Source organism: Streptomyces showdoensis (genome assembly GCF_039535475.1).
Taxonomy (GTDB): Bacteria; Actinomycetota; Actinomycetes; order Streptomycetales; family Streptomycetaceae; genus Streptomyces; species Streptomyces showdoensis.
In genome coordinates this window covers 3498617-3726808 of record NZ_BAAAXG010000026.1, presented here as the reverse complement: position 1 = coordinate 3726808, position 228192 = coordinate 3498617, and the positions used below count along the sequence as shown (strand labels likewise).

General features: G+C 72.9%; 206 protein-coding genes, 1 tRNA gene, 1 pseudogene and 2 riboswitches (2 of these 210 only partly in view). Of the genes and pseudogenes, 80 read left to right on the top strand and 128 right to left on the bottom strand.

Annotated elements, in window-relative coordinates; translation table 11 throughout:
- Positions 1-243 carry the beginning of a winged helix-turn-helix transcriptional regulator gene (locus tag ABD981_RS30060; RefSeq protein ID WP_123954364.1) on the bottom strand. The gene continues 390 nt to the left of window position 1, outside the view, so only the first 243 of its 633 coding nucleotides appear in the window; the start codon lies at positions 241-243; the stop codon falls past the left edge of the window.
- A 66-nt stretch (positions 244-309) separates the two neighbouring features.
- On the opposite strand from ABD981_RS30060, the gene ABD981_RS30055 reads away from it, so the two are divergent.
- Entirely contained in the window at positions 310-1521 is a 1212-nt protein-coding gene (locus tag ABD981_RS30055) for a pyridoxal phosphate-dependent aminotransferase (RefSeq protein ID WP_046907103.1), read from the top strand.
- 442 nt (positions 1522-1963) lie between these two features.
- Here ABD981_RS30055 and ABD981_RS30050 read toward each other — a convergent pair whose 3' ends face one another.
- Complete coding sequence (locus ABD981_RS30050) at positions 1964-2698, bottom strand: DUF7873 family protein (RefSeq protein ID WP_046907102.1); 735 nt, start codon at positions 2696-2698, stop codon at positions 1964-1966.
- Positions 2699-2809: 111 nt separating this feature from the next.
- On the opposite strand from ABD981_RS30050, the gene ABD981_RS30045 reads away from it, so the two are divergent.
- Complete coding sequence (locus ABD981_RS30045) at positions 2810-3268, top strand: hypothetical protein (RefSeq protein ID WP_046907101.1); 459 nt, start codon at positions 2810-2812, stop codon at positions 3266-3268.
- 86 nt (positions 3269-3354) lie between these two features.
- On the top strand, positions 3355-4014 hold the full coding sequence (locus tag ABD981_RS30040) for a DUF2293 domain-containing protein (protein WP_046907100.1): 660 nt from the start codon (positions 3355-3357) through the stop codon (positions 4012-4014).
- A 7-nt stretch (positions 4015-4021) separates the two neighbouring features.
- Here the strand turns inward: ABD981_RS30040 and ABD981_RS30035 are convergent, their stop codons facing one another.
- Positions 4022-4777 carry a chaplin gene (locus tag ABD981_RS30035; protein WP_205628140.1) on the bottom strand — a complete coding sequence of 252 codons (756 nt, stop codon included), beginning with the start codon at positions 4775-4777 and terminating at the stop codon, positions 4022-4024.
- Between the two features lie 207 nt (positions 4778-4984).
- Here ABD981_RS30035 and ABD981_RS30030 point away from each other — a divergent pair, with 207 nt between their 5' ends.
- On the top strand, positions 4985-6778 hold the full coding sequence (locus ABD981_RS30030; protein WP_338058631.1) for a hypothetical protein: 1794 nt from the start codon (positions 4985-4987) through the stop codon (positions 6776-6778).
- A 70-nt stretch (positions 6779-6848) separates the two neighbouring features.
- Here ABD981_RS30030 and ABD981_RS30025 read toward each other — a convergent pair whose 3' ends face one another.
- From ABD981_RS30025 to ABD981_RS30015, 3 genes and pseudogenes are all read right to left on the bottom strand, one after another.
- Entirely contained in the window at positions 6849-7337 is a 489-nt protein-coding gene (locus ABD981_RS30025; RefSeq protein ID WP_046907098.1) for a hypothetical protein, read from the bottom strand.
- A gap of 47 nt (positions 7338-7384) precedes the next feature.
- On the bottom strand, positions 7385-8734 hold the full coding sequence (locus ABD981_RS30020) for an SWIM zinc finger family protein (protein ID WP_046907097.1): 1350 nt from the start codon (positions 8732-8734) through the stop codon (positions 7385-7387).
- Positions 8731-11692: pseudogene (locus ABD981_RS30015) on the bottom strand (DEAD/DEAH box helicase). The gene ABD981_RS30020 and the pseudogene ABD981_RS30015 overlap by 4 nt, the downstream one beginning before the upstream one ends.
- A gap of 177 nt (positions 11693-11869) precedes the next feature.
- Between ABD981_RS30015 and ABD981_RS30010 the strand changes: the two are divergent.
- Together ABD981_RS30010 and ABD981_RS30005 are read left to right on the top strand one after the other, a co-directional pair.
- Positions 11870-12205 (top strand): hypothetical protein, encoded by a 336-nt coding sequence (locus ABD981_RS30010; RefSeq protein WP_046907095.1) that lies wholly within the window; start codon positions 11870-11872, stop codon positions 12203-12205.
- 167 nt (positions 12206-12372) lie between these two features.
- Positions 12373-12642 carry a DUF6343 family protein gene (locus tag ABD981_RS30005; protein ID WP_046907094.1) on the top strand — a complete coding sequence of 90 codons (270 nt, stop codon included), beginning with the start codon at positions 12373-12375 and terminating at the stop codon, positions 12640-12642.
- A gap of 92 nt (positions 12643-12734) precedes the next feature.
- Here ABD981_RS30005 and ABD981_RS30000 read toward each other — a convergent pair whose 3' ends face one another.
- From ABD981_RS30000 to rpsA, 4 genes are all read right to left on the bottom strand, one after another.
- Positions 12735-13106, bottom strand: coding sequence for a tetratricopeptide repeat protein (locus ABD981_RS30000; RefSeq protein WP_046907093.1), 372 nt, complete (start codon positions 13104-13106; stop codon positions 12735-12737).
- Between the two features lie 167 nt (positions 13107-13273).
- Complete coding sequence (gene coaE, locus ABD981_RS29995; protein WP_046907092.1) at positions 13274-13879, bottom strand: dephospho-CoA kinase; 606 nt, start codon at positions 13877-13879, stop codon at positions 13274-13276.
- 31 nt (positions 13880-13910) lie between these two features.
- Positions 13911-14849, bottom strand: coding sequence for a PAC2 family protein (locus ABD981_RS29990; protein WP_046907091.1), 939 nt, complete (start codon positions 14847-14849; stop codon positions 13911-13913).
- A gap of 143 nt (positions 14850-14992) precedes the next feature.
- Positions 14993-16495: a 30S ribosomal protein S1 gene (gene rpsA / locus ABD981_RS29985; protein WP_019885395.1), complete on the bottom strand. Its 1503-nt coding sequence runs from the start codon at positions 16493-16495 to the stop codon at positions 14993-14995.
- A 346-nt stretch (positions 16496-16841) separates the two neighbouring features.
- On the opposite strand from rpsA, the gene ABD981_RS29980 reads away from it, so the two are divergent.
- Together ABD981_RS29980 and ABD981_RS29975 are read left to right on the top strand one after the other, a co-directional pair.
- Positions 16842-17675 carry a class I SAM-dependent methyltransferase gene (locus ABD981_RS29980; protein WP_046907090.1) on the top strand — a complete coding sequence of 278 codons (834 nt, stop codon included), beginning with the start codon at positions 16842-16844 and terminating at the stop codon, positions 17673-17675.
- Between the two features lie 93 nt (positions 17676-17768).
- Complete coding sequence (locus tag ABD981_RS29975) at positions 17769-20558, top strand: ATP-dependent RNA helicase (RefSeq protein WP_046907089.1); 2790 nt, start codon at positions 17769-17771, stop codon at positions 20556-20558.
- On the opposite strand, the gene pgfA is transcribed toward ABD981_RS29975, so the two are convergent.
- From pgfA to ABD981_RS29960, 3 genes are all read right to left on the bottom strand, one after another.
- Entirely contained in the window at positions 20542-21537 is a 996-nt protein-coding gene (gene pgfA / locus ABD981_RS29970) for a cell envelope lipid trafficking protein PgfA (protein WP_046907088.1), read from the bottom strand. The two genes, ABD981_RS29975 and pgfA, sit on opposite strands and share 17 nt — an antisense overlap.
- Before the next feature lie 9 nt (positions 21538-21546).
- Entirely contained in the window at positions 21547-21687 is a 141-nt protein-coding gene (locus ABD981_RS29965; protein WP_123954363.1) for an SPW_0924 family protein, read from the bottom strand.
- 155 nt (positions 21688-21842) lie between these two features.
- Positions 21843-23579 (bottom strand): lytic transglycosylase domain-containing protein, encoded by a 1737-nt coding sequence (locus ABD981_RS29960; RefSeq protein WP_046907087.1) that lies wholly within the window; start codon positions 23577-23579, stop codon positions 21843-21845.
- Between the two features lie 193 nt (positions 23580-23772).
- Between ABD981_RS29960 and ABD981_RS29955 the strand changes: the two genes are divergently transcribed.
- The gene (locus ABD981_RS29955) at positions 23773-24711 is read left to right on the top strand and encodes a DUF4184 family protein (RefSeq protein ID WP_123954362.1); all 939 of its coding nucleotides are present in this window, start codon (positions 23773-23775) and stop codon (positions 24709-24711) included.
- A gap of 173 nt (positions 24712-24884) precedes the next feature.
- Here the strand turns inward: ABD981_RS29955 and polA are convergent, their stop codons facing one another.
- Positions 24885-27605: a DNA polymerase I gene (gene polA / locus ABD981_RS29950; RefSeq protein WP_046907086.1), complete on the bottom strand. Its 2721-nt coding sequence runs from the start codon at positions 27603-27605 to the stop codon at positions 24885-24887.
- Between the two features lie 156 nt (positions 27606-27761).
- On the opposite strand from polA, the gene ABD981_RS29945 reads away from it, so the two are divergent.
- The 9 genes from ABD981_RS29945 to ABD981_RS29905 all read left to right on the top strand — a co-directional run bounded on the left by ABD981_RS29945 (position 27762) and on the right by ABD981_RS29905 (position 39401).
- Positions 27762-30044 carry an FdhF/YdeP family oxidoreductase gene (locus ABD981_RS29945; protein ID WP_046907085.1) on the top strand — a complete coding sequence of 761 codons (2283 nt, stop codon included), beginning with the start codon at positions 27762-27764 and terminating at the stop codon, positions 30042-30044.
- Between the two features lie 263 nt (positions 30045-30307).
- The gene (locus ABD981_RS29940) at positions 30308-31342 is read left to right on the top strand and encodes a hypothetical protein (RefSeq protein ID WP_165590920.1); all 1035 of its coding nucleotides are present in this window, start codon (positions 30308-30310) and stop codon (positions 31340-31342) included.
- A 95-nt stretch (positions 31343-31437) separates the two neighbouring features.
- Positions 31438-31950, top strand: a complete 513-nt coding sequence (locus ABD981_RS29935) for a PaaI family thioesterase (RefSeq protein WP_046907084.1) — start codon at positions 31438-31440, stop codon at positions 31948-31950.
- 769 nt (positions 31951-32719) lie between these two features.
- Positions 32720-33151: a hypothetical protein gene (locus tag ABD981_RS29930; RefSeq protein ID WP_123954358.1), complete on the top strand. Its 432-nt coding sequence runs from the start codon at positions 32720-32722 to the stop codon at positions 33149-33151.
- 439 nt (positions 33152-33590) lie between these two features.
- Positions 33591-34829 (top strand): branched-chain amino acid ABC transporter substrate-binding protein, encoded by a 1239-nt coding sequence (locus tag ABD981_RS29925; protein WP_046907083.1) that lies wholly within the window; start codon positions 33591-33593, stop codon positions 34827-34829.
- A gap of 144 nt (positions 34830-34973) precedes the next feature.
- Positions 34974-35906 (top strand): branched-chain amino acid ABC transporter permease, encoded by a 933-nt coding sequence (locus ABD981_RS29920; protein WP_046907082.1) that lies wholly within the window; start codon positions 34974-34976, stop codon positions 35904-35906.
- 5 nt (positions 35907-35911) lie between these two features.
- Positions 35912-37684 (top strand): branched-chain amino acid ABC transporter permease, encoded by a 1773-nt coding sequence (locus ABD981_RS29915; RefSeq protein ID WP_046907128.1) that lies wholly within the window; start codon positions 35912-35914, stop codon positions 37682-37684.
- A 5-nt stretch (positions 37685-37689) separates the two neighbouring features.
- Positions 37690-38688 carry an ABC transporter ATP-binding protein gene (locus ABD981_RS29910; RefSeq protein WP_046907127.1) on the top strand — a complete coding sequence of 333 codons (999 nt, stop codon included), beginning with the start codon at positions 37690-37692 and terminating at the stop codon, positions 38686-38688.
- A complete protein-coding gene (locus ABD981_RS29905) occupies positions 38685-39401 on the top strand; it encodes an ABC transporter ATP-binding protein (protein WP_046907081.1) in 717 nt (238 codons plus the stop codon). Before ABD981_RS29910 ends, ABD981_RS29905 begins: the two co-directional genes overlap by 4 nt.
- Before the next feature lie 97 nt (positions 39402-39498).
- Here ABD981_RS29905 and ABD981_RS29900 read toward each other — a convergent pair whose 3' ends face one another.
- Positions 39499-40158, bottom strand: a complete 660-nt coding sequence (locus ABD981_RS29900) for an ANTAR domain-containing response regulator (RefSeq protein WP_046907080.1) — start codon at positions 40156-40158, stop codon at positions 39499-39501.
- A gap of 124 nt (positions 40159-40282) precedes the next feature.
- Here ABD981_RS29900 and ABD981_RS29895 point away from each other — a divergent pair.
- A tRNA-Leu gene (locus ABD981_RS29895) sits at positions 40283-40355 on the top strand.
- 51 nt (positions 40356-40406) lie between these two features.
- Here ABD981_RS29895 and pyk read toward each other — a convergent pair.
- Positions 40407-41837, bottom strand: a complete 1431-nt coding sequence (pyk, locus tag ABD981_RS29890) for a pyruvate kinase (RefSeq protein ID WP_345530414.1) — start codon at positions 41835-41837, stop codon at positions 40407-40409.
- 146 nt (positions 41838-41983) lie between these two features.
- Positions 41984-42658, bottom strand: a complete 675-nt coding sequence (locus tag ABD981_RS29885) for an SIMPL domain-containing protein (RefSeq protein WP_046907078.1) — start codon at positions 42656-42658, stop codon at positions 41984-41986.
- A 125-nt stretch (positions 42659-42783) separates the two neighbouring features.
- On the opposite strand from ABD981_RS29885, the gene ABD981_RS29880 reads away from it, so the two are divergent.
- A complete protein-coding gene (locus ABD981_RS29880; RefSeq protein WP_046907077.1) occupies positions 42784-44592 on the top strand; it encodes a 5'-nucleotidase C-terminal domain-containing protein in 1809 nt (602 codons plus the stop codon).
- A gap of 12 nt (positions 44593-44604) precedes the next feature.
- Here ABD981_RS29880 and ABD981_RS29875 read toward each other — a convergent pair whose 3' ends face one another.
- From ABD981_RS29875 to ABD981_RS29850, 6 genes are all read right to left on the bottom strand, one after another.
- Entirely contained in the window at positions 44605-46020 is a 1416-nt protein-coding gene (locus ABD981_RS29875; protein WP_046907076.1) for a lysine N(6)-hydroxylase/L-ornithine N(5)-oxygenase family protein, read from the bottom strand.
- On the bottom strand, positions 46017-47390 hold the full coding sequence (locus ABD981_RS29870) for a pyridoxal phosphate-dependent decarboxylase family protein (RefSeq protein WP_046907075.1): 1374 nt from the start codon (positions 47388-47390) through the stop codon (positions 46017-46019). The genes ABD981_RS29875 and ABD981_RS29870 overlap by 4 nt, the downstream gene beginning before the upstream one ends.
- Positions 47391-47502: 112 nt before the next feature.
- Complete coding sequence (gene pepN / locus ABD981_RS29865) at positions 47503-49986, bottom strand: aminopeptidase N (protein WP_046907074.1); 2484 nt, start codon at positions 49984-49986, stop codon at positions 47503-47505.
- Positions 49987-50107: 121 nt separating this feature from the next.
- The gene (locus tag ABD981_RS29860) at positions 50108-51103 is read right to left on the bottom strand and encodes an asparaginase (RefSeq protein ID WP_046907073.1); all 996 of its coding nucleotides are present in this window, start codon (positions 51101-51103) and stop codon (positions 50108-50110) included.
- Positions 51103-51480 carry a chorismate mutase gene (locus tag ABD981_RS29855; RefSeq protein WP_240495169.1) on the bottom strand — a complete coding sequence of 126 codons (378 nt, stop codon included), beginning with the start codon at positions 51478-51480 and terminating at the stop codon, positions 51103-51105. Before ABD981_RS29855 ends, ABD981_RS29860 begins: the two co-directional genes overlap by 1 nt.
- Before the next feature lie 11 nt (positions 51481-51491).
- On the bottom strand, positions 51492-52379 hold the full coding sequence (locus ABD981_RS29850) for a helix-turn-helix domain-containing protein (RefSeq protein ID WP_046907072.1): 888 nt from the start codon (positions 52377-52379) through the stop codon (positions 51492-51494).
- Positions 52380-52474: 95 nt separating this feature from the next.
- Here ABD981_RS29850 and ABD981_RS29845 point away from each other — a divergent pair, with 95 nt between their 5' ends.
- A complete protein-coding gene (locus ABD981_RS29845) occupies positions 52475-54220 on the top strand; it encodes a glycoside hydrolase family 35 protein (RefSeq protein ID WP_046907071.1) in 1746 nt (581 codons plus the stop codon).
- Positions 54221-54408: 188 nt separating this feature from the next.
- On the opposite strand, the gene ABD981_RS29840 is transcribed toward ABD981_RS29845, so the two are convergent.
- Entirely contained in the window at positions 54409-55191 is a 783-nt protein-coding gene (locus ABD981_RS29840; protein ID WP_046907070.1) for a S1 family peptidase, read from the bottom strand.
- 175 nt (positions 55192-55366) lie between these two features.
- Between ABD981_RS29840 and ABD981_RS29835 the strand changes: the two genes are divergently transcribed.
- Positions 55367-56200 (top strand): zinc ribbon domain-containing protein, encoded by an 834-nt coding sequence (locus ABD981_RS29835; RefSeq protein WP_046907069.1) that lies wholly within the window; start codon positions 55367-55369, stop codon positions 56198-56200.
- Between the two features lie 81 nt (positions 56201-56281).
- On the top strand, positions 56282-57769 hold the full coding sequence (locus ABD981_RS29830) for an ankyrin repeat domain-containing protein (RefSeq protein WP_046907068.1): 1488 nt from the start codon (positions 56282-56284) through the stop codon (positions 57767-57769).
- 107 nt (positions 57770-57876) lie between these two features.
- Here the strand turns inward: ABD981_RS29830 and ABD981_RS29825 are convergent, their stop codons facing one another.
- Together ABD981_RS29825 and ABD981_RS29820 are read right to left on the bottom strand one after the other, a co-directional pair.
- Positions 57877-58752 carry an SDR family oxidoreductase gene (locus ABD981_RS29825; RefSeq protein ID WP_046907067.1) on the bottom strand — a complete coding sequence of 292 codons (876 nt, stop codon included), beginning with the start codon at positions 58750-58752 and terminating at the stop codon, positions 57877-57879.
- Entirely contained in the window at positions 58739-59518 is a 780-nt protein-coding gene (locus tag ABD981_RS29820; RefSeq protein WP_046907066.1) for an SDR family oxidoreductase, read from the bottom strand. Before ABD981_RS29820 ends, ABD981_RS29825 begins: the two co-directional genes overlap by 14 nt.
- 65 nt (positions 59519-59583) lie before the next feature.
- On the opposite strand from ABD981_RS29820, the gene ABD981_RS29815 reads away from it, so the two are divergent.
- From ABD981_RS29815 to ABD981_RS29795, 5 genes are read left to right on the top strand one after another with little or no spacing between them, the layout of a single operon-like run.
- Positions 59584-60342, top strand: a complete 759-nt coding sequence (locus tag ABD981_RS29815) for an enoyl-CoA hydratase family protein (protein ID WP_046907065.1) — start codon at positions 59584-59586, stop codon at positions 60340-60342.
- On the top strand, positions 60339-61259 hold the full coding sequence (locus ABD981_RS29810) for a CoA transferase subunit A (protein ID WP_240495168.1): 921 nt from the start codon (positions 60339-60341) through the stop codon (positions 61257-61259). Before ABD981_RS29815 ends, ABD981_RS29810 begins: the two co-directional genes overlap by 4 nt.
- Complete coding sequence (locus ABD981_RS29805) at positions 61256-61969, top strand: CoA-transferase subunit beta (RefSeq protein WP_046907064.1); 714 nt, start codon at positions 61256-61258, stop codon at positions 61967-61969. The genes ABD981_RS29810 and ABD981_RS29805 overlap by 4 nt, the downstream gene beginning before the upstream one ends.
- Entirely contained in the window at positions 61966-63012 is a 1047-nt protein-coding gene (locus ABD981_RS29800) for an NAD(P)H-dependent flavin oxidoreductase (protein WP_046907063.1), read from the top strand. The genes ABD981_RS29805 and ABD981_RS29800 overlap by 4 nt, the downstream gene beginning before the upstream one ends.
- A 12-nt stretch (positions 63013-63024) precedes the next feature.
- The gene (locus tag ABD981_RS29795; protein WP_046907062.1) at positions 63025-63921 is read left to right on the top strand and encodes a tyrosine-protein phosphatase; all 897 of its coding nucleotides are present in this window, start codon (positions 63025-63027) and stop codon (positions 63919-63921) included.
- A gap of 37 nt (positions 63922-63958) precedes the next feature.
- Here the strand turns inward: ABD981_RS29795 and ABD981_RS29790 are convergent, their stop codons facing one another.
- The 4 genes from ABD981_RS29790 to ABD981_RS29775 all read right to left on the bottom strand — a co-directional run bounded on the left by ABD981_RS29790 (position 63959) and on the right by ABD981_RS29775 (position 66090).
- On the bottom strand, positions 63959-64585 hold the full coding sequence (locus ABD981_RS29790; RefSeq protein WP_046907061.1) for a TetR/AcrR family transcriptional regulator: 627 nt from the start codon (positions 64583-64585) through the stop codon (positions 63959-63961).
- Positions 64586-64659: 74 nt separating this feature from the next.
- Positions 64660-65211 carry a pyridoxamine 5'-phosphate oxidase family protein gene (locus ABD981_RS29785; RefSeq protein ID WP_046907060.1) on the bottom strand — a complete coding sequence of 184 codons (552 nt, stop codon included), beginning with the start codon at positions 65209-65211 and terminating at the stop codon, positions 64660-64662.
- 91 nt (positions 65212-65302) lie between these two features.
- Positions 65303-65677, bottom strand: a complete 375-nt coding sequence (locus ABD981_RS29780) for a VOC family protein (RefSeq protein WP_046907059.1) — start codon at positions 65675-65677, stop codon at positions 65303-65305.
- Positions 65674-66090, bottom strand: coding sequence for a MerR family transcriptional regulator (locus ABD981_RS29775; protein WP_046907058.1), 417 nt, complete (start codon positions 66088-66090; stop codon positions 65674-65676). The genes ABD981_RS29780 and ABD981_RS29775 overlap by 4 nt, the downstream gene beginning before the upstream one ends.
- 59 nt (positions 66091-66149) lie before the next feature.
- Between ABD981_RS29775 and ABD981_RS29770 the strand changes: the two genes are divergently transcribed.
- Complete coding sequence (locus ABD981_RS29770) at positions 66150-67049, top strand: aldo/keto reductase (protein WP_046907057.1); 900 nt, start codon at positions 66150-66152, stop codon at positions 67047-67049.
- A gap of 44 nt (positions 67050-67093) precedes the next feature.
- On the opposite strand, the gene ABD981_RS29765 is transcribed toward ABD981_RS29770, so the two are convergent.
- Together ABD981_RS29765 and ABD981_RS29760 are read right to left on the bottom strand one after the other, a co-directional pair.
- Positions 67094-67813: a VWA domain-containing protein gene (locus ABD981_RS29765; protein WP_046907056.1), complete on the bottom strand. Its 720-nt coding sequence runs from the start codon at positions 67811-67813 to the stop codon at positions 67094-67096.
- Positions 67804-68394, bottom strand: coding sequence for a PadR family transcriptional regulator (locus ABD981_RS29760; protein WP_046907055.1), 591 nt, complete (start codon positions 68392-68394; stop codon positions 67804-67806). The genes ABD981_RS29765 and ABD981_RS29760 overlap by 10 nt, the downstream gene beginning before the upstream one ends.
- A 111-nt stretch (positions 68395-68505) precedes the next feature.
- Here ABD981_RS29760 and ABD981_RS29755 point away from each other — a divergent pair, with 111 nt between their 5' ends.
- Entirely contained in the window at positions 68506-69621 is a 1116-nt protein-coding gene (locus ABD981_RS29755; RefSeq protein WP_046907054.1) for an LLM class flavin-dependent oxidoreductase, read from the top strand.
- A gap of 170 nt (positions 69622-69791) precedes the next feature.
- On the opposite strand, the gene ABD981_RS29750 is transcribed toward ABD981_RS29755, so the two are convergent.
- The 3 genes from ABD981_RS29750 to ABD981_RS29740 all read right to left on the bottom strand — a co-directional run bounded on the left by ABD981_RS29750 (position 69792) and on the right by ABD981_RS29740 (position 77048).
- Positions 69792-71252 carry a glutamate synthase subunit beta gene (locus ABD981_RS29750; protein ID WP_046907053.1) on the bottom strand — a complete coding sequence of 487 codons (1461 nt, stop codon included), beginning with the start codon at positions 71250-71252 and terminating at the stop codon, positions 69792-69794.
- On the bottom strand, positions 71245-75816 hold the full coding sequence (gene gltB, locus ABD981_RS29745) for a glutamate synthase large subunit (protein ID WP_046907052.1): 4572 nt from the start codon (positions 75814-75816) through the stop codon (positions 71245-71247). The genes ABD981_RS29750 and gltB overlap by 8 nt, the downstream gene beginning before the upstream one ends.
- Positions 75817-76319: 503 nt before the next feature.
- Positions 76320-77048 (bottom strand): VIT1/CCC1 transporter family protein, encoded by a 729-nt coding sequence (locus ABD981_RS29740; RefSeq protein ID WP_046907051.1) that lies wholly within the window; start codon positions 77046-77048, stop codon positions 76320-76322.
- A 230-nt stretch (positions 77049-77278) separates the two neighbouring features.
- On the opposite strand from ABD981_RS29740, the gene ABD981_RS29735 reads away from it, so the two are divergent.
- The 7 genes from ABD981_RS29735 to ABD981_RS29705 are packed head-to-tail and all read left to right on the top strand — an operon-like array spanning position 77279 to position 85131.
- Positions 77279-78274 carry an ADP-ribosylglycohydrolase family protein gene (locus ABD981_RS29735; protein ID WP_046907050.1) on the top strand — a complete coding sequence of 332 codons (996 nt, stop codon included), beginning with the start codon at positions 77279-77281 and terminating at the stop codon, positions 78272-78274.
- Entirely contained in the window at positions 78274-79614 is a 1341-nt protein-coding gene (locus ABD981_RS29730) for an ADP-ribosylglycohydrolase family protein (protein WP_240495167.1), read from the top strand. Before ABD981_RS29735 ends, ABD981_RS29730 begins: the two co-directional genes overlap by 1 nt.
- Entirely contained in the window at positions 79595-80746 is a 1152-nt protein-coding gene (locus ABD981_RS29725; protein WP_046907049.1) for an ADP-ribosylglycohydrolase family protein, read from the top strand. Before ABD981_RS29730 ends, ABD981_RS29725 begins: the two co-directional genes overlap by 20 nt.
- Positions 80743-82209 (top strand): ADP-ribosylglycohydrolase family protein, encoded by a 1467-nt coding sequence (locus tag ABD981_RS29720; RefSeq protein ID WP_123954356.1) that lies wholly within the window; start codon positions 80743-80745, stop codon positions 82207-82209. The genes ABD981_RS29725 and ABD981_RS29720 overlap by 4 nt, the downstream gene beginning before the upstream one ends.
- Positions 82206-83117, top strand: coding sequence for a ribokinase (gene rbsK / locus ABD981_RS29715; RefSeq protein WP_046907048.1), 912 nt, complete (start codon positions 82206-82208; stop codon positions 83115-83117). The genes ABD981_RS29720 and rbsK overlap by 4 nt, the downstream gene beginning before the upstream one ends.
- Positions 83114-84328, top strand: coding sequence for a CaiB/BaiF CoA transferase family protein (locus ABD981_RS29710; RefSeq protein WP_046907047.1), 1215 nt, complete (start codon positions 83114-83116; stop codon positions 84326-84328). Before rbsK ends, ABD981_RS29710 begins: the two co-directional genes overlap by 4 nt.
- Positions 84325-85131: an HpcH/HpaI aldolase/citrate lyase family protein gene (locus ABD981_RS29705; RefSeq protein WP_046907046.1), complete on the top strand. Its 807-nt coding sequence runs from the start codon at positions 84325-84327 to the stop codon at positions 85129-85131. Before ABD981_RS29710 ends, ABD981_RS29705 begins: the two co-directional genes overlap by 4 nt.
- Before the next feature lie 90 nt (positions 85132-85221).
- On the opposite strand, the gene lgt is transcribed toward ABD981_RS29705, so the two are convergent.
- The 11 genes from lgt to hisI all read right to left on the bottom strand — a co-directional run bounded on the left by lgt (position 85222) and on the right by hisI (position 94366).
- The gene (gene lgt / locus ABD981_RS29700; RefSeq protein ID WP_046907045.1) at positions 85222-86244 is read right to left on the bottom strand and encodes a prolipoprotein diacylglyceryl transferase; all 1023 of its coding nucleotides are present in this window, start codon (positions 86242-86244) and stop codon (positions 85222-85224) included.
- A gap of 117 nt (positions 86245-86361) precedes the next feature.
- Complete coding sequence (locus tag ABD981_RS29695; protein WP_046907122.1) at positions 86362-87192, bottom strand: DsbA family protein; 831 nt, start codon at positions 87190-87192, stop codon at positions 86362-86364.
- Positions 87193-87256: 64 nt separating this feature from the next.
- A complete protein-coding gene (gene trpA, locus ABD981_RS29690) occupies positions 87257-88084 on the bottom strand; it encodes a tryptophan synthase subunit alpha (RefSeq protein ID WP_046907044.1) in 828 nt (275 codons plus the stop codon).
- Complete coding sequence (trpB, locus tag ABD981_RS29685; RefSeq protein WP_046907043.1) at positions 88081-89319, bottom strand: tryptophan synthase subunit beta; 1239 nt, start codon at positions 89317-89319, stop codon at positions 88081-88083. Before trpB ends, trpA begins: the two co-directional genes overlap by 4 nt.
- 347 nt (positions 89320-89666) lie before the next feature.
- Positions 89667-89921, bottom strand: a complete 255-nt coding sequence (trpM, locus tag ABD981_RS29680) for a tryptophan biosynthesis modulator TrpM (protein ID WP_046907042.1) — start codon at positions 89919-89921, stop codon at positions 89667-89669.
- 6 nt (positions 89922-89927) lie between these two features.
- A complete protein-coding gene (gene trpC / locus ABD981_RS29675; protein ID WP_046907041.1) occupies positions 89928-90737 on the bottom strand; it encodes an indole-3-glycerol phosphate synthase TrpC in 810 nt (269 codons plus the stop codon).
- Positions 90738-90868: 131 nt separating this feature from the next.
- Positions 90869-91360 (bottom strand): DUF2752 domain-containing protein, encoded by a 492-nt coding sequence (locus tag ABD981_RS29670; protein WP_123954355.1) that lies wholly within the window; start codon positions 91358-91360, stop codon positions 90869-90871.
- A 77-nt stretch (positions 91361-91437) separates the two neighbouring features.
- Positions 91438-91692, bottom strand: coding sequence for an HGxxPAAW family protein (locus tag ABD981_RS29665; RefSeq protein ID WP_046907040.1), 255 nt, complete (start codon positions 91690-91692; stop codon positions 91438-91440).
- Positions 91693-91807: 115 nt separating this feature from the next.
- Positions 91808-92467, bottom strand: coding sequence for a TIGR02234 family membrane protein (locus ABD981_RS29660; protein ID WP_046907039.1), 660 nt, complete (start codon positions 92465-92467; stop codon positions 91808-91810).
- A 25-nt stretch (positions 92468-92492) separates the two neighbouring features.
- Complete coding sequence (locus ABD981_RS29655) at positions 92493-93986, bottom strand: anthranilate synthase component I (RefSeq protein ID WP_046907038.1); 1494 nt, start codon at positions 93984-93986, stop codon at positions 92493-92495.
- A gap of 11 nt (positions 93987-93997) precedes the next feature.
- Positions 93998-94366, bottom strand: a complete 369-nt coding sequence (gene hisI / locus ABD981_RS29650; protein WP_046907037.1) for a phosphoribosyl-AMP cyclohydrolase — start codon at positions 94364-94366, stop codon at positions 93998-94000.
- Positions 94367-94450: 84 nt separating this feature from the next.
- Here hisI and ABD981_RS29645 point away from each other — a divergent pair, with 84 nt between their 5' ends.
- Entirely contained in the window at positions 94451-95086 is a 636-nt protein-coding gene (locus ABD981_RS29645) for a TIGR03085 family metal-binding protein (protein ID WP_046907036.1), read from the top strand.
- 140 nt (positions 95087-95226) lie between these two features.
- Here the strand turns inward: ABD981_RS29645 and ABD981_RS29640 are convergent, their stop codons facing one another.
- From ABD981_RS29640 to hisD, 10 genes are all read right to left on the bottom strand, one after another.
- On the bottom strand, positions 95227-96486 hold the full coding sequence (locus ABD981_RS29640; protein ID WP_046907035.1) for an MFS transporter: 1260 nt from the start codon (positions 96484-96486) through the stop codon (positions 95227-95229).
- A gap of 4 nt (positions 96487-96490) precedes the next feature.
- Positions 96491-97078 carry a winged helix-turn-helix domain-containing protein gene (locus ABD981_RS29635; protein ID WP_046907034.1) on the bottom strand — a complete coding sequence of 196 codons (588 nt, stop codon included), beginning with the start codon at positions 97076-97078 and terminating at the stop codon, positions 96491-96493.
- Between the two features lie 120 nt (positions 97079-97198).
- Positions 97199-97954 carry an imidazole glycerol phosphate synthase subunit HisF gene (gene hisF / locus ABD981_RS29630; protein WP_046907033.1) on the bottom strand — a complete coding sequence of 252 codons (756 nt, stop codon included), beginning with the start codon at positions 97952-97954 and terminating at the stop codon, positions 97199-97201.
- A complete protein-coding gene (locus tag ABD981_RS29625; protein ID WP_046907032.1) occupies positions 97951-98364 on the bottom strand; it encodes a RidA family protein in 414 nt (137 codons plus the stop codon). The genes hisF and ABD981_RS29625 overlap by 4 nt, the downstream gene beginning before the upstream one ends.
- A complete protein-coding gene (gene priA / locus ABD981_RS29620) occupies positions 98361-99089 on the bottom strand; it encodes a bifunctional 1-(5-phosphoribosyl)-5-((5-phosphoribosylamino)methylideneamino)imidazole-4-carboxamide isomerase/phosphoribosylanthranilate isomerase PriA (RefSeq protein ID WP_046907031.1) in 729 nt (242 codons plus the stop codon). The genes ABD981_RS29625 and priA overlap by 4 nt, the downstream gene beginning before the upstream one ends.
- Positions 99086-99733 (bottom strand): imidazole glycerol phosphate synthase subunit HisH, encoded by a 648-nt coding sequence (gene hisH, locus ABD981_RS29615; RefSeq protein ID WP_046907030.1) that lies wholly within the window; start codon positions 99731-99733, stop codon positions 99086-99088. Before hisH ends, priA begins: the two co-directional genes overlap by 4 nt.
- Positions 99730-99894, bottom strand: a complete 165-nt coding sequence (locus ABD981_RS29610) for a hypothetical protein (protein ID WP_046907029.1) — start codon at positions 99892-99894, stop codon at positions 99730-99732. The genes hisH and ABD981_RS29610 overlap by 4 nt, the downstream gene beginning before the upstream one ends.
- 2 nt (positions 99895-99896) lie before the next feature.
- Positions 99897-100490, bottom strand: coding sequence for an imidazoleglycerol-phosphate dehydratase HisB (gene hisB, locus ABD981_RS29605; RefSeq protein WP_046907028.1), 594 nt, complete (start codon positions 100488-100490; stop codon positions 99897-99899).
- Positions 100487-101620 carry a histidinol-phosphate transaminase gene (locus ABD981_RS29600; protein ID WP_240495166.1) on the bottom strand — a complete coding sequence of 378 codons (1134 nt, stop codon included), beginning with the start codon at positions 101618-101620 and terminating at the stop codon, positions 100487-100489. Before ABD981_RS29600 ends, hisB begins: the two co-directional genes overlap by 4 nt.
- Positions 101617-102960 (bottom strand): histidinol dehydrogenase, encoded by a 1344-nt coding sequence (gene hisD, locus ABD981_RS29595; protein ID WP_046907026.1) that lies wholly within the window; start codon positions 102958-102960, stop codon positions 101617-101619. Before hisD ends, ABD981_RS29600 begins: the two co-directional genes overlap by 4 nt.
- Positions 102961-103133: 173 nt before the next feature.
- Between hisD and ABD981_RS29590 the strand changes: the two genes are divergently transcribed.
- The 4 genes from ABD981_RS29590 to ybaK all read left to right on the top strand — a co-directional run bounded on the left by ABD981_RS29590 (position 103134) and on the right by ybaK (position 107205).
- A complete protein-coding gene (locus ABD981_RS29590) occupies positions 103134-104735 on the top strand; it encodes a hypothetical protein (protein ID WP_046907025.1) in 1602 nt (533 codons plus the stop codon).
- Positions 104736-104882: 147 nt separating this feature from the next.
- The gene (locus tag ABD981_RS29585) at positions 104883-105950 is read left to right on the top strand and encodes a hypothetical protein (RefSeq protein ID WP_046907024.1); all 1068 of its coding nucleotides are present in this window, start codon (positions 104883-104885) and stop codon (positions 105948-105950) included.
- 5 nt (positions 105951-105955) lie between these two features.
- Complete coding sequence (locus ABD981_RS29580; protein WP_046907023.1) at positions 105956-106693, top strand: LON peptidase substrate-binding domain-containing protein; 738 nt, start codon at positions 105956-105958, stop codon at positions 106691-106693.
- A gap of 11 nt (positions 106694-106704) precedes the next feature.
- Positions 106705-107205 carry a Cys-tRNA(Pro) deacylase gene (gene ybaK, locus ABD981_RS29575; protein ID WP_046907022.1) on the top strand — a complete coding sequence of 167 codons (501 nt, stop codon included), beginning with the start codon at positions 106705-106707 and terminating at the stop codon, positions 107203-107205.
- Positions 107206-107265: 60 nt separating this feature from the next.
- Here the strand turns inward: ybaK and ABD981_RS29570 are convergent, their stop codons facing one another.
- From ABD981_RS29570 to ABD981_RS29555, 4 genes are all read right to left on the bottom strand, one after another.
- On the bottom strand, positions 107266-107889 hold the full coding sequence (locus ABD981_RS29570) for a hypothetical protein (RefSeq protein WP_046907021.1): 624 nt from the start codon (positions 107887-107889) through the stop codon (positions 107266-107268).
- A 34-nt stretch (positions 107890-107923) separates the two neighbouring features.
- On the bottom strand, positions 107924-108733 hold the full coding sequence (locus ABD981_RS29565) for an ABC transporter permease (protein ID WP_046907120.1): 810 nt from the start codon (positions 108731-108733) through the stop codon (positions 107924-107926).
- A 130-nt stretch (positions 108734-108863) separates the two neighbouring features.
- Positions 108864-109835: an ABC transporter ATP-binding protein gene (locus ABD981_RS29560; RefSeq protein ID WP_205628142.1), complete on the bottom strand. Its 972-nt coding sequence runs from the start codon at positions 109833-109835 to the stop codon at positions 108864-108866.
- Between the two features lie 20 nt (positions 109836-109855).
- Positions 109856-111205: an NYN domain-containing protein gene (locus ABD981_RS29555; RefSeq protein WP_046907020.1), complete on the bottom strand. Its 1350-nt coding sequence runs from the start codon at positions 111203-111205 to the stop codon at positions 109856-109858.
- 217 nt (positions 111206-111422) lie between these two features.
- On the opposite strand from ABD981_RS29555, the gene ABD981_RS29550 reads away from it, so the two are divergent.
- Positions 111423-111596, top strand: coding sequence for a hypothetical protein (locus ABD981_RS29550; RefSeq protein WP_165590919.1), 174 nt, complete (start codon positions 111423-111425; stop codon positions 111594-111596).
- A 75-nt stretch (positions 111597-111671) separates the two neighbouring features.
- Here the strand turns inward: ABD981_RS29550 and dnaE are convergent, their stop codons facing one another.
- Positions 111672-115211, bottom strand: coding sequence for a DNA polymerase III subunit alpha (dnaE, locus tag ABD981_RS29545; RefSeq protein ID WP_046907019.1), 3540 nt, complete (start codon positions 115209-115211; stop codon positions 111672-111674).
- Positions 115212-115393: 182 nt separating this feature from the next.
- On the opposite strand from dnaE, the gene ABD981_RS29540 reads away from it, so the two are divergent.
- From ABD981_RS29540 to ABD981_RS29520, 5 genes are all read left to right on the top strand, one after another.
- The gene (locus tag ABD981_RS29540; protein ID WP_046907018.1) at positions 115394-116743 is read left to right on the top strand and encodes a DUF2252 domain-containing protein; all 1350 of its coding nucleotides are present in this window, start codon (positions 115394-115396) and stop codon (positions 116741-116743) included.
- Between the two features lie 82 nt (positions 116744-116825).
- A complete protein-coding gene (locus ABD981_RS29535) occupies positions 116826-117539 on the top strand; it encodes a hypothetical protein (RefSeq protein WP_046907017.1) in 714 nt (237 codons plus the stop codon).
- Positions 117540-117597: 58 nt separating this feature from the next.
- Complete coding sequence (locus ABD981_RS29530) at positions 117598-118413, top strand: thioredoxin domain-containing protein (protein ID WP_046907016.1); 816 nt, start codon at positions 117598-117600, stop codon at positions 118411-118413.
- A 221-nt stretch (positions 118414-118634) separates the two neighbouring features.
- Entirely contained in the window at positions 118635-120284 is a 1650-nt protein-coding gene (locus ABD981_RS29525) for an alkaline phosphatase D family protein (protein WP_046907015.1), read from the top strand.
- Positions 120285-120631: 347 nt separating this feature from the next.
- Positions 120632-121600, top strand: a complete 969-nt coding sequence (locus ABD981_RS29520) for a zinc metalloprotease (protein ID WP_240495165.1) — start codon at positions 120632-120634, stop codon at positions 121598-121600.
- Between the two features lie 73 nt (positions 121601-121673).
- Here ABD981_RS29520 and ABD981_RS29515 read toward each other — a convergent pair whose 3' ends face one another.
- The 6 genes from ABD981_RS29515 to ABD981_RS29490 form a co-directional block, all read right to left on the bottom strand.
- A complete protein-coding gene (locus tag ABD981_RS29515) occupies positions 121674-122243 on the bottom strand; it encodes a dienelactone hydrolase family protein (RefSeq protein WP_046907013.1) in 570 nt (189 codons plus the stop codon).
- 90 nt (positions 122244-122333) lie between these two features.
- Positions 122334-123920, bottom strand: coding sequence for a Na+/H+ antiporter (locus ABD981_RS29510; protein WP_046907012.1), 1587 nt, complete (start codon positions 123918-123920; stop codon positions 122334-122336).
- Positions 123921-123978: 58 nt separating this feature from the next.
- Positions 123979-124449: a GNAT family N-acetyltransferase gene (locus ABD981_RS29505; RefSeq protein ID WP_046907011.1), complete on the bottom strand. Its 471-nt coding sequence runs from the start codon at positions 124447-124449 to the stop codon at positions 123979-123981.
- Positions 124446-125387 (bottom strand): RluA family pseudouridine synthase, encoded by a 942-nt coding sequence (locus tag ABD981_RS29500; RefSeq protein WP_046907010.1) that lies wholly within the window; start codon positions 125385-125387, stop codon positions 124446-124448. The genes ABD981_RS29505 and ABD981_RS29500 overlap by 4 nt, the downstream gene beginning before the upstream one ends.
- A gap of 53 nt (positions 125388-125440) precedes the next feature.
- The gene (gene lspA, locus ABD981_RS29495) at positions 125441-126022 is read right to left on the bottom strand and encodes a signal peptidase II (RefSeq protein ID WP_046907009.1); all 582 of its coding nucleotides are present in this window, start codon (positions 126020-126022) and stop codon (positions 125441-125443) included.
- 34 nt (positions 126023-126056) lie between these two features.
- Entirely contained in the window at positions 126057-126851 is a 795-nt protein-coding gene (locus ABD981_RS29490) for a TraR/DksA family transcriptional regulator (RefSeq protein WP_046907008.1), read from the bottom strand.
- 561 nt (positions 126852-127412) lie between these two features.
- Between ABD981_RS29490 and ileS the strand changes: the two genes are divergently transcribed.
- A complete protein-coding gene (gene ileS, locus ABD981_RS29485) occupies positions 127413-130556 on the top strand; it encodes an isoleucine--tRNA ligase (protein ID WP_046907007.1) in 3144 nt (1047 codons plus the stop codon).
- A 166-nt stretch (positions 130557-130722) separates the two neighbouring features.
- Here ileS and ABD981_RS29480 read toward each other — a convergent pair whose 3' ends face one another.
- From ABD981_RS29480 to rsmH, 16 genes are all read right to left on the bottom strand, one after another.
- Positions 130723-131823, bottom strand: coding sequence for a DivIVA domain-containing protein (locus ABD981_RS29480; protein WP_046907006.1), 1101 nt, complete (start codon positions 131821-131823; stop codon positions 130723-130725).
- A gap of 67 nt (positions 131824-131890) precedes the next feature.
- Positions 131891-132181 (bottom strand): YggT family protein, encoded by a 291-nt coding sequence (locus tag ABD981_RS29475; protein ID WP_046907005.1) that lies wholly within the window; start codon positions 132179-132181, stop codon positions 131891-131893.
- A gap of 70 nt (positions 132182-132251) precedes the next feature.
- Complete coding sequence (locus ABD981_RS29470) at positions 132252-132875, bottom strand: cell division protein SepF (protein WP_046907004.1); 624 nt, start codon at positions 132873-132875, stop codon at positions 132252-132254.
- A 139-nt stretch (positions 132876-133014) separates the two neighbouring features.
- Positions 133015-133734: a YggS family pyridoxal phosphate-dependent enzyme gene (locus tag ABD981_RS29465; protein WP_046907003.1), complete on the bottom strand. Its 720-nt coding sequence runs from the start codon at positions 133732-133734 to the stop codon at positions 133015-133017.
- Positions 133731-134471 carry a peptidoglycan editing factor PgeF gene (pgeF, locus tag ABD981_RS29460; RefSeq protein WP_046907002.1) on the bottom strand — a complete coding sequence of 247 codons (741 nt, stop codon included), beginning with the start codon at positions 134469-134471 and terminating at the stop codon, positions 133731-133733. The genes ABD981_RS29465 and pgeF overlap by 4 nt, the downstream gene beginning before the upstream one ends.
- Entirely contained in the window at positions 134468-135682 is a 1215-nt protein-coding gene (ftsZ, locus tag ABD981_RS29455) for a cell division protein FtsZ (RefSeq protein WP_046907001.1), read from the bottom strand. The genes pgeF and ftsZ overlap by 4 nt, the downstream gene beginning before the upstream one ends.
- 280 nt (positions 135683-135962) lie before the next feature.
- Positions 135963-136760 carry a cell division protein FtsQ/DivIB gene (locus ABD981_RS29450; RefSeq protein ID WP_046907000.1) on the bottom strand — a complete coding sequence of 266 codons (798 nt, stop codon included), beginning with the start codon at positions 136758-136760 and terminating at the stop codon, positions 135963-135965.
- Positions 136761-136784: 24 nt separating this feature from the next.
- Positions 136785-137879, bottom strand: a complete 1095-nt coding sequence (murG, locus tag ABD981_RS29445; RefSeq protein ID WP_046906999.1) for an undecaprenyldiphospho-muramoylpentapeptide beta-N-acetylglucosaminyltransferase — start codon at positions 137877-137879, stop codon at positions 136785-136787.
- A gap of 6 nt (positions 137880-137885) precedes the next feature.
- A complete protein-coding gene (ftsW, locus tag ABD981_RS29440) occupies positions 137886-139226 on the bottom strand; it encodes a putative lipid II flippase FtsW (protein WP_046906998.1) in 1341 nt (446 codons plus the stop codon).
- Positions 139227-139281: 55 nt separating this feature from the next.
- Entirely contained in the window at positions 139282-140718 is a 1437-nt protein-coding gene (murD, locus tag ABD981_RS29435) for a UDP-N-acetylmuramoyl-L-alanine--D-glutamate ligase (RefSeq protein WP_046906997.1), read from the bottom strand.
- Positions 140700-141770, bottom strand: a complete 1071-nt coding sequence (gene mraY, locus ABD981_RS29430) for a phospho-N-acetylmuramoyl-pentapeptide-transferase (protein WP_046906996.1) — start codon at positions 141768-141770, stop codon at positions 140700-140702. Before mraY ends, murD begins: the two co-directional genes overlap by 19 nt.
- Entirely contained in the window at positions 141767-143194 is a 1428-nt protein-coding gene (locus ABD981_RS29425; RefSeq protein WP_046906995.1) for a UDP-N-acetylmuramoyl-tripeptide--D-alanyl-D-alanine ligase, read from the bottom strand. The genes mraY and ABD981_RS29425 overlap by 4 nt, the downstream gene beginning before the upstream one ends.
- Before the next feature lie 4 nt (positions 143195-143198).
- Positions 143199-144953, bottom strand: coding sequence for a UDP-N-acetylmuramoyl-L-alanyl-D-glutamate--2,6-diaminopimelate ligase (locus ABD981_RS29420; RefSeq protein WP_046906994.1), 1755 nt, complete (start codon positions 144951-144953; stop codon positions 143199-143201).
- 16 nt (positions 144954-144969) lie between these two features.
- Entirely contained in the window at positions 144970-146937 is a 1968-nt protein-coding gene (locus ABD981_RS29415; RefSeq protein WP_345530411.1) for a peptidoglycan D,D-transpeptidase FtsI family protein, read from the bottom strand.
- Positions 146938-146941: 4 nt separating this feature from the next.
- Positions 146942-147475: a cell division protein FtsL gene (gene ftsL, locus ABD981_RS29410; RefSeq protein ID WP_382748372.1), complete on the bottom strand. Its 534-nt coding sequence runs from the start codon at positions 147473-147475 to the stop codon at positions 146942-146944.
- A 47-nt stretch (positions 147476-147522) separates the two neighbouring features.
- Complete coding sequence (gene rsmH, locus ABD981_RS29405; RefSeq protein ID WP_123954655.1) at positions 147523-148482, bottom strand: 16S rRNA (cytosine(1402)-N(4))-methyltransferase RsmH; 960 nt, start codon at positions 148480-148482, stop codon at positions 147523-147525.
- 330 nt (positions 148483-148812) lie between these two features.
- On the opposite strand from rsmH, the gene ABD981_RS29400 reads away from it, so the two are divergent.
- The 4 genes from ABD981_RS29400 (at position 148813) to ABD981_RS29385 (ending at position 154281) form a co-directional block, all read left to right on the top strand.
- Positions 148813-149352, top strand: a complete 540-nt coding sequence (locus tag ABD981_RS29400; RefSeq protein WP_046908995.1) for a beta-class carbonic anhydrase — start codon at positions 148813-148815, stop codon at positions 149350-149352.
- Between the two features lie 157 nt (positions 149353-149509).
- Complete coding sequence (locus ABD981_RS29395; RefSeq protein WP_046908994.1) at positions 149510-150538, top strand: AAA family ATPase; 1029 nt, start codon at positions 149510-149512, stop codon at positions 150536-150538.
- A gap of 60 nt (positions 150539-150598) precedes the next feature.
- Positions 150599-151897: a DUF58 domain-containing protein gene (locus ABD981_RS29390; RefSeq protein ID WP_345530474.1), complete on the top strand. Its 1299-nt coding sequence runs from the start codon at positions 150599-150601 to the stop codon at positions 151895-151897.
- Positions 151894-154281, top strand: coding sequence for a transglutaminase TgpA family protein (locus tag ABD981_RS29385; RefSeq protein WP_046908992.1), 2388 nt, complete (start codon positions 151894-151896; stop codon positions 154279-154281). Before ABD981_RS29390 ends, ABD981_RS29385 begins: the two co-directional genes overlap by 4 nt.
- A 176-nt stretch (positions 154282-154457) precedes the next feature.
- Here ABD981_RS29385 and ABD981_RS29380 read toward each other — a convergent pair whose 3' ends face one another.
- The 3 genes from ABD981_RS29380 to ABD981_RS29370 form a co-directional block, all read right to left on the bottom strand.
- Positions 154458-154859 (bottom strand): DUF3040 domain-containing protein, encoded by a 402-nt coding sequence (locus ABD981_RS29380; protein ID WP_046908991.1) that lies wholly within the window; start codon positions 154857-154859, stop codon positions 154458-154460.
- Positions 154860-155181: 322 nt separating this feature from the next.
- The gene (locus ABD981_RS29375) at positions 155182-155970 is read right to left on the bottom strand and encodes a class I SAM-dependent methyltransferase (protein ID WP_046908990.1); all 789 of its coding nucleotides are present in this window, start codon (positions 155968-155970) and stop codon (positions 155182-155184) included.
- Between the two features lie 66 nt (positions 155971-156036).
- Positions 156037-156567, bottom strand: a complete 531-nt coding sequence (locus ABD981_RS29370) for an SAV_6107 family HEPN domain-containing protein (protein ID WP_046908989.1) — start codon at positions 156565-156567, stop codon at positions 156037-156039.
- A 160-nt stretch (positions 156568-156727) separates the two neighbouring features.
- Between ABD981_RS29370 and ABD981_RS29365 the strand changes: the two genes are divergently transcribed.
- From ABD981_RS29365 to ABD981_RS29345, 5 genes are all read left to right on the top strand, one after another.
- Positions 156728-157801, top strand: a complete 1074-nt coding sequence (locus ABD981_RS29365; protein ID WP_123954654.1) for an ATP-binding cassette domain-containing protein — start codon at positions 156728-156730, stop codon at positions 157799-157801.
- Positions 157773-159860 (top strand): YhgE/Pip domain-containing protein, encoded by a 2088-nt coding sequence (locus ABD981_RS29360; RefSeq protein ID WP_046908988.1) that lies wholly within the window; start codon positions 157773-157775, stop codon positions 159858-159860. Before ABD981_RS29365 ends, ABD981_RS29360 begins: the two co-directional genes overlap by 29 nt.
- A gap of 19 nt (positions 159861-159879) precedes the next feature.
- On the top strand, positions 159880-160488 hold the full coding sequence (locus ABD981_RS29355; RefSeq protein WP_046908987.1) for a TetR/AcrR family transcriptional regulator: 609 nt from the start codon (positions 159880-159882) through the stop codon (positions 160486-160488).
- Between the two features lie 445 nt (positions 160489-160933).
- Positions 160934-161572 carry a DUF4126 domain-containing protein gene (locus tag ABD981_RS29350; protein ID WP_046908986.1) on the top strand — a complete coding sequence of 213 codons (639 nt, stop codon included), beginning with the start codon at positions 160934-160936 and terminating at the stop codon, positions 161570-161572.
- A 22-nt stretch (positions 161573-161594) separates the two neighbouring features.
- Entirely contained in the window at positions 161595-163022 is a 1428-nt protein-coding gene (locus tag ABD981_RS29345) for a phytoene desaturase family protein (RefSeq protein WP_205628207.1), read from the top strand.
- A gap of 6 nt (positions 163023-163028) precedes the next feature.
- Here the strand turns inward: ABD981_RS29345 and ABD981_RS29340 are convergent, their stop codons facing one another.
- The 5 genes from ABD981_RS29340 to ABD981_RS29320 form a co-directional block, all read right to left on the bottom strand.
- Positions 163029-163835, bottom strand: coding sequence for a hypothetical protein (locus tag ABD981_RS29340; protein WP_046908985.1), 807 nt, complete (start codon positions 163833-163835; stop codon positions 163029-163031).
- 51 nt (positions 163836-163886) lie between these two features.
- Positions 163887-164804 (bottom strand): methylenetetrahydrofolate reductase [NAD(P)H], encoded by a 918-nt coding sequence (gene metF, locus ABD981_RS29335; protein ID WP_046908984.1) that lies wholly within the window; start codon positions 164802-164804, stop codon positions 163887-163889.
- Between the two features lie 146 nt (positions 164805-164950).
- Entirely contained in the window at positions 164951-165601 is a 651-nt protein-coding gene (gene thiE / locus ABD981_RS29330) for a thiamine phosphate synthase (protein WP_046908983.1), read from the bottom strand.
- 99 nt (positions 165602-165700) lie between these two features.
- Positions 165701-166066: an Rv2175c family DNA-binding protein gene (locus ABD981_RS29325; protein ID WP_046908982.1), complete on the bottom strand. Its 366-nt coding sequence runs from the start codon at positions 166064-166066 to the stop codon at positions 165701-165703.
- 43 nt (positions 166067-166109) lie between these two features.
- On the bottom strand, positions 166110-167375 hold the full coding sequence (locus ABD981_RS29320; protein WP_046908981.1) for an NAD(P)/FAD-dependent oxidoreductase: 1266 nt from the start codon (positions 167373-167375) through the stop codon (positions 166110-166112).
- An 82-nt stretch (positions 167376-167457) separates the two neighbouring features.
- A riboswitch (TPP riboswitch) is annotated at positions 167458-167570 on the top strand.
- Here ABD981_RS29320 and thiO point away from each other — a divergent pair.
- From thiO to ABD981_RS29290, 6 genes are all read left to right on the top strand, one after another.
- Positions 167568-168731: a glycine oxidase ThiO gene (gene thiO, locus ABD981_RS29315; protein WP_046908980.1), complete on the top strand. Its 1164-nt coding sequence runs from the start codon at positions 167568-167570 to the stop codon at positions 168729-168731. Its footprint overlaps the riboswitch before it by 3 nt.
- Positions 168728-168928 (top strand): sulfur carrier protein ThiS, encoded by a 201-nt coding sequence (gene thiS, locus ABD981_RS29310; protein ID WP_046908979.1) that lies wholly within the window; start codon positions 168728-168730, stop codon positions 168926-168928. The genes thiO and thiS overlap by 4 nt, the downstream gene beginning before the upstream one ends.
- A gap of 3 nt (positions 168929-168931) precedes the next feature.
- Positions 168932-169732: a thiazole synthase gene (locus tag ABD981_RS29305; protein ID WP_046908978.1), complete on the top strand. Its 801-nt coding sequence runs from the start codon at positions 168932-168934 to the stop codon at positions 169730-169732.
- 94 nt (positions 169733-169826) lie between these two features.
- Entirely contained in the window at positions 169827-171722 is a 1896-nt protein-coding gene (gene pknB / locus ABD981_RS29300) for a Stk1 family PASTA domain-containing Ser/Thr kinase (RefSeq protein ID WP_205628206.1), read from the top strand.
- Between the two features lie 6 nt (positions 171723-171728).
- The gene (locus ABD981_RS29295) at positions 171729-172577 is read left to right on the top strand and encodes a deoxyribonuclease IV (protein ID WP_046908977.1); all 849 of its coding nucleotides are present in this window, start codon (positions 171729-171731) and stop codon (positions 172575-172577) included.
- Positions 172578-172645: 68 nt separating this feature from the next.
- A complete protein-coding gene (locus ABD981_RS29290; protein ID WP_046908976.1) occupies positions 172646-173242 on the top strand; it encodes a DUF4396 domain-containing protein in 597 nt (198 codons plus the stop codon).
- An 8-nt stretch (positions 173243-173250) separates the two neighbouring features.
- Here the strand turns inward: ABD981_RS29290 and ABD981_RS29285 are convergent, their stop codons facing one another.
- Entirely contained in the window at positions 173251-173883 is a 633-nt protein-coding gene (locus tag ABD981_RS29285) for a sulfite oxidase-like oxidoreductase (protein ID WP_046908975.1), read from the bottom strand.
- Positions 173884-174068: 185 nt separating this feature from the next.
- On the opposite strand from ABD981_RS29285, the gene bfr reads away from it, so the two are divergent.
- Positions 174069-174545 carry a bacterioferritin gene (bfr, locus tag ABD981_RS29280; RefSeq protein ID WP_046908974.1) on the top strand — a complete coding sequence of 159 codons (477 nt, stop codon included), beginning with the start codon at positions 174069-174071 and terminating at the stop codon, positions 174543-174545.
- Here the strand turns inward: bfr and ABD981_RS29275 are convergent.
- Both ABD981_RS29275 and ABD981_RS29270 read right to left on the bottom strand, forming a co-directional pair.
- Positions 174542-174778 carry a (2Fe-2S)-binding protein gene (locus ABD981_RS29275; protein WP_046908973.1) on the bottom strand — a complete coding sequence of 79 codons (237 nt, stop codon included), beginning with the start codon at positions 174776-174778 and terminating at the stop codon, positions 174542-174544. The genes bfr and ABD981_RS29275 overlap by 4 nt on opposite strands.
- A 122-nt stretch (positions 174779-174900) precedes the next feature.
- Positions 174901-176253 carry a class II 3-deoxy-7-phosphoheptulonate synthase gene (locus tag ABD981_RS29270; RefSeq protein ID WP_046908972.1) on the bottom strand — a complete coding sequence of 451 codons (1353 nt, stop codon included), beginning with the start codon at positions 176251-176253 and terminating at the stop codon, positions 174901-174903.
- 91 nt (positions 176254-176344) lie between these two features.
- On the opposite strand from ABD981_RS29270, the gene ABD981_RS38960 reads away from it, so the two are divergent.
- Positions 176345-176401: a trp operon leader peptide gene (locus ABD981_RS38960; protein ID WP_123954659.1), complete on the top strand. Its 57-nt coding sequence runs from the start codon at positions 176345-176347 to the stop codon at positions 176399-176401.
- A 110-nt stretch (positions 176402-176511) separates the two neighbouring features.
- Entirely contained in the window at positions 176512-178392 is a 1881-nt protein-coding gene (locus ABD981_RS29265; protein ID WP_046908971.1) for an anthranilate synthase family protein, read from the top strand.
- Between the two features lie 28 nt (positions 178393-178420).
- Here the strand turns inward: ABD981_RS29265 and ABD981_RS29260 are convergent, their stop codons facing one another.
- From ABD981_RS29260 to ABD981_RS29240, 5 genes are all read right to left on the bottom strand, one after another.
- Positions 178421-179419 (bottom strand): 2-hydroxyacid dehydrogenase, encoded by a 999-nt coding sequence (locus ABD981_RS29260; RefSeq protein WP_046908970.1) that lies wholly within the window; start codon positions 179417-179419, stop codon positions 178421-178423.
- 89 nt (positions 179420-179508) lie between these two features.
- A complete protein-coding gene (locus ABD981_RS29255; RefSeq protein WP_046908969.1) occupies positions 179509-180498 on the bottom strand; it encodes an ATP-dependent 6-phosphofructokinase in 990 nt (329 codons plus the stop codon).
- A gap of 82 nt (positions 180499-180580) precedes the next feature.
- On the bottom strand, positions 180581-181252 hold the full coding sequence (locus ABD981_RS29250) for a response regulator (RefSeq protein WP_382748359.1): 672 nt from the start codon (positions 181250-181252) through the stop codon (positions 180581-180583).
- Positions 181249-182481: a MacS family sensor histidine kinase gene (gene macS / locus ABD981_RS29245; RefSeq protein WP_046909005.1), complete on the bottom strand. Its 1233-nt coding sequence runs from the start codon at positions 182479-182481 to the stop codon at positions 181249-181251. The genes ABD981_RS29250 and macS overlap by 4 nt, the downstream gene beginning before the upstream one ends.
- Before the next feature lie 35 nt (positions 182482-182516).
- On the bottom strand, positions 182517-183263 hold the full coding sequence (locus tag ABD981_RS29240) for a lysophospholipid acyltransferase family protein (RefSeq protein WP_205628205.1): 747 nt from the start codon (positions 183261-183263) through the stop codon (positions 182517-182519).
- Between the two features lie 221 nt (positions 183264-183484).
- On the opposite strand from ABD981_RS29240, the gene ABD981_RS29235 reads away from it, so the two are divergent.
- Positions 183485-184267: an alpha/beta hydrolase gene (locus ABD981_RS29235; protein WP_046908967.1), complete on the top strand. Its 783-nt coding sequence runs from the start codon at positions 183485-183487 to the stop codon at positions 184265-184267.
- Positions 184260-184925, top strand: a complete 666-nt coding sequence (locus ABD981_RS29230; RefSeq protein ID WP_046908966.1) for a hypothetical protein — start codon at positions 184260-184262, stop codon at positions 184923-184925. The genes ABD981_RS29235 and ABD981_RS29230 overlap by 8 nt, the downstream gene beginning before the upstream one ends.
- Before the next feature lie 14 nt (positions 184926-184939).
- Here the strand turns inward: ABD981_RS29230 and ABD981_RS29225 are convergent, their stop codons facing one another.
- From ABD981_RS29225 to ABD981_RS29200, 6 genes are all read right to left on the bottom strand, one after another.
- Positions 184940-185710 carry an endonuclease/exonuclease/phosphatase family protein gene (locus ABD981_RS29225; RefSeq protein ID WP_046908965.1) on the bottom strand — a complete coding sequence of 257 codons (771 nt, stop codon included), beginning with the start codon at positions 185708-185710 and terminating at the stop codon, positions 184940-184942.
- Between the two features lie 79 nt (positions 185711-185789).
- Positions 185790-186731 (bottom strand): ROK family glucokinase, encoded by a 942-nt coding sequence (locus ABD981_RS29220; RefSeq protein ID WP_046908964.1) that lies wholly within the window; start codon positions 186729-186731, stop codon positions 185790-185792.
- Between the two features lie 66 nt (positions 186732-186797).
- Positions 186798-187229 (bottom strand): DUF5304 domain-containing protein, encoded by a 432-nt coding sequence (locus ABD981_RS29215; RefSeq protein WP_046908963.1) that lies wholly within the window; start codon positions 187227-187229, stop codon positions 186798-186800.
- Positions 187230-187280: 51 nt separating this feature from the next.
- Positions 187281-188414 (bottom strand): ArsA family ATPase, encoded by a 1134-nt coding sequence (locus tag ABD981_RS29210; RefSeq protein ID WP_046908962.1) that lies wholly within the window; start codon positions 188412-188414, stop codon positions 187281-187283.
- 98 nt (positions 188415-188512) lie between these two features.
- Complete coding sequence (locus tag ABD981_RS29205; RefSeq protein WP_046908961.1) at positions 188513-188956, bottom strand: SRPBCC family protein; 444 nt, start codon at positions 188954-188956, stop codon at positions 188513-188515.
- A 69-nt stretch (positions 188957-189025) separates the two neighbouring features.
- On the bottom strand, positions 189026-189781 hold the full coding sequence (locus ABD981_RS29200) for a metallophosphoesterase family protein (RefSeq protein WP_046908960.1): 756 nt from the start codon (positions 189779-189781) through the stop codon (positions 189026-189028).
- A 294-nt stretch (positions 189782-190075) separates the two neighbouring features.
- Between ABD981_RS29200 and ABD981_RS29195 the strand changes: the two genes are divergently transcribed.
- Together ABD981_RS29195 and ABD981_RS29190 are read left to right on the top strand one after the other, a co-directional pair.
- Positions 190076-191872 (top strand): AMP-dependent synthetase/ligase, encoded by a 1797-nt coding sequence (locus tag ABD981_RS29195; protein ID WP_046908959.1) that lies wholly within the window; start codon positions 190076-190078, stop codon positions 191870-191872.
- 128 nt (positions 191873-192000) lie between these two features.
- The gene (locus ABD981_RS29190) at positions 192001-192519 is read left to right on the top strand and encodes a hypothetical protein (protein ID WP_046908958.1); all 519 of its coding nucleotides are present in this window, start codon (positions 192001-192003) and stop codon (positions 192517-192519) included.
- Between the two features lie 159 nt (positions 192520-192678).
- Here the strand turns inward: ABD981_RS29190 and ABD981_RS29185 are convergent, their stop codons facing one another.
- Positions 192679-193821: a glycosyltransferase family 4 protein gene (locus ABD981_RS29185; protein ID WP_046908957.1), complete on the bottom strand. Its 1143-nt coding sequence runs from the start codon at positions 193819-193821 to the stop codon at positions 192679-192681.
- Between the two features lie 87 nt (positions 193822-193908).
- Here ABD981_RS29185 and ABD981_RS29180 point away from each other — a divergent pair, with 87 nt between their 5' ends.
- Complete coding sequence (locus tag ABD981_RS29180) at positions 193909-195216, top strand: glycosyltransferase 87 family protein (protein ID WP_382748361.1); 1308 nt, start codon at positions 193909-193911, stop codon at positions 195214-195216.
- Here ABD981_RS29180 and ABD981_RS29175 read toward each other — a convergent pair.
- Positions 195174-196535, bottom strand: a complete 1362-nt coding sequence (locus ABD981_RS29175) for an MATE family efflux transporter (RefSeq protein WP_046908956.1) — start codon at positions 196533-196535, stop codon at positions 195174-195176. The genes ABD981_RS29180 and ABD981_RS29175 overlap by 43 nt on opposite strands.
- A 105-nt stretch (positions 196536-196640) precedes the next feature.
- On the opposite strand from ABD981_RS29175, the gene ABD981_RS29170 reads away from it, so the two are divergent.
- Positions 196641-197189, top strand: coding sequence for a PadR family transcriptional regulator (locus tag ABD981_RS29170; RefSeq protein ID WP_046908955.1), 549 nt, complete (start codon positions 196641-196643; stop codon positions 197187-197189).
- On the opposite strand, the gene ABD981_RS29165 is transcribed toward ABD981_RS29170, so the two are convergent.
- The 5 genes from ABD981_RS29165 to ABD981_RS29145 form a co-directional block, all read right to left on the bottom strand.
- Positions 197186-198400 carry a hypothetical protein gene (locus ABD981_RS29165; RefSeq protein WP_123954652.1) on the bottom strand — a complete coding sequence of 405 codons (1215 nt, stop codon included), beginning with the start codon at positions 198398-198400 and terminating at the stop codon, positions 197186-197188. The two genes, ABD981_RS29170 and ABD981_RS29165, sit on opposite strands and share 4 nt — an antisense overlap.
- 48 nt (positions 198401-198448) lie before the next feature.
- Positions 198449-199462 carry a C40 family peptidase gene (locus tag ABD981_RS29160; protein WP_046909002.1) on the bottom strand — a complete coding sequence of 338 codons (1014 nt, stop codon included), beginning with the start codon at positions 199460-199462 and terminating at the stop codon, positions 198449-198451.
- A gap of 183 nt (positions 199463-199645) precedes the next feature.
- Entirely contained in the window at positions 199646-200677 is a 1032-nt protein-coding gene (locus tag ABD981_RS29155) for a C40 family peptidase (protein WP_046908954.1), read from the bottom strand.
- A 257-nt stretch (positions 200678-200934) separates the two neighbouring features.
- Entirely contained in the window at positions 200935-202299 is a 1365-nt protein-coding gene (locus ABD981_RS29150; protein ID WP_046908953.1) for an NYN domain-containing protein, read from the bottom strand.
- Positions 202300-202347: 48 nt separating this feature from the next.
- On the bottom strand, positions 202348-202590 hold the full coding sequence (locus ABD981_RS29145; RefSeq protein ID WP_046908952.1) for a hypothetical protein: 243 nt from the start codon (positions 202588-202590) through the stop codon (positions 202348-202350).
- Positions 202591-202754: 164 nt separating this feature from the next.
- Here ABD981_RS29145 and ABD981_RS29140 point away from each other — a divergent pair, with 164 nt between their 5' ends.
- The gene (locus ABD981_RS29140) at positions 202755-203489 is read left to right on the top strand and encodes a rhomboid family intramembrane serine protease (protein ID WP_046908951.1); all 735 of its coding nucleotides are present in this window, start codon (positions 202755-202757) and stop codon (positions 203487-203489) included.
- Positions 203486-203767 (top strand): Lrp/AsnC family transcriptional regulator, encoded by a 282-nt coding sequence (locus ABD981_RS29135; protein WP_046908950.1) that lies wholly within the window; start codon positions 203486-203488, stop codon positions 203765-203767. The genes ABD981_RS29140 and ABD981_RS29135 overlap by 4 nt, the downstream gene beginning before the upstream one ends.
- 81 nt (positions 203768-203848) lie before the next feature.
- Here the strand turns inward: ABD981_RS29135 and ABD981_RS29130 are convergent, their stop codons facing one another.
- The 6 genes from ABD981_RS29130 to ctaE form a co-directional block, all read right to left on the bottom strand.
- On the bottom strand, positions 203849-205249 hold the full coding sequence (locus ABD981_RS29130; RefSeq protein ID WP_205628204.1) for an aminotransferase class V-fold PLP-dependent enzyme: 1401 nt from the start codon (positions 205247-205249) through the stop codon (positions 203849-203851).
- 179 nt (positions 205250-205428) lie between these two features.
- Positions 205429-205545, bottom strand: a riboswitch (SAM riboswitch).
- Between the two features lie 96 nt (positions 205546-205641).
- Entirely contained in the window at positions 205642-206706 is a 1065-nt protein-coding gene (gene trpD / locus ABD981_RS29125; RefSeq protein ID WP_046908949.1) for an anthranilate phosphoribosyltransferase, read from the bottom strand.
- Positions 206707-206833: 127 nt separating this feature from the next.
- Entirely contained in the window at positions 206834-208453 is a 1620-nt protein-coding gene (gene qcrB / locus ABD981_RS29120) for a cytochrome bc1 complex cytochrome b subunit (protein WP_046908948.1), read from the bottom strand.
- Entirely contained in the window at positions 208450-209502 is a 1053-nt protein-coding gene (gene qcrA, locus ABD981_RS29115) for a cytochrome bc1 complex Rieske iron-sulfur subunit (RefSeq protein ID WP_046908947.1), read from the bottom strand. Before qcrA ends, qcrB begins: the two co-directional genes overlap by 4 nt.
- The gene (gene qcrC, locus ABD981_RS29110; protein WP_046908946.1) at positions 209499-210308 is read right to left on the bottom strand and encodes a cytochrome bc1 complex diheme cytochrome c subunit; all 810 of its coding nucleotides are present in this window, start codon (positions 210306-210308) and stop codon (positions 209499-209501) included. The genes qcrA and qcrC overlap by 4 nt, the downstream gene beginning before the upstream one ends.
- 74 nt (positions 210309-210382) lie before the next feature.
- Positions 210383-211003, bottom strand: a complete 621-nt coding sequence (gene ctaE, locus ABD981_RS29105) for an aa3-type cytochrome oxidase subunit III (protein ID WP_046908945.1) — start codon at positions 211001-211003, stop codon at positions 210383-210385.
- A gap of 187 nt (positions 211004-211190) precedes the next feature.
- On the opposite strand from ctaE, the gene ABD981_RS29100 reads away from it, so the two are divergent.
- The gene (locus ABD981_RS29100; RefSeq protein ID WP_046908944.1) at positions 211191-211592 is read left to right on the top strand and encodes a DNA-binding transcriptional response regulator; all 402 of its coding nucleotides are present in this window, start codon (positions 211191-211193) and stop codon (positions 211590-211592) included.
- A 4-nt stretch (positions 211593-211596) separates the two neighbouring features.
- Here ABD981_RS29100 and ABD981_RS29095 read toward each other — a convergent pair whose 3' ends face one another.
- The 4 genes from ABD981_RS29095 to ctaC form a co-directional block, all read right to left on the bottom strand.
- Positions 211597-212853 carry a L,D-transpeptidase gene (locus ABD981_RS29095; RefSeq protein WP_046908943.1) on the bottom strand — a complete coding sequence of 419 codons (1257 nt, stop codon included), beginning with the start codon at positions 212851-212853 and terminating at the stop codon, positions 211597-211599.
- Between the two features lie 119 nt (positions 212854-212972).
- The gene (locus tag ABD981_RS29090) at positions 212973-213371 is read right to left on the bottom strand and encodes a cytochrome c oxidase subunit 4 (RefSeq protein WP_046908942.1); all 399 of its coding nucleotides are present in this window, start codon (positions 213369-213371) and stop codon (positions 212973-212975) included.
- Entirely contained in the window at positions 213368-215104 is a 1737-nt protein-coding gene (gene ctaD / locus ABD981_RS29085) for an aa3-type cytochrome oxidase subunit I (RefSeq protein WP_046908941.1), read from the bottom strand. Before ctaD ends, ABD981_RS29090 begins: the two co-directional genes overlap by 4 nt.
- Positions 215101-216066 carry an aa3-type cytochrome oxidase subunit II gene (gene ctaC, locus ABD981_RS29080; protein ID WP_046908940.1) on the bottom strand — a complete coding sequence of 322 codons (966 nt, stop codon included), beginning with the start codon at positions 216064-216066 and terminating at the stop codon, positions 215101-215103. Before ctaC ends, ctaD begins: the two co-directional genes overlap by 4 nt.
- A gap of 277 nt (positions 216067-216343) precedes the next feature.
- Between ctaC and ABD981_RS29075 the strand changes: the two genes are divergently transcribed.
- The gene (locus ABD981_RS29075) at positions 216344-217729 is read left to right on the top strand and encodes a cysteine desulfurase/sulfurtransferase TusA family protein (protein ID WP_046908939.1); all 1386 of its coding nucleotides are present in this window, start codon (positions 216344-216346) and stop codon (positions 217727-217729) included.
- Positions 217730-217801: 72 nt separating this feature from the next.
- On the opposite strand, the gene ABD981_RS29070 is transcribed toward ABD981_RS29075, so the two are convergent.
- Complete coding sequence (locus ABD981_RS29070) at positions 217802-218776, bottom strand: carbohydrate kinase family protein (RefSeq protein WP_046908938.1); 975 nt, start codon at positions 218774-218776, stop codon at positions 217802-217804.
- Positions 218777-218907: 131 nt separating this feature from the next.
- Between ABD981_RS29070 and ABD981_RS29065 the strand changes: the two genes are divergently transcribed.
- Together ABD981_RS29065 and ABD981_RS29060 are read left to right on the top strand one after the other, a co-directional pair.
- The gene (locus tag ABD981_RS29065) at positions 218908-219114 is read left to right on the top strand and encodes a hypothetical protein (RefSeq protein ID WP_046908937.1); all 207 of its coding nucleotides are present in this window, start codon (positions 218908-218910) and stop codon (positions 219112-219114) included.
- Positions 219115-219200: 86 nt separating this feature from the next.
- On the top strand, positions 219201-220658 hold the full coding sequence (locus ABD981_RS29060) for a hypothetical protein (RefSeq protein WP_046908936.1): 1458 nt from the start codon (positions 219201-219203) through the stop codon (positions 220656-220658).
- A 75-nt stretch (positions 220659-220733) separates the two neighbouring features.
- Here the strand turns inward: ABD981_RS29060 and ABD981_RS29055 are convergent, their stop codons facing one another.
- A complete protein-coding gene (locus tag ABD981_RS29055) occupies positions 220734-221090 on the bottom strand; it encodes a HesB/IscA family protein (RefSeq protein ID WP_018848827.1) in 357 nt (118 codons plus the stop codon).
- 255 nt (positions 221091-221345) lie between these two features.
- Here ABD981_RS29055 and nadA point away from each other — a divergent pair, with 255 nt between their 5' ends.
- Positions 221346-222533 (top strand): quinolinate synthase NadA, encoded by a 1188-nt coding sequence (gene nadA / locus ABD981_RS29050; protein WP_046908935.1) that lies wholly within the window; start codon positions 221346-221348, stop codon positions 222531-222533.
- A gap of 72 nt (positions 222534-222605) precedes the next feature.
- On the opposite strand, the gene ABD981_RS29045 is transcribed toward nadA, so the two are convergent.
- From ABD981_RS29045 to pspAA, 4 genes are all read right to left on the bottom strand, one after another.
- Positions 222606-225752 carry an efflux RND transporter permease subunit gene (locus tag ABD981_RS29045; protein WP_046908934.1) on the bottom strand — a complete coding sequence of 1049 codons (3147 nt, stop codon included), beginning with the start codon at positions 225750-225752 and terminating at the stop codon, positions 222606-222608.
- A 179-nt stretch (positions 225753-225931) separates the two neighbouring features.
- A complete protein-coding gene (locus ABD981_RS29040) occupies positions 225932-226621 on the bottom strand; it encodes a response regulator (RefSeq protein WP_046908933.1) in 690 nt (229 codons plus the stop codon).
- Complete coding sequence (locus tag ABD981_RS29035) at positions 226618-227883, bottom strand: sensor histidine kinase (protein ID WP_046908932.1); 1266 nt, start codon at positions 227881-227883, stop codon at positions 226618-226620. The genes ABD981_RS29040 and ABD981_RS29035 overlap by 4 nt, the downstream gene beginning before the upstream one ends.
- A gap of 61 nt (positions 227884-227944) precedes the next feature.
- A protein-coding gene (gene pspAA, locus ABD981_RS29030) for a PspA-associated protein PspAA (protein WP_046908931.1) crosses the window boundary here: on the bottom strand, positions 227945-228192 show its 3' portion. 31 nt of this gene lie beyond the right edge of the window; 248 of the gene's 279 nt are visible here — the last part of the coding sequence; its start codon lies beyond the right edge, outside the window — the gene reads right to left on this strand; it ends in the stop codon at positions 227945-227947.

Genomic DNA, 228192 nt, shown 5'->3' with positions numbered 1-228192 from the left:
GGGCGGCGGGAGCCGGCGGCGGGTGACGAGCTCGGCGCCCTCCATGTCCTTGAGCCGCCCGGCGAGCATGTCGGTGCTGACGCCCGGGAGATCGGCGTGCAGGTCGGTGTAGCGGCGCGGCCCGGCGAGGAGTTCACGGACGATCAGGAGCGTCCAGCGGTCGCCGACGGCGTCGAGGGCGCGGGCTGCGGCGCAGTACTGGTCATAGCTTCGGCGGCGTGGCATGCGACGCAGTCTAGACATGTTGTTGGACTTTCCAAGCTCGAACTTGGTAAAACCAAGCATCAACAATTCTGGGGAGGTCGGCGCATGGAGTTCCGGCAGTCGAGCAAGCTGAGCGAGGTCTGCTACGAGATCCGCGGCCCGGTCATCGAGCACGCCAACGCCCTGGAGGAGGCGGGCCACAGCGTCCTGCGCCTCAACACCGGAAACCCGGCGCTCTTCGGCTTCGAGGCGCCCGAGGAGATCGTCCAGGACATGATCCGGATGCTCCCCAAGGCGCACGGGTACACCGACTCGCGCGGCATCCTCTCCGCCCGCCGCGCGGTCGCCCAGCGCTACCAGTCGATGGGGCTGCGGGACGTCGACGTCGACGACGTCTTCCTCGGCAACGGCGTCTCCGAGCTGGTGTCGATGGCCGTCCAGGCGCTCCTGGAGGACGGCGACGAGGTCCTGATCCCGGCCCCCGACTTCCCCCTGTGGACGGCCGTCACGACCCTCGCGGGCGGCAAGGCCGTGCACTACCTGTGCGACGAGTCCGCCGAGTGGTATCCGGACCTCGACGACATGGCCTCGAAGATCACCGACCGGACCCGCGCCGTCGTGATCATCAACCCGAACAACCCCACCGGCGCGGTCTACCCGAAGGAGATCGTCGAGGGCATCCTCGACCTCGCCCGCCGGCACGGCCTGATGGTCTTCGCCGACGAGATCTACGACCAGATCGTCTACGACGACGCCGTGCACTACCCGGCCGCCTCCCTCGCCCCCGACCTGGTGGTCCTCACCTTCGGCGGCCTGTCGAAGACGTACCGGGTGGCGGGCTTCCGCTCGGGCTGGCTGGTCGTCACCGGCCCCAGGGAGCACGCCCGGAGCTATCTGGAGGGCCTGACGATGCTGGCCTCCATGCGGCTCTGCCCCAACGCCCCCGCCCAGTACGCCATCCAGGCGGCCCTCGGCGGCCGGCAGTCGATCGACGACCTCACCGCCCCCGGGGGACGCCTGTACGAACAGCGCGACCGCGCCTGGGAGAAGCTGAACGAGATCCCCGGCGTCTCCTGCGTCAAGCCGAAGGGCGCGCTCTACGCCTTCCCGCGCTTGGATCCGAAGGTCCACAGGATCCACGACGACGAGCGCTTCGTCCTCGACCTGCTCCTGCGGGAGAAGATCCAGGTCGTCCAGGGCACGGGGTTCAACTGGCCGCGCCCGGACCACTTCCGCATCCTGACGCTCCCCCACGCGGACGACCTGGACGCGGCGATCAGCCGCATCGGACGCTTCCTCGGCGGCTACCGCCAGTAGTCCGGGGCCGTCGGTCAGGAGCGGCGGGGGCGCCGGCCGCAGGCCGCCCCGGAACGGCAGCGGGTCCGAGGGCGTAGCCTGCCCCCGGACCCTTTCGAAGCCGCTCCTCTTCACACGCCGGCCCACTTGAGAACCCGGGTGAGTCGTCATTGCGTCGCGTCCTGCCATTGGACCACCGCCGATCGAGAGCTCGGCGGACCAGATTCGAACTGGCATTTCGACGCACCTGGGCCCGGGCCCGGTCGGTCCGGCGATGAGCGGCGCATGCTGAATCTGGAGCAATAGTCTGAGTTTGAACGCGATCCGGGTCAGAGGTGCTCGGGTGACCCGGGCCGCGGATTCACGACAAGGCTCAGCTTCAGCTTTGCGCTCCTCGCGCACCCCGGCCGCGGCTGGCGGCCGGGGAGTTCATGGTGACGGCCGTGCGGCCGTCGGCGGACGGCTACCCGAAGAGGTAGCCGAAGACCGCGTCGCCGACGCGCCGGTCGGTGATCTCGGTGCCGTTCGCCTCCTCGCGGGCGAACTTCACCGCCTGCTGGAGCTTCTCGACCCGCTCGATCAGCTCCCTCACCCGCCGGGCGGGCAGCGCGCCGGAGAACTTCACGGTGGTCCAGTACCCCACCGGGACGTCCTCGTAGTACACCTCGACCTGCGCCGGGTGGTTCTCCGTCGCCTCCGCCTTGACGTGGTTGCGCGGCACCTTCTTCGTACGGACGGTGCGGACGGGCTCGGTCTTCCACGCGTCCGTCGACGGGTCCTGCGTCCACGACTCGGCGGCGTCCAGGACCGGCAGCCTGCGGACGAAGGCGAGGATCTCGGCGAGCTGCTTCTCCAGGAAGAGCAGGTACCCGACCGGCACCCCGTCCACGAGCACCCGTCCGTCGACGGTGACGTCGGCGCGGGCCTCGCAGTTCGCCCAGTCCTTGGTGGCGGTGACGTCGAAGAGGCGGGTCAGCGTCCGCGCCGTGTCGCGCAGCACGTCCTCGGCCTTGACCTGCACCGGCGTCGACTCGGGCGGCAGCTGCTCGCCCTCCTCGTCCTTCGGCTGGTACGTACGGGAGATGCCCGCCAGCAGCGCCGGCTTCTGCAGCCCGTGCTGGGCGGTGGTCAGGTCCTGCTGCGCCCGGGACTTGACGCCTTTCTCTACTGCGATGATCTGATTGAGTTTCGTTGCCACGCGACCGACCCTAGGGGGCGGCGCCCGGTGAATCGAACTGTTTTTCCTGCCGGTTGGCACGCGCTGACGATGCGTCGGGGGTGCGTCGAGGATGCGAGGAGCGAATCCGTCATGGATGCGGCGCTGATAGCCGTCGTCGGAACCCTGCTGGGCGTGGTCGCCACCCACTGGTTCCAGGGCCGGGCCACCGAGCGGACGGCGGCACTGGCGAGGACCGAGCAGTTGCGACAGGAACGGATCGCCACCTACAGCGCGTTCGCCGGCGCGGTCGTCGACTACCGCCACAGCCAGAACGACCGCTGGTTCCGGGCCCGGCTGGAACCGGGCTCCGAGGAGGCGGAGGAGTCGCGGCACGCCTCCTACCGGCAGCGCACCGTCGCCCGCCAGGCCCTCTTCCGGGTCCAGCTGGTCTGCGACGACCCGCGCACCCGCCAACTCGCCGAGACCGCCTTCGAGCTGACCCACTGCATGCACGAGGCGACCGACGACGGCGACCGGACCGCACGCTCGGAGCAGGCCAAGGAAGCCCTGGCCGTCTTCATCTCGGCGGCCGCCCCCGGAGTGCGCTGAGCCGGGACGTGCGGCGCGGGCGCGTATCGCGGGCGGACGGTCCGGCGCCTGGCGTCGGGACGCCCCCGTACGGGTAGGACGACACCGTGGATCTCGTCGCCCCCGTCGTGGTCGAACCGCTCAAGCGACGCCGCTGCTCGGAGTGCCGTCAGGGGCCGCTGGAGCGCGTGATCGTCGAGTTCAACGCCTTCGTCTGCCTGGACTGCGCCGACCTCGGACACCTCGTCTTCCTGCGCCGCGGCGACACCGCGCTCACCCGGCGGGCCCGCGAGGGCAGCGCGCTGTGGGCCGTGGTGGTACGGCACAACAGGCGCCGCACCCGGTACGAACGCCAGGGCCTGCTCGTCGAGGAGTCGGCGCTGCGGCGCGCGGAGGCCGCTTGCCTCGCGGACGCCGAGGCACGGGCGCGGCGCCGGGCCCGGGACGCGGAGCGCCGGGCGGGGCGCGACGCCGAGATCACGGCGGCGCTGGAGGCGGAGATCCTGCGCCTCTTCCCGAGCTGCCCGTCCGACCGGGCGGCGGAGATCGCCGGGCACGCCTCGGCGAAGGGCAGCGGCCGGGTGGGGCGCACGGCCGCCGGCCGGTCCCTGGACCGGGGCGCGGTCACCGCCGCGGTACGGGCCGCGGTGCGGCACGTCGACACCGAGTACGACAGGCTGCTGATGACCGGGGTCCCCCGTCACCAGGCCCGGACGAGGGTCGCGCCCGCCATCGAGGCGGTGCTCCGGGCCTGGCGTACCGACTGAAGCCGGCTCAGCCCTGGTCCGCCGCGCGGCGGGCCCTGCGGTACATCAGCGCGCCGCCGAGGAGCAGCGCGGCACCGGCCGGGGCGGCGAGGCCGACCGCGTCCGAGCCGGTGCTGGCGAGCTGCACGGAGCTCGTCTGCGGGGCCGGCGAGGGCACGTGCTCCTCGGAGCCCGGGGCCGGCGGCAGGGTGCGGGGCGGGGTGTGCGGGCGGGGCGGAGGGTTCTCCTCGCAGGGCTCCTCGACCGGGCCGTTGACCGAGGTGTTGCCGATGGCCGGGTTGCCGATGCCGACCACGTTCAGCGAGTTGCCGCTGAGGTTGACCGGCAGGTCGACCGGGAGCTGCAGCCCGTTGCCGGAGAGCACGCCGGGCGAGCCCTCGGTGCGGCTCTCGGCGGTCGCGCCGCCGCCGTTGGACGAGCCGCCCGAGCGGCCGCCGTTGTCGGAGGATCCGGCGCGCGGCGTGCCCGGCAGGTCCTTGTGGGTGGGGCCGCGGTCCTCGGAGCCGTACCCCGCGGGCTCGGAGCGGTTCGCACAGCTGTTGCCGGCCGCCGGGTTGAGCAGTCCGACGACGTTGACGGTGTTCCCGCAGACGTTGACGGGGACGTGCACGGGCAGCTGAACGGCGTTGCCGGAGCCGACCCCCGGCGAACCGACGGCGGCACCCTGGGCCGCGGAGTCGGCGTGGGCGGCGCCCGCCGAGAGCGCGAGCGCGCCACCGGTGACCAACAGTGTGGCCAGACCACTTCGGCGAATCTGCCTCATGGCTTCCTGCCTTCCGGATGTCTTCACGGGCAGTCGCCCGTACCCGAAATAACGCCATCCGTGAGGTGCCCGGCTCCGACCGATGGCGGGTTTCACTCCATCGAGCGAGTGTGACGCGGTGGATCATGGCCCGACGTCGTGGGTTCGCGGAGCGTCATCATGACGCCGGAGGGGCGGGAGGTGGCCATGGGACCGGAGCGTCTACGCGTGCCGGTGGGACGGGACTCGACACGCTGGCGGACCCGGGAGGGCCTCCGCACCGTGCTCTTCATCGTGCACAACGTGACCTCGGCGACCCGCCTGCTCGACGTTCTCCCGCTCTTCGACGACGCCCCCGACGTGCTGTGTCTCGCGACCTGCACCGGCTCCTCCCCCTTCCAGGCCGGCGTACCGGAACTGCTCGACGGGGCCGGACTGCCGGTCGTGCCGTGGGAACAGGCCAGGGAACTGGCGACGGAGGGACGGATCGACCTCGCGGTCACAGCGAGCTATGGAGGTGAACTCCATTTCTTCGAAGGGAAGTTGACCATTCTTTCACACGGCGTCGGCTACAACAAAAGGCTGCCGACGCCGGACACCGGTGGCGGGGCGCGCGAGCCGTCGGCCGCCGCGCCCGTCTTCGGAACGGCCCCGGAGTGGGTGCTCCACGAGGGCCGGCCGCTCGCCACGGCGACGGTGCTGTCCCATCCCGAACAGCTCGAACGGCTGCGGCGCGACTGCCCCGAGGCCGCCGCGACCGCGGTCCTCGCCGGAGACCCCTGCTTCGACCGGATGCTCGCGCTCCGCCACCGGCGCCCCGCGCTGCGCCGCGCGTTCGGCGTGGGCGACGGGCGGCGGCTCGTCGTCCTGAACTCCACCTGGGGCCGGGCCTCGCTCGCCGGATCGGACGCCTTCCCCGCGCTGCTGCGGGAGTCGGCCGAGACCCTGCCCGCGGACGAGTACCGGCTGTGCGCGGTGCTCCACCCCAACATCTGGTACGGGCACGGGCCCGGCCAGGTCCGCAGGTGGCTGCGCCGGGCCGAGGACTCCGGGCTCACGCCGATCGATCCGCTGGGCCCCTGGCGGCAGGCGGTCGCCGCGGCCGACTGCGTGCTCGGCGACCACGGCTCCGTCACCTACTACGCCGCCGCGCTCGGACTCCCGGTCCTGCTGGGCGCGTTCGCGCACGAGGACCTGGACCCGGCGTCCCCGGTCGCCGAGCTCGGGCGGACCGCGCCCGCGCTCCGCCCGGGCGTACCGCTGCGCGCGCAACTGGACGCGGTGATCGAGGGACACGTGCCCGGGCGGTACGACGGGTTCGCTGCGACCGCGAGCTCCGACCCGGGCGGATCCGCGCGGCTGCTGCGGACGCTCTTCCACTCCCTGCTGCGGCTGCCCGAACCCGCGCGCCCGGCCCGGCTCGACCCGCTGCCGGTGCCCGAGGGGCTCGGGCCGCCGGCCGTCACCGTTCCCGTCCGGGTCCTCACCTCGGTCCGGCCGACCGGGCCCGACGGCCTGCCGGAGATCACCGTCACCCGCCACGCCGACCCCGCGGCGGAACCCGACGCCCCGGACGCCGACGCCGCGCACACGGCGGTGGACGAGGCGACCGCCGACACCGGACAACTCGCCCTCGCGGACGTGATCGTCGACCGCCTGCGGAACGGCGACCCGGCGGGCCCGCGCGCGGCCGAACTGCTCCGGCAGTACCCGTACGCCGGTCTCGTGGCCGTGCGGACGGGGCCGGGGAGCTGCCTGGTGCGGGCGAGGGAGGACACGGCGGAGGGGGCAGGCGACGCCTCGCTCGAACTGACCGCGCTCCCCCGCCCGGACGGCTTCGCCGACCCGTGCGACCCCGCCGCGTACGCCTCCGCCGTCCATGCCTGGCGGACCGGCGGCCGCCCGCTCACCGCGCTCGCCGCCGCGGGGACGCTGGTCGTGGTGACCGGCGCGGTCCGACACCGGGTCGGGGTGCGGGCGGTGGGGGCTCGGGCCGGCGCGGAGGGCCCTGGCCCCGGCTAGCGGGTCGGCGCCGGGAGCGACCGGGGCGTCCGGGCGGCGGGGAGGACGACCGGGACGACGGGGTCGGGGGTCATGGGCGGGGGCCGCCCTGTCCCCCGGTACCGGAGACGTCGTCGTTTCCGATCCGGTTGATCCGGCCGACCGTACCGACCTGGAGGGTGAAGCTGTGGTGGACGCCCCCGGTGAGGTTGTTGGTGATGACCGTGGTGTGGTGCGCCTGCGGGGCTTCGCCACTACCGTCCAACTCGTCCAGGATCGCCTGCAGTTCCGCGGCGGCCTCGGGGTCCGCGAGCAGGCTCCGTCGCATCCGTGCCCGCCATTCGGTGCGGGCCTCGGTCCTCGCCTCGTCCGCCGTTTCCTCGTCGCCGGACCGTTCGGCGCGCAGCACCTCGTCGCGGGCCGCTTCGAGTTCCTCGCCGAGCGCCTGCTCGTCGGCCCCGGAGCGGGCGGCGAGGAACGCGGCGACCCTGGTCCGCGCGCGCTCCCAGCCGTCGCTCACCATCTGCTGCACCAGGGCGGTCGCGCCCGCCGACGCCAGTGCCATCAACTCGGCTTCCACCAGGCCCCCTTCGAGTCCGCTTCGCGTCGCTCCAGCCTATCGGTCGGTCATCTGCCGAGCAGGGCCGTGACCGCACCGACGGGGTCGGCGTCCGGCGTGCCGCGCGGCCACCAGTCCTCGCGGTCGGTGTCCGACTCGTACCCGTACCAGAGTCCGTCCCGGCCGAAGCGGAGCTGGAGGGAGCGGGTGGAGAGCCAGTTGCGCCAGGGGCGGAAGGCGGGGAGGTCGGCGGCGAGCAGGGCGGGGCGGGCGCGGTCGAACGGGCCGGCGGGCGGGTCCCAGGGGTCTTCGAGGACCGCGAGTCCGGCCGGTCCGCCCTGGCGCCAGGCGGCGACGGCGCGGGCCAGGTCGGTCGGGGTGCGGTCGAGGGCGTGGGAGAGGTCGCGGTAGAGGGCTCGGGTGGAGGCGGTGAGGCCTGAGCCGGGGTGTGCGGCCGCCAGCCGTACCGCGTCCTGCCAGGGGGTCAGCGCGGCGACGGGGTCGTGGCCGGTGGCGAGGAAGGCGTGCGCGCGGACGGCGGCCTCGCCGGCCAGGAGGTCGAGGGCGAGGGGGTCGGGCGCCTCGGGGTCGGCCGGGAAGACGGCGGGGCGGCCGGGGTGCGCGGGCACGGGGAGCGGCGGGGGCAGCGGTGGCAGGTTGTGTCCGGTGAGCGGGGCGAGCGCGGTGCGGGCGGGCACCGTGGGGAGGGCCGGGGGCGTGGTGGAGCGTTCGGCGGCGGAGCGGGCCGCGTTGCGCCGGGTGAGGTCGGCGAGGAGTTCCTGTTCGCCGCGGCCGCGCATGAGGAAGAGGACGAAGGGGTCCTCGTCGAGGAGCCGCGCGGCCTGGTAGCAGAGGGCGGCGGCGTGCTTGCAGGGGTAGCCGTCGTCGGGGCAGGAGCAGTCGGGGACGAGGTCGCCGGGGGCGGGCAGGAGTCCGGTGACGGCTTCCAGGGCGTGCGGGACGTCCTTGTCGAGGAGGGCCGCGATGTGCTCGGGCCGGGCGGCGGCCTCGTCGAGGAACCGCTCCCAGTCGTCGTCGCCGAGGGTCCGCAGGCGGATCTCCGTGCGGTACGGGCGCGGCCGGCTGCCGTGCACGTAGGCGACGACCCGGCCGGGGGTGACGGTGATCGCGTCCACGTGGCCGCGCCGGGCGTAGGCCTTGCCGCGGCCGAGCCGGGCCGGGTCGAGGGCGGTGTCCTCCAGGGACTCGACCCAGGCGTTGCCCCACCAGGTGGCGGCGAAGCGGCCGTCGGGCGCCTCGCGCGGGGCGAGCTGGGGGAAGGTCCTGCGCCGGTCGTCGTGGCGGGGCAGGGCGGGGCGGGCCGGAGGGGTGCGGGAGAGCCGGGTGCGGGCGGCGTCCGGGCGGGGACGGCCGGGAAGGCGCGGGCCGTCGGGGAGGCGGGGGGCGTCGGGGGTCATGACGGCCTCCTCAGGGACACCAGGTCGGCCAGTTCGCGGTCGGTCAGTTCGGTGAGCGCGGCCTCGCCGGTGCCGAGGACGGCGTCGGCGAGGGCCCGCTTGGCGCGCAGCATCTCGGCGATGCTGTCCTCGACCGTGCCCTCGGCGATCAGGCGGTGGACCTGGACGGGCTGGGTCTGTCCGATGCGGTAGGCGCGGTCGGTGGCCTGCTCCTCGACCGCCGGGTTCCACCAGCGGTCGTAGTGCACGACGTGCCCGGCCCGGGTGAGGTTGAGCCCGGTGCCGGCGGCCTTGAGGGAGAGCAGGAAGACGGGGACCTCGCCGGCCTGGAAGCGGTCCACCATCCGCTCGCGCTCGGGAACGGGCGTGCCGCCGTGCAGCAGCTGGGCGCCGATGCCGCGGGAGGCCAGGTGGTCGGCGAGGAGCCGGGCCATCGACACGTACTGCGTGAAGACGAGGACCGATCCGTCCTCTGCGAGGATCGTGTCGAGGAGCTCGTCGAGGAGGGCGAGCTTCCCGGAGCGCCCGGCGAGCCGCACGGCCCCGGCACCGGGGCCGCTCCCCGCTCCGGTCGTCCCCGTCCCGCGCCCCTGGGGGGACCGCTCCTTGAGGTACTGGGCGGGGTGGTTGCAGATCTGCTTGAGCGAGGTCAGCAGCTTCATGATCAGCCCGCGCCGGGCCATGCCCTCGGCGGCCTCGATCTGCGCCATGGTCTCGCGCACCACCGCCTCGTAGAGCGAGGCCTGCTCGCGGGTGAGGGCGACGGGGTGGTCGGACTCGGTCTTGGGCGGCAGCTCGGGGGCGATGCCGGGGTCGGACTTGCGCCGGCGCAGCAGGAACGGCCGGACCAGCCGGGCGAGGCGCTCGACCGCCTCCTCGTTGTCGATCTCCTCGTTGTTCTCCACCGCGCGGGCGTGGCGGGAGCGGAAGGCCTTGAGGGGGCCGAGGAGGCCGGGGGTGGTCCAGTCGAGGAGCGCCCACAGCTCGGAGAGGTTGTTCTCCACGGGGGTGCCGGTGAGGGCGACCCGGGCGGGCGAGGGGATGGTGCGGAGCGCCTTGGCCGTCGCCGAGAAGGGGTTCTTGACGTGCTGGGCCTCGTCGGCGACGACCATGCCCCATTCCTGCTCGGCGAGGTGGGCGGCGCTGGTCCGCAGGGTGCCGTAGGTGGTGAGGACGAAGCCGCCGTCGAGGCCGCCGAGGGTGCGGTCGGTGCCGTGGAAGCGGCGCACGGGCACGCCGGGGGCGAAGCGCCGGATCTCCCGCTGCCAGTTCCCCAGCAGCGAGGCGGGGCAGACGACGAGGGTGGGAGCGGGGCGGGCGCGGCGCAGGTGGAGGGCGATGAGGGTGACGGTCTTGCCGAGGCCCATGTCGTCGGCGAGGCAGCCGCCGAGGCCGAGCGAGGTCATCAGGTCGAGCCAGGCCAGGCCGCGCAGCTGGTAGTCGCGGAGGGTGGCGTCGAGGCCGGGCGGCGGGGGAACGTCCTCGGGTCCGGCGAGGAGCCGGTCGCGCAGGACGGCGAGGGCGCCGACGGGGACGGCGGGGACGGTCTCGCCGTCCACCTCGGCGGTGCCGCCGAGGGCGACGGCGAGCGCGTCGACCGGCTGCAGGAGGCCGAGCTCGCGCTTGCGGGCCTTGCGGACCAGGTCGGGGTCGACGACGACCCACTGGTCGCGGAGCCGGACGACCGGCCGGTGGGCCTCGGCGAGGGCGTCCATCTCGCGCTCGGTGAGGGGGGTCGCCGTCGAGGGCGAGCTGCCAGTTGAAGCGGAGCAGCTCGTCGCTGTCGAAGAAGGAGGTGCCGTCGGTGGCGGAGCCCGGCGCGGAGCGGGCCGGGCGGACGACGGCCGAGGCGCTGAGCGAGCGGGCGAGGTCGCGGGGCCAGTGGACGACGACCCCGGCGTCGGCGAGGCGGGGGGTGGCGGGGCCGAGGAGCTCGTACAGCTCGTCCTCGGTGATCGGCAGGACGTCGGGCACCTCCCGTTCGAGGAGGCGGCCGAGCGGTGGCCAGACGCGGGCGGCACGGCGCAGGGCGAGGACGGCGTCGATCCGGGCGCGGGGGCCGAAGTGCTCGTCGCCGTCGCCGGCCCACAGGGCGGCGGCGTCGATGACGAGGGTGGGGTCGGCGAGGCTGTGCACCTGGAGCAGCACGGCGGCGGCCTGCCGCTCCGTCCCCTCGTCCGGCTCCCCCGAGGCGTCGAAGAGCTCGAACGTCGACAGGTCGAGGCGGAGGGAGACGCGGACTCCGGCGTCCATGCCGGCGGCCGCCTCGGCGGCCCAGGCACGCGCGCGGGGCAGGTGGACGGGCTCCCGGGCGGCGAACGCGGCGCCGACGGCGTGCGGCGCGGCGGGCGTGCGGGGCAGGGTGTCGGCGACCGCGTCGAGGAAGGCCCGGACCAGTGCCTCCGGCTCGGGCAGGCGGAGCGGCCCGCGGCCGGCCGGCACGGGCACGGCGTGCCCCTCGTACGGCATGGCGGCGGCGATCGCCCTCAGGTGGGCGATGTCGTCGGCGTCGAGGGGTCCGGCCCGCCAGGCGTCGTGGTCGTCGGCGGTGAGTCCGGGCAGCAGGCGTCCGCGGGCGACCAGGTGCAGGGCGTGCAGGGCGGCGGCGCCCCAGCAGGCTGCCGCGGGGTGTGCGGCCGGGTGGTGGCGGGCGGAGACCAGCAGGGGCAGGGCGTCGGCGACGGGCAGGAACAGGGCGGGCACGGTCCGGCTCCGTGCCCCCGCTCCGTGGCGGCGCACGACGGTCAGCTCGCCGCCGGCGGCGGAGGCGGGGACGGACCCGGGGGCGGACTCGGGGGCGGGTGTCGGGGCCGGGCCCGGAGCCGGGTCGAGCGGCTCGGGACCGGGCAGGGGGGCGCCCTCGGGGGACCAGAAGGCGACCCGGCCGTCGCGGGGCAGGGCGGCGGGCAGGAAGACGGCGGCAGCGCCGAGCAGGCTGTGTGTCACGGCGCTCCTCACCTCCCGGTCCGCGACGGATTCCGACTGGACCTCCGACCATACGGGTGGGGTCTGACAACGGGCCGTTCCGGCACATCGCCCGGACGGCCCAACAGAACATGACGGCCGGGCCCGGAGGGGGCAGGGTGGCCAGGAACACTCTTCCGCCGCCAGTCTCCGACAGACGAGGATCCCGCCATGTCCCTTCGCCGGCGTCTCACCATCGCCACCGGGGCCGCCCTGCTCGCCGTCACCGTGACGGGCTGCTCGGGTCTCGGCCGCACCATGGTCGGCACGCTCTCGTACGAGACCGGGCGCGAGCTCGTGGTGACGGTGACCAGCCCGTCCGTGAAGGGCTGCCACAGGCTGGCGCCGTCGGGCGCGACGAGGGTCGAGAACAACACGCTGGTGGACATCCAGCTGTACCGGACCAGGGATTGCCGGGGCGAGAACCCGATCTACGTGGCGACCAACACCGGCGACGAGATCGCCCCCGGCACCCTGCCGTGGCGCAGCTACAACGTCATCCATTGATCCCGTCCGGGCCGGGTGCGCACCCGGCCCGGACCTGTGACGCTCCTCGGCAGGTCTCTCCCCCAGCGGGTTTCCCCGGTCGGATCTCCCCGGGTGCTTTCGGATGGCTCCTCGCGGGTGGATCCTGGAAGTGCCCTCCGGGGGTTCCCGTCGGGAGAGTCGACGTCATGCGCACTGGGAGCGAGCCACTGACCGCACGCAGTCCCCTGCGGCTGCGGCTCGTGCTGAGTCTGTGGGGGCTGCTGTGGGCCGGCTTCGGCACCACGGTCTTCTCGCTGCTCGGGCGGCCCGGCTGGGCGGCGGCCTGCGGGGTGCTGTTCGTCGTCGTCGCCGTCGACCTGATCATGGTCGTGCGCCATCTGCGGCAGGGGCCGCACTGGCAGCCGGGCCGGAACATCCCCCCGTACGAGCCGGACCACGGCGACCCCCACCGCTGACGTTCGCGGGGCCGGCGGGCACCGCGGGCGCGCGGTCGCCCGGATGAGTCCGGCGCCCGGAGGAGTCCGGTCGCCCGGGCTCCCGCCGGTGCTCAGTCGGCCGCCGCGCCGAAGCGGGCCGCCTCCAGGTACTCCGGCTTCGGGTCGAGCGCGGCGGCGAGGCGGAAGTGGCGCATGGCCTGCTCGGGGCGGCCGGAGCGCTGGAAGGTGCGGGCGAGCGCGAAGTGCGCGAACGCGTTGTCCGGCTCCCGCTCCAGGACCAGCTCGAACTCGAGCTCGGCCGGACGGAGTTGGGCGGCTGCGAAGAAGGCGCGGGCGCGCAGGAGCCGGGCCGCGGTGTTCTCGGGATGGGCGGCGATCACCGAGTCGAGCAGCTTGACGGCACCCCGCGGATCCCGGGCGGCGAGCAGCTGCTCGGCGGCACGGAAGTCGATGACGTGGGTCTCCGGGTTCCTCTCGGCCACAGTGGCGTCCTTTCCTCGCTCCGGCGGTTCAACAAGCGGGCACGGCGGCCGTATTCCGCGGGAACCCGGCGTGCGGAAGCCCCCGCGCAGCTCATCTCTACCCATTCCGGGGGCACTTGCGAACCGCCGCGCCCCCGGCATTCCGCGGGGTGAGGCGTCCCGCTCCCCTACGGGGTCCCGGCGGCGCGCTCCTTGAGCGTCTCCCAGATCGTGCGCACCTGGGGCTCCAGCAGCTCCAGCGGGCCGTCGTTGTCGATCACCAGGTCGGCCACCTCCCGCCGCTGCGCGCGGGTGGCCTGGGCCGCCATCCGGGCCTGGGCCTCGGCCGGGGCCATGCCGCGCAGCCGTACCAGCCGGTCGAGCTGGGTCTCCGGGGCGGCGTCCACCAGGACGACCACGTCGTACAGGGGCGCGAGGCCGTTCTCGGTGAGCAGCGGGACGTCGTGGACAACGACGTCGCCGGTGGTGGCCCGGGCCTCCAGCTCGGCAGAGCGGGCGCCGACCAGGGGGTGGACGATCGCGTTGAGGGCGGCCAGGCGCTCGGGGTCGGTGAAGACGATGGACCCCAGTCCCGGCCGGTCGAGGGTCCCCTCCGGGGTGAGGATGCCGGGACCGAACTCGGCCACGACGGCCGCGAGCCCAGGCGTGCCGGGTTCCACGACCTCCCGGGCGATCCGGTCGGCGTCGATCAGCACGGCTCCGTACGAGACGAACAGCCGGGACACTTCGCTCTTGCCGGCGCCGATACCGCCGGTCAGGCCCACCTTCAGCATGAGCGGCAGCTTAGATCCCGCCGCCCGGCCGCTAGCCGTCGCCCTCCCGTTCGGCGAGGAAGCGCTCGAACTCGCGGCCCAGCTCGTCCGCGGAGGGCAGGTCGACCGGCTCCGCGACCAGGCTGCCGCGGGTCTCCGCGCCGGCCATCGCGTCGTACTGGTGCTCAAGGCCCTGGACGAGCGCGACCAGTTCGTCGTCGCCCTCGCCGATCTGGCGCTCGATCTCGGTCTGGGTGCGGCGCGCCTCGGTGCGCAGGGAGTGCGCGACGCCGGGCAGGACCAGGCCGGTGGCCGCGGTGACGGCCTCCAGCGCGGTCAGGGCCGCGTCGGGGTACGGGGAGCGGGCGACGTAGTGCGGGACGTGGGCCGCCACGCCGAGGGTGTCGTGGCCGTGCTCCGTGAGGCGGAACTCCACGAGGGACTCGGCGCTGCCGGGCACCTGGGCCTCGTCGAAGGGGCTGCGGTGGCCGGGCATGAGGTCGGTGCGACTGCCGTGCGGGGTGAGGCCGACGGGGCGGGTGTGCGGGACGCCCATGGGGATGCCGTGGAAGTTGACGGCGAGGCGCACGCCGAGGCGCTCGACGATCTGGCGGACGGCGGCGGCGAAGCGCTCCCACTCGACGTCGGGCTCGGGACCGGAGAGCACCAGGAAGGGGGCGCCGGTGGCGTCCTGGACGAGGCGGACCTCGATCGCGGGCGTCTCGTACGCGGTCCAGCGGTCGCGCCGGAAGGTCAGCAGGGGGCGGCGGGCCCGGTAGTCCACGAGCCGGTCGTGGTCGAAGCGGGCCACGAGCTGGTGCGGCAGGGTGTCCAGCAGGCCTTCGATGATCTGCTCGCCGGTCTCACCGGCGTCGATGTAGCCGTCGAAGTGGTAGAGCATGACCAGTCCGGCCGACTCCTGGGCCAGGGCCACGTCGACCACGGCCAGACCCTTCTGGTCCCATTCGTACAAATCCTGGGGATCAAGCACGATTTCCGCTCCTCCTCGCGTCCTTCCTGGACAACGCCACCCGTGGCGGCGCCATTCCCCGCGTCCGGAAAAAGACCGAGGCCCGCTCCCCCGAAGGGGAGCGGGCCTCGACGCTAGCTACTGGAGCTCAGCGGTGAGCTGGTTCAGCTCTGGCCGCCGGCCAGCTTCTCGCGCAGGGCAGCCAGGGCCTCGTCCGACGCCAGGGCGCCGGAGTTGTCGTCCGACTCCGAGGAGTACGAACCACCGGAGACGCCCGCCGGGGCACCGGCCGGAGCGGCGGCGCCACCCTCGGCAGCGGCGGCCTCGTCGGCCTCGCGGGACTTGATGACCTGGGCCTGGTGCTGCTCGAAGCGCTGCTGCGCCTCGGCGTACTGGGTCTCCCAGGCCTCGCGCTGGGTCTCGTAGCCCTCGAGCCAGTCGTTGGTCTCGGGGTCGAAGCCCTCGGGGTAGATGTAGTTGCCCTGGTCGTCGTAGGACGCGGCCATGCCGTACAGGGTCGGGTCGAACTCGACCGAGGCCGGGTCGGCACCGAAGGACTCGTTGGCCTGCTTCAGCGAGAGGCTGATGCGACGACGCTCGAGGTCGATGTCGATGACCTTGACGAAGATCTCGTCGTTGACCTGGACGACCTGCTCCGGGATCTCCACGTGGCGCTCGGCCAGCTCGGAGATGTGGACCAGACCCTCGATGCCCTCGTCCACGCGGACGAACGCACCGAACGGAACCAGCTTGGTGACCTTGCCGGGGACGACCTGGCCGATCTGGTGCGTGCGGGCGAACTGCTGCCACGGGTCCTCCTGCGTCGCCTTCAGCGACAGGGAGACACGCTCGCGGTCCATGTCCACGTCGAGAACCTCGACGGTGACCTCCTGGCCGACCTCGACAACCTCGGACGGGTGGTCGATGTGCTTCCAGGACAGCTCGGAGACGTGCACGAGGCCGTCGACGCCACCCAGGTCCACGAAGGCACCGAAGTTGACGATCGAGGACACGACGCCGGAGCGGACCTGACCCTTCTGGAGGGTCGTGAGGAAGGTCTGGCGGACCTCGGACTGGGTCTGCTCGAGCCAGGCGCGGCGGGACAGGACCACGTTGTTGCGGTTCTTGTCCAGCTCGATGATCTTCGCCTCGAGCTCCTTGCCCACGTAGGGCTGGAGGTCGCGGACGCGACGCATCTCGACCAGGGAGGCCGGGAGGAAGCCGCGGAGGCCGATGTCGAGGATGAGACCACCCTTGACGACCTCGATGACGGTACCGGTGACGATGCCGTCCTCTTCCTTGATCTTCTCGATGGTGCCCCACGCACGCTCGTACTGGGCGCGCTTCTTCGAGAGGATCAGGCGGCCTTCCTTGTCCTCCTTCTGGAGAACCAGGGCCTCGATCTCGTCGCCGACCTTGACGACCTCGTTCGGGTCGACGTCGTGCTTGATCGAGAGCTCGCGGCTCGGGATGACACCTTCGGTCTTGTAACCGATGTCGAGCAGGACCTCGTCCCGGTCGACCTTCACGATGACGCCGTCGACGATGTCGCCGTCGTTGAAGTACTTGATCGTCTCGTCGATCGCGGCGAGGAAGGCTTCCTCGTTACCGATGTCGTTGACCGCAACCTGCGGGGTGGTGGCGGTGGTCTCGGTGCTGCTCGTCATGTGGGAAAGGGCTCCGGTTACGGACAGAAAGTCGTAGGTACTGCTACGCCGAAAGCCCGTATCGCAGCTGATGAAGCCGGCCAGCCAAGGAAGCGCGTGATCCGGAGGACCGGAAGCGCCTCGAAAACCGAGGGGACATACAACAGATGCGAGCGCGACCTGCTCCGTCTGAGGCGCGCAGGCTCGCAACGCAACCTTTAGCATACGGGGACGGCCGGACAGGGTCAATGCGCGAAGCGCTCACCCGGGGCGGATCGCCGCATTCCCGGCACAACTCATGTCTGCCCAGGCCATCCTGGCCCGGGTCGCGCCGCAGCACTGAGCGCAAACTACATCGACGGGCGAGATGAACCAAGAGTACGGACAGGAAGACGGCCCCGAGGACGAGCCGGAGGCCACCCGGCGTGAGACGGGGGACGCGGAGAGCAGTCGGGCGAGCCGGGGCTGGTGGGACCGGAACGCCGACGAGTACCAGACCGAGCACGGGGCGTTCCTCGGGGACGACCGCTTCGTCTGGGGCCCCGAGGGGCTCGACGAGGGGGAGGCGGGGCTGCTCGGCCCGGCCGGCTCGCTGAAGGGGCTCGACGTCCTGGAGATCGGCGCGGGCGCGGCGCAGTGTTCGCGCTGGCTGGCCGCGCAGGGGGCCCGGCCGGTGGCCCTGGACCTCTCTCACCGGCAGCTGCAGCACGCGCTGCGGATCGGCGGCGAGGTGCCGCTGGTGGAGGCGGACGCGGGGGCGCTGCCGTTCCGCGACGGCTCCTTCGACCTGGCCTGCTCGGCGTACGGGGCGGTGCCCTTCGTGGCCGATCCGGTGCGGGTCTTCCGCGAGGTCCGGCGGGTGCTGCGGCCTGGCGGCCGGTGGGTGTTCTCGGTGACCCACCCGATCCGCTGGGCGTTCCCGGACGAGCCGGGGCCCGAGGGCCTGTCGGTCGCGGCGTCCTATTTCGACCGGACGCCGTACGTGGAGCAGGACGAGCGGGGCCGCGCGGTCTACGTGGAGCACCACCGGACGGTCGGCGACCGGGTGCGGGACGTGGTGGCCGGCGGCTTCCGGCTGGTGGACCTGGTGGAGCCGGAGTGGCCGGAGTGGAACAGCCAGGAGTGGGGCGGCTGGTCCCCGCTGCGGGGCAATCTGATCCCGGGGACGGCGATCTTCGTCTGCGAGCGGGCGGAGGACTGACCACGGACCCCGCCCCGCCCACCAGTCGTATTAATGGGCGGGGCCTGTGGACAACCGCGCACACCCTTCGGCACGGCGTACGAGACTGATCACGTGATCCGAAACGACGCACTCGACCTGCTTCCCGTCCGCCACGCCGTCCCCGAGCTGCTGACCGCGCTCGAGGAGCGCGGTGCCGCGGTGCTGTACGCCCCGCCCGGGACCGGCAAGACCACGCTGGTCCCGCTGGCCCTCGCGGGGCTCATAGGGGACGGGCCGCGGCGGCGGGTGCTGGTGGCCGAGCCGCGCCGGATGGCGGTGCGGGCGGCGGCCCGGCGAATGGCCTGGCTGCTGGGCGAGGAGGTCGGCGGCTCGGTCGGCTTCTCCGTGCGCGGCGAGCGGCGGGCCGGGCCCTCGACCCGGATCGAGGTGGTGACCACGGGTGTCCTGCTCCAGCGGCTCCAGCGTGATCCGGAGCTGGGCGGGGTGGAGGTGGTGCTGCTCGACGAGTGCCATGAGCGGCATCTGGACGCGGACACGGCGATGGCGTTCCTGGTGGACGTGCGGGCGACGCTGCGGCCGGAGCTGAAGCTGATCGCCGCCTCGGCGACGAGCGACGCGGAGGCCTGGGCGCGGCTGCTGACCGAGCTCGACGGCGGCGGGCCGGCGCCGATCGTGTGGGGCAGGGGCGAGGGGCACGGCTACGCGGTCCGCTTCGCCGCCCCGCCCGCCGGGATCCGGCCGGCGCACGGCACCCGGGTGGATCCGGCGCTGCTGCGGCACGTGGCGGCGACCGTGCGGGGTGCGCTGGAGCGGCACGAGGGGGACGTCCTCTGCTTCCTGCCGGGTACGGGGGAGATCGCGCGGACGGCGGGGCTGCTCGCCGACCTGGACGCCGAGGTCCTCCAGCTGCACGGCCGCGCGCCGGGCGCCGTGCAGGACTCGGTGCTGCGGGGCGCGGAGCCGGGCGGGCGGCGCCGGGTGGTCCTCGCGACCTCGGTGGCGGAGTCGAGCCTCACGGTGCCGGGCGTGCGGATCGTGGTGGACTCCGGGCTCGCGCGGGAGCCGCGGATGGACCACGCGCGGGGGCTGGGTTCGCTGGCGACGGTGCCGGTGTCGGCCGCCGCGGCGACCCAGCGGGCCGGCAGGTCCGGGCGCGAGGCCTTCGGGGTGGTCTACCGCTGCTGGGCGGAGGCGGAGGACGGGGCCCGGGCGCGCTTCCCCTCCCCCGAGATCAGGATCTCGGACCTGGCGGACTTCGCGCTGCGCGCGGCCTGCTGGGGCGATCCGACGGGCGCCGGGCTCGCGCTGCTCGACGCGCCGCCGGCCGGGGCGATGGCGGCGGCCCGCCAGGTCCTCACCGCGATCGGCGCCGTGGACGGGGACGGCCGGGCCACGGACCGCGGCGTCCGGATGGCGCGGCTGGGGCTGCACCCGCGGCTGGGCCGGGCCCTGCTGGACGGGACGCCCGCGGTCGGGGCCCGGCGGGCGGCGGAGGTGGTGGCCCTGCTGAGCGAGGAGCCGCCCCGGGAGTACGGGGACGACCTGGCCGCGGCCTGGCGCGAGGCGCGCAGGGGCGGCGACGGGTACGCGGCACGCTGGAGGGCCGAGGTGCGGCGCCTGGAGCGCTCGGCGGGCGAGGAAGCGGACGGACGGGCCGGGGCGGGGTCCGGGGCAGGGTCGGGGTCGGGGCTGGCTGCGGCGACCCGAGCCGGGGCCGGGGAGGCAGGCACGGCAAGCTCGACGGGCACGACGGGCACGGCGGGCACGGCGGGCACGGCGGGCACGGCGGGCACCGCAGGGGCTGCGGGCACGGCCGGCTCGGCAGGCACGACCAGATCGGCCGGTTCGGGCGGCTCGACAGGCGCGGCCGCCTCGGCCGCCTCGGCCGCCTCGACGGGCTCCATGGGTGAGGACGCCGCGGCCGGGCTTGTGACCGCTCTGGCGTTCCCCGAGCGGGTGGCCAGGGCCCGGGAGCAGGGCGGGTACCTGATGGTGTCGGGGACGGGGGCCCGGCTCGCCGAGGGGTCGGGGCTGCGGTCCAGTCCGTGGCTGGCGGTGGCGGTGGCGGACCGGACGGCGCAGAGCGCCACGGCCCGGGTGCGGCTGGCCGCCGTGGTGGACGAGGAGGTGGCCCGGGACGCCGCGGGGCACCTGTTCACGGCCGGCGAGGAGGTGCGCTGGGAGGACGGGGACGTGGTGGCCCGTGCGGTCGAGCGGCTCGGCGCGGTGGAGCTGACCGTCCGCCCGCTGCGGGACGGCGCCGACCCCGCGCTGGTGCGGGCGGCGCTGCTCGACGGGCTGGCCCGGGAGGGGCTGTCGCCGCTGCGGTGGAGCCAGGGGGCGACGGAGCTGCGGAGCAGGCTGGCCTTCCTGCACCGGGAGGTGGGCGAGCCGTGGCCGGACGTGTCGGAGGGGGCGCTGCTCGCGCGGGCGGAGGAGTGGCTGGAGCCGGAGCTGTCGCGGGCGCGGCGGCGGGCGGATCTGGGGCGGATCGACGCCGGCCAGGGGCTGCAGCGGCTGTTGCCGTGGGCCTCGGGCGAGGCGGGGCGGCTCGACGAACTGGCGCCGGAGCGGATCGAGGTGCCGAGCGGTTCGCGGATCCGGGTGGAGTACGGCGGGGAGCGGCCGGTGCTCGCGGTGAAGCTCCAGGAGATGTTCGGTCTCGCCGAGACGCCCCGGGTGGCGGGGGTCCCGGTCCAGGTGCACCTGCTGTCCCCGGCGGGGCGGCCGGCGGCCGTGACGGCGGACCTGGCCTCGTTCTGGCGGGAGGGGTACCGCTCGGTGCGGGCGGAGCTGCGGGGCCGCTACCCCAAGCACCCGTGGCCGGAGGACCCGTCGGCGGCGGAGGCCACCCGGCACACGAGCGCGCGGCAGCGGCGGGAGGTCAGGCCGGAGCGGTGACGGGCTCCGGCCGGGGGCCGGCCTGGTCCTCCGGGTCCGGGCGCCGGGAGCGGGCTTCGAGCCAGAGGGCGAGGGCGAGCAGGAGGACGGCGAGGACGGTGAAGCTCCAGGGGAGGTAGGAGACGACCATCAGCACGGCCAGGCGGTTGGACTTCACCAGGGCGCCGACGCTCTCGATGTAGTCCTCGCGCATCTTCACGTGGCCCGCGAAGACGGTGACGGTGTCCTGGCCCATCAGGGCCTTGGCGTTGCGGAGCTCCTCCTTGTGGATCTCCTCGCCGTTGACGGGGGCGCCGGTGACGGGGTCGACCCAGAACATGCGCTGGGTGGTGTACCAGCGGGTGAGGCCGGTCTTGGCGAGGAGGTCGGGGGTGATGCCCTTGATGGGCATCGCCTTGGGCATGGGGACCTTCGTCCAGGGAATGGTCTGCTCGAAGTAGTAGACCTCCATGCCGCGGAAGGTGCGGGTGCCCTTGTAGTGGATGGGGGCGGAGGTGCGGGTCTGGGCGTCGAAGTACTGGTAGTCCCGCTTCTCGACGAGGAAGGGCCACTTGAACTCGATGCCCGTGCGCCGGACCGCGTCACCGTCGACCATCTCGCCGGTGGCGTTGACGGGGTCCTGGGTGTGGGCGTCGAAGACGTAGCGCTCGGGGATCTTGGACACCATCTTGCCGTCGGGGCCCTTGACGTAGGACAGCGAGTCCCAGACGACGACGTCGCGTCCGGCGTCGCGCTCGATCCGCTTCGACTCCTCCACGTTGCCCTTGAGGGTCTGGATGATCGTGATCTTTTCGACCTGCTCGGCCTTGAAGGTCGTGTAGTCGAGGAGGGTCGCGGGCTTCGCCTCCAGGACCGTCACCTGGTACTGGTTCGACGGGATCTTCACCACGCGGGGGAAGACGTACCAGCGCAGGGTCGGCGCCATGGCGGCGAGGAAGACGGCGAAGGAGAGCAGGACGAGGCTGGCTCGGCGGCGCATGGTCGCCCCTTACTTCTCGGGGCCGGGGTCGGCGGTCAGCAGGGGTCTGGGCGAGGTGGGTCCGTCCGGCGGCACGTCGACCAGGGCGAAGAGGAGGACGACCAGGAGGACGGGGACCAGTCCGATGGCGGCGGCTGCTAGGGCGCGCATGGTCGGCCTCCCGGCACTCGATCTGATAGGTCGTCAGGGCGGGGGCACCGTAGCAACGCGGCCGCGAGATGAGAACACGTTGCACTCAGAACGACGCACGCCGCCCCCGGGTCCGGTGGGGACACGGGGGCGGCGCGGCGGAGCCGGGGCGGGCGTCAGGAGCTCGGCGTGGCCTCCGGAGCGCCCGTGGACTGCGACGCGGAGGGCGTCGGGGTCGGGGTGGGCGTCGGCTCGGGGGCCGGCTCGGTGACCTTCAGCTCGACGGTCAGCGTGCCGCCGCCGGGCGCGGTCAGGCGCAGCAGGTAGGTGCCGGCCTTCCCGTCCGCGTACATCTTCGGCAGGGTCAGCACGCCGTCGGCGTCGGTCTTCAGGCCCGTGAGGGTGCGGAGGGCGGTGCCGTCGGCGCCCTTGAAGAAGGGCCCCTCGGTGGCCGTCTGCGGGTTGTCCGCCGAGGTGACGAAGGTGGCGGTGAGGGCGACGCCGGCGGCGAGGGCGCCGTCGTCGGTGGCCTTGACCCGCACCTGGTCGGCGAACTCGGCGCCGGTGGTGGCCGCGAGCTCCTTGGCGTCGAGCCGGGTCAGCGTGTCGGCGCTCCGCTCGGTGACGGTCGCGGAGAACGGGACGGCGCCGAGGGTGCGGCCCACGACCGTGGCGCTCACGGTGAAGCGGCCGGTCCGCTCGCCCGCCTTGAGGCTGGGGGCGACGGCCTTGCCGTTGCTCGCGGTGGTGGCGGTGATCTCGCGGGCGCCGATGCCGAAGCGGGCGTCGGTGTCCCCGGTGATCTGGAAGCGCACCTGGACGCCGGAGACCGGCTTGCCCGCCGCGTCGAGCGCCACGACGGCGGGACGGGTGGTGAAGGTGGCGCCCGCGGTGGCGGTCAGGGTGCCGGTGGCGGCGTCCGTGATCCGGGCCACCTTGGCCACCGGGTTCGTGACCGGCGGCGGGGTCGGCTTCGGGGGGACGGGCTTCGACGGGGTCGGCTTGGGCGGGGTCGGCTTCGGGGTGACCGGCGTCTTCTTCGGCGGGGTGGTGCCGCCGGGCGTGGTGACGCGGTCGTCGCTGCGGCCGCCGGGCAGCACGCCCGTGCCGTCGGGCACCTGGTGGGTGCCGCGCTTGTAGTACTCGAACCAGGAGAGCACCGTGTTCAGGTACTCCCGGGAGTGGTTGTAGCTGAGGACCGCCCGGTCCAGGTCGGCCTTGACGGCGAGGTTGCGGTCGTTGGCGCAGAGGTACATGCCCGCGGCCTGGGCGGCGTCGTAGATGTTGTTGGGGTCCTTCTTCCCGTCGCCGTTGGCGTCCTGGCCCCAGGTGGCCCAGGTGGACGGGATGAACTGCATCGGACCTATCGCGCGGTCGTGCTTGGCGTCGCCGTCGTAGAGGCCGTTGTCGGTGTCCGAGATGTTGGCGAAGCCGACACCGTTGAGGACCGGGCCGAGGATGGGCGAGGTGGTGGTGCCGTTGGCGTCGACCTTGCCGCCGCGCGCCTGCCCGGACTCGACCTTGCCGATGCCCGCGAGCAGCTGCCAGGGCAGGTTGCAGGACGGGTCGGTCGACTTGATCGACTGCTCGGCGCGCTTGTAGGCGGCGAGGACGGACGCGGGTATGCCGGCCTCGGCGGGGCCGGTGATGACCGGGAGGTTGGTGGCGGCGCCGGGCTTGTTCGGGGTGTTCAGCGGCGGCAGGTCGGTGTAGTACGGCGAGTTGCCGGAGGCCGCGCCGTCCGGGGGCGTCGTGGTGTCGCCGGCGCCGATCGGCACGTCACCGCTCGCGTTGTCCGCGGGCGGGGGCGCCATGTCCGGTGCCTGCGAGGCGGCGAGTGCCGCGACCGCCGCGGCCACCACCGCACCGCTGGTGGCTCCCCTGCGCAGCCGACGTCCCAAGTGCGATGCCATACGTGTGGTCCCTCCCCGTTCACCGCGTCCGCGCTCCCCGCGCGAGATCTGACCACGTGACCCTATGCCAACTCCCGGCGCGGCGGCACCGGGCCCTGACCGTGTTTCACGGTTTCGTCACCACTTGGCCGTCCGCGCTTCCGACACCGGCAGCTCTTGCATACTGGGCCGCACACCAGACGAGGGGATCCAGGTGCCGTTCACGCTGAGCCATGCCGCCGCCGTCCTGCCGGGCATCCGGAGCGACGGCAGAGGGCGCGGACCGCTCGTGGCCTCGGCGCTCGTCGCGGGCTCCTTCTCCCCCGATCTGACCTACTTCGCGGCCAGCGCCGTGCCCGGCGCGATGGAGTTCGGGAACGTCACCCACTCCTTCGTCGGGGTCGTCACCGTCGACGTCCTGATCACGGCGGCGCTGGTGGCCCTGTGGCTGATGGTGCGTGAGCCGCTGGTGGCGCTGCTGCCCCGGCGGTGGGGCGGCCGGATGTACGGGCTGCTCCGGGGCCGGCCCTGGCGGGAGCGCCGGCCGGGCGGGCTCGCCCTCTGGTTCTGCCTCTCCGCGGTGATCGGGGCGGCCACCCACGTGGTGTGGGACGCGTTCACCCATCTCGACCGGTGGGGCACCCGGCTGATCCCGTTCCTGGGCGAGATCGTCGGCGGGTTCCCCGTCTATCTGTACGCGCAGTACGGGGGTTCGGCGCTGGCCCTGCTGCTGCTCGGCTGGTTCACCGTACGGGCGCTGCGCGCGACGCCGGCCGGGGCGGAGCCGCCCGCGCGGGTGCCGGTGCTCGACCGGCGCGGGCGGCTGCTCGCGGCCCTGGTGATCGGGGCGTGCGTGCTGGCCGCCACGGCCCACCGGGTGGCGCGCTTCTACGCGTACTGGGGCCGGGTCGACAAGCCCCTCGACATCATCCCGACGCTCTGCTTCGGGGCGGGCGCGGGGCTGGCGCTCGGTCTGGTGCTGTACGGGGCGGGGATGCGGCTGTGGCCGCCCGTCCGACCGGGAGCGGATCGGGAGGACCTTCCGGCGGCGGGGCCGGAAGCCGGTCCGCGAGCGGCGCCGGGAGCGGGTCCGGACCTCCCGGCGGGCGTGCCGGGTCGTGCGCCGGAGCGCTCCCGTCCGGGACCTCGCTGATCCCCTCCGGGGTGAAGCCCCGGTCGGTACGTGGCGTGGCCCAGCACGGTGGCGCCGGCCTCGCGCAGCACCCGGTTCATCCGTTCCGAGGACGGCGCCCAGCACGACCCAGGCCCGTGAGAGGCGGGGCGGGGGTGGCGGGACCGGCGCCCCCGCCGACCGCCGCCCCGGGGTCAGTGCGCCGCCGAGTCCCAGTCCTGGCCGACGCCCACCGAGACGTCCAGCGGCGCGCGGAGGTCGACGGCCTGGGACATCCGCTCGCGGACCAGGGCCTCGACCCGGTCGCGCTCGCCGGGGGCGAGCTCCAGGACGATTTCGTCGTGGACCTGGAGGAGCATCCGGGAGGCGAGGCCCGCCTCGGTGAGGGCGCGGTCCACGTCGAGCATGGCGACCTTCACGATGTCCGCCGCGGTGCCCTGGATCGGCGCGTTCAGCGCCATCCGCTCGGCCGCCTCGCGGCGCTGGCGGTTGTCGCTGTTGAGGTCCGGGAGGTAGCGGCGACGGCCCAGCATCGTCTCCGTGTAGCCCGTGGCGCGGGCCTCGTCGACGACCCGGCGCAGGTAGTCGCGGACGCCTCCGAAGCGCTCGAAGTAGGTGTCCATCAGACCGCGGGCCTCGGCCGGGTCGATGCCCAGCTGCTGGGAGAGGCCGAAGGCGGAGAGGCCGTAGGCCAGACCGTACGACATGGCCTTGATCTTGCGGCGCATCTCCGCGTCGACGGCGGACCGCTCCACTCCGAAGACCTGCGAGGCGACCGTGGTGTGCAGGTCCTCGCCGGAGGCGAAGGCCTCGATCAGGCCCTCGTCCTCGGAGAGGTGGGCCATCACGCGGAGCTCGATCTGGCTGTAGTCGGCGGTCATCAGGGCCTCGAAGCCCTCGCCGACGACGAAGCCGTGGCGGATGGCGCGGCCCTCGTCGGTGCGCACCGGCACGTTCTGCAGGTTGGGGTCGGTGGAGGAGAGGCGGCCGGTGGCGGCGACGGTCTGGCTGAAGGTGGTGTGGATCCGGCCGTCGGCGGCGACGGTCTTGATCAGGCCCTCGACGGTCGAGCGCAGCCGGGCCTGCTCGCGGTGCCGGAGCATGATCACCGGGAGCTCGTGCTCGGTCTGGCCGGCCAGCCAGGCCAGGGCGTCGGCGTCCGTGGTGTAGCCGGTCTTGGTCTTCTTCGTCTTGGGCAGGTTGAGCTCGCCGAAGAACACCTCCTGGAGCTGCTTGGGCGAGCCCAGGTTGAACTCGTGCCCGACGGAGGCGTGGGCCTCCTTCACGGCCTGCTGCACGGCGCCGGCGAACTGCTGCTCCAGGGCCTCCAGGTGGTCCCGGTCAGCGGCGATGCCGTGCCGCTCCAGGCGGGCGAGGAGGACGGAGGTGGGCAGCTCGACCTCGTGCAGGAGCTCGCGCGCGCCGACCTCGGCGAGCCGCTCCTCGAAGGCGGTGCCGAGGTCGAGGACGGCACGGGCCTGGCTCATCAGGGCCTCGGCCTCGGCGGTGTCCTCGGCGCCGAAGGCGAGCTGGCCGTCGGCGGCGGCCGCGGGGGCGAGCTCACGGCCCAGGTACTCGACGGAGAGCGCGTCCAGGGCGAAGGAGCGGCGGCCCGGCTTGACCAGGTAGGCGGCGAGCGCGGTGTCCATGGCGACGCCGGCGACGCTCCAGCCGTGCTCGGGGAAGACCCGCATGGCGCCCTTGGCGTTGTGCAGGACCTTGGGGCGCTCCGGGTCGGCGATCCAGGCGGCCCAGGCGCGCTCGTCGGCCTCGTCCAGCTGCGCGGGGTCGAACCAGGCGGCGGCCCCGTCGGCCGCGGCGAGGGCGATCTCGGCGACGCTGCCGGTGCCGAGCGCCCAGCTGTCGACCGTGGCGACGCCGAGCGGCTGCGTGCCGTGCGCGTCGAGCCAGCCGGCGAGCTCGCCGGAGCCGAGGACGGTGAAGTCGAGCTCGACGCCCGCGGCGGGGGCCGGGGCGGCCTCCTCGGCGGCGCCGGGGTCGACGGCGAGGAGCCGCTCGCGCAGCGAGGGGTTGCGGATCTCCAGGGTGTCGAGGACGAGGGCGACGGCCGTGCGGTCGTACGGCTCGCGGGCCAGGTCCTGGACGCCCTTGGGCAGCTCGACGTCGCGGACCATCTCGGTCAGGCGCCGGTTGAGCTTCACCGACTCCAGGTGGTCGCGGAAGTTCTGCCCGGCCTTGCCCTTGACCTCCTCGGCGCGCTCGACGAGCTCGGCGAAGGAGCCGAACTGGTTGATCCACTTCGCGGCGGTCTTCTCGCCGACGCCGGGGATGCCGGGGAGGTTGTCCGACGGGTCACCGCGCAGGGCGGCGAAGTCCGGGTACTGGTTGGGGGTGAGTCCGTACTTCTCCTGGACCTTCTCCGGGGTGAAGCGGGTCAGCTCGGAGACGCCCTTGGTCGGGTAGAGCACGGTGGTGTGGTCGGTGACCAGCTGGAAGGAGTCCCGGTCGCCGGTGACGATCAGGACCTCGAAGCCGGCCGCCTCGGCCTGGGTGGCGAGGGTCGCGATGACGTCGTCCGCCTCGAAGCCCTCGACGGCGAAGCGCGGCGCGTGCATGGCGTCGAGGAGCTCGCCGATCAGCTCGACCTGACCCTTGAACTCGTCGGGGGTCTTGGAGCGGTTCGCCTTGTACTCGGGGAACTCGTCCGAGCGCCAGGTCTTGCGGGACACGTCGAAGGCGACCGCGAAGTGCGTGGGCGCCTCGTCGCGGAGCGTGTTCGCGAGCATCGACGCGAATCCGTAGATCGCGTTGGTCGGCTGCCCCGTCGCGGTGGTGAAGTTCTCCGCGGGCAGCGCGAAGAACGCCCGGTACGCCAGGGAGTGCCCGTCCATGAGGAGCAGGCGCGGACGGTTCTCTTCGGTCATATCGGTCTTCTTCGCTGCTGTCTCGGCCACGGGACGATCCTGCCACGCGCCGCTGACATTCCCGTCCACGTCCGCGCTCCCCCGACCGGGCCTGGGCCGCTGTCGGTAGGGCGTGACAGGATCGGAGCAGTACGCCCGTTCTTCCCCGGGTCCGACCGGGGCCCCCACCGCTCAAGGGAGAGCGCGATGGTCAGCAAGCCGCCCGCCGGCGATCCGGTCCAGGACGCGCCGCAGGTCGCGGCGCCGCAGCACGCCGCGGCCGGTCTGCCGGCCATCGGGCACACGCTGCGGATCGCGCAGGCGCAGATGGGGGTGCGGCGCACCGCGCGGACCCTGCTCAAGGTCAACCAGAAGGACGGCTTCGACTGTCCGGGCTGCGCGTGGCCGGAGGGCGACAAGCGGCATGTCGCGGAGTTCTGCGAGAACGGGGCGAAGGCGGTCGCCGAGGAGGCGACGCTGCGCCGGGTGACCCCGGAGTTCTTCGCCGCGCACCCGGTGGCGGACCTGGCGGCCCGCAGCGGGTACTGGCTGGGCCAGCAGGGCCGGATCACGGACCCCATGTACCTGGCGCCGGGCGCCGAGCGGTACGAGGCGGTGTCCTGGGAGCGGGCCTTCGGCATCCTCGCGGAGGAGCTGACCGCGCTCTCCTCCCCCGACGAGGCGCTCTTCTACACCTCGGGGCGCACGAGCAACGAGGCCGCGTTCCTGCTCCAGCTCTTCGCCCGCGAGTTCGGCACCAACAACCTGCCGGACTGCTCCAACATGTGCCACGAGTCCTCGGGCTCGGCGCTCAACGAGACGATCGGGATCGGCAAGGGCAGCGTCTCCCTGGAGGACCTGCACCGGGCGGACCTCATCGTGGTCGCCGGGCAGAACCCGGGGACGAACCACCCGCGGATGCTGTCGGCCCTGGAGAAGGCGAAGGCCGCCGGCGCGCGGATCATCTCGGTGAACCCGCTGCCGGAGGCGGGCCTGGAGCGGTTCAAGAACCCGCAGACGCCGCAGGGCATGCTCAAGGGCGCCGCGCTGACGGACCTCTTCCTGCAGATCCGCATCGGCGGCGACCAGGCCCTGTTCCGGCTGCTCAACAAGCTGGTCCTGGAGACGCCGGGCGCCGTGGACGAGGCGTTCGTCGCCGAGCACACCCATGGGTACGAGGAGTTCGCCGCCGCCGCGCGGGACGCGGACTGGGACGAGACGCTGGCGGCGACCGGGCTGTCCCGGGCCGAGATAGAGCGGGCCCTGGAGATGGTGCTCGCCTCCGAGCGGACCATCGTCTGCTGGGCGATGGGGCTCACCCAGCACAAGCACTCCGTGCCGACCATCCGCGAGGTGGTCAACTTCCTGCTGCTGCGCGGCAACATCGGCCGGCCGGGTGCCGGGGTGTGCCCGGTGCGCGGTCACTCCAACGTCCAGGGCGACCGGACGATGGGGATCTTCGAGCGCCCCTCGGCGGCGTTCCTCGACGCCCTGGACAAGGAGTTCGGGATCGTCTCGCCGCGCCACCACGGCTTCGACGTGGTCCGCTCGATCGAGGCGCTGCGGGACGGGGAGGCGAAGGTCTTCTTCGCCATGGGCGGCAACTTCGTGGGCGCCACCCCGGACACCGAGGTCACCGAGGCGGCGATGCGCAAGGCCCGGCTGACGGTGCACGTCTCGACCAAGCTGAACCGCTCGCACGCGGTGACCGGCGCCCGCGCGCTGATCCTGCCGACGCTGGGCCGCACGGACAAGGACGTGCAGAAGAGCGGCAAGCAGTTCGTGACGGTCGAGGACTCGATGGGCCTGGTGCACGCCTCGCGGGGCAACCTGCCGCCGGCGGGCCCGCGGCTGCTCTCCGAGCCGGCGATCGTGGCGCGGCTGGCGCGGGCGGTCCTCGGCGAGGCCTCGGCCACGCCGTGGGAGGCGTTCGAGGCGGACTACGCGACGATCCGCGACCGCATCGCCCGCGTGATCCCGGGCTTCGAGGACTTCAACGCGCGTCTGGCGGCGAACCCGGGCGGCTTCGCGCTGCCGCACGCGCCGCGCGACGAGCGGCGCTTCCCGACGGCGACGGGCAAGGCCAACTTCACGGCCGCGCCGGTCGAGTACCCGAAGGTGCCGGAGGGCCGGCTGCTGCTGCAGACGCTCCGCTCGCACGACCAGTACAACACCACGATCTACGGCCTGGACGACCGCTACCGCGGCATCACGGGCGGCCGCCGGGTGGTCATGGTGCACCCGGAGGACGCGGCGGCGCTCGGCTTCGCGGACGGGGCGTACGCGGACCTGGTGAGCGAGTGGACGGACGGCAGCGAGCGCCGGGCGCCCGGCTTCCGGGTGGTCCACTATCCGACGACCCGCGGCTGCGCGGCCGCGTACTACCCGGAGACCAACGTGCTGGTGCCGCTGGCGTCGACGGCGGACATCAGCAACACCCCGGCGAGCAAGTCCGTGATCGTGCGGCTGGTCCCTCCGGCGGGCGACTGACCGGTTCCGCACCGCGCGGGAGGACGGGGGATTCTGTATCCTCCCCACTCCCGCGCCGCGGCAGCCGGCCGACGGCCGAGGACGCCACGGGGGTCCTGTTGACCACACCATCCTCCGGCGGCCAGCCGCCGGAGCAGCACCCGCCCGCGCCCGCCCCGCAGAGCCCGCCCGTGCCACCGGCACCGCCGGCTCCGCCGGCTCCGCCGGCTCCGCCTGTTCCCTTAGTCCCACCCGTCCCACCGGCTCCACCCCAGGCGCCCCCTGTGCCCCCGGCACCCCCGGCGTCTCCGCCCGCCCCGCCCGAGCCCCCGTCCCTCGGCGCGCTCGCCCTGGAGCGGATCGCGCCCGGCAGCCCGGTGCCGCCGACCCGGCGGGGCCGGATCAGGGTGCTGGGGCGGGGCCTGCTGGTGCTCGCGGCGGGGCTGCTGGCGACCGCGGTGCTGACCCAGGTCGTCACCTATGTCTACGACACCGTGTTCGCCACCGACCGGGCGCGGGCCGAGGACGCCGCCCAGGACGCGGTGGACGGGGAGAAGGCCCCGTTCACGGCGACGGCCGACGCCGACGTCTCGGCGCTCGACGGGGACTCCTGGACCATCGTCCTCGACCGGCCGCTCACCCCGGCCGAGGCGCGGTCCCTGCAGGAGGTGCGGGTGGAGGCCACCGGCTACGGCCGGAACGTCTGGCGGATCCTGGGTCCGCTCGGCGCGCGGGTCATCGGCACCACCCCGCACCTGGACGAGGGGAAGGACGGCGCCGTCTCGCCGCGGAGCGGCCCCACGACCCAGTTCCGCCTGAACCTCTTCAGCGACCGCAGCTCCCAGCTGTCGGTCACCGGCATGGAGGCGGTCGACCTGCGCTGCCGTCCCTCCACCGCCCGCTTCGTCCTGCGGCACCCCGCCCAGGGGGAGGCGACCTATCCGGGCGTCCACTTCGATCTGCGCCGGCCGGGCGCGACCCCGATGATCACCGACGAGGGCGACGACCAGGGGCAGCGGTACTTCGACCGGCGGAGGATCGACCTCGGCGGCGGCAGCGAGCCGGGCGGCCTGCGGATCGCCGCCACGGTGGACGCCCAGAGCTGCGACTGGGCGATCAGGGCCGCCTACCGCGACGCGTCCGGGACGCGCGGCGAGGTCGTGCTCCGCGACGGGGACGAGCCGTTCCACGCGGAGGGGCTGCCCGCCGCCCCCGAGCAGTTCTACCTGGCGCAGGTCGCCCCCTACCGGCTCACCCCCTGCCATGAGCCCGCGTACGCGGAGGACCGACTCTGCCGCCTCTTCCTTCGGGGTGCATGACACAATCACCCTCGCCTAAGCGTTTGCTCAGGCAGCTCAGGATGATTCAGACGATGCAGCAGACCAGCCGTACGAAGACGAACGGAGCCGGGCCCATGGGTGAGCAGCAGCATGTGAAGTTCCCGCAGGAGGTCATCGACGAGTACGCCGCGCTCGGCGTGGACCTGCCCGCGCTCTTCTCCGCGGGTCACCTCGGGAACCGGATGGGCGTGCAGATCCTGGAGGCCTCGGCGGACCGGGTCGTCGGGACCATGCCGGTGGAGGGCAACACCCAGCCGTACGGCCTGCTGCACGGCGGCGCCTCGGCGGTGCTCGCCGAGACGCTGGGCTCGATCGGCTCGATGCTGCACGGCGGGGTGTCCCGGATCGCGGTGGGCGTGGACCTGAACTGCACCCACCACCGTGGGGTGCGCAGCGGCCTGGTGACCGGCGTCGCCACGCCGGTGCACCGGGGCCGGTCCACCGCCACGTACGAGATCGTGATCACCGACGAGCAGGACAAGCGGGTCTGCTCGGCGCGGCTGACCTGCCTGCTCCGGGAGATCGGCCCGAAGGACGCCGGGAACCTGCCGGAGGCCGGACGCGCCCCCGGCTCCGCCGACGTCTGACGTCTGACGTCTGACGTCTGACGACACCCCGGGGCCCCGGGACGGAAGGAGCTTCCGTCCCGGGGCCCCGGCGTATCCCGCGCGACCCGAACCGGCCAGTCCGCCGCGACCCGGCGCGTTTCCAACTCCCTTTGCCCCAGAGCCCCTTGCCCGCCGGGACGGCAGCCGCTTCACTGGCGATCCGCCCACACTCCGAGGGGGCTTCCTTGAGGTCTACCCGTGCCACGACCGTGGCGACCGCGCGGGCCGCCGGCGGGGCGGGCGTCGCACACAGTCACCCCGCCCGGCCGGGCCCGGCCTCGCGCCGCCCCGGCGGCCCGATGATCGAACCGCCCGCGTCGAAGATCGCGGAGCGCCGGGGCCACGCGCCCGCGAACCCGCCGACGGGTGGGCCGCCCGGCCCGCCCGGACCCCTCGGCACGAAAGGCTCGCCCTTCGCCCCGGCAGGGGCCGGGACGCCGAAGGCGGGCCGCGAACCCCGCGGCCTGCTCCGCCCCGGCGGCGGGGGCCCGGCGGCGCACCCGACTCCCTTCGACGCCCCCAACGGCTCCCGGATCCCGCCCGGGACGACGGCCGCGCAGGGCAACGGCGCCGTCCGGCAGGGGAGTTCGGGTGGACCGCACCCCGCCCCGCCGAGCACGCGGCACGCCCCGGCGGACGTCGCGACCACCGGCGGCACGTCCCGCGCCGCCGGCCCCAGAGGGCACCGGCCCCCCGGCTCCGGCGGCCTCGGGGCCGACGCGCCCCCGAGACCGTGCGGCCGACTCCCGTGACCCGCAGGCGGATCACCCCCCTCCGCGCCGCACTCGCCGCAGCGCTGGCGGGCTGCGCCCTGGTCCTGTCCACCGGGTGCGAGCGGGCGCCGGAGGAGCCGGCGCCCCGTGCGAGCTCGCCCGCGGACGTGTGCACGAGCCTCGTGTCGTACTGGGTGAAGGAAGCCCTCAAGGGGAGCACGTGGGCGGGGCTCGACTGGGAGCAGAAGGGCCTGTCCAACGAGCAGTACGAGATCCACGACGAGGTGCTGCTCGCGGCGCGGACCGAGGAGCGGCGGGCGGGTCGCGAGGCGGCCTTCGCGCTGGCCGACCGGGAGAGCCGGCGACTCTGCGAGCAGGCGAAGGGGGCGACCGGAAGTTCGGAGAACTGGCGTCCGCCCAGCGAACAGAGAGTACCCACCGGCGGACTCCGACCCTCCCCTTCGTAACACTGCGTTACATCCGCGCAATGTCGGACCGGAGCCCTCCGGTCAGGTCGCGCGTCCGCTGGCACCGAGGGGGGTGTCCGATATCCGGAGAGGCGACAGGGCCGATCGTCAGGAGCCAAAAGCGCTCAAGCCCCTTAGCGGAACTGGGCGTTCTCAGTATGTGAACACCGCACTACCGACCGTTGTGCCCGAGTTTGCCCACCCCCTGCACACCGTCTCCCCCCGTCGGCATAACAAGACAGTCACATCCTGACCTCGGCGCTCCCCGACCTTCCCCACCTGCGCCTAGAGTCACGGCCAGTCACCGCGCCGCCGGGCGCTTTCTCTGCACGGCACCCGCTCAACCCCGTACGGCCCGGCATCGAAACGGCACCTCTAGCTACACAGCTCCACGGCACCGCCTCAGCTTGAGGGGGCCGCGCCAGGGAAAGGATTCTTCGTGCGACACCGTTCACTGCTCATCCTCACCAGCGTGCTCACCACGGGAGCGCTCACCCTCACCGCCTGCGGTTCGCGCGACGAGGGCAAGGGCGGCGGCGGCGACAACGCCGGCGGCACCACGACCGTCGTGATCGGTGTGGACGCCCCGCTCACGGGTTCGCTCTCCGCTCTCGGCCAGGGCATCAAGAACTCCGTGGACCTGGCGGCCAAGACCGCCAACAAGAACAAGGAAGTCCCCGGGATCACCTTCAAGGTGGAGGCCCTGGACGACCAGGCCGTCCCGGCCTCCGGCCAGGCCAACGCCACCAAGCTGGTCGGCAACAAGGACGTCGTGGGCGTCGTCGGCCCGCTGAACTCCGGCGTCTCCCAGCAGATGCAGGGCGTGTTCGCCGCCGCCGGCCTCGCGCAGGTCTCCCCGGCCAACACGAACCCCTCCCTCTCGCAGGGTGACAACTGGGGCAAGGGCGAGTTCAAGCGCCCCTTCAAGACCTACTTCCGCACCGCCGCCACCGACGTGGTCCAGGGCAAGTTCGCCGCCCAGTACCTCTTCAAGGACGCCGGCAAGAAGAAGGTCTTCGTCGTCGACGACAAGCAGACCTACGGCGCCGGCCTCGCGGCGATCTTCTCCGACGAGTTCAAGCGTCTCGGCGGCCAGGTCGTCGGCACCGACCACGTCACCGTGAAGGAGACCGACTTCTCCTCCACCGCCGACAAGGTCAAGGCCTCCGGCGCCGACTCCGTCTACTTCGGCGGCCAGTACCCCGAGGGCGGTCTGCTCTCCGACCAGATCAAGAAGACCGGCGCCAAGGTCCCGGTCATGGGCGGCGACGGCATCTACGACCCCGCCTTCATCAGCGCCTCCGGCGAGGCCAACGACGGTGACCTGGCCACCTCGATCGGTTACCCGGTCGAGAAGCTGGACACCGCCAAGAAGTTCATCGCCGACTACAACGCGGGCGGCTACAAGGACCCGTACGCGGCCTACGGCGGCTACTCCTACGACGCCGGCTGGGCGATCATCCAGGCCGTCAAGGCCGCCGTCGCCGCGAACAACGGCAAGCTCCCCACCGACGCCCGCGCCAAGGTCACCGAGGCCCTGGGCAAGGTCTCCTTCGACGGTGTGACCGGCAAGGTCTCCTTCGACGAGTACGGCGACACCACCAACAAGCAGCTCACGGTCTACAAGGTCGAGGGCGGCAAGTGGGTCGACGTGAAGAGCGACACCTTCAACCAGTAGTACCCCGGTCCGCCCCCGGGCCGAACGGCCCGGGCGGCCCGACCCGCACCCCGCAGTACCGCACCAACTGAACCAACCCGCGCGAGGGCGCAAACAGCGCCCTCGCGCGGAGTCTTATCCGACACGCTCATCGGAGGCCCTGCGGTGAACGAACTGCCGCAACAGCTGGCCAACGGCCTGGCCCTCGGTGCTCTCTATGGCCTCATCGCCATCGGGTACACCATGGTCTACGGCATCGTCCAGCTCATCAACTTCGCCCACGGCGAGATCTTCATGATCGGGGGCTTCGGCGCCCTCACCACCTACACCGCTCTCCCGAGCGGAACGTCCCTTCTGGTGGCGATACCGCTCATGATCGTCGGTGGCGCGATCGCCTCCGTGGCCGTCGCCACCGCCGCCGAGCGGTTCGCCTACCGCCCGCTGCGCAGCGCGCCCCGGCTGGCTCCGCTCATCACCGCGATCGGTCTGTCCATCGCGCTCCAGCAGCTGGTCTGGCAGTTCTACCCGGACGCCAAGAAGGCCGTCAGCTTCCCCGAGTTCAAGGGCGAGGCCTTCCACCTGCTCGACAACCTGGCGATCCAGCGCGCCGACGCCTTCGTGCTCGTCCTGGCGCCGCTGTGCATGCTCGCCCTCGGCGTCTTCGTCTCGAAGAGCCGCAGCGGCCGCGCCATGCAGGCCACCGCGCAGGACCCGGACACCGCGAAGCTGATGGGCATCAACACCGACCGCATCATCGTCATGGCCTTCGCCATCGGTGCCGCGTTCGCCGCCGTCGCCGCCGTCGCGTACGGCCTCGACAAGGGCCAGATCAACTTCGAGATGGGCTTCATCCTCGGCCTCAAGGCCTTCACCGCGGCCGTCCTCGGCGGCATCGGCAACATCTACGGCGCCATGGTCGGCGGCGTGGTCCTCGGCATCGCCGAGTCCCTCTCGATCGCCTACATCGAGGACATCCCCGGCATGCAGCAGCTCGGCGGCGGTGCCTGGTCCAACGTGTGGGCCTTCGTCCTCCTCATCGTCGTCCTCCTCGTGCGGCCCCAGGGCCTGCTCGGCGAGCGCGTCGCGGACAGGGCGTGAGCGGCATGAGCGACAACCTCACCAAGACCGAAGCGACCGAGGCCACCGCGGCCACGGCCACGACCACCCCCGGCACGCCCTCCGGCCTGCTCTGGGCGGTCCTCGGCGGCAGCCTCGCGACCGCCGCCAGCGCCTTCCTCGCCTGGACGTGGACCACCGACTTCCCCGGCAACCTCACGATCTACGGCAACCCCGCCCCGCTCCAGCTGCTCACGCTGGTCGGCGCCGTGCTCACCGCCGCCTACGCGCTCTCCGCGCTGGGCGTCAAGGGCCTCGGCTGGCTCAGCCCGGCCGGCTCCCGCAAGGCGCTGTGGATCGTGGCCCTGGGTACCTTCGCCACCACCCTCTTCACCGCGCTCTCGATCGTGGTCGAGCTGGGCGCCCTGGTGGACCTGGAGCCCGGCGCCGGCGTCGCCGTCGTCGCCTCCGCCGTCCCGGCGCTCGCCGCGTACAGGCTGCCGGACGACACCCGCCGGCCGGCCCGTGCGAAGGCCCTGCCCTCCTGGGCCGAGATCCTGATCATCGTCGTCGTCTTCGCCCTCGGCCTCTTCGTGGTCACCTTCGGCATCGACACCGACGACTCGGAGCCGCAGCTCTTCATCGCGTACCTGATCCTGGTCGGCTTCTCCGCCACCGCGCTGATCAAGTCCGGTGTCACCGGCCGCCTCGCGGCGATGACCGCGCGCAACCGCCAGGTGACCGTCACGGCCAGCCTGGTCATGGCGATCGCGTTCCCGTTCATCCAGCAGAGCGGCGACACGTACACGCTGATCGCGGTCAACATCCTCATCTTCGCGACCGTCGCCCTCGGCCTGAACATCGTCGTCGGTCTCGCGGGTCTGCTCGACCTCGGCTACGTCGCCTTCCTCGGTGTCGGCGCGTACACCGCGGCCCTGGTCTCCGGCGCCACCTCCTCCGCCTTCGGAGTCCAGTTCCCGTTCTGGGCCGCCGCCCTCACCGGCATGGCCGCCTCGCTGGTCTTCGGCGTCGTCATCGGCGCGCCGACCCTGCGACTGCGCGGCGACTACCTCGCCATCGTGACCCTCGGCTTCGGAGAGATCTTCCGCATCGCCATGGGCAACCTGGACGGCACCTCGGGCCCGCAGATCACCAACGGCCCGAACGGCATCCCGAACATCCCGCAGCTGGAGTTCTTCGGCTACAACTTCGGCGAGCCGCACACCGTCCTGGGCGTCGAGCTCGGCGCGTACGCCAACTACTACCTGCTGATGATCCTCATCATGGTCATCGTCGTGGTGGTCTTCTCCCGCGCGGGCAACAGCCGCATCGGCCGGGCCTGGGTCGCCATCCGCGAGGACGAGACCGCCGCCACCGCGATGGGCATCAACGGCTTCCGGGTCAAGCTGGTCGCCTTCGCCCTCGGCGCGGCCCTGGCCGGCCTCGCGGGCACGGTGCAGGCGCACGTCAACACCACGGTGGTGCCGGAGAACTACGTCTTCGCCGGCCCCGTGCCGCCGAACTCCGCCTTCCTGCTCGCGGCCGTCATCCTCGGCGGCATGGGCACGATCAGCGGTCCGATCGTCGGCTCCGCGCTGCTCTTCCTGATCCCGGCCAAGCTGTCCTTCCTCCAGGACTACCAGCTGCTCGGCTTCGGCATCGCCCTGATCCTGCTGATGCGCTTCCGCCCCGAGGGCCTCATCGCCAACAAGCGCGCCAAGCTGGAATTCCACGAGAACGACGAACAGCCCGACGTACCGGAGCAGCGACGGCCCGCCGACGCGGAGTCCGACGCCGGCACGGCGAAGGCGGGGGCGTGAACGCCATGACGACCACCACCGAGACCGGCACCGAGACGACCGCGACCGCGGCCGCCGTCCTCGAGGCGCGCGGGGTCACCATGCGCTTCGGCGGTCTGACCGCCGTCCGCGACGTCGACCTGACCGTCCGCCAGGGCGAGATCGTCGGCCTCATCGGCCCCAACGGCGCCGGCAAGACCACCTTCTTCAACTGCCTGACCGGCCTGTACGTCCCGACGGAGGGTCAGGTCAGCTACAAGGGAACGGTCCTGCCGCCCAAGCCGCACCTGGTCACCCAGGCCGGCATTGCGCGTACCTTCCAGAACATCCGCCTCTTCTCCAACATGACGGTCCTGGAGAACGTCCTCGTCGGACGGCACACCCGGACCAAGGAGGGCCTGTGGTCCGCGCTGGTGCGCGGTCCCGGCTTCAAGCGGGCGGAGGCGGCCTCCCGCGCCCGGGCCATGGAGCTCCTGGAGTTCGTGGGCCTGGCCGCCAAGGCCGAGCACCTCGCGCGCAACCTGCCGTACGGCGAGCAGCGCAAGCTGGAGATCGCCCGCGCGCTCGCCAGCGACCCCGGCCTGCTGCTGCTCGACGAGCCGACGGCCGGCATGAACCAGGCCGAGACCCGCACCACCGAGGAGCTGGTCTTCGCGATCCGCGACCTCGGCATCGCGGTCCTGGTCATCGAGCACGACATGAAGTTCATCTTCAACCTGTGCGACCGGGTCGCCGTCCTGGTCCAGGGCGAGAAGCTCGTCGAGGGCACCTCCGAGGTCGTCCAGGGCGACGAGCGGGTCGTCGCCGCGTACCTGGGCACGCCGTTCGAGGGCGCGCCCGGCGCGGAGGAGGCCGCCGAGGTCGAGGCGGCGGAGGCCCACGCGGCCGAGGCCGAGGCCACGGAGCCCGAGGCGGAGGCCTCCGAGGACGCCCCGGCGGACGAGGCCCCGGCCGCGGACGCCGCTCCGGCCGAGACCCCCGCGTCCGAGGGCGCGGACAGCACCACCGAAGGAGACTCCAAGTGACCGCACTTCTGGAGGTCGAGGACCTCAGGGTCGCCTACGGCAAGATCGAGGCCGTCAAGGGCATCTCCTTCTCCGTCGAGGCGGGCCAGGTCGTCGCCCTGATCGGCACCAACGGCGCCGGCAAGACCACGACCCTGCGCACGCTGTCCGGTCTGCTGAAGCCCTCCGGCGGCACGATCACCTTCGACGGCCAGGTGCTCAACGGCATCCCGGCCCACAAGGTGGTCTCGCTGGGCCTCGCCCACTCCCCCGAGGGCCGGCACATCTTCCCGCGGCTCAGCATCGCCGAGAACCTCCAGCTGGGCGCCTTCCTGCGCAGCGACAAGGACGGCATCGAGCGGGACATCCAGAAGGCCTACGACCTCTTCCCGATCCTGGGCGAGCGTCGCAAGCAGGCCGCGGGCACCCTCTCCGGCGGCGAGCAGCAGATGCTGGCGATGGGCCGGGCGCTGATGTCCCAGCCGAAGCTGCTGATGCTGGACGAGCCCTCGATGGGCCTCTCCCCGATCATGATGCAGAAGATCATGGAGACCATCGCGGCGCTGAAGGCCGAGGGCATGACGATCCTGCTCATCGAGCAGAACGCGCAGGCCGCGCTCTCCCTCGCGGACTACGGGTACGTGATGGAGGTCGGCACGGTGAAGCTGTCCGGCACCGGCCGCGACCTGCTCGTGAACGACGAGGTGCGCAAGACGTACCTCGGCGAGGAGTAGCCGCCCCGCAGCAGGAAGGCCCGCCCCACGCGTGCGTGGGGCGGGCCTTCTTCACGTGTGCGGACGCGCGGGTGCGGACGCGCGGGCACGGAGCGGTCTACTGCTCCTTGGCCTTGGCCGCCTTCTTCTCCTCGGCGTCCTCGATGACCGCCTCGGCGACCTGCTGCATCGACATGCGGCGGTCCATGGAGGTCTTCTGGATCCAGCGGAAGGCGGCCGGCTCGGTGAGCCCGTACTGGGTCTGGAGGATCGACTTGGCGCGGTCCACCAGCTTGCGGGTCTCCAGGCGCTGGGAGAGGTCGGCGACCTCCTGCTCCAGGGCGCGCAGCTCGGCGAAGCGGGAGACGGCCATCTCGATGGCCGGCACCACGTCGCTCTTGCTGAACGGCTTGACGAGGTACGCCATGGCGCCGGCGTCCCGGGCGCGCTCGACGAGCTCGCGCTGGGAGAAGGCGGTGAGCATGAGGACCGGGGCGATGGACTCGCCGGCGATCTTCTCGGCGGCCGAGATGCCGTCGAGGACCGGCATCTTCACGTCGAGGATGACCAGGTCGGGCCGGTGCTCGCGGGCGAGCTCCACGGCCGTGGCGCCGTCGCCGGCCTCGCCGACGACGGTGTAGCCCTCCTCCTCCAGCATCTCCTTGAGATCCATGCGGATGAGGGCCTCGTCCTCGGCGATGACGACGCGGGTCGTCAGCGGCGGGACGTGCGACGTGTCGGCGTCGTCGGCGGGCTGGGGCGACTCGGGGGCGGTCACTCGGGCTCCTCGTTCAAGGCCTCGTTCGCAGGGTGATCGAGGCGGATACAGCTCCCCATGAGCCTACCCACCTCCTGTAAGGTAGGGGCACGGCGGGTGACCGCCCCCCTTCGTTTCGAAGGAAGCCCCGGTAGCCCAGCGGTAGAGGCAATGGTCTCAAACACCATCTAGCGTGGGTTCGAATCCCACCCGGGGTACATTAACGCGATTTCCAAGGTCACGCCCCGGCTGCGGCTTCCGGGGGACCCTCAGGCCGTCGGGGGCTCCCCGATGTGGTGGACGCGGACCAGGTTGGTCGACCCCGCCACGCCGGGCGGAGAACCGGCCGTGATGACCACGATGTCCCCCTTCTTGCAGCGCCCGATCCGCAGCAGCTCCTCGTCCACCTGCGCCACCATCGCGTCGGTGGAGTCGACGTGCGGGCCGAGGAAGGTCTCGACGCCCCAGGTGAGGTTGAGCTGGGAGCGGGTCTCCGGGTCCGGCGTGAAGGCCAGCAGCGGGATCGGCGAGCGGTAGCGGGAGAGCCGCTTGACGGTGTCGCCGGACTGGGTGAAGGCCACCAGGAACCGGGCCCCGAGGAAGTCGCCGATCTCGGCGGCGGCCCGGGCCACCGCGCCGCCCTGGGTGCGGGGCTTGCTGCGCTCGGTCAGCGGCGGCAGGCCCTTGGCGAGGACGTCCTCCTCGGCGGCCTCGACGATCCGGCTCATCGTGCGCACGGTCTCGACCGGGTACTTGCCCACGCTGGTCTCGCCGGAGAGCATCACGGCGTCGGTGCCGTCGATGACGGCGTTGGCGACGTCGGAGGCCTCGGCGCGGGTCGGCCGGGAGTTGTCGATCATCGAGTCGAGCATCTGGGTGGCGACGATGACCGGCTTGGCGTTCCGCTTGGCCAGCTTGACGGCCCGCTTCTGGACGATCGGCACCTGCTCCAGGGGCATCTCGACGCCCAGGTCGCCGCGGGCGACCATGATGCCGTCGAAGGCGGCGACGATGTCCTCGATGTTCTCGACCGCCTGCGGCTTCTCGATCTTGGCGATGACCGGGATCCGGCGGTCCTCCTCGTCCATGATCCGGTGGACGTCCTCGATGTCCCGGCCGCTGCGGACGAAGGAGAGGGCGATCACGTCGGCGCCGGTGCGCAGGGCCCAGCGCAGGTCCTCGACGTCCTTCTCGGACAGGGCGGGGACGGAGACGGCGACCCCGGGCAGGTTGAGCCCCTTGTTGTCGGAGACCATGCCGCCCTCGACGACCCGGGTGTTGACCCGGGGCCCGTCGACGGAGACGACCTCCAGGGTGACCCGGCCGTCGTCGACGAGGATGCGCTCGCCGGCGGTGACGTCCTCGGCGAGCCCGGAGTAGGTGGTGCCGCAGCAGTGGCGGTCGCCCTCCATCGGCTCCACGGTGATGGTGAACTCGTCGCCGCGTTCAAGGAGTACGGGACCCTCGCGGAACCGGCCGAGACGGATCTTCGGGCCTTGAAGGTCGGCGAGGACGCCGACGCTGCGGCCGGTCTCCTCGGAGGCCTTGCGAACGCGCTGGTAGCGCTCCTCGTGCTCGGCGTAGGAGCCGTGGCTGAGGTTGAGGCGGGCCACATCCATCCCGGCTTCGACCAATGCCTTGATCTGGTCGTATGTTTCGGTGGCGGGCCCAAGGGTACAAACGATTTTTGCTCGGCGCATGAGGCGAGCCTAGGGCTTACCGGCGGGTAGCGAATGGGCCGGGCATGACTACTCAACAACCTTTCAGTGAAAGCTTGTTGACAAGTCTTGAATCTGTGCGAACGGCTGCTCTGATGAGCGATTTTCGCGGCCGGAAGCCCGTCGTCTCAGAGTGCGGGCGGGGCCATCGTGAAGCGCGCGGCGACCTCGGCGGTGACCGTCTGCCGCTGCGGTTCGAGCTCCATCGGCGCCGGCGCCTCCACCGCCTCCGCCGCGAAGGCCATCCGCATCCCGCCCATCGGCGCGGGGCCGCCCTGCCCGAGCCCGGTGTCGGAGAGTTCGAGCAGCGCCACCAGCGAGGAGCCCAGCGCCTCGGCGTACTCGCGCGCCCGGCGCACCGCCTCCCGCACCGCCTGCCGGCGCGCCTCCGCGTACGCCGGGGAGTCCGGGCGCAGCGCCCACCAGGGGCCGTCCACCCGGGTCCACTCCAGGTCGGCGAGGCGCGTGGTCAGCTCGCCGAGGGCGGTGAAGTCGGTGAGCTCGGCCGAGAGGTGCACCCAGCCCTGGTAGCCGCGCACCCGCTCGCCGCGGCCGTGCCGGGCGGGCTCCGGGCTGACCGAGAGGGCGCCCGTCTCCAGCTTGGCGACGGCCTCCCCGTACGACTTCACCAGGGCGATCGCCTCGGCGTTCCGGCTCGTCAGGGCGGCCAGCACCGAGGAGCGGTCGGTGCCCCGGGCGCGGACCGAGACGCCGATCCTGGCCAGCTCCGGGTCCACCTCCAGGCGGCCCTCGCCACGGACCGTCACCTGGGGCGCCTCGGGGGTGGGCTGCTGCTGTGTCATACCGAACACTTTCCCACTCCGTAACCCGAAAGGTCTGTTGCGACCGTGCGATCCGAGCCAGAATCTACGCGCGTTGTGCGCCACGGTCGGCGCCCGCGCCACAGAACCACTAGGGGAGAACACACATGCCGCTGAACCGCAGGACGTTCCTGGAGCGCTCGGCCGCCGCCGGGGCCGGCGTGGCCCTCACCGGGGCCGCCGCCGTTCCCGCCGAGGCCCACGGCGGCCACGGTCACGGCCGCCCGCGTCCGCAGAAGCGGTACTCCTTCACCGTGATGGGCACCACCGACCTGCACGGGAACGTCTTCAACTGGGACTACTTCACCGACAAGGAGTTCGACGACAAGGCCCACAACGACGTCGGCCTCGCCAAGATCTCCACCCTGGTCGAGCAGGTCCGCGAGGAGAAGGGCCGCTGCAACACCCTCCTCATCGACGCCGGCGACACCATCCAGGGCACCCAGCTGTCCTACTACTACGCCAAGGTCGACCCGATCACGAAGGCCGGCGGCCCGGTCCACCCGATGGCCCAGGCCATGAACGCCATCGGCTACGACGCCGCCGCGCTCGGCAACCACGAGTTCAACTACGGCATCCCGGTGCTGCGGAAGTTCCAGGAGCAGTGCGACTTCCCGCTGCTCGGCGCCAACGCGCTCGACGCGAAGACCCTGCGCCCGGCCTTCCCGCCGTACAGCATCCACCGGCTGCGCACCCCGCACGGCCGTGACGTCAAGGTCGCCGTCCTCGGCCTGACCAACCCGGGCATCGCCATCTGGGACAAGGCCAACGTCAACGGCAAGATGGTCTTCCCCGGCCTCGAGGAGCAGGCCGCCAAGTGGGTGCCCAAGCTGCGCTCCATGGGCGCCGACGTGGTCGTCGTCTCGGCCCACTCCGGCTCCAGCGGCACCTCCTCGTACGGTGACCAGCTCCCGTACATCGAGAACGCGGCCGGGCTCGTCGCCGAGCAGGTCCCGGGCATCGACGCGATCCTGGTCGGGCACGCCCACACCGAGATCCCCGAGTACCGGGTGAAGAACAAGGCCACCGGCAAGGACGTCGTCCTGTCCGAGCCGCTCAAGTGGGGCCAGCGCCTCACCCTCTTCGACTTCGACCTGGTGTGGGAGAAGGGCCGCTGGACCGTCGAGAAGGTCGGCGCCACGGTCCTCAACTCCAACACGGTCGCCGAGGACCCGGAGATCACCGGGCTGCTCGCGGACGAGCACAAGAAGGTCGTCGCGTACGTCAACCAGGTCATCGGCACCTCGACGGCGGTCATGACCACGGCCGACGCGCCGTGGAAGGACGAGCCGATCATCGACCTGATCAACGTCGTCCAGGCCGAGACGGTGAAGGCGGCCCTGGCCGGCGGGGCCTACGCGGGCCTGCCGGTGCTCTCCCAGGCCTCCTGCTTCTCCCGCACCGCCCGCATCCCGTCCGGCGCCATCTCCATCAAGGACGCCGCCGGGCTGTACCCCTTCGAGAACACCCTGGAGGCCCGGCTGATGACGGGCGCCCAGCTGAAGGAGTACCTGGAGTACTCGGCGAAGTACTACGTCCAGACCCCGGCGGGCGCCCCCGTCGACACCGCCAAGCTCACCAACGCGGACGGCACCCCGGACTACAACTACGACGCCGTGTCCGGGCTGACGTACGACATCGACATCGCCAAGCCGGTCGGTCAGCGGATCACCGGTCTGTCCTTCCAGGGCAAGCCGCTCGACCCGGCCGCCTCGTTCGTGCTCGCGGTGAACAACTACCGGGCCAGCGGCGGCGGCGCCTTCCCGCACGTGGCCAAGGCCCAGCAGCTGTGGGCGAACTCGGACGAGATCCGCAACACCATCATCCAGTGGGTGAAGGCGAAGGGCACGGTCGACCCGTCCCTGTTCGCCTCGGTGGACTGGAAGCTGACCCGGGACGGCGTGCCGGTGTTCTAGCCCCGTCCGGGCTCAGACGTTCTGTGTGAGAGGCGTCAGCTTCTGGCCCTGGGCCGGAATGCTCGGCGCCTCGCGCGCGTCCAGGCCGAAGGTGGTGAAGGCGGTCCTGCGGGGCAGCGGGTAGGGCTCCTTGCCGGTGACCGCGTTGAGGATGACGGCGCTGCGCCAGGCGGCGAGTCCCAGGTCGGGGGCGCCGACGCCGTGGGTGTGCTTCTCCGCGTTCTGGACGTAGACCGAGCCGGTCACCGAGTCGTCGAGCACCAGCCGGTACGCGCTGTCGATGCGGGGCCGGCCCGCGGAGTCGTGCCGCAGGTACGGGTCGAGGCCGGCCAGCATCCGGTCGACCCGGCGCTCCCGGTAGCCGGTGGCCAGCACCACGGCGTCGGTGGTGAGCCGGGAGCGGGAGTTCTGCTGGGCGTGCTCCAGGTGCAGCTCGACCTTGGTGGTGGCGACCCGGCCGGCCGTGCGGACCCGGACCCCCGGGGTGATCACGGCGTCCGGCCAGCCGCCGTGCAGGGTGCGGCGGTAGAGCTCGTCGTGGATGGCGGCGATGGTGTCGGCGTCGATGCCCTTGTGCAGCTGCCACTGGCGGGGCACCAGTTCGCCCCGCACCGGCTCGGGCAGGGCGTGGAAGTAGCGGGTGTAGTCGGGGGTGAAGTGCTCCAGGCCCAGCTTGGAGTACTCCATGGGCGCGAAGGCCTCGCTGCGGGCCAGCCAGTGCAGCTTCTCGGCTCCCTCGGGGCGGGCGCGCAGCAGGTCGAGGAAGACCTCGGCGCCCGACTGGCCGGAGCCGATGACGGTGACGTGCCCCGCGGCGAGCAGGCTCTCGCGGTGGGTCAGGTAGTCGGCGGAGTGGATCACGGGCACGCCGGGCGCGTCGGCGAGCGGGCGCAGCGGCTCGGGGACGTACGGCTCGGTGCCGACGCCGAGAACGACGTTGCGGGCGTAGGCGCGGCCGAGCGCCTCCGCCTCGCCGTCGGCGTCGAGCTGGGTGAAGTCGACCTCGAACAGCCGCCGTTCGGGGTTCCAGCGGACGGAATCGACCTGGTGTCCGAAGTGGAGTCCGGGGACGAGTCCGCTGACCCAGCGGCAGTAGGCGTCGTACTCGGCGCGCTGGATGTGGAACTTCTCGGCGAAGTAGAAGGGGAAGAGCCGGTCGCGGCTCCTGAGGTAGCTGAGGAAGCTCCAGGGGCTGGCCGGGTCGGCCAGGGTCACCAGGTCGGCCAGGAAGGGGACCTGGAGGGTGGCGCCCTCGATGAGCAGGCCGGGGTGCCACTGGAAGGAGGGCCGCTGCTCGAAGAAGGCGGTGGCCAGGCCGCCGGGAACGCCCTGGGCGAGCGCGGCGAGGGAGAGGTTGAACGGGCCGATGCCGACGCCCACGAGGTCGAGCGGGCGGTCGAGGTCGTGCTGGGGGGTGCTGCCGGTCATCGGTCGGTGCCGCCTTCCACGAGGGTGAGGATCTGTGCCAGGTCGCCGGGGGTGGCGTGGGGGTTGAGCAGGGTGGCCTTGAGCCAGAGCCGCCCGTCGGCCGCGGCCCGGCCGAGGACGGCGCGGCCCTCGGCGAGCAGCGTGCGGCGGATCGCGGCGACGGCCTCGTCGGAGGCGCCGTACGGGCGGAACAGGACGGTCGTGAGGGTGGGCGGGGCGTACAGCTCCAGGCCCGGGGACTTCTCGACCAGCTCGGCCAGGTCCCCGGCGAGCGCCATGCAGGCGTCGACGAGGGCGCCGAGTCCCGAGCGGCCGAGGGCGCGCAGGGTGACGGCGGTCTTGAGGACGTCGGGCCGCCGGGTGGTGCGCAGGGAGCGCCCGAGGAGGTCGGGCAGTCCGGCCTCGGTGTCGTCGTCGGCGTTCAGGTAGTCGGCGCGGTGGCCGAGGACGGCGAGGTCGTCCGCGTCCCGGACGGCGAGCAGCCCGGCGGCGGCCGGCTGCCAGCCCAGCTTGTGCAGGTCGACGGTGACCGTGCGGGCCCGGTCGAGTCCCGCGAGCAGCGGGCGGTGCCGCTCGCTGAGGAGGAGCGGGCCGCCGTAGGCCGCGTCCACGTGGAGCTCGGCGCCGTGCGCGGCGCACAGCTCGGCGATCTCCGGGAGCGGGTCGATCAGGCCGGCGTCGGTGGTGCCGGCGGTGGCGGCGACCAGGAGCGGCCCGCGGAGCTCGGTGAGGGCCTGTTCCAGGGCCGCCGGGTCCATGGTGCCGTTCGGGGCCGGTACGAGTACCGGTTCGGGCAGGCCGAGGAGCCAGGCGGCGCGACGGAAGGAGTGGTGGGCGTTGGCGCCGACGACCGGCTGCACCGTCCCGCCGCGTTCCCGCGCCAGGAGCAGGGCGAGCTGGTTGGACTCGGTGCCGCCGGTGGTGACCAGGGCGTCGGGGCGGGGGGCGGCCGGGAAGGCCTCGGCGGCGAGGGCGGCCGTGACCAGCTCCTCCAGTACGGAGGCGGCGGGTGCCTGGTCCCAGGAGTCCATCGACGGGTTCAGCGCGGAGGCGGCGAGGTCGGCGGCGGCGGCGAGGGCCAGCGGCGGGGTGTGCAGGTGCGCCGCGCACAGCGGGTGCGCCGGGTCGGCGGCGCCGGCGGTGACCGCGCGCACGACGGCGGCCAGGGCCTCGGTGGCTCCCGTGCCGCGCTCGGGGAGCGCCTCCCCGAGCGCCTCCCGCACCCGGTGGGCCACCGCTCCCGGCCCGCCGGCCGGGAGGGGGCCGCCGCGGTCCGCCGCGCCGGAGCGGAGGGCGTCGAGGACGGTGTCGAGGAGGGGTCGGAGGTCGTCGGGGCCGGGGGTGCCTCCGGCGAGGGGTGCGGCACGCATGGACGACAGGGTGCCGGGGGTTCTGGGGGTTTGTCCGGAGAGTGCAGTCGTATGACCCGAACGGGGGACGGTGCCCTTGCGGGAAGGGCGCCGTCCCCCGCGGTCCGGAGGGTCAGCCGCGGACCCTCAGCGCGCGGCGCAGGTCGTCGAGCTGGTCGACGAGCTTGCGGTGGAGGGCCGGGGTCGCCTTGTCCTCGGCGAGGTGCCGCTCGCCGAGCGCGAGGGAGTCGGCGTCGACCGCGTCGGCGGGGAAGGCCCAGCGGCCGGCGGCCTCGGCCATGGCGGCGCCTCGGCGGTCGGCGAGGGCGAGGGCGGCGGGGTAGTAGCGGGCCACGTAGGGGTGCAGGAGCTCGGCCTGTTCGGGCTTCCAGAAGCCCTGGGCGGTGGCCGTGAACAGGTAGTTGGAGAGGTCGTCGGAGTCGAACATGGACGCCCAGGCGGCGGCCTTCGCCTCCTCCGTGGGCAGGGCGGCGCGACAGCGGGCGGCACCCTCCTGGCCGGTGGCGCTGGGGTCGCGGTCGAGCTCGGCGGCGATGGCGGCCTCGTCGGTGGCGCCGAGGACGGCGAGACGGGCGAGGATGCGCCATCTCAGCTCGGGGTCGAGCTCGGGGCCGCCGTGGACGGTGCCGTCCTCGAACCAGGAGGCGATCTTCTCGGGGGTGGTGGCGCTGTCGACGTAGGCGCGGACGGCGGTGAGGCGCAGGCCCGGCGCGTCGCCGTCCTCGGTGCGGCGCATCAGGTCGCGGGCGATGCCGCGGATCGCGGCGAGGGCGGCGGGGCGGTCGGCGGCGGAGACGTACCGGTCGGCGATCTGGCCGCGGGCGAAGCCCAGGACGCCCTGGACGACGGCGAGTTCGGTCTCCCCGGGGAGGTGCGCGGCGGCGGCCTCCAGGTAGGCGGCGGGCTCCAGCTCGCCGTCCCGGACCATGTCGCGCAGCGCGTTCCAGACCACGGCGCGGGTGAGGGCGTCGGGGATGCGGGAGAGGCTGCGCAGGGCGGTCTCCTCCGACACCCCGTCGAAGCGCATCTTGGCGTAGGTGAGGTCGCCCTCGTTGAGGACGACGAGCGCCGGGCGCGGGCCGGTGAGGTCGAGCGGGGCGGCCTGCGGGACGTCGAGCTCGTGCCGGGCGCGCAGCACGGGGGCGCCGGCGGCGTCGAGGTCGTACACGCCGGCGGAGACGCGGTGCGGGCGGCTGCCCTCGCGGTCGACGGTGAGCCGCCACTGGCTGCCGGCGCCCTCGACGCGCGGGGTGAGGGTGTCGACGCCGGTGGTGCGCAGCCACTGCTCGGCCCAGCCGTGGACGTCGCGGTCGGTCGCGGCGGCGAGGTTGTCGATGAAGTCGGCGAGGGTGGCGTTGCCGAACTTGTGGCGCTTGAAGTGGATGTTGATGCCGGCGAGGAAGTCCTCCTCCCCCATCCAGGCGACGAGCTGGCGCAGTGCGGAGGCGCCCTTGGCGTAGGAGATGCCGTCGAAGTTGAGGAGGGCGGAGGCGGTGTCGGGGACGGCGTCCGGGTCGGGGGCGACGGGGTGGGTGGAGGGCCGCTGGTCGGCCTCGTAGCCCCAGGACTTGCGGGTCGCGCCGAAGTCGATCCAGGTGTCGGCGAAGCGGTCGGAGCAGGCCTCGTTGACGGTCTGGAAGCCCATGTACTCGGCGAAGGACTCGTTGAGCCAGATGTCGTCCCACCAGCGCAGGGTGACGAGGTCGCCGAACCACATGTGGGCCATCTCGTGGGCGATGACCATCGCGCGGGTCATCCGCTCGGTGTCGGTGACGGCGGAGCGGAAGACGAACTCGTCGCGGAAGGTGACGAGTCCGGGGTTCTCCATGGCGCCGGGGTTGAACTCGGGGACGAAGGCCTGGTCGTACGAGTCGAAGGGGTACGGCTCGTCGAACTTCCGGTGGTAGCGGTCGAAGCAGGCCTTGGTGACGTCGAGGATCTCGTCGGCGTCGGCGTCGAGGTGGGGGGCGAGCGAGCGGCGGCAGTGGATGCCGAAGGGCAGTCCGGCGTGCTCGGTGCGGACGGAGTGCCAGGGGCCGGCGGCGACGCAGACGAAGTAGGTGGAGAGCAGCGCGGTGGGCGCGGCGGTCCAGCGGCCGTCGGCGCCGCGCTCGGTGACGCCGTTGGACAGGACGGTCCAGCCCTCGGGGGCGGTGACGGCGATCTCGAAGACGGCCTTGAGGTCGGGCTGGTCGAAGGCGGCGAAGACGCGCTGGACGTCCTCCATGAACAGCTGGGTGTAGACGTAGGTCTCGCCGTCGGTGGGGTCGGTGAAGCGGTGCATGCCCTCGCCGGTGCGGGAGTAGCGCATGGTGGCGGCGATGCTGAGGGTGTGCTCGCCCTCGGTGAGGACGAGCGGCAGGCGGTTGCCGTCGAGGGCGGCGGTGTCGAGGGGCTCGCCGTCGAGGGCGGCGGAGTGCAGGGCGTCCGGCTTGAGCTCGACGAAGGTGCTTCCGGCGGTGCGGGCGGTGAACCGGATGAGACTGGTGGACTCGAAGGTCTCGTCGCCGGTGGTGAGGTCGAGGTCCACGGTGTAGCGGTGGACGTCGAGGAGCTGGGCACGGGTCTGCGCTTCGTCGCGCGTCAGTACGGACATGGGCCCATGCTGCCTGATGCCCCCCGGCCGGGGCAGGGGGGTCGGGGATCACGGTCCCGACGAGATGCCGGGGGATGCCGGGGGGCGCCGCGGGAACGGGGTCCCGACGGAAACGCCGGGGTCACGCCAGGCCCGCGCCGTCCAGATGGGCGAAGGCCGCCGAGATGCGGGGCCGGTCGTATCCGGCGGGTCCCTTGGCGCCGCTGGAGAGCAGGGCGTGCAGCAGGAGCCGGGCCTTGGCGGGGGCGAGCGGGCCGGCCGGGACCAGGCCGTGGTGCAGCAGGTCGTACTCGGAGCCGGGGCCGCGGTAGGTGTGCGAGAGGGTCGCGCCCGCGCCCGTACGGGAGGCGAGGACGACCGGGATGCGGGTGGCGAGGGCGGCGAGGGGTTCGACGAGCCCGGCGGGGACGTGGCCGGCGCCGAAGGCGGCGACGACCAGGCCGTCGTACCGGTCGGCGACGGCGTCGAGGAGTTCGCCGCGGTCGCCGAGGGAGAGGGTCAGCAGGGCCACCCGCACGGAGGGGTCGAGGGTGAGCGGGCAGAGCCGGGTGGGCACGGCGGGGCGGAGCAGGATCCGCGGCTCGCCCTCGACGACGGCGCCGAGCGGGCCGGCGCCCGGTGAGGTGAAGGTGGCGACGGAGGTGGTGTGGGCCTTGTGGGCGAAGCGGGCGGCGTGGATCTCGTCGGCGAGCACCACGAGCACGCCGAGGCCGCGGCAGCCCGGGTCGGCGGCGACGGCGAGGGCGGCGGCCAGGTTGGCGGGGCCGTCGGCGCCGGGCAGGTCGGGGCGGCGCATGGCGCCGGTGACGACGATCGGCTCCTCGGTGGTGCACAGCAGGTCGAGGAGGAAGGCGGTCTCCTCCAGGGTGTCGGTGCCCTGGACGACGACCGCGCCCGAGCCGGCGGCGACGGTGGCGCGCACCTCCTCGGCGAGGGCCGCGAGGTCCTCGAAGGAGAGCGAGGAGCTGGGCACCCGGCGGAAGTCCCGGAGCTCCACCTCGACGCCCTCGGGGGTGAGGCCGAGCCCGGCGAGCACCTCGGTGCCGGTCATGCGGGCGGCGTCACCGCCCCGCGCGGAGATGGTTCCCCCCAGCGTGAATACGGTGACGCGCGCCATCAGCGTGCTCCGTCCGCGATCGTCTCGTGGTGGCGGATGACCTCCGCGATGATGAAGTTCAGCAGCTTCTCCGCGAAGGCCGGGTCCAGTTTCGCGCTCCCGGCGAGTTCCCGCAGCCGGGCGATCTGCCGGGCCTCGCGGGCCGGGTCGGCGGGCGGCAGGTCGTGCTCGGCCTTGAGGACGCCGACCTGCTGGGTGCACTTGAAGCGCTCGGCGAGCATGTGGACGACGGCCGCGTCGATGTTGTCGATGCTCTCGCGCAGCCGGGTCAGCTCGGCGGTGACGGAGGGATCGATGGCACCGCGGGGGCCGCTCGGGCGGCTGTCGCCGGTGGTGCCGGTGTCCGGTGTGGCGCGGGTGTCGCTGGACTCGCTCATGAGCAGCGACCCTATCCGGATCTCGGGAGGATCGTGGGCGGGTGTTCGGGATCCGGAACGGTGGTGCTCCAGCCGCCGGGGACGGTCCTGCCCTGCTGCTCCCGGAAGCGGATGGGGGCGGTGCCGACGCGGCGGGTGAAGAGGCGGGAGAAGTAGGCGGGGTCGTCGTAGCCGACCCGGCGGGCGACGGCGGCGACGGGCAGCTCGGTGCCGGCGAGGAGTTCCTTGGCGCGGCCGAGGCGGACGGTGAGCAGGTAGTCCTTGGGGCTGCAGCCGGCGGCGCGGCGGACGGCGGTGCGCAGCTCGGCGGCGGTCATGCCGTGCCGGGCGGCGTGTTCGGCGACGGTGAGGCGGCTGAAGGCGTCGCGGGCGAGGGCGGTGAGGACGGGGTCGCCGTCGGCGTTGGTGTCGGCGCGGGCGCGGCGCAGGGCGACCAGGAGCTCGTGGACGGCGGCGCCGGTCTCGACCTCCAGGAGGGGGTTGCCGGGGCGGGCGGCGCGGGCGATGCGGCCGATGGCGGCGCGGGCCGGGGCGGCGTCGGCGAGGGGGACCACGGGCCGGTCGGGTTCGATGTAGCCGAGCTCGGTGTAGGTGGCGGTGGCGGGCCCGGTGAAGTCGACGAAGGCCTCGTCCCAGCCGGTGCCGGGGTCGGCTGAGTAGTGGTGGGGCACGCCGGGGGTGAGCCAGATGACGGCGGGGGCGGTGACGGTGGTGCGGCGCCCGTCGGGGCCCCGGTACCAGCCGCTGCCGGAGCCGACCAGGACGGCGACGTGGTGGTCGAGGGTGCGCGGGCCGACGGTGGGCAGGGTGCCGTGCTGGAGTCCGACGCCGAGGCAGACCAGGCCGAGCCGGTGGTGGACGGGTCCGGGCGTGAAGTAGCGCATCCAGGTGTGGTACATCGCGAGGCAGCCTCCCCAGCGCCCTACTGAAGGTCCAAACTGCGACGATCTTTGTCCATGGACCGGTCCGCCGCCAGGGGGCGAAGGTGAGGCGCATGAGCGAGTTCGTGGTGGGTGACGAGGACTTTCTTCTCGACGGGCGGCCGGTGCGGCTGCTCTCGGGGGCCCTGCACTACTTCCGGGTGCACGAGGAGCAGTGGGCGCACCGGCTCGGGATGCTGCGGGCGATGGGCCTCAACTGCGTCGAGACGTACGTGCCGTGGAACCTGTACGAGCCGGAGCCCGGCCGGTACGGGGACGTGGACGCCCTCGGCCGGTTCCTGGACGCGGTCGCGCGCGCGGGGATGTGGGCGATCGTGCGCCCCGGCCCGTACATCTGCGCCGAGTGGGAGAACGGCGGGCTGCCGCACTGGCTGACCGGCCCGCTGGGGCGGCGGGTGCGCACGGACGACGCGGAGTACCTGGCGCACGTGGAGCGCTGGTTCCGCCGGCTGCTGCCGCAGGTGGTGGAGCGTCAGGTCGACCGGGGCGGTCCGGTGGTCCTGGTGCAGGTGGAGAACGAGTACGGCAGCTACGGCACCGACACCGGCTATCTGCGGCGGGTCGCCGACCTGCTGCTCGCCTGCGGGGTGGGGGTGCCGCTGTTCACCTCGGACGGCCCGGAGGACCACATGCTGACGGGCGGTTCGGTGCCGGGGGTGCTGGCGACGGCGAACTTCGGCTCGGGCGCGCGGGAGGCGTTCGCGACGCTGCGGCGGCACCGGCCGTCCGGTCCGCTGATGTGCATGGAGTTCTGGTGCGGCTGGTTCGACCACTGGGGCACGGAGCACGTCGGGCGGGACGCGGCGGACGCGGCCGGGGCGCTGCGGGAGATCCTGGAGTGCGGGGCCTCGGTGAACGTCTACATGGCGCACGGCGGGACCAGTTTCGCCGGGTGGGCGGGGGCGAACCGGGCCGGGCACGAGCACGAGGGGGCGCTGCGGCCGACGGTCACCTCCTACGACTACGACGCGCCGGTCGACGAGGCGGGGCTGCCGACGGAGAAGTTCTGGCGCTTCCGCGAGGTGCTCGCCGACTACGCGGAGGGGCCGCTGCCCGAGGTGCCGGAGCCGCCGGCGCGGATCGGCGGGCCCGCGGCGGGTGTCCCGGAGGGCTGGGCGCCGCTGGCGGAGGTGCTGGCGGTGCTCGGGGACGCGGAGGCGGTCTCGCCGGTGCCGCCGACCTTCGAGCAGCTGGGCGTGGACCGGGGCCTGGTCCGCTACCGGGTCCGGGTGCCGGGCCCGCGGCAGCCGTACCCGCTGGTGGTGACGGGGCTGCGGGACCGGGCCACGGTGTACGTGGACGGGGCCCTCGCGGGGGTGCTCGACACGGAGGAGGCCACGCTGCCGGAGCCGGTGGCGGGGCCCGCGGTGGTCGAGTTGTGGGTGGAGTCGCTGGGCCGGGTCAACTACGGGCCGCGGCTGGCGGAGCCGAAGGGCGTCACGGGCGGGATCCGGCACGAGCGGCAGTACCTGCACGGGGTACGGGCCCGGGGGCTGCGGCTCGACGCCTTCGCGGCGGCGACGGTGGACGAGGTCCCGTTCGTCCCGGTCACGGTGGAGTGCGGCCCGGGGCTGTACCGGGCCGCGGTGACGGTCCCGTCCCCGGGGGACGCGGCGCTGCGGCTGCCGGGCTGGACCCGCGGCTTCGTGTGGGTCAACGGCTTCTGCCTGGGCCGCTACTGGAACGCCGGCCCGCAGGAGTCCCTGTTCGTGCCGGGCCCGGTGCTGCGGGAGGGCGCGAACGAGGTGTGGGTGCTGGAGCTGGAGGGCGGCGCGGGGGACGCGGTGGAGCTGGCGTAGCGGGCGCGCCCGGCGCGGGCGGGAGGAAGCGCTCGGCGGGCCGGGGCGGCGGACCGGGCGCGGGCGGACCGGGCGGACCGGGTCCGACGGACCGGGCGCGGGCGGACCGGGCCCGTGGGCGGGAGCGGCGCGGACGCGGAGGTGCCCGGGGCTGCGCGCCCCGGGCACCGGTACCGCGGACGTGTCCGTTACAGCGTGGCCGCCGCCGCCTTGATGGCCGAGGCGAAGGTCGAGACCTCGGTGTAGACGCCGGGGTAGCCGGCCCGGGCGCAGCCCTCGCCCCAGCTCACGATGCCGACCTGGATCCAGGCGTTGTTGTTGTCCTTGCGGAACATCGGGCCGCCGGAGTCACCCTGGCAGGTGTCCACACCGCCCTGGTTGTAGCCGGCGCAGATCTCCTCGCCGGGGACGAGGGAGCTGCCGTACGCGGACTGGCAGTCGGCGTCCGAGACGAACGGGACGACCGCCTTGCGCAGGTAGCGCTGCTGCGCGCCGCCCTCGCGGGTGGCGCCCCAGCCGGCCACGGTGAAGTCGCCGCTGTTGTACGCGGTGGTCTCGGCGATCTTCAGGTTGGGCAGGCTGCTGATCGGCGAGGCGAGCTTGATCAGGGCCCAGTCCTTGCCCTGGCCGTTGTAGCCGGGGGCCTGGTAGACCTTGGTCGACTTGACCTTGATGACGCTGCTCGACTGCAGGTCCACGTTGCCGGCGGTGGCGGTGATGCTGGTGTTGGCGCCGGAGCCGTTCACACAGTGCGCGGCGGTGAGCACGACCTGCGGGGTGATCAGGGAACCGCCACAGCCCATCGAGAGCCGGACCATCCAGGGGAACTCGCCCTGGGCGGCGCGGGTGCCGCCGACGACCGGCGCGGGCGCGGCCGAGGCGGTGGTGGGCTGGAGGCTGACGGCGGCGAGGACGACGGCGCCGGCCGCGGCGATTTTCTGCAGCGCGCGGACCAGACTGTTCTTCTGCATGCGACTGCCTTCTTTCATGGGGGGTTGATCTTGATGGCATGAGCCCGTCAAGACGTGGTCCGGATTATGGACAGTGCTCGACGGGGGTCACAAGAAGTCCTTTTCGGCCAGACGAGGGAGGCCCAGGGACGACGGACCCACCGCCCGTACCCTGGACGGCAGGGGGTGGTCCGGGATGCCGCACAGCGATGAAGTCTCCCGTGTCGTCCACGGGTTCCCGCACCTCGACACGGTCCGGGCCGCCATCCGCGCGCTCTACCGGCGCCTCTCCCCCGACGGGGTGCACCGGTACGGGACGAGCGTCCCGGCCTCCGACGTCGCCGTCGAGGACCTGGAGGGGCTTCACCTCGGCGCCCAGGCCGCGGCCCGCGCCCTCGTCCGGCACCTGCGGCTGCCGGAGGCCCGGATGGTGGTGAGCTTCCGCGCGATGGAGCACGCGGCGGGCGTCGAACTGACGGCCGGACCGGAGTACTTCGTCGAGCTCAACGAACGCTTCGCCCGGCCGGCCCACCGCCGGGACATCGGCGCCGCCCTGGCCCACGAGATCACCCATGTGCTGCTGCACCGCCTGGGGCTCGCCTTCCCCACGACCGCCGAGAACGAGATCCTCACCGACGTCGTCACCACCTACCTCGGCGCGGGCTGGCTGCTGCTCGACGCGTTCCGGCAGGACGGCGTGTCCAGCCAGAAGCTGGGTTATCTGACGCCCGAGGAGTTCGGCTACGTCCTCGCCAAACGGGCCGAGGTCTTCGGCGAGGACCCCTCCCCGTGGTTCACCAGCGCGGTGGCGTACGAGGCCTGGGTGCGGGGCCGGGAGGAGGCCGCCCGCGACTGGCGTCGCCCGCCGCTCGCGGGCGCCGGCTGGGCCGCCCGGCGGCGCGCCCGGGCCGTCGGGGACGGCGTCTTCCCCTGCCCGGTGTGCGGACAGCGGCTGCGGCTGGCACCCGGCCGCGGACGGGTGCGGGCCCGGTGCGGGGTGTGCGCCACGGTCCTGGAGTGCGCGCCCTGACGGGGTGCCTGACGGCGTGTCCGGCCGTCGGCCACGTAATGGATTTGCGCCGTTCGGGCGACTCGGGCGAGGGTCGGGCGCATGAGCACGTTGTTCGAGGCGCTGTGGAACGGGAACGACGACGGGGTGGTGCGGGCCCTGCGGGACGGGGCCGACCCCGAGACCGTGGAGGACGGCGAGACCGCGCTGTACCGGGCCGCCGTCGGCAATCAGCCGGTGGCCGTCCGGCTGCTGCTCGCGGCCGGCGCCGACCCGGCCCGGCACGGCGGCGAGGACGGCGCCGACCTGCCGCTGTGCGGGGCGGCCTGCGGGGGTCACGCCGAGGTGGTGCGGGCCCTGCTCGCCGCGGGCGCGGACCCGGACCAGGAGGAGGGCTACGGCTTCACCGCGCTGGCCTGGGCGATCCGGCTCGGCCACACGGAGGTGGTGCGCGAGCTGCTGGAGGCGGGCGCGGCCCCGGACCGGCCGGGCCCCGACGGGCTCGCCCCGCTGGTGGCCGCCGCCCGGCGCGGCTCGGCCTCCTGCGTGCGGGCGCTGCTCGAACACGGCGCGGGGAGCCGGCCGGAGGCGCTCGACGAGGCCCGGCGGTGGATCGGCGCGGACATGGCGGCCGTGCTGCGGCGCGGGCTGGTCGAGGGCGGGGGTGCCGGGGACACCTACGAGGCGGTGGTGCGGCGGGTGCCCGAGGACGGCGGGGTGACCGTGGTCGTCGAGCTGCTGCGCGAGGACGGCGCGCCGACCCGCGGCGACGAACGCCAGACCGGCCACGCGGCGATCGCCACCCTCCTGGAGGGCGCCCTCGGCGTCCGCACCCCGCACGAGGAGCTCGCCGGGCGCGCCCTGCGCTGCGGCGACCCGGCCCAGGACGACTGGACGACGGCGGTCACCGCCCTGGCGGCCCGCGCCGACGGGGCCGTCCTCGCGGCCGCCGCCGACTGGTGCGCCGCCCCCGACCCGCTCCGCCGCGCCCTGGGCGTCCAGGTCCTCGCCGCCCTGCCGGGCCACGCGGAGGGCGCGCTGCCGGTGCTGCGGCGGCTGGCCGAGGAGGTGGCCGCCGCCGTGCCGGACGCAGCCGTCCCCCGCGAGCCCGCCCTCTCCCTCGCCGTCGCGCTCGGGCAGTGCGCGGACGCGAGCGCCGTGCCCGGACTGCTCGGGCTCGCCGCGCACCCGGACGGCGAGGTGCGGCGGCAGACGGCCGCCTCGCTGACCGGGCTCGTGCCGGCGGGGCACGCCGGGGCGGCCGGGGTGCTGGCCGGGCTGAGCCGGGACCCCGAGCCCCGGGTCCGGGACTGGGCCACCCTGGCGCTCGCCGAACTCCCCGACGACACCCCGGCCCTGCGCGAGGCCCTTGCCGCGCGGCTCGCCGACCCGGATCCGGAGACGGCGGCGGAGGCCGCCCGGGGCCTGGCGATCCGTCAGGACCCGCGCGCCGTGGAGGCGCTGGCGCGGATCCTGGCCGACGCCGACCCGGACGGCCCCGCACGCGAGACGGCCCTGGCCGCCCTGGAGCACGTGACGGACCCCCGCACCCGGACCCGCCTGGAGTGGACGACCCCGCGCTGCCGCTGAGGGGCGGGTGCGGCCGGTACCACCGGCGCCGGCCCGGCGGGCGCCCCCACCGCCGGGGTCGGACCTCGCGCCGCCCCGCCGTCGGACCGGGCCGGGCGCACGCCCCCTCAGGCTCCGTACACCGGCCGGGGCTCCGTCGCCTCCGCAAGGAGTTTCAGGGCCGCTTCGCCCGCCTCGGCCGGGGTCCACCGGGCGCCCTTGTCGGCGGTGGGGCCGGGGTGCCAGCCCTCCATGACGGTGAGGCGGCCGCCCTCGGCCTCGAAGACCCGGCCGGTGACGCCCGCCGAGGCGGCCGAGCCGAGCCAGACGACCAGCGGGGAGACGTCCTCGGGCAGGGCGGCGAGGCCGGCGAAGGTCTGTTCGGTCATGCGGGTGCGGGCGGCGGGGGCGATGGCGTTGACCTGGACCCCGTACCGGCCCATCTCGGCCGCCGCGACCAGGGTGAGGCCGACGATGCCGGCCTTGGCCGCGGCGTAGTTGCCCTGGCCGACGCTGCCGAGCAGCCCCGCCCCGGAGGTGGTGTTGACGACCCGGGCGGTCACCGGGCGGCCGGCCTTGGACTCCGCGCGCCAGTGGGCGGCGGCGTGCCGCAGGGGCAGGAAGTGGCCCTTCACGTGGACCCGCATCACCGCGTCGAAGTCGTCCTCGTCGAGGTTGACGAGCATCCGGTCGCGCAGGAAGCCCGCGTTGTTGACGAGGGTGTCGAGGCGGCCGAAGGTGTCGACGGCGGTGCGGACGAGGGAGGCGGCGCCCTCCGTCGTCGCGATGTCGCCGCCGTGGGCGACGGCCTCGCCGCCCGCCGCCCTGATCTCCTCGACGACGAGGGCCGCCGGGCCGTCGGGCCCGGGGCGGCCGTCCAGCCCGACGCCGAGGTCGTTGACCACGACCCGGGCGCCCTCGGCGGCGAAGGCGAGGGCGTGGGCCCGTCCGAGCCCCCGGCCGGCGCCCGTCACGATGACCACTCGTTCGTCACACAGACCCATGTCGGCTCTCCTTGTTCACGGTCGCTGCGTTCAGGAAGGCGGGGCGTTCGCCGCCCCCGTGCACCAGGAGCGAGGCTCCCGAGACGTACGCCGCCCGGTCGGAGGCGAGGAAGACGGCCGCCTCGCCGATCTCGGACGGTTCGGCGAGCCGGCCCAGCGGCACGGTCCCGCCGACCGCCGCGAGCCCCTCGGCGTCGCCGTAGTGGAGGTGGGACAGTTCGGTCCTGACCATGCCGAGGACCAGGGTGTTGACCCGGACCTCGGGGGCCCATTCCACGGCCATGGAACGGGCCAGGTTCTCCAGGCCGGCCTTGGCGGCGCCGTACGCGGCGGTGCCCGGCGAGGGGCGGGTGCCGCTGACGCTGCCGATCATGACGATCGAGCCGCGGGAGGCCCGCAGCAGCCCGTGGGCGGCCAGCGAGACGGTGAGCGGGACGGTGAGGTTCAGCTCGACGACCCGGGCGTGCCGCTCGGAGTCGCCCTCGCCGAGCAGGCGGTACGGGGTGCCGCCGGCGTTGTTGACGAGGGTGTCGAGCCGCCCGTACCGCTCGCCGACCTCGGCGAGGAGGTTCCGCACGGCACCGGGTCCGCGCAGGTCGAGCGGGTGGAAGCGGGCCGTGCGGCCGTCCGCCGCGACCGGTTCGTCCGGGGGTCTGCGGGCGCAGACCAGGACCTCGGCCCCGGCCCGCAGAAAGGCCCTGGCGATCCCCGCGCCGACCCCGCGGGTTCCACCGGTGACGACGACGACCCTCCCGTCCAGCTCCATCGGCTGCTACCTTCCTTCCAACAGTCACCTAACAAACGTTTGGTGGAAAGGTAGCTGATCCGCACATGGGTGTCTCCACCTCCCGCCCGGACAAGGGCATCGCGCTCGTCACCGTCGACCGTCCCCCCGTCAACGCCCTTCCCGTACGGGACTGGTTCGCGCTCGCCGACGCCGTCCGCGCGGCCGGCCGCGACCCGGAGGTCCGCTGCGTGGTGCTCGCCGCCGAGGGCCGCGGCTTCAACGCCGGCGTCGACATCAAGGAGCTCCAGCGGGACCCGGGCCACGACGCCCTCGTCGCGGTCAACCGGGGCTGCGCCGAGGCCTTCGCGGCGGTCTACGAATGCGAGGTCCCGGTCGTCGCGGCGGTCGGCGGCTTCTGCCTCGGCGGCGGCATCGGACTGGTCGGCAACGCCGACGCGATCGTCGCCGCCGACGACGCCGTCTTCGGCCTGCCCGAGCTGGACCGGGGCGCCCTCGGGGCCGCCACCCATCTGGCCCGGCTGGTCCCCCAGCACCTGATGCGCGCGCTGTACTACACCTCGCGCACCGCCACCGCGCAGGAGCTGCACGCCCACGGCTCGGTCTGGAAGGTGGTCCCGCGCCCCGGACTCCTCGCCGCGGCCCTGGAGCTGGCGGCCGAGATCGCGGCGAAGGACGGCACCCTGATCCGGCTCGCCAAGGCCGCCATCAACGGCATCGACCCCGTCGACGTACGCCGCAGCTACCGCTTCGAGCAGGGCTTCACCTTCGAGGCCAACCTCAGCGGTGTCGCCGACCGGGTCCGTGACGGCTTCGGCGCCCCCGCCCCGCAGGAGGACGCGTGACCGACAAGACCATGAGCCCCGAGGACGTCGTGGGGCGGCTCCGTTCCGGCATGACGATCGGCATCGGGGGCTGGGGCTCCCGGCGCAAGCCGATGGCCCTGATCAGAGCACTGCTCCGGTCCGAGATCACCGATCTCACCGTGATCGCGTACGGCGGCCCCGACGTCGGCGTGCTCGCCGCCGCCGGCCGGATCCGCCGACTGGTCGCCCCCTTCGCGACCCTGGACTCCATCCCCCTCGAACCGCACTTCCGGGCGGCCCGGGAGCGCGGCGCCCTCGAACTCACCGAGCTCGACGAGGCGATGTTCATGTGGGGGCTGCACGCCGCCGTCAACCGGCTGCCGTTCCTGCCGGTGCGGGCCGGGCTCGGCTCGGACGTGATGCGGGTCAACCCGGAGCTGCGGACCGTCACCTCCCCGTACGAGGACAGCGAGGAGTTCGTCGCCGTGCCGGCCCTGCGGATGGACGCCGCCCTCGTCCACGTCAACCGCGCCGACCGCCTCGGCAACGGGCAGTACCTGGGCCCCGACCCGTACTTCGACGACCTCTTCTGCGAGGCCGCGGACACCGCGTACGTCTCCTGCGAGCGGATCGTCGACTCCTTCGGCCCGGACGTCGTGCCGCAGACCCTGCTGGTCTCCCGGCACAGCGTCACGGGCGTCGTCGAGACCCCGAACGGCGCCCACTTCACCTCCTGCGTGCCGGACTACGGGCGCGACGAGCCCTTCCAGAAGCTGTACGCGACCACTCCCTGGCCCGAGTTCGCCGGACGCTTCCTGTCCGGCAAGGGCGAGGACGACTACCAGGCGGCCGTGCGGACCTGGCACGCGGAACGCGCCGAAGAGGCCGAGCACGCCGCGCAGGCGGGGACCGCCGCCAAGGCCGCGACCGCCGGGAACACGGAGGCGCAGAAGTGACCAGCCGAGCCGAGTACTGCGTGATCGCCTGCGCCGAGGCCTGGCGCGACAACGGCGAGGTGCTGGCCAGCCCGATGGGCCTGATCCCCTCCTTCGGCGCCCGCCTGGCCAAGCGCACCTTCTCCCCCGACCTCCTGCTCACCGACGGCGAGGCCCTGCTCGTCGGGCTCGACGGGGAGCCCGAGGGCTGGCTGCCGTACCGCCGCCATCTGACGATGGTCACCGGCGGGCGGCGGCACGTGATGATGGGCGCCAGCCAGATCGACCGGCACGGCAACCAGAACATCTCCTGCATCGGCGACTGGGAACGTCCCGCCCGCCAGCTCCTGGGGGTCCGCGGCGCGCCCGCCAACACCCTCAACAACCCGGTGAGCTACTGGATCCCCAAGCACTCGGCCCGGGTCTTCGTCGAGCGGGTCGACATGGTGAGCGGCGTCGGCTACGACCGGGCGGTCGGGCCGTACCACCGGCTCCCCCGGGTGGTGAGCGACCTCGGCGTCTTCGACTTCGAGACCCCGGACCGCACCATGCGGCTCGCCTCCGTGCACCCGGGGGTCACCGTGGACGAGGTCCGGGCCGCGACCGGCTTCGCGCTGGCGGGCGGCGACGAGGTGCCGTCCACCCGCGAGCCCACCGCGGAGGAGCTGCGGCTGATCCGCGAGGTGATCGACCCCAAGGGCCTGCGGGAGCGGGAGGTCCCGGCCCGATGAAGACGGCGCTCACCGAGCTGGTCGGCATCGAGCACCCGATCGTGCAGACCGGGATGGGCTGGGTGGCCGGGCCCCGGCTCGTCTCGGCCACGGCGAACGCCGGGGCGCTCGGCGTCCTGGCCTCCGCCACCATGACCGTGGACGGACTGCGCGCGGCGGTGCGGGAGGTGAAGTCCCGGACCGACCGGCCCTTCGGGGTGAACCTGCGGGCGGACGCGGGCGACGCCCGCGAGCGGGTCCGGATCATCGTCGAGGAGGGCGTACGGGTCGCCTCCTTCGCGCTCGCGCCCTCCCGCGATCTGATCGCCGAGCTGAAGGACGCCGGGGTCGTCGTCATCCCCTCCGTCGGGGCGCGCCGGCACGCCGAGAAGGTGGCCGGCTGGGGCGCGGACGCGGTGGTCGTGCAGGGCGGCGAGGGCGGCGGGCACACCGGCGAGGTCGCGACGACCGTGCTGCTGCCGCAGGTGGTCGACGCGGTGGACATCCCGGTGATCGCGGCCGGCGGCTTCCACGACGGCCGCGGCCTGGTCGCCGCGCTGTCCTACGGCGCCGCGGGCGTGGCCATGGGCACCCGCTTCCTCCTCACCTCCGACTCGACCGTCCCCGACGCCGTGAAGGCGCGGTACCTGGCGGCGACCGTCAAGGACATCACGGTCACCACCGCCGTCGACGGGCTGCCGCACCGGATGCTGCGCACCGAGATGGTCGCGGCGCTGGAGGGCGCGGGCCGGCTCCGCTCCCTGGCCCAGGCCGTGCGCCGGGCCTCGGGCTTCCGGCGGATCTCCGGCCTCTCCTGGCCGGCGATGGTCCGCGAGGGGCTCGCGATGCGCCACGGCAAGGACCTGTCCTGGAGCCAGGTGCTGCTCGCCGCGAACACCCCGATGCTCCTGAAGGCCTCCATGGTCGAGGGCCGCACCGACCTCGGCGTCATGGCCTCCGGACAGGTCGCGGGGGTGATCGAGGACCTGCCCGGCTGCGGAGAACTCGTCACCCGGATCATGTCCGAGGCCGCGCAGGTGCTCCGTACCCTTCCCTCTCCGTAAAGGGAGTCAGCCATGTCCGTGTCCAGACGCGCCCTGCTGAGCACCGCCGGCGCCACCGCGATCCTGGCGGCCGTCGCCCCGGCCGCCTCGGCCCGGCCCCGGGTCCGCACCGCGCACACCATCCGCCAGGTCCCGCTCCAGGGCGCGGTCAACGTCCGCGACCTGGGCGGGTACGTCACCTACGGCGGGGCCCGGGTCCGGCACGGCCTGGTCTACCGGGGCGACCACCTCGGCAAGCTGACCGATGCCGACCTGGCCGTGCTCGGCGGGCTCGGACTCGGCCGGGTGATCGACTTCCGGATCCCGCTGGAGGTGCAGTCCGACGGCGCGGACCGGCTCCCGGCAGGCCCCGTCGCGGTCTCCCGCCCGGTCACCGACAACGGCCTGTACGGGCAGCTGCTCGCCGCGATCGGCTCGCGCGACCCGGTGCGGCAGGAGGAGATGCTGGGCGGCGGCCGGGCCGCGGCCTTCATGACCGAGGTGTACCGCACCTTCGTCACGAGCGCCGCCAACCGCGAGCGCTTCGGCGCGACCCTGCGGGAGCTGGCCGCCCCGGGTGCGGGCCCGCAGCTCTACCACTGCACCTCGGGCAAGGACCGCACGGGCTGGACGAGCTGGCTGCTGCTCAGCCTCCTCGGCGTGCCGGAACGCGCGGCCACCGAGGACTACCTGGCCTCCAACACCTTCCGCGCCGCGAACGACGCCCGGGTGCGCGAGGGCCTCCGCCAGGCCGGGCTCATGCAGAACCCGGACCTAATCATCCCCCTCCAGGAGGTCCGCCCGGCCTACCTGGACGCGGCCCTCGCCGAGGTCCGCGAGGGCTACGGGAGCGTCTTCCGCTACGCGACCGAGGGCCTGGGCCTGGACCTGCGGGTGCTGGCGGGGCTGCGAGGGCGGCTGGTGCGCTGACCGCGCGGCCGGTCCGGCCTGATCCGAAAGGCACGGCCTAAGCCCGTGGGGCGATCCCGTCGAGGACCATCGACAGGTACTGGCGGGCGATCTCCTCGGGGCTGTGCTGTCCGCCGGGGCGGTACCAGGAGGCGGCGACCCAGACCGTGTCGCGCACGAAGCGGTAGGTGAGCCGGAGGTCGAGGTCGGCGCGGAAGACGCCGGCCGCGACCCCGCGCTCCAGGGTGCCGAGCCAGGCCTTCTCGAACCTGACCTGCGAGTCGACGAGGTAGTGGAAGCGCTCCTGGTCGACGAGGTGGCGGGACTCCTTCTGGTAGATGGCGACGGCGGCGCGGTGCCGGTCGATCTCCCGGAAGGACTCGGTGACGAGGGCCTCGATGGTCTCCCGGGGGCCGAGTCCGGCTGCGAGCACGGTGTCGTAGCCGTCCCACAGCTCGTCCAGGAAGGTCGAGAGGATCTCGTCGAGCATCGACTCCTTGGAGTCGAAGTGGTAGTAGAGGCTGCCGGCGAGCATGCCGGCCTCGTCCGCGATCTTGCGGACGGTGGTGGCGTTGTAGCCCTGGGCGGCGAACACCTCGGCGGCGATGCCGAGGAGCTCGCGGCGCCGCTCGGGCGACGCGGGCGCCTGGGGCTTCTTCTTGGCGGATGTCTTGGTCGTCGGCACGGGCCCATTCTCGTACTCCGCGGGCCGGCCGCCGACGGGGACCGGCCCGCAGGGCCCGTACGGCCGTCCCGGCCTCAGCCCTCCCGGGGCGGGGTGTCGTCGTTCCCGCGCCGGATCGTGCGCGGCGGCCGGCCCGGCGTCCAGGTGCGCAGGACCAGGTCCTCGCCCTCGACGGCGGTGCGGACGACCTCCGTCAGCTCCACCCGGAAGAGGTGGAAGGGCAGCGGCTGGCCGATCTCCCCCGCGTACCACTCCAGGGTCCGCGGGTCGGTGATCCCGACCGCCCGCCCGGAGACGCGGACGTCGCCGCCGCCCATGCCGGTGCCCTCGCCGGGGTTGGCGAGCAGCGAGAAGCGCGGGTCGCGCAGGACGTCCCGCGCCTTGCGGGAGTGCGGCATCATGCCGAGCCACAGTTCGCCGCCGCGGAACTCGGCCTCGATGCCGCTGAGGCGGGGCGAGCCGTCCTTGCGGAGGGTCGCGAGGGCGTGGTGGGTGTACCGCCCGAAGCGCTCGCGCACGGTGGCGGCGAACGCGGGCTCGGCGGCCTCGAAGGCGGCCCAGCTCGCGCCGCCGCCCGGGGCGGTGGCGTCGGTGCCGGTGTCAGGGGTGGTTCCGGTGTCTCCCATGACTCCAGGAGACACCGGATACCCGACACCCACTGTCCGGATTACTCCGGACCGCTCGGGACCGCTCGGGACCGCTACGGACCGCTACGGGTCACTCCCCGCGCTCGGCCCTGCTGCGCTCGACGCAGAACTCGTTGCCCTCGGGGTCGGCCAGCGTGGCCCAGCCGGTCCCGTCGGGCCTGCGGTGGTCCCCGACCAGCGTGGCGCCGAGGCCGAGGAGGCGCTCGACCTCCTCGTCGCGGGTGCGGTCCTGCGGCTGGACGTCGAGGTGGACGCGGTTCTTGACCGCCTTCCTCTCGGGCACCTGGATGAAGAGCAGGCCGGCGCCCTCCGACTCGATCAGGCACTCGGGGTCGCCCGGCCGGTCCTCGTCGGAGACCTTGCTGTCCAGGACCTGGGCCCAGAAGCCGGCCAGGGCGTAGGCGTCGGCGCAGTCGATGGTGACATGGCGTACGAGAGAGCTCATGCGGTCACTATCGCCCGTGCCGGACGCTCCTGACCATCCTTTATCTCTCCGTCGCCGCGGACCAGTTCGCGCCCCTCCGTCGCCGCGACCAGGGCGGCGAGCGAGGAGCGGGCGTCCTGGAGGCCGGTGATCTGCTCGTCGATGGCGTCGAGCCGGGCGACCAGCAGCGGGCTGAGGCAGGGCTCGATCTCCGCCTCGCTGCCGCAGACGCAGTCCAGGACCTCTCCGATGACCCGGGTCGGCAGCCCGGCGGCGAGCAGTGCCCGGATGCGCCGGACGACGGCCCGGGCGTCGGGCCCGTACACCCGCTGTCCGCCTCCGGTGCGTTCCGGGACGAGCAGGCCCTGCTCCTCGTAGTAGCGCAGCAGCCGCACGCTGACCCCGGTCTCCCGCGACAGCTCACCGATCTTCATGTGATCCCCCTCACACGGCCTTGAAGCTCACATGGGTGTGAGCTCCTAGCGTTCCCGCCATGACGAACACGACGAACGACACGGCGCGGCGGAACGACACCACCGTATTCCGGCTCGGCGGCGATCTGCCCGTCCGCCGCATCGGTTACGGCTCCATGCGGCTCGCCGACGGCCCCGGCGACCCGACCGGGCCCGAGGCGCGGATCTGGACCGGACCGGCCGACCGGGCGGCGGCGGTGCGCCTGCTGCGGACGGCCGCCGAGGCCGGGGTGAACCTCTTCGACACGGCGGACGCCTACGCCCTGGGCGCGGGCGAGGAGTTGCTGGCCGAGGCGTTGCGGCCGTACGGGGACGAGGTGGCCGTCGCCACCAAGGTCGGGGTCGTCCGCCCCTCCCCCACCGAGTGGGTGCCGTTGGGCCACCCCGCGTACCTGCGCCAGCAGGCCGAGCTGAGCCTGCGCCGGCTGCGGACCGAGCAGATCGACCTGCTCTATCTGCACCGGCTCGACGAGAACGTGCCGGTCGCCGAGCAGCTCGGTGCCCTGAAGCGGCTCCAGGAGGAGGGCAAGGTGCGGCACATCGGGCTCTCGGAGGTGACCGTCGAGCAGCTCACCGAGGCCGAGCGGACCGCGCCGGTGGCGGCGGTGCAGAACCTGTACAACCTGGCGAGCCGGGAGCACGAGGCCGTGCTCGACCACACGGCCGGCCGCGGGATCGCCTTCGTGCCCTTCTTCCCGATCGCCATGGGCGGCCACGCGGGACCGGACGGACCGGTGGCCCGGGTGGCGCGCGCGGTGGGCGCGACCCCGTCCCAGACCGCCCTGGCCTGGCTGCTGCACCGCGCCCCGCACGTCCTGCCCATCCCCGGTACGAGCTCGGAGCGGCACCTGAGGGAGAACCTGGGCGCGCTCGGCGTCCGGCTCGACGAGGCGCAGTTCGCCGAGCTCGCGGCCGGGTGACCGGGCCCGCTCGGAGCGTGGTGGCCCGGGCGGTGCGGAGCGGTTCACCCGCGGACGATGCCCCGGGCCCGCGCCGCGGCGAGCCAGGCGGGGAACTCGGCGACCAGCCGGTCGTACAGCTCCTCGTCCGGGACCCGGCGCGGGTCCTGCCCGGCGTGGAAGAAGCCCGCGTTGTCGACCGGGCGCTTCGCCGGGACGGCCAGTTCGTCGAGTCGGCGCAGGAAGTCGAACTGCTTGCTGCCCGGGTCGCCGAAGCCGATGAACTGCCAGAAGAGCGGCAGCCGGGCCGCCTTGCACACGTACCGTTCGGCGGCGGCCTTGTCGACGGGGCCGCCGTCGGTCTGGAAGACGACGAGCGCGGGCGCCGTGGTGCCGCTGTCGAGGTAGTGGTCGATGACCGCGTCCATGGCCAGGTGGTAGCTGGTCTTCCCCATGTGCCCGAGGCCCGCGACGATGCGGTCGATCCGGCCCTCGTGGCCGGCGAGTTCGATCTCGGTCTCGCAGTCGATGTCGGTGGAGAAGAAGACCACCGGCACCCGGCCGTCGTCGTCGAGCTGGGCGGAGAGGCCGAGCACCCGGTCGGCGAGGGCCTGGACGCTGCCGTCGGCGTAGTACCGCCGCATCGAGCCGGAGTGGTCGACGACGAGGTAGACGGCGACGCTCTGCCCGGCCATGCCGTGCCGGCGGAGGGAGTTCCCGGCCGTCTTGTACAGGCTGACCAGGGCGGGGGCGGTCTCCTCGACCTTGCGCAGGCTCAGTGCCACGGGCGGTTCCTCTCCAGCTCCTCGATGTCCGCGAGCATGGCGTCGGCCAGGTCGCGCTCGGCGGCGTAGTACCGCTCGGCCCACGTGAGGGTGAGCAGGGGGTACGCCCAGGACGCGTCGGCCCCGGCCTCGGCGGCTGCGGTGTCGGACGCGGCGCGCAGCCGCATGGTCTCGGCGTGCTCGCGGTGTCCGGCGAGGATCTCCCGGGTCCGCTCGGGTTCGAGGAGGTGGCCGAGCCAGAGCCGGAGCATCGGCCCGTGCTTGAGGACCGGCGGGTCGACGGGGGCGCTTCGGGCCCAGCCGCGGACGGCGGCGAGGCCCTCCTCGGTGATCCGGTAGACGCGCTTGTCGCGGGAGCCGGACTCCGGGGCGACCAGGCGGGAGCCGGCGAGGCCGGCCGCCTCCAGGCGCTTGAGCTCGGCGTAGATCTGGCTGAAGGACGGGCTCCAGTAGAAGAGGCCGAGCGAGCGGTCGGCCCACTTCTTCAGGTCGTAGCCGGACAACTCCCGCCCGAAGGAGAGCAGTCCGAGGACGGCCCAGCCGGTCGCGGGCAGCGCGGGCACCTTCTCGTCGTCCACCACGGTCGGCAGTCTACGTTCCTTCCCTCCTCCCTCTATGCCTGCTAGAAGTATTTCGATTAGGCATACAGCCGATGAGGCACGCCCGCCGGCCGCCTCCGGGAGGAGCTCCCCGTGAAGTTCTCGATGATCTTCGAAGCACAGCTCGTCGACCCCACCCCCGCCCGTGAGCGCCAGGTCATCCACGACTGCGTCGAACAGGCCGTGTACGCCGAGGAGATGGGCTTCGACCGGATCTGGGCGGTCGAGCACCACTCCCTCACCCGGTACGCCCACATGAGCGCCTCCGAGATCTTCCTGACCTGGGTCGCCGCCCGCACCCGCACGCTCCGGATCGGCCACGGCGTGGTGACCATGCCCTTCGGCTACCAGCACCCCGTTCGGGTCGCCGAGCGCACCGCCATGCTCGACGTGCTCTCCGGCGGCCGGGTCGACATCGGCGCCGGCCGGGGCGCGACCCGCCAGGAGACCCGCATGTTCGGGGTGGACCCCGCCGACACCCGGCCGCAGATGGAGGAGGCCCTGCGGATCCTCGCCGCCGCCTGGCGCGCGCCCGAGTTCGAATGGCACGGCTCCCTGGACATCGGCCCCGGCGCGGTGCTGCCCCGGCCCGTGCAGGACCCGCACCCGCCGCTCTTCATGGCCTGCTCGCAGCACGACTCCCTGAGGCGGGCCGCCGAACTCGGCATCGGCGCGCTGGTGATGGGCTTCGCGGGCGCCGACGACGTCCGCGCCATGCGCGCGGTGTACGACGAGGCGATCGCCGCACGGGACGGCTCGCAGCTGGTCTCCACGGAGGTCAACGACCACTTCTCCGCGCTCTGCCCGACGATCGTCCTGGACGACGCCGCCCGCGCCCTGCGCCTGGGCACCCGCGGCCAGCGCTTCTTCGCCGAGTCCATCGCCCACTGGTACGGCGGCGCCCCCGCGCCCACCGGCTACGCCGAGGACGAGGACCACGCGGGCGCCCTGGAGCGGAAGCGGCGGGAGCTGGTCGCCCGGCTGCACGAGGCGGACATCCCGGCCCGGCCGGTCGACACCGGCCCGTACAACGCCGACCACGCGTACGGGGACGCGGACACCGCCGTCGCCTACGTCGAGCGGCTGCGGCGGATCGGCGTCGACGAGGTGATGTGCCTGATCCAGATGGGGACCGTGCCGCAGGAGGTCTGCATGGAGACCATCCGGCAGTGGGGCGACAAGGTCATCCCCCGCTTCCGCACCGCCTGAGGAGGCCGGCGCCTCGGCTCCCGAGCCCCCGTCCCCCGCCCCCGCGCCGGCCGCGGACCCGGCCCCGGACGCACCGCGGCGCCCTACCCGGGTCCGGTCGGGGACATTCGGGGGGCGCCGCGCTCAGTTCCGTACGTCGTTGTACGGGACGTCTTGGGGGGTCCTGCCGGTCAGACCGTCAGGGCACGGTCCGTCGGGCGGATCGGGGCCGGCAGGGAGCTGGCGCCCGTCAGGTGGCGGTCCACGCCACGGGCGGCCGAGCGGCCCTCCGCGATGGCCCACACGATCAGCGACTGACCTCGGCCGGCGTCGCCGGCGACGAAGACGCCATCGACGTTGGTGGCGAAGTCCGCGTCACGGGCGATGTTACCCCGCTCATCCAGGTCCAGACCAAACTGGGCCACCAGGCCGTTCGCCACGTCCGTGCCGGTGAAGCCCATGGCGAGGGTGACCAGCTCGGCGGGGATCTTCCGCTCGGTGCCCGGCTTCTGGGTCAGCTTGCCGTCGACGAACTCGACCTCGACGAGGTGCAGGAACGCGACGTTGCCGTCCTCGTCGCCCTCGAAGTGGGTGGTGGAGACGGAGTAGACCCGCTCGCCGCCCTCCTCGTGGGCCGAGGTGACCTTGTAGAGCATGGGGAACGTCGGCCACGGCTGGCCCGGGTTCCGCTCCTCGCCCGGCCGCGGCATGATCTCCAGCTGGGTCACGGAGGCCGCGCCCTGGCGGTGCGCCGTACCGACGCAGTCCGCGCCGGTGTCGCCGCCGCCGATGACGACCACGTGCTTGCCCTCGGCCGAGATCGGCGAGGAGACGAAGTCGCCCTCGACGACCTTGTTGGCGAGCGGCAGGTACTCCATCGCCTGGTACACGCCCTTGAGCTCCCGGCCCGGGACGGGCAGGTCGCGGGCGGTGGTGGCGCCGGCGGCGACGACCACCGCGTCGAACCGCTTGCGCAGGTCCGTCGCGGTCAGGTCGCGGCCGATCTCGATGCCGGTGCGGAACTTGGTGCCCTCCGCGCGCATCTGCTCGATGCGGCGGTTGATGTGCCGCTTCTCCATCTTGAACTCGGGGATGCCGTAGCGCAGCAGACCGCCGATGCGGTCGGCCCGCTCGTACACCACCACGGTGTGGCCGGCCCGGGTCAGCTGCTGGGCGGCGGCGAGACCCGCCGGGCCCGAGCCGATGACCGCGACGGTCTTGCCGGACAGGCGCTCCGGGGCCTGCGGCCGGACGTCGCCGCCGTCCCACGCCTTGTCGATGATCGAGACCTCGACGTTCTTGATGGTCACGGCCGGCTGGTTGATGCCGAGCACGCACGCCGCCTCGCACGGAGCCGGGCACAGGCGGCCGGTGAACTCCGGGAAGTTGTTGGTGGCGTGGAGGCGCTCGGACGCCGCCGACCAGTCCTCGCGGTAGGCGTAGTCGTTCCACTCGGGGATGAGGTTCCCGAGCGGACAGCCGTTGTGGCAGAACGGGATGCCGCAGTCCATGCAGCGGCCGGCCTGCTTGCTGATGATCGGCAGCAGGGAGCCGGGGACGTAGACCTCGTTCCAGTCCTTGACTCGCTCGCCCACCGGCCGGGTCTTGGCGACCTCGCGCCCGGTGGTCAGGAAGCCCTTGGGGTCAGCCATGGGTCGCCGCCTCCATCATCTTCTCGGTGGTCTCGGTCTCGGAGAGACCGGCGAGCTCAGCGGCGTCCTTGGCGGCGAGCACTGCCTTGTACGTGGTGGGGATGATCTTGCTGAACCGGTCCGCGTTCACGGTCCAGTCGGCCAGCAGCTTCTCGGCGACGGTCGAGCCGGTCTCCTCGAAGTGGCGGCGCACGACGTCGTGCAGCCACGCCTTGTCGGTGTCCGACGGGGCCTCGACGGCGTCCAGGTTGCCCGGGTTGACGTTGTCCCGGTCGAGGTCGATCACGTAGGCGACACCGCCGGACATGCCGGCCGCGAAGTTGCGCCCGGTCCCGCCGAGGACGACCGCCGTGCCGCCGGTCATGTACTCGCAGCCGTGGTCGCCCACGCCCTCCGAGACGACCAGCGCGCCGGAGTTGCGGACGCAGAAGCGCTCGCCGGTGCGGCCGCGCAGGAACAGCTCGCCGCCGGTGGCGCCGTAGCCGATGGTGTTGCCGGCGATGGTCGAGTACTCGGCCAGGTGGTCGGCGCCGCGGTCCGGACGGACCACGACCCGGCCGCCGGAGAGGCCCTTGCCGACGTAGTCGTTGGCGTCGCCCTCCAGGCGGAGGGTGACACCGGCCGGGAGGAAGGCGCCGAAGGACTGGCCCGCGGAACCGGTGAAGGTGATGTCGATGGTGTCGGCGGGCAGGCCCGCGCCACCGAACTTCTTCGTCACCTGGTGGCCGAGCATGGTGCCGACCGTCCGGTTGATGTTGCGGATCGCGACCTGGGCGCGGACCGGCTGGGCGGTCTCGGCGGACTCGGCGCCCAGGGCCTCGGCGGCGAGCTCGATCAGCTCGTTGTCGAGGGCCTTCTCCAGGCCGTGGTCCTGCTCGACCAGGGCGTGGCGGACCGCGCCCTCGGGCAGCTCGGGCACGAAGAACAGCGGCTCCAGGTCCAGGCCCTGCGCCTTCCAGTGGGAGACCGCGCGGCTGGTGTCGAGGAGCTCGGCGTGACCGACGGCCTCCTCCAGGGTGCGGAAGCCCAGCTCGGCGAGGAGCTCGCGGACCTCTTCGGCGATGAACTCGAAGAAGTTGACGACGAACTCGGGGTCGCCGGAGAAGCGGTCGCGCAGCACCGGGTTCTGGGTGGCGATGCCGACCGGGCAGGTGTCCAGGTGGCAGACGCGCATCATGACGCAGCCGGAGACGACGAGCGGCGCGGTCGCGAAACCGAACTCCTCGGCGCCGAGCAGCGCGGCGATGACCACGTCGCGGCCGGTCTTGAGCTGACCGTCGGTCTGGACGACGATCCGGTCGCGCAGGCCGTTGAGCAGCAGGGTCTGCTGGGTCTCGGCGAGGCCGAGCTCCCAGGGGCCGCCCGCGTGCTTGAGGCTCGTGAGGGGCGAGGCGCCCGTACCGCCGTCGTGGCCGGAGATGAGCACGACGTCCGCGTGGGCCTTGGACACGCCGGCCGCGACCGTGCCGACGCCGACCTCGGAGACCAGCTTCACGTGGATGCGGGCGGCCGGGTTGGCGTTCTTGAGGTCGTGGATCAGCTGGGCCAGATCCTCGATGGAGTAGATGTCGTGGTGCGGCGGCGGGGAGATCAGGCCGACGCCGGGCGTCGAGTGCCGCGTCTTGGCGACCCACGGGTAGACCTTGTGGCCGGGCAGCTGGCCGCCCTCGCCGGGCTTGGCGCCCTGGGCCATCTTGATCTGGATGTCGTCCGCGTTGACCAGGTACTCGGAGGTGACGCCGAAGCGGCCGGAGGCGACCTGCTTGATCGCGGAGCGGCGCTCCGGGTCGTACAGGCGGTCCGGGTCCTCGCCGCCCTCGCCGGTGTTCGACTTGCCGCCGATCCGGTTCATGGCGATGGCGAGGGTCTCGTGGGCCTCGCGGGAGATCGAGCCGTACGACATGGCGCCGGTGGAGAAGCGCTTGACGATCTCGGAGACCGGCTCGACCTCGTCGATCGGGATGGCCTCGCGACCGGCGGCGAAGCCGAACAGGCCGCGGAGCGTCATCAGGCGCTCGGACTGCTCGTTCACCCGGTCGGTGTACTTCTTGAAGATGTCGTACCGCTTGGAGCGCGTGGCGTGCTGGAGGCGGAAGACGGTCTCCGGGTCGAACAGGTGCGGCTCGCCCTCGCGGCGCCACTGGTACTCGCCGCCGATCTCCAGGGCGCGGTGCGCCGAGGGGACGCCGGTGGCGGGGTACGCCTTGGCGTGGCGGGCGGCGACCTCCTTGGCGACGACGTCGAGGCCGGCGCCGCCGATCTTGGTGGCGGTGCCGTTGAAGTACTTCTCGACGAAGGCGGTGTCGAGGCCGACGGCCTCGAAGACCTGCGCGCCGCGGTAGGAGGCGACGGTGGAGATGCCCATCTTGGACATGACCTTCAGGACACCCTTGCCGAGCGCGTAGATCAGGTTGCGGATGGCCTGCTCGGGCTCCAGGCCCTCGATGAAGGTGCCGGCCCGGACCAGGTCCTCGACGGACTCCATGGCCAGGTACGGGTTGACCGCGGCGGCGCCGTAGCCGATGAGGAGGGCCACGTGGTGGACCTCGCGGACGTCGCCGGCCTCGACCAGCAGGCCCACCTTGGTGCGCTGCTTGGTGCGGATGAGGTGGTGGTGGACGGCCGCGGTGAGCAGCAGCGACGGGATCGGCGCGTGCTCGGCGTCGGAGTGCCGGTCGGACAGGACGATCAGGCGGGCGCCGCCCTCGATCGCCGTGTCGGCCTCGGCGCAGATCTCCTCGATGCGGGCGGCGAGCGCGTCGCCGCCGCCGGAGACCCGGTAGAGGCCGGAGAGCGTCGCGGCCTTCATGCCGGGCATGTCGCCGTCGGCGTTGATGTGGATGAGCTTGGCCAGCTCGTCGTTGTCGATCACCGGGAAGGGCAGCGTGACGCTGCGGCAGGACGCGGCGGTCGGGTCGAGCAGGTTGCTGCCGGGGCCGAGGGAGGAGCGCAGCGAGGTGACGAGCTCCTCGCGGATGGCGTCCAGCGGCGGGTTGGTGACCTGCGCGAACAGCTGGGTGAAGTAGTCGAAGAGCAGCCGCGGGCGGGCGGACAGGGCCGCGATCGGGGAGTCCGTGCCCATGGAGCCGATCGGCTCGGCGGCGGAGCGGGCCATCGGGGCGAGGATGACGCGGAGCTCTTCCTCGGTGTAGCCGAAGGTCTGCTGGCGGCGGGTGACCGAGGCGTGGGTGTGCACGATGTGCTCGCGCTCGGGGAGGTCGGAGAGCTCGATCTCGCCGGTCTCCAGCCACTCCGCGTAGGGCTGCTCGGCGGCGAGGCCGGCCTTGATCTCGTCGTCCTCGATGATGCGGTGCTCGGCGGTGTCGACGAGGAACATCTTGCCGGGCTGGAGGCGGCCCTTGCGGACGACCTTGGCGGGGTCGATGTCCAGGACGCCGACCTCGGAGGAGAGCACGACCAGGCCCTCGTCGGTGACCCAGTAGCGGCCGGGGCGCAGACCGTTGCGGTCGAGGACCGCGCCGACCTGGACGCCGTCGGTGAAGGTGACGCAGGCCGGGCCGTCCCAGGGCTCCATCAGAGTGGAGTGGTACTGGTAGAAGGCGCGGCGGGCCGGGTCCATGGAGTCGTGGTTCTCCCACGCCTCGGGGACCATCATCAGGACCGCGTGCGGCAGCGAGCGGCCGCCGAGGTGGAGCAGCTCCAGGACCTCGTCGAAGGAGGCGGAGTCGGAGGCGTCCGGCGTACAGACCGGGAAGATCCGCTCGATGCCCCGGCCGTCGGCGCCGGTGCCGAAGACGTCGCCGGCGAGCTGGGCCTCGCGGGCGGTCATCCAGTTGCGGTTGCCCTTGACCGTGTTGATCTCGCCGTTGTGCGCGACGAAGCGGTACGGGTGGGCGAGCGGCCAGCTCGGGAAGGTGTTGGTGGAGAACCGGGAGTGGACCAGGGCCACGGCGGTGGCGCAGCGGCGGTCCGACAGGTCCGGGAAGAAGGGCTCCAGCTGGCCGGTGGTCAGCATGCCCTTGTAGACGATCGTGCGGGCGGAGAGCGACGGGAAGTAGGTCCCGGCCTCGCGCTCGGCGCGCTTGCGCAGGACGAAGGCCTTGCGGTCCAGCGCGATGCCGCTGTTCTCGCCGTCGGCGACGAAGAGCTGGCGGAAGACCGGCATGGTGGCGCGGGCGGAGGCACCGAGCAGCTCGGGGGCGACGGGGACCTCGCGCCAGCCGAGGACGTTCAGGCCTTCCTCGGACGCGATCGTCTCGATCCGCGAGACGGCCTGTGCGGAGCCGTCGGCGGGGAGGAACGCGATGCCGACGGCGTACGCGCCGGCCTCGGGGAGCTCGAATCCGGCGACCTCGCGCAGGAACGCGTCGGGCACCTGGAAGAGGATTCCGGCGCCGTCTCCCGAGTCGGGCTCGGACCCGGTGGCGCCGCGGTGCTCGAGGTTGCGCAGTACGGTCAGCGCCTGCTCGACCAGCGCGTGGCTGGCTACACCGGTGAGGGTGGCCACGAACCCGACACCACAGGCGTCGTGTTCGTTACGGGGGTCGTACATCCCCTGCGGGGCGGGGCGACCGTCCATGGGCGACCAGGCGTCGGAACGCATCGGCTCTCCCGTCGTCGTCGTGGCATATGCAGCAGCCGAGGGACGACGTTGGCCCTCCGCGAAATTTCGTGCAGGTTACATGATGGCTGGCTTCTCGGAAAGTGGATAGCTCATTCCAGCATGCGGACACCGCCGGTACGGACGGTGGCAATGATCCAGCTGTGGGACACGGGTACTGCACGGGAACGGAAAGGGCTCCCATGGTTCCCATGGGGGGGACGGATCAAGGTTTCCGGGGGTCTCCGGTGACCCGTCGCAGAAGCGGGCCTCATTGCCCGCGGCGCTTACGCCTCATGCCCGGTGGTCAGGGTTTCGAAACCGCCGGGTAACCGGCTAGTTATGTGGCGCTGCGCATAGTGTCTCACCGGAACGCTGGATCCGCTCCGGGATATACGTCACAGAGACAGGGGCCCTCCGTCGTGTCTTCGGACATGCGAAAGGCCCCCGGGGCGTGGACCGGGGGCCTTGGACGGCGCGCGAGGTGCGGCCGCGTTCGGGGGCGGCTACAGGGCCGCTCCGAAGAGCATGCCGAGCCCGTACGTGACGGCGGCGGCGGCACCGCCGAGGACGAGCTGGCGCATCCCGCTGAACCACCAGCTGCGGGCGGTGACCCGGGCAACCAGGGCACCGCAGCCGAAGAGCCCGAGGAGCGCGAGCAGCACGGCCGGCCACAGCGCGGTCGCGCCGAGCAGGAACGGCAGGACGGGCAGCAGGGCGCCGAGCGCGAACGAGCCGAACGAGGACACCGCGGCGACCGTCGGCGACGGCAGGTCGTCGGGGTCGATGCCCAGCTCCTCGCGGGCGTGGATCTCCAGCGCCTGCTCCGGGTCCCGGGACAGCTGCATGGCGACCTCGCGGGCGAGCGCGGGCTCGACGCCGCGGGAGACGTAGAGCGCGGCCAGCTCCTCCATCTCGTCGACCGGGTGCTTGCGCAACTGGCGACGCTCGACGTCCAGTTCGGCCTGGACGAGCTCGCGCTGCGAGGCGACCGAGGTGTACTCGCCGGCGGCCATGGAGAAGGCGCCGGCCGCGAGCCCGGCGAGGCCGGTGATCACGACGGTCTGCGTGGAGACCGCACCGCCGACGACACCGGTCATGAGGGCGAGGTTGGAGACGAGTCCGTCCATCGCACCGAAGACCGCGGGGCGCAGCCAGCCGCCGTTGACGTCCCGGTGGGTGTGGTTGTCGCGGTGGGCCTCGTGGAGCGGTGCGACGGCTTCGATGATGGACATGCTTCTCCCCTGTCTTTCCAGCGGGTTCGGCACGCCCGCCCCCTTCGACACCCTCGAAAATACGCCCGATGTAAGGGGCGCGCCAGCAAGGCAGGCCGTACTTACTAAGGCTCGCATTACTGAGGCAGGCCTTCCTGACCTGCTGTCACCCGGGTGACAGAAACGTTTCGGTGGAGGGTCCGGCCCCTTCGCGTGGCAGGCATCCGGGTGAGCGTGAAAGGGGAGTGCACATGATCGGCACGACGATGTGTGACGTGCGCGAGCGCGCGAGGGGCGCGCTGCTCGGGCTCGCGGTCGGCGACGCGCTCGGCGCGCCCGCCGAGAACCTGCGCCCTTCGGAGATCCGCCGCCGATGGGGCCGGATCGAGGGCTTCGTGACGGACCGTCCGGCGGGCACGGACGACACCGAGTACGCCATCTTCTCCGGCCTGCTGCTCGCCCGGCACGGCTCGGCGCTGACCGTGGCCCACGTCGAACGGGCCTGGCACCACTGGATCGCCGACCTCGACGAAGGCCCGTTCCGCGGCGCCGGCTTCTCCGAGCGCGGCACCCTGGAGAACCTGCGGCGCGGGCTGGCCGCCCCCATCTCCGCCCAGCACCGGCACGCCTGGAGCGACGGTCTCGCCATGCGGGCCGCGCCCTTCGGGGTCTTCGCCGCGGGCCGCCCCGCCGAGGCCGCCCGGCTGGTGGCCGTCGACGGGAGCGTCAGCCACGAGGGCGAGGGCATCTACGGCGGCCAGGCCGTCGCGGCTGGCGTCGCCGCGGCGATGGCCGGCGCCTCGGTCACCTCGGTCATCGCGGCGGCCCTCTCGGTGGTCCCGATGGACTCCTGGACGGCCCGCTCGATGCGCCGCGCGGTGGTCGCCGCGCAGCGCGTCCAGCCCGACCCGCCGACCCGCGAGCGCACGGTCCGCTCGGCGGTCGTCATCGGCGGCTACCCCTGGACGGACCTGGCCCCCGAGGCCGTCGCCCTCGCCTTCGGCGCCTTCGCCGCGGCCCGCGGCGACTTCCGCACGGCGGTCCTGACCGCCGTGAACATGGGCCGCGACGCCGACACGACGGCGGCGGTGGCGGGCGCCCTGGCAGGCGCCTCGGGCGGCCTCGCCGCCATCCCGGAGGAGTGGTCCACCGCCATCGGCCCGGTCACCGGCAGCTGCCTGCCGTCGATGCGGGGCTACCACGTGCTGGACATCGCGGACCTGCTGACCCCGGAGGGGGAGATCTGATGAGCGGAGAGACGACGGTGGCACCCGCCGCACCGGGCGTGGACGAGCGTTCCACCGGAGGAGGGCGGCCGGAGTGGGCACGGCCCGCGACGGCCGACACGGTCCCCCTGGACCCCGCCCACCGGAACCCGCCCCCGGTACGGGTCGCCCGCCGCGCCCCCGTCCTGGGCACCCGCAGGGCCGCCGCCCCCGCGAGGGCGAGCCGCGACACGATCGAGGGCCTCCTCCTCGGCCTCGCCGCGGGCGACGCCGCCGGCTGGCCCGCGGCGAGGCACCGCGCCGCCCGCATGCCCGAGTGGACCCGCCGCCTCACCCGCGAACTCGACACCTTCGCCGAGCAGAACGCGACGACCACCCTCCCCGTCCCCATCGCCCTCAACCAGCCCCCCGAGCCGCTGCGCCTCGGCCCCTCCGACGACGCCGAGTGGGCGGTGTTCACCGCCGAGGCCCTGCTCGCCTCCGCGGGCCCGCTCTTCGACGCCCTGCCCCCGGAACGCCGGCTGCGCGCCGCCGTCGACCTGGCCTGGAACTCCCTCGCCAGCCAGGTCGCCGCCGCGGCCGAGCGCGCCCCCGAGGTCGAGTCCGCCGTCCTGCCCCTCCGCGCCCGGATCTCGGTCCGGGCCGGTCTCGGCAACCTCGCCGCCGGGCTGCGCCCGCCCGCCACCGGCCACGACAACCCGCACTACTTCGACGACGCCGCCTGCGTCCGGGCCGCCGTGCTCGCCCTGGTGCACCCCGGCGACCCGGCCGCCGCGGCCGAACTCGCCGAGTTCGACGCCCGCTACACCCAGGACGGCGACGGCGTGCACGGCGCGCGGGCGATGGCGGCGGCCACCGCCGCCGCCATCGGCGGGGCCGGGCCCGACGAGGCCGTGGAGGCGGCGCTGGCGCAACTGCCGCCCGCCACCGAGATCGGCCGCAACGGCCGGTACGCCGTCGAGCTGGCCCGCACCGCCGCCTCCGCCTTCGAGCTGGTCCCGCTCCTGGAACACCGGATCGTCGACCACGTCTACAGCTACGGCATCGCCGCCGCCGAGACCGTGCCCGTCGCCCTCGCCCTGACCACCGCCGCGCGCGGCGAGATCGCCGCCGCGCTGCCGGCCGCGGCCTGTCTGTCACGGGTCGCCGACTCGGCCCCGGCGCTGGTGGGCGCGCTCACCGGCGCGCTGGGCGGCGGCGGTTCGGTTCCGGCGACCTGGCGGGAGGCCTGCCGGACGCTCGCGGGCTGCGCGCTGCCCCGGCTCGCGGGCACGGACCTGGTGGAACTCGCCGGTCTCCTCGGAGCCACGGAACCGGCAGGACCGGGTGGACAATTCAGACATGACACCCACTCTGGATGACCGGATCACCGGCAGCCTCATCGGCGCCGCCGTCGGCGACGCCCTCGGCGGCCCCGTCGAGGGCTACACGCCCGCCCAGATCCTGGAACGCCACGGCGGCCGCGTCACCGGCATCGTCGGCCCCTGGAACGGCGGGGCCTGGCGCACCGCGCGCCCCATCGCGCCGTACCACAAGGGCGACGGGCACGTCACCGACGACACCTTGATGACGCACGCCCTGATCAGGGTGTACGAGGAGGTCCGCGACCACCTCGACGCGTACGCCGTCGCCGAGCACCTGGTCCCCGAACTCATGGGCCGCCCCGTGTGGATCCCCGAACTGGAGGCGGAGGCGCTCCCCCTCCAGCGGGTGTTCCTGGCCGAGAAGTGGATCGTGGCCCGGCTCCACTACGGCCACGCCGACCCCCGCGAGGCCGGCACCGGGAACATCGTCAACTGCGGGGCCGCGATGTACATGGCCCCGGTCGGCCTGGTGAACGCGGCGAACCCGGCGGGCGCCTACGCCGAGGCGCTCGACCTCGCGGGCGCCCACCAGTCCTCCTACGGCCGGGAAGCGGCCGGCGTCTTCGCGGCGGCGGTCGCCGCGGCCTGCGTCCCGGGCGCCACCCCGCGCTCGGTCGTCGACACGGCGCTGGCGCTCGCCAAGGACGGCACCCGCGCCGCGATCCGGGCCGTCACCGAAGTCGCCGCGTCCCACCGCGACTTCGAGTCCGCGCTCGACCCGCTGCGCCGCGCGGTCGCCCCGTACGACTCCGTCGGCCCCGACTACCGGGCCCCCTCCCTCGACGCCCGCCGCCCCTCCCGCGTCCACGCGATCGAGGAACTGCCCATCGCCCTCGGCATGCTGCTCGTCGGCGCGGGCGACTACCGCCGCACGGTCCTGGGCGCGGTCAACTACGGCCGGGACTGCGACTCGATCGCCACGATGGCGGGCGCGATCGCCGGGGCGCTGGGCGGCGAGTCGGTGATCCCCGCGGAGTGGGCGAAGCGGGTGGCCGAGGCCAGCCGCCTCGACCTGCACGCCCCGGCGACCGCCCTCGCCGCGGTCGCCCGCGAGGTCCACGCCCGCGACACCGCCCGTCGCCGCGCCCACGAGTCCGCCTACGCGGCCCTGACCGGCACGGCCCGATGACGACCGCCGAAGCCGGGACCCGGACGCCCGCAGGACCGGCCCCGGGCCCGTCGGGCGCGGCCGGCGCCCCGCTGCGGCTGACCTGGGTCCAGCCCGAGGACCTGGTCGGACACGAGCTGCGCCAGGCGGCGGAGGACGGCCGCGACGCCGGCGCACTCGCCGCCCGCTGGCAGGCGGCCGGCGGCCCCCCGGCCCCGGCCACCGCCGGCGCCTCCCCCACCGCCCACCCCGCGCTGCGGCCGCTGGCCGAAGAACTCCTGGACGCCCTGGCCGCCCTCCCCTCCCCCCTGTCCTCCCGCGAACCCACCGACCTCGCGGCCATCGTCGCCGCCTGCCCCGACTGGCCGGACGACCGACGACGGCACCCGGCACCCGGCCTCCTCCCGGACCCCTTCCCCGGCCTCCTCCCCCGCCTGCACGCCGCCTGGCTGGGCCGGGCCGTCGGCTGCCTGCTCGGCAAGCCGGTCGAGAAGCTGCCCCTGGACGCCCTCCGCGCCCTCGCCCGCGCCACCGGCAACTGGCCGCTCGCCGACTGGTTCACGGCCCGCGGCGTACCCCCCGCCCTGCTCGCCGCGCACCCCTGGAACCGGCGCTCCGCCGCCACCTCCCTCGCCGAGAACATCGACGGCATGCCCGAGGACGACGACCTCAACTACCCCCTCCTCGGCCTGCTCCTGCTCCGCCGCCACGGCCGCGGCTTCAGCACCGCCGACGTCGCCCGGATCTGGCTCGACGAACTGCCCGCCGGCCGCACCTTCACCGCCGAGCGGATCGCCTACCGCAACCTCCTCGACGGCGTCGAACCCCCGCTCACCGCCTCCCGCCGCAACCCGTTCCGGGAGTGGATCGGCGCCCAGATCCGCGCCGACGTGCACGGCTGGACCCGTCCCGGCGACCCGGCCGCCGCCGCCCGGCAGGCACACCGGGACGCGGTGCTCACCCACACCGGCAACGGCGTGTACGGCGCCATGTTCGTCGCCGCCACCCTCGCGGCGGCCGCCGGCGGCAGCGCCGACGTCCACCGGGCCCTGGCCGCCGGACTCGCCGTCGTCCCACCGGAGTCACGGCTGGCCGAGGCCGTGCGGTACGGCATCGCCCTCGCCCGCGACACCCGCGCGCCCCGGGACTTCGACCCGGTCGTGGACCGGCTCCACGCCCGGTTCGGCGGGTATCACTGGGTCCATGCCGTCCCCAACGCCGCCCTCCTCGCCGCCGCCCTCACCCACGCCGACGGCGACTTCACCCGCTCGGTCTGCGCCGCCGTCTCGGGCGGCTGGGACACCGACTCCAACGGCGCCACGGCCGGCTCCGTCGCCGGACTGCTCGCCGGTCACCCGGACCGGCTGCCCGCACGCTGGACCTCCCCCCTCAAGAACCGTCTCGCCACCTCGGTGCCGTCCTTCGACGGCATCGGTTTCGACACCCTGGCCGCACTGACCCACTCGGAGGCCGTACGCCCATGACCAGCATCGTCGTGCTCGGCAGCACGAACATGGACCTCGTGGCCTATGTGCCCAGGGCCCCCGCCCGCGGCGAGACCGTGACCGGCCGCGAGTTCCGCACCGTCCCCGGCGGCAAGGGCGCCAACCAGGCCGTCGCCGCCGCCCGGGCCGGAGCGGAGGTGTCGCTGATCGGCGCGGTCGGCGCCGACGAGTTCGGCGCCCGGCTCCGGTCCGCCCTCGAACACAGCGGCGTCGACACCGACCTGCTGCGCACCGTCGAGGGCCCCTCCGGCACGGCGCACATCGTCGTCGACGACGAGGGCGGCAACGCGATCGTCGTCGTCCCCGGCGCCAACGGCACCGTCACCTCCCTCACCCACGGCGACGAGGCCCTGATCGGCACCGCCGACGCCCTGCTCCTCCAGCTCGAACTCCCCCTCTCCGTCGTCGTCGAGGGCGCCCGCACCGCCCGCGGCCTCGGCGTGCGCACCGTCCTCACCCCCGCCCCCGCCCGTGCCCTGCCACCGGAACTCCTCGCCGCCACCGACCTGTTGGTCCCCAACGAGCACGAGGCCGCCGCCCTCACCGGCCATGCCGAACCACACGCCGCCGCGCAGGCCCTGCTGCGGTTCGTCCCCGAGGTGGTGATCACCCTCGGCGCCTCCGGCTGCCTGTACGCCACGCGCGGCGCCGAACCCGTCACCGTGCCCGCGCCCCGCGTCCGGGCCGTGGACACCACCGCCGCGGGCGACACCTTCGTCGGCGCCCTGGCCGTCGCCCTGGCGGAGGGCCGTCCCGTGCCGGGGGCGCTCGCCTGGGCCTCGGCCGCCGCCGCGCTCTCGGTCCAGCGCGCCGGCGCGTCCACCTCGATGCCGTACCGCTCCGAGATCGAGGCGGCGGCCGGAGAGCCGGAGGCGGAGCCCGCATGACCGCCGCCGACCCGTCCGCCGCGCCCGCCCCGCCCCTCCGCGGACTGCGCGTCCTCGACCTCGCCACCCTCTTCGCCGGTCCGCTCGCGGCGATGATGCTCGGCGACTTCGGTGCCGAGGTCGTCAAGATCGAGCACCCCCGCCGGCCCGACCCGTCCCGCGGCCACGGCCCGGCGAAGGACGGGGTCGGCCTGTGGTGGAAGGTCCTCGGCCGCAACAAGCGGACGATGACCCTGGACCTGTCCGCCCCCGGCGGCCGCGACACCCTGCTGCGGCTGGCCGCCGACGCCGACGTGATCGTGGAGAACTTCCGGCCCGGCACCCTGGAGCGCTGGGACCTCGGCTGGGACGAGCTGTCCGCCGTCAACCCGCGGCTGGTGCTCGCCCGGGTCACCGGCTTCGGCCAGTTCGGCCCGTACGCCCACCGGCCCGGCTTCGGCACCCTCGCCGAGGCCATGAGCGGCTTCGCCGCCATCACCGGCGAACCCGACGGACCGCCGACCCTGCCGCCCTTCGGCCTCGCCGACTCCATCGCCGCCCTCGCCACCGCGTACGCGGTGATGACCGCGCTCACCGCCAGGAACACCACCGGCCGCGGCCAGGTCGTCGACATGGCCATCATCGAACCGATGCTCTCCGTCATCGGACCCCACCCCCTCTGGTACGACCAGCTCGGCTACGTCCAGCCCCGCACCGGCAACCGCTCCCGCAACAACGCCCCGCGCAACACCTACCGGACCTCCGACGGATCCTGGGTCGCCGTCTCCACCTCCGCCCAGTCCATCGCCGAACGCGTGCTGCGCCTGGTCGGCCGCCCGGAGCTGATCGACGAGCCCTGGTTCGCGGACGGCACCGGCCGGGCCGCGCACGCGGAGCTCCTCGACGAGGCGGTCGGCTCCTGGATCGCCCGCCACACCCGCGAGGAGGCCCTGGCCGCGTTCGAGAAGGCGGAGGCCGCGATCGCCCCGGTCTACGACGTCCGGGACGTGCTCGCCGACCCCCAGTTCCAGGCCCTCGACACCGTCACCGAGGTCCCGGACCCCGAACTCGGCCCGATCCGCATGCAGAACGTCCTCTTCCGGCTCTCCGAGACCCCCGGCCGCATCCGCTGGGCCGGCCGGCCGCACGGCGCCGACACCACCGAGCTCCTCACCGAGCTGGGCCTCACCGGCGCCGAGATCGCCGCCCTGCGCGAGGAGGGCGCCGTATGACCCGGGCCGCGACCCCCCTCACCTGGCTCTACGCCCCCGGCGACCGCCCGTCCGTGGTCCGCAAGGCCCTGGCCTCCGGAGCCGACGTCGTCATCGTCGACCTGGAGGACTCGGTGGCCCCGGACCGCAAGGCCTACGCCTTGGCCGCGACCGCCGAACTGCTCGCCGAACCCCACCCCGTACCGATCCACGTCCGCATCCACACGCCCCGTGACATCCGCGCACTCGCACCCCTCCCCGGGATCGTCGCTCTCCGTGTTCCCAAGGTGACACACCCCACTGACATCCACCGGATCGTCGAGCTCGCCCAGGGCCTCCCGCTCTACCCGCTCCTGGAGAACGCCCTGGCCGTCGAGCACGCGTACGCCATCGCCGCCGCCCACCCCTCGGTCCACGGCATCGCCCTCGGCGAGGCCGACCTCGCCGCCGACCTGGGCGTACAGGAGGACAGCGGCCTCGACTGGCCGCGCAGCCGGGTCGTGGTCGCCGCCCGCGCCGCCGCGCTCCCGCCCCCGGTCCAGTCGGTCCACCCCGACGTCCGCGACCTGGACGCGCTCGCCGCCGGGTGCGCGCGGGGCCGGGCCATGGGCTTCCTCGGCCGGGCCGCGATCCACCCGCGCCAGCTCCCGGTCATCGCCCGCGCCTACCGCCCCACGCCCGACGAGATCGCCGCGGCCGAGGAGGTCGTCAAGGCGGCGGAGGCCGAGGAGGGGGCGCTCGCCCTCCCCGACGGCCGCTTCGTGGACGCCGCCGTCGTCGAGGGCGCCCGCCGCGTCCTGGCCCTCGCGGCCCGTACGGCCTGAGCGGGCTGAGCGGGCCGAGCCGGCCGGAAACGCGAAGGGCCGCCGGGACCCGATGGTCCCGACGGCCCTTGGCCGTGTCCGTCGCCGGTGTCAGCGCCCGCCGGCGCCTGCGCCGTTGTCCGCGCCGTCCTTGGAGGGGGCGCCCTCGGCCGGGGCGGCGTCGGCCTTGTCGCCGTCGGCGTCGGCGTCGGCGTCGGCGTCCTTCTTCTCGTCGGCGGCCTCGTCGCCCGCCGTGTCGCCCGTCTCCGCCTTGCCGTCCTTGCCGTCCTTGCCGTCCTCGTCAGCCTTGTCGGACTTCTCCGACCTCGGCTCGACGATCTCCTCGCGGCCCGGGCGGACCTTCGCCGAGATCACGATGTAGGCGACCGCGAGGACGAAGACGACGATCGCCGTCCACACGTTCAGCCGCAGGCCGAGGATGTGGTGCGCCTCGTCGACGCGCATGTACTCGATCCAGCCGCGGCCGGCGCAGTACGCGGCGACGTACAGCGCGAAGGCGCGGCCGTGGCCCAGCTTGAAGCGGCGGTCCGCCCAGATGACCAGGAGCGCGACGCCGACGCACCAGAGCGACTCGTAGAGGAAGGTCGGGTGGTAGAGGCCGGCCTCGCGGTTGGCACCCGCGGTGATCTTCAGCGCCCAGGGCAGGTCGGTCGGCTTGCCGTAGAGCTCCTGGTTGAACCAGTTGCCCCAGCGGCCGATGGCCTGGGCGAGGGCGATGCCGGGCGCGATGGCGTCCGCGTACGCCGGGAGCGGGATGCCGCGACGGCGGCAGCCGATCCAGGCGCCGACGGCGCCGAGCGCGATGGCGCCCCAGATACCGAGGCCGCCCTCCCAGATCTTGAAGGCGTCGACCCAGTTCTCACCCTCGCTGAAGTACAGCTGGTAGTCGGTGATCACGTGGTAGAGCCGGCCGCCGACGAGGCCGAAGGGCACGGCCCAGACGGCGATGTCGGCCACGGTGCCGGCGGTGCCGCCCCGGGCGATCCAGCGCTTGTTGCCGAGCCAGACGGCGACGAAGACACCGATGATGATGCAGAAGGCATAGCCGCGCAGCGGGATCGGTCCGAGGTTGATCACGCCGGTCGACGGGCTGGGAATGTAGGCAAGGTCCATGGCAGGTCCGACGCTACCTTGCCGGGCGGGCCCCGCGGCAGCCAGCCCGGCAACTTCTCCGTAACTACCGTGACGGACGAGGTCCGCGGGAGGCCGTGCGGACCCCGCCGGGAGGGGTCAGCGGGCTGCGGATCCGGCGGCCGGGGAGGCCGTGCCGGCCTTCTTGCCCTTGTTGGCCTCGGCGACCCACTTCTTCAGGTTCTCCACGGAGATCTGCTCGTTCCCCTTCGACGGGAAGATCGATTCGCCGTTGAGCAGGACGGAGGGGGTGCCGGTGAACTCGCTGGCCTTGAAGGCGTCGTTCGACTTCTTCACCCAGGCGTCGTGCGTGCCGTCCTCGACACAGGTGCGGAAGGCGGGGGTGTCGAGCCCGGGGACCTTCGCCGCGAGCTCGATCAGCTTGTCGTTCTTCGCGTAGGCGTCGTCGGTCTCCTGCGGCTGGTTGATGTAGAGCACGTCGTGGTACTGCGTGAACTTCCCGGCGTCCTGGGCGCAGGCCGCCGCGTTGGCGGCGCGCAGGGAGCCGCTGCCGCCCATGTTGCCGTCGATCAGGGTGGCGAGGTGGTACTCGGCCTTGACGGCGCCCGAGGCCTCCAGCTCGTGGATGGTGTCCCGGAAGAAGTTCTCGAACTGGGCGCAGGCGGGGCAGCGGAAGTCCTCCCAGATCGCGAGCGTGGACGGGGCGTCCGGCCTGCCCTGGGGGATGGCGGGCTTGTCGCCGCCGATGGCCCCGGTGGGGGCGACCACGGGGCCGGCCTTGTCGGAGCTGTCCTTGCCGCCGCTGTTGGCGGCGATCACCCCGACGACCGCGGCCAGACCGAGGACGCCGACGACCGCGGCCGACACGATGAGGACGCGCCGCTGCTTCTCGCGGGCCTTGTCACGCTGACGCTGCTGCTGGAGGCGCTCCCGCGCGCTCTGGGTACCGCCACTGTTCTTCTCGCTCACGCCCACAGCAACGAACCGGGGAGGCACCACCGTGCCTCCCCGGTCCGGAATCCACCCGTATGGGTTACGGGGTGCGGCGCACGCCCTCGGCGAGTTCGGCCGCCAGTTCCCTTACGGCGCCGAGCGCGGCGGCCTCGTCGCCGTCGGCGTCGAGGATCCGCTGCACGAAGGCGGAGCCGACGATGACGCCGTCGGCGAAGCCGGCGACCTCCTTCGCCTGCTCCGCGTTCGAGACGCCGAGTCCGACGCAGACGGGCAGGTCGGAGGTGGCCCGGGTACGGCGGACGAGATCGGAGGCCTGCTCGCCGACCGAGGCGCGGGTGCCGGTGACGCCCATCAGGGAGGCGGCGTAGACGAAGCCGGAGCCGGCCGCGGTGATGGTGGCGAGCCGCTCGTCCTTGCTGCTGGGGGCGACGACGAAGACGGTGGCGAGACCGTGCTTGTCGGCGTGCTCCCGCCAGAGCGCGGACTCCTGGACCGGCAGGTCGGGCAGGATGCAGCCCGCGCCGCCGGCCGCGGCGAGCTCCTCGGTGAAGCGCTCGACGCCGTAGCGGTCGATGGGGTTCCAGTACGTCATGACGAGGACCGGCTTGCCGGTGGCCGCGTGGGCCTCCCGCACCGTGCGCATGACGTCGGCGATCTTGACGCCGCCGCGCAGGGCGATGTCGTCGGCGGTCTGGATGACCGGGCCGTCGAGGACCGGGTCGCTGTGCGGCAGGCCGACCTCCACGACGTCGGCGCCGCCGTCGAAGACGGCCTTGATCGCGGCGATGCCGCCGTCCACGGTCGGGAACCCGGCCGGGAGGTACGCGATGAGCGCGGCGCGGTCCTCGGCCTTGGCCTTGGCCAGGGTGTCGCTGAGCAGCTGGATGGTGCCGGTGCCGGTCGTCACTGGGAGCCCTCCCCGTCGTACAGGCCGAAGTAGCGGGCCGCGGTGTCCATGTCCTTGTCGCCGCGCCCGGAGAGGTTGACGAGGAGCAGGCCCTCCGGGCCGAGCTCCTTGCCGATCTCCAGGGCCCCCGCCAGGGCGTGCGCGGACTCGATGGCCGGGATGATGCCCTCGGTACGGGAGAGCAGGCGCAGGGCCTGCATGGCGGCGTCGTCGGTGACGGCGCGGTACTCGCCCCGGCCGCTGTCCTTGAGGTAGGCGTGCTCCGGGCCGATGCCGGGGTAGTCGAGTCCGGCGGAGATCGAGTACGGCTCGGTGATCTGGCCCTCCTCGTCCTGGAGGACGTAGGAGCGGGAGCCGTGCAGGATGCCGGGCTCGCCCGCGGTCAGGGTGGCCGCGTGCTCACCGGTCTCGACGCCGTGGCCGGCCGGCTCGCAGCCGATCAGCCGGACGGAGGCGTCCGGGACGAAGGCGTGGAAGAGGCCGATGGCGTTGGATCCGCCGCCGACGCAGGCGACGGCGGCGTCGGGCAGGCGGCCGGCGCGCTCCAGGATCTGGCGGCGGGCCTCGACGCCGATGACGCGGTGGAAGTCGCGGACCATGGCGGGGAAGGGGTGCGGTCCGGCGACCGTGCCGAAGAGGTAGTGGGTGTTGTCCACGTTGGCGACCCAGTCGCGGAACGCCTCGTTGATGGCGTCCTTGAGGGTGCGGCTGCCGGACTTCACGGCGATGACCTCGGCGCCGAGGATGCGCATGCGGGCCACGTTGAGGGCCTGGCGCTGGGTGTCGATCTCGCCCATGTAGATGGTGCAGTCGAGACCGAAGAGGGCGCAGGCGGTGGCGGTGGCGACGCCGTGCTGGCCGGCGCCGGTCTCCGCGATCACGCGGGTCTTGCCCATGCGCTTGGTGAGCAGGGCCTGGCCGAGCACGTTGTTGATCTTGTGCGAGCCGGTGTGGTTGAGGTCCTCGCGCTTGAGGAAGACCCGGGCGCCGCCGGCGTGCTCGGCGAAGCGCGGGACCTCGGTGAGGGCGCTGGGGCGACCGGTGTAGTTGACCATCAGGTCGTTGAGCTCGCGGGCGAACTCGGGGTCGGCCTTGGCCTTGTCGTACTCGACGGCGACCTCGTCGACGGCGGCGACGAGGGCCTCCGGGATGAACTTGCCGCCGTAGGCGCCGAAGTAGCCCTCGGGGGACGGGACCTGACCCTCCGGGTCTGGAATGAAGAACTCGCTGGACATGCGGTTGCTCCTCGCGGGGCGGGTGCCCCGGGTACGCGTGCTGATGGTGGTCACCGTATGCGCGCGTGCCTCTCACGTACTCCGAACAGCCGCCGCGCCGCGCCGTTGTGGGCAATCGTTCCGCTGGGGCGGAACAAGTGGACACAACGGACGGCGCACCTTGCCGGGCCCAGGCTTCCGCGCCCGTACCCGCGCCCCGGGTGCGGCGCGCGTGTGGTGCGGGCCAAGGCCCTGGGAGCGGAGGCGCCGCAGGGGCGCCGTCCCGTGTGCCCACCCGTCCCGGCCTGCGGGACGATTGCCCACGGCGTGGTGGGCGGACCGGAAGGACGCCTGGCGGGGAAACCGGTTCAGGCGGTCGTGGTGTACGTGGAGGTGCGCGCGGGGCGCGGGCGCCATCGCATGCCGTTGACCTGGCCCGGCTCGGAACCGATCACGTACCGGACCCGGCGGCCGTGGACACGGCGGGCGGGTGCGCGGCAGCCGCGCGGCCGGCAGCCCCGGGCCAGCGGGGCGTGGGCCGGTGCGGCGGCGGTGCGGAGTCGCGTACGGCGCGCCGACGGGACCTCTGGCGAGGTCGGCGAGGCGGCGCGGCGGACGGTCATGTCAGGTCAGCTCCGGCCGTGGCGCAGCGCCGGGTGGGCGCCGGCGGCGACCAGGTCGGCGACGGCGGCCTTCGGGTCGCGGCCGGTGACCAGGGACTCGCCGACCAGGACCGCGTCGGCGCCGGCGTTGGCGTACGCGATGAGGTCGTGCGGGCCGCGGACACCGGACTCGGCGACCTTGACGATGTGGTCCGGGATCTCGGGACCGACGCGCTCGAAGGTGGAGCGGTCGACCTTGAGGGTCTTGAGGTTGCGCGCGTTGACGCCGATGATCCGGGCGCCCGCCTCGACGGCCCGCTCGACCTCGTCCTCGTCGTGGACCTCGACCAGCGGGGTCAGGCCGATGGACTCGGCCCGCTCGATGAGGGAGACCAGGGCCTCCTGCTCCAGGGCGGCGACGATGAGGAGCGCGAGATCCGCTCCGTACGCCCGCGCTTCCCAGAGCTGGTACGCGGTGACGATGAAGTCCTTGCGCAGCACGGGGATGTCGACCCGGGCCCGGACGGCCTCCAGGTCGGCGAGGGAGCCGCCGAAGCGGCGCTGCTCCGTGAGGACGGAGATGACGGCTGCGCCGCCGGCCTCGTAGTCCGCGGCCAGGGCGGCCGGGTCGGCGATGGCGGCGAGGGCGCCCTTGGACGGGCTGGAGCGCTTGACCTCGCAGATCACCTTGACGCCCTCGCCGCGCAGTGCGGCGACGCCGTCCTTGGCCTGCGGCGCCTTGGCGGCGCGCTCCTTGAGCTCGTCGAGGGAGACCCGCGCCTGCCGCTCTGCGAGGTCGGCGCGCACGCCTTCGATGATCTCGTCGAGCACACTCACGCGAGAGGCCCCCTTCCGGGACGGTGACGGTGTCGATGAACACCGAGGAACAGTGTTCAGCCATGTCGATGGTATCCGCAGGTGGGCCCCGGACCCGCATCGGTGGGGGACGCGTCCCATCTGCTGGGACTTCAGGGGGCCAGCGCCGAGCCGAACGGGAGGTTCCGCACCAGGGTGAAAACGGCCAGAACGGCCCCGATCCCCCACCACAGGACCGGGGAGACCGAGAGCCGCATGGGGACCCCCTTGACGGCTCGAATCAGCCAGACGGTCACGACGACGACGAAGACGCCGTAGCCGACCACGGCCAGGGCGTTCGCGCCGAGGGCGGCGCCGAGGTCGCCGTGGACGAAGGCGTGGGCGCTGCGCAGGCCGCCGCAGCCGGGGCAGTAGACGCCGGTGAAGCGCAGCAGCGGGCAGACGGGATAGTGGCCGGGCTCGTTGGGGTCGACCGTCCCGACGTACGCGAAGGCGGCGGCGACCCCGGCGAGGGTGCCGAGCGGGGCGAGCAGCCGCCGGGCGAGGGGCCTGGGCTCCGGCGGGCCGTACGGGGCGGGTGGCACGGCCCCCCAGGGGCCGGGCACGGGTTCGGTGTCGGCTCCCGCCGTCGGCTTCACGTCCACCCGGTGATTCTCGCCGCTGACGCGCGAAGGCGCAGCCCCGCGTCGCGGGACTGCGCCTTCGGAGTGAGCGCTGGGCGTCAGGCGCGCGCCTTGACGCTCGCGGTGGCGGCCTCACGGGCGGCGACGACGGCGGCCGACTGCTTCGGCATGCCGAGGCCCGCGATCTTCATCGCGCCGCCGACGACACCGCCGAGGACGATGACGCCGACGCCGCCCCAGAACGCGGGCACGTTGGCGGCCACCATGAAGACTCCGGCGATGCAGAAGCCGATGAAGGAGATGATGACACCGGTCCAGGCGGCCGGGGTGTGTCCGTGGGCGCTGCCCGCCATGAGTTGCTCCTCGTTGATGTTGCTCGGTGGTGACGTCTCATTCTTCCGCACACGGGGGCGCGGAGATGAATCGGGGTGCCCGAACGATCACGCGTCGCGCTCGCGGTCCGGCCGCTCAGTCGCCGCGGGTGGGGTCCTCGCCCCGGTCGAGGGCCTTCCACAGCTCCTCGGGCCGGTCCGGATCGGCGGTCGCGGGACGGCGCGCCGCGCGGGGGGCGCCGGAGCGCTCGTAGCGTCCGCCCATGGCGGGCCAGGCCTTGCCGTAGCGGAGGGCGAAGAGCCCGGCGGCCAGGATGAGCACGGCGCCGGCGGCGGTGACGTACGGCCAGACGGTGTGGCTGAGGCCGTCGACGACGGCGGCGGTGTTGCCGCTGATGCGGGCTGCCTCGGCGTCGAGCGCGGTGCTGTCGGAGGCGCCGAGGACGGCAGCGAGGGCCGCTCCCGCGCCGCTGAGGGCGAGCAGGGCGGCGACCAGGGTGCGGCCGGTGCGGCGGACGGCGAAGACGGCGACGAGCGCGGCGAGGCCGACGATCGCGAGGGCGGTCGGCACACCGGTGACGGCGCCTCCGTCGGCCTCGACGGGCACGGCGCCGCCGCCGACGGCGGCGGTCCCCTCGGCCCAGATCTGGCCCGCGGAGAGCAGCACGACGGTGGCTCCGAGGGCGCCGAGCAGGAGGGCCGCGGCCAGGCTGCGTCGGGCGCCCGAGGAGGAGGCGGCGCCGCCCGCGCGGGCGGCTCGGGGCTGGGGTACGGGTACGGCACTCACGTACCCCACTATCCCCTACCGGCTCAGTCCGCGTTCATCCGGTCGTGGTCATCCGGTTGGCGGTGTGGACGGCACGGAGCACCGCCGCGGCCTTGTTGCGGCACTCGTTGTCCTCCGCGACCGGGTCGGAGTCGGCCACGACACCGGCGCCGGCCTGCACGTACGCGGTGCCGTCGCGCAGCAGCGCGGTGCGGATCGCGATCGCCGTGTCCGAGTCCCCGGCGAAATCGAGATACCCGACACATCCGCCGTAGAGGCCGCGCCGGGTGGGTTCGAGCTCCTCGATGATCTGCATCGCGCGGGGCTTGGGCGCGCCGGAGAGGGTGCCGGCCGGGAAGCAGGCGGTGAGCACGTCGAAGGCCGTCCGTCCCTCGGCGACCCTGCCGGTCACGGTGGAGACGATGTGCATGACGTGCGAGTACCGCTCGATCGACATGAAGTCCACGACCTCGACGGAGCCCGGCTCGCAGACCCGGCCGAGGTCGTTGCGGCCGAGGTCGACGAGCATGAGGTGCTCGGCGCGCTCCTTGGGGTCGGCGAGCAGCTCCTCGGCGAGTTCGTGGTCCTCCTGCGGGGTGGCGCCGCGGTGCCGGGTGCCGGCGATGGGGTGGACCATCGCGCGCCCGTCCTCGACCTTGACCAGCGCCTCGGGCGAGGAGCCGACCACGTCGAAGCCGTTCTCGAAGCGGAAGAGGTACATGTACGGGGAGGGGTTGGTGGCCCGCAGGACCCGGTACACGTCCAGGGCGGTGGCGGCGCACGGGGTCTCGAAGCGCTGCGAGGGCACCACCTGGAAGGCCTCGCCGGCCCGGATGCGCTCCTTGATGTCCTCGACGGCGTCCTGGTAGGCCGGGCCGCCCCACAGGGCGGAGAACTCGGGGAGCTCCGAGGCGGGCAGGGCGGCGGGGACGGTGGCGACCGGGCGGGCCAGGTCGGCCTCCATCGCGTCGAGGCGGGCGACGGCGTCCGCGTACGCCTCGTCGACACCGGTCTCCAGGTCGTTGTGGTTGATCGCGTTGGCGATCAGCAGGACCGTGCCGTCCCAGTGGTCCAGGACGGCGAGGTCGCTGGTGAGCAGCATGGTGAGCTCGGGCAGCTTCAGGTCGTCGCCGCCGTGCTCGCCGATGCGCTCCAGGCGGCGCACGATGTCGTAGCCGAGGTAGCCGACCATGCCGCCGGTGAACGGGGGCATCCCGCCCGCGAGGTCGCGGGGCGTGTGGAGGGTCTCGACGGTCGCCTTGAGGGCGGCGAGCGGGTCGCCGTCGACCGGGACGCCGACCGGCGGGGTGCCGAGCCAGTGGGCCTCGCCGTCCTCGACGGTGAGGGTGGCGTCGCTGCGGACCCCGATGAAGGAGTAGCGGGACCAGCTGCGCCCGTTCTCAGCGGATTCGAGGAGAAAGGTGCCGGGGCGTTCGGCGGCGAGCTTGCGGTAGAGCCCGACCGGGGTGTCGCCGTCGGCGAGGAGCCTGCGGCTGACGGGGATGACGCGGCGGTCGGCCGCCAGCTTGCGGAAGTGCTCGAGATCCATGGCGCCAGACCCTACTCGGCCGCGAGGAGGACGTCGGCGTCGAAGCAGGTGCGGGCGCCGGTGTGGCAGGCGGCGCCCACCTGGTCGACCTTGACCAGCAGCGTGTCGGCGTCGCAGTCGAGCGCGACGGACTTGACGTGCTGGACGTGGCCGGAGGTGTCGCCCTTGACCCAGTACTCGCGGCGGCTGCGGGACCAGTAGGTGCAGCGGCCGGTGGTGAGGGTGCGGTGCAGGGCCTCGTCGTCCATCCAGCCGAGCATGAGCACCTCGCCGGTGTCGTACTGCTGGGCGATGGCGGGGACCAGGCCGTCCTCGCTCCGCTTGAGGCGGGCGGCGATGGCCGGGTCGAGGTCGCTGGGGGTGCGGGGCGTGCTGCTCATGGCGCCATTCTGCCGCGCCCGGCGGACAGGTCCGGCGGAGCGTCCACTGGGCGGACCGGTGGGCGCCGCCGTACCCTGGCGAGCATGTCGACCCATGCCAAGCGTGAACGCCTTCTGCTCGCCGACCTGTTGGAGGCGGCCGGCCCGGACGCCCCCACGCTGTGCGAGGGCTGGCGGACCCGGGACCTGGCGGCCCACGTGGTGGTGCGCGAGCGCCGCCCGGACGCGGCGGCCGGTTCGGTGGTCCCCGCACTGAAGGCCAGGCTGGAGCGGGTGCAGGCGGAGTTCGCCGAGAAGCCGTACGAGGAGCTGATCCAGCTCCTCCGTACGGGACCGCCGAAGCTCTCGCCGTTCACGATCAAGCAGGTGGACGAGGGCGCGAACGTGGTGGAGTTCTACGTCCACGCCGAGGACGTGCGCCGGGCGCAGCCGGACTGGTCGGCGCGCGAACTCGACCCGGTCTTCTCCGACGCGCTCTGGTCGCGTCTGGAGAGGTCCGCCCGGCTGCTGGGCCGCAAGGCCCCGGTGGGCCTGGTGCTGCGCCGCCCGAACGGCCAGACGACGGTGGCGCACAAGGGCACCCCGGTGGTGACGGTCTCCGGCGAGCCGGGCGAGCTGACGATGTTCCTGTTCGGTCGCCAGGACTCGGCGAAGGTGTCCCTGGACGGCGAGCAGGAGGCCGTGGACCGGCTGCACGAGACGAAGCAGCTGGGAATCTGAGCGACCGGCCCGTTCAGGCACCGGCCTGTTCAGGGAGCGGCGCGTTCAGGGAGCGGCGCTATCCGTGCGGCGAGCGGCGCTCCCTCTCCGGACAGCGGCGCTGTCCATGCCGACGGCTCCGCCCCTGCCGACAGTTCCGCCTATGCCGACAGCTCCGCCCTGCGGACGGCCGGGACGAGGAGGCCGTAGACGCCCGAGAGGGCGCAGACGGACGCGCTGACGACGTACACCGGGCCGAGGCCCCACAGGCCGATCGCCGCGCCCGTGAGCGGGTAGCTGAGCGGGGCGAGGCCGAGCGAGCAGAGGCCGGCCACGGCGGTGACGCGGCCGAGGTAGCCGGGGTCGCAGTGGGTCTGCAGGAGGGCGTTGCACAGCGCCCCGGAGAGCCCGGCGAACAGGCCGATGGCGAGGGCGACGGCGGCCGCCACGGGCAGCAGCGTCGTGAAGGCGAGGGCGCCGATCGCGACGGCCCCGAGGGTCATGGTCCAGCCGCTGACGGCCCCGGCGCGCGGCACGTGTCCCCGTACGGTCAGGAGCAGCGAGGCGGCGCCCGCGCCCGTACCGAAGCCGGCGAGGATCCAGCCGATGCCGGAGGCGCCCCAGTCGCGCTGTTCGGCCAGGACGGCGAGGCCGATGTTGAGGGGGCCGGCGAAGCCGAGGTCGCTGAGCAGCACGATGATCATCAGCGGGCCGAGGACCCGGTGTCCGCGCAGGTACCGCAGCCCGTCGGCGAGCTCGCCGAGGGCGGTGCCGCCGCGGGCCGCGTCGGCGGCGGGGAGCGGGCGGAGCCGGAGCGCGCACAGCAGGGGGACCGAGAGGGCGAAGAGCACTCCGGCGGCCCCGAAGGCGGTGGCCGGGCCGCCGACGGCGACCGCGAGTCCGCCGAGCGGGCCGCCGAGGACGGCTCCGCAGCGGTACGCGAGGCCGCGCAGGCCCTGGAGCCGGGCCAGCTGGTCGTGCGGGGCGATCCGTGGCGGCAGGGCGCCGACGGCGGGCAGGAACAGGGCGTCGACGGTGCCGAAGACGAGGGCGACCGCGGCGAGCACCCACAGGCCGGGCGAGGTGAGGAAGAGCGCCGCGGCGAGGCCGAGGACGACGAGGCTGCGGACGGCGTCGGAGCCGATGACGACCCGCCGCGGCCCGAACCGGTCGGCGAGCACTCCCCCGCCGAGCATGAGCAGCGCGCGGGGCACGGCGGCGACGGCGAGGACGAGTCCGGCCTGGGCGGGGCTGCCGGTGCTGACGACGGTCCAGGACAGGGCGAGGTGGTAGATGCTGTCGCCGAGCGTGGAGGCGGTGTAGGCGCCGACCCAGCGCAGCACGTCGGGGTCGCGGTGGGCGGGGCGCGCGGGCGCGGCGGCGGCGACGGCCGCGGGGACCGTCGGGGTCGTCGGGGTCACCGGGTCAGCCCCGGTACGGGAAGCCGAAGAGGTGGACGGCGACGTTCTCGCGGCCCTCGGTCTCGCCGGCGGCCTCGGCGGCGCGGGCCCGCTCGTCGTACTTCCGGACGACCGCGTCGAGCTCCGCGCCGAGCTCGGCGAGTTCGGCGGCGGTGAGCCGGGGCAGCCACTCCGAGCTCATGGCGGCGCTCCGCCAGGCCTCGGGCCAGGTGTGCCGCTCGTCGAGGAAGCGACCGTGCATCTCGGTGCGCTGGGCGTTGACGGTACGGCCGAAGGCGACGGTCGCGGCGGCGAGTTCGGGCGCGTCGCGGACGTCCTCCTCGTGGATGCTGAACCCGTAGGAGCTGGGCTGCCACCAGCGCTCGCGACCGTCGGCGGACTGGGCCTCGGCCTCCTCGACGAGGCCGTGGTCGGCCAGCTTGCGCAGGTGGTAGCTGACGAGGGAGACGGCCTCGTCGACCTGGCCGGCGAGCTGGGAGGCCGTGGCGGTGCGGGCCACGAAGAGGGCGCGGTAGAGGCGCATCCGCAGCGGGTGGGAGATGGCTTTGAGGGTGCCGAGATCGGTGATCCGGCGGTTCTCCGACGAGGTCATGCCAAGAACCCTAGATAGGAAAGAAAACTTGCGCAACAGAAGTTGCACAAATAATCCTGCACATCTCCCGAAAGGAAGGGCCCCCGGGATCCGGGGGCCCTTCCTCGAACGGAATCCGGCTCAGCGCACCTGGTGGCCGGCTTCCTTCAGCGCCTGCTTGACCTCGCCGATCCGCAGATCGCCGAAGTGGAAGACCGAGGCCGCGAGCACCGCGTCCGCGCCCGCCGCGATGGCCGGCGGGAAGTCGGCGAGCTTGCCGGCGCCGCCGGAGGCGATCACCGGCACGGTCACGTGCTTGCGCACGGCCGCGATCATCTCGGTGTCGTAGCCGTCCTTCGTGCCGTCCGCGTCCATCGAGTTGAGCAGGATCTCGCCCGCGCCCAGCTCGGCGGCCCGGTGCGCCCACTCGACGGCGTCGATGCCGGTGCCCCGGCGGCCGCCGTGGGTGGTGACCTCGAACGAGCCCGACTCGGTGCGGCGCGCGTCGACCGAGAGCACCAGGACCTGGCGGCCGAAGCGCTCGGCGATCTCGCGGATCAGCTCCGGGCGGGCGATGGCGGCCGTGTTGACGCCCACCTTGTCCGCGCCGGCCCGCAGCAGCTTGTCGACGTCCTCGGCGGAGCGGACCCCGCCGCCGACGGTCAGCGGGATGAAGACCTGCTCGGCGGTGCGGCGGACCACGTCGTAGGTGGTCTCCCGGTTGCCGGAGGAGGCGGTGATGTCGAGGAAGGTCAGCTCGTCGGCACCCTCGGCGTCGTACAGCTTGGCCATCTCGACCGGGTCGCCCGCGTCCCGCAGGTTCTGGAAGTTGACGCCCTTGACGACCCGGCCGTTGTCCACGTCCAGGCAGGGGATCACGCGTACGGCGAGGCTCATGCGGTGTCCCCCTCGGCGGTGTCCGGGCGGTAGGCCTCCACCTCGACCTCGACGACCAGCCGCGGGTCCACGAACCCGGAGACGATGATCATGGAGGCGGCGGGACGGACGGCGTCGAAGAGCTCCTTGTGGGCGCGGCCGACCTCGTCCACGTCCCGCGCGTGGGTGATGTACATCCGGGTGCGGACGACGTGCTCGGCGCCCAGGCCCAGCTGCTTCAGGGCGTCGAAGGCCACGTTGAAGGAGTTGACGGTCTGCTCGTACGGACCGCCGTCGGAGATCGCCCCGCCCACCACGGAGGTGCAGCCGGCCACCAGGACGGTCCCGTTCGGCAGCTCCACCGCGCGGGAGTAGCCGAACTGCTCCTCCCAGGGGGCGCCGGTCACGACCTTGCGCACGGACCCGCTCATCCGGCCACCGCCTGGAGCGCCTCTTCCAGGGTGAAGGCCTTCGCGTACAGCGCCTTGCCGACGATGGCGCCCTCGACGCCCAGCGGGACCAGGCCCGACAGGGCCCGCAGGTCGTCCAGGGAGGAGACGCCGCCGGAGGCGACGACGGGCTTGTCGGTGGCCGCGCAGACGTTCCTCAGGAGCTCCAGGTTGGGGCCCTCCAGGGTGCCGTCCTTGGCGATGTCGGTCACCACGTAACGGGCGCAGCCCTCGGAGTCGAGGCGGGCCAGCGTCTCGTACAGGTCGCCGCCGTCGCGGGTCCAGCCCCGGCCGCGCAGGGTCGTGCCGCGCACGTCCAGGCCGACGGCGATCTTGTCGCCGTGCTCGGCGATGACCTTGGCGACCCACTCGGGCGTCTCCAGGGCGGCCGTACCCAGGTTGACGCGGGTGCAGCCGGTGGCGAGGGCCGCGGCGAGCGAGGCGTCGTCGCGGATGCCGCCGGAGAGCTCGACCTTGATGTCCATGGCCTCGGTGACCTCGCGGACCAGCTGCCGGTTGTCGCCCGTGCCGAAGGCGGCGTCCAGGTCGACGAGGTGCAGCCACTCGGCGCCGGAGCGCTGCCACGCGAGGGCGGCCTCCAGGGGCGAGCCGTAGGAGGTCTCGGTGCCGGACTCGCCGTGCACGAGGCGGACGGCCTGGCCGTCGCGGACGTCGACGGCGGGGAGGAGTTCGAGCGCGCTGGTCACAGGGTTCCGATCCAGTTGGTGAGGAGCTGGGCGCCGGCGTCGCCGGACTTCTCGGGGTGGAACTGGGTCGCCCACAGGGCGCCGTTCTCCACCGCGGAGACGAACGGCTCGCCGTGGGTGGACCAGGTCACCTTGGGGGCACGGATGTGGGGGTTGCCGATCTCCAGCTCCCACTGGCGCACCCCGTAGGAGTGCACGAAGTAGTAGCGGGTGTCGGCGTCGAGGCCGGCGAAGAGCTCGCTGCCCTCCGGCGCGTCGACCGTGTTCCAGCCCATGTGGGGCACGACCGGGGCCTTCAGCGGCTCGACCGAGCCGGGCCACTCGTCGAGCCCCTCGGTCTCCACGCCGTGCTCGATGCCGCGGGCGAAGAGGATCTGCATGCCCACGCAGATGCCCATGACCGGCCGGCCGCCGGAGAGCCGGCGCCCGATGATCCAGTCGCCGCGGGCCTCCTTGAGGCCCTCCATGCAGGCGGAGAAGGCACCGACGCCGGGGACCAGCAGCCCGTCGGCGTTCATGGCCCGCTCGTAGTCGCGGGTGATCTCCACGTCGGCGCCGACCCGGGCGAGGGCGCGCTCGGCGGAGCGGACGTTGCCGAAGCCGTAGTCGAAGACGACGACCTTCTTGGGACCGCCGACGCTCATGCCCACACGTCCAGCCGGAGCAGACCGGCGGCGAGGCACATGACCGCGCCGAAGGAGAGCAGCACGATGAGGCCCTTGGGCATCTTCTGCTTGACGAAGGAGTAGATGCCGCCGAGCAGGAAGAGGCCGACGACGATCAGGATGGTGGAGAGGCCGTTCACGGTTACAGCGCGCCCTTCGTGGAGGGGAGGATTCCGGCGGCGCGCGGGTCACGCTCGGAGGCGTAGCGCAGGGCCCGGGCGAGCGCCTTGAACTGGCACTCGACGATGTGGTGGGCGTTGCGCCCGTACGGCACGTGGACGTGCAGGGCGATCTGCGCCTGGGCGACGAAGGACTCCATGATGTGCCGGGTCATCGTCGTGTCGTAGGAGCCGATCATCGGCGCCATGTTCTCGGGCTCGGTGTGCACCAGGTAGGGGCGGCCGGAGAGGTCGACGGTGACCTGGGCGAGCGACTCGTCCAGCGGGACGGTGCAGTTGCCGAAGCGGTAGATGCCGACCTTGTCGCCGAGCGCCTGCTTGAAGGCGGCGCCGAGGGCGAGGGCGGTGTCCTCGATGGTGTGGTGCGAGTCGATGTGGAGGTCGCCGTCGGTCTTCACGGTCAGGTCGAACAGACCGTGCCGACCGAGCTGGTCGAGCATGTGGTCGTAGAAGCCGACCCCGGTCGACACGTCGACCTTTCCGGTGCCGTCGAGGTCGATCTCGACGACGACGGACGTCTCCTTGGTGGTGCGCTCAACGCGGCCTACGCGGCTCATGCGTCCTGCTCCTTCTTCAACTCACGAACCGCGTCGAGGAACGCGTCGTTCTCTTCGGGGGTGCCCGCGGTGACCCGCAGCCAGCCCGGTACGCCGTTGTCCCGGACCAGGACGCCCCGGTCGAGGATCTTCCGCCAGGCCGCGTGGGAGCCCTCCGCTCCGTCGAAGCGGCCGAACTGGACGAAGTTGGCGTCGGACTCGGTGACCTCGTAGCCGATGGCCCTCAGCTCGCCGACGAGGCGGTCGCGCTCGGCCTTGAGCTGCTCGACGTACCCGAGGAGGGTGTCGGTGTGCTCCAGGGCGGCGAGCGCGGTGGCCTGGGTGACGGCGGACAGGTGGTACGGCAGGCGCACCAGCTGGACGGCGTCGACCACGGCCGGGTGGGCGGCCAGGTAGCCCAGGCGCAGCCCGGCCGCGCCGAAGGCCTTGGACATGGTCCGGGAGACCACCAGGTTCGGGCGGCCCTCGATGAGGGGCAGCAGCGAGTCGCGGTGGCTGAACTCCACGTAGGCCTCGTCGACGACCACCAGCGAGGGCTTGGCGGCCTGGGCGGCCTCGTACAGCGCGAGCACCGTCTCCGCCTCGACCGCCGTCCCCGTGGGGTTGTTGGGCGAGGTGACGAAGACGACGTCCGGCGCGTTCTCGGCGATGGCCTGGCGGGCCGCCTCGAGGTCGATGGTGAAGTCCTCGTTGCGGGGGCCGGAGATCCAGCCGGTGCCGGTGCCGCGGGCGATCAGGGCGTGCATCGAGTACGAGGGCTCGAAGCCGATCGCGGTGCGGCCGGGTCCGCCGAAGGTCTGCAGCAGCTGCTGGAGGACCTCGTTGGAGCCGTTGGCGGCCCACACGTTGGCCATGGCGACCGGGTGCTTGCCGGTGCGGGTGAGGTAGCGGGCGAGCTCGGTGCGCAGCTCGACCGCGTCCCGGTCGGGGTAGCGGTTGAGGCCGCGGGCGGCCTCGGCGACCCGCTCCGCGATCCGGGCCACCAGGGGCTCGGGCAGCGGGTAGGGGTTCTCGTTGGTGTTCAGCTGGACGGGCACGTCGAGCTGGGGCGCGCCGTAGGGGGACTTGCCCTTCAGCTCGTCGCGGATCGGAAGGTCGTCGATCCCGAGGGTGTCGTTCGTGTCGCTCACTTGCTCTCGGGCACCTTCCATCCGAAGCGGGCCTTGATGGCGGCGCCGTGCGCGGGCAGGTCCTCGGCCTCGGCGAGGGTCACCACGTGGTGGGCGACCTCGGCGAGCGCGTCGCGCGTGTAGTCCACGATGTGCACGCCGCGCAGGAAGGACTGCACGGACAGGCCCGAGGAGTGGCAGGCGCAGCCGCCGGTGGGCAGCACGTGGTTGGAGCCGGCGCAGTAGTCGCCGAGGGAGACCGGGGCCCAGGGGCCGACGAAGATCGCGCCCGCGTTGCGGACCCGGTCGGCGACCGCGGCGGCGTCGGCGGTCTGGATCTCCAGGTGCTCGGCGCCGTAGGCGTCGACGACCCGCAGGCCCTCGTCCAGGCCGTCGACCAGGACGATCGCGGACTGGCGGCCGGCGAGCGCCGGGACGATCCGGTCGTCGACGTGCTTGGAGGCGGCGACCTGGGTCTTGAGCTCGGCCTCGACGGCCTCGGCGAGCTCCGGGGACGCGGTGACGAGCACGGAGGCGGCCATCGGGTCGTGCTCGGCCTGGCTGATCAGGTCGGCGGCGACGTGCACCGGGTCGGCGGTGGAGTCCGCGAGGACCGCGATCTCGGTGGGGCCGGCCTCGGCGTCGATGCCGATGCGGCCCTTGAGGAGGCGCTTGGCGGCGGCGACGTAGATGTTGCCGGGCCCGGTGACCAGGTTGACGGGCGCGCAGCCGGGCGTGTCGGAGCCGCCGTCGGTGCCGTACGCGAACATGGCGACGGCCTGGGCGCCGCCGGCCGCGTAGACCTCGTCGACGCCGAGCAGGGCGCAGGCGGCGAGGATGGTCGGGTGCGGCAGGCCGCCGAACTCCTTCTGCGGGGGCGAGGACACGGCGATGCCCTCGACCCCGGCCTCCTGGGCCGGGACCACGTTCATCACGACGGACGAGGGGTAGACCGAACGCCCGCCCGGCACGTAGAGGCCGACGCGCTCGACGGGGATCCACTTCTCGGTGACCGTGCCGCCGGGCACGACCTGGGTGGTGTGGGTGGTGCGGCGCTGCTCGCGGTGGACGAGGCGGGCGCGGCGGATGGACTCCTCGAGGGCGGCGCGGACGGCCGGGTCGAGCTCGTCGAGGGCGCGGGTGAGCTCCTCGGCGGGCACGCGCAGGCTCTCGACGCGGACGCCGTCGAACTTCTCCCCGTAGTCGATCACCGCTGCGGCGCCATGATGCCGGACGTCCTCGCAGATCGGCCGCACCTTCTCCAGGGCGGCTTCCACGTCGAACTCGGCACGGGGCAGCAGGTCACGCAGGGCGGCACCCTCGGGGAGGGCCGCGCCGCGCAGATCGATTCGAGAGATCACGGGTCAATTCTCGCAGACGCCCCACAGCCCCGGACGCCCGTATCACTGGCTGATACGGGCCACTCTGGCGTCTTGTCGCCACTCCTGACCGTTAGCGTTCAGTCCGTCACTCAGCGGGAAGAACGGCTGTACGAATCCGGGGATGCGGAATCGTGGGAAGCGAGGGGGCGGCAGTGACCGAGCCGCGCGTGGACGACGGAGTGCCGGAGGGCCTGACCGGCCCGGAGCGGTTCATGTGGAGGGCGTTCAGGATCGGCAAGGCGTGTGATCTCAGGGAGGGGATGGCGGAGCGGGACGATCCGTTCGACCGGCAGGTGGTGTGGGGCGAGGAGCGCAGCGTGCGGGCCGAGGTGGTCGCGCAGCTGCTGCTCGACGGACCGCCCGCCCGGTCCGGGCGCGTCGCGGCCCTGAAGCTGCGCGGGGCGCGGATCACGGGGGTGCTCAATCTGGCGGGCGGCACGATAGGGCCGTACGTGGAGCTGAACGGCTGCCGCTTCGACGGCGAGGTGGTGCTGCCCGAGGCCCACTTCGGGACGCTGCGGATCATCGAGTGCGCGATACCCCGGCTGGAGGCGGCGCGCCTGCACACGGCGGGCGACCTGCACCTGCCGCGCTGCCGGGTGGAGCGGGGCATCCGCCTGACGGACGCCCAGATCGGCACGGACCTGCTGATCAACCAGATCCGGGTGTGGCCGGACCGGCGCGGCCGGGCGATCACGGCGGACGGCCTGGTGGTCGCCCAGGACCTCCAGGCCGAGCTGATCGAGACGTACGGGGAACTGAGCCTGCGCGGGGCCAAGGTCGGCGTGTCGCTGAGCCTGCGGGGCAGCGTGCTGCGCGGCGCCCAGCAGCGCCGCGCGCTGAACGCGCCGCAGCTGACGGTCGAGCGCACGCTCTATCTGAACGCGGCCTGGGTGTACGACGCCTCGGGCAACTCCACGGCCACCCCGCCGTACGGGGTGACCCCGGCCCAGGGCGCCCGGCGCAAGCCCGTCGAGTGCCACGGCGGGGTCCGGCTCGACGACGGGCGCTTCGGGGACTCGGTGGACCTGCACTACGCCCGCTTCCTGCTGGACGGCTCGCGGCGCGAGGAGCTGTCGCTGCGCCGCATCGTCACGCCCGAGCTCCGCTTCAACGGCGAGCGCCCCGAGGAGGGCAGGGTCGTCCTCAACGGGGCGAAGGTGGTGACCCTGATCGACCTCTCCACGAGCTGGCCGGGCCCGGGCGGCCTCGCGCTGAGCGGCTTCGTCTACGAGACCCTCGTGCCGTACGGGCACTTCCCGCTCAGCCGGCGCCTGGAGTGGGTCGCGGCGGCGACCCCGGAGTACGCGCCGGAGCCGTACGAGCGCCTGGCGACGGTGCTGCGCAACAGCGGGGAGGACGCCGACGCGCGCGAGGTGCTGCTCGCCAAGCAGCGGCGGCGCCGGGAGACCCTGCCGGTGGCCGGAAAGCTCTGGGGCTACGTCCAGGACCTGGCGGTGGCCTACGGCTACCGCCCGGGGCGCGCAGCCCTGTGGATGGCCGTCCTGTGGGCGGCCGGGGCGTACGCCTTCTCGCACTACGACCCGGTGGCGCTGAAACCGGGCGAGGCGCCGAAGTGGAGCGCCACCCTCTACGCGCTCGACGTGCTGCTCCCGGTGATCGACCTCGGCCAGGCAGGCTACTGGCGGATGGAGGGCTTCTGGCAGTGGGCGTCGACGGTGCTGATCCTGCTCGGCTGGGTGCTGGCGACGACGGTGGCGACGGGAGCCTCGCGCCTCCTGAGACGCGGCTGACAGCCGGAAGGGCCGGGGCCCACGAGGCCGGAGAGTCACCACCCACCCCCTTTCTTTACGCTGTCTTGACCCCCTTCAGAACAACCTTCCGGCCGCCACCAAGTCTTCACAGTCCCCCACTGGCGCGGCCCTCACCTGCGGTTTTGAATGTTTCGCACGATGTCACTGCTCCGCGCCCTGATCGGCACCGCCCGCCGCGTCCGGCACACCCCGCGCCTGGCCGCCGGGCTCCCGCCGGACGACGACGTGCTGCTCGACGCGCCGGACGCGAGGCTGGCGCCGGCCCTCGTCGCCGCCGCCCTCGCCGACCCGGAACCGGCCGCCAAACTCCTCGCCACCACCCGGGACGCCGCCGACTGGGAGGACCGGGACCGCTACGTCAGGCGGCTGAGCACCTTCGCGTACAGCAGGGACGGGTGGCTGCGGCACTGGCTCGCGGCCGCCCCGCACGACCCGGACGCCCTCCTCGTCACGGCACAACTCGCCGTACGCCGGGCCTGGGAGTCGCCGGCCAGGGCGGAGCGGCTGCGCGAGCTCGGGCCGCTGATCGAGGCGGCGACCGAGGCCGCCCCGCGCGACCCGGTGCCGTGGCGGCTCGCCCTGGACCACGCGCGCGGCACGCACGCCCGGCACACGGAGTTCGAGGCCCTGTGGGAGCAGGCGGTGCGCCGCGCCCCGCACCACTACGGCTGCCACGTGGCCGCCCTCAAGTACCTGTCGGCGCAGTGGTACGGCTCGCACCCCGAGTGCTTCGACTTCGCCGAGCAGGCCGCGGAGGACGCGCTGCCCGGCTCGCTGGTCCAGGCCCTGCCGGTGCGGGCGGCCTTCGCCCAGCTGCTCGCGGGCCCGGGCCACGGAGTGGCCGCCGACCGCGTCGACGCGGCGGCCGACCGGGCGCTGGCCCTGTCGGCGGAGTTCCCGGCGGGCGACCCGTGGCCGGCGGAGGTGCGCAACCTCCTCGTACACGTCCTCGTCGGGCGGTCCCGCCCGCACGACGCCCTGGCGGAGTTCACCCGGATCGGGACCCACGCCACCTCCTTCCCCTGGACCCTCCTGGCGGAGGACCCGCTGAACGCCTTCCTGGAGGCCCGGACGACCACGGTCCGCGAGGTGGCCCGGCGCACCCGGCTGCGCGCGGGGCGCCCCGGGCGGGCGTCCGCGGAGGGGAAACCCGACCGGGCCGACGGTGAAGGCTCGCCCGGCCACTACGCTTGACCGCTGTGACCACCGCTCGCCTGCCCCTCTTCCCGCTCAACGCGGTGCTGTTCCCGGGCCTCGTGTTGCCCCTGAACGTCTTCGAGCAGCGTTATCGCGCCATGATGCGCGAGCTGCTCAAGACCGACGACTCCGAGCCGCGGCGCTTCGCGGTCGTGGCGATCCGGGACGGCCGGGAGGTCGCGCCGACGGCGCCGGGCCTGCCGGACCAGACGGCGCTGCCGGAGAAGGGCCCGACGGCCGGATTCGGCCCGGACCCGATCCAGGCCTTCCACCGGGTCGGCTGCATCGCCGACGCGGCCCAGATCCGGGAGCGCCCGGACGGCGGCTTCGAGGTGATGGCCACCGGCACGACCCGGGTGAAGCTGCTGTCGGTCGACGCCAGCGGCCCGTTCCTGACGGCCGAGCTGGAGGAGATCCCGGAGGAGCAGGGCGACGAGGCGGGCACCCTGGCCGAGGGCGTCCTGCGCGCCTTCAGGAACTACCAGAAGCGGCTGGCCGGGGCCCGCGAGCGCTCCCTGACGACGAGCGAACTGCCCGACGACCCCTCCGTCGTCTCCTACCTGGTGGCGGCGGCAGCGGTGCTGGACACCCCGGCGAAGCAGCGGCTGCTGCAGGCCCCGGACACGGCGACGCGGCTGCGCGAGGAGCTGTCGTTGCTGCGCGCCGAGACGGCGGTCCTGCGCCACCTGCCGTCCCTGCCCGCGGTGGAGCTGACCCGCACGCCTACCAGCCCGAACTGACGGGAGCCCCCGTGGCGAAGAAGCAGCAGAAGAAGAACACCGGCGGCACCCCGGCCACGGTGGCCCTGACGGCCGCGAACACCCCCCACACCCTCCACTCCTACGAGCACGACCCGGCGACCCCGTCGTACGGCGAGGAGGCGGCGAACGCGATGGGCGTCTCGCCCACCCGGGTCTTCAAGACCCTGGTCGCGGACGTGGACGGCGAGCTGACGGTGGCGGTGGTCCCCGTGGCGGGCCAGCTGGACCTGAAGGCGCTGGCCTCGGCGGTGGGCGGCAAGCGGGCGACGATGGCGGACCCGGCGGCGGCCGAGCGCACGACCGGCTACGTCCGCGGCGGCATCTCCCCGCTGGGCCAGCGCAAGCGCCTGCGCACGGTCCTGGACAGCTCGGCCGAGGAGCACACCACGATCTGCGTCTCGGCGGGCCGCAGGGGCCTGGAGGTGGAGCTGTCCCCCCAGGACCTGGCGACCCTCACGAACGCGGTCCTGGCCCCCATCGGCAGAGCCTGAGGCCGAACAGAGACGGGAGCGGGCGCCGAGGAGGGCGCACACGGCACGGAAAGGCCGGCCTCAGGCCGTGGGCAACGGCGGCCAGGCCTCGTCCTCGGGCTCGGGATCACGAGGCCCGAAGAGCGCGGTCAGCGCGAGGTGCACGATCATCGCGGCGATGGGCCAGGCCAGCATGGCCGCGGCCGCCATGTTGAGTTCGAGCGGCGCCTGGAAGTCGACGTTGGGTCCGACCGCCTTGGCGTGGGCGACGACATCGCGCTCGGGCCCGAGCCAGACCCCCACGCCCCAGGCGAGCAGCGACCCGAGCACGCCGCCGAGGGCGAGCCCGAGCACGAGCGCGATCCCCCCGTACCGGTGAACGAGAAAGACGATCCCGGCGGCGACGGCGCCGAACCCGAGCGCGAGCAGGACGAACGTCCCGTCCATGCCGATGGCCGCCTCCCCCTCGCTGTTGCGCAGGAAGACCGCCTTGCCGTCGGAGATCAGGGTGACCCGCGGCGCGAGCCACAGCCAGAGCAGTCCGAGCAGGACCCCCGCGACCCCGGAGCCGGCGGCCACCACGGCGGCCTGCCGCAGCTCGGTGCCGGTGCTCGGGGCGCCGTCCGGTTCGGCCTGCGCGGGATAGGGCGAGGGCCAGTGGGAGTCGTTCGGCGGCTGGTGGGGCGGAGTCAGAGGTGCGGTCACGACGCCATCGTGCCAGGTGCGGCTGTGCGCCGCCTCAGCGGACCGCCGCCCGACGGTACGCCCAGGTGGCGACGGCGAGCGAGACGAGACCGACGGCCCCGCAGACCGCGAGGTCGAGACAGACGGCGGCCCAGTCCGGCCGCGCGTCGAAGGTGCGGGCCAGGGCCTCCACCCCGTACGTGGAGGGCAGCAGGTCCCGCGCCCAGCCGATGGGCCCGGGCAGCCGCTCGGGCGGCAGCACGCCGAGCAGCAGGGCCGCCGACATGCCCAGCTGACCGAGCAGGGTGGCCAGTTCCGGCCGGGGCGCGAGCAGCCCCAGCGCGGCGCCGAGCCCGGCGAGGGCGGCGCCGGAGAGCGGCACGACGGCGACCAGGATCCACAGGTGCCCGAGGGGCAGCCCGAACAGCAGGGAACCGGCCACGGCGGTCACGACGGTCCCGGGCACGGTGAAGGAGGCATAGGCGCCGGCCGCGCCGAGCACCACGGCGGCGGGCGGCACGGGCAGGGTCGCGTAGTGGTCGAGCCCGCCGCCGGCCCGCAGCTGCCCGAAGTACTGGGCGAGCAGGTTGAGCGCGACGAAGGCCACGACGAGGACGGCGGAGCCGGCCACCACGGCCCGCGCCTCCGAGCCGCCGTCCACGACCCCCCGCATCAGGACCATGATCCCGATCGACTGGAAGGTCGCGACGAAGAGCAGCGGGATCCGGGAGACCCGGGCGCGCGAGAGCTGCGCGCGGTAGACGGCGGCGAGCGAGGGCAGCAGTCGGGCGCGGGGGGCGAGGGGGGCGGCGACGTGGTCGTCCACGTCCCCGGCCGGGCGGTCGCCGAGGGCGGCGGCGGGCAGGGCCTCCGCGGGCAGGGTGCTCAACTCGTACAGCTCCTGACGGACGACAGGTACACGACCGCGAACAGGCACACGACCGACGGCGAGGAATCGAGTGCCGGCGGACGCGCCACGGTATGCGACGAACGCTTCACGCCTTCACCAGCCCCCGGTTCTCGCCCCCGAGCGCCAGGTAGACGTCCTCCAGGCTCGGCGTGGCGAGGGTGAAGTCGTCGAGGGCGGCGAAGGCCGCCCCGCCGGTGACGGCGGCGACCGCGGCACGGGCCTCGTCCGGGGCGAGCCGGAGGGTCCAGCGGCGCCCCGACTCCTGGGCGGAGGGGCGCAGCGCGGCGACCTCGGGGACGTCCAGGGGCGCCCGCTCGCGCCAGACGAGCTCGACCCGGACCTCTCCCGCGACCCGTTCCTTGAGTCCCGCGGGGGTGTCGCAGGCGATGACCCGGCCGCGGTCGATGACGGCGACGCGGTCGAGGACGGTCTCGGCCTCGATGACGTTGTGGGTGACGAGCAGCACGGTGGCGCCGCGTTCGGCGCGCCGCCGGTCGACGGCGGCCCAGACGGCGCGGCGGGCGACGGGGTCCATGCCGGTGGTGGGCTCGTCGAGGACGAGGACGGGCCGTTCGCCGACGAGGGCGGCGGCGACGCAGGCGAGCCGGCGCTGGCCGCCGGAGAGCTTCTTCAGGGGGCGCCCGGCGATCTCGGCGAGGCCGAGCTCGTCGAGCACGGCGTCCCGCTCGGCCCGGGCGTCGCGGGCGCCGAGTCCGCGCAGCCGCGCGGTGGTCTCGGCGGCGAGGGCGACGGTGAGCTCGTCGAGGGCGGTGGACTCCTGGCCGAGGTGGGCGAGCAGCCGGGCGGCGCGCTCGGGGTGGCGCACCAGGTCGTGGCCGAGCATCCGGACGGAGCCGGAGTCGGGGCGCATGAGTCCGGTCAGCTGGCGGACCAGGGTGGACTTGCCGGCGCCGTTGGGTCCGAGCAGGCCGAAGATCTCGCCGCCGCTCACATCGAGGCTGATCCCGTCGGTAGCCCGGACCTCGGGGGTCGCGGGGGCTCCGCGTCTGCCGCGTGTGGCGGGGTACGTCTTGACCAGATCCCGCACCACGCACACCGTACTCACGAGGGATGAGCCTACGGGGTCCCCCGGCTCTCCTCGGGCGCGGGGGCGTGTTGTGCGGCGGCGTGGACGTCGATCTCGCGCCAGAAGCCGGCCCGGATCGCGTAGCGGTCGTGCTCGTCGATCTGGTCGTCCTTGTGGGCGAGGAGGCCGAAGCGGGCGGCGTAGCGGAGGAGTTCGCCGTCGATGCGGTGCGGGATGCGCGGGTACATGGCGGCGAGCTTCTGGACGTGGCCGGATTCGGGGAGCCGGTCGAGCCAGCGGCGGGCGAAGACCTGGCCGACCTCGTAGGGGTCGCCGCCGACGGTGGTGATGTCCTCCTCGCGGTCGGCCCAGCGCTGCTCGGCGCTGGTGAGCTGGGCGAGGGTGGGCAGGGAGGCGGTCTCGGCGGGTTCGCCGAGGGGGGCGGCGGGCCGGTCGATCCATCCCCTGTCGGAGGACCAGCGCAGGGTGGCGGCCGGGTGCGGGGCGGTGGGGGCGGCCGGCCCGCGCAGGGCGGCGAGGTCCTTGGGGGTGGGGACGGCCTTGGCGGAGGCGGGCGCGGGGATGGCGGCGCCGTTGACGGCCTCGGTGTCCGCGGCGGCGCCGGCCTCGGCACGCGCGGCCCCGCCGTGGGCGGCCCCCTCGTGCGCGGCCCCGTTGTGCGCGGCCCCGTTGTGCGCGGCCGCGGCCGCGCGTTCGACGGAGGCCCGTTCGGCGGCGGCGCGTTCGGCGGAGGCGGCGAGCGCGGACTCGGGCAGCGGGGCGGAGAGGATGGCGGCGATCTCGGGGCGGGGCACGGGAGGCGGGGCGCAGAGGCCGCTGAGGTCCTTGGCGCGGACGGCCCGGGTGATCCAGGCCCGGTCGAGGACCCGGCGTTCGTCGGCCTCGGCGACGAGGTCCTCCGACTGGTTGTAGTCGCCGTCGGCGGCCTGGACGGCCCAGAGGTGGACGGCGACCCCGTGTTCCTTGGCGGACATCAGTCCGGGCAGCAGGTCGCCGTCGCCGGTGACGAGGACGATGTCGGAACAGGCGCGGTTCCTGGCGAGTTCGGTGAGCTCGGTGTGCATGGCCGCGTCGACGCCCTTCTGCGCCCAGCGCCCGTCGCTGCGGGTCAGGGCGCCGAGCCGGACGGTGACCCGGGGCATGACGCGCAGTCTGCGGTGCTCGGGCTGGGGCACCCGGTCGGGCGCGCCGTCGAACCAGTAGATCCGCAGCAGCGGCTGCTCGGTGTCGGCCTCGGCGCGGTCGCGCAGCTGCCGGATGAGCGCGGCGTGGTCGACCGTGATCCGTGAGCGGGCCGGCTCCCCGGCGAGGAGGCTGGCGGCGGCGCCCAGCAGATAGCCGGCGTCCACCAGGACGACGCAGCGGTCCACGTGTTCCACCCTCTTTCGGGAACCTCGGGATCGGAAGTGCTCAAGGTTGCTCCGAGTCTGCCCGACGGCGCTGGCGTAGAGGTCCGGAACTGGATCATCGGCGTGGCGGATCTCACTCGGAGACCCCGATTACCGTCCGTAATGATCCAAAATGCGGCGGTTCCTGGCGTATGTGAGTCTGACAGCGGCCCTGGCCCCCAGACCCCCTTGAGGAGGCATCATCCCCATGGCCAAGAACCGAAAGCAGGACCGCAGTCAGCAGCGTGGCTCGCAGGCCGAGCGCGGCCAGCAGCAGGCGCAGGCGACCGCGATGGAATCCCAGGCCGAGCAGCGCGCCACCCAGGTCACGCCTGGTGACATGGCACGCAAGGGCCGTCAGAAGCGCTTCGGGCACAACTGACGGATCCACGGCAAAGGGGCGCGCCCGTGACGACGGGCGCGCCCCTTGCGCGTGTGCGGCCTGTGCGGCAGGCGCCTAGCCGGCCAGGCAGGAGGGTCCGAGCAGCACCTTCAGGTCGCCGAAGAGCGCCGGGTCGGGCTGGACCCGGTGCCGGTCGAGCCGGAGCACGGTGGTGGAGCGCGGCCCCTGGAGCCTGATGCGGACCTCGGTGTTGCCGCGGTGGTGCTTGAGGATCTCGCCGAGGCGGCTGACCATCGGCGGGGTGACCTTGACCGTGGGGATGGTGAGGATCACCGGCGCGTTGGTCCCGGCGTTGGAGAGGTCGGGGACCATCAGCTCCATGGCGACCAGACGGGGGATGTCCTCGCGCTTGTCGAGCCGGCCCTTGACGAAGACCACCGTGTCCTCGACGAGCTGGGTGGAGACCAGCTGGTAGGTGGCCGGGAAGAACATGCACTCGATGGAGCCGGCCAGGTCCTCGACGGTGGCGATGGCCCAGGCGTTGCCCTGCTTGGTCATCTTGCGCTGGAGGCCGGAGATGATGCCGCCGATGGTGACCACGGCGCCGTCGGCGTGCTCGCCGCCGGTGAGCTGGGAGATGCCGGCGTCGGTCTTGTCCGACAGCACGTGCTCGAGACCGAAGAGCGGGTGGTCGGAGACGTACAGGCCGAGCATCTCGCGCTCCTGGGCGAGCAGGTAGGCCTTCTCCCACTCGACGTCGGAGAACTCGACGTCGAGGCCGAAGCCGGGCTCGTCGCTGTCCTCCTCGCCCATGCCGCCGAAGAGGTCGAACTGCCCCTCGGCCTCCTTGCGCTTGACGGCGACCACGGTGTCGATCATGGGCTCGTGCTGGGCGACGAGGCCCTTGCGGGTGTGGCCCATGGTGTCGAAGGCGCCGGCCTTGATCAGCGACTCGATGGTCCGCTTGTTGCAGACCACGGCCTCGACCTTGTCGAGGAAGTCGGGGAACGAGGAGTACTTCCCCTTGCTCTTCCGCGTCTTGATGATCGACTCGACGACGTTGGAGCCGACGTTGCGGACGGCGGTGAGGCCGAAGAGGATCACGTCGTCGCCCTGGGCGGCGAAGTTCGACTCGGACTCGTTGACGTTCGGCGGGAGCACCTTGATGCCCATGCGACGGCACTCGTTCAGGTAGACGGCGGACTTGTCCTTGTCGTCCTTGACCGAGGTGAGCAGGCCCGCCATGTACTCGGCCGGGTAGTTCGCCTTGAGGTAGGCGGTCCAGTAGGAGACCAGTCCGTACGCGGCGGAGTGCGCCTTGTTGAAGGCGTAGCCGGCGAAGGGGACCAGCACGTCCCACAGGGCCTGGATGGCCTCGTCGCTGTAGCCGTTCTTCTGGGCGCCGGCCTGGAAGATGGTGAAGTTCTTCGCCAGCTCGTCGGGCTTCTTCTTGCCCATGACGCGGCGGAGGATGTCGGCCTCGCCGAGCGAGTAGCCGGCGATGATCTGGGCGGCCTTCTGCACCTGCTCCTGGTAGACGATCAGGCCGTAGGTGACCGCGAGCACCTCTTCGAGCGGCTGCTCCAGCTCGGGGTGGATCGGGGTGATCTCCTGCTGCTTGTTCTTGCGCAGGGCGTAGTTCGTGTGCGAGTTCATGCCCATCGGGCCCGGGCGGTAGAGCGCGGACACGGCGGAGATGTCTTCGAAGTTGTCGGGCTTCATCAGGCGCAGCAGGGACCGCATGGGCCCGCCGTCGAACTGGAAGACGCCGAGGGTGTCGCCGCGCTGGAGCAGCTCGAAGGTCTTGGGGTCGTCGAGCGGCAGGGCCAGGAGGTCGAGCTCGATCCCCTTGTTGGCCTTCACCATCTTGACGGCGTCGTCCATGATCGTGAGGTTGCGCAGGCCGAGGAAGTCCATCTTCAGCAGGCCGAGCGACTCGCACTGCGGGTAGTCCCACTGCGTGATGGTGACGCCGTCGGTGTGCCGCACCCAGATCGGGGCGTGGTCGACGATGGGCTCGCTGGACATGATCACGCCGGCGGCGTGCACGCCCATCTGCCGGACCAGGCCCTCGACGCCCTTGGCGGTGTCGATGACCTTCTTGACGTCCGGCTCGTTCTCGTACATCCCCCGGATCTCGCCGGCCTCGCTGTAGCGCGGGTGGCTGGGGTTGGTGATGCCGTCGAGGTCGATGCCCTTGCCGAGGACGTCGGCGGGCATGGCCTTGGTGAGCCGGTCGCCCATCGCGTAGGGGTAGCCGAGGACGCGGGCGGAGTCCTTGATCGCGTTCTTGGCCTTGATCTTGCCGTAGGTGCCGATCATGGCGACCTTGTCGGCGCCGTACTTCTCGGTCACGTACCGGATCACCTCGACGCGCCGACGCTCGTCGAAGTCGATGTCGACATCGGGCATCGAGATGCGCTCGGGGTTGAGGAAGCGCTCGAAGATCAGTCCGTGCGGGATGGGGTCGAGGTCGGTGATGCCCATGGCGTACGCGACGATCGAGCCCGCCGCGGAGCCTCGGCCGGGGCCCACGGCGATGCCCTGGCTCTTGGCCCACATGATGAAGTCGGCGACGACGAGGAAGTAGCCCGGGAAGCCCATCGAGATGATGGTGTCCATCTCGTACTCGACCTGCTTCATGCGGTCCTCGGGGATGCCGCCGGGGAAGCGGCGGTGCATGCCCCTCATGGTCTCCGCGCGGAACCAGGTGACCTCGGTGTAGCCCTCCGGGATGTCGAACTTCGGCATGAGGTTCTTGGCCTCGAACATGCCGGCGGTGTCGACCTGCTCGGCGACCAGGAGGGTGTTGCGGCACCCCTCCTGCCAGGCGTCCGAGGAGTCGACCGCGTACATCTCGTCGGTGGACTTCAGGTAGTAGCCGGTGCCGTCGAACTTGAAGCGGTCCGGGTCCGAGAGGTTCTTGCCGGTCTGGATGCACAGCAGGGCGTCGTGGGCGGTGGCCTCGTGCGCGTAGGTGTAGTGCGAGTCGTTGGTGACCAGCGGCGGGATGCCGAGCTTCTTGCCGATCTCCAGGAGCCCGTCGCGGACCCGGCGCTCGATCTCGATGCCGTGGTCCATCAGCTCCAGGAAGTACCGGTCCTTGCCGAAGATGTCCTGGTAGTCGGAGGCGGCCTTCAGGGCCTCGTCGAACTGGCCGAGGCGCAGCCGGGTCTGCAGCTCGCCGGAGGGGCAGCCGGTGGAGGCGATCAGGCCCTCCGACCACTGCGCGATGGTCTCCTTGTCCATCCGCGGCCACTTCTGCAGCCAGCCCTCGGCGTACGCGTCGGAGGAGAGCCGGAAGAGGTTGTGCAGTCCGGTGGCGTTCGCCGCCCAGATGGTCTTGTGGGTGTAACCGCCGGAACCGGAGACGTCGTCCCGCTTCTGGTGCGGCTGGCCCCACTGGATCTTCCGCTTGTTGCGCCGGGACTCCGGGGCCACGTAGGCCTCGATGCCGATGATCGGCGTCACGCCGGCCTTCTTGGCGCTGTGGAAGAAGTCGTAGGCCCCGTGCAGGTTGCCGTGGTCGGACATGGCGATATGGGTCATGCCCATCTCGTTGCACGCGTTGAACATGTCCTTCAGCCGCGCGGCACCGTCCAGCAGGGAGTACTGGGTGTGGACGTGGAGGTGCGTGAAGGGCGGCCGGGTCACGGTGGGATGCCTCCGATGAATTTCTGGGGGGACAGCGTGGAAGTCTACGACGCCCGACCGACAACACCGGGGCACTCGGCGGTACCGTCGCGCGTTGGGAGACAGGGAACACCTGTCCCCATTTGTCACGCACCACTTTCGGCCACTCTTCGTGCCGGATCGCCCACCAGGAGGCACCTTCGATGTCGGTTCCCCAGCCCACCGCGACCGAGCGCGGTGAGCAGATCCTCGCCGTCTTCGACACCGCCTTCGGCGAGCTGCTCGCCGCCGACCCCGCCGCCTTCAAGGTCAAGTTCCGCAAGATGGCCGGCTCCGCCTTCGCCTTCTACCGGGGCACGGCCTGCCTGTTCTACAAGGACCTGGAGCACGAGAGCGCCGGGCGGGTGGGCGGGAGCATGCCTGCCGGCCCGTACCTCGACGAGCGGACCGGCCGGGTGTGGATCCACGGCGACCTGCACGCCGAGAACTTCGGCACGTACATGGACGCCAACGGGCGCCTGATCTTCAACGTCAACGACTTCGACGAGGCCTACGTCGGCCCCTTCACCTGGGACCTCAAGCGGCTCGCCGCCTCCCTGGCGCTGCTGGGCTACACCAAGGCGCTCAGCGACGCGCAGATCACCGAGCTGGTGCAGATCTACGCGGCCGCCTACCGGGAACGCATCCACGCGCTCGCGACCGGCGCCAAGGACGACGAGATCCCGCCCTTCACGCTGGACACGGCCGGCGGCCCGCTCCTCGACGCCCTGCGGGACGCGCGCGGGATGACGCGTTTCGGCCTGCTGGACTCGATGACGGAGATCCGCGACTTCGAACGCCGTTTCGCCTCCGGCGGCGGTGCGATCGAGCTGGACGCCGCCACCCGCTACAAGGTCCTGGCCGCCTTCGACGGCTACCTGGAGACCCTGCCGGAGTCGAGCCTGGCCCGCCCGGACTCGTACCGGGTGAAGGACGTCGTCGGCCGCCGCGGCATCGGCATCGGCTCGGCCGGCCTCCCCTCGTACAACATCCTCCTGGAGGGCAACAGCGACGCCCTGGAGAACGACGTCGTCATCTACATGAAGCAGGCGCAGACGCCGGCGGTGTCGCGCCACGTGACGGACGCGGCGGTACGGGAGTACTTCCGGCACGAGGGCCACCGCACGGTGATCTCCCAGCGGGCCCTCCAGGCGCACGCCGACCCCTGGCTCGGCTGGACGGAGCTGGACGGCGCGGGGCAGCTGGTCGCCGAGGTCTCGCCGTACGCGGTGGACCTGGACTGGTCGGACATCGACGACCCGGAGGAGATCGCGGCGACCGTGGCCGACCTCGGGCGGGCCACGGCGGCCATGCACGCGGCGGCGGACGACTCCAGCGGCCAGTCGCTGGTGCCCTTCTCCACGGAGCGGGCCATCGACGCGGCCATCGCGGCCGACGAGGAGGGCTTCGGGGCGCTCCTGGTGGACTTCGCGCACGCGTACGGCGCGCGGGCGCGGGCCGACCACCAGATCTTCGTGGACCTCTTCCGCAACGGGCGCATCCCGGGGCTGTAGGGGCGGGCGGGGCCGTCCGGCGGGTTTTCACAGCTCGGCCTTAGGGACGTCTTACGGCCGGGCATGACACACTTCCACGGCGATGGACATGGCAAGCACTCAGCTGAGAGCCCTACGGGCGGCGATCTTCACGACCCTGGTCGTGGCGCTGTCCGTGGCCTCGCACGTGCTCCTGTCCGGGGTGCCGCTGCCGCTCGGGACGGTCGTCCCGGTCGCGGCCGGCGTCTTCGCCGTGGCCTACGCCCTGGCCGGGCGGGAGCGCGGCTTCGGCCCGATCGCCGGGCTGCTCGTCCCGCTGGAGCTGGCCGCCGACACGCTGTTCACCAGCGGTCAGGCCGCCTGTTACGGGGCCGCCGGCGGCCCCGTCACCGGCTCGCTGCGGGCGGTGGGCTTCGACGCGCTGTGCGGCGGCGCCCTCGGCTCCCCGCTGCCCGGCGTGGCGGCCCCGGGGAGCGGGACCGCGGCGGCGCTGCTGAGCTCCCCCGATCCGGCGGTGCCCTGGCTGCTGCTCGCCGCCCATGTGGCGGTCGGGCTCTCGGCGGCCTCCTGGCTGCGCGGCGGGGAGCGGGCGCTCGCCCGGCTGCTGCGGGCGGCCGTGGCCCTCGCCTTCCGGCCGCTGCTGCTCGTGGCGGCCTTCTTCCGCGTCGTGGGGACGGCCCCGCGGCGCGCCGGGCGTCCCGTGGACCGGCTCCGCCGGTCGCGGGCCCGGCTGCTCGTGCACTCCGTGGGACGGCGTGGACCGCCGTGCTCCGCGGGCTCCCGGCGCGCCTCGGCGCCGGCGCTCGCCCTCGTCTGAGCCAGCACGCGGTCCTTTCGCCCTTTCTTCCCTTCTGCACGTCACGGAGATCACGATCATGAGCAAGCGCAACAGCCAGGCCAACAAGGCGGCAGCCCGCGAGCGGCTGCGCGAGGAGCGCGAGCGCCAGGCCAAGAAGGACAAGGCGCGCCGCCAGGTCGTCGTCGCGGTGTCGGCGGTCGCCGCCCTCGCGGTGGTCGGCGGCATCAGCTTCGCCATCGTCCAGTCCAACAAGCCCTCCGCGTGGGAGGCGGCCGCGGACGCGAAGAACGTCACGGCCCCGAAGAACACCGAGGGCACGGACGGCACCACGGTCGTCGTCGGCAAGCCCGAGGCCAAGAAGACCCTGGAGCTGTACGAGGACTCCCGCTGCCCGGTCTGCGCGACCTTCGAGCAGGGCGTCGGCGCGACCGTGGCGAAGGACGTCGCCGACGGCAAGTACAAGATCAAGTACATCGGCGCCACCTTCATCGACAACTCCGACCAGGGCGAGGGCTCGAAGAACGCCCTGTCGGCGCTGGGCGCCGCGCTGAACGTGAGCGGGGACGCCTTCCTGAAGTACAAGGAGGCGCTGTACTCGACCGAGTTCCACCCGGAGGAGAGCCAGGACAAGTTCGCCAAGGACTCCTACCTCCTGGAGATCGCGGACTCGGTGCCGGCCCTGAAGGGCAACGCCGAGTTCAAGAAGAACGTCGAGGACGGCACCTTCGACGCCTGGGCGATGAAGATGTCGAAGGCCTTCGACGAGAGCGGGGTCAAGGGCACCCCGACGCTGAAGATGGACGGCAAGACCCTGACCGCCGAGGGCAGCGAGAACCCGCCGCTGACGGTGGACCAGTTCAACGCGGCGCTCGCCAAGGTCATGAAGGGCTGATCGCCCCTCAGGACGGCCACGCGGACCACCCCTCGGACCGCCCCCCCCGGCAGTCCGTCGGACAACTCCTCGGCACCGCCCCCGGCCCCCGGCCACCGCCACCGCGCGGAGGTCCGGGGGCCTCGGCGCGCACGGGGCCTCGGCGACGTCCCGCCGAAGAGTCGGCGAACATTGCGCGCGACTCTGCCACTTCGCCTTACCGGCCGGTAATCTGACGGCCCGTGACCAGTCGTAACCTCATATCCGCCCCCAGCCGCCGCACCGTCGTGAAGGCCGCCGCCGTGTCGGCCGTCGTGACCCCGGCTCTGGTGGCCGCCGCCTCGCCCGCGCTCGCCGATCCCGCGGCGCCCGCGTTCCTGCACGGCGTCGCCTCCGGCGACCCGCTGCCCGACGGCGTCCTGCTCTGGACGCGCGTCACCCCCACCCCCGACGCCGCACCCGGCTCCGGCGCGGGCCCCGATGTCACCGTGACCTGGGAGCTCGCCGAGGACCGCGCCTTCGCCCGGACCGTGGCGAACGGCACCGCCCAGGCCACCGCGGCCTCCGACCACACCGTGAAGGCGGACGTCCGGGGCCTGCGCCCGGCCACCGCCTACTGGTTCCGCTTCACCGCCGGCGGGGTCGTCTCCCCCACCGGCCGCACCCGCACCGCCCCCGCCGCCGACTCGGCCGCCCCCGGCATCCGCTTCGGCGTGGTCTCCTGCGCCAACTGGGAGGCCGGCTACTTCTCCCCGTACCGCCACCTCGCCGCCCGTGCCGACCTGGACGCGGTCCTCCACCTCGGCGACTACATCTACGAGTACGGCACCGGCTCCTACCCGGAGGCGAAGTACACCGTCCGGAAGCACGAGCCGGCCCACGAGATCGTCTCGCTCGCCGACTACCGCACCCGGCACGGGAAGTACAAGACGGACGCCGACCTCCAGGCGCTGCACGCGGCGCACCCGATCGTGGCGATCTGGGACGACCACGAGTTCGCCAACGACGCCTGGTCGGGCGGGGCCGAGAACCACACGCCGGGCGCCGAGGGCGACTGGGCGGCCCGGGTGGCGGCCGCCAAGCAGGCCTACTTCGAGTGGATGCCGGTGCGCACCTCGACCGAGGGCACGGTCTTCCGCCGGCTGCGCTTCGGCAAGCTGGCCGATCTGCACCTGCTGGACCTGCGCTCCTTCCGCTCCCAGCAGGCGGGCACGGGCAGCGGCAAGGTGGACGACCCGGAGCGGTCCATCACCGGCCGGGCGCAGCTGGACTGGCTGAAGTCGGGGCTCTCGGGCTCGGACGCGGCCTGGCAGCTGGTCGGCACCTCGGTGATGATCTCACCGGTGGCCTTCGGCGCGCTCCCGGCCCATCTCCTCGAACCGCTCGCCGGGCTGCTCGGGCTGCCCAAGGAGGGCATCGCCGTCAACGTCGACCAGTGGGACGGCTACACGGACGACCGCAAGGAGCTGCTGCGGCACCTGACGGACCGGGGCATCCGGAACACGGTCTTCCTCACCGGCGACATCCACATGGCCTGGGCCAACGACGTGCCGGTGACGGCGGCGACGTACCCGCTGTCGGCCTCGGCCGCGACGGAGTTCGTGGTGACCTCGGTGACCTCGGACAACCTGGACGACCTGCTGCACGTGGCGCCGGGCACGCTCTCGGCGGTGGCGGCGGGCGCGGTCAAGGCCGCCAACCGGCACGTGAAGTGGGTGGACATGGACCACCACGGCTACGGCGTGCTCGACGTGACGGCCGAGCGCTCGCAGATGGACTACTACACGGTCTCCGACCGGGCGGACGTGCACGCGACGGCGTCCTGGGCCCGCTCGTACCGCACGCTCAGCGGAACGCAGCGCGTCGAGCGCGTGTACCAGCCGGTGCGCTGACGCGTCGGCACGGAGACGCGGCGGCATCGTAGCGATGCTTTTCGGCCATGATCTTCTCTGTTAACGGGAGATCACACGGTCACGGCGGGTGGCGAGTTCGGTCGATCGAAACCGGACACACCACCCGCCTTCGTCGTCACTTCTGTTACGCCTACGTCTCAAACTCCGGAAGCGACAGAAGTTTTTCTTCCCGATGCCCCGAATTGCCGCACGAATGATTGGGCTTGATCAATCCTCAACGATGTCTGACATGGACGCGTAATCTCCCGGCCAGTGGCGAGGAAGTACCTCTCCACCACCCCCCGCGAGGAGTCACCGTGCGTGCTCTTGTCCGTATATCGCCGCGTATGTCACGTCGTATGCTCGGCACCGCCGTCATGGCCGGAACCCTGGCCCTGGCCCCCCTCTCCGCCCCCGCGGCGACCCCCGCCACCACCACGCTGGCGTCCGCCGAGAAGTGCGCCGACGGCTCCGCCACGCTGTCCGGCGCCCGCAAGGCGAAGGGCCACGCCACCGAGGCCGAGCCCAACGAGGTCACCGCCGCCCAGGCCCAGGCCATGGACGCCGACCTGAAGAAGAAGGTCGGCGAGGCCCGCCTGTCCGGCCGCGCCTCCCTGGCCGCCGGCGCGAACGCCGCCGCCGCGGTGACGATCCCCGTCTACTTCCACGTCATCCACAGCGGCACGACGGGCAAGCTCAGCGCCACCGCCATCAACAACCAGATGGCCGTCCTCAACGCCGCCTACAGCGGCCAGGGCACCGGCAACGTGAACAGCAACTTCCAGTTCTCGCTGGCCGGCACGGACTACACGGACAACGCCACCTGGTACAACGTGTCCGACGGCACCCAGGCCGAGAAGGACATGAAGAACGCCCTCCGCAAGGGCGGCGCCAACGCGCTGAACGTCTACACCGCCAACCTCGGCGGCGGCCTGCTCGGCTGGGCGACCTTCCCGTCCTCGTACAAGAGCAGCCCGAAGATGGACGGCGTCGTCATCCTCGACGCCTCGCTGCCCGGCGGCTCCGCGGCCAACTACAACGAGGGCGACACCGCCACCCACGAGGTCGGCCACTGGATGGGCCTCTACCACACCTTCCAGGGCGGCTGCAACGGCAGCGGCGACTACGTCAGCGACACCCCGGCCGAGAAGAGCGCCGCCTTCGAGTGCCCGACCGGCCGTGACAGCTGCGCCTCCAAGGCAGGCGTGGACCCGATCCACAACTTCATGGACTACACGTACGACTCCTGCATGTACCAGTTCACCTCGGGCCAGGTGACCCGGATGAACGACTCCTGGACCGCGTACCGCGCCTGACGCGCCGTCCGCGCACAGGGGTGTGGCCCCCGGGGGAGTTCCCCCGGGGGCCACACCCCTTCGCCCCGCGGACCTACAGGCCGTCCAGGAAGGACAGCGCGACCGACCAGGTCCGCTCCGCCGCCTCCTCGTCCCAGTCCGGCAGCTCGGGGTCGGTGTACAGGTGTCCGGCGCCCCGGTAGCGGTAGACCTCCACGTCCGCCCCGGCCCTGCGCATCTGCAGGTACCAGGACGACAGCCAGTCGTCCGTCTCGAACGGGTCGGGCTCGGCCACGTGCAGCTGCACCGGCAGCTCGTCCACCGCGGCCGACTCGGCGATGTCCGAGGTGCCGTGGAACAGCAGCAGCCCGCGCGCCTTCTCGTCCCCGAGCGCCAGCGTCTGCGCCACCGAGGCCCCGAACGAGAGGCCCATGTAGACCAGACCGCGCTCCGAGTACGGCGCGGCCGCCAGGACCGCCCGGCGGAGCAGCTCGTCCTTCCCGATCCCGTCCCTGAGCGCCACGCCCTCCTCGACCGTGCCGGCGGTGCGGCCCTCGAAGAGGTCCGGCGTCCAGACCTGGTGCCCGGCGGCGCGCAGCCGCTCGGCCGCGGCCTCCACCGCGGGGCGCATCCCGTAGACCGAGTGGAAAAGCATGATGTCCATGCGGTCAATCCTGCCATCCGCCGGACCTGGGTCGCGTCCGGAACGTCCCGCCCGGCTCGCGGGCAGACGGTGCCGCTTTCCGGACAGGACCTAGCGCATGCTGCGCACGTCGAGCTGGCGCAGCACCCGGTCCACCACCTCCGGGTCGGAGCCGGGCTCGCTGCGGGCCGCGAGCACCTCGTGGCGGGCCGCCGACATCAGCTCCTTCTGGATCCGCTGGACCTTCTTCACCCGCTCCACCCGCTCGGTGAACGCCGCCCGCCGCTCGTCGTCGACCATGTCCGGGCTGATCCGCGCCCCGATGTCGAAGGCCCCGCGCAGCAGCCGCTCGGAGACCTCCTCGGGCAGCTCCTCGACCTCCTCGATCTCCTTCAGGCGGCGCTTGGCGGCCTTCGCGGCGCGGATGGCCAGCTCCCGCTCGAAGGCCCGCTCGGCGTCCGCGTCGGCCTTCACGCCGAGCCGCCTGACCAGCCAGGGCAGGGTGAGCCCCTGGACGACCAGGGTGGCGATGATCACGCAGAAGGCGATGAAGACGATCTCGTCCCGGCCGGGGAAGGGCGACCCGTCGTCGGTGCGCAGCGGGATGGCGAGGGCCAGCGCCACCGAGGCCACCCCGCGCATCCCGGACCACCACATGACCACGGTCTCCCGCCAGCTCATCGGGATCTCCTCGGCGTAGTCGCGGCCGGTGTGCAGCCGTTTCGCCAGCCAGGTCGCCGGCAGCAGCCACAGCAGCCGCACCCCGACCACCACGCCCACCACGGCCGCGCCCCAGCCGAGCACCTCCCGGCCGTGGTCCTCCACGACCCCGAAGACGTTGACCAGTTCGAGGCCGATGAGCCCGAAGGCGATGCCGGTGACCAGGGTGTCGACGACCTCCCAGAAGGTCTGCCCGGCGAGCCGGCCCATCACGTCGTCGGCGTCGGTCGCGTACTCGGCGAGGAAGAGCGCGGTGACCAGCACCGCGAGGACGCCGGAGCCGTGCAGCTCCTCGGCGAGCACGTACGAGACGAAGGGCACGAGGAGGGTGAGCCCGGTCTGGAGCGTGGAGTCGCCGAGCAGGCCCATCAGCCTGTTGGCGGCCCAGCCGAGGGCGAGCCCCACGGCGACGGCCACGACGGCCGACAGGACGAGCTCGCCGAGCGCCTCGGGCCAGGAGAAGGAGCCGCTCACGACGGCGGTGATCGCCACGTTGTAGAGCACGATCGCGGTGACGTCGTTGAAGAGCCCCTCGCCCTCCAGGATCGACACCAGCCGCCGGGGCAGCCCCAGCGACCCGGCGACGGCGGTGGCCGCGACCGGGTCGGGCGGGGCCACCAGCGCGCCGAGCGCCAGCGCGGCGGCCAGCGGGATCCCCGGCACGAGCGCGTCCGCGACCGCGCCGACGGCGGCCGTGGTGACGAAGACCAGGGCCACCGCGAGCAGGAAGATCGGGCGCCTGTTGGCCGCGAACTGGCGCCAGGAGGTGCGCTGCACGGAGGCGTACAGCAGCGGCGGCAGCACCAGCGGGAGGATGTACTCGGGCGGGATGTCGACGTTGGGCACGAAGGGCGTGAAGGCCAGCGCGATCCCGACGAGGGTCATCAGGACCGGCGCGGGCAGCCCGAGCCGGTCCCCGAGGGGCACGGTCAGGACGGCGCCGAGCAGCAGCACGAACAGCAGGGCCAGTTGATCCACGGCCCCACCTTGTCACGTACGTCCGGTTTGGCCGCGTTCGCCCCCACCGGTGGGGGGATCAGAGTGCGCGGCGCATGGCCCGGTGCGGCATCCCGGCGTCCGGGAACTCGGGGCCGTACGCCTCGTAGCCCAGCCGCTCGTAGAAGCCGAGCGCGTGCGTCTGGGCGTGCAGGTCGACGGCGGCGAGGCCGCGCCCGCGGGCGGCGTCCTCGATGGCCCGGACCAGCGCGGCGCCCACGCCGAGGCCGCGGGCGGCCTTGTTCACCGCGAGCCGCCCCAGGGAGCCCACCGAGGCGTCGGCGCCGGTCTTGCCGGTCGCGTCCGCCCCGGACAGCAGCCGCCCGGTGCCCAGCGGCACCCCGTCCGCGCGGACGGCGAGCACGTGCACGGCGGTGGCGTCGTACGGGTCGTACTCCAGCTCCTGCGGAACGCCCTGCTCCTCCACGAAGACCTCGCGGCGCACCGCGAAGCACGCCTCGCGGTCCTCGGGGGCCACCGCCTCGCGGACGGTGTACGCGGGGGCGGTCACCGGCTCTCCGAGGCGATCCGGTCGAGCGCGGTCTGCAGGTCCGCCGGGTAGGTGCTGGCGAACTCGACCCACTGCCCGTCGCCGGGGTGCTCGAAGCCGAGCCGCACCGCGTGCAGCCACTGGCGGGTGAGGCCCAGGCGCTTGGCCATCGTCGGGTCGGCGCCGTAGGTCAGGTCGCCGACGCAGGGGTGGCGCAGGGTGGACATGTGCACCCGGATCTGGTGGGTGCGGCCCGTCTCCAGCTTGATGTCGAGCAGCGAGGCCGCGCGGTACGCCTCGATGAGGTCGTAGTGGGTGACGGAGGGCTTGCCCTCGGCGGTCACGGCCCACTTGTAGTCGTGGTTCGGGTGCCGGCCGATGGGCGCGTCGACGGTGCCGCTCATCGGGTCCGGGTGGCCCTGCACCAGGGCGTGGTAGCGCTTGTCGACCACGCGCTCCTTGAACTGGCGCTTCAGCGAGGTGTAGGCGTACTCCGACTTCGCCACCACCATCAGGCCGGAGGTGCCGACGTCGAGGCGGTGCACGATGCCCTGGCGCTCGGCGGCGCCGGAGGTGGAGATCCGGTAGCCGGCGGCGGCGAGGCCGCCGATCACGGTGGTGCCGGTCCAGCCGGGGCTGGGGTGGGCGGCGACGCCCACCGGCTTCATGATCACGACGATGTCGTCGTCGTCGTGGACGATCTCCATGCCCTCCACGGGCTCGGCCACGATCTGCACCGGGGCGGCCGCGCCGGGCATCTCGACCTCGAGCCACGCGCCGCCGCTGACCCGCTCGGACTTGCCGACGACGGCGCCGTCGACCTGGACCTTGCCTGCGGCGGCCAGCTCGGCCGCCTTCGTACGGGAGAACCCGAACATACGGGCGATGGCGGCGTCGACGCGCTCGCCCTCCAGGCCGTCGGGAACGGGCAGCGTGCGGATTTCGGGACTCGTGCTCACCCGTCGAGTATGCCTTGTGCGGGAGACACTCTGTCCTGAGACCGGCTCCGGGCTCAGTCCTTGTGGATGGTCCCGTCCGGGTCCAGGCCCCGGAAGGACAGGATGACGATCAGGATGCCACCGCAGACGATCGCCGAGTCGGCGAGGTTGAAGACGGCGAAGTGGGCGGGCGCGATGAAGTCGACGACCGCCCCTTCGAAGACGCCCGGCGAGCGGAAGATCCGGTCGGTGAGGTTGCCCAGCGCGCCGCCGAGCAGCAGGCCCAGCGCGATCGCCCAGGGCAGGCTGTAGAGCTTGCGCGCGAGCCGGATGATCACGACGATCACCACGGCCGCGATCCCGGTGAAGATGATCGTGAACGCCTCGCCCATGCCGAAGGCCGCACCCGGGTTCCGGATGGCCTCGAAGCGCAGCAGATCGCCGATGACCTTGATCGGGGCGTGCCCCTCCAGCTTCTCGACCACGAGCATCTTGCTGCCCAGGTCGAGGAGGTAGGCGAGGACGGCCACCACGAGGAGGGCGACGATCCGTCGCCTCCCCTTGGGCCGCTCCTCGGGGACGGCCGTCTCGTCGGCCCCTGCTGAATCCGGCGTACCTGAATCCGGCGTACCGATGACGCTCTCCGCCTCTGCCATGTGCACGAGGGTACGGCACACTCCTCCGGCCACGTCAGCCGCGGCGCTCCTGCTTCTGCTTGTCCTCCACGCACAGCGTGGCCCGGGGGAAGGCCTGCATCCTGGCCTTGCCGATGGGCTTGCCGCAGACCTCGCACAGGCCGTACGTGCCGGCGTCGAGCCGCTCCAGGGCGTGCTCGGACTGTTCCAGCATCTCGCGCGCGTTGGCCGCCAGGGCGAGCTCGTGCTCGCGCGTGATGTTCTTCGTACCGGTGTCGGCCTGGTCGTCGCCCGCCCCGTCGCCGGAGTCGCGCATCAGCCCGGTCAGCTCCTCCTGCGAGTGGACCAGCTCGCTCCGCAGCCGCAGCACCTCCGCCTGGAGGCCGCTGCGGGCCTCGGCGACCTCCTCGGGGGTCCACGGCTCCTCCCCCGGGCGTACGGCGAGCTCGCCCGGCCGGGAGTGAGGCACCGCGGCCTCGCCCGGGGCCGTCCTGACGCCACCCGCGGTCTTCTTCGCTGCCACCGTCCTGGCTCCTGTCTTCTCGGTCGCGGCCTTCGCCGCCTTCGCGGTCTTCGCGGTCTTCGCGGTCTTCGCGGTCTTCTTCGCCGTCGTCGTCTTCTTCGCGGCGGACTTCTTCGCGGGTGCCGCCTTCTTCGCGGGGGCCGCGGGGTCGGCCGGCGCCGCCGTCGCGGACGCCGCCCTCTTGGTGGCCGTCGCCTTCTTCGCGGCGGCCCTTCCGGCGGGCGCCTCGCTCGCGGGCGCGGTCTTCTTCGCGGGCGCGGACTTCTTGACGGCCGGCGTCTTCTTCGCCGCCGTCGTCTTCTTCGCGGCGGTCTTCTTCGCCACCATGTCGCGGCCCCTTCACATTTTGTGATCTTGCTCGCGAATCGTGCTGGGACGATAAATCGGCCCAGGGCCCGCGGCAACGGGGCACGCCGCCCTGCACGCCCGCCCCGGCGCCCTGCGGGACGAGCATGCCTCCGTTGTGCCCAGCTCCCCGGCGGGTTATCCGTCCCGGCCGTCCCCCACTTGGCCGAAGTACGACTCCGCGGGGGCCGGTGTGCCCATTCGGGTCACCGGGAAACACCCGAAATCCGGTCGGCCGGGCCCGCCCCGGCCCCGTACACTGGGCTCAGCGAAAGGCTTGGATGGGGACGAGTAGCGTCGCAAGCAGCCATGAGCGACCCGGGGACGGTGAGAGCCCGGGGGCGAGCCCGATGTGAAGCATCACCCCGGAGCTGCCGGAAGAAAGCCGCGGTCGGCCGCGGCGAGTAGACCCGGTGTCGCGACCCCAATGAGGGGGCTCAGGACGGCAGCGGCCGCCCGGGGCCAAGGAGGGTGGTACCGCGGGAGCACTGCTCTCGTCCCTCCGGACGGAAGCGCAACAGTCCGCCGGAGGAGCTCGCAAGCATGACGCCGCCGCAATACCGCCAGGTGCCCGCCCAGGTCGACCTGCCCGCGCTCGAGCACGGGGTGCTCGACTTCTGGCAGGACAACAAGGTCTTCGCCAAGACCCTGGAGCAGTCCGAGGGACGCCCCGAGTGGGTGTTCTACGAGGGTCCGCCCACCGCCAACGGCATGCCCGGCGCCCACCACATCGAGGCCCGCGTCTTCAAGGACGTCTTCCCCCGCTTCCGCACCATGCGCGGCTACCACGTGGCCCGCAAGGCCGGCTGGGACTGCCACGGCCTGCCGGTCGAGCTCGCCGTCGAGAAGGAGCTCGGCTTCTCCGGCAAGAAGGACATCGAGGCGTACGGCATCGCCGAGTTCAACGACAAGTGCCGCGAGTCCGTGACCCGGCACACCGACGCCTTCGCCGAGCTCACCACCCGCATGGGCTACTGGGTCGACCTCGACGACGCGTACCGCACCATGGACCCCTCGTACATCGAGTCGGTCTGGTGGTCGCTGAAGCAGATCTTCGACAAGGACCTGCTGGTCCAGGACCACCGCGTCGCCCCCTGGTGCCCCCGCTGCGGCACCGGCCTCTCCGACCACGAGCTGGCCCAGGGCTACGAGACGGTCGTCGACCCCTCGGTCTACGTGCGCTTCCCGCTGACCTCCGGCCCGCTCGCCGGCAAGGCCGCGCTGGTGGTCTGGACGACCACCCCGTGGACCCTGGTCTCCAACACGGCCGTCGCCGCCCACCCCGAGGTGACCTACGTGGTCGCCACGGACGGTGACGAGCGGCTGGTCGTCGCCGAGCCGCTGCTGGAGAAGGCGCTCGGCGAGGGCTGGGTGACCACCGGCGAGTCCTTCACCGGCGCCGAGATGGAGCGCTGGACCTACCAGCGCCCCTTCGAGCTGGTCGACTTCCCGGCCGAGGCCCACTACGTGGTCAACGCCGAGTACGTGACGACCGAGGACGGCACGGGTCTGGTCCACCAGTCCCCCGCCTTCGGTGAGGACGACCTCAAGGTCTGCCGCGCCTACGGCCTGCCGGTCGTGAACCCGGTCCGCCCCGACGGCACCTTCGAGGAGGACGTGCCGCTGGTCGGCGGCGTCTTCTTCAAGAAGGCCGACGAGCAGCTGACCGCCGACCTGGACGCCCGCGGCCTGCTCTACCGGCACATCCCGTACGAGCACAGCTACCCGCACTGCTGGCGCTGCCACACGGCGCTGCTCTACTACGCGCAGCCGTCCTGGTACATCCGTACGACCGCCGTCAAGGACCGTCTCCTCCAGGAGAACGAGAAGACCAACTGGTTCCCGGACTCGGTCAAGCACGGGCGCTTCGGCGACTGGCTCAACAACAACATCGACTGGGCGCTCTCCCGCAACCGCTACTGGGGCACCCCGCTGCCGATCTGGCGCTGCGAGGAGAACCACCTCACCTGCGTGGGCTCGCGCGCGGAGCTCACCGAGCTGACCGGCACCGACCAGTCGGAGCTCGACCCGCACCGCCCGTACATCGACGCGGTGACCTTCACCTGCCCGACCGAGGGCTGCTCCCTCGAAGCCGTGCGCGTGCCCGAGGTCATCGACGCCTGGTACGACTCGGGTTCGATGCCGTTCGCGCAGTACGGCTACCCGTACCGGAACAAGGAGCTGTTCGAGAGCCGCTACCCGGCGCAGTTCATCTCCGAGGCGATCGACCAGACCCGCGGCTGGTTCTACACGCTGATGGCCGTCGGCACCCTGGTCTTCGACAAGTCCTCGTACGAGAACGTGGTCTGCCTGGGCCACATCCTCGCCGAGGACGGCCGCAAGATGTCCAAGCACCTGGGCAACATCCTGCAGCCCATCCCGCTGATGGACCAGCACGGCGCCGACGCGGTGCGCTGGTTCATGGCGGCCGGCGGCTCGCCGTGGGCGGCCCGCCGGGTCGGCCACGGCACGATCCAGGAGGTCGTCCGCAAGACCCTCCTGACCTACTGGAACACGGTCGCCTTCCAGGCCCTGTACGCCCGCACCTCGGGCTGGGCCCCCTCGGCCGCGGACCCGGCGCCGGCCGACCGCACCGTGCTCGACAAGTGGCTGCTCTCCGAGCTGAACACGCTGGTCGCCGCGGTCACCGAGGCGATGGAGGCGTACGACACCCAGCGGGCCGGCAAGCTCCTGTCGGCCTTCGTCGACGACCTGTCCAACTGGTACGTGCGCCGCTCCCGCCGCCGCTTCTGGCAGGGCGACAAGGCCGCGCTGCGCACCCTGCACGAGGTCGTCGAGACGGTCACCCGCCTGATGGCCCCGCTGACCCCCTTCATCACGGAGCGGGTCTGGCAGGACCTGGTCGTCCCGGTCACCCCGGACGCCCCGGAGTCCGTCCACCTCTCCACCTGGCCGGAGGCGGACGCCGCCCTGGTCGACGAGGTGCTGTCCGAGCAGATGCTGCTGGTCCGCCGCCTGGTCGAGCTGGGCCGCGCCACGCGCGCCGAGTCGGGCGTGAAGACCCGTCAGCCGCTGTCCCGCGCGCTGGTGGCGGCGAACGGCTTCGCGGCCCTCTCCCCCGAGCTGCAGGCCCAGATCACCGAGGAGCTGAACGTCTCCTCGCTCGCCTCCCTCTCCGAGGTCGGCGGCAGCCTGGTCGACACCACGGCCAAGGCGAACTTCCGTGCGCTCGGCAAGCGCTTCGGCAAGGGCGTCCAGGACGTGGCGAAGGCGGTGGCCGCGGCCGACGCGGCGGCCCTGTCGCTGGCGCTGCGCGGCGGCGAGGCGGTCGTCACGGTGAACGGCGAGGAGGTGACCCTGACGCCCGAGGAGGTCATCATCACGGAGACCCCGCGCGAGGGCTGGTCGGTGGCCTCCGACTCCGGCGCCACGGTCGCCCTCGACCTGGAGATCACCCCGGAGCTGCGCAAGGCGGGCCTGGCCCGTGACGCGATCCGCCTGATCCAGGAGGCCCGCAAGAACAGCGGCCTGGACGTGGCGGACCGGATCGCGCTGCGCTGGACCTCCACCTCGCCGGAGACGGCGGAGGCCCTGGCGGCCCACGCCGGCCTGATCGCCGACGAGGTCCTGGCCACGGACCACGCGGAGGGCCCGGCGGACGACTCGTACGGCACCCCGTTCGAGGACGAGGGCCTGGCCCTCACCTTCCGCCTCCGCAAGGCGTAACCCGCACGGCGAAGGGCCCGGCACCGGAATCCGGTGCCGGGCCCTTCCGCATGCCCCTCCGCGTGGCGGGCACGCAAAAGGGCCGGGCCCTGGGGTCTTCACCCAGGGCCCGGCCCTTGAGACTGCCGCCGACGGCTACGCGCTCAGCGCGCGGACGACGGCGCCGTCAGTTGTCGTCCTCGTCGATCAGGAAACCGCGCATCGGCGCCGGTGCCTGCTGCATCGGCTGCGGGGCCTGCGGGCGGACCGGAGCCATCGGCTGGGTCATCGCCGGGGACATCTGCTGCTGACCGCCGTAGGACGGGGCGCCGCCCATCGGGCCGTTGCCGCCGAAGGACGGGGCGGGGGCACCCGCCGAGGCCATCGAGGGGGACGGCGGCAGGGACGCGGTCGCGGGCGTACGCGCCGGGGCCAGCGAGTCGTCGGCCTGGGTCTCCAGCTGACGCAGCTGCGACTCCAGGTACGACTTCAGGCGGGTCCGGTACTCCCGCTCGAAGCCCCGCAGGTCCTCGACCTTGCGCTCGAGGGTCGCGCGGGCGGACTCCAGGGAGCCCATCGCGACGCGGTGCTTCTCCTGCGCGTCCCGCTCCAGGGCGTCGGCCTTGGCGCGGGCGTCCCGCTCCAGGCCCTCGGCGCGCGAGCGCGCCTCGCCGACGATCTTGTTGGCCTCGGAACGGGCCTCCGCGATCGCCTGGTCGGCGGTCTGCTGGGCCAGCGAGAGGACACGCGCGGCGCTGTCGCCACCCGGGCCCTGGGCCGGCTGCATGGGCTGCATCTGCTGCTGCGGGTGACCCATGGGGCCGCCCTGCATGGGACCGCCCTGCATCGGGCCGGGACCCATCGGGCCGCCCTGCATCGGGCCGGGGCCCATCGGACCGCCCTGCATGGGGCCACCCTGCATCGGGCCGCCCTGCATGGGACCGGCCGGAAGCGCGGGGGCACCGGACGGCAGCTGCGGCGGGCCCATCTGCGGGGGCTGCTGCTGGGCCGGCGGTCCGGATATGGCGGCGGGCACCGGGGCGCCGGGACCGACGGGACGGTCCTGCTGCTCCGGGGGCTTGCGCATGCTCTGCTGCTGCTGGTTCTGCGCGGCGGCACGGGTCGCGGCGGCCAGCTTGGCGCGCAGGTCCTCGTTCTCGCGGAGCAGTCGCGTCAGTTCGGCTTCGACCTCGTCGAGGAAGGCATCGACCTCGTCCTCGTCATAGCCTTCTCGAAGGCGGACGGTCGTGAACTGCTTGTTCCGCACGTCCTCGGGGGTCAGCGGCATCTCTTCTTCACCTCTACGTAGTCGTCGGCAGTCGGCAAGACCGTATCGTCCACATTTCCCTCCACCATCACCTCGCGAAGCCGCTCACGATGGAGATCAGGATGTAGACGATGATCATCAGAACGAAGAAGGACAGGTCGAGTGCCACGCCCCCGAGACGCAGCGGCGGGATGAGCCGCCGCAGGAGCTTGAGCGGTGGATCGGTGACAGTGTAGGTGGCCTCCAGAACGACCACCATCGCCTTACCGGGTTGCCATGAACGGGCGAACTGGAAGACGTAGTCCATGACCAGCCGGAAGATCAGGAGGACAAGGAAGCACATCAGCGCGATGTAGACCACCTGTAGTGCGACGCCCATCCCGCGCTTCCCTCTCCCCTGGCTCTCGCTTGTCCGGCCTCGCGGCCGGGTCGTTCTCGGTCTCGTGTTCTCAGCTCTGGTTGAAGAATCCGCCCTCTGCGATGCGGGCCTTGTCCTCCGCCGTGACATCGACGTTAGCAGGCGACAACAGGAACACCTTCTGCGTCACGCGCTCAATGCTGCCATGGAGCCCGAAGACGAGACCGGCGGCAAAGTCGACAAGTCGCTTCGCGTCGGTGTCGTCCATCTCCGTGAGGTTCATGATCACCGGAGTGCCCTCACGGAAGTGTTCCCCGATGGTACGGGCCTCGTTGTAGGTCCGCGGGTGCAGCGTGGTGATGCGGTAGGGCTCCCGCTCGGACACGACCTTGGGCATGATCACCGGTGCGTTCTTCTCCAGGCTGGGACGTTCGGGTGTGATGGATGCCACGGGGGCAATTCGGGCCGGACGCCCACTCTCGGCGAGTACCGGGACAGAATGGGACACCGGCTCACGGGGTGCGGGGGGCGCGACCACGCGCACCGGTTCCTCCCGCTCCACCTGGCGCGGGGGCTGGTGATGGCGCCGGTCGCGCTCGGGCTCCGGCTCCAGCTCGGGTTCGAAGTCGTCGTCGGGGTCGAAGCCCCGGCCGTCGTAGCCATCGTCCTCCACGAGGCCGAGGTAGACCGCCATCTTGCGCATCGCGCCGGCCATTCTCTGAATCCTCCGCTCTGTGGTGGATCGCCCTTACCGAATGTCGCAGTGTCACCAAGTGCCCGCGATCCACGAGGTCCCCCCGCCTCCCTGGCGGAATGACCATATTTTCTGCTGTGGTCCGACTTGCTTCGCGACGTTACCCGAGCTTCGGGCGGACTCCGAGTACCGCCGTACCGATGCGCACGTGTGTCGCTCCGGCCGCCACGGCCTCCTCGAGGTCCGCACTCATCCCTGCTGACACCATGTTCGCAGCCGGACGGGTCGCGCGCAGGGCAGTCGACAAATCCATCAGCCGGTCGAAGGCGGCCCGTTGCCGACCCGCGTAGGGACCGGCGAGCGGGGCGACGGTCATCAGTCCGTCGAGCCGCAGTCCCGGCGCCGCGTCCACCGCGGCCGCCAACTCCTCGATCCCGTCGGGCGCCACCCCGCCCCGGTCGCCCCGGGCGCCGGACTCGGCGTCGAGCGCGACCTGGAGGAGACAGCCGAGCTCCCGCTCCCCTCTCTCCGCGGCCGCGGAGAGAGAGGAAACGAGCTTCAAGCGGTCGACGGACTGCACCACATCGGCATAACCCACCACGGAACGGACCTTGTTGGTCTGCAGCTGGCCCACGAAGTGCCAGTTCAGGTCGAGGTCCGCGCAGGCCGCCGCCTTGGGGGCGGCGTCCTGGTCACGGTTCTCGGCGACGTGCCGCACCCCGAGTCCGTGCAGGATCCTCACGTCGCTCGCGGGGTAGGTCTTGGTGACCACGATGAGGGTCACCTCCTCCCGCGCTCGACCGGCGGCGGCGCAGGCGGCCGCGATGCGCTCCTCCACCCGTGCCAGGTTCGCGGCGAGTTCCGCCGTGCGGTCCGTCATGTCCCATCCCGGTTCAGCCAGACATATCCCGCGAGTCGCCCGGTGGTGCGGTCGCGGCGGTACGAGTAGTGGTCCGGGGACTCCAGGGTGCAGACCCCGCTCGCCACCGCGTCGGTGACGCCCAGTCGGGCGAGCTGGTCCAGCACGCCCGCGGTGACGTCGACGGCGGGGGTCCCCCAGGAGGTCTCGGCGTGCGCGGCCGGCTCGACCGCGGCGACCTCGGCCCGCATCGCCTCCGGCACCTCGTAGCAGCGCCCGCAGACGGCCGGGCCGGTGCGGGCGACGATCCGCTCGGGGCGGGCGCCGAGTTCGGTCATCCGGGCCACCGCGGCCGGGACCACCCCGGCGACCATCCCCGGCCGCCCGGCGTGGGCGGCGGCGACGACGCCGGCGACGGGGTCGGCGAGCAGGACCGGCACGCAGTCCGCGGTGAGCACCGCGAGGGCGAGTCCGGGCCGGTCGGTGACGAGGGCGTCCACGGAGGGGACGGGATCAGTCCCCCACGGGCCGTCCACCACGGCGACGTCGGCGCCGTGCACCTGGTTCATCCAGACCACCCGGGCCGGGTCGAGGCCGAGTCCGGCCGCGGCCCGCTCCCGGTTGGCCAGGACGGCCGCGGGCTCGTCGCCGACGGCTCCGCCGAGGTTGAGCTCCTCGTACGGAACGGCGCTCACCCCGCCCCACCGGTCGGTGAAGGCGAAGTGGGCGCCGTTCCTGTCGTGTCGCTGCCCTATCACTTCAAGAAGTCCGGGACATCCAGCTCTTCGGCCTGGGTGTCCGGGTACGGGCGGGCCGGCGGGACCACCGGCGAGGAGACGGGCGGCAGCGGGGTCTCGCTGACGACCGGCGCCGGCTCGACCGGGGCCACGGGCTCCTCGCGCGGGGTCACCGTGCCCAGACCGCCCAGCGGGCGGGAGGTCTCGGCGGCGCGGGGTGCCGGGGCCGGCTCCTCGCGCTTGGCGGAGACCGAGCCGATGATGTTGTCGCGACGGGCCGGCGGCTGACCGCCGTCGAAGCCGGCGGCGATGACGGTGACCCGCACCTCGTCGCCGAGGGCGTCGTCGATGACGGCGCCGAAGATGATGTTCGCCTCGGGGTGGGCGGCCTCGCTCACCAGCTGGGCGGCCTCGTTGATCTCGAAGAGACCGAGGTCGCTGCCGCCGGAGATGGAGAGCAGCACGCCGCGGGCGCCGTCGATGGACGCCTCCAGGAGCGGCGAGGAGATCGCCATCTCGGCGGCGGCCACCGCGCGGTCGTCGCCGCGGGCGGAGCCGATGCCCATCAGGGCGGACCCGGCCTCGGACATGACCGACTTGACGTCGGCGAAGTCGAGGTTGATCAGACCCGGGGTGGTGATGAGGTCCGTGATGCCCTGGACGCCGCTCAGCAGCACCTGGTCGGCCGACTTGAAGGCGTCGAGCACGGAGACCTGGCGGTCCGAGATCGAGAGCAGCCGGTCGTTCGGGATGACGATGAGGGTGTCGACCTCTTCGCGGAGCTCGGCGATGCCGTCCTCCGCCTGGTTGGCGCGACGACGGCCCTCGAACGTGAACGGGCGGGTGACCACACCGATCGTCAGGGCGCCGAGCGAGCGCGCGATGTTGGCGACGACGGGTGCGCCGCCGGTGCCGGTGCCGCCGCCTTCGCCGGCGGTCACGAAGACCATGTCGGCCCCCTTGAGGACCTCCTCGATCTCCTCACGGTGGTCCTCTGCCGCCTTGCGGCCGACTGCCGGGTTGGCCCCGGCGCCGAGGCCACGGGTCAGTTCACGGCCGACGTCGAGCTTGACGTCGGCGTCGCTCATCAACAGCGCCTGAGCGTCGGTGTTGATGGCGATGAACTCGACGCCCTTGAGACCGACCTCGATCATTCGGTTGATGGCATTGACACCACCGCCGCCGACACCGATGACCTTGATGACTGCGAGGTAGTTCTGCGGTGCTGCCACGTCGAAGGCCTCTCGCCTCGAGTTACGTGTCGCCGCTTCGCGGTGGTAAGCGCGCCGCGACGACGGATGCCGATTGGGACGGTCCGAAACGCCGACCCAAACCCTAACGTTGAAGTTTAGGGTTACCAGTGTCTCTGTTCGCTGGACTCTTCCGAACAGGACACTAAGTCGACAAGTGGCGCACGTTCAACGAACACGCCGAACCTCCCGTTTTTCTTTTCACCCTATGTGATCACCCGTAGCGCTGGCCAACCAGGGTGCTGGCCAGGGGTGATGAGCGTCAACTTCCCGACGAAGCGGGCGCTGTGGGGGCACTTACATCGAAGTGCCCCGCTTTGGGGGTCGCCTTCATCAGTGCGGTCAGGACCCGGGCCTTGACGGCCCCGTCCTCACCACTGCCCCAGAAGACCGTGCGCCCCCTGCCGAGCTCCAGGGTGATGGAGTCGTACGACGCGATCCGGACGACACGGGCGTCCTGGGCGATTTTCTCCGGGAGTTCGCCCGTCACGCCTACCGCCTCGGCGAGCAGCCGGTCCTCGTCGAAGCGGCGCAGGCTCGGCGAGCCGGCCGCGGCGAGGACCAGCCGGGGGACGCCGCGGGGCGCCGTGGCGACGGTGGCGAACCGCACGCCGCCGGCGTCCACTTCGATGAACTTTCCGCCCTTTTCCATCAGGAGTACGGGCTTCCGCTCCGTCACTTTCAGACCGATTCCGTGCGGCCAGGACCGCACGACGTCCACGGTGTCGATGCGGGGCAGCCGCTCGCGCAGCCGCGCCTCGATGGACCCCGTGTCGACGGAGACCATCGGCGCGCCGACCGGTACGGCCGCGACCCGCTCGACCTCGGCCGGGGTGAGCACCTCCGTGCCGGAGATGCTCACCCGCTCCACGCGGAGCCAGGCCGAGCCGTAGAGCGCCCAGACGCCTCCGGCCACCAGGGCGAGGGCGCCGAAGGCGACGAGGAGCGCCCGCGGGCCGGGCACCCGGAACCTCCGGGCGTCCGGCCGGGAGGACGGCCGGGGCGTGCCCTTGGACCTGCCGCTCGGGCTCTTCTGCTCGGTCGCCGGTCCGGCTGCCACGGGGCGTCTCCCTTTCCGCCGCCGCTACGCCTGGCGGCGGGCGGCGATCGCGTCGTACACCATGCCGACGAGGAGGTCGTCGGCGTCCCGGCGGCCGAACTCGGAGGCGGCGCGGGACATCTCGTACAGCCGGTGCGGATCGGCCAGTACGGGCAGGACGTTGCCCTGCACCCACTGCGGCGACAGCTCCGCGTCGTCGACGAGGAGTCCACCGCCGGCCTTGACCACCGGCTGGGCGTTCAGCCGCTGTTCGCCGTTGCCGATGGGCAGCGGGACGTAGGCGGCCGGCAGTCCGACGGCGGAGAGCTCGGCGACGGTCATCGCGCCCGCGCGGCAGAGCATCATGTCCGCGGCGGCGTACGCGAGGTCCATCCGGTCCACGTACGGTACCGGCACGTAGGGCGGCATACCGGGCATGTTGTCGACACGCGGCAGCTCGTTCTTCGGGCCGACCGCGTGCAGGATCTGGATGCCCGAGCGCTGGAGCACGGGCGCGATCTGCTGGACGACCTCGTTGAGCCGCCGGGCGCCCTGGGAGCCGCCGGAGACCAGCAGGGTCGGCAGGTTCGGGTCGAGACCGAAGGCGGCGCGCGCCTCGGGGCGGACCCGGGCCCGGTCGAGGGTCGCGATGGTGTGCCGCAGCGGGATGCCGATGTAACGGGCGTTGCGCAGCTTGGAGTCCGGGGTGGCGACGGCGACCCCGGCCGCGTACCGCGAGCCGATCTTGTTGGCCAGGCCGGGCCGGGCGTTCGCCTCGTGGACCACGATCGGCACGCCGAGCCGCTTGGCGGCCAGGTAGCCGGGCAGCGCCACGTAGCCGCCGAAGCCGACCACGCAGTCCGCCTTGGTGCGCTCCAGGACCTGCTCGGCCGCCTTGATGGTGCCGCGCAGCCGCCCGGGGACGGTGATCAGCTCGGGCGTGGGCTTGCGGGGCAGCGGCACGGCGGGGATGAGCGCCAGCTCGTAGCCCCGCTCGGGCACCAGCCGGGTCTCCAGGCCCTTCTCCGTGCCCAGCGCCGTGATCCCCACGGAGGGGTCCTGCCTGCGCAGGGCGTCCGCGAGTGCGAGCGCGGGCTCGATGTGGCCGGCGGTACCTCCGCCGGCGAGGACGACATGCACCGAAATTCACCGCTCTCCGGACGGACGCTTCTTGACGCGCCGTCGCATCGACTTCCATCTCCCCCCGGCCCGCTTGCCCCAGCCGGGGCGGCGCAGGGCCAGGGCCGCCTTCGCGGCGGGTTCCTGTCGCGCGAAGGCGATCAGGAGCCCGACGGCGAACATGGTCGGCAGCAGGGCCGATCCTCCGTAGGAGAACAGCGGGAGCGGGACTCCGGCGATCGGCAGCAGACCGAGCACCGCACCGATGTTGATCACGGCTTGCGCCGTGATCCAGGTGGTCACGCCTCCCGCGGCAAACCTGACGAAGGGGTCCTCCGTACGTCCGGCCACGCGGATACCCGCATAGCCTAGAGCCGCGAACAGGGCCAGTACCGACAGCGTCCCCGCCAGACCCAGTTCCTCACCGGTCACGGCGAAGATGAAGTCGGTGTGCGCTTCGGGGAGTTGGCCCCATTTTTCCACACTCGCCCCGAGCCCGGAACCGAACCATCCGCCGGAGGCCAGGGCGTAGATCCCGTGCGCCGCCTGGAGGCACGGGGCGCCCTCTCCCCCGGGGTCGGTGGCGCCGATGCAGGCGAATCGCTTCAGCCGGTTGTCGCTGGTCTTGATGAGCAGGAAGCCGATGGCCCCGGCCACCGAGAGCACGCCGACGAAGAGCCGGGTGGGGGCACCGGCGGTCCACAGCAGGCCGAAAAGGATCGCGGAGAGGATGATCGCCGTGCCCATGTCACCACCCAGCATGATGAGCCCGAGCAGCAGAAACGTTCCGGGAACCAGCGGCACCAGCATGTGCTTCCACTGGGTGAGCAGCTTCATGTCCTGCTTGCGGGCGAGCAGGTCGGCCCCCCACAGGATCAGCGCCAGCTTGCCGAACTCGCTGGGCTGCAGCATGAACGGTCCGCCCAGTGAGATCCAGTTCTGGTTGCCGCCGACCGCCACCCCTATCCCGGGGATCTGGACGAGGACCATCAGGAAGATGGCCCCGACCAGGATCGGGTAGGCCAGCGCCCGGTGCAGCTTCACCGGCATCCGGGAGGCCACCAGCAGCAGCCCCGCCCCGAGCAGCGCCGCGAAGAACTGCTTCCGGAAGAAGTACGAGGGCACCAGGTCGTAGCGCAGCGCCGTGATCATGGAGGCCGAGTAGACCATCACCAGGCCGAGCGCGGTGATGAGCAGTCCGGCGCCGACGATCACGTAGTACGCGGTCAGCGGCCGGTCCCAGGCCTTGCGGGCCCGCTCGTGGATCCCGCGCAGCCCGCCCCGGCGCGGCTTCCTCGGCGCCGCGGGGGCGCGCCCTCCGCCGCGCACGGCGGACGGCCCGCGCGTCCCTGCGGTTCTGCTCGGCATGCTCGCCGTCCCCTCCAGTCGTGCCCGGCTCGGCCGGACCTCCTTGCTGGTCAGGTCAGGCGCGCCCGGTCGCGGCGAGGCTGCGGACGGCGTCCGCGAAGGCCTCGCCCCGCTTGTTGTAGTTGGTGAACATGTCCATCGAGGCACAGGCCGGCGCCAGCAGGACCGTGTCCCCCGGCCGGGCGAGCGAGGCCGCCTCCTGGACCGCCGCGGACATCGCCCCAGTGTCGGTCCGGTCGAGGTCCACCACCGGGACCTCGGGGGCGTGTCGGGCCAGCGCTTCGCGGATCAGCGCCCGGTCCCGGCCGATCAGCACCACCCCGCGCAGCCGCTGCGCCGCGTTCTTGACGAGCTCGTCGAACTCCGCGCCCTTGGCGAGGCCGCCGGCGATCCAGACGATCGGGTCGTAGGCCGCCAACGAGGCTTCCGTGGCGTGGGTGTTGGTCGCCTTGGAGTCGTCGACGTAGACCACGCCCTCGATCTCCTCGACCAGTTCGATGCGGTGCGGGTCGGGCCGGAAGGCCCGCAGCCCGTCCCGTACGGCCTTCGGCTCGACGCCGAAGGCGCGGGCCAGGGCGGCCGCGGCGAGGGCGTTGGCGATGTTGTGCGGGGCCGGCGGCTGGACGTCGGCGACCTCCGCCAGCTCCTGCGCGTTCTTCTGCCGGTTCGCGACGAAGGCCCGGTCGACCAGGATGTCCTCGACCACGCCGAGCTGCGAGGGGCCGGGGGTGCCGAGGGTGAACCCGATGGCCCGGCAGCCCTCCTCGACGTCGGCCGCCACGACCAGGTCCTCGGTGGCCCGGTCGGCCACGTTGTAGACGCAGGCGACCCGGTTGCCCTCGTAGATCCGGCCCTTGTCGGCGGCGTACGCCTCCATGGAGCCGTGCCAGTCGAGGTGGTCGGGCGCCAGGTTGAGCACGGCGGCCGAGTGGGCGCGCAGCGAGGGCGCCCAGTGCAGCTGGTAGCTGGAGAGCTCGACGGCGAGCACGTCGTACTCCTCGTCGCCGAGGACGGCGTCGAGCAGCGAGACGCCGATGTTGCCGACGGCGGCGGTCCGCAGGCCGGCCGCCTCCAGGATGGAGGCGAGCATCCGCACGGTCGTGGTCTTGCCGTTGGTGCCGGTGACCGCGAGCCAGGGAGCCGCGTCCGGGCCACGGAGCCGCCAGGCCAGCTCGACGTCGCCCCAGATCTCCACGCCCGCCTCGGCGGCGGCCAGGAAGAGGGGCTTGTCGGGCTGCCAGCCCGGGGCGGTGACGATCAGTTCGGTGCCGGGCGGCAGGGTCGCCCCGTCGCCGAGGCGGACGGTGATGCCCTCCGCCTCCAGCTCCGCGGCCTGCGCCCGGGAGCGCTCGTCGTCGCCGTCGTTGACGACCGTGACGACCGCGCCCAGGCCGTGCAGGGCACGCGCGGCGGGGATGCCGCTCACGCCGAGCCCGGCGACGGTGACGTTCTTGCCCTGCCAGTCCAGCTCGCTCACTTCTCTGCTGCCCATCCCGCGTAGAAGAGGCCCAGGCCCACGATCACGCACATGCCCTGGATGATCCAGAACCGGACGACGACCAGGACCTCCGACCACCCCTTCAGTTCGAAGTGGTGCTGGAGCGGGGCCATCCGGAAGACGCGCTTGCCGGTCATCTTGAACGAGCCGACCTGGATGACCACGGACATCGTGATCATCACGAACAGGCCGCCGAGGATGGCCAGCAGCAGCTCCGTGCGGGAGCAGATGGCGAGACCGGCCAGCGCGCCGCCGAGGGCCAGCGAGCCGGTGTCGCCCATGAAGATCTTGGCGGGCGAGGTGTTCCACCACAGGAAGCCGAAGCAGGCGCCCATCAGCGCGGAGGCGACGACCGCGAGGTCGAGCGGATCTCGGACCTCGAAGCAGGCGTTCGGGTTGGTCAGCGTCATCGCGTTGGCGCAGGACTCCTGGAACTGCCAGAGCCCGATGAAGGTGTACGCGCCGAAGACCATCACCGACGCGCCGGTGGCCAGGCCGTCCAGACCGTCCGTCAGGTTCACGCCGTTGGACATGGCCAGGATCATGAAGAGCGCCCAGACCACGAACAGCACCGGGCCGATGGCCCAGCCGAAGTCGGTGATGAAGGAGAGCTTCGTGGAGGCCGGGGTGTTTCCGCGCAGGTCCGCGAACTGCAGCGAGAGCACGGCGAAGGCGATGCCGACGATGAGCTGGCCGGCCATCTTCGCCTTGGCCCGCAGACCCAGCGAACGCTGCTTGACGATCTTGATGTAGTCGTCGAGGAAGCCGACCAGACCCATTCCGGCCATCAGGAACAGCACCAGGACGCCCGAGTACGTCGGGTCCTCGCCGGTGATGACCTTGGCCAGGGCGTACGCGATGAGGGTGGCCAGGATGAAGGAGATGCCGCCCATGGTGGGCGTGCCCTTCTTCCCGGCGTGGCCGCGCGGGCCGTCGTCGCGGATGAACTGCCCGTATCCCTTGCGGGCGAGCAGCTTGATGAGCAGCGGGGTGCCGATCAGGGTCAGGAAGAGGCCGATGGCCCCCGCGAAGAGGATCTGCCTCATCGGCCGGAGACCTCGCCCTCGGCCGTGTCGAGCAGTGCCAGGGCGACCCGCTCCAGCCCCACCGACCTGGACGCCTTCACCAGGACGATGTCCCCCGGTCGCAGCTCACTGCGCAACAGGTCGACCGCCGCCTGCGCGTCGGACACGTGCACCGACTCCTCACCCCACGAACCCTCGTTATAGGCGCCCAGTTGCAGCCAGGACGCTTCCCTGTCCCCGACCGCCACGAGCTTGCTGACGTTGAGCCGGACGGCGAGCCGCCCGACCGCGTCGTGCTCGGCGAGCGACTCGTCACCGAGCTCGGCCATCTTGCCGAGCACCGCCCACGTACGGGAGCCCCTGGCCTGTGCGGGCCTGCCCATGGCCGCGAGCGCGCGCAGAGCGGCTCGCATGGACTCGGGGTTCGCGTTGTAGGCGTCGTTGACGATCGTCACGCCGTCCGGACGCTCGGTGACCTCCATGCGCCAGCGGGACAGGTTGCCTGCCTCGGAGAGCGCGGTGGCGATCTCCTCGACGGGCATGCCGACCTCATGGGCGACGGCGGCCGCGGCGAGCGCGTTCGACACGTGGTGCTCACCGTACAGGCGCAAGGTCACGTCGCTGCACCCGGTGGGTGTGTGAAGCCGGAAAGAGGGCTGTCCGCTCTCCGTGAGCCGGACATTCTCGGCACGTACGGCCGCGTCCTCGGCCTCGCCGAAGAAGGTGACCCGCGCCGTGGTGCGGCTCGCCATGGCCCGTACGAGGGGGTCGTCGGCGTTGAGGACGGCGACACCGCCGTCCGCCGCGGCCGGCAGGGACTCGACCAGTTCGCCCTTGGCCTGGGCGATCTGCTCGCGCCCGCCGAACTCGCCGATGTGCGCGGTGCCCACGTTGAGGACCAGACCGATCCGCGGCGGGGTGAGGCCGGTGAGGTACCGGATGTGGCCGATTCCGCGCGCTCCCATCTCCAGGACGAGGTGCCGGGTGCCGGCGTCGGCCTTCAGCGCGGTCAGCGGCAGGCCGATCTCGTTGTTGAGGGAGCCGGGCGTCCACACGGTCGGCGCGCGACGCTCCAGGACCTGGGCGATCAGGTCCTTGGTGGAGGTCTTGCCCGCCGAGCCGGTGAGCGCGACGACATCGGTGCCGAGGCGGCCGACGACCGCGCGGGCCAGCGCGCCGAGCGCGGCCTGCACGTCGTCCACGACGATCGAGGGCACGCCGACGGGGCGGGCGGCGAGCACCGCCGCCGCGCCCGCCTGGACGGCGCGCTCCGCGTAGGCGTGGCCGTCGACCCGCTCGCCGGCGAAGGCGGCGAAGAGACTGCCGGGCTTCACCTCACGGGAGTCGATGACGACGGGACCGGTGACCTGGACGGCCTGATCCGGTATGTCGTGCGGCTGCCCGCCGACGATTTCGGCGATCTCGGCGAGGGAGAGGGCGATCACTGCTTCATCCCTGACTGTTCTCGTGGCGGTGTGCTTCGAGTGCTTCGAGTGATTCGGGTGCGGCTTGTGCGTCCGGTGCGGCCGGTGCGGCCGGTGCGTCCTGCCGGCCGAGCCGGGCCAGGACCGCCGCGCGCAGGACCTGGCGGTCGTCGAAGGGGCGGACCACTCCGGCGGCCTCCTGCCCCTGCTCGTGGCCCTTGCCCGCGACCAGGACGGTGTCGCCGGGCTCGGCCCGGGCCACGGCCGCCGCGATGGCGGCCGCCCGGTCGGCGTCCACCAGGACCTCGCCGCGCTCGGCGGCGGGGACCTCGGCGGCACCCGCGAGCATCGCGGTGAGGATCGCGAGCGGGTCCTCGGAGCGCGGGTTGTCGGAGGTGAGCACGGCGGTGTCGGCGAGCCGGGCCGCGGCGGCGCCCATCGGGCCGCGCTTGGTGGTGTCGCGGTCGCCGCCGCAGCCGATGACCACGTGCAGCCTGCCGCGGGTCACCTCACGCAGCGAGCGCAGGACCGATTCGACGGCGTCCGTCTTGTGCGCGTAGTCGACGACCGCGAGGTACGGCTGGCCGGCGTCGACCCGCTCCAGGCGCCCGGGCACGCCGGGGACGGCGGCGATGCCGTCGGCGGCGGTCTGCGGGTCGAGCCCGGCGGTGGCGAGGGTGACGATCGCGGCGAGGGTGTTGGCGACGTTGAACGGGCCGGGCAGCGGCGCGGTGGCCGAGATCCGCCGCCCGTCCGGGCCGACGACGGTGAAGGAGGAGTCGGCGGGGCCGGTGACGACGTCCTCGGCGCGCCAGTCGGCGTCCGGGGCGCCGGCGGCGGAGAAGGAGACGACCGGGACGCCCGACTCCTTGACGAGCCGGCGGCCGTAGGCGTCGTCCAGGTTCACCACGCCGCGTTTGCTGCGCTCGGGGGTGAACAGCCGCGCCTTGGCCTGGAAGTAGTCCTCCATGTCGGAGTGGAACTCCATGTGCTCCGGGCTCAGGTTGTTGAAGACGGCGACGTCGAAGACGCAGCCGTCGACCCGGCCGAGCACGAGGGCGTGGCTGGAGACCTCCATGGCGACCGCCTCGACCCCGCGCTCGCGCATGACGGCGAAGAGGGCCTGGAGGTCGGTGGCCTCGGGGGTGGTGCGCTCGGACTTGATGCGCTCGTCGCCGATGCGCATCTCGACGGTGCCGACCAGGCCCGTCGCGCGGCCCGCGCCGCGCAGCCCGCCCTCGACGAGGTAGGCCGTGGTGGTCTTGCCGGAGGTGCCGGTGATGCCGATCTGCAGCAGGTCCGCCCCGGGGCGCCCGTAGATCGCGGCGGCGAGTTCGCCCATGCGACCGCGCGGGTCCTCGACGACCAGGACCGGCAGGCCGGTCGCGGCGGCGCGGTCGGCGCCGGCCGGGTCGGTCAGGATCGCGGCGGCGCCGAGTCCGGCGGCCTGGGCGACGAAGTCGGCGCCGTGCATCCGGGCGCCGGGCAGGGCCGCGTACACGTCACCCGGACGCACCGCCCGCGAGTCGTGCGTGATGCCCGTGACCTCCGTGGAGCCGGTGGCGGCTCTGTCTTCGTCGGTCCCGGTGCCCAGCAGTGCGGCGAGCTCGCCCAGGGGTGTCGGGCGGAGCCGCTCCGGACGGGGCGGGGTGGTTCGGTACTGATCAGCGTGTGGCACGGCGGTGAGCGTACCGGGCGCACCGGCCGAGGGGCTAAATGAGGCCACGGCCTCGCCGGAGTTCGATTTCCGGTTCCCGGAACGGGGGGTGATGGTGGTCACTGGTGCTCCCGGCGTGTCACGGGGTCGGTTTGAACGTGGTGGGCAGGCGGGCGGGCTCGCTGCCGGTGGGGGCGACGTGGAGGGTCTTGAGGGCGAACTCCATGACCTTCTTGTAGATCGGTCCGCAGATCTGGCCGCCGAAGTAGCTGCCCTTGGTGGGGTTCTGGATGGCGCAGTAGACGGCGATCCGGGGCTCGTCGGCGGGGGCGAAGCCCGCGAAGGAGGCGGTGTAGCCCTTGTAGACGCCGAGTTCCGGGTCGACGCGGTTGGCGGTGCCGGTCTTGCCGGCGACCCGGTAGCCGGGGATGGCCGCCTTGTTGCCGGTGCCCTCCTCGTCGTCGACGACGGACTCCAGCATCTGGCCGAGGGTCTTGGCGGTCTTCTCGCTGACCACCCGGCTCTCCTTGGGCGCCGGCGCGGGCGTGAAGCGCCCGTCGGGCCCCTTGGTGCCGCGGACCAGGGTCGGCTCGATCCGTACGCCTCCGTTGGCGATGGTCTGGTAGACGGAGGTGGCCTGCATGGCGCTGAGCGAGAGGCCCTGGCCGAAGGGGATCGTGTACTGCTGCGAGGTCGACCAGTCCTGCGGCTTGGCGAGGATGCCGGGGGTCTCGCCGGGGAAGTCCAGGCCGGTCGGGGAGCCGACGCCGAACTTGCGCAGATAGCTGTAGAGCACCCGGTTGGCCTCGGGCTGGGTCTTGCCGAGCTGCCCGGTGGCGAGGATGGTGCCGATGTTGCTGGACCGGGCGAGGACGCCGTTGAGGGTCAGGTACCAGGTGATGTGGTCGATGTCGTCGCTGAAGAGGCGGTCGCCGCGGTGCAGCCGGTTGGGGACGGTGACCCGGGTCCCGGGGGTGGCGGCGCCCTCCTCCAGGACGGCGGCCATGGACATCACCTTGCTGGTGGAGCCGGGCTCGTAGGCGTCCTGGAGGGCCGCGTTGCCCATGGCGGTGGCGTTGGCCTGGGAGAGGTCGTTCGGGTCGAAGCCGGGGGCGTTGGCCATGGCGAGGACCTCGCCGGTCCTGGTGTCCTGGACGACGACGTAGCCGCGGTCGGCCTTGGACTTCCTGACCTGGTCGGTGATGGCCTGCTGGGCGGCCCACTGGATGTCCCGGTCGATGGTCAGCTCGATGTCGGAGCCGGGCACGGCCGGGGTGCCCTGGGAGCCCGCGGTCGGCACCATGCGCCCGCCGGACTGGGCGAACCTGATCTTGCCGTCCTTGCCGGCCAGGTCCGTGTCGAGCATGGACTCCACGCCGCCGGCGCCACGGCCCTCGGCGTTGACGTAGCCCAGTATCCCGGCGGCCAGCTCGCGGTTCGGGTACACGCGCTTGGTGACCGGCTCGCTGAGGATGCCGCCGAGCAGGTTGATCCCGTTGCCGCCGTTGGCCGGCTTCGCCTTCTGCTCGTAGACCTTCTTCAGGTCCTTGATCTGGTTCCAGACCTGCGGGGTCTGCTTGCGGGCGAGCAGGGTGTAGCGGGACTTGGGGGTGCGCAGCTTCTTCGCGAGGTCGGCGGGCTCCTTGCCGAGGATCGGGGCGAGGAGCGCGGCGGCCTGCTCGGGCGCGTCCCTGATCTTGGAGTCCTCGGGCGTGAAGAGCTTGGGGTCGGCGGTGATGTCGTACGCGTCGACGCTCGCGGCCAGCGCGACGCCGGACCGGTCGGTGATCTCGCCCCGGTCGGCGGAGAGCGTGTACTCCTGGTAGCGGTGCTTCTCGGCCTTGGCCGCGTAGGCGCTGGCGTCCACGGCCTGCACCTGGAGCAGCCGCACCACGAACACCAGCATGACCAGGGTCAGCCCGAGGGAGACCAGGCGCAGCCGCGGTTTGGGGCTGCCGAGCCGGATGGTGCGCGCCTTGGCCGGGGGCCGGGACGCGGGGCGCCGCGCCTGCGCGGGCCGCTGTGCGGGGCGGCCGGCGGCGGGGCGGGGGCGCGCGGGCCGGGCGGGGCCGGGGACGCGGCGGCGCGGGGGCTCCTGGGAGGGCACGGGATCACCTGCCGGAGGTCGTGGGGGCGGTCGCGGTGGTCCGCGGCGTGTCGGGGGTGGCCGAGGCGGGCGGCCCCGGGGTCCCGGACGCGGGCGGCTTCGGCGTGTCGCCGGGCTTCGCGGACTCGCCCGGGGCCGGTGAAGCGGTGTTCGAGGGCGTCGCGGGTGCCGTGGCGCCCGCCGGGTTCGCCGGGGGCGGGGCGGGCGGCGGCGTGGGCTTCGGCGAGGCGGCCTCGGAGGGCACGCCGCGGACCTTGCCGTCGGGGTCGAGGAAGACGGGGCTGCCGCCGGGCACCATGCCGAGCTGCCGGGCGCGCCGCTCCAGGGCGTCGGGGGCGGAGCTGTCGTCCACGTCCCGCTGGAGGGCCTGTTCCTCGTCGGTGAGCTCGGTGGTCTTCTTCTTCAGCTCGCTGAGCTCGAAGGAGCCCTGGTTGAGGGCGGAGTTGAGCAGCAGCAGGCTGATCAGGCCGCCGCCGAGCAGCACCACGACGAGCAGGACGAAGGGGGTGCGGGCCGCACTGCTCGGCCCGGACGGCATCAGACGCCCGAGCCGCGCGGCCCGCCCTTTGAGCGGCCCCTGTTTCGTCACGCGGGCTCGTCCTCCCGGATCCGCTGCGCCCCCCGGAGCCGGGCCGGGGCCGCGCGGCGGTTCTCGGCGACCTCCTCCTCGGTGGGGAGCTCGGCGCCGCGGGTGAGCAGCTTGAGGCGGGGCTGGTAGCGCTCGGGGACGACCGGGAGTCCGGGCGGCGCGGTGTTCGCGGCGCCCGCCGCGAACACCTGCTTGACCAGCCGGTCCTCCAGGGAGTGGTACGAGAGGACGGCGATCCGGCCGCCGACGGCGAGGGCCTTCACGGCCGCCGGGATCGCCCGCTCCAGGACCGAGAGCTCCCCGTTGACCTCGATGCGCAGGGCCTGGAAGGTGCGCTTGGCGGGGTTGCCGCCGGTGCGCTTGGCGGCCTGCGGCAGCGAGTCGCGGATCAGCTCGACCAGTCGCGCGCTGTTGCTGAAGGGCTCCTTGTCGCGCTCGCGCACGATCGCGGAGACGATCCGCTTGGCCTGCTTCTCCTCGCCGTACGCGCGCAGGATGCGGACCAGCTCGCCGGCCGGGTAGGTGTTGAGGACCTCGGCCGCGCTCATGCCGGTCGTCTGGTCCATGCGCATGTCGAGCGGGGCGTCCTGCGCGTAGGCGAAGCCGCGGTCGGCCTCGTCCAGCTGCATGGAGGAGACGCCCAGGTCGAACAGGACGCCGTCGACGCGCGGGATGCCGAGCCGGTCCAGGACCTCGGGCAGCTCGTCGTAGACCGCGTGGACGAGCGTGGCCCGCTCGCCGTACGGGGCCAGCCGCTCGCCGGAGAGGCGCAGCGCCTCCTTGTCCCGGTCGAGGGCGACGAGCCGGGCCTCGGGGAAGCTCCGCAGCAGGGCCTCGCTGTGGCCGCCGAGGCCGAGGGTGCAGTCGACGACGACCGCGCCGGGGCGCTCCAGGGCGGGGGCCAACATGTCCAGGCACCGCTGGAGCATCACCGGGACGTGTCGGTCGTTGCTCAATGCGCCCTCTCAGGTCCGGCGGAAACGGGTACCACCGGCGAGCGGAAGGAGGCCGAGCCGCGGGTACCGCCGCACATACAGGGGAGAAACGGCGAAAATCGCTCGATGTCTCCGTGAACTTCGCGTCACTTTAGTCCACCGGACGGGCCGGTCAACCAACCGGCTGGCGCGTCGCGCGCCCCGGGCCCGGCTCCCGGATCCCTCCCGGCGGCTCACCCGGACGGCCCTGTCCCCGCACGGCCTGTGGGTTCCCTCACAACAAGGATCATCGGCGCTCTTTGTCCGCTCTCACAGCAGGCCCGCGCGGTCGTGGCCGTTACCGTCGGAGACATGTCGACCCCTGCGCGCCCCTCTGCCGACGCCATACGTTCCGAGAGCGCGGTCACCGAACGCCTCGTCCGGGCGAACGAGCGTTACGCCGCCGACTTCACCGACCCCGGAATGGACGCGCGGCCCGTGCTGCAGGTCGCCGTGGTCGCCTGCATGGACGCCCGTCTGGACCTGCACGCCGCGCTCGGCCTGGAGCTCGGCGACTGCCACACCATCCGCAACGCCGGCGGCGTGGTCACCGACGACGTGATCCGCTCCCTGACCATCAGCCAGCGGGCGCTCGGCACCCGCAGCGTGATGCTGGTGCACCACACCGGCTGCGGCCTGGAGTCGCTGACCGAGGACTTCCGGCACGAGCTGGAGGACGAGGTCGGCCAGCGTCCGGCCTGGGCCGTCGAGGCCTTCCGGGACGTCGACCAGGACGTGCGCCAGTCGATGCAGCGGGTGCGGACCTCCCCCTTCCTGCTGCACACCGACGACGTGCGGGGCTTCGTCTTCGACGTGACGACGGGCCTGCTGCGCGAGATCAGCCCGGCGTAAGCCCGCAAATCCCGGCAATTCGCCCGCAGTTATCCACAGCGCGGCGGAGCGCAAGTGACACAACCCGGCCACGGCAACAACAATGCACGGGTGACACCCCCCGGACCTGGTTCCGGGGGCAGGTGTCGGTGCTGCCGAAAGGGCCGAGGAGGGCCGGGTGACGACCTATGACGATCGAGCGAGCCTCACAGATCTGACCACCACAGCGGAGCGGGTGCGCCGGTCGGTGGAAGGTGTGATCGAGGGCAAGCCCGAGGTCGTACGGCTTGCGCTGACCGTGCTGCTCGCCGAGGGACACCTCCTCATCGAGGACGTCCCCGGCGTGGGCAAGACCATGCTCGCCAAGACGCTGGCGCGGTCGATCGACTGCTCGGTCCGCCGCATCCAGTTCACGCCCGACCTGCTGCCGTCGGACATCACCGGCGTGTCGGTCTTCGACCAGCAGCGGCGCGAGTTCGAGTTCAAGCCCGGCGCGATCTTCGCCCAGCTCGTGATCGGCGACGAGATCAACCGGGCCTCCCCCAAGACCCAGTCCGCGCTCCTGGAGTCCATGGAGGAGCGCCAGGTCACGGTCGACGGCCAGACCTACGAGCTGCCCAGCCCGTTCATGGTGGTCGCCACCCAGAACCCGGTCGAGATGGAGGGCACCTACCCGCTGCCCGAGGCCCAGCGCGACCGCTTCATGGCCAAGGTCTCCATGGGCTACCCGAGCGCCGAGGCCGAGCTCCAGATGCTCGACGTGCACGGCGCGGTCTCCCCCCTGGACGACCTCCAGCCGGTCGCCCACGCCCACGACGTGATCAAGCTGATCGACGCCGTCCGAGGGGTCCACGTCGCCGAGGCCGTCCGCAGGTACGCGGTGGACCTCGTGGCCGCCACCCGCACCCACCCGGACCTCAGGCTCGGCGCCTCCCCGCGCGCCACGCTCCACCTGCTGCGGGCCGCTAAGGCCTCCGCCGCGCTCAGCGGCCGGGAGTACGTGCTGCCCGACGACCTCCAGGCGCTCGCCGCGCCGGTGCTCGCCCACCGCCTGCTGCCCACCGCACAGGCCCAGCTCAACCGGCGGACGGCCGAGCAGGTCGTCCACGACATCCTGCAGCGCACGCCCGTCCCGGCCGCCGCGCCCCCGGCGCCGCCCGCCGGACCGCTCTACGGCCAGCAGCAGCCCGGCGCCCGGCGGCTGTGATGGGCACCGCCGCCGCCCCGGGGGGGACGCCGGGAGGCCGGCGACGACGGCGGGGGCGGTCTGCGGGCCGCCCTGTCCGGGCTCACCACCCGCGGCCGGTCCTTCCTCGCCGCCGGCATCGCCGCCGGCGCCTGCGCCTATGTGCTCGGCCAGGCCGACCTGCTGCGCGTCGGACTGCTGCTCGCCGTGCTGCCGCTGGTCTGCGCCGTCGTGCTGCACCGCACCCGCCACCGGGTCGCGGGCAGCCGCGGGCTCACCCCGCACCGGGTCGAGACCGGCACCGAGGCCCGGGTCCACCTGCGCATGGACAACATCTCCCGGCTGCCCACCGGGCTGCTGATGCTCCAGGACCACGTGCCGTACATGCTGGGGCCCCGCCCCCGCTTCGTGCTCGACCGCGTGGAGGCCGGCGGCCGCCGCGAGGTGTCCTACCGGGTCCGCTCGGACCTGCGCGGACGCTTCGCCCTCGGCCCGCTCCAGCTGCGGCTCACCGACCCCTTCGGCATGTGCGAGCTCACCCGCTCCTTCAGCGCGTACGACATGCTCACCGTCGTCCCCCGCACCGAACCGCTGCCGCCGGTCACACTCTCCGGCGAGTCCGCGGGGTACGGGGAGGGCCATCAGCGGTCGCTCGCGCTCGCCGGGGACGACGACATCATCCCGCGCGCCTACCGGCACGGCGACGACCTGCGGCGCGTCCACTGGCGCTCCACCGCCCGCTACGGCGAGCTGATGGTCCGCCGGGAGGAACAGCCGCAGCGGGCCCGCTGCACCGTGCTGCTCGACACCCGCGCGATCGCGTACGAGGGCGGCGGCCCCGACTCGGCCTTCGAATGGGCCGTCTCCGGCGCCGCCTCCGTCCTCGTGCACATGCTGGAGCGCGGCTACTCGGTGCGGCTGCTCACCGACACCGGCAGCACCGTCCCCGGTGACGGGGCGGAGGGCTTCGCCGGCTCCGGGCAGAACGCGGCGGACGCCGCCGGCCTGATGATGGACACCCTCGCGGTCGTCGAGCACTCCGACGGCGCCGGGCTCTCCCGCGCCCACGACGTGCTGCGCGGCGGACACGAGGGCCTGCTCGTCGCCTTCGTCGGCGACCTCGACGAGGAGCAGGCGGCGCTGGCCGCCCGGATGCGACAGCGCGGCGGCGCCGCGATCGCCTTCCTGCTGGACTCCGGGACCTGGCTGACCGGTGGCGCCGTCGCCGGTGCCGTCGAGGACCGGCTGCGCCGGCTGCGGGAGGCCGGCTGGACGGCCGTCGCCGTGCCCCCGGGCACCCGCCTCGCCCCGCTCTGGCAGCAGACCGCGGGCACCCGGAACCAGGCCCCGGCGGCCGACACGTACGGAGGTTGGTCATGAGCGGGCGCGGGCGGCTGACGCTTGCGGCCTTCGGCGCGACGCTCCTGGCGTCGGCCGCGCTGCTGCCGCTGGTGAAGCCGGCGACCTGGATCTTCACCGCGGCGATCCTGCTGGGCCTGCAGAGCGGGGTCGGCACGATCACCCGGCGGGTGCCGCTGGCCCGGCCGCTCACGATCGCCGCCCAGGCGCTCGTCACGCTGCTGGTGCTGACCGTGGTCTTCGCCCGCGAGCAGGCGGTCCTCGGCCTGCTGCCCGGGCCCGAGGTCCTCGCCTCCTTCGGCACCCTCTTCCAGGCGGGCGTGGACGACGTCGGGACCTATGCGATCCCCGCCCCGGACACGGCCGGCATCCGGCTGCTGCTCGTCGTCGGCGTGGCCTCGGTCGGGCTGCTCGTGGACGCCCTCGCGGTGACCTTCCGCAGCGCCGCCCCGGCCGGACTCCCCCTGCTCGCCCTGTACTCGGTGGCCGCCGGGCTCTCCGGCGGCGGCGCGGGCTGGCTCTACTTCCTGCTGGCCGCCGCCGGCTATCTGCTGCTGCTCCTGGCCGAGGGCCGGGACCGGCTCTCCCAGTGGGGCAGGGTCTTCGGCGGCGCGCGCCGCACGGACCGGCCCGGATCCGCGGCGGGCGAGGGCGGCTCCGCCTCCGCCCCGGTGCGGACCGGCCGGCGGATCGGCGCGGTCTCGCTGGGCATCGCGCTGGTGGTGCCGTTCGCCCTGCCCGGGCTGAGCGGCGGCATCTTCGGCGGCGCCGGCAAGGGCGAGGGCACCGGCGGCAAGGGCGGCACGATCTCCGCGGTGAACCCGCTGGTCTCCCTCCAGAACGACCTGCGCCAGCCCGACGACCGCGAGGTGCTGCGCTACCGGACCAACGCGCGCGACACCTCCGGGATGTATCTGCGGCTCGTCGCGCTCGACCAGTTCGACGGGACGGCCTGGAAGTCCTCGGTCCGCCCCATCCAGGACGTGCCCGAGCAGCTGCCCTGGCCCGACGGCCTCTCCCAGGACGTCGCCACCACGGAGGTCACCAGCAACTTCGTCGCCTCCACGGCGTACGAGCAGAAGTGGCTGCCGATGCCCTACCCCGCCCAGCGGGTCTCCATCGGCGGCAGCTGGCGGTACGAGCCGGCCGGGCGGATGCTCGTCGGCGACAACGGGCAGAACACCAAGGGCACCCGGTACTCGGTGACCAGCCTGGACATCCGGCCCACCGCCGAGCAGCTGGCCGCCGCGCCGGCCGCGCCGGAGAAGCTCCGCCAGGAGTACACGAAGGTCCCGGCCTCGCTCCCGGCCGACGTGCGGGCCACGGCCCTGGAGGTCACCCGCGGGGCGCGCAACGGCTACGAGCGGGCGGTGAAGCTCCAGGACTGGTTCGCCCGGGACGGCGGCTTCTCCTACGACGTGAAGGTCGACTCCGGCACCGGGGTCCAGGCGATCTCCCGTTTCCTGAAGGACAAGGAGGGCTTCTGCGTCCACTTCTCCTTCTCGATGGCGGCCATGGCCCGCTCCCTGGGCATCCCGGCCCGCGTCGCGGTCGGCTTCATGCCGGGCACCCCGCAGCCGGACGGCTCCCTGTCGGTCGGCATACGGGACGCGCACGCGTGGCCGGAGCTGTACTTCGAGGGGGCGGGCTGGACCCGCTTCGAGCCGACGCCCTCGCGGGGCTCGGTGCCGGACTACACCCGCGAGCAGTCCGCGGGCGGGGCGGCGACCCCGACGGCGCAGCCCTCGACGGGCACCTCGGCCCAGCCCTCGGCGATCCCGAGCGCCTCGGAGAGCTGCCCGCCGCAGCTGCGGCGCCTGGGCGAGTGCGGTCCGGACAAGGCGGCGGGCGGTGCGGCCGCGGACGACACCGGAATGCCGCCGCTCCAGCTGACCCTCCTGGTCCTGGGCGCCCTCCTGCTGCTCGCCCTCCCGCTCCTCCCCTGGCTCTGGCGCACCCGGCTGCGGGCGCGGCGGCTGGGACCGGCGGGCGATCCCGCGACGCGGGTCCTCGCGGTCTGGTCGGAGATCAAGGACACGGCCTGGGACTACGGGGTGGCCCCGGACGACTCGCTGACGCCGCGCGGGACGGCGGCGCGGCTGGTCCGGCTGGGTGAGCTGGGGCCGGACGCGGGGGATGCGGTGCATCGGGTGGCGCGGGCGGTGGAGCAGGTGCTGTACGCCCCGCGCCCCGCGCCCACGACGGGCCTCACCGAGCAGGCCCTGCTGATCCGGCGCGGCTTCCACGCGTCGGCGACCCGCCCGAACCGTCTGCGGGCGCTGCTGGCGCCGCGCTCGGCGGCCCGCGCCGCCTGGGCGGCCCGCTCCCGTGCGACGACCCTCTCGACCAGGGCCCGGACCCTCCTCCGCACCACCCTCCACCGCCTTTCCCGCACCCCGGCCTGACACACCGGGGGGGCGGGGTGCCCCGGGGCACCCCGCCCCCCGGTGCCCGCGCCCGCCGGCCCGCCCCGCCCCACCCCCGTGTGGGCGGGGCGGGTTCCCAGGGCGGATATGACTGAGCCCCGCTTGGCCGCGTCGGCGGCCCCGCGGGGCTCAGGAGAGTGTGGGGGTCGGGCGGGTCAGTGGTGGCCGCCGCCCTGTTGCTCGTCGCGGCGGCGCTGCCACCGCTCTTCGATACGGGTCATCATCGAGCGGCGCTGCCGGGCCTGCCGCCCGCCTCCGCCCGTACGAGCCTGTTCACCCGGCTTGGGCGCCTTGCGCCATCCGGTGACCGCCAGGACCGCGCAGCCCAGCATGATGAGGAAGCCCACCACGCTGAGCGGCCAGATCTGGGGAGCGATCATTCCGGCCATGAGGAGCGCGATACCCACCAGGAAGCCGGCGACTGCCTGGTAGACCCGTCGCCGGGTGTACGTACGCAGCCCGCTTCCCTCGAGCGCTGTCGCGAACTTGGGATCTTCGGCGTACAGCGCTCGCTCCATCTGCTCGAGCATTCGCTGCTCGTGCTCCGAGAGCGGCACGGAGTCCTCCTAGTCGTCGGTCGCGGGGGCGACCGGTTTGCGGCCCTTTCAGGATAGGCAGGGAATCGCCCCCGTGAAACCCGCCCTCAATGCCAAATCGCCAATCCGGGCCGCCATGCGGTTCGGATGCTGAGGCGTTGATTCCCCAGCCCCCTGCCCGTCATGCCGGATCGTGTCTCCCGATCATACGGGGACATGTCCCCGAACGGGCGGCCTGTGGCCTACTCCATCTGCGGTTGCGTCGCTGCTCAGCAGGTACGGCCGTGCCCCGGGGCCCGGGCTCCGGGGCACGTCCGTGCGGGTGTCGGCGGCGCGACCGGCCTCAGGACCGCTTCTCGCCCAGGACGTGCAGCTGGGTGGCGATGGCGTGGAAGGAGGCCAGCTCCGCCGCCGCGGCCTCCAGCTTGAGCAGCGCCTCGGCGGCACCGGGCTCGGTGTCGACGAGGACGCCGGGCACCAGGTCGGCGAAGACCCGGACGCCGTGGACCGCGCCGACCTCCAGGTCCGCGTCCCCGGCGAGCTCGGTGAGCTGCTCGGCGGTGAAGCGCCGGGGCACCGGGTCGCCGTCGCCCCAGCGGCCCGCGGGGTCGGTCAGCGCGTGCCGGGCCTCGGTGAAGTGGCCGGCCAGCGCGCGGGCGAGCACGGCACCGCCGAGTCCGGCGGCGAGCAGGCTGAGGCTGCCGCCGGGACGCAGCGCGGCCACCGCGTTGCGCACGCCCTCGGCCGGGTCGTCCACGTACTCCAGGACGCCGTGGCACAGGACGACGTCGTAGCCCTCCCGGTCGACGACGTCGAAGAGGCCGCGGATGTCGCCCTGGACCCCGCGCACCCGGTCCGCGACGCCGGCCTCGGCGGCGCGCCGCTCCAGGGCGAAGAGCGCGTTGGGGCTGGGGTCGACGACGGTGACGCGGTGCCCGAGGCAGGCCGCGGGCACGGCGAAGTTCCCGGAGCCGCCGCCCGTGTCGAGCACATCGAGGCAGTCGTTCCCGGTGGCCTTGACCCGGCGGTCGAGGGCGTCTTTGAGGACGTCCCAGACGACGGCGGTACGCAGGGAGGCGCGCGACGGACGCGAGGTCGCCTCTCGACCGAAGACAGGGGAAGGGTCCGACACGGTTGCTGACTCCTCGGTGACGGGGACGAACGCCTCCACCCTATGGCCTCGGGCCTCCGGTCCCGATCATCCCGCCGTCTCCTCCGCGCCCGGCTGCCGCGGCAGCACCGGCTGGAGCGCCAGGAGCCGCTCGACCAGCCGCAGGAACATGGCCGCGTCCCGCAGGAGGTCGTCGGCGTCCCGGTGGCTCGCGGCACCGGTGATCCCCGCCTCGGCCCTGGCCCGGCGGGCGGCGCCGGAGGCGAACAGGGCGCTCCACTCGGTGAGCTCGGGCGCTATCTCCGGGAGCACCTCCCAGGTGCTGCGGATGCGGGCCCGCTTGCGGGGGTCGCGCTCGGGCCGGCCCCGGGCGGCGAGCACGGCGGCGGCGGTGCGCAGGGCGGCGAGGTGGGCGGTGGCGTACCGCTCGTTGGGCACGTCGAGCGCGGCGGCCTCGTCGAGCCCTCCCCTGGCCTTGGCGAGCAGGTCGAGGGCGGCGGGCGGGGCAGAGGAGCGGCGCAGGACCGGGTGGACGTCGGACGCGGGTCCGGACCGGGCGGGGGCGGGGTGGGCGGCGGTGTGGCGCCGGGGTGCGGCTGCGGCGGGATGGCCGGCCATGACGAGCCTCCTGTCGTCGGGTGACGGCGCTGTGGCCGTATGTGTTCATCGTGCCCGCCCCCACTGACAATCCCGCTGACCTGGGGTTTTGCCTATAGGGCGACTCGGCGGTAACTTTTTGCACTGACCGGTCAGTTCAAAAGAGTTCCTAGGGGGGATCGTGGACGCGCACCCGGACGAGCCGCACGGCGCCGCCGTCGTCGCGGACGGATACGGGCTGAAGGGCCCGCGCGGCTGGGCCTTCCGCGGCATCGGCTTCGAGGCCGCGCCCGGATCGCTGGTCGCCATCGAGGGGCCCTCCGGCTCCGGCCGCACCTGCCTGCTGCTCGCGCTCACCGGCCGCATGAAGGCCCAGGAGGGCCACGCCGAGGTCGCCGGGCTCCGGCTGCCCCGCAAGATGGCGGGCGTGCGGCGGATCAGCGCGCTCGGCCCGGTGCCGGGCGTGAGCGACCTCGACCCGGCCCTCACCGTCGCCGAGCACCTGCGCGAGCGGGCCCTGCTCCAGCGCCGTTTCGACGGCTCGCTCAAGGCGCTGCTCCGGCCGCCCGCCGAGCGCGCCGCCGCCACGCGGGCGCGGATCGACGAGGCCCTGAAGGCCGCCGGCCTCGACCCGGAGTTCCTGCCGAAGGGCGAGCGGACCTCCGTACGGGACCTGGAGCGGCTGGAGGCGCTGCGCCTGTCGCTGGCCCTCGCCCTGCTCGGCCGGCCCCGGCTGATCGCCCTGGACGACGCCGACCTGAAGCTCTCGGACGCCGACCGCGCCGAGGCCTGGGCCCTGCTCCGGTCCGTCGCCGACTCCGGGATCACGGTCCTCGCCGTGTGCAGCGAGGCCCCCGAGGACGCCCTGCGCGTCTCCACGGCGCCCGCCAAGGCCGCGGGCAGGACCGCCGCGGAGACCACGGGCAGGATCGCCGCCGAGCCCGCGGGCAAGACCGCCGCCAAGCCGGCCGCCAGGAGCACGGCCAAGCACGCGGCCAAGCCCGTCGCCACGACGACGGCCGAGTCCGCCGGCAAGCCCGCCACCGCTCCGAAGCACGCCGCGCCCGAGCCCGGGGCCGAGGCCCACGCCCAGGCAGCGCCCGAGGCCGAGCCCGCACCGGCGCCCGCGCCCGCACCCGAGGCCGCCGAGCCCGAGGCCGCCCAGGCCGCGCCCGACGCCGGCCGCACCGAAGACACCGTCCAGCTGGTCCAGAAGGGGGAGACCGATGCGATCGCCGCGACTCGCCGCGCTTGAGCTCAAGCGGTTCGGCAGGGGGAAGCTGCCGCGGGCCGCACTCGTCGCGATCCTGCTGCTGCCGCTGCTCTACGGCGCGCTCTACCTGTGGTCCTTCTGGGACCCGTACAGCAGGCTCGACAAGATCCCCGTCGCCCTCGTCAACGAGGACCGCGGCGCCACCGCCGGCGGCAAGAAGATCACCGCGGGCTCCGACATCACGGAGAACCTGCGCGAGAGCGCCGTCTTCGAGTGGCACGAGGTGAGCGACGACGAGGCCCGCGAGGGCGTCGAGGACGGGACGTACTACCTGTCCCTCACCATGCCGTCGGACTTCAGCGAGCGGATCGCCTCCAGCTCCGGCGACTCCCCGGAGACCGGCGCCCTCAAGGTGCGGACGAACGACGCCAACAACTACATCGTCGGGCAGATCTCCCGGACGGTCTTCTCCGAGGTGCGCACCGCCGCCTCGACCAAGTCCTCGCGCACCTTCCTCGACAAGATCTTCATCTCCTTCTCGGACATCCACGAGGCGACCGCCAAGGCCGCCAAGGGCGCCGACGACCTCAAGGACGGCGTCGACAAGGCGAAGGCGGGCTCCAAGAGCCTCGCCGACGGCCTGAAGGACGCCAAGAAGGGCAGCGGCGACCTGGCCTCGGGCATCAAGAAGCTCGACAAGGGCGCCAAGGACCTGGAGAGCGGCTCCCGGAAGGTCGCCAACGGCACCCAGGCGCTCGCCGACAAGGTGAACGGCACGGCCGACAAGGTCCGCCCCTACCTGGCCAACAACGGCAAGTCGATCCGCGACACCGCCCGGCTGGTCTCCGACTCCGCGACCGCCGTCCGGCACAACCTGGACGACCTGGTCCGCCGCGCCCCGCTCGCCCGCAACGCCGCCCACCTGGCCGACGACAAGCTGGCCGCGTTCTACAAGAAGCGCTGCGAGGCGAACCCCGCGCCCGACGCCCAGGAGTGCGAGCTCCTCAAGGAGGCCTCGGTCTCCGCCGACGACGTCGCCAAGATCGCCGACGACCTGCACGAGCTGACCAAGGACCAGAAGGGCGACCTCAAGACCCTGGACACCCGGCTGGCCAAGCTGAAGAAGGACGCCGACGAGCTGGCCCGGCGCGCCCCGGACCTGGACTCGGACGTCGAGGGCGCGATCAAGAAGATCAACGAGCTCAACGCGGGCGCCCGGAAGGTCGCCGACGGCGCGGCCCGGCTGCACACCGGCCTGACCGACGCGCGCACCGGCTCCAACAGCCTCGACACGGGTGTCGGCAAGCTCAAGAAGGGCGCCGGCGAGCTCGACGGCGGCCTGTACAAGCTGGCCGACGGCTCGGGCGAGCTGGCCACCGGCCTGAACGACGGGGTGCAGCAGATCCCCGACTACGACAAGCAGGACCGCGACAAGCGCACCGAGGTGATGGCCGACCCGGTCAAGCTGGCCGCCCAGTCGATGCACAAGGCGCCCAACTACGGCACCGGTTTCGCCCCGTACTTCATCCCGCTCTCCCTCTGGGTCGGCGCGATGGTCGCCTACATGATCATCCAGCCGCTCAACCGGCGCGCCCTGGCCGCCGGCGCCTCCGCCTGGCGGATCGCGCTCGCGGGCTGGCTGCCGGTCGCCGCGATCGGCGTCCTCCAGGTGGGCGCGCTGATGTCGGTGCTCCACTGGGGCCTGGGGCTGCAGATGGCGAGGGCCGCCGGGACCGTGGGCTTCCTCGCCCTGGTGACCTGCTGCTTCGCCGCCATCATCCAGTGGCTGAACGCCAAGTTCGGGGCGGCGGGCCGGATCCTGGTGCTCGCGGTGCTGATGCTCCAGCTGACCTCGGCGGGCGGCACCTACCCCGTGCAGACCAGCCCGGGCTTCTTCAACGCCATCCACCCGTACCTGCCGATGACGTACGTGGTCGAGGCACTGCGCCGGCTGATCACGGGCGGTGGCATCGGACCGGTCTGGCAGGCCGTCGCGGTCCTCACCGCCTTCACGGTGGGCGCGCTCGCCCTGACCGCCCTGACCGCCCGCCAGAAGCAGGTGTGGTCGCTCGACCGGCTCCACCCCGAACTGTCGCTCTGAACCTGTGAGAATCGAGCCCATGGACAGCAGCAGCACCAGACGCCAGGCCACGCGCACCAAGCTCTACGAAGCGGCCGTCACGCTCATCGCGGAGCAGGGCTTCTCGGCGACGACGGTCGACGAGATCGCCGAGCGGGCGGGCGTGGCCAAGGGGACGGTCTACTACAACTTCAAGAGCAAGACCGAGCTCTTCGAGGAGCTGCTGCGGCACGGCGTCTCGCTCCTCACCGCCTCCCTGCGGGCGGCGGCCGAGGAGACCGCCGAGCGGGGCGGCGGCCGGGTCGACGCGCTGGACGCGATGATCCGGGCGGGCCTGGTCTTCATCGACCGCTACCCGGCCTTCACCCAGCTGTACGTGGCCGAGCTCTGGCGCACCAACCGGGCCTGGAACTCGACGCTCCTGGTGGTCCGCCAGGAGGCCGTCGCGGTGGTCGAGGGCGTGCTGCGCGAGGGCGTCGAGGCGGGCGAGCTGAGCGACGAGATCGACGTGAAGCTCACCGCGGCGGCGCTGGTCGGGATGGTGCTGGTGGCCGCGCTCGACTGGCAGGCCTTCCAGAGCGAGCGTTCCCTGGACGACGTGCACGCGGCGCTCTCGCGGCTCCTGCACGGCCGCGTGGGCGGCTGCTGACCCCGGCCGCTCACCGCGGCGCCGCTCACCGCGGCGCCGCTCACCGCGGCACCGCACCGGTGGCACCGCGCCGGTGGCACCGCACCGGCCGGTCGCCCCGGCCGCACCGCTCCGGAAACGAAGGAAGCGCCGGTCCTGCGAGGCTCGATCCCCCCGAGCCACGCCGGACCGGCGCTTCTTCCGTACTCCCGACGGGTCCTCGTATCCCCCGTGGACCGCCGGTTCCCCCGTGCTTCCCCCGTGGGTCCCCGTGTCCCCCGTGGACCCCGTGCACCCCCGTGCCGGCAGGTGCGCGGCCCCGTTCCGCAGCCCCGTGCCGGCGGTACCGGAGCCGCGCCCCTTCCGTGCGCTCCACTCTCCCTTCCGCGCAGGTCACAGCCCATCCGCACACCTACTCATCTCGCGCCCTAGGTACGGATACTCAGACCTGGCTACGATCGCGGACGTGTCCGTACTCCCCCTGGTGTTCACGAGCGGCTGGGCGAGCGGGATCAACGCCTACGCGGTGGTCCTGCTGCTCGGCCTGTTCGGCGCGACCGGGCTCTCCGACGAGGTGCCCGAGGCGCTGCAGCGGCCCGACGTCCTGATCGCCGCGGGCGTGCTGTTCCTGTGCGAGGCGGTGGCGGACAAGATCCCGTACGTCGACTCCGTCTGGGACTCCGTCCACACGGTGATCCGGCCCATCGCCGGGGCCGTGGTCGCCGCCCTGCTGGCCGGGCAGTCCGGTTCGCTGCCGGAGCTGGCCGCGGGCGCGGTGGGCGGGACGACGGCCCTGCTGAGCCACTTCGTCAAGGCCGGCACCCGGATGGCGATCAACACCTCGCCGGAGCCCTTCTCCAACATCGCGGTGTCGACGGCGGAGGACCTCGGGGTCGCCGCAGTCATCACCTTCGCCATATTCCACCCGGTCGCGGCGGCCGTGATCGCGGCCGTGCTGCTCGTGCTCGGCCTGGTGACAGTGGCGTTCCTCGCCCACGGCATCCGCCGCTTCTGGCGGCGCCGGGCGCAGCGCCGTGAGGAGCGGCGGCTCGCCGCCGCCCGGGAGCGGCCACCGGCGCCGACGGACGGTTCGGAGCATTTCTGAGCGGCCGGATAGGGTCGCTCGCATGGCACGGATTGTGGTGATCGGGGCGGGACTCGGCTCGATGGCGGCGGCCGCCCGACTGGCGGTGGCGGGACACCGGGTGACGGTGTACGAGAGCGGCTCGACGTACGGGGGCGGGGTCCGCCGCTTCGAGCGGGACGGCTTCGGCTTCGACACCGGCCCCGGCCTGCTGCACCTCCCGGCCGTCTACCGGGACCTCTTCGTCAAGACCGGCAAACAGCCGCTGGAGGAGTGCGTCACGCTGACCCAGGTCGACCCGGCGAGCCGTCACGTCTTCGCCGACGGCACCCGCGTCGACCTGCCGAACGCCTCCCGGGCCGGCACGGTCGCCGCCCTGGACGCGGCGCTCGGCGCCGGCGCGGGCGAGCGCTGGGGCGCGTTCATGGTGCGGGCCCGCGAGGCCTGGGACCGCACCCGGCGCCCGCTCCTGGAGGAGCCGCAGCCCGAGGACGTCTCCGCGCTGGGCCGCGAGCCCTATCCGGCCCCCAAGGCGGGCCTGCTGCGCCGCCCGACGACGACGCTGGCCCGGATCGGCGACCGCGAGCTGCGCGACCCGCGGCTCGCGGCGCTGCTCGGCTCGTACGCCTGGAGCTACGGCTTCGACCCGGCCACCGCCCCCGCCTCCGCGGCCGTGCTGCCGTACATGGAGCAGACCTTCGGCAGCTGGTACGTGGCCGGCGGCATCCGGGCGCTCGCCGACGCGGTGTACGAGCGGTGCCTGCAGCGGCGGGTGGAGTTCGTCTTCGGCACCGAGGTGACCGACGTCCTGGAGGAGCGGGGCCGGGCCGTCGGCCTCGCGCTGGCGGGCGGCGAGACCGTGCGGGCCGACCACGTGGTCGCGGGCGCGCCGGTGCCCACGCTCTACGCCGAGCAGACCGTCGGCTGGGAGTCCGGGGACGACTGGCCGCGCTTCCAGCCGGTGCGCACGGGGCGGGTGACGCTCTGTCTGGCCCTGCGCGGGGCCCGGGAGCCCGGCGCCGCGCACCGCACGGTCGTGCACGCCTCCGGGGAGCTGCCGACGGTGACGGTGCTGCGGCCCGACGACCCGGCGCTGCGGCCGGACGGGGCGCACGAGTCGGTGACGGTCACCGCGACGGTCGTGACCCGGGAGTCCTGGGCCGGGTGCGCCGAGCGGATGCTGGCCCAGGCCGCCGAGGCCGTGCCGGAGCTGCGCGGGCGGCTGCTCTGGCAGGAGGTCCGCACCCCCGACGACACCCTGCTGGAGACGGGCGCCGCCGAGGTCCCGGGACCGGCGCTCGCCGGGGCCCGCGGGCAGTGGCTGCCCGCGCCCAACCGCGCCGACCTGGCCGGGCTGTACTTCGCCGGCGGCTGGTCCCACCCGGGCGGCGGGCTCGCGCACGCGGGCATGTCCGGGGCGCTGGTGGCCGGGCTGATCGTGGAGGGCGCGGACTTCCGCGGCTCGCAGTAGGGCCGGTCAGTAGCGGTACTGCTGGTCCTCGCCGTAGCCGTAGTGGCCCTGCTGGTCCTGCTGCGGCTGCGGCTGTTCGGTGTCGCGCTGCTGGGGCACCCAGACGCCGCCGGGCGGGGTGTCGTAGGTGTACGAGGGTGCGTACGGGTCGGCGTAGGGCTGCTGCTGGTAGCCGCCGTACTGCTGGCCGGCGTCCTGGTAGGTCTGCTGGCCGATGTACGGGTCGGAGTAGGCCGCGTACTGCTGCTGGCCGCCGGTGCCGTAGTCGTAGCCGGGCTGCTGCTCGTAGCCGCCGGCGTAGGAGTCCGCGTACGGCTGCTGCTGCTCGTAGGAGGCGCCGTAGACGGCGTACTGGCCGGTGTCCTCGGGCATCGGCTGGGGCTCGTAGACGTCCGTGGCCCCGGCGGCGCGGACCTCCTCCGGCTCCGGGAAGGCCTCCTCCGGGAACGCGCTCTCCGCGGCGGGCTCCGCCGGCTCGTAGGAGAGGTCGCTGACCTCCAGCGTCGGGCCCTCCTTCGCGCCCCGCCCGCCGCCCCTGCGGCGGCGGCTCGCGCCGGGGCTGCCGCCCAGCGCCCAGCCGGTGGAGAAGCCGCGCCGGAAGGAGAGGGTCACATAGGTCTGGCCGACGGCGAACGCGACGGCGCCCACGATGATCACCACCACGGAGGGCAGCAGCACGCCGAGGACCACGCCGAGGAAGCCGCTGAAGGCGAGCAGCCGCCAGCGCAGCCGCGCCTTGTACTGGAGCAGCACCTCACCCAGCAGCCACAGCGCCACGACACCGAACGCGATGTAGAGGACCGTCCACCCCATGCCCGCCCCTCTCCTACGGCCACCGCCGCGGGTAGGGGCGGGTACGGCCGGTCACGACTGCTGGTGCAGTCCGAGATTCTCGTAGATCTCGAGCGTCGCCTTGGAGTTGTTCAGCGTGATGAAGTGCAGTCCGGGGACACCCTCGGAGAGCAGCCGCGCGCAGAACTCCGTCGCGAACTCGATGCCAATGGAGCGTACAGCGGCCGGATCGTCCTTGACGGCGAGGATGCGGTCTTTCACATCCTCGGGGAAGGTGGCGTTGCTCAGCTGGGGCAGTCGCTCCAGGCTCCGCACGCTCACCACGGGCATGACCTCGGGGATGATCGGGGTGTCGCAGCCCGCCTTCTCGGCGCTGTCGCGCAGCCTCAGGTAGTTCTCCGGGTCGAAGAACATCTGGGTGATGGCGTAGTCCGCCCCGGCGCGGCACTTGTCGACGAAGTGCCGGATGTCCGTGTCCCAGTCGGAGGAACGCGGGTGCATCTCGGGGAAGGCCGCGACGCCGACGCAGAAGTCGCCGGACTCCTTGATCAGCCGGACCAGGTCGGCGGCGTAGTGGACGCCCTCGGGGTGGGCGATCCACTCCCCCAGCGGGTCGCCCGGCGGGTCGCCGCGGACGGCCAGCATGTTCCTGATGCCCGCGTCGGCGTACTGGCCGAGGATGTTGCGGAGTTCGGCGATGGAGTGGTCGACGGCCGTGAGGTGGGCGACCGGGGTGAGGGTGGTGTCGGAGGCGATCTTCTGGGTGGCCTTGACGGTGCCGCCGCGCGTGGAGCCGCCGGCCCCGTAGGTCACCGAGACGAAGCTGGGCGCGACCGCCTCGATCCGCCGCATGGCGTTCCAGAGGCTCTGCTCGCTCTTCTCGGTCCGGGGCGCGAAGAACTCGAAGGAGTACGAGGTGCCACCCTCGGCGAGGATGTCCCGCACCGTGCGGGCGCGGTCCGTGCGGGTGGAAGCGGTACCAAGGGCCATACGGGCAGGTTAGACGGGGTCCAGCCGGTGGCAGAAGGCGCGTCCGCGTTATGGACAGGTTCTGGACACGTTTCCGGCCAGCACGGCGTGGCGGCGGGGCGCCTGGCGCGGGCCGGGGCGCCCGAGGAGGCGGTCGGTCGAGGCGGTCAGACGAGGCGGTCGCGGACCCGCTTGGCGAGCGAGGCGGTCGCGGCGGCCGGGTCCTCGGCCTCGGTGATCGCCCGGACGACGACGATCCGGCGGGCGCCCGCGTCGAGCACCTCGTCGAGGTTGCCCTCGTCGATGCCGCCGATGGCGAACCAGGGCCGGTCCTGCTCCAGGGAGGCCGCGTAGCGCACGAGGTCGAGCCCCGGCGCGTACCGCCCCGGCTTGGTGGGGGTGGGCCAGCAGGGCCCGGTGCAGAAGTAGTCCACGCCCGGCTCGGCGGCGGCCGCGGCCGCCTCGGACTCGGCGTGGCAGGAGCGGCCGATCAGCACCTCGTCGCCGAGGATCGCCCGGGCGGCGGGCACGGGCAGGTCGCCCTGGCCCAGGTGGAGCACGTCGGAGCCGATGGCGTGGGCGACGTCGGCCCGGTCGTTGACCGCGAGGAGCTTCCCGTGGCGGCGGCAGGCCTCGGCGAAGACGGCCAGGTGCTCCAGCTCCTCACCGGCCTCCATGCCCTTGTCGCGGAGCTGCACGATGTCCACGCCGGAGGAGAGCACGGCGTCGAGGAAGGCGGGCAGGTCGCCCTGGCGCTTCCGGGCGTCGGTGCACAGGTAGAGCCGGGCGTCGGCGAGCTGTGCGCGAGGCGTGGACATGGTGGATCCCCCCGTCGGGTGGCGCGGGTGCCGGGCCGGCCCGAAGCGGCCGGCCCGGCACCCGCGGTGCTGTCTTCGGTGGTGCTCGGTGGAACTGCGTCAGACGGCGAGCGCCTGGGCGCGGCGCTTCACCTCCGTGCCGCGATTCTCACTCAGGGCCTGCGCGGGGGTGCCGGGCAGGGTCGGGTCCGGAGTGAAGAGCCACTCCAGGATCTCTTCGTCGCTGAAGCCGTCGTCCCGCAGGAGCGTCAGGGTGCCGCTGAGGCCCTTGACGACCTTGTCGCCGTCGATGAAGGCGGCGGGCACCTGGAGCACGTTGCGCTCGCCGCGGCGGACGGCGATCAGCTGGCCGTCCTTCACCAGCTGCCGCACGCGCGTCACCTCGACGTCGAGCATCTCCGCGATGTCGGGGAGGAAGAGCCAGGCGGGGACGAGAGCATCGGTCTTTGCGTCAATCTCGGTCACGGGACAAGCGTGCCATCCCGGACTGACAGCCGGTAGTCGGGCCCTACCGGACTGCCGCCTTCAGGGGGACGGAGGGGTCGGCGGCCTTCGCCGGGTCGACGGGCGTGCGGCGCTCGATCAGCCTGCGCCCCTGGGCGAGGTCGCGGGGCCGGCTGACGGTCAGCAGGGCGACCGGCACCTCGTCCTGGAGCCACAGCACGGTCCAGGACTCGTCGGCCGGGTCGCCGCGCCACAGCAGGGTGTCGGCGGCGCCGTGGTGGCCGGCGTACTGGACGAAGCGGCCGAACTGCTCGGACCAGAAGTAGGGCACCGGGTCGTACGGCGCGGTCTCCCCGGCGGCCTGGCCGAGGGCGCCGAGGATGTCGGCGGCGACCGTGCGGGGGCCCTGGAGGGCGTTGTCCCAGTGGTGGACGAGGAGCCGTTCGCCGTAGCGGGCCGAGGGGAACGAGGCGCAGTCGCCGACCGCGTACACGTCGGGCAGCGAGCTGCGCAGCCGGTCGTCGGCGGTGACGGCGCCGCTCGGGTCGAGGGCGATGCCGGAGCCGTCGAGCCAGCCGGTGTCGGGGCGGGCGCCGATGCCGACGACCACGGCGTCGGCGGGCAGCTCGGAGCGCCCGCCGGAGCGGTCGGCGCCCTCGGCGAGGACGACCCGGCCCCGCTCGACGCCCGCGACGCGCGCGTTGAGCCGCAGCTCGGCGCCGCTCTCGGCGTACCAGGCGGCCATGGGCGCGGTGACCTCGGCGGGCAGGGCGCCGGCCAGCGGGCGGTCGGCGGCCTCGACGACGGTGACGGCACAGCCGGCCGCGCGGGCGGCGGTGGCGAACTCGGCGCCGATCCAGCCGGCGCCGACGACCACGACGTCGTGGCGGCGCCCGAGGACGGCGCCGAGCCGGACGGCGTCGTCGAGGGTGCGCAGCAGGTGGACGCCGGGCACGTCCTCGGTGCCGGGCAGGGCGAGCGGGTGGGCGCCGGTGGCGAGGACCAGCGTGTCGTACGGGACGGGCCCGGCCTCGGTGTCGAGCGCGTGCTCGGCGGGGCGCAGCCCGGTCACCTCCAGGCCGAGGCGCAGGGTGATGCCGAGGGACTCGAAGTCGATGTCGAAGGCGGAGCCCTCGGCCGTGCCCAGGAGGACGGCCTTGGAGAGCGGGGGCCGGTCGTAGGGCTGGTGGGATTCGGCGCCGATGAGGGTCACGGGGCCGGTGAAGCCCTGTTCGCGCAGGGCGACGGCGGTCTGGACGCCGGCCATTCCGGCGCCGACGATCACGACGTGCCGCTCGGTCTGCCGCGGGGTCTGCTTCTGCTCGCTCACCCGACCACCTTACGCATCTGACGGATCGTCAGGAAGGGAGGGGCCTGCGACGGGCCGTGCCCTGCGGCTAGTGTGGCGGGCGTAAAGCACTCGCGGGAGCCCGGACGCACCGGGCTGAGAGGGAGGCTGGCCGGCCTCCGACCGTACGAACCTGATCCGGGTCATGCCGGCGAAGGGAGGGGCTGGACGCCCATGTCGCGTACACGCAGTACCTCTGACGTCCTCGTCATCGGGGGCGGCATCATCGGCCTGGTCACGGCCTGGCGCGCCGCGCAGCGCGGGCTGCGCACCGCCGTGGCCGACCCCGAACCGGGCGGCGGCGCGGCCCGGGTGGCGGCGGGCATGCTCGCCGCCGTCACCGAGCTCCACTACGGCGAGGAGACCCTGCTCGGGCTCAACCTCGACTCCGCCCGCCGCTATCCCGCCTTCGCCGCCGAACTCGCCGAGGCCACCGGCCACGACGTCGGCTACCGCGCCTGCGGCACCCTCGCCGTCGCGCTGGACGCCGACGACCGGGCCCACCTGCGCGAGCTGCACGCCCTGCAGACCCGCTGCGGCCTCGGCTCGGAGTGGCTGAACGGGCGCGAGTGCCGCCGCCTGGAGCCCATGCTGGCGCCGGGCGTCCGCGGCGGGCTGCGGGTGGACGGCGACCACCAGGTCGACCCGCGCCGGCTCGCCGACGCGCTGCTCGCCGCCTGCGAGCGGGCCGGGGTGGTGTTCCACCGGGCGTTCGCCGAGCGGCTCACGGTGGTGCGGGACCGGGCCCGCGGCGCGCTCCTCGCCGACGGCCACGAGGTGGACGCCGACCAGGTGGTGCTGGCCGCCGGCAGCCTGAGCGGCCGGCTGGCCGGCGTGCCGGACCGGGTGCTGCCGCCCGTCCGCCCCGTGAAGGGGCAGGTGCTGCGGCTGCGGGTGCCGCCCGCGTACGCGCCGTTCCTCTCCCGCACCGTCCGCGCGGTCGTCCGCGGCAGCCACGTCTACCTGGTGCCGCGCGAGAACGGCGAGCTGGTCGTCGGCGCGACCAGCGAGGAGCTCGGCTGGGACACCACCGTCACCGCCGGCGGGGTGTACGAGCTGCTGCGCGACGCGCACGAGCTGGTGCCCGGCATCACCGAGCTGCCGCTCACCGAGACCCGCGCCGGGCTGCGCCCCGGCTCCCCCGACAACGCGCCGCTGCTCGGCCCGAGCGCCCTGCCCGGCCTGCACCTGGCGACCGGCCACTACCGCAACGGGGTGCTGCTGACCCCCGTCACCGGTGACGTCATGGCCGAGGCCCTGACCACCGGGGCGCTGCCCGACGAGGCCCGCCCCTTCACCGCCCGCCGCTTCTCCCCCGTACACCTGGAGCACGCATGAACGTGTCCGTGAACGGAGAGCCCCGCGAGCTCGCGGACCCGCTCTCCCTCGACGTCCTCGTCGCGACCCTCACCGCCGCCCCCTCCGGGGTGGCCGCCGCCGTCAACGAGACGGTCGTCCCGCGCAGCCAGTGGGCGGCGACCCTGCTCGGCGAGGGCGACCGGGTCGAGGTCCTCACCGCGGTACAGGGGGGCTGATCCGTGTCCGACGACGTGTTCACGCTCGGCGACACCGAGTTCTCCTCCCGCCTGATCATGGGCACCGGCGGGGCGCCCAGCCTCGACGTGCTCGAACGCTCCCTGGTCGTCAGCGGCACGGAGCTGACCACGGTCGCCATGCGCCGCCTGGACCCGACCGTGCGCGGCTCGGTGCTGTCCGTCCTGGACCGGCTCGGCATCCGCGTGCTGCCGAACACCGCGGGCTGCTACACCGCCGGCGAGGCCGTGCTCACCGCCCGCCTGGCCCGCGAGGCGCTCGGTACCGACTGGATCAAGGTGGAGGTCATCGCCGACGAGCGGACCCTGCTGCCGGACCCGGTGGAGCTGCTGGACGCGGCCGAGACGCTGGTCGACGACGGCTTCGTGGTGCTGCCGTACACCAACGACGACCCGGTCCTCGCGCAGAAGCTGGAGGACGTGGGCTGCGCCGCGATCATGCCGCTCGGCTCGCCCATCGGCTCGGGCCTCGGCATCCGCAACCCGCACAACTTCGAGCTGATCGTGGAGCGGGCCGGGGTGCCGGTGATCCTGGACGCGGGCGCCGGGACGGCCTCGGACGCCGCCCTGGCGATGGAGCTGGGGTGCTCGGCGGTGATGCTGGCCTCGGCGGTGACCCGGGCCCAGGAGCCCGTCCTGATGGCCGAGGCGATGCGCCACGCGGTGGAGGCCGGCCGGCTCGCCCACCGGGCCGGCCGGATCCCCCGCCGCCGCTTCGCCGAGGCCTCCTCGCCGCGCGAGGGCCGCGCCCGGCTGGACCCGGAACGGCCCGCGTTCGGGGCCTGAGCCCCGGCGGGGCCCGGGTCGTCCGCGTCACAACCGCGCTGCAGTGCGGCGGACGCGGGCGGCGGGCCCCGGCGCGGCTCGTAGACTCGACGCCGTGGACACGACCCTTCAGGACCCCCTCGTCGGGCGGCTGCTCGACGGCCGCTACCGCGTCGACGCGCGCATCGCCGTCGGCGGGATGGCCACGGTCTACCGGGCCGTCGACACCCGTCTGGACCGGGTGCTCGCGCTCAAGGTGATGCACCCGGACCTCGCCACGGACGCCGCGTTCGTCGAGCGGTTCATGCGCGAGGCCAAGTCCGTCGCGCGCCTGGCGCACCCCAACGTGGTCGGGGTCTTCGACCAGGGCGCGGACGGCGCCTACGTGTACCTGGCGATGGAGTACGTCGCCGGCTGCACCCTCCGTGACGTGCTGCGCGAGCGGGGCGCGCTGTCCCCTCGGGCCGCCCTCGACATCCTGGAGCCGGTGCTGGCCGCGCTCGGCGCCGCGCACCGGGCCGGGTTCGTGCACCGGGACATGAAGCCGGAGAACGTCCTCATAGGGGACGACGGCCGGGTGAAGGTCGCCGACTTCGGTCTCGTCCGGGCCGTGGGCTCGGCCACCGACACCACCGGCGCCGTCCTCGGCACCGTCTCCTACCTCGCCCCGGAGCAGATCGAGCACGGCACCGCCGACACCCGCGTCGACGTGTACGCGTGCGGGGTCGTCCTCTACGAGATGCTGACGGGCGGCAAGCCGCACTCCGGGGACACCCCCGCCCAGGTGCTCTACCAGCACCTGAACACCGACGTGCCGGCGCCCTCCGCCGCCTTCCCGGGACTCGCGCCCGAGCTCGACGACCTGGTCGCGAGCGCCACGGCGCGCAACCCCGACCTGCGGCCGTACGACGCGGTCGCGCTGCTCGCCCTGCTCCGCGAGGCCCGCGCCGGGCTCGACGACGCGCGGCTGGACGCCGTCCCGCCGACCGCGCTCGCGCTCGCGCCGGAGCGTTCCGGCGCCGAGGACCGCACGAGCGTCATCCCGCGGCTCCTGCCCCAGCCGGTGGAGCACACCAGTCTGCTGCCCACCCCGCCGCCGGCGCCCCCGGCGGCGCGGCGCCGGACGCCCCGCGGGCCGTTCCTGATCGTCGCCGCCGTCCTGCTCGCCCTCGGCATCGGGGCCGGCGTCTGGTACATCAACTCGGGCCAGTTCACCCGGGTCCCCGCCGTCCTGGGCAAGACCGAGGCGCAGGCCACCGCGCGGCTCGCGGACGCCGGGCTGGACGTGGGCGCCACCGAGCGCGCGTACAGCGACGTGTACGAGCGGGGCACGGTCATGGCCACCGACCCCGCCTCCGGCGAGCGCGTGCGCGGCCACGGCCCGGTGAACCTGACCGTCTCCCGCGGCCCCGAGGTCGTGAAGGTCCCGAACCTGAAGGGCGTCCCGCTCGCCGAGGCCAGGCAGCGCCTCACCGACGAGGGACTCGCGCCCGGGGTGGTCACGTACGCCTTCAGCCAGGCGATCCCCCAGGGCGCCGTGATCAGCTCGGACCCGGAGCCCGGCACCGAGCGCAGCCCGGACTCGGCCGTCGCCCTGGTGGTCAGCAAGGGCACCCCGATCGACGTGCCGGACGTGACGGGCGAGTCGGTGGCCGAGGCGACCGCCACGCTCCAGGACGCCGGCCTCAAGGTGACGGTGGCCGCCGAGCGGATCGACTCCCCCGAGGACGCCGGCACCGTCGCCGCGCAGTCCCTCGCCGAGGGCAGCCGGGCCGCGAAGGGCGACGCCGTCACCCTCACCGTCTCCCAGGGCCCGCGGATGGTCGAGGTGCCGGACGTCGTCGACATGAAGACCGACGAGGCCCGCGCCGAACTGGAGTCGGCCGGCTTCGAGGTGAAGATCGAGAAGACCTTCCCCTTCCTCGGCGACACCGTGACCGGCCAGTCCGCCGAGGGCGGCTCCACCGCGGCCGAGGGCTCCACCATCACCCTCACGATCAAGGGACTGTAGAGACTCATGCGCAACCCCGTCGGCGGACACGTCCCGGTGGCCGGCGGCCTCGCCACGACCGGTCTCGGCTACGCGCGCGAGCTCGGCGCCGAGACCGTGCAGGTCTTCGTCGCCAACCCGCGCGGCTGGGCCACCCCGGTCGGCAACCCGGCCCAGGACGAGCTGTTCCGGGCCGGCTGCGAGGCCGAGGGGCTGTCGGCCTGGGTGCACGCCCCGTACCTGATCAACTTCGGCTCGCACACCGAGGCCACCGTGGAGAAGTCGGTGGAGTCGATGCGCCACTCGCTGCGCCGCGGCCGGGAGATCGGCGCCCGCGGCGTGGTGGTGCACACCGGCTCGGCGACCGGCGGACGCCCGCGCGCGGAGGCCCTCGCGCAGGTGCGGGAGCGGATGCTGCCGCTGCTCGACGAGCTGACCCACGAGGACGACCCGTTCCTGCTCCTGGAGTCGACCGCGGGGCAGGGCTTCTCGCTCTGCTCGCGGGCGGAGGACTTCGGGCCGTACTTCGACGCGCTCGACCACCACCCGAAGCTGGGCATCTGCCTCGACACCTGCCACATCTTCGCCGCCGGGCACGACCTGACCGGCCCGGACGGCGCCGCCCGCACCCTGGACGAGCTGGTCGCGGTGGTCGGCGAGGGGCGGCTGAAGCTGATCCACGCCAACGACTCCAAGGACGTCGTGGGCGCGCACAAGGACCGGCACGCGAACATCGGCGCGGGCCACATCGGCCAGGAGGCCTTCGGGAACCTGCTGAGCCACCCCGCCACCGAGGGCGTCCCGCTGGTCATCGAGACGCCGGGCGGCCCCGAAGGACACCGGGCGGACGTGGAGCTGCTGAAGAAACTGCGTTGAGGAATACCCTAGGGGGGTATACGGTTCCCGAGAGAAGCAGGAACCGCTACCCGACCTTGGGGGCACCCATGCAGCACGAAGCGCACGCCGGTCACGAAGGTCACCACGAGCACCACCAGCACCACACCCCCCAGCAGGGACACGAGGGACACGAGGGGCACCAGGGGCACGAAGGCCACCAGGACCACGGGAGCCACCACGCCCACCACGGGGCTCACGCGGGCACGGGCGAGGTCTCCTGGTCGATGGCCGCCAAGGCGACGCTCCACTGCCTCACGGGCTGCGCCATCGGCGAGGTCCTGGGCATGATCATCGGCACCGCGCTCGGCTGGGGCAACCTGCCGACGATGATCCTGGCGATCATCCTGGCCTTCTTCTTCGGCTACGCCCTCACCCTGCGCGGCATCCTCGCCGCCGGCGTCGACTTCAAGACCGCCTTCAAGGTCGCGCTCGCCGCCGACACCCTGTCCATCGCCGTCATGGAGCTCATCGACAACGGGGTCATCGCGCTGTGGCCGGGCGCCATGGACGCCCACCTGTCCGACGCGCTCTTCTGGATCGTCCTGGCGATCGCGCTGGCCGCCGCGTTCGTGATCACGACACCCGTCAACAAGTGGATGATCGGCCGCGGCAAGGGCCACGCCGTCGTCCACCAGTACCACTAGGGCACGACCTAGAGCTCGGGGCCGTCGCCCGGCTCCTCCTGGTACGAGTAGCGCTGCTCCGTCCACGGGTCACCGATGTTGTGGTAGCCGCGCTCCTCCCAGAAGCCACGCCGGTCGGCGGCCATGTACTCCACGCCCCGCACCCACTTCGGGCCCTTCCAGGCGTACAGGTGGGGCACCACGAGCCGCAGCGGGAAGCCGTGCTCGGCGGTGAGCAGCTCGCCGTCCTTGTGGGTGGCGAAGATGGTGCTCTCCGAGGCGAAGTCGGCCAGCCGCATGTTGGCGCTGTAGCCGTACTCCGCCCAGACCATCACGTGCGTGACCCCGGGCGCGGGCGGGGCGAGCTCCAGGATCGTGCGGGCGGGGACCCCGCCCCATTCGGATCCGAGCATGCTGAACTTGGTCACGCAGTGCAGATCGGCCACGACCGAGCCGAACGGCAGGGCCGAGAACTCCTCGTGGTTCCAGCAGTGCTTGTCGCCGTCGGCGGTGGCCCCGAAGACCCGGAACTCCCAGCGCTCCGGCTTGAAGCGGGGCACGGGTCCGTAGTGGGTGACCGGCCAGCCGCGCTGGAGGCGCTGCCCCGGCGGAAGATCCGTCACTCCTGCTTCCCGGCGTACTCCGCCCTCCGGCTGACCCATGTCATCCATGGTGACAGACGGCGAGGGGTGGTCATGACCAGTCACCGCCCGACATCTCCGGACATCCCGGCGATCGGGACAACTCACAGTAAGCCTGCACTTACTGGACGCCACCCTTTCGCGCTGCGAGGATGCGGCCATCCTGCCCAGTGGCGGCGGTACTTACGTGGAAGGATCCTGAAGCGATGCAGGGCGACCCCGAGGTCCTCGAGTTCCTCAACGAGCAGCTGACCGGCGAGCTGACCGCGATCAACCAGTACTGGCTGCACTACCGCATCCAGGACAACAAGGGCTGGACCAAGCTCGCCAAGTACACCCGCGAAGAGTCCATCGACGAGATGAAGCACGCGGACAAGCTGACCGAGCGCATCCTCATGCTGGACGGCCTGCCCAACTACCAGCGCCTCTTCCACGTGCGGGTGGGCCAGACGGTCAAGGAGATGTTCGAGGCGGACCGCCAGGTCGAGGTCGAGGCGATCGACCGGCTGAAGCGCGGGATCGAGGTCATGCGGGCCAAGGGCGACATCACCTCGGCCAACCTCTTCGAGGAGATCCTGGCCGACGAGGAGCACCACATCGACTACCTGGACACCCAGCTGGAGCTCCTGGAGCAGCTGGGCGAGGCGCTCTACTGCTCGACGCTCATCGAGCAGCCGAGCTAAGCGGCCTCGGACAGCTCCGCCGCCAGGGCCGGCATGCCCTGATCAAGGAGCTCGCGTCGCGGGCAGTTGCCGCGCCCGAGGAGGGCCTGGATCCGCTTCACGCAGGAACCGCAGTCCGTGCCGGCCTTGCAGGCCGAGGCGATCTGGCGGGGCGTGCAGGCGCCGGCGTCCGCGTGCTCCTTGACCTGCTTCTCCGTGACACCGAAGCATGAGCAGACGTACACGCGGTTCACCTCCCGCCGGGATCGATAAGGCTAACCTAACCTTACCCGGCGACCCTGGGGCGCAAAAGCCCCTGATACGACGATGGGGCGCGGATCACATGGATCCGCGCCCCATCCTCGTATGAAGCTCCTTACTGATCGCGGTACATCTCCGCGACCAGGAAGGCCAGGTCGAGCGACTGGCTGCGGTTCAGGCGCGGGTCGCAGGCCGTCTCGTAGCGCTGGTGCAGGTCGTCGACGAAGATCTCGTCGCCGCCGCCCACGCACTCGGTGACGTCGTCACCGGTGAGCTCCACGTGGATGCCGCCGGGGTGGGTGCCCAGCTCCTTGTGGACCTCGAAGAAGCCCTTGACCTCGTCGAGCACGTCGTCGAAGCGACGGGTCTTGTGACCCGAGGCCGCCTCGAAGGTGTTGCCGTGCATCGGGTCGGTCACCCAGGCCACGGTCGCGCCCGAGGCGGTGACCTTCTCGACCAGCTCGGGGAGCTTGTCGCGGACCTTGTCGGCGCCCATGCGGACGATGAACGTCAGCCGGCCCGGCTCGCGGTCGGGGTCGAGGCGGTCGATGTAGGTGAGCGCCTCCTCCGCGGTGGTCGTCGGACCCAGCTTGATGCCGATCGGGTTCGCGATCTGCGCGGCGAACTCGACGTGCGCGTGGTCCAGCTGACGGGTGCGCTCGCCGATCCAGACCATGTGGCCGGAGGTGTCGTAGAGCTTGCCGGTCCGCGAGTCCGTACGGGTCAGCGCGCCCTCGTAGTCGAGCAGCAGCGCCTCGTGCGAGGAGTAGAACTCCACCGCCTTGAACTCGGCCGGGTCGGTGCCACAGGCCTTCATGAAGTTCAGGGCGTTGTCGATCTCGCGGGCGAGCGCCTCGTAGCGCTGGCCCGACGGGGACGACTTCACGAAGTCCTGGTTCCAGGCGTGCACCTGGCGCAGGTCGGCGTAGCCACCGGTGGTGAAGGCGCGGACCAGGTTCAGCGTCGAGGAGGACGCGTGGTACATCCGCTTCAGGCGCTCGGGGTCCGGGACCCGGGCGGCCTCGGTGAAGTCGAAGCCGTTGACGGAGTCGCCGCGGTAGGTCGGCAGGGTGACGCCGTCGCGGGTCTCGGTGCCCTTGGAGCGGGGCTTGGAGTACTGCCCGGCGATGCGCCCGACCTTGACCACGGGCACCGAGGCCGCGTAGGTCAGGACGGCGCTCATCTGGAGCAGCGTCTTCAGCTTGGCCCGGATGTGGTCGGCGGACACGGCGTCGAAGGCCTCGGCGCAGTCACCGCCCTGGAGGAGGAACGCCTCGCCACGGGCGACGGCTCCCATCCGGGCACGCAGCTGGTCGCACTCGCCCGCGAAGACGAGCGGGGGATAGCTCTGGAGCTCCGCGACGACGTCGCGCAGAGCCTCGGCATCGGGGTACTCGGGCTGCTGCGCCGCGGGCAGGTCTCGCCAGGTCGCCTTGGCGACGGCGTGGGTATCAGCGTTCACGGTCACTCCCCCACAGTACGGTGCCGCGGGCCGCGTCCACGCCAGTGACCGATGGATGAGACGGGTGTGATGGGGCTCATGCGCTACGATCGGCGCCATGTTCACGCAGACGACCCAGAACTGGTGGTGGACCGCTCATCCGGCGGCCCACTGACTGCGCGTACACGAAGACCACGCGAAGGCCGCCCCGAGGGGCGGCCTTTCTCGTACCCGCGAGGCCGTTCCCTCCGATCCGAACCCCACCGGAAGGAACGACACCCCGCCATGGACCTCTCCCTGCTCCTCCCCCGCCTGCTCGACGACTCCTGCCCTCCCTTCGCCCTGCTGCGCCGGCGCACCCCGGGCCGGGACCACGACACGGTCGAGCTCCTGATCGGCCCGGTGCACGAGGCCGGGCGGCTCGCCGAGCTGCCGGTGGGCACGCTCCCGACGCTGGCCCTGGTGCCGTTCCGGCAGATCCGCGAGCGCGGCTTCGAGGTGCGCGACGACGGCACCCCGCTCTCCGTCCTGGTCGCCGAGGAGGCGTACGAGCTGCCGCTCGCCGAGCTCCTCGACCGGCTCCCGGCCCATGACGTACGCGTCGAGGGCGGCGGGTTCGACGTCTCCGACGAGGAGTACGGGCGGATCGTGCGGCGGGTGATCGACGAGGAGATCGGCGGCGGCGAGGGCGCGAACTTCGTCATCCGGCGCACCTACACCGGCGAGATCCCGGGCTTCGGGCGGGCCGACGCGCTCGCCCTGTTCCGGCGGCTGCTCGCGGGCGAGCGGGGCGCGTACTGGACCTTCGTGGTGCACACCGGGGACCGCACGCTGGTCGGCGCCAGCCCCGAGGTGCACGTGCGGATGTCCGGCGGGACGGTCGTGATGAACCCGATCAGCGGCACCTTCCGCTACCCGGCGGGGGCCGCGCCCACCGCCGAGCAGCTGCTCTCCTTCCTGTCCGACCGGAAGGAGACGGAGGAGCTCTCGATGGTGGTCGACGAGGAGCTGAAGATGATGTGCACCGTCGGCGACCGGGGCGGGGTGGTGATCGGACCCCGGCTCAAGGAGATGGCGCATCTCGCCCATACGGAGTACGAGCTGCGCGGCCGGTCCTCGCTGGACGTGCGCGAGGTGCTGCGCGAGACGATGTTCGCGGCGACCGTCACCGGCTCCCCGGTGCAGAACGCCTGCCGGGTGATCGAGCGGCACGAGGTCGGCGGCCGGGGCTACTACGCGGGCGCCCTGGCCCTGCTCGGCACCGACGGGACCGGGGCGCAGACCCTCGACTCGCCGATCCTGATCCGGACCGCCGACATCTCGCCCGAGGGACGGCTGCGGGTCCCGGTCGGCGCCACGCTGGTGCGGCACTCCGATCCGGCCGGCGAGGTCGCCGAGACCCACGCCAAGGCGGCGGGCGTGCTGACCGCCCTGGGGGTGCGCGAGGGCCGCCCGGCCGACGGGGGCGCGGCGGCGCCGCGGCTGGCCGAGGACCCCCGGGTGCGGGCGGCGCTCGACGCCCGCCGGGCGGACCTGGCTCCGTTCTGGCTGAAGATGCAGGCCCGGTCGGCGGAGCTGTCCGGGCACGCGCTGGTCGTCGACGCCGAGGACACCTTCACGGCGATGCTGGCGCACCTGCTGCGCTCCTCGGGCCTGGAGGTGTCGGTGCTCCGCTACGACGAGCCGGGCCTGCGCGAGCTGGCACGGGCGCACGAGGGCCCGGTGGTGCTGGGCCCCGGTCCCGGCGACCCGTCGGACGCGGCCGACCCGAAGATGCGCTTCCTGCGCGGGCTCACCGCGGAGCTGCTCCGCGGCCACCGGCACGGCCTGCTCGGGGTCTGCCTGGGCCACGAGCTGATCGCGGCCGAACTGGGGCTGGAGATCGTCCGCAAGCGGGTCCCGTTCCAGGGCGCGCAGGTGCGGATCGACCTGTTCGGACAGGAGCGGACGGTCGGCTTCTACAACAGCTTCACGGCGCGGTGCGACGAGCGGGCGGCGACCGAGCTGGCGCTGCACCGGATCGAGGTGAGCCGGGACGCCGGGACGGACGAGGTGCACGCGCTGCGCGGGCCGGGCTTCGCCGGGGTGCAGTTCCACCCGGAGTCGGTGCTGACCCTGGAGGGGGCCGCGGTGACCGCCTCGCTCCTCGCGGGCGTGCTCGTCTAGGCCCTGTCCTCCGGATCGGGCCGGGCTCCTACGGCAGCTTCGGTACCAGGACGTTCTCGTCGCGCCGCTTGGCGACGTAGTTGAGGACGTTCTGGACCGTGGTGTCGATGATCTGGCCGACCGCGTCGACCGTGTAGTACGCCTGGTGGGAGGTGACCACCACGTTGGGGAAGGTCACCAGGCGGGCCAGGGTGTCGTCCTCGACGACCTCCAGGGACTTGTCGAGGAAGAAGAGCCCGGCCTCCGCCTCGTACACGTCGAGGCCGACCCCGGTGAAGCGGCCCGCGCGCAGTTCGCGGACCAGGGCGTCGGTGTCGACGAGGCCTCCGCGGCTGGAGTTCACCAGGATGGCGTCCTCCTTCATCGCGCGCAGGGCGGCGGCGTCGATGATGTGGTGGGTGGCCGGGAGCAGCGGCACGTGGAGGCTGATGAGGTCGGACTCGGCGAGCAGCCGTTCCTTCTCCACGTAGGTCATGCCGAGTTCGACGCAGGCGGGGTTCTCGGCGACGTCCCAGCCGAGCAGGTTCATGCCGAAGCCGTGGGCGATCCGGGTGAAGGCCTCGCCGATCTTGCCGGTGCCGAGGACGCCGACGGTGCGCCCGCGCATGTCGCGGCCCATGAGCCCGTCGAGCCGGAAGTCGAAGTCCCGGGTCCGGTTGGAGGCGCGGACGATCCGCCGGTTGACGGCCATCGCCAGGGTCCAGGCGAACTCGGCGACGGAGTAGGGCGAGTAGTACGAGACGCGGGCGACCGTGAGGCCGAGCCGCTCGGCCACGTCGAGGTCGATGTTGTTGAAGCCCGTGGAGCGCTGGGCGATCATCTGGGTCCCGCCGGCCGCGAGGGTCTGCAGCACCCGGTGGTCGAGCTTGGCGTTGACGCTGGTCGAGACGATCTCGTAGCCGGCGGCGATGGGGGCGGTGTCCTCGGTGAGGAAGACGTCCACGCAGCGCACCTCGTGGTGCCCCGCGAAGGCCTTCTCGATCAGCGGCTTCTCGTCCGCCTGCACACCGAATGCCAGGATCTCCACGGGCCCCTCCGGGAATTGCGCCGCATTTGTCTGATTACGGGAGCGAATATACGGGGCTCCACCTGCGGCGCGCCCCCGGCGGCGCGCCTTCAGCCGAAGAACACCCCCGCCTCCGCGTACAGCGCCGGGTCGACGGCCTTGAGCCGGTCGGTGGCGGCGGACAGCGGCACCCGGACCACCCGGGTGCCGCGCAGCGCGACCATCGTGCCGTGCGCCCCGTCCCGTACGGCGTCCACGGCGTGCAGCCCGAACCGGGTGGCCAGCCAGCGGTCGAAGGCGCTCGGGCTGCCGCCGCGCTGGACGTGCCCGAGGACGGTGGTGCGGGCCTCCTTGCCGGTGCGCCGCTCGATCGCGTCCGCCAGCCACACCCCCACCGAACCCTGCACCGGGGCGCCGTCACGCGGCCGCGCACCCTCGGCGACGACGAGGATCGGGGCGTACGTCGCCTCGAAGCGGGAGGCGACCCAGGCGCAGACCTGGTCGAGGTCGAAGCGCTGCTCGGGGACGAGGATGACGTTGGCCCCGCCGGCCAGACCGGCGTGCAGAGCGATCCAGCCGGTGTGCCGGCCCATCACCTCCACCACGAGGACCCGCCGGTGGGAGTCGGCGGTGGTGTGGAGCCGGTCGATGGCCTCGGTGGCGATGCCGACGGCGGTGTCGAAGCCGAAGGTCCAGTCGGTGGCCGACAGGTCGTTGTCGATGGTCTTGGGCACACCGACGCACGGCACCCCGTGCTCGGCGTGCAGCCGGGCGGCGATGCCCAGGGTGCCGCGCCCGCCGATGGCGATCAGCGCGTCGGTCCGGAGCTTGGCCAGCTGCTCCCCGATCCGCCGCACCCCGTCCGGGAGGACGAAGGGGTCGGTCCGGGAGGAGCCGAGCACGGTGCCGCCGCGCGGCAGGATGCCGCGGACGGCCCGGACGTCCAGCGGGACCGTGTCTCCCTCGACGACCCCGCGCCAGCCGTCGCGGAAACCGGTGAAGCTCCAGCCGTGCTCCTGGACGCCCTTGCGGACGACCGCTCGGATCACCGCGTTGAGCCCGGGGCAGTCGCCGCCGCCGGTCAGCACACCGACGTGCATGGGCACTCCTTCGCCGTACGTGGGGGGATGCCGCCCACGCTAGTGGTGACCTGGGTCCCCCCGACACGGCGAACCGAGTGAATCAGGCGTCGTCGAGGCCGCGCTCGATCGCGTACCGGACGAGCTCGACGCGGTTGTGCAGCTGGAGCTTGCCCAGGGTGTTCTGGACGTGGTTCTGCACCGTGCGGTGCGAGATGACCAGCCGCTCGGCGATCTGCTTGTAGCTCAGCCCCTTGGCGACCAGGCGCAGCACCTCGGTCTCCCGCTCGGTCAGCTGCGGCGCCTTCGGCTCGTCGGCGCCGGCCGCCGGGAGCGGCTCGGAGGCGAGCCGCCGGTACTCGCCGAGGACCAGGCCGGCCAGGCCCGGGGTGAAGACCGGGTCGCCGACGGAGGTGCGGCGCACCGCGTCGATCAGCTCCTCGGTGCTGGCCGACTTCAGCAGGTAGCCGGTGGCGCCGGACTTCACCGCCTCCAGGACGTCGGCGTGCTCGCCGCTCGCGGAGAGCACCAGGACCCGCAGCCGCGGGTTGGCTCCGACGAGCTCCTTGCAGACCTGGACGCCCGGCTTGAGCGGCAGGTTCAGGTCGAGGACCAGGACGTCCGGGTCGACCGCGGCCGCCCGCCGCACCGCCTGCTCGCCGTCGCCGGCGGTGGCCACCACGTCGAGGCCCGCCTCCGCGAGGTCGCGGGCGACCGCGTCCCGCCACATCGGGTGGTCGTCGACGACCATCACCTTGATCTGCTGCTCGCTCACTTCTCTCCTGCCTTCCCCCGCCGCTCCCGCGGTGCCCGCGGGACCTTCAGTTCCACTTCGGTGCCCTGACCGGGGACCGAGATCAGCTCGGCGCTGCCGCCGAGGTCCCGCAGTCTGCCCCGGATCGACAGGGCGACGCCCAGCCGGCCCTCTCCCCAGGCCTGGGCGAGCCGGCCCTCGGGGATGCCGGGACCGTCGTCCCGGACCGTGACGATCACCTCGTCGCCCCAGTCCTCCACGAGGATCCAGGCGTTCGCCTCCTCCCCCGCGTGCACCCGCACGTTGTCCAGCGCGGCGCCCACGGCGGCGGCCAGTTCGCGGGCGGCCGGGGGCGGCAGGAGGACCGGGGTGCCCGGGTCGGACAGCGTCACCCGGGAGCCGGCGCGCGGCAGCAGCAGGGTGCGCAGGTCCAGCTCGGCCCCGGGGCCCGCCTCGTCGTCCGGCTCCTCCACGACCCGGACGACCGCGCCCTCCGACTCGTCCTCGGAGACGTACGAGGTACGGGTGAGCCCGCCCGCGACCAGGGTGCGCAGGGCGACCTCCTGCTCGCCGGCCATCCGGCCCAGCTCGGCCGCCTCGCCGCCGAGCGCGGTGCCGCGCCGCTGCACCATGGCGAGGACCTGGAGCACGCTGTCGTGGATGTCCCGGGCCAGCCGCTCCCGCTCGCGGGTGGCGGCCTCGATCTCCAGGGCGCGGGCGAGGGTGCGCTCGGAGGCGCGGGCGACCTCGACCACGTAGCCGATGGCGATGGAGGCGACCCAGACCAGCAGCACGTTGTGCAGGGTGTCCCGGCTGGGGTCGCCCCGCTCGATGATGTTGGCGACGGCGACCAGGGAGGACGCGAAGCCCGCCCAGCGCCAGCCGCCCTTGATCGCGTACGCGAGGACGGCGCCCGCGGTCCATATGGACGGCAGGGTGGGGCCGTCCATCGTGCGGGCCTGCTCGTCCGCGAGCGGCGTGAGCAGGATGCCGACGAGGGCGACGGCGAGGTCGGCGACGAGGAAGCGCTTGGTGCAGCTGGCCGCGTTCGCCACCTTGGGGAGGGTGACGAGGGTCCACAGGCACATGACCGCGAGGAAGCCGATCGCCACCCCGGGGCTCTCGTAGCGGTCCCGTCCGAAGACGAAGAGCAGTACCGCGTAGATCATCGTGAGGACGCGGTACGCGGTGAGCGCGCGCCACAGCGGCTGCTCGACCGACATGCGCACGACCCGTTCGCGCCTGGCCATCTTCCCCACCCCTGGGCGCCCCCCTGCTCAGAGGGTCAGGCGCCGGACTCTTCCCGTGCCGCGATCTCGGCCTTGACGGCCTCCTTGGCGGCCTTCTCGGCATCGGCGATCTGCCGCTTGGCGGCGGTCGCGTAGATGTCCACGTACTCCTGGCCGGACAGCTTCATGATCTCGTACATGACCTCGTCCGTGACCGAGCGCAGGATGAAGCGGTCGCCCTCCATGCCCTGGTAGCGGGTGAAGTCGAGCGGCTTGCCGATCCGGATGCCCGGGCGCATCAGCTTGGGGACGACCTTGCCGGGCGGCTGGATCTTCTCGGTGTCGATCATCGCGACCGGGATCACCGGGGCGCCGGTGGCGAGCGCCACGCGGGCCAGGCCGCCGGGCTTGCCGCGGTAGAGCCGTCCGTCGGGCGAGCGGGTGCCCTCGGGGTAGATGCCGAACAGGCCGCCGCCCTTGATGACCTCGATGCCGGCCTTGATCGCCGCCTCGCCCGCGCCGCGGGCGCCGGAGCGGTCCACCGGGAGCTGGCCGACGCCCTTGAAGAAGGCGGCCGTCAGCTTGCCCTTGACGCCGGGGGTGGTGAAGTACTCGGCCTTCGCGATGAAGGTCACCTTGCGGTCGAGGACGGCCGGAAGGAAGAAGGAGTCGGAGAAGGACAGGTGGTTGCTCGCGAGGATCGCCGGCCCCTCGGCGGGGATGTTCTCCAGGCCCTCCACCCAGGGCCTGAAGGCGAGCTTCAGGGACCCGCCGAGGGAGAACTTCATTGCGCCGTAGATCAACTCGCCATGCCTTCCGTGTGCCGTCACGACGACTTTATCCCGTGCGGGCCCGCCCGGGCCCGCACGGGAGGCGCGGCTTCGTCCGGCCGCCGTTCTCCTTCGTGCGAACGGCCCTGGTCGGTGTCGGTCCGGTCGCGTACGGTGAAAGCCTTCCCCTTTCCGTCGCCGCTTCGGGCGTCCGCGAGAGCCAGGTCCGAAGTCGAACCCGAACAGGAGACCCCGTGCCGGTCCTTCCTGGAGCCGAGCCGTACCGCCACGAGGGCGGAGAGGTCGGCGTCCTCCTCTGTCACGGATTCACCGGGTCCCCGCAGTCGATGCGCCCCTGGGCCGAGTACCTGGCCGGGCGCGGACTGACGGTGTCGCTGCCGCTGCTGCCCGGGCACGGCACGCGCTGGCAGGACATGCAGCTCACCACCTGGGAGGACTGGTACGCGGAGGTCGACCAGGCCCTGCGCGAGCTGTCCGCCCGCTGCGAGCGGGTCTTCGTCATGGGCCTGTCGATGGGCGGGGCGCTGACCCTGCGGCTCGCGGCGCGGCACGGCGAGGCGGTCAGCGGCATCGTCCTGGTCAACCCGGGCAACAAGGTGCACGGCCTGGCCGCGAAGGCGCTGCCGGTGGTCCGGCACCTGGTGCCGTCCACCAAGGGCATCGCCAGCGACATCGCGAAGCCGGGCGCGGCCGAGGTCGGCTACGACCGGGTGCCGCTGCACGCGGCCCACTCGCTGCGGCGCTTCTTCCAGGTCGTGGACGCGGAGCTGCCGCAGGTGACGCAGCCGATGGTGCTGCTGCACAGCCCCCAGGACCACGTGGTGCCGCCGGCCGACTCGGCACGGGTGCTGAGCCGGGTCTCGTCGACGGACGTGAAGGAGGTCCTGCTGGAACAGAGCTACCACGTGGCGACGTTGGACCACGACGCGGAGCGGATCTTCGAGGAGAGCTGGGCGTTCGTGACCCGGCTCGCTCCGGAACTCGTCGGCGAGAAGGGAAGCGCGAGCGGTGGCTGAGCAGCAGGACGGGGAGCGCGAGCCGCAGCCCATCGACGAGGAGGCGGCCTGGGCCGCGATCGTCGCGGGGTACGGCGAGGAGCCGGCGGACCCGCCGGGCAGCAGGCCGTTCCGGCCGGTGGAGGACCTGGCGCTGCCCGCCATGCCCGAGGACGGCGGGGGCGCGGAGAAGCCGGACAAGTTCCGCAAGCCCGCGGCCGAGGACGCCGACGCGGCCGGGGCCGAGGGCCCCGGGGGCTCCGACTCCGACGAGGCCGGCTCCGGCCGGCCCGCGCTCGGCTCCTCGATCGTCTTCGCGCCGGGCGTGAGCCTGGGCGGCGGCCCGCGCGACTACTCGGTGGCGGACCCCGACGAGGCCGACGAGGCCCCGGGGGGCGCCAAGGGCTCCCGGGACTCCGACGAGGGCCACTTCGTCCCGCCGGAGCCGCCGCCCCTGCCGGAGGCCGATGCGACGACCAAGTTCGCCTGGCTCGCGGTGGTCGGCGGCCCGGTCCTGATGCTGCTCGCGGTGCTGCTCCAGTGGGACATGACCTGGTGGCTGACCACGGTGTGCGTGGGCGGCTTCCTGGGCGGCTTCGCGACCCTGGTGGCCCGGATGAAGCACGACGACGAGGACGACGACGGCTTCGACGACCCGGGGCGCGGGGCGGTCGTGTAGGACGCCGTCCGCCGTCACGCAGCAGGAATACGGACCACCGCCAGCACCGGCAGGTGGTCCGTCGCCGTCCGCAGGTCGTCCGGGTCCAGGTCCTCGGGGACGCCGCAGGCGAGGACCTCGATGCCCGGGGTGGTGAGGATCGCGTCGATGCGGCGGCGCGGGGCGGTCGGGTCGAAGGTGTGTTCGCCGCCCCAGGGGCTGGTCGCCCAGCCGTCCTGGAGCTCCTTGGCCAGGCGGCCGAAGCTCCGGCCTTCGGGGCCCTCGTTGAGGTCGCCTGCGACGATCGCGTGCGGGGCGCCGAGGGCGGCGACCCGGTCGAGGACCAGGCCGGCCTGGGCGTAGCGCTCCTCGGCGCGCAGGCTCAGGTGGCAGCTGACGAGCCCGACCCGGGCGCCGCCGAGGCGGACCACGGCGGTGGCCAGGCCGCGCCGGTGGAGTCCCGGGGTGAGGGGCAGCAGGACGTCCTCCGTGCGTTCGACGGTGGCCCGCAGCGAGCACAGGAGCATCGGCCCGGCCGCGGTCGCGCCGCCGGAGAGGACCACGAGCTCGCTCTTGGCGGCGAGCCGGGCCGCGTGCTTGCGCCAGCGGAAGAAGCGCGGGGCCTCCTGCACGAAGACCAGGTCGGGGGCGCAGGCCCGGATGACCCGGGCGAGGGCGTCCTCGTCGTCGCGCATCGAGCGGACGTTGTAGGAGAGGACCCGGACGACGGCCGAACCGTCGGGTTCCGTACGGGACTTGGGCAGCTCGCTGATCGAGGTCGTCGAAGGGTTCGCACCGGTCGCCATGGGGCCCAACATAGGCGCAGTGCCCGCCGCGCCCCAGAGGGCACGACGGGCACTGACGCGAAGGGGTGGCTGCCGTGGCTCAGCCCTGGCGGGCCAGGTCGGCCGCGCCGACGAGCCCGGCCTTGTTGCCGAGCTGGGCGGCGAGCACCTGCGCGTGCGGACGCCACTGGCCGCCGATCAGCCAGCGCCGGAACGACTTGCGGATCGGGTCCAGGACCAGCTCGCCCTCGTCGGAGACGCCGCCGCCGACGATGAACGCCGACGGGTCGAAGAGCGAGGCCAGGTCGGCCAGGCCCGCCCCGGCCCAGCGGGCCAGCTCGCGGAAGGAGTCCGTGGCGACCGGGTCGCCCGCGCGGGCGGCCTCGCTGACGTGCTTGCCCTGGATGCCCTCGGGGGTGCCGTCGCCCAGCGCCAGCAGCGCCTTCGCGTGCTCGGGGGTGGCGGCGGCGCGCTGCTTCGCGTACCGGACGAGGGCGCGGCCGGAGGCGTACTGCTCCCAGCAGCCCTGGCTGCCGCAGCCGCACAGCAGGCCGTCGGGCACGACCCTGATGTGGCCGAACTCGGCGGCGACGCCGAAGCGTCCGCGGCGCAGCTTGTTGCCGATGATGATGCCGCCGCCCAGGCCGGTGCCCAGGGTGATGCAGATGACGTCCTCGTGGCCCTGGCCGGCGCCGAAGCGGTACTCGCCCCAGGCGGCGGCGTTGGCGTCGTTCTCGACGACGACGGGGAGTCCGACCCGCTGCTCGACCTTGTCCTTCAGCGGCTCGTGCCGCCAGTCGATGTTCGGCGCGAAGAGGACGGTGGCGCGCTTGTCGTCGACGTAGCCCGCGGCTCCGATGCCGACGGCCTCGATCTGGTACCCCTTGCCGGCCTCGGAGACCGCGGCGCAGATGGCGTCGACGATGCCCTCGGGGGTCGGCGGGGTGGGCACGGTGTGCGTGTCGAGGATGTTGCCCTCCTCGTCGACCACGCCGGCCGCGATCTTCGTGCCGCCGATGTCGACGCCGATGGTGAGTCCCATGTGTCCCTCAGTTTTCGGTCGAGCCCCGCTAGGGCCCACCGTACCCGAGGGGGAGGGCGCTCCCGATCAGTCCAGATCGATGTGCTGCCCGGCCCCCGGGCCCTCGTCGCGGCCCTCGTCGCGCGGATCGTCCGGTTCCGTACCGCTGGTGTCGCCCCGGGTCCAGCGGGTCTCCTGGCCCTGGACGGCCGAGCGGTAGGCGGCGAGGAGCTCGTTGCCGGCGGCCGCGAGGTGGTCGAAGACCTGCGGGTTGCGCTCGATGACGGGCTCGACGAGGGCCTTCGCCTGGTTGACGACCTGCTGGACGGTCTCGGCGGCCTGGCCGCCGAGGAGGGGGCCGCCGAGGGTGCCGGAGAACTTCTCGGCGACGGCCTCGAAGAGCTTGCGGAACTCCTCGGCCGGGGTGCCGGGCTCCTCCCCGCGCTCCGCGCGGCGGCGGGCCTTCTCGGCCTCCAGGTCCTCGGCGCAGGCCTTGGCCCAGGCGTCCGAATCGCTCATGGCGTACTCCTCAGGTTCTTCTACCGTCGACGGTACACGCCTCGCGCGGGCTCAGGGGGCGGCCTTGGGCCAGAGTCCGGGGTCCGGCGTGAAACGGATCCGGAGGTCGCCGTCGACGAGTCCGGCACCGCTGACGGTGCAGCGGCGCAGCACGGCCGGGAGGGGGACGTTGCGGCGGAACGGGCCGACGGTGAGGAGCAGTTCGTCGCCGCGGCGGACCAGCGAGAGGCCGTCCTTGACGGCGCCGGGCAGCGGGACGTGCCAGACCAGGATGCCGTCCGCCTCGCGGCGGTCCTCGACGGTCCAGCCGGGCGCGGGGACGCCGGGCAGGTCCCCGACGGCGAGCAGGGCGAGGTCCTCGGGGCCGCGGGGGGCGCGCCCGAGGTGCGGGAGCTCGTGCACGGCGGGGTGCTGCTCGCGCAGGTCGGCGAGGTGCCGGTGCTGCTCGGCGGCGAGGCCGGCGAACCAGGGGTCCGCGGAGTCGGCGGGCAGCACCCGGTTGGCGACGACGGCGTCGAGGGCGAGGCCCTGGAGGGCGAGGCCGAGACGGGCGGTGCGCAGGGCCTCGGCCGCGGCGGGGCCGGGTTCGACGACGAGCCGGACGCCGGTGTGCGGGGAGTCGACGACGTCCTGGACGGCGGCGAGCTCGGCCTCCCAGCGGGAGGTGGCCTCGAAGAGCCACTGCGCGGGCAGGGGCACTCCGGCGAGTTGGGCGAGCATGGGGCGCAGCGCGCGGGCGGCCTGCCGCTCGGGGGGCAGCAGACGGCGCAGGTAGCGGCGCAGCTGTTCGGGCAGGGCGAGCAGGGCGAGGGCCTCGCGCAGCGGGGGCAGGTCGACGACGACCAGGTCGGCGTCGCCGGCCGCCGCGTCCCGTACGGCCCTGAGCAGGGCGAACTGGCCGCTGCCTGGAAGCTCGGTGAGCTCGGCCTCCTCGAAGGGGGTGGTGCCGAGGAGGTCGAGGGCGGTGGTGGAGCGGGACTGGAGGGCGAGGAACTCCCGGCGGAAGTCCGCGGCAGGGTCGGGGGTGAGCACGCGGAGGGTGTCCGCGGCGGCCGCCGTCCCGGGGCCGGTCTCCGCCGACACGAGGAGGACCCGCCGGCCTGCCCTGGCCTCGGCGAGTGCCGTGCCCGCCGCGACGGCGGTGCGTCCGGCTCCGCCGGTTCCGGTGACGAGGATGATCCGCATGGGGCGACGGTACCGGGGGTGCGGCGCAGGCCGTGGTGCGGGGAGCGGGGGCGCCGTCGGGGGCGCCGTCCCGTGGGGCCGCCCTCCGGGGTCCGGGACTACTTCCCCGACTCGACGCGCTGCTTCAGGCCCTGGAGGGCGCGGTCGATGATGACCTTCTCGGCCTTGCGCTTGATCATGCCGAGCATCGGGATCTTGACGTCCACGGTCAGCTGGTAGGTGACCTCGGTGCGGGCGCCGCCGGCCGCCGGGGCGAGCCGGTAGGAGCCGTCGAGGGAGCGGAGCATCTGGGACTTGACGAGGGTCCAGCTGACCTCGTCGTCGCCGGTCCAGGTGTAGGCGAGGGTGTGGTCGTCCTTGATCGCGCCCGCGTCGAGGAGGAGGCGGACCTTCTCCGCGCGGCCGGCGCCGTCGGTCTCCAGGACCTCGGCCTCCTTCACCTCGCCCGTCCACTCGGGGTAGCGCGCGAAGTCGGCGATCACGCTCATGACCTCGGCCGGGGCCGCCTCGATGGTGATGCTCGAGCTGGTGTGTTCCGCCATCGCGGTGGCTCCTCGTATGGACGCGAGTCGTATCTGTGTGAAGGCTATCGCGCCGTCAACGGGCATCCGTCACCACTCCAGGGTCCAGGGGCGCCCGGTCGCCGCGAAGTGGCCGACGTTGACGCACTCGGTCCCGCCGATCCGCATCCGGCGGGCGAGCGGCTGGTGGACGTGGCCGAAGAGGGCGTAGCGGGGGCGGACCCGGTGGATGGCGTCGAGGAGGGCGCGGCTGCCGCGCTCGAAGCGGCGGGCGACGGTGTCGTAGGTGAGCTCGGGGACGTCCGGCGGGATGTGGGAGCAGAGCACGTCGACCTCGCCGAGGGCCTCGACCTTGGCCGCGTACTCCTCCTCGGAGATCTCGTAGGGCGTGCGCATGGGGCTGTGCAGGCCGCCGCCGACGAAGCCGAAGACGAGGCCGCCGAGCTCGATCCGCTCGCCGTCGAGGACGGTGGTGCCGGGGCCCGCGTACTCGGGCCAGAGGCCGGGGATGTCGACGTTGCCGTAGGTGGCGTACGTGGGGGTGGGGAAGGCGGCGAACATCTCGGCGTACTGGCGGCGGACGGCCGACTCGATGGCGGTGGCGCGGTCGATGCCGAGCTCGCCCCAGAGCCGGCGGCCCAGGTCGCGGGCCTCGTCGAAGCGGCGGGCGGTGCGCAGCTCGACGATGAGGTCGGCGTTCTCGACGCCGAAGAGGTCGGGGAAGATGCCGCGCGCGTGGTCGGCGTAGTCGAGGAAGAGCACCAGGTCCCCGAGACATATCAGGGCGTCCGCGCCCTCCCCGGCCTTGGCGAGGGCCCCGGTGTTGCCGTGCACGTCGCTCACCACGTTGATCCTCATGGCGTCAGCGTAGGGGGCGGCGCCCGGCGTGTGGGCCCGCCCGGTCGGACCTGCGGTTACTTCCGAGTCGGGAAAGCGGTGGATTACTGTGCGCGAAGCAACGCCATACACGTGTGACGCATGGAACATCTGGCCAGGACCCCCTATCCGGAACCGCGTACTGATGGGTAACGTCCGGGCAGTCCGGTCGTGCTCACCCCCACTGAGCACCTGCCCGATCTTGGACCGCACCGACGCATCACACAGAGCCGTGGCGCCGGCGCCCGATGAGGAGCAGCAGTCTTGCGCGAGTTCAGCCTTCCGGCCCTGTACGAGGTCCCCACGGACGGCAACCTGACGGATCTCATCCGCCGCAACGCCGCCCAGCACCCAGACGTCGCCGTGATGGGGCGCAAGGTCGCGGGCGGCTGGGCTGACGTCACCGCCAAGCAGTTCCTCGCCGAGGTCCGTGGGGCGGCCAAGGGCCTCGTCGCCGCCGGTGTCGAGCCCGGCGACCGGGTCGCGCTGCTCTCCCGCACCCGCTACGAGTGGGTGCTCCTCGACTTCGCGATCTGGAGCGCGGGCGCCGTGACGGTGCCGGTGTACGAGACCAGCTCGCCGGAGCAGATCCAGTGGATCCTCGGCGACTCGGGCGCCTCGCTGGCCCTCGTCGAGAGCGCCGCGCACGAGGAGTCGATCGCCTCGGTCCGCGCCGGCCTGCCGGACCTCAAGGGCGTCTGGCAGATCGACGCCGACGCGGTCGCCCGGCTGACCGAGACCGGTGCCGGGGTCTCCGACGAGGAGCTGGACCGCCGGATGTCGGCCGCGCACGCGGACGACCCGGCCACGATCGTGTACACCTCGGGCACCACGGGCCGCCCCAAGGGCTGCGTGCTCACCCACCGCGCCTTCTTCGCCGAGTGCGGCAACGTGGTCGAGCGGCTGAAGCCGCTGTTCCGTACGGGCGAGTGCTCGGTCCTGCTGTTCCTGCCGGCCGCGCACGTCTTCGGCCGGCTGGTCGAGGTCGCCTCCGTGATGGCGCCGATCAAGCTGGGCTGTCTGCCCGACATCAAGAACCTCACCGACGAGCTGGCCTCCTTCCGGCCGACGCTGATCCTCGGCGTGCCGCGCGTCTTCGAGAAGGTCTACAACTCGGCGCGGGCCAAGGCGCAGGCGGACGGCAAGGGCAAGATCTTCGACAAGGCCGCGCACACGGCCATCGCGTACAGCCGGGCGCTGAGCACCCCTCAGGGCCCGTCCTTCGGCCTGAAGCTGAAGCACAAGGTCTTCGACAAGCTGGTCTACTCGAAGCTGCGCGCGGTCCTCGGCGGCCGCGGCGAGTACGCGATCTCGGGCGGCGCGCCGCTGGGCGAGCGGCTCGGGCACTTCTTCCGCGGCATCGGCTTCACCGTCCTGGAGGGCTACGGCCTGACGGAGTCCTGCGCGGCGACCGCCTTCAACCCCTGGGACCGGCAGAAGATCGGCACGGTCGGGCAGCCGCTGCCGGGTTCGGTGGTGCGCATCGCCGACGACGGCGAGGTGCTGCTGCACGGCGAGCACATCTTCTCCGGCTACTGGAACAACGAGGCCGCGACGGCCGAGGCGCTCGCGGACGGCTGGTTCCACACCGGCGACATCGGCACCCTCGACGAGGACGGCTACCTCGCGATCACCGGCCGCAAGAAGGAGATCCTGGTGACGGCGGGCGGCAAGAACGTCGCCCCGGCGGTCATCGAGGACCGGATCCGGGCGCACGCCCTGGTCGCCGAGTGCATGGTGGTCGGCGACGGGCGCCCGTTCGTGGGCGCGCTCGTGACCGTGGACGAGGAGTTCCTGGGCCGCTGGGCCGCCGACCACGGCAAGCCGGCCGGCGCGACGGCGGCGACGCTGCGGGACGACCCGGAGCTGCTCGCGGAGGTCCAGCGGGCGATCGACGACGGCAACGCGGCGGTCTCGAAGGCGGAGTCGGTGCGGAAGTTCCGTATCCTGTCCGCGCAGTTCACCGAGGAGGCGGGGCACATCACCCCGTCGCTGAAGCTGAAGCGGAACGTGGTGGCGAAGGACTTCGCCGACGAGATCGAGGCGATCTACCAGGGCTGACAGGTCCTCGGAGCGCCCCTGACGGGCCCGCGTCGCGGGCCGGTCGGGGGCGTTTCGCGCGCACCGGGATCGGAACGGACCGTTCCGTCACGCACCGCCACACCGACACGAAACGGAAGCAGGGAGTCATGCGGGTCAAGCGCACCGCCGCCGTCCTGGGCACGGCCCTCACCGCCCTCGTCACCCTCACCGGGTGCAGCAGCGCCTGGGGAGAGGACGCCGGGCTGCCCGCCGCCGGCGACATGGCGGCGATGGAGAAACTGGTCGGTGCGCACACCATGTGCAGCGACCTGCGCACCGACGGCGGAGGCGCCCTGCGCGAGCAGTCCGCGGACCCGGCCTGGGCGATATCCGAGCGCGGGGTGTGCGGCGACGACGACAGGGACACCGTCACGCTGCTGTCCGTCTCCGACATGCAGAAGTTCCAGGAGGCGAACAAGGCGGCCGCCGCCAAGGGCAAGGGCGTGCGGGTGCTGGTCGGTCAGGACTTCGCGCTCTTCCCCGGCGACGAGAAGACCGCGAAGGCGCTGCTCGCCTCCGACGTGCTGCTCTTCACCTGCGAGAAGGGCTTCAAGGTCCCCGACGGCTACCGCAACGAGAAGCTCCTCGTCGACGGCTGCGCGCTGACGGACTACCTGCCCGGGTAGCCCCGGCAGGTAGTGCGGGCGGGACCGCCGGCGGTTCTCCGTGGCCCGCGCCCCAGCCGTGTCTTTCGGATCATGCCGGCCCGCGGCATCCGGTGCCGCACCTCGCCGCGTCGTCCTCGGTCGCCGCGGGCCGATCCGGCCTGATCCGAAGGACACCGCCTAGAGCAGTTCCCTCAGCCGCTCGGCCAGCAGGTCCCAGCGCCACTTCTCCTCGACCCACCGCCGGCCGCGCTCGCCCATGCGGGCGCGCAGCTCGGGGTCGAGGAGCAGGGTCGCGATGCGGTCGGCCGACTCCTCGGGGACCCCGCCCCGGACCACCCAGCCGGTCTCGCCGTCGAGGACCGCGTCCGGGGCGCCGCCCGAGTCGCCCGCGACGACCGGCAGCCCGGTGGCGGAGGCCTCCAGGTAGACGATGCCGAGGCCCTCGACGTCGAGCCCGCCGCGACGGGTGCGGCAGGGCATCGCGAAGACGTCGCCCGCCCCGTAGTGCGCGGGGAGCTCGGCCCACGGCACGGCGCCGGTGAAGCGCACGGAGGCGGCCACGCCGGTGCGGGCCGCGAGCTTCCTCAGGTCCTGCTCGTACGGGCCGCCGCCGACGATCAGCAGGACCGCATCCGGCACCCGGCGCAGGATCTCGGGCATGGCGAGGATCAGCGTGTCCTGGCCCTTGCGCGGCACCAGCCGGGAGACGCACACGACGACCGGCCGGTCGCTGAGCCCGAGCCGCTCGCGCACCTCGGCGCCGCCCGAGTCGGGATGGAAGGTCTTCTCGTCGACGCCCGGCGGCAGCTGCACCATGCGCCCGGCGGCGGCCGGGGTGAGCGCGGCGGCGATCCGGGAGCGGGTGTACTCGCCGAGGTAGGTGATCGTGTCGGTGCCCTCGCCGATCCGCCGCAGCAGCTGCCGGGAGGCCGGCAGCTGGGCCCAGCCCGCCTCGTGGCCGTGGGTGGTGGCGACCAGACGGCGGGCGCCGGCGCGGCGCAGGGCGGGTGCCATCAGACCGAGCGGGGCGGCCGCCCCGAACCAGACGGACTCGCAGCCGTGCTCGCGCAGCAGCGCGGTGGCCCGGGCGGTGACCCGCGGGGTCGGCAGCAGCATGGTGGTGCGGTCGCGGACGACCGTGAAAGGCTGTTCCGCGTCGAACGCGGCGGTCGCCTCGATCCCCTCACGGCTGCGCTTCCACGTGGAGGCGTAGACAACGATCCGCTCGGGGTCCAGGCGCAGCGCCATGTTGTGCAGGAAGGCCTGGATTCCGCCGGGGCGCGGCGGGAAGTCGTTCGTTACGATCAGGGTCTTGTGCATCGTGGCCGACAGTACCGTGATCGCGCCCTCAGCCCGGCACCACCACCCTCCGCCCCGGCGGACCGACAGGACAGGAACAGGACAGGTATGACGGGCGCGGCGGGCACGGCGGCACGGGACGGCCTCGGACGGGGCGCGCTGGCCCGCGAGATGGCCCGGGACGGTCTGCGGCTGCCGGTCGGCGTCTGGGCCGTCACCCGGGTCCTGCTGCTGCTCTGCGTCTTCAAGGTCGTGGTGATCCCCGGCCCGGACGTGACGAGCGACGTCGAGCAGATCTACCAGGGCTGGTACGAGGTGCTGCGGACCGGCACGTACCCGCTGGACGACGTCACCTGGCAGTACCCGCCGGCGGCGGCGCTCGCGATCCTCTCCCCCGCCCTGCTGCCCTTCCTCGGCTACTCGGCCGCCTTCTTCGTGCTCAGCCTGGTGTGCGACGCGTTCGTCTTCGGGCTGCTCGTGTACGCGGGGCGACGGCCGGGGCGTTCGATGCGCGGGGCGTGGCTGTGGATCGCGGGCGTCGCGCTGCTCGGGCCGACCGCGTACGCGCGCTACGACCTGATGGTGACGGCCGTGGCGGTGGCGGGGCTCCTCGCGGCGGTGCGCAGGCCCGCGGTGCTCGGCGCGCTCGCCGGGTTCGGGGCGATGCTGAAGGTCTGGCCGGTGCTGCTGCTCGCGGGCACCGCGCGCGGCCGGGCCACCCTGCGCTCCTGGCCGGCGGCGGCCGGCACGGCGGCCGGGGTGCTGCTGCTGTGCGTGCTCGCGGCGCCCGGGGCGCTCGCCTTCCTCGGCTTCCAGCGGGACCGGGGCACCGAGGTCGAGTCGCTGGGCGCGCTCGTCTTCCACGTGGCCCGGAACTTCGGCTGGGAGGGCGAGGCGCGGATGAACTACGGCTCGATCGAGTTCCTGGGCCCGGGGGTCTCCGCGGTGTCCACGGCGGCGATGGTGCTGACGTTCGCCGCCTTCGGCTGGCTGCTGGTGTGGCGGCTGCGCACCCGCCGCTTCTTCACCTCCACGACCGCGGACGCGGCCTTCGTTGCGGTGCTGCTGTTCGTCACGACGAGCCGGGTGATCAGCCCCCAGTACATGATCTGGCTGGTGGGCCTGGCCGCGGTCTGCCTGGTCTACCGGGCGAGCCGGATGCGCGGGCCGGCGCACCTGGTGCTGTGGGCGACGGCGGTGACGCAGTTCGAGTTCCCGGTGTGGTTCTCGCACGTCTCGCACAGCGACCCGCTGGGCATCGCGCTGCTGCTGGTCCGCAACGGGCTGCTCGTCGCCGCCTGCCTCTCCGCCTGCCGGATCCTGTGGCGGCAGACGGTGACGGAGCCCCGGCCGGTGCCGGTCCGGGTGCCCGCTCAGGCCGAGCGGGAGAAGACCCCGGCCTCGGCGTCCTCCTGACCGTCCCGGCCGCCCCGCACGCCCGTGCCGCCGCCGTGCCTCCGGCGGTGCAGCAGCCCGAGGGCGGCGCACTGGCCCGCCATCGCGAGCGCCATGGCCAGGCAGATCCCGGCGAGCCCGAGGGCCGCGGACAGCGCGTAGGCCAGCGGGAGCTGGACCAGCACCCCGGCGACCGTGATCCGGGCGAGCCGCGGTGAGCCGCCGCTGCCCTCGAAGACCCCGGCCAGGGCGATGAACCCGGCCATCAGCAGCAGGTACGGCCCCAGGCAGCGCAGGAACAGCGCCCCCGCCGCGGCGACGGCGGGCTCGGCCCCGAAGCCGCGCATGACCGGCCCCGCGGCGGCCGACAGCAGCACCGCCGCGACGGTCCCGAGCAGGGCGCCGAGGCCGAGGGCCTGCCGTCCGACGGCCCGTCGCTCGTCCCTCCCGGCGCCGAGCAGGTGCGCGGTGTGGAGGGAGGCGGCCTGCCGGACGGCGTAGAAGGCCATGGTGGCGACGTACATGGCCTTGGTGGCGATGCCGTACGCGGCGATCTCGGTGACGCCGAGCCGGGCGACGACGGAGACCAGGGCGAGCGCCCCGGCCATGCGGACGACGAAGTCGACGGACATGGGCAGCCCGGTGGCGGCGGTGCGGCGCAGGGCGGTCGGTGTGCCCTCGGCCGGGCGGGCGGCGCGGGCGGCCCGCAGCAGCGCGTTGCGGCGCAGGACGTACAGGCCGGCGGCGAGGGCGGCGGAGCGGCCGAGGACCGTGGAGACGGCGGCTCCCTCCACCCCGTACGCGGGCACGAGCAGCGGGTCGAGGAGCAGGATCAGTCCGTTGGCGAGGAAGGCGAGCCGCATCGGGGTGCGGGTGTCGCCGGTGCCCTTGAGGACGCCGTCGAGGACGGTGGTGGCGAAGAAGACGGCCGTGCCGGGCAGCGAGATGGCGAAGTAGGCGCTCGCGAGGGCGTGTGCCGGGTGGTCCGCCCCGCCGAGCAGGAGCGCGGCCAGCGGGTCGCGCAGCAGCCCGCCGCCGATCGCGACGGGCGGCACGAGGAGCGCGCCGAGGACGGCGCCGCCGCGGACCGCGGAGCGCACCGCCCCCGGGTCGTCGGCGCCCCTGGCCCGGGCGACGAGGACGGTGGTGCCGGAGGCGGCCATGAGGACGACGCCGAGGAGCAGGTTCTCGGCGTTGGTGGCGACGGCGACGGCCGCGACGGCGTCCCCGCCGAGGCGGGCCACCCAGACCATGTTGATGACGCCGGCGGCGACTCCGGCGAGGAGTTCGAGATAGACGGGTCCGGCGAGCCGGACGAGTGTGCGGCGGTGCGCGCTCATGGACGAGTTCCCCCTCGTTTCGACGAGATACCTCGAATCGAGGTATATCGAAAAGAGGTATTAGCATGGGTCCCAGGTCCCCGACAAGGACGAAGGAGCAGACCGGTGCTGGAGCTGACGATCCTGGGGTTCCTCCACGAGCGGCCGCTGCACGGCTACGAGCTCAAGGAACGCATCCAGGGGCTGAGCGGTCACGTCCGCCCGGTGAGCGACGGCGCGCTCTACCCGGCGATCACCCGGCTCACCAGGAACGGCCTGGTGGAGAGCCGTACGGAGCCGGGCGCGGGCGCCGCCCCGCGCCGCACCCTCTCGCTGACCGAGGCGGGCCGGACCGAGCTCTTCGCCCGGCTGCGCGCCCCCAAGGACATCGAGATCAGCGACGGGCAGCGCTTCTTCACGCTGCTCTCCTTCCTCGGGCGGCTGCCCGACCCCGCCGAGCAGGCCGCCGTGCTCCGCCGCCGCCAGGACTTCCTCACGGCCCCGGCCAGCTTCTTCTACGCGGACGGCGCGCCGGTCCGTGTGGAGGAGGAGCCCGACCCGTTCCGGCGCGGGATGCTGCGGATCGCCCGGGCCACGGGCACCGAGGAGAAGGCCTGGCTCGCGGAGACGCTGGAGGAGCTGGACCGCCGGGCGGCCGAGGGCCGGACCGGCTAGCCGAGGCGCTCCCCCAGGTACGCGCGCCAGTCCGCCGTGAACTCCTCCGGGGTGGTGCCGAGGACGTCCGCCAGCGCCTTCTCCACCGCACCCTCGCGCTGCGGGTGGGCCCCGACCGCGCCGTAGAACGCGGCCAGCTTCGCCTCGCCCCACCGCTCGGCGACCAGCTCGCAGGCCAGCCAGCCCCCCTCGTAGGCGCGGGCCATCGCCTCCGCGTCGCCGCCGAAGGCGAAGTCCCCGTCGCCGGGCAGGGCGGCGGGCGTCTCCCCCGCCAGGACCGCCCGGCGCAGTTCGGGGGCGGCCTGGGCGGCGGTGCGGCCGGTGCCGCGGTAGGCGACCCAGTCGGCGAAGCCCTCCGAGAGCCAGACCGGGGTGGACCTCGTGGTCCGGCCGCGGGTGGCGACGTGGGTGGTCTCGTGGGTGAGCACCAGCTGCCGGCCGAAGGAGCCGAGCGTGGCGTACGCGTCGGGGTTGACGATGACCCGGTCGGCGGGGGCGGCGGGGCCGCCGCCGGTCTCGCCGGTGGTGACGGCCGCGATGCCCCGGTAGGAGGCGGCCGGCGCGCCGAGCAGTCCGCCCATCGCCTCGACGGAGGCGGGCACCAGGACCACGATCCGGCCCGCCCACGGCCCGTGCCAGGCGTCCGCCACCGCGGGCACCGCCCGGTCGGCGGCGGCCGCGATCTCCCGCAGCCGCTCGGGGCTCTGCCCCACGCCGAGGACCAGGCTGCGCCGCCCGGTCACGGTCTCGACCTCGCCCTGCTGCCACAGCTGCTGCGGGGCGCCCTCGGCGGGGCGGTCGCCGGTGACGTACCAGCGGCCGTCGCGCTCGGCGAGCTCCAGGACCCGCTCGGTGGTGGCGGGCCCGGGGTCGTAGCCCTCGATCCGGTAGCCGAGCTCGGCCCGGGCGGTGGCCCGGCCGCCGTCGGCCCGGTCGACCTCGGTGACCCGGTACCGCCAGTCGCCCGGCGGGAGCTCCGCGAGCCGCCCGAACTCGGTGCGGGCGGCGGGTGCCAGCGCGGGGTCGAGGGCCGCGAGATAGCCGGCCTCGTCCCGGTCCCGCAGCGCCCGCGCGTGCCGGTCGAGCAGGCGCTGGATCTCCCCGGGCGCCGGATCGGCGGGGCCGGGGGCGGTGCAGCCGGTGAGCAGCAGCAGGGCGGCCACGAGGCACCCGGCCGCGCCGCGCGCCCTTCCGCCTCCCTGACCTGCCACGCCCCCGATCGTACGGGGAGCCGGCGGCGCCGGGTCGCGTCCGGCGGCTCAGACCCTCGTCACGGTGACGTGGGACATCATGTTCACCGGGTCGTAGCGGACCCGCGCCCCCGGGTAGGGCGCGTGGATGACCTGCCCGTTGCCGGCGTAGATCGCCACGTGGCTGGCGTCGCTGCGGTACGTGACGAGGTCGCCCGGCTGCGCCTGCGAGAGCGGCACCCGGCGGCCCGCGTAGCGCTGCGCGGAGGAGGTGCGGGGCAGGGCGATGCCGGCCTTCCGGTACGACCAGACCATCAGGCCCGAACAGTCGAAGGCGGAGGGCCCGGTGGCGCCCCACACGTACGGCATGCCGATGGCGCTGCGGGCGGCGATCACCGCGGCGGCGGCCCGGGAGGGGCCGAGATCGGCGAGCGGCGGGAGGTCCTCGCCGAGGGCGTCCCGGCCGGAGCGGGAGGCCCGCTCGTAGCCGGCCCGCTCGTCGGCGGAGAGCGAGGCGAGCACCCGGCGGGCCTCGGCCAGCTTCCGCTCGACGGTGCGCTTGTGCCGGGCCACCTCGGTCCTGCTGCGCTCCAGTTCGGCGAGGGCCCGGCCCGCCTCCGTCCGCTCCTGGGACAGCTTGCGCAGCTCGCGGCGGAGTTCGGCGAGGGCGGCGCCCTGGCGGGCGGTGACCCGGTCGAGCGCGGAGGCCCGGTCGAGGTAGGTCTCCGGGTCGGAGGAGAGCAGCAGGGCGAGGGCCGGGTCGATGCCGCCGGAGCGGTACTGGGCCACCGCGACCGAACCGAGCGCGCCGCGCATGCGGTTGACCCGCTCCTGGCCGCGGGCCAGGCCGTCCTGCGCGAGCGAGACCGTCCGGCGCAGCCGGTCCGCCTTCTCGTCGGCCCGGTTGTAGCCCTCGGTGGCCTTCTCGGCCTCCTCGAAGAGGCGGTCGACGGTGGCACGGGTGGCCTCGGGCCCGGCCGCGCCGGGGTCGGCGTGCGCGGGGACGGCACCGAGGGCCGTGGCCGCGGTGGCCGCGGCTGCGGTGAGGACGGTGACCCTGGCGGGTCGTCGGTGGGACGCCACGGAACGCGCTCCGTTCGGCTCGACGGACTGGCGCGGCAGACAGTAGCCGGTGATCACCCCGGGTCCAACGAAGCCGACGGGCACGCACAGTGACGCCCCGCCCGTGACCACAGGTCACCGGCGGGGCGTCACGTCAGTCCGGGATCCGACGAACCACCCGTTCGGAGGGCAGCTGTCGTCGCGTCAGATGCGGACGCCGAACTGGAAGGTGCCCATGTAGTCCATCGACTCGTAGCGGACGTAGGCGCCCGGCTTCGGGGCGTGCAGGATGGTGTTGTTGCCCGCGTACAGGCCCACGTGCGACAGGCCGTTGAAGAAGACCAGGTCGCCCGGCTTGAGCTGGCTGCGGCCGATCTTCACGCCGTCGTTCTGCTGGGTGTAGGTGGTGCGGGTGATCGAGACGTTGGCCTGGCGGTAGGCCCACTGCGTCAGACCGGAGCAGTCGTAGGAGCTGGGGCCGGTGGCTCCGCGGGCGTACGGCTTGCCGATCTGGGTGGCGGCCGCGTTGAGGGCGGCGGCGCCGCGCTGCGAGGCGGGCACCTCGTTGCCGAGGTCGACGCGGTCGCCGGCGGCGCGGCTGGCGCGCTGCTCGTCCTGCTGCATCTTGGCGCGCTCGGCGGCGGTCAGCGTGTTGAGCAGCTTGCGGGCCTCGGCCAGCTTGGCCGTGGACTTCTTCTTCTTCTCGTCGAGCGTCTTGCGGACGTCCTCGAGGTCGGCCAGCTTGGTCGAGGCCTCGGTGCGCTGCTGGGCCAGCGTGCGCTGCTTGGCCTGGATCGACTGCAGCACGTCGGCCTGCTTGGCGCCGAGCTGGTCGATCGCGGACGCCTTGTCGAGGTAGGTGTCCGGGTCCGCGGAGAGGAAGAGCTGGAGCGCCGGGTCGATGCCGCCGGAGCGGTACTGGGCGCTGGCGACCGAACCGATCTGGTCGCGCAGGGTGTTGAGGTCCTGCTGACCACGGGCGACCTTGTCCTGGAGGGCGTCGATCTCCTTGTGGAGCTTCTCGCGACGCTCCTCGGCCAGGTTGGCCTGCTCCGTGGCCTCTTCGGCCTCGTGGTAGAGCTTGTCGACCTTGGACTTGACCTCGTCGATCTTCGGCTTGGCGGGAGCCGCGGAGGCTCCGGTCTGGGCGGAGATCGCGACGGCGAGGCCGGCGGTCGCGGTGAGCACGGTCACACGGGTGCGGCTCGGCTGCTTGGGACGACGGTGGGACGCCACGAAGGCGAGCTCCTTCTTCCTTCAGCCGCCGACCGGATGAACGGCAGGCGGGCCCTCCGCTGCCATCCCGGATGGATGATCAACCGCGCGAAGGTTCGAGCCCCGACCCTAGTGACCATCTTGTGATCAGTTCAAATCCCGATAGGCAAAATCTCGCTCGCGCGACAAAGTATTCACACGCATCACACGGGCAGTAATGGTCACTTGACCCTGCGCCGATCAGAAAACGGACATCGGGCCCAGGTGTTGGCGATCCGTCACGAGAGGCGCGAAAGCCTCTTCAGCAGCAAGGCGGACGCGACCGGCCGCGCACCGGACTTGGCGACCCCGTCGGCGACCTCGCGGTCGGTGGAGACCACCACCACCGGACGGCCCGGCGGCTCGGCCCGCACCAGCTGACGGATCAACTCGTCCGCGGTGACACCGGGCTTGGAGAACAGCACGCGCACCCCGCGCGGCGGGGCGAGCAGCACCGGCGCGGCGAGCTCCGCCCCGTCGAAGACACAGGTGATCTCGGCGCCCGAGCGGGCCGCGAGGGCGGACAGGCCGCCCAGCAGCCGCAGCCGCTGCTTCTCCAGCGGCATCGTCGGATAGCCGGTCTTGGTGACGTTGTAGCCGTCCACCACCAGGTGCGCCTGGGGCAGTTCGAGCAGCTGGTCCAGGAGCGCCGGGTCGGTCTCGGACAAGGCGCGTGCCGCGATGTCCTTCGGTGACATCCGGCCCGGCTCGACCGCGTCCACGGTGTCCGCGGGGTGCATCGAGACCGGGGGCAGGGCCAGTTCGCGGCGCAGCCCCTGGGCCGCGTCGAGCACGGTGTCCAGGAGCAGCCGCAGCCGCATGTCCTCCACCGAGCGTCCCTCGCGGGCTGCGCGGCGGCTGGCCTCCAGGGCCGCCTCCACCTCGCCGAGCCGGGCCTTGAGCCGCCGGCTCTCGCTCTCGGCGGCGGAGACCTGGGCGGCGGCCTCGGCCCTGGCGGCGTCGGTCTCGGCCTGGACGCGCCGCAGCGCGGCCTCGCCGCGCTTCACGTCGCTCTGGGCGCTGCGCAGCTTGCGGTGAAGCGATTCCGCTTCCTTGCGGGCCGCCTCCAGCTCGTGGCGCAGCTGCTCGGTCTCGGTCCGGGTGCGCTCGCGGGCGCTCGCGACCTCCTCGCGCAGCCGCTCCAGTTCGCGCCGGCCGGCCTCGTCGGCGCGCTCGGCGTCGGCGCGCTCGGCCTCCTCGCCGGCGGCGGCGACCAGCTTGCCCCAGCCGGCCGGGCGCAGCACGTAGGCGGCCGCGGCCACGTCGACGGGGTCGGCGGCGGCGGGCGGGGCGCCGGACTCGACGGCACCCGCCAGCTCGGGCTGGGACTCCTTGAACCGCTCGCCGATCCGCTGCCGGAAGAGCGGGTCGCTCTCCAGGGCGGCCGCCATCGCGTTCCCGGCGAACTTGGCCCGGCGGGAGGCGGTGAAGCGGGCGTACTGGCGCAGCGGGCCGGGGAGCTCGGCGACGGTCAGCCCGCCGAAGGCGTCCGCGACCAGCGCGACCACCTTGCGCCGTACGAGCTCGGGCAGCGGGCGGTCGAGCGCCTCGGCGGCGTCGTCCGCCGAGCCCGTCGGTTCTTCACCGTGCGCGGGCTGCTCCACGATCCGTCACCCCACTTCCCTGTCGTCGTCGCCCTCGCGGGCCGCTTCTCAGGAAGCGGAACCCGGCCTGTCCACCAATTCGATCTGGTCCACCGCGTTGCACCAGCGGCACCGGACCGACTCGATGGTCTCACTGACCACCTCGCGCTCCTCGACCTTGGGCTCTCCGGCGAGGTCCAGATGGACGTACTCGACGACCTTGGAGGACCGCGTGACGTCGAAGCGGGTCAGGTTGCCGCAGAGCGTGCAACGCCAGCGGGTCTCCGGGGTCGGCAGGGGAACCGTCGTCATCGTGCCGCCTCTTTCTGGGCTTTCCCTGGAATTCCGGGGTTGTACGGGACCGCGGTGCGCCGTCGGACTGCGGAAGTCTGCCCGTAACCCTACGGCCTCCCGGGTACCCCGCGTCACGGCGAGGCACTCTGTCCAGTTCGACCCCGGTACGCCATGATCTGTCCATGATCGACTGGCGGGGCACGGCCCGCGGCACGTGGCAGGGGGCCCGGAACGGGCCGACCGTGACGTACGGCCTGATCGCGCTGTGCGTGCTCCTCTTCGCCCTCAGTCCGGTGTCGGGGCTCAACCCCGGGTACGGCACCGGCGACCGGCTGCTCGCGGCGCAGAGCGCCTACTTCGAGCGCTGGGGAGTGATCCCGGCCGAACTCATGGCCGGGCGGCCGCGCGCCCTGCTCACCCCGCTGACCGCGCTGTTCGTGCACGGCAGCTGGCTGCACCTGCTGGGGAACATGCTGTTCCTGTACGTCTTCGGCGCGATGGCCGAGGAGCGGATGGGGCCGGTCTCGTTCGCCCTCTTCTATCTGGGCTGCGGCTATCTGGCCCTGCTGGGCTACGCGGCCGCGCACGCCGACAGCGAGCAGACCCTGGTGGGGGCGTCGGGGGCGATCTCGGGGGTGCTCGGGGCCTTCCTCTACCTCTTCCCGCGCTCCCGGGTGACCAGCCTCTTCCCCTTCCTCTTCTTCCTGCCGCTGCGTTTCCCCGCCTGGATCGTGCTGATCTTCTGGTTCGCGCTCCAGTGGCTGGCGGCGCGTTCGGCCGGGGCGGGGCCGGGGGTGGCGTACCTGGCGCACGTGGTCGGCTTCGCCCTCGGCTTCCTCTACGCGTGGGGCCGGTACAGGGGTGGCGTTAAAGTGAAGCCACCAGCCGCGGCCACCGAGGGAGAAAGCCAGCCGTGATCACCGCGATCGTGCTCATCAAGACCAGCGTGGACCGGATCCCCGAGATCGCCGAGTCGATCGCCGCGATCGACAGCGTCAGCGAGGTCTTCTCGGTGACCGGGACGTACGACCTGATCGCCATGGTCCGGGTGCCGCGCCACGACGACCTCGCCGATGTCATCCCCGGCAGGATCAGCAAGATCCCCGGCGTCGAGGGCACCGACACCCACGTCGCCTTCCGCGCCTACTCCCAGAACGACCTGGACGCGGCCTTCGCCATCGGCCTGGAGTCCTGAGACCGCGCGCGCACGAGTGAAGCCGGCCTCTCCCCCGCGGGAGGCCGGCTTCGTCGTGTTCACCCGTACGGGGGAGGCAGCTCAGCCGCGGTCGGGCACGCAGCGGCCGTCCTCGGTGCGGTACTTCCACTGGGCGCCCTCGCGCACCAGCTGCTTCACCGCGCCGACGAACCGCTCCACGTGCTCGTCCGGGGTGCCCGCGCCGAAGCTCACCCGGATGGCGTTGAGGGACCGCTCGCCGGGCGCAGCCTCGGGGGCGCCGCACTCGCCCGGGTCCTGCGGGTCGCTGCCGAGCAGGGTGCGCACCAGCGGGTGGGCGCAGAACAGGCCGTCGCGGACGCCGATGCCGTACTCGGCGGAGAGCGCCGCGGCGAAGTGGGAGCTGTTCCAGCCGTCCACGACGAAGGAGATGACGCCCACCCGGGGAGCGTCGTCGCCGAAGAGCGAGAGCACCCGCACCTCGGGCACCTCGGCCAGGCCCTCGCGGACCTTCGCGATCAGGTACTGCTCACGGGCGACGAGCCGGTCGAAGCCGGCCTCGGTGAGCGCCTTGCAGGCGGAGGCGATGGAGTAGACACCGATGACGTTGGGCGAACCGGCCTCGTGCCGGGCCGCGGTGGTGTGCCACTCCACGTCCACACCACCGTCGGCCCGGCGGGCCACCTTGCGGGAGGCGCCGCCGCCCGCGAGGTAGGGCTCGGAGTCCTGCAGCCAGTCGGCGCGGCCGGCCAGCACGCCGGAGCCGAAGGGGGCGTACAGCTTGTGCCCGGAGAAGGCGACCCAGTCGACGTCCAGCTCCTGCACGGAGACCGGGTGGTGGGGCGCGAGCTGGGCAGCGTCCAGGACGATCCGCGCGCCGTGGGCGTGCGCGGCGGCGGCCAGCTCCTTCACCGGCCACAGCTCGCCGGTGACGTTGGAGGCGCCGGTCACGCAGACCAGGGCGGGACCGTAGGGGTCGCGGTCGGCGAGGGCCCGCTCCAGGGTCTCGACGGCCTGGCGCGGGGTGCGCGGCGCGTTGAGGTAGGTGACCCGGGCGTCGCGCCAGGGCAGCAGCGAGGCGTGGTGCTCGGTCTCGAAGACGAAGACCTGGCAGTCGGCGGGGAGCACCTGGGCGAGGAGGTTGAGCGAGTCGGTGGTGGAGCGGGTGAAGACGACCTGGTCGCCGGGGCGGCAGTCGAGGAACTCGGCGACGGTGGCGCGGCTGTTCTCGAAGAGGTCGGTGGAGAGCTGGGAGAGGTAGCCGGCGCCGCGGTGGACGCTGCCGTAGTAGGGGGCATACGCGGCGACGTCGTCCCACACCCGCTGCAGGGCCGGGGCGCTGGCGGCGTAGTCGAGCGCCGCGTAGCCGGCCTCGCCGCCGGTGACCAGCGGGACGGTGACGTCCCGGCCGAGCACCGGCAGCGGGGCGGTGCAGCAGGGCTCGGCGCACTCGTCGGAGGCGGCGGAAGCGGTGGCGGTGGCGGCGTTCGGGCATGCGGACATGACGGTATCTCCCGGCAGAAAAGGGGCGCGAAAAGGCGTGAAAGAGCCCGCAGGGCAGCGCGAAGAGGGGTGCCGCGTACGGGTGTTCGGTGAAGAAGGGGGCCGACGGCCCTAACGCATTCGCTTGCTCACGAGACACTGCTCCCTAGAGGACCAAGGACCCCAGGGTTGTGCGCAGGGGTCCGCGCTTGCCGCAGGCTTCTGCTCGTACGGCCTGGTCTTCACCCGGGGCACCCCGCCACGGACGGAGGGTTGCCGGACAGCGAGCCGGGGCTTTTTCGCTGTCACTCATGACCTGTCACAGAACCTATGCCAGTCGATCACGACGACGCAACCCCGTTCCGGCATTCGGAACGGGGCTGCGGGGAGGTCGGCCGGGGCGCGTGCCGTGGCTAGGCGTTGCTGGCCGCGATCCAGCGCTCCAGGGCCCGGCGGGCCGCGCCGGAGTCGATGGACTCGGCCGCGCGGGCGATGCCCGCGCGCAGCTGCTCCGCCAGGGTGCCCTCGCCGGGCGCGAGGGCGGTGAGCGCGGCCGCCGAGTTCAGCAGCACCGCGTCCCGCACCGGACCGGTCTCGCCGGCCAGCAGGCGGCGGGCCACGTCGGCGTTGTACGAGGCGTCGGCGCCGCGCAGGGCCTCCACCGGGACGATGTCGATGCCGACGTCCCGCGGGTCGAAGGACTCCTCGCGGACGGTGCCGTCCCGGACGATCCACACCCGCGAGGTCGCGGTGGTGGTCAGCTCGTCCAGTCCGTCGTCCCCGCGGAAGACCAGCGCCGAGGAGCCGCGCTCGGCGAGCACTCCGGCGACGATCGGGGCCATCCGGGCGTCGGCCACGCCGGTCGCCTGGGCCCGGACCCGGGCGGGGTTGGTGAGCGGTCCCAGGAAGTTGAAGACCGTGCGGATGCCCAGCTCCTTGCGGGCCTTCGCCACGTGGCGCAGCGCCGGGTGGAACTTCACGGCGAAGCAGAAGGTGATGCCGGCCTCGTCGGCGACCTCGGCCACCCGCCTCGGGGTCAGCTCCAGGTTGACGCCGAGCTTCTCCAGGACGTCCGAGGCGCCGCTGGCGCTGGAGGCGGCCCGGTTGCCGTGCTTGACGACCTTGGCGCCCGTGCCGGCCACCACGATCGCGGACATGGTGGAGATGTTGACGGTCTTGGCGCCGTCGCCGCCGGTGCCGACGATGTCGACGGACGGGCCGGGCACCTCGATCGTGTTGGCGTGCTCGTACATGGTCCGGACGAGGCCGGTGATCTCCTCGACGGTCTCGCCCTTGGCGCGCAGGGCGACGACGAAGCCGGCGATCTGCGCGTCGGTGGCCTCACCGCGCAGGATGCGGTCCATCGCCCAGGCGGTGTCCTCCGCGCTCTGGTCGCGGCCGCTCAGCAGACCGTCCAGGACGGCGGGCCAGGAGCGGCCCGCCGAGTCGAGTCCTCCAGCGGGGGTCGCAGCGCTCATGGCAGCTCCTGGTGATCATCGAAGTGGATACCGTCCCACCCTATCGATCCGCGGGGGACGGCAAAGAGCCCCGTCCATCGAATGGACGGGGCTCTCGCCGTGGCGACCTGTTCAGGAGGTCAGAAGATCAGTGGTGGCCGTGGCCGCTCGTGATCTCCCTGTACTCCTCGGCGGTGGGCTTGGCGACCTGGTTGTCCGCGCCGTAGTAGCCCTTGTTGAGCTTGACCCGGAGCTTCTCCAGACGCCCGATCTTGCGCTCCACGCCGTTCTCGTCGACGGCCGGCGGCAGGGCCGCGGGCTCGTACTGCTCGTGCGCCGTGAGCTTGTGCAGCTCACCCTGGCTGAGCGGCTGGTGGATCTCGACGAACTCACCGTGCGGCAGGCGCTTGATGATGCCGGACTCGCGTCCGTGCAGCACCTTGTCCTTGTCCCGGCGCTGGAGGCCGAGGCAGATCCGCTTGGTGACGATGAACGCGATGACCGGTCCGGCGAAGAAGAAGATCCGGACGAACCAGGTGATCGAGTTGATCGACAGGTGGAAGTGCGTGGCCCAGAGGTCGTTGCCGCCACCGACGAGCATGATCATGTACGCGGTGATCCAGGCGACACCGAAGGCGGTGCGCGTCGGAGCGTTGCGCGGGCGCTGCGCGATGTGGTGCTCGCGCTTGTCGCCCGTGATCCAGGACTCGATGAACGGGTAGACCGCGATCGCGCCGAGCACCGCCGGGAAGATCGCCAGCGGGATCATCACGCCGAGGACCAGCGTGTGGCCCCACAGGTTGATCTCCCAGCCCGGCATGACACGGATCAGACCCTCGGCGAAGCCCATGTACCAGTCGGGCTGGGCGCCGGTGGACACCTGGTCCGGGCGGTACGGGCCGAGGGCCCAGATCGGGTTGATCGAGGCGATCGCCGCGATGACCGCGATGACGCCGAAGACCAGGAAGAAGAAGCCTCCGGCCTTCGCCATGTACACCGGCAGCAGCGGCATGCCGACGACGTTCTTGTTCGTGCGGCCGGGGCCCTCGAAGTGCGTGTGCTTGTGGACGAACACCAGGATGAGGTGCGCGACCACGAGGCCCAGCATGATGCCGGGCAGCAGCAGCACGTGCGCCGAGTAGAACCGGGCGACGAAGTCGCCGCCGGGGAACTCCCCGCCGAACAGGAACATCGACAGGTAGGTGCCGACGATCGGGACGGACAGGATCGCGCCCTGCATGAAGCGGACACCGGTGCCGGAGAGCAGGTCGTCCGGGAGCGAGTAACCGGTGAAGCCGGTGAACATGCCCAGGAAGAACAGCAGGAAGCCGAACAGCCAGTTGATCTCACGCGGCTTGCGGAACGCACCGGTGAAGAACACGCGCATCATGTGCACGAACATGCCGGCGAGGAAGATCAGCGCCGCCCAGTGGTGGATCTGCCGGATGAGCAGACCACCGCGCACCTCGAAGGAGATGTGCATGGTCGAGTTGAACGCCTCGGACATCAGCTGTCCCTGGAGCGGGACGTACGGTCCGACGTACTCCACCTCGTTCATCGACGGGTGGAAGAACATCGTCAGATAGACGCCCGTCAGGATGATGATGAGGAAGCTGTAGAGGCAGATCTCGCCCAGCATGAAGGACCAGTGGTCCGGGAAGATCTTCCGCATGTTGGCCTTGGCGAGGGTGTAGATCCCCAGCCGGCCGTCTGCCCAGTCGGCGATGCGCTCGCCGGCGGGTGCCTTCGTATTGGTCACAGTGCTCATCCGCGCTCCCAGAAGGCGGGACCGACGGGCTCATCGAAGTCGCCGTGCGCCTCCAGGAAGCCCTTGTCGTTCACGCCGATCCGCAGCTGCGGAAGGGCGTGGCCGGCCGGGCCGAAGATGACACGGGCGCCGTCGGACAGGTCGAAGGTGGACTGGTGGCACGGGCAGAGCACGTGGTGCGTCTGCTGCTCGTACAGGGAGATCGGGCAGCCGACGTGGGTGCAGATCTTCGAGAAGGCGACGATTCCCTCGTGCGACCACTCGAGCTCGCGCTTGTCCTTGATGTCCTCCGGCTGGATCCGGACGATCATCAGGGCGGCCTTGGCGATCTCGGTCTGGAAGTGCTCGTCGTGCTCCGAGAGGCCCTCGGGCATCGCGAAGGTCAGCGAACCGACCGCGACGTCCTCGGGACGCAGCGGCTCGTGCGTGTTCATGTTGACGAGCAGCTTGCCCTTGGCCCACAGGGTGGAGCGGAGCTTCTTCTCGGGCAGCGGGCCCATGTCGCGCAGCAGGACGATGCCGGAGAGCGGGACCATGGCCAGCGCGCCGAACAGCGTGTTGCGGATCAGCTTGCGGCGGCCGAAGCCGGACTCGGCGGCACCGGCCGCGAAGTCCGCCATGACCTTGGCCTTCACCTCGGGCGTGGCCGCCATCGGGTGACGCTCGTCGGCGACCTCGACGTCGGACATCAGGGTGCGGGCCCAGTGGACCGCGCCCGCGCCGATGAAGAACAGGGCCGCACCGAGGGTCAGACCCAGGGAGAAGTTGAGCGCGGACACCCGGCCGAAGGGCCAGATGTACACGATCTTGTCCACCGGGAAGATCACGTACGAGGCGATGAAGCCGATCGTGGCCAGCATCGACAGCGTGAACATGAAGGCGACCGCACGCTCGGACCGCTTGGCGGCCCGCTCGTCGATGTCCTGGATGCGCGGCTTGTGGGGCGGGAGGCCCGGGTCGGCGAACGGGTCGTCGGCGACCTTCACCGCGCCGTGCGCGGTGTCCTGCTCGGACGGCAGGTTCTCTTCTGGATTCTCTTGGGTACTCATGACTTCTTGGCCTTAGCGGTGTGGGCCGCGACCCAGATGGCAACTGCGATCAGCGCGCCCAGACCGAAGATCCACGCGAACAGACCCTCGCTGACGGGGCCGAGGCCACCCAGCTTGAGACCACCCGGGTTGTCGGCCTTGTCGCTGTTGACGGCCTGGACGTAGGCGATGATGTCCTTCTTCTGCTTCTCCGGCATGGTCGTGTCGGGGAAGGAGGGCATGTTCTGCGGGCCGGTCTGCATGGCCTCGTAGAGGTGCTTCGGGCTGACGCCTTCGAGGCTCGGGGCGTACTTGCCGTAGGTCAGCGCGCCACCCTCACCGGTGAAGTTGTGGCACTGGGCGCAGTTGGAGCGGAACAGCTCGCCACCCTTGGCGATGTCGGCGCCGTCCGGGCTGTACTGGCCTTCGGTCGGGACGATCGGGCCGGCACCGAGGGAGGCGACGTACGCCGCGAGCTGATCGATCTCAGCCTGCGTGTAGATGACCTTCTTCTTCGGGACCTGGGCGCCCGGCTGCTGGGCCGGCATACGGCCCGTGCCGACCTGGAAGTCCACGGCCGCCGAGCCCACGCCGACCAGGGAGGGGCCGTCGGAGGTGCCCTGACCGCCGGTCCCGTGGCAGCTGGCGCAGCCGACGGCGTAGAGCTTCTTGCCCTCCTCGATGGCGAGGGACTGGGCGGTTTCATCGGCCTTCGCCGTGCCCGCGGGCGCGAACGCGGCGTACAGCCCCCCAGTTGCCGCCAGCGCGAGGAGTAGGACGACGACCGCCGCCAGCGGATGGCGTCGTCGTGCGGAGAGCTTTTTCACGGATTACCCCGGTGTCAGGATCTTCTGCGTCGATCTTGCTGGATGTGTGGCCCGCCGGGAGCGGCGGAGCCCGATTACTTGATCAAGTAGATCGTGGCGAAGAGGCCGATCCAGACGACATCGACGAAGTGCCAGTAGTAGGACACGACGATGGCGGCGGTTGCCTGCTCGTGGGTGAACCTCTTGGCGGCGTACGTCCGGCCGAGGACCAGCAGGAAGGCGATGAGACCGCCCGTCACGTGCAGGCCGTGGAAGCCGGTGGTCAGGTAGAACACCGTGCCGTACGGGTCCGAGGACAGCGAGAGGCCGTCCTCCTTGACCAGCTCGGTGTACTCGAAGACCTGGCCGCCGATGAAGATCGCGCCCATCACGAACGTGATGATGAACCACGACCGGAGCTTCTTCACGTCGCCCCGCTCGGCGGCGAAGACGCCGAGCTGACAGGTGAGTGAGGAGAGCACCAGGATCGTGGTGTTCGTCGCGGAGAACGGGAGGTTCAAGGCCGAGGCCTTTTCCGTCCAGAACTCGGCGCCCATCACGGATCGCAGGGTGAAGTACATCGCGAAGAGGGCCGCGAAGAACATCAGCTCGGAGCTCAACCAGATGATGGTTCCGACGCTGGTGAGGTTCGGTCGATTGACCGACGGGTGCGCGTGCCCGGTTTCTACTGTCGTTACTGTCGCCACGACCGACATTATGTCGGTCGCTTATCCCGCCCTCACTCCGGGGGGTGCCGTTCGGAGTGTCCGGGGGGCGTGTCCTGCCCGAACGGCCCATCGGAAGCGGGTTCCGGCACCCTTCGAACAGGTGTTGAACGGGTGTTGACGGGGTGTGGACCGGAGTAGCATCCGCGCAACGACCGACCACCTTCACGGAGGAACGATGCAGTCGAGCGCCACGGTCCTGGTCTACAGCGACGACGCGAACACCCGCGCGCAGGTCCGCCTGGCGGCGGGGCGCAGGCCCGCGGCCGATGTTCCCCCGGTCGAGTTCGTCGAGTGCGCGACGCTGCCCGCCGTGTTGACGGCCCTGGACCAGGGCGGCATCGACGTGTGCGTGCTGGACGGCGAGGCGGTGCCGGCGGGCGGCATGGGCGTATGCCGGCAGATCAAGGACGAGGTCTTCCGGTGCCCTCCGGTCCTGCTGCTGATCGGCCGGCCGCAGGACGCCTGGCTGGCCACCTGGAGCCGTGCGGACGCCGCGGTCACCCTTCCGGTGGAACCGGTCGAGTTCGCGGCGTCCCTGGCGTCCCTGCTGCGTTCGCGGCTCTCCCTCGACGCCTGAGGGCCTACAGCGAGGGCCTGAGCCGGGCCTTGGCGTCCTCGGTGGCGGTCGGGTTCGAGGAGTCCGCCACCAGGGCGCTGCCCTTGCGCCACTTGTCCCAGTCCAGGTTCCAGTCGCCGAAGCCGTTGCCGAAGGTGTCCATCATCTCGCCCTCGCTGTTGACGACACGGACGATGTCACCCGGACGGACGTTCTCGTAGAACCATGCGGCGTTCCCGGTCGACATGCCGACGCAGCCGTGGCTGACGTTCTCGACGCCCTGGGAGCCGACCGACCACGGGGCGGCGTGCACGTACTCGCCGCTCCAGGTGACCCGGGTGGCGTAGTAGACGGGCAGGTCGTACGAGTCGGAGCTGCCCTCCGAGATGCCGATGCTGGTGCCCCGCATCCGGACGTAGTACTCCTTGCCGAGCACCACTTTGATCCCGTTACGGGTGGAGAAGCCCGGTTTCCCGGTGGTCACCGGAATGGTGTTGATCACTTCTCCGTTGCGCCGCACCGTCATGTAGTGCGAGTCGGCGTCCGCGACGGCCTCGATCCGGTCGCCGATGGTGAGCTTCAGCGGCTTGGAGTCGCCGCCGTAGAGCTTGTCGCCGACCTTGAGGCCCGCCAGGTTGCCCGTGACGGTGACGACGGCACCCGTGGGCCAGTACTCCTTCGGACGGAAGTGCAGCTTCTTGTCGTCCACCCAGTACCAGGAGCCCTCCACGGAGGGCGTGGAGCGGACCTTGAGGGCGCGTTCCACGATCGCGCGGGCCGCCTTGTCCTTGACCGGGAGACTGAGCTCGGCGGTGATCGGCTGGCCGACGCCGTACGTGCCCGCCTCCGGGCCGAAGGCGGCGGTGAGGGCCCGTTTGGCCGGAGCCGTCTCGAAAGTGAACGTACGGGCTCCAGGAGCGCCGTCCTCGTCCTCCGTGGCCACCTGGACGGTGTAGCGGGCGCCGGCCGCCAGAGCGGCCGTGGAGCGCCATCTGCGCCCGTCCGCCGTGAGCTCGCCGGCCAGGTGGTGGCCCGACTCGTCCAGGGCGGTGACGTCGTTGATCCGGCCGTCGTCGCCCTTGACCGTGATCTCCAGCGGCTTCTCGGGGTCGGCCTTCTTCCCCTCGGCCGGCGGGTTGAAGGCGATCTCGTCCGCCGCGTCGTAGGGCTTCGCCGACAGCGGATGGTTTCCGGAGCCCGCGCACGCGGTGGCGCCCGCGGTGACGGTGAGGGCCAGAAGAGTGCAGCTCAGAACAGTCCGAATGCGCGGCGTGTCGTTCATGACTTCACGTTAAGAACGATCCTCCGCCCCGGCGCGCCGAGCATGGCAAACGAGGGGCCCGGCCGCTTCGTCGGACGAAGTGACCGGGCCCCTCGGGGTGTTACGGGGTACTGCGGGTGCTACTGGTTCTGGTTCTCACCGCGGTAGAACTCGAAGACCCAGCCGAAGATGCCGACCAGGATCAGCGGAGCGGAGAAGTACAGCAGCCACCAGCCCATCGCGATGGCGAGGAAGGCGAGCGCACCGCCGATGGCCAGCGAGAGCGGCTGCCAGCTGTGGGGGGCGAAGAAGCCCACCTCGCCGGCCTCGTCCGAGACGTCGGCCTCCTTCTCGTCCTGCGCCATGGCGTCGACCCGCCGGGCCGTGAAGGCCAGGTAGTAGCCGATCATGATGCAGAGACCGAAGGCCAGGAACAGCGCCGTCGTGCCGACCGGCTCCTTCGACCACACGCCATAGAGGATCGCCATGGCGAGGACGAAGACGCTCAGCCAGATGAACATCTTGCCCTGGATCTTCACTTGCCGGTCTCCTTGCCGCCGGTGAGCGCCGCCACCTCGTGACCCTTGTTCTCGAGCTGGTCGAGAGCAGCGATCTCAGGGTGGTGCAGGTCGAACGCCGGGGATTCGGAACGGATCCGCGGCAGGGTGAGGAAGTTGTGCCGCGGCGGCGGGCAGGAGGTCGCCCACTCGAGCGAACGGCCGTAGCCCCACGGGTCGTCGACCTCGATCTTCTTGCCGTACTTGGCGGTCTTCCACACGTTGTAGAAGAACGGCAGCATCGACAGGCCGAGGAGGAAGGACGAGATCGTGGAGATCGTGTTCAGCGCGGTGAAGCCGTCGGCGTCGAGGTAGTCCGCGTAACGACGCGGCATGCCCTCGGCGCCCAGCCAGTGCTGGACCAGGAAGGTGCCGTGGAAGCCCACGAACAGCGTCCAGAAGGTCATCTTGCCGAGCCGCTCGTCCAGCATCTTGCCGGTGAACTTCGGCCACCAGAAGTGGAAGCCGGAGAACATCGCGAAGACCACGGTGCCGAAGATGACGTAGTGGAAGTGCGCGACGACGAAGTACGAGTCGGAGACGTGGAAGTCCATCGGCGGCGAGGCCAGGATGACGCCGGTCAGACCACCGAAGGTGAAGGTGATCAGGAAGCCGACGGCCCAGAGCATCGGGGTCTCGAAGGACAGCGAGCCCTTCCACATCGTTCCGATCCAGTTGAAGAACTTCACGCCGGTCGGAACGGCGATGAGGAACGTCATGAAGGAGAAGAACGGGAGGAGCACGCCACCGGTGACGTACATGTGGTGGGCCCACACGGTCACGGAGAGACCGGCGATCGCGATGGTCGCGGCGACCAGACCGATGTAGCCGAACATCGGCTTGCGGCTGAAGACCGGGATGACCTCGGAGATGATGCCGAAGAAGGGCAAGGCGATGATGTACACCTCTGGGTGTCCGAAGAACCAGAAGAGGTGCTGCCAGAGCAGTGCGCCGCCGTTGGCCGCGTCGAAGACGTGGGCACCGAACTTGCGGTCCGCCTCCAGGGCGAACAGCGCGGCCGCCAGGACCGGGAAGGCGAGCAGGACCAGGACACCGGTCAGCAGCACGTTCCAGGTGAAGATCGGCATGCGGAACATCGTCATGCCCGGAGCGCGCATGCAGATGATCGTGGTGATGAAGTTGACCGAGCCGAGGATGGTGCCGAAGCCGGAGAAGGCCAGACCCATGATCCACATGTCGGCGCCGACGCCCGGCGAGCGGACCGCGTCCGACAGCGGGGAGTAGGCGAACCAGCCGAAGTCCGCCGCACCCTGCGGGGTGAGGAAGCCGGCGACGGCGATGATCGAGCCGAAGAGGTACAGCCAGTACGCGAACATGTTCAGCCGCGGGAACGCCACGTCGGGCGCGCCGATCTGCAGCGGCATGATCCAGTTCGCGAAGCCCGCGAAGAGCGGGGTGGCGAACATCAGCAGCATGATCGTGCCATGCATGGTGAACGCCTGGTTGAACTGCTCGTTCGACATGATCTGCGTGCCCGGACGGGCAAGCTCGGCGCGCATGAAGAGCGCCATCAGACCGCCGATGATGAAGAACACGAACGACGTCACCAGGTACATGGTGCCGATCGTCTTGTGGTCGGTGGTGGTAAGCCACTTCACCACGATGTTGCCGGGCTGCTTGCGGCGGACCGGGAGCTCGTTCTCGTACGAGTCCTCAGCCGCGGCTGCCCCGTGGGGTTCGTTGAGGATGCTCACAGCTTGTTCGTCTCCGCATTCCTGGCCGGGTCCGTCTGCTCAATGCCCGACGGGATGTAGCCGGTCTGCCCCTTCTCCGCCAGCTCCTTCAGGTGCTGCTGGTAGCGCTCCGGGGAGACCACCTTGACGTTGAAGAGCATCCGGGAGTGGTCGACACCGCACAGCTCGGCGCACTTGCCGAGGAACGTGCCCTCCTGGGTCGGGGTGACCTCGAAGGCGTTGGTGTGACCGGGGATGACGTCCTGCTTCATGAGGAAGGGGACGACCCAGAAGGAGTGGATGACGTCGCGGGAGGTCAGGACGAACCGGACCTTCTCGCCCTTGGGCAGCCACAGGGTCGGGCCCGGGTTACCGGTCTGCGGGTTCCGGGTACCGGGGATGCCGGCGTCGTAGACGCCGCCCGCGTTCGCGGGGAACGCGTCCTTGTACTTGTCCGGAATGGCCGCGAGGTTCTTGTCCGTCTTGGCGTCGCCCTTCACACCGGGCACGTCCTCGACGTAGTTGAAGCCCCAGCTCCACTGGTAGCCGACCACGTTCACGGTGTGGGCCGGCTTCGGGGAGAGCTCGAGGAGCTTCGACTCGTCGCGTGCGGTGAAGTAGAAGAGCACCGAGACGATGATGAGCGGGGTGACCGTGTACAGCGCCTCGATGGGCATGTTGTACCGGGTCTGCGGAGGTACCTCCACCTTGGTGCGGCTGCGCCGGTGGAAGATGGTCGCCCACAGGATCAGGCCCCACACCAGCACGCCCGTGATGAGCGCTGCCGCCCACGAGCCCTGCCAGAGGGAGAGGATCCGAGGCGCCTCTTCCGTCACCGGGGTGGGCATGCCAAGGCGGGGGAAGTCTTCCCAGTTGTACGAGCAGCCGGTGGCTGTCGCCAGGATCAGGCCCGCAGTCAGCACCTGCGGCAGCTTCCGCCGCATCGGGCGCCGCGACGAGCGGTCGGAGCCGTTGGGACTCACGTAGCGCCTTCCCGAGAGTCTCGGCCCGCGTTGGTCGGCCACGGCCGTCCGTCTCGCTGGTCGGTCGCCGCCCCGGCCGCGGGCAGGGGTTTGGATGTTTATGCGGACCAAACCCTACTGGACGCTATTTGGGGTCGCGCGGGGAGGGTGCCCAACGCGCCGTCCGAGTCCCCGAAGGGGTGGACTCCTTCGTTCCGGAGGCGGGTTCCGCAGGGCCGATCGGCGGTGCGGGCGGGGCATCTGACGGGGACTCGGGCGGCGGGGTTAGCGTGGGCGGATGCCGTACTTCGACACCGCTTCCGCCGCCCCGCTGCACCCCGTCGCACGCCAGGCGCTGCTTGCCTCCCTGGACGAGGGGTGGGCCGATCCGGCCCGGCTGCACCGGGAGGGGCGGCGGGCCCGGATGCTGCTGGACGCGGCGCGGGAGGCCGCGGCGGAGGCGGTGGGGTGCCGTCCGGACGAGCTGGTCTTCACTCCTTCGGGGACGCGCGCGGTTCACGCGGGAATCTCCGGGGCGCTCGCCGGGCGTCGGCGTGTCGGGGACCGCCTGGTGGTCTCGGCGGTCGAGCACTCCTGCGTGCTGCACGCGGGAGAGGCCCACGCGGCGGCCGGCGGCTCGATGGCCGAGGTGCCGGTGGGCCGCTCGGGCGCGGTGGACCCGGAGGTCTTCGCGGCGGCGCTCGCCCCGGGTACGGCGCTGGCCTGTCTGCAGTCCGCCAACCACGAGGTGGGCACCGAGCAGCCGGTGGCCGAGGTCGCGGAGGCCTGCCGGGCGGCCGGGGTCCCGCTGCTCGTGGACGCGGCCCAGTCGCTGGGCTGGGGGCCGGTCCCGCAGGGCTGGTCGCTGCTGGCGGCGAGCGCGCACAAGTGGGGCGGCCCGGCGGGGGTCGGGCTGCTCGCCGTGCGCAAGGGGGTCAGGTTCGCCCCGCAGGGTCCGGCCGACGAGCGGGAGTCGGGACGGGCGCCCGGCTTCGAGAACCTGCCGGCGATCGTGGCCGCGGCGGCCTCGCTGCGGGCGGTGCGGGCGGAGGCGGCGGCCGAGGCGGCGCGGCTGCGGGCCCTGGTGGACCGGATCCGGGCCCGGGTGCCGGAGCTGGTGCCGGACGTGGAGGTGGTGGGCGATCCGGTGCGGCGGCTGCCGCATCTGGTCACCTTCTCCTGTCTCTATGTCGACGGGGAGACGCTGCTGCACGAGCTGGACCGCGAGGGTTTCTCCGTTTCGTCCGGTTCCTCGTGTACGAGTTCCACGCTGACGCCCAGCCATGTGCTGCGGGCGATGGGGGTGCTGAGCGAGGGCAACGTCCGGATCTCGCTCCCCTCGGGCACCTCGGAGGAGGACGTGGACCGGTTCCTGGCGGTGCTGCCGGGCGTGGTCGCCTCCGTGCGGGACCGGCTCGGGGCCCCGGAGTCCCCGGCTGCGGCCCCCGGCGCGGCCGGCACGCTGGTGGTCGACGCCCTCGGCAAGCGCTGCCCGATCCCGGTGATCGAGCTGGCGAAGGTCTTCGGCTCGGTCCCGGTGGGCGGCACGGTGACCGTCCTGTCGGACGACGAGGCGGCCCGGCTGGACATCCCGGCCTGGTGCGAGATGCGCGGGCAGGAGTACGTGGGCGAGGAGCCCTCGCCGAAGGGCGGCACGGCGTACGTGGTGCGGCGGGTGTCCTGAGGACGCCGGAGCCCCGGTCCGCGCCGTGCGAGGGGCGGGCCGGGGCTCCGGGGGGCTTTTTCAGGACAACCTTCAGGCGAGGTGCGCCTTGACCTCCGCCGCGGCCTCGTCGCCGTAGGCCTTGGCGAAGCGGTCCATGAAGTTGGTGCGGCGCAGGGTGTACTCCTGGGTGCCCAGGGTCTCGATCACCAGGGTGGCGAGCATGCACCCGACCTGGGCGGCGCGCTCCAGGCCGACGCCCCAGGCCAGGCCGGTGAGGAAGCCGGCGCGGAAGGCGTCGCCGACACCGGTCGGGTCGACCTTGGCGTCCTCCTCCGGGCAGCCGACCTCGATGGCCGGCTCGCCGACGCGCTCGATGCGCACGCCGCGGGAGCCGAGGGTGGTGACCCGGTGGCCGACGCGCTCCAGGATCTCCTGCTCGGTCCAGCCGGTCTTGTTCTCGATGAGGCCCTTCTCGTACTCGTTGGAGAACAGGTAGGTGGCCCCGTCGAGGAGGGTGCGGATCTCCTCGCCGTCCATGCGCGCGATCTGCTGCGAGAAGTCGGCCGCGAAGGGGATCTCGCGAGTCCGGCACTCCTCCGTGTGGCGCAGCATCGCCTCGGGGTCGTCGGCACCGATCAGGACCAGGTCGAGGCCGCCCACGCGGTCGGCGACGGCCTTCAGCTCGATCAGCCGGGCCTCGCTCATGGCGCCGGTGTAGAAGGAGCCGATCTGGTTGTGGTCCTTGTCCGTGGTGCACACGAAGCGGGCCGTGTGCAGGACCTCGGAGATGCGCACCGAGCCGGTGTCGACGCCGTGCCGGTCGAGCCAGGCGCGGTACTCGTCGAAGTCGTACCCGGCGGCGCCGACGAGGACCGGGTTGCCGCCGAGCTGGCCCATGCCGAAGCAGATGTTGGGGCCGACGCCGCCGCGCCGGATGTCGAGGTTGTCGACCAGGAAGGACAACGAGACCGTGTGGAGCTGGTCCGCCACGAGCTGGTCGGCGAACCGGCCCGGGAAGGTCATGAGGTGGTCGGTGGCGATGGAGCCGGTGACTGCGATACGCACGGCTGGACGCTCCTGCGGTAAGGACGGTGATGACAGTTCACGCTACCGGGTGCGACCCCGCATGCCGAACAGTGGAAACTACCCCAGAGTAGGGCTTTTCCCCGAACCGGTGGCGTGCGTACGGTGCGGCCATGACCCAGTACCCCGCTCCCCGTGAGCCCCAGGAGTCCGAGTTCAGTCTTGCGCAGCTGTGCGGTGACGGTGCACGGATGGCTCCGCACTGGGTGACCCCGGCGGTCCCCGCGGCCGCGCCGGTCTCCCCCTCGCTCATCCACGGCGTCGAGGTGCCCGCCTCCTCGGCCCGGCTGATCGCCGCCACGTCCGAGTACGGAGCCTGACCCGAGCGCCCGGCGGAACCGACCGCGCGCCGCTCCCGTCCCATGGGTGTCATCCGCGGGGATGCCATGGTCAGGAGGAGCGTGCGGTGAGCAGTACGGAGAACCGGTCCGGGAAGCCCGGGAAGCACGGCCCGCTCCTCGTCGCCTCGGTGGCGGCGGGGGTGCTGCTGGTCGGCGGCGGGGGCGTCTACTACGCGGCCACGGCCGCGGGCGGGGGTGACGGCGCGAAGGCGGCCCCGGCGGCGCCCGCCGCTCCCCCGCCGCTGAACCTGGACGAGAAGGGCGACCGCGGCCCCGGGATCGCGCCCGGCGAGCCCGACCCGGGCGGCGGTCCGAGCGGGACGGTCTACAAGGCCGGGGGTCCGCTCCCCCAGGGGCCGTCGGAGGCCGCGGTGCACCGGCCCGAGGGCCGGGTGACGGCGGCCGAGGTGACCCGGCTGGCCGAGGCCCTGGGCATGTCGGGCACCCCGCGGCTGGTCGGCGAGGTGTGGCGGCTGGCCCCGGACCGGGACGAGTCCGGACCGCGCCTGGACGTCTCGGCGAAGGCGCCCGGGAGCTGGACGTACAGCCAGTACCAGGGCGGCCCGGTGGGCGACACCTGCCTGAAGGGCAAGGCCTGCCCGCCGCCCGGGGAGGCCGTGCCCCCGAGCGGCGGCGGCCCGGTGAGCGAGGCCGCGGCCAAGGCGGCGGTGGCGCCCGTGCTCAAGGCGACCGGCCAGGACGACGCCAAGCTGGACGCCCGCCAGCTGATGAACGGCTCGGTGCGGGTGGTCAACGCGGACCCGGTGGTGGGCGGGCTGCCGACGTACGGCTGGTCGACCGGCATCCACGTGGGTCCGGACGGTTCGCTGGTCGCCGGGAGCGGGAAGCTCAAGGAGCCGGCCGCGGGCGACACGTACCCGGTGGTCGGCGCGCGGAAGGCGCTGGACGAGCTGAACGAGGCCTCGAAGGGGACCGGCCCGATCGGGATCGGCGGCTGCGCGACCGACCCGCCGGCGGGTACGGACGCGGCCGGCGGCGAGCGGCCGGACGTGCCGTGCCGGAGCGCGGTCGACATGGCGCCCCCGGAGGTCGTGACGGTGACCGGAGCGGTGTTCGGGCTCGCCGCGCAGTACGCGGACGGCGAGCCGGTGCTGGTGCCGGCGTGGCTGTTCGAGGCGCGGGGGAAGGCGGGCACCGCGCCGTACACGGTGGTGCGGACGGCGGTGGACGCCCGGTACCTGGCGCCGCCGGCCACGCCCTCGCCCACCCCGGACGAGCGGACGGGGACGGCGCCGGAGCGGCAGATCTCCTCGTTCACGGCGGACCCGACGGCCCGGAAGCTCTCGGTGAGCTTCTGGGGCGGGGTGTGCAGCACCTACACCGTGACGGCCGTGGAGACCCCGCGGAAGGTCGTCGTGCGGATCGCGGAGCGGCCGACCGACCCGGACAAGGTGTGCGTCGCGATGGCCGTGGAGGTCACGAAGACGGTGACGCTGGAGCAGCCGCTGGGCGACCGCCCGGTGGTGGACGGGGCGAGCGGGCAGGCCGTGCCCCGGAAGTGAGCCGAGGCGTCCGCGTCGGACGCGCGAGAGGGCGGCACCCGGCGTCGCGGGTGCCGCCCTCTCGGGTGCTGCGGCTTAGCTGAAGCTGTCGCCGCAGGCGCAGGAGCCCGTGGCGTTGGGGTTGTCGATCGTGAAGCCCTGCTTCTCGATGGTGTCGACGAAGTCGATGGAGGCGCCGCCGAGGTACGGGGCGCTCATGCGGTCGGTGACGACCTTGACGCCGTCGAAGTCCTTGACGACGTCGCCGTCGAGCGAGCGCTCGTCGAAGAAGAGCTGGTAGCGCAGGCCGGAGCAGCCACCGGGCTGAACGGCGACGCGCAGCGCGAGGTCGTCACGGCCTTCCTGGTCGAGGAGGGCCTTGACCTTCGCCGCGGCGGCGTCGGACAGGAGGATGCCGTCGCTGACAGTGGTCTTCTCGTCCGATACGGACATCTGCTTCTCTCCCGGGTTGGTACGGAGACTGCTTGCCGACGGTTGCAACCGGCGGGGCCGCGGATTCATTCCGGGCCGAGGCGTGTCTTTCCCTTTCATGCTCGCACACCTCGGCGCGGAGCCGGGAGCGGCGAGGGCGAGGCGAATTCGTCACATCGACACTATGGACATCGTCAAAGTGACGTGAACCGGTTATGATAGATAGCGTCATTTCGACGAAAAGGCTTTTCGAGGCTCACCGCAGAAGTAGAAAGGGTGCGTGACGTGACCACCGCCCAGCCCCTGGACGTCCAGCCGACGCCGCTCGCCCTGCTGCTCCTCGGCCGCGAGGCCGACCCCAAGAGCGAGCGCGGCGTCGAGTGCCCCGGCGACCTGCCGTCGCCCTCCGACCCGGACCTGGTGGAGCGTGCCCGCGCCGCCAAGGAGAAGCTCGGGGACAAGGTCTTCGTCCTCGGGCACCACTACCAGCGGGACGAGGTCATCCAGTTCGCCGACGTCACCGGTGACTCCTTCAAGCTGGCCCGCGACGCGGCCGCCAAGCCGGAGGCCGAGTACATCGTCTTCTGCGGTGTGCACTTCATGGCCGAGTCGGCCGACATCCTGACCTCGGACGACCAGAAGGTCGTGCTGCCCGACCTGGCCGCCGGCTGCTCGATGGCCGACATGGCCACCGCCGAGCAGGTCGCGGAGTGCTGGGACGTGCTGACCGAGGCCGGCATCGCCGAGCAGGTCGTGCCCGTCTCGTACATGAACTCCTCCGCCGACATCAAGGCCTTCACCGGCAAGCACGGCGGCACCATCTGCACCTCCTCCAACGCGAAGAAGGCCCTGGACTGGGCCTTCGAGCAGGGCGAGAAGGTGCTGTTCCTGCCGGACCAGCACCTGGGCCGCAACACCGCCGTCCGCGACATGGGCATGTCCCTGGACGACTGCGTGGTCTACAACCCGCACAAGCCCAACGGCGGACTGACCGCCGAGCAGCTGCGCGACGCGAAGATGATCCTGTGGCGCGGCCACTGCTCCGTGCACGGGCGCTTCTCGCTGGAGTCGGTCGAGGACGTCCGCGCGCGGATCCCCGGCGTCAACGTGCTGGTCCACCCCGAGTGCAAGCACGAGGTCGTGGCCGCCGCGGACTACGTGGGCTCGACGGAGTACATCATCAAGGCCCTGGAGGCGGCCCCGGCCGGTTCCAAGTGGGCGATCGGCACCGAGCTGAACCTGGTCCGCCGGCTGGCGAACCGGTTCGCCGCCGAGGACAAGGAGATCGTCTTCCTCGACAAGACGGTCTGCTTCTGCTCGACCATGAACCGGATCGACCTGCCGCACCTGGTGTGGACCCTGGAGTCGCTGGCCGAGGGCAAGCTGGTCAACCAGATCCGGGTCGACGAGGAGACCGAGTCCTTCGCCAAGCTGGCGCTGGAGCGGATGCTGGCGCTGCCGTAACGATTCACCCCGGCCACGCCGAGGGGCGCCCCGCGATCGCGGGGCGCCCCTCTCGTGCGTTCCGGGCCCGGGTCAGAGGTCCAGGGCGTCCAGCAGCGTCGCGTCCGCCGGGCTGAGCTCCGGCTGCTCCGCGTTGATCGTCGGGTCGCCCTTGGCCTTCTTCTTCGCCGCCTTCTTCTTCGCGCGGCGCTCCTTGCGGAGCTCCACCATCGCGTAGAGCGTCGGGACGAGCAGCAGGGTGAGCAGGGTCGAGCTGATCAGACCGCCGATGACGACCACGGCCAGCGGCTGGGCGATGAAGCCGCCCTGGCCGGTGATGCCGAGCGCCATCGGGAGCAGGGCGAAGATCGTCGCCAGGGCGGTCATCAGGATCGGGCGGAGCCGGTGCCGGCCGCCCTCGACCACCGCTTCGACGACGCCCAGGCCCTGCGCCCGGTACTGGTTGATCAGGTCGATCAGGACGATCGCGTTGGTGACCACGATGCCGATCAGCATCAGCATGCCGATGAGCGCGGGCACGCCCATCGCGGTGCCGGTGAGCACCAGCAGGCCGAGCGCGCCGGTCGCCGCGAACGGGATGGAGACCAGCAGGATCAGCGGCTGGATCAGCGAGCGGAAGGTCGCGACCAGCAGCATGAAGACGATCGCGATGGCCGCGAGCATCGCCAGGAACAGGTTGACGAAGGCGTCGGACTGGTCCTCGGAGACACCGCCGATGGTCGCCGTCGCGCCGGCCGGCAGCTTCAGCTCCTTGAGCTTGGACTGCAGCGCGGTGCTGACCGCCCCGGTGTTGTCGCCGACCGGGGTGGCGGTGATCGTCGCCGCCCGGGCGCCGTCGATCCGGGTCTTGGAGACCGGGCCCGCCACCAGCTCGACGGTGGCGATGTCACCCAGCTTCACCGGGCCGAGCGGCAGGGCCTTCAGCTCGGCGAGCGTGGTCGCCGGCTTGGCCGAGGTGATGAGGACGTCCCGCTCGGTGTCGTCGAGGATCGCCTTGCCGGACGGGGTGCCGTGCACGGCCTGGCCGACGATCATGCCGAGGGTGGTGGCGTCGAAGCCGGCGTCGGCCGCCTTCGCGTTCGGCCGGACCGAGATCCGCGGGACCGACTGGGACAGGTCGCTCTGGACGTCGCTGACGTCCTTCAGCTGCCCGACCGCGGTCTTCACCTGGTCGGCGGCGGCCTTGAGGACCTGCGGGTCGGCGGCCTTGACCACGACGCTCAGGTCCTGGCTGCCGAAGGCGGCGCCGGCCGAGATGGTCGTGTCGCCGATGCCGTCCAGCTTCGCGAGCTCGCCCTCGATGCTGTCGTGGATCTTCGCGTACGAGGCGGAGTCCTCCAGGGCCACCTGGTAGGTGGCCTGGTTGGCGCCGGTGCCGCCGCCGAAGGCCGCCATGAAGCCGGAGGAGCCGACGGTGACCTGGTAGTCCTTGACGCCGTCCGTGCCCGCCAGGACCTTCTCGACCTTCTTCGCGGCCTCGTCGGCGGCGGTCAGGCTGGTGCCGGGCGCCAGCTCCTGGCGGACGGTCAGGACCTCCTGCTCGCCCTGGTCGAAGAAGTTGGTCTTCAGGAGCGGGGTCATGCCGAAGGTGACCACGAGGACCACGAGGGCGATGGCCACGCTGGTGAGACGGCGCCGGGTGGCGAACCGCAGCACCGGCACGTACAGGCGCTGCAGCCGGCTCCGGTTCTCCTTCTCCTCGGCCCGGCGCCGCGCCTCCTCCTGGTCCTCCGGGGTGCCCTTGGGGGCGCGCAGGAACCAGTACGACAGGACCGGGACGACGGTCAGGGAGACCAGCAGCGAGGCGAGCAGGGCCGCCGTGACGGTCAGCGAGAACGAGCCGAACAGCTGCCCGATCATGCCGCCGACCAGGCCGATCGGCAGGAAGACGGCGACCGTGGTGAGCGTGGAGGAGGTGACCGCGCCGGCCACCTCGCGGACCGCGGTGAGGATCGCGGTCTCGCGCTCCTCGCCGTACGCGAGGTGACGCTTGATGTTCTCCAGGACCACGATCGAGTCGTCGACGACCCGGCCGATGGCGATGGTGAGCGCGCCGAGGGTGAGCATGTTCAGGGAGAGGTCACGGGTCCACAGCACGATGAGAGCGAGGACCACCGAGAGCGGGATGGAGACCGCGGTGACCAGGGTGGAGCGGATCGAGGCGAGGAAGACCAGGATCACCAGGACGGCCATGACCAGACCGAGCATGCCCTCGGTGGTGAGGCCGGAGATGGACTTGGCGACGGCCGGGCCCTGGTCGGAGACGACGGTCAGCTCGGCGCCGGAGCCGAGGTCCTGACGCAGCTTCGGCAGCTTGTCCTTCACCGCGTCGGAGATGCCGACGGCGCTGCCGTCCTGGTCCATGGTGGCGAAGACGGCGAGGCTGGGCTTGCCGTTGGTGCGGGTGAGGGAGACCGGCGCGGACTCCTCCTGCTCGACGGTGGCCACGTCGCCGAGGCGGACCGCCCTGCCCTGCTCGGGCTTGATCCGCAGGTCCTGGATCTGCCGCAGCGAGGTGAAGCCGCCACCGACCTGGACGGTGCGGCTCTTGCCGTCCTCGGAGAAGGCGCCGGCCGGGAGGGTGGCCCCGCCGTTGCGGACGGCCTCGGCCAGCTTCATGGTGTTCAGGCCGGCCGCGGCCAGCTTGCGCGGGTCGGGGGTGATGGAGACCTGGAGGTCCTGGACGCCCGAGACGGAGACCTGGCCGACGCCGTCGATGCCCTCCAGGACGGGGACCACGGTCCGCTCCAGCTGGTCGGCCAGCGCCTGCGGGTCCTTGTCGGAGGAGACCGCGAGGACGACGGTCGGCATGTCGTCCGTGGAACCGGCGATGACCTGCGGGTCGACCGAGTCGGGGAGCTGGGCGCGGGCCCGGTTCACGGCCTGCTGGACGTCGGCGACCAGCTGCTTGGTCGACTCGTCGCCGTAGTCGAAGCTGGCCATGATGACGGCGCTGCCCTCGGAGGCGGTCGAGGTGACGCCCTTGATGCCGTCGACGGCCTTCAGGGAGTTCTCGATCGGCTCGACGACCTGCTTCTCGACCACGTCGGGAGAGGCGCCCTGGTAGGGGGCGAGGACCGAGACCATCGGGAACTCGATCGACGGGAACAGCTGCTGCTTCAGCTGCGGGATCGCTATCGCCCCGAAGACGAGGGCGACGATGGACATCAGGCCGATGAGGGCCCGTTGCTTGAGGCTGAATCTGGACAGCCAGGACATGCGGTCTCACTTCCGTGGCGTACTCGGCAGGCGGCCGGCCACCCCCCGAGGAGCGCCGTCCGGGCACCGCCAGGGGTGCCCGGATACACCATCAGCCATGGGAAGGGGCAGATCCTCGCCCCTCGGACCCAATTCCTTATGCCGCGCATACCGCGTCTGGAGTACGCCGGACCCCGGGCTCACTCCACCCTTGGACGTACGAGCCCCGACTCGTACGCGGTGACCACCAGCTGGGCCCGGTCGCGGGCGCCCAGTTTGGCCATGGTCCGGTTCACATGGGTCTTGACGGTGAGCGGGCTGACGTCGAGCCGCTCGGCGATCTCGTCGTTGGAGTGGCCGCCCGCGACCAGCACCAGGACCTCGCGCTCGCGGGCGGTCAGCGCCCCGAGCCGTTCGGAGTACGCGGGACCCGCCCCGTCCTCCGGCTCCGAACCGCCGCCCTGTGCCAGGAACTTGGCGATCAGGCCCTTGGTCGCGGCCGGGGAGAGCAGGGCCTCGCCCGCCGCCGCGATCCGGATGGCGCCCAGCAGCTCCTCCGGTTCGGCCCCCTTGCCGAGGAAGCCGGAGGCCCCGGCGCGCAGCGACTGCACCACGTACTCGTCGACCTCGAAGGTGGTCAGCATGACGATCCGTACGGCGGACAGCTCCGGGTCCGCGGTGATCATGCGGGTGGCGGCGAGGCCGTCCGTGCCCGGCATCCGGATGTCCATGAGCACCACGTCGGCCCGCTCCGAACGGGCCAGCGCCACCGCCTCGGCCCCGTCGGCGGCCTCGGCGACCACCTCCATGTCCGGCTCGGAGTTCACCAGGACCTTGAAGGCGCTGCGCAGCAGCGCCTGGTCGTCGGCGAGCAGTACCCGGATGGTCACGCTTCCTCCCCGTCGTCGGCGTTCACGGGCAGTATCGCCTGCACCCGGAAGCCGCCCCCGTACCGGGGCGCGGCGGTGAGCGTGCCGCCGAGCGCGGTCACCCGCTCCCGCATGCCGAGCAGGCCGTGCCCGCCGCGGTCGGCGGGGCCGGCGGGGTCGGCGGGGTCGGCGGGGTCGGCGGGGTCGGCGGGCGGCGGCAGCGGGGGCCCGTCGTCCAGGACCGTGATCTCCACGGTCCGGCCGACCCGGACCACGCTCACCTCGGCCCGGGCCTCGGCGCCCGCGTGCTTGCGCACGTTGGTCAGCGCCTCCTGGATGATCCGGTACGCGGCGAGGTCGACGGCGGCCGGCAGGGCGGTCCCCGCGTCGGTGCGGGCCAGCTCCACGGGCAGCCCCGCGTTGCGGAAGGTGGCCAGCAGGCCGTCGAGGACGGCGAGCCCGGACACCGGTTCGGTGGGGGCCTCCGGATCGCCCGACTGGCGCAGCAGCCCGACCGTGGCGCGCAGCTCGTCGAGGGCGGAGCGGCTGGCCGCCCGGACGTGCCCGAGGGCCTCCTTGGCCTGGTCGGGGCGCTTGTCCATGACGTGCGCGGCGACCCCGGCCTGCACGTTGACCAGGGCGATGTGGTGGGCGACCACGTCGTGGAGGTCGCGGGCGATCCGCAGCCGCTCCTCGGCGACCCGGCGGCGGGCCTCCTCCTCGCGGGTGCGTTCGGCCCGCTCGGCCCGCTCCCGGATGGCGTCCACGAAGGCCCGGCGGCTGCGCACCGCGTCGCCGGCGGCCGCGGCCATCCCGGTCCAGGCGAAGACGCCCAGGTTCTCCTGCGCGTACCAGGGGGTGGGGCCGAAGAACATCGCGGAGGCGGTGAGCAGGCCCATGGTGGCGAGGCCGAGCCGCCAGGTGGTGGGGCGGTCGGTCTGCGAGGCGACGGTGTAGAGCGCGACGACGGCGCTCATCGCGACCGGCGACGGCAGTTCGTCGGCGACCAGCTCCAGGAGGGCGAAGCCGGAGGTGACGACCAGCACCGGGATGGGCCGGCGGCGCCGGAGGACCAGGGCGGCGGCCGCGAGCACCATCAGCACGACGCCCTCGGTGGTGGGCGCGCGGGTGCCGAAGGTGGGCCCGTCGGGGCCGTGCGGGTCGGTGAAGGAGCTGATGACCATGGCCACGAGGACCAGGAAGGCGAGGGCGGCGTCGAAGGCGAGCGGATGGGTCCGCTGCCGGTCCCGGGCCCGGGCGAGGAGGGTGCCGTCGGTCGTCACAGCAGGAAACGGTACGGCGCCCCCGGCCGGGGCGGTCGCCGCGGCCCGGTACGGACACCGGTCAGCCCGGGATCAGGCCGTCGTCGGAGAGCATGGCGCGGACCTCTTCGAGGCTCGCGCCGTCGTCCGGGAGGATCAGCTCCGAGGGTTCCAGGGCGTCGTCGGGCAGCGGCTCACCGAGCCGCCGCACGGCGTCGAGGAGGGCGCCGAGGGTCCGGCGGAAACCCTCCTCGTCGCCCGACTCCATCTCTTCCAGAAGCTCGTCGTCCAGCTTGTTCAGCTCGGCGAAGTGACTGTCGGCCAGCTTCC

Bases quoted from the DNA above. Each gene is read 5' to 3' on its own strand.
- ABD981_RS30055 (WP_046907103.1), top strand. From the start codon at position 310: ATGGAGTTCCGGCAGTCGAGCAAGCTGAGCGAGGTCTGCTACGAGATC.
- ABD981_RS30045 (WP_046907101.1), top strand. From the start codon at position 2,810: ATGGATGCGGCGCTGATAGCCGTCGTCGGAACCCTGCTGGGCGTGGTC.
- ABD981_RS30035 (WP_205628140.1), bottom strand. From the start codon at position 4,777: ATGAGGCAGATTCGCCGAAGTGGTCTGGCCACACTGTTGGTCACCGGT.
- ABD981_RS30020 (WP_046907097.1), bottom strand. From the start codon at position 8,734: ATGACCCCCGACGCCCCCCGCCTCCCCGACGGCCCGCGCCTTCCCGGC.
- ABD981_RS30010 (WP_046907095.1), top strand. From the start codon at position 11,870: ATGTCCCTTCGCCGGCGTCTCACCATCGCCACCGGGGCCGCCCTGCTC.
- ABD981_RS30005 (WP_046907094.1), top strand. From the start codon at position 12,373: ATGCGCACTGGGAGCGAGCCACTGACCGCACGCAGTCCCCTGCGGCTG.
- coaE (WP_046907092.1), bottom strand. From the start codon at position 13,879: ATGCTGAAGGTGGGCCTGACCGGCGGTATCGGCGCCGGCAAGAGCGAA.
- rpsA (WP_019885395.1), bottom strand. From the start codon at position 16,495: ATGACGAGCAGCACCGAGACCACCGCCACCACCCCGCAGGTTGCGGTC.
- ABD981_RS29980 (WP_046907090.1), top strand. From the start codon at position 16,842: ATGAACCAAGAGTACGGACAGGAAGACGGCCCCGAGGACGAGCCGGAG.
- pgfA (WP_046907088.1), bottom strand. From the start codon at position 21,537: ATGCGCCGCCGAGCCAGCCTCGTCCTGCTCTCCTTCGCCGTCTTCCTC.
- ABD981_RS29965 (WP_123954363.1), bottom strand. From the start codon at position 21,687: ATGCGCGCCCTAGCAGCCGCCGCCATCGGACTGGTCCCCGTCCTCCTG.
- ABD981_RS29960 (WP_046907087.1), bottom strand. From the start codon at position 23,579: ATGGCATCGCACTTGGGACGTCGGCTGCGCAGGGGAGCCACCAGCGGT.
- ABD981_RS29945 (WP_046907085.1), top strand. From the start codon at position 27,762: ATGGTCAGCAAGCCGCCCGCCGGCGATCCGGTCCAGGACGCGCCGCAG.
- ABD981_RS29935 (WP_046907084.1), top strand. From the start codon at position 31,438: ATGGGTGAGCAGCAGCATGTGAAGTTCCCGCAGGAGGTCATCGACGAG.
- ABD981_RS29915 (WP_046907128.1), top strand. From the start codon at position 35,912: ATGAGCGACAACCTCACCAAGACCGAAGCGACCGAGGCCACCGCGGCC.
- ABD981_RS29910 (WP_046907127.1), top strand. From the start codon at position 37,690: ATGACGACCACCACCGAGACCGGCACCGAGACGACCGCGACCGCGGCC.
- pyk (WP_345530414.1), bottom strand. From the start codon at position 41,837: ATGCGCCGAGCAAAAATCGTTTGTACCCTTGGGCCCGCCACCGAAACA.
- ABD981_RS29885 (WP_046907078.1), bottom strand. From the start codon at position 42,658: ATGACACAGCAGCAGCCCACCCCCGAGGCGCCCCAGGTGACGGTCCGT.
- ABD981_RS29880 (WP_046907077.1), top strand. From the start codon at position 42,784: ATGCCGCTGAACCGCAGGACGTTCCTGGAGCGCTCGGCCGCCGCCGGG.
- ABD981_RS29875 (WP_046907076.1), bottom strand. From the start codon at position 46,020: ATGACCGGCAGCACCCCCCAGCACGACCTCGACCGCCCGCTCGACCTC.
- ABD981_RS29870 (WP_046907075.1), bottom strand. From the start codon at position 47,390: ATGCGTGCCGCACCCCTCGCCGGAGGCACCCCCGGCCCCGACGACCTC.
- pepN (WP_046907074.1), bottom strand. From the start codon at position 49,986: ATGTCCGTACTGACGCGCGACGAAGCGCAGACCCGTGCCCAGCTCCTC.
- ABD981_RS29860 (WP_046907073.1), bottom strand. From the start codon at position 51,103: ATGGCGCGCGTCACCGTATTCACGCTGGGGGGAACCATCTCCGCGCGG.
- ABD981_RS29855 (WP_240495169.1), bottom strand. From the start codon at position 51,480: ATGAGCGAGTCCAGCGACACCCGCGCCACACCGGACACCGGCACCACC.
- ABD981_RS29850 (WP_046907072.1), bottom strand. From the start codon at position 52,379: ATGTACCACACCTGGATGCGCTACTTCACGCCCGGACCCGTCCACCAC.
- ABD981_RS29845 (WP_046907071.1), top strand. From the start codon at position 52,475: ATGAGCGAGTTCGTGGTGGGTGACGAGGACTTTCTTCTCGACGGGCGG.
- ABD981_RS29840 (WP_046907070.1), bottom strand. From the start codon at position 55,191: ATGCAGAAGAACAGTCTGGTCCGCGCGCTGCAGAAAATCGCCGCGGCC.
- ABD981_RS29835 (WP_046907069.1), top strand. From the start codon at position 55,367: ATGCCGCACAGCGATGAAGTCTCCCGTGTCGTCCACGGGTTCCCGCAC.
- ABD981_RS29830 (WP_046907068.1), top strand. From the start codon at position 56,282: ATGAGCACGTTGTTCGAGGCGCTGTGGAACGGGAACGACGACGGGGTG.
- ABD981_RS29825 (WP_046907067.1), bottom strand. From the start codon at position 58,752: ATGGGTCTGTGTGACGAACGAGTGGTCATCGTGACGGGCGCCGGCCGG.
- ABD981_RS29820 (WP_046907066.1), bottom strand. From the start codon at position 59,518: ATGGAGCTGGACGGGAGGGTCGTCGTCGTCACCGGTGGAACCCGCGGG.
- ABD981_RS29815 (WP_046907065.1), top strand. From the start codon at position 59,584: ATGGGTGTCTCCACCTCCCGCCCGGACAAGGGCATCGCGCTCGTCACC.
- ABD981_RS29800 (WP_046907063.1), top strand. From the start codon at position 61,966: ATGAAGACGGCGCTCACCGAGCTGGTCGGCATCGAGCACCCGATCGTG.
- ABD981_RS29795 (WP_046907062.1), top strand. From the start codon at position 63,025: ATGTCCGTGTCCAGACGCGCCCTGCTGAGCACCGCCGGCGCCACCGCG.
- ABD981_RS29785 (WP_046907060.1), bottom strand. From the start codon at position 65,211: ATGGGAGACACCGGAACCACCCCTGACACCGGCACCGACGCCACCGCC.
- ABD981_RS29780 (WP_046907059.1), bottom strand. From the start codon at position 65,677: ATGAGCTCTCTCGTACGCCATGTCACCATCGACTGCGCCGACGCCTAC.
- ABD981_RS29775 (WP_046907058.1), bottom strand. From the start codon at position 66,090: ATGAAGATCGGTGAGCTGTCGCGGGAGACCGGGGTCAGCGTGCGGCTG.
- ABD981_RS29770 (WP_046907057.1), top strand. From the start codon at position 66,150: ATGACGAACACGACGAACGACACGGCGCGGCGGAACGACACCACCGTA.
- ABD981_RS29750 (WP_046907053.1), bottom strand. From the start codon at position 71,252: ATGGCTGACCCCAAGGGCTTCCTGACCACCGGGCGCGAGGTCGCCAAG.
- gltB (WP_046907052.1), bottom strand. From the start codon at position 75,816: ATGCGTTCCGACGCCTGGTCGCCCATGGACGGTCGCCCCGCCCCGCAG.
- ABD981_RS29740 (WP_046907051.1), bottom strand. From the start codon at position 77,048: ATGTCCATCATCGAAGCCGTCGCACCGCTCCACGAGGCCCACCGCGAC.
- ABD981_RS29735 (WP_046907050.1), top strand. From the start codon at position 77,279: ATGATCGGCACGACGATGTGTGACGTGCGCGAGCGCGCGAGGGGCGCG.
- ABD981_RS29730 (WP_240495167.1), top strand. From the start codon at position 78,274: ATGAGCGGAGAGACGACGGTGGCACCCGCCGCACCGGGCGTGGACGAG.
- ABD981_RS29725 (WP_046907049.1), top strand. From the start codon at position 79,595: ATGACACCCACTCTGGATGACCGGATCACCGGCAGCCTCATCGGCGCC.
- ABD981_RS29720 (WP_123954356.1), top strand. From the start codon at position 80,743: ATGACGACCGCCGAAGCCGGGACCCGGACGCCCGCAGGACCGGCCCCG.
- rbsK (WP_046907048.1), top strand. From the start codon at position 82,206: ATGACCAGCATCGTCGTGCTCGGCAGCACGAACATGGACCTCGTGGCC.
- ABD981_RS29710 (WP_046907047.1), top strand. From the start codon at position 83,114: ATGACCGCCGCCGACCCGTCCGCCGCGCCCGCCCCGCCCCTCCGCGGA.
- ABD981_RS29705 (WP_046907046.1), top strand. From the start codon at position 84,325: ATGACCCGGGCCGCGACCCCCCTCACCTGGCTCTACGCCCCCGGCGAC.
- lgt (WP_046907045.1), bottom strand. From the start codon at position 86,244: ATGGACCTTGCCTACATTCCCAGCCCGTCGACCGGCGTGATCAACCTC.
- trpB (WP_046907043.1), bottom strand. From the start codon at position 89,319: ATGTCCAGCGAGTTCTTCATTCCAGACCCGGAGGGTCAGGTCCCGTCC.
- trpM (WP_046907042.1), bottom strand. From the start codon at position 89,921: ATGACCGTCCGCCGCGCCGCCTCGCCGACCTCGCCAGAGGTCCCGTCG.
- ABD981_RS29665 (WP_046907040.1), bottom strand. From the start codon at position 91,692: ATGGCGGGCAGCGCCCACGGACACACCCCGGCCGCCTGGACCGGTGTC.
- ABD981_RS29655 (WP_046907038.1), bottom strand. From the start codon at position 93,986: ATGGATCTCGAGCACTTCCGCAAGCTGGCGGCCGACCGCCGCGTCATC.
- hisI (WP_046907037.1), bottom strand. From the start codon at position 94,366: ATGAGCAGCACGCCCCGCACCCCCAGCGACCTCGACCCGGCCATCGCC.
- ABD981_RS29645 (WP_046907036.1), top strand. From the start codon at position 94,451: ATGTCGACCCATGCCAAGCGTGAACGCCTTCTGCTCGCCGACCTGTTG.
- ABD981_RS29635 (WP_046907034.1), bottom strand. From the start codon at position 97,078: ATGACCTCGTCGGAGAACCGCCGGATCACCGATCTCGGCACCCTCAAA.
- hisF (WP_046907033.1), bottom strand. From the start codon at position 97,954: ATGAGCCTCGCCGTACGCGTGATCCCCTGCCTGGACGTGGACAACGGC.
- ABD981_RS29625 (WP_046907032.1), bottom strand. From the start codon at position 98,364: ATGAGCGGGTCCGTGCGCAAGGTCGTGACCGGCGCCCCCTGGGAGGAG.
- hisH (WP_046907030.1), bottom strand. From the start codon at position 99,733: ATGAGCGTCGGCGGTCCCAAGAAGGTCGTCGTCTTCGACTACGGCTTC.
- hisB (WP_046907028.1), bottom strand. From the start codon at position 100,490: ATGAGCCGCGTAGGCCGCGTTGAGCGCACCACCAAGGAGACGTCCGTC.
- ABD981_RS29585 (WP_046907024.1), top strand. From the start codon at position 104,883: ATGTTTCGCACGATGTCACTGCTCCGCGCCCTGATCGGCACCGCCCGC.
- ABD981_RS29550 (WP_165590919.1), top strand. From the start codon at position 111,423: ATGGCCAAGAACCGAAAGCAGGACCGCAGTCAGCAGCGTGGCTCGCAG.
- ABD981_RS29540 (WP_046907018.1), top strand. From the start codon at position 115,394: ATGTCGGTTCCCCAGCCCACCGCGACCGAGCGCGGTGAGCAGATCCTC.
- ABD981_RS29535 (WP_046907017.1), top strand. From the start codon at position 116,826: ATGGACATGGCAAGCACTCAGCTGAGAGCCCTACGGGCGGCGATCTTC.
- ABD981_RS29530 (WP_046907016.1), top strand. From the start codon at position 117,598: ATGAGCAAGCGCAACAGCCAGGCCAACAAGGCGGCAGCCCGCGAGCGG.
- ABD981_RS29520 (WP_240495165.1), top strand. From the start codon at position 120,632: ATGTCACGTCGTATGCTCGGCACCGCCGTCATGGCCGGAACCCTGGCC.
- ABD981_RS29515 (WP_046907013.1), bottom strand. From the start codon at position 122,243: ATGGACATCATGCTTTTCCACTCGGTCTACGGGATGCGCCCCGCGGTG.
- lspA (WP_046907009.1), bottom strand. From the start codon at position 126,022: ATGGCAGAGGCGGAGAGCGTCATCGGTACGCCGGATTCAGGTACGCCG.
- ABD981_RS29490 (WP_046907008.1), bottom strand. From the start codon at position 126,851: ATGGTGGCGAAGAAGACCGCCGCGAAGAAGACGACGGCGGCGAAGAAG.
- ileS (WP_046907007.1), top strand. From the start codon at position 127,413: ATGACGCCGCCGCAATACCGCCAGGTGCCCGCCCAGGTCGACCTGCCC.
- ABD981_RS29480 (WP_046907006.1), bottom strand. From the start codon at position 131,823: ATGCCGCTGACCCCCGAGGACGTGCGGAACAAGCAGTTCACGACCGTC.
- ABD981_RS29475 (WP_046907005.1), bottom strand. From the start codon at position 132,181: ATGGGCGTCGCACTACAGGTGGTCTACATCGCGCTGATGTGCTTCCTT.
- ABD981_RS29470 (WP_046907004.1), bottom strand. From the start codon at position 132,875: ATGGCCGGCGCGATGCGCAAGATGGCGGTCTACCTCGGCCTCGTGGAG.
- ABD981_RS29465 (WP_046907003.1), bottom strand. From the start codon at position 133,734: ATGACGGACCGCACGGCGGAACTCGCCGCGAACCTGGCACGGGTGGAG.
- ftsW (WP_046906998.1), bottom strand. From the start codon at position 139,226: ATGCCGAGCAGAACCGCAGGGACGCGCGGGCCGTCCGCCGTGCGCGGC.
- murD (WP_046906997.1), bottom strand. From the start codon at position 140,718: ATGGGCAGCAGAGAAGTGAGCGAGCTGGACTGGCAGGGCAAGAACGTC.
- mraY (WP_046906996.1), bottom strand. From the start codon at position 141,770: ATGAGGCAGATCCTCTTCGCGGGGGCCATCGGCCTCTTCCTGACCCTG.
- ftsL (WP_382748372.1), bottom strand. From the start codon at position 147,475: ATGCCGTCCGGGCCGAGCAGTGCGGCCCGCACCCCCTTCGTCCTGCTC.
- ABD981_RS29400 (WP_046908995.1), top strand. From the start codon at position 148,813: ATGTCGACCCCTGCGCGCCCCTCTGCCGACGCCATACGTTCCGAGAGC.
- ABD981_RS29385 (WP_046908992.1), top strand. From the start codon at position 151,894: ATGAGCGGGCGCGGGCGGCTGACGCTTGCGGCCTTCGGCGCGACGCTC.
- ABD981_RS29370 (WP_046908989.1), bottom strand. From the start codon at position 156,567: ATGGCCGGCCATCCCGCCGCAGCCGCACCCCGGCGCCACACCGCCGCC.
- ABD981_RS29360 (WP_046908988.1), top strand. From the start codon at position 157,773: ATGCGATCGCCGCGACTCGCCGCGCTTGAGCTCAAGCGGTTCGGCAGG.
- ABD981_RS29355 (WP_046908987.1), top strand. From the start codon at position 159,880: ATGGACAGCAGCAGCACCAGACGCCAGGCCACGCGCACCAAGCTCTAC.
- ABD981_RS29345 (WP_205628207.1), top strand. From the start codon at position 161,595: ATGGCACGGATTGTGGTGATCGGGGCGGGACTCGGCTCGATGGCGGCG.
- ABD981_RS29340 (WP_046908985.1), bottom strand. From the start codon at position 163,835: ATGGGGTGGACGGTCCTCTACATCGCGTTCGGTGTCGTGGCGCTGTGG.
- metF (WP_046908984.1), bottom strand. From the start codon at position 164,804: ATGGCCCTTGGTACCGCTTCCACCCGCACGGACCGCGCCCGCACGGTG.
- thiE (WP_046908983.1), bottom strand. From the start codon at position 165,601: ATGTCCACGCCTCGCGCACAGCTCGCCGACGCCCGGCTCTACCTGTGC.
- thiO (WP_046908980.1), top strand. From the start codon at position 167,568: ATGTCGCGTACACGCAGTACCTCTGACGTCCTCGTCATCGGGGGCGGC.
- thiS (WP_046908979.1), top strand. From the start codon at position 168,728: ATGAACGTGTCCGTGAACGGAGAGCCCCGCGAGCTCGCGGACCCGCTC.
- ABD981_RS29295 (WP_046908977.1), top strand. From the start codon at position 171,729: ATGCGCAACCCCGTCGGCGGACACGTCCCGGTGGCCGGCGGCCTCGCC.
- ABD981_RS29290 (WP_046908976.1), top strand. From the start codon at position 172,646: ATGCAGCACGAAGCGCACGCCGGTCACGAAGGTCACCACGAGCACCAC.
- ABD981_RS29285 (WP_046908975.1), bottom strand. From the start codon at position 173,883: ATGGGTCAGCCGGAGGGCGGAGTACGCCGGGAAGCAGGAGTGACGGAT.
- bfr (WP_046908974.1), top strand. From the start codon at position 174,069: ATGCAGGGCGACCCCGAGGTCCTCGAGTTCCTCAACGAGCAGCTGACC.
- ABD981_RS29265 (WP_046908971.1), top strand. From the start codon at position 176,512: ATGGACCTCTCCCTGCTCCTCCCCCGCCTGCTCGACGACTCCTGCCCT.
- ABD981_RS29255 (WP_046908969.1), bottom strand. From the start codon at position 180,498: ATGCACGTCGGTGTGCTGACCGGCGGCGGCGACTGCCCCGGGCTCAAC.
- macS (WP_046909005.1), bottom strand. From the start codon at position 182,481: ATGGCCAGGCGCGAACGGGTCGTGCGCATGTCGGTCGAGCAGCCGCTG.
- ABD981_RS29225 (WP_046908965.1), bottom strand. From the start codon at position 185,710: ATGGCGACCGGTGCGAACCCTTCGACGACCTCGATCAGCGAGCTGCCC.
- ABD981_RS29220 (WP_046908964.1), bottom strand. From the start codon at position 186,731: ATGGGACTCACCATCGGCGTCGACATCGGCGGCACGAAGATCGCGGCC.
- ABD981_RS29215 (WP_046908963.1), bottom strand. From the start codon at position 187,229: ATGAGCGATTCGGACGCCTGGGCCAAGGCCTGCGCCGAGGACCTGGAG.
- ABD981_RS29210 (WP_046908962.1), bottom strand. From the start codon at position 188,414: ATGCGGATCATCCTCGTCACCGGAACCGGCGGAGCCGGACGCACCGCC.
- ABD981_RS29205 (WP_046908961.1), bottom strand. From the start codon at position 188,956: ATGGCGGAACACACCAGCTCGAGCATCACCATCGAGGCGGCCCCGGCC.
- ABD981_RS29190 (WP_046908958.1), top strand. From the start codon at position 192,001: ATGCGGGTCAAGCGCACCGCCGCCGTCCTGGGCACGGCCCTCACCGCC.
- ABD981_RS29185 (WP_046908957.1), bottom strand. From the start codon at position 193,821: ATGCACAAGACCCTGATCGTAACGAACGACTTCCCGCCGCGCCCCGGC.
- ABD981_RS29180 (WP_382748361.1), top strand. From the start codon at position 193,909: ATGACGGGCGCGGCGGGCACGGCGGCACGGGACGGCCTCGGACGGGGC.
- ABD981_RS29175 (WP_046908956.1), bottom strand. From the start codon at position 196,535: ATGAGCGCGCACCGCCGCACACTCGTCCGGCTCGCCGGACCCGTCTAT.
- ABD981_RS29145 (WP_046908952.1), bottom strand. From the start codon at position 202,590: ATGACGACGGTTCCCCTGCCGACCCCGGAGACCCGCTGGCGTTGCACG.
- ABD981_RS29140 (WP_046908951.1), top strand. From the start codon at position 202,755: ATGATCGACTGGCGGGGCACGGCCCGCGGCACGTGGCAGGGGGCCCGG.
- ABD981_RS29130 (WP_205628204.1), bottom strand. From the start codon at position 205,249: ATGTCCGCATGCCCGAACGCCGCCACCGCCACCGCTTCCGCCGCCTCC.
- trpD (WP_046908949.1), bottom strand. From the start codon at position 206,706: ATGAGCGCTGCGACCCCCGCTGGAGGACTCGACTCGGCGGGCCGCTCC.
- qcrB (WP_046908948.1), bottom strand. From the start codon at position 208,453: ATGAGCACTGTGACCAATACGAAGGCACCCGCCGGCGAGCGCATCGCC.
- qcrA (WP_046908947.1), bottom strand. From the start codon at position 209,502: ATGAGTACCCAAGAGAATCCAGAAGAGAACCTGCCGTCCGAGCAGGAC.
- ctaE (WP_046908945.1), bottom strand. From the start codon at position 211,003: ATGTCGGTCGTGGCGACAGTAACGACAGTAGAAACCGGGCACGCGCAC.
- ABD981_RS29100 (WP_046908944.1), top strand. From the start codon at position 211,191: ATGCAGTCGAGCGCCACGGTCCTGGTCTACAGCGACGACGCGAACACC.
- ABD981_RS29095 (WP_046908943.1), bottom strand. From the start codon at position 212,853: ATGAACGACACGCCGCGCATTCGGACTGTTCTGAGCTGCACTCTTCTG.
- ABD981_RS29075 (WP_046908939.1), top strand. From the start codon at position 216,344: ATGCCGTACTTCGACACCGCTTCCGCCGCCCCGCTGCACCCCGTCGCA.
- ABD981_RS29065 (WP_046908937.1), top strand. From the start codon at position 218,908: ATGACCCAGTACCCCGCTCCCCGTGAGCCCCAGGAGTCCGAGTTCAGT.
- ABD981_RS29055 (WP_018848827.1), bottom strand. From the start codon at position 221,090: ATGTCCGTATCGGACGAGAAGACCACTGTCAGCGACGGCATCCTCCTG.
- ABD981_RS29045 (WP_046908934.1), bottom strand. From the start codon at position 225,752: ATGTCCTGGCTGTCCAGATTCAGCCTCAAGCAACGGGCCCTCATCGGC.